This window comes from Pseudomonas sp. G7(2022), assembly GCF_052660475.1.
Genome location: NZ_CP109659.1, coordinates 5777166 through 6003611, shown reverse-complemented (window position 1 = coordinate 6003611; position 226446 = coordinate 5777166). Strand labels below are relative to the sequence as shown.

The following is a 226446-nucleotide window of genomic DNA, read 5'->3' as shown; positions in this document are numbered from 1 at the left end:
GAACCCGTTTCACCCTTGCCTACGCAACTGCGTTGGGCTCAATAACTCAAGCAAACGACAGGAATCAATGCCATGACTATCAAAGCCATCAACGTACGCAACCAGTTCAAAGGCGCGATCAAGGAGATCGTTCTCGGCGACGTGCTGTCGGAAATCGACGTGCAGACCGCCTCCGGCATTGTCACGTCGGTGATCACCACCCGTTCGGTCAAGGAGCTGGAACTGGAGGTCGGCAGCGAAGTGATCGCCTTCGTGAAATCCACCGAGGTGTCCATCGCCAAGTTGTAAGAGCGTGGGACAAAAACAACCCCGAAGGGTGTGAGCCCTTCGGGGTTTTTTGTGTCTGACTGGAAATCGGCGGTGCGGCCTTCGCGAGCAAGCCCGCTCCTACAGGGGATGGTATTCCAAATGTGGGAGCGGGCTTGCTCGCGAAGAGGCCGATCAGGACGCTAGAGAATTCTCTTGGGCAGATAGGGCGGCAGATACAGCCCGAGATAGGCATCGAACACGCGCATGCCTTCCTCGGCCATGCGCGGGGTGATCTGCCCGTGCTGCTGCACCGAGCGGGCGTAGACGCGGTCGCCCAGCTCCATTGCCAGCGCGAAAACGTCCACGTCATCCGGCAGCCTCGGCAGTTCGAAGTGATGATCGAACAGCTTGTGCATCAGGTCGCCCAGTTCAAGGTCGTGCTGGCGGTCGGCCTGGGTGACTTCGGTAAGGCCGTGCTGCGCAAGGATGAGTTGGCGGGCGGCGGCGTCTTCATCGTAGATCTCCAGCATCCGTTGCTCGACCAGGCGGGACAGGTCGCGCCAGTCACGCAGGGCCTCGTGATCGATCGGTGCTTGCAGGCAGGCGCGGAAGGCGGCGTGAACATCCGCCGTCAGGCCTTCAAGCAGCGCCGGGACACTGGCGAAGAAATGGTAGACCGAGGAGGGCGGAATCTGCGCGCGCTCGGCCACGCTGTAGATCGACAGGCTCGCCACGCCCTCGGCGGCCAGCAGCGTGCGCGCGGCGTCGAGTATCGAATCGATCCGCGCCTGACTGCGGGCACGGGGTTTGCGGACGGGGGCGGGACGCGTCATGAAAGTCTCCTGCGGGGCAGCGGGCATTGTACGCAGAGCTTGAATGTCTGCCACAGAGGCCAATAAAAAAACGCCGCGGGCTGAGAAGCCAACGGCGTTTTCCTTTGCTGCAGTCCGCTTAAACGGTGTGCAGGTACCAGTTGTACTCGAGGTCGGAGATGGAGTGTTCGAACTCCTCCAGCTCGCTCTCTTTGCAGGCGACGAAGATATCGATGTATTTCGGATCGATGTACTTGGCCATCACCTCGCTGTCGTCCAGCTCGCGCAGGGCATCGCGCAAGTTGTTCGGCAGGCTCTGCTCGTTCTGCTCGTAGCTGTTGCCTTCGGTGGGGGCCGGTGGCTCGATCTTGTTGGTCAGGCCGTGATGCACGCCCGCCAGCACCGAAGCCATCAGCAGGTACGGGTTGGCATCGGCGCCGGCCACGCGGTGCTCCAGGCGGACCGCGTCGGCGGAGCCGGTCGGTACGCGCAGGGCCACGGTGCGGTTGTCCAGACCCCAGCTCGGCGAGTTCGGCACGTAGAACTGCGCGCCGAAACGACGGTAGGAGTTGACGTTGGGGCAGAGGAAAGCCATCTGCGCGGGCAGGGTCTCGAGCACACCGCCGATCGCGTGACGCAGCGCGGCGTTCTGCTCGGGATCCTCGCTGGCAAAAATGTTTTTGCCTTCTTTGTCGAGAACCGAGATGTGGACGTGCAGACCGTTGCCTGCCTGACCCGGGTACGGCTTGGCCATGAAGGTGGTGTCCATTTCATGGTCGTAAGCGATGTTCTTGATCAGACGCTTGAGCAGGACCGCGTAATCGCACGCCTTGATCGGGTCGGCGACGTGGTGCAGGTTCACTTCGAACTGCGCCGGGGCACTTTCCTTGACGATGGCGTCTGCCGGGATGCCTTGCTCTTTGGCGCCTTCCAGAATGTCCTGGAGACAGTCGACGTATTCGTCGAGGTCGTCGATCAGGTAGACCTGAGTCGAATGCGGGCGTTTGCCGGAGATCGGCGAGCGTGGCGGCTGAGGGCGGCCGTTCACGTTTTCCTGGTCGATCAGGTAGAACTCGAGTTCGAACGCGGCGCAGATGGTCAGGCCAAGCTCGTCAAACTTTGCAACAACTTGACGGAGCACTTCGCGCGGATCGGCGAAGAAAGGGTCGCCTTCGAGTTCGTGCATGGTCATCAACAGTTGCGCGGTCGGGCGCTTCTGCCATGGCTCGTTGCACAGGGTATCGGGGATTGGATAGCAGATACGGTCGGCGTCGCCGATGTCCAGGCCCAGGCCGGTGCTTTCCACCGTCGAACCATTGATATCCAGAGCAAATAGAGAGGCCGGCAGGTTGATGCCTTTCTCGTAAACCTTGTGGAGGCTGGTGCGTTCGATGCGCTTGCCGCGCACCACACCATTCATATCCGCAATCAGAAGGTCAACGTACAGAACCTCAGGATGTTCCTTAAGGAACGCGTTCGCTTCGTTAAGCTGAACGGCACGCGGGGGTACCGACATGATGCAACACCTTTGTTGTTAAAAATATCAATCATTGATCTTTTCTGGTTTCAGTCAACCCGAACGGCCTGCCGAAGTCAAGCGAGGCCTTTTTTGCCCCGAAAAAGCGCCGAGAGGGCATTTACGGGGCACTTTGGGGCATTTTTTTATCCGTGAAAGACGTGCCACCCGCAGGCTTGAGCAGGCCGTGTTGTATTTTTTACGGGGGTGTTGTGTAAAAAAATGAACAAGGCTAAGCTCGGGTCAAACCCATAACAGCAATAATACCGGGGTGCTTCATGTCTCGCCTGCCGTTAATCGGCGTCACCGACTGCTCCGTGCAGTGCGGTCTGCATGCTTATCACATCAGTGGCGACACGTCCGTCCGCAGCGCAGCCGACAGCCAGGCTCGCATTCTGCCAGCGATCTCTTTGTCCATGGCGGATCAGGCGCCGGCGTCCGATATTCTGGACGCAGGGAAGGGCATCCTCTTCAGCGGTTCTGCTTTCAATATAGATCTCTTTCCTGCTCCCGGCCTGCACCGCGCCCGTCGCCGTGCCCGTGATTGCGCACACCCGGGATGTGCACAGGAAATGCAACGCCAGCGTAAAGGGCAGGTAAGCTCCTCCTTCATTGTCGATGCGCGGTGCCAGGCGTAAGCCGGCACTGCGCACAAACAAGCCCCCTTTAACGCGACGCCCCGTGCGTCAAACTTGCCTGACATGCGTCAGGAGACTCAGCCCAGAGGCATTTATGAGCAACAACCTCGACCAGCTCACCGATTGGTTGAAAGACCACAAGATCACAGAAGTCGAATGCATGATCGGCGACTTGACCGGCATCACCCGGGGCAAGATTTCGCCGACCAACAAGTTCATCGCCGAAAAAGGCATGCGCCTGCCAGAGAGCGTTCTGTTGCAGACCGTGACCGGCGACTACGTCGAAGACGACATCTATTACGAACTGCTCGACCCGGCCGACATCGACATGATCTGCCGCCCCGACCAGAACGCCGTGTACCTGGTGCCTTGGGCCGTCGAACCGACTGCCCAGGTGATCCACGACACCTACGACAAGCAAGGGAACCCGATCGAGCTGTCGCCGCGCAACGTGCTCAAGAAAGTCCTGAAACTCTATGCCGACAAGGGCTGGCAGCCGATCGTGGCGCCGGAAATGGAGTTCTACCTGACCAAGCGCAGCGACGACCCCGACTATCCATTGCAGCCACCAGTCGGCCGTTCCGGGCGCCCGGAAATCGGTCGCCAGTCCTTCTCCATCGAAGCGGCGAACGAGTTCGACCCGCTGTTCGAAGACGTCTACGACTGGTGCGAATTGCAGGAGCTGGACCTCGACACGCTGATCCACGAGGACGGCACGGCGCAGATGGAAATCAACTTCCGTCACGGCGACGCCCTGTCCCTGGCCGACCAGATTCTGGTGTTCAAGCGCACCATGCGTGAGGCCGCCCTCAAGCACAACGTCGCCGCGACCTTCATGGCCAAGCCAATGACCGGCGAGCCGGGCAGCGCGATGCACCTGCACCAGAGCATCATCGACATCGAGACCGGCAAGAACGTGTTCTCCAATGACGATGGCACCATGAGCCAGTTGTTCCTGCACCACATCGGTGGCCTGCAGAAACTGATCCCGGAACTGCTGCCGCTGTTCGCGCCGAACGTCAACTCGTTCCGCCGCTTCCTGCCGGACACCTCGGCACCGGTGAACGTGGAGTGGGGCGAAGAGAACCGCACCGTGGGTCTGCGCGTACCGGATGCCGGGCCGCAGAACCGCCGCGTGGAAAACCGCCTGCCGGGCGCCGACGCCAACCCGTACCTGGCGATTGCCGCGAGCCTGCTCTGCGGCTACATCGGCATGGTCGAGGGGATCAACCCGAGCGCGCCGGTGGTGGGCCGTGGCTACGAGCGCCGCAACCTGCGCCTGCCGCTGACCATCGAAGACGCGCTGGAGCGTATGGAAAACAGCGCAACCATCGAGAAATACCTGGGCAAGACCTTCATCACCGGCTACGTCGCGGTCAAGCGAGCCGAGCATGAAAACTTCAAGCGCGTGATCAGTTCCTGGGAGCGTGAGTACCTGCTCTTCGCCGTCTGATACGCCGGGTGCGGTGGCCCGCCGCCGCGCCTTCACCGATAACAAGGAGAATTGGCATGACCAGCAACAATCCGCAAACCCGTGAGTGGCAAGCCCTCAGCAGCGATCACCACCTGGCCCCGTTCAGCGACTTCAAGCAGCTGAAAGAAAAGGGTCCACGGATCATCACCAACGCCAAGGGCGTGTACCTGTGGGACAGCGAGGGCAACAAGATCCTCGATGGCATGGCGGGTCTGTGGTGTGTGGCGATCGGTTATGGGCGCGATGAGCTGGCCGATGCGGCCGCCAAGCAAATGCGCGAACTGCCTTATTACAACCTGTTCTTCCAGACCGCCCACCCGCCGGCGCTGGAACTGGCCAAGGCCATCGCCGACGTGGCGCCGGAAGGCATGAACCACGTGTTCTTCACCGGTTCCGGCTCCGAAGGCAACGACACCATGCTGCGCATGGTTCGCCACTACTGGGCGATCAAGGGCCAGCCGAACAAGAAAGTCATCATCAGCCGCAAGAACGGCTACCACGGTTCCACCGTGGCCGGTGCGAGCCTCGGCGGCATGACTTATATGCACGAACAGGGCGACCTGCCGATTCCGGGCATCGTCCACATCGCCCAGCCGTACTGGTTCGCCGAAGGCGGCGACATGACCCCGGAAGAATTCGGGATCTGGGCGGCCAATCAACTGGAAGAGAAGATTCTGGAAGTCGGCGTGGACAACGTCGGCGCCTTCATTGCCGAGCCGATCCAGGGCGCCGGCGGCGTGATCATTCCGCCAGATACCTACTGGCCGCGCATCAAGGAAATCCTCGCCAAGTACGACATCCTGTTCGTGGCCGATGAAGTGATCTGCGGTTTCGGCCGTACCGGCGAATGGTTCGGCAGCGATTTCTACGACCTCAAGCCGCACATGATGACCATCGCCAAAGGCCTGACGTCCGGTTACATCCCGATGGGTGGCCTGATCGTGCGTGACGAAGTGGTGGCGGTGCTCAACGAGGGCGGCGATTTCAACCACGGTTTCACCTACTCCGGTCACCCGGTGGCGGCGGCGGTGGGTCTGGAAAACATCCGGATTCTGCGCGAAGAGAAAATCATCGAGCGCGTCCACGAAGAAACGGCACCGTATTTGCAGAAACGTCTGCGCGAGCTGAACGATCACCCGTTGGTGGGGGAAGTGCGCGGAGTCGGTCTGCTGGGGGCCATCGAGCTGGTGCAGGACAAGGCCACTCGCAAGCGTTACGAAGGCAAGGGAGTGGGCATGATCTGCCGCCAGTTCTGCTTCGACAACGGACTGATCATGCGCGCCGTGGGCGACACCATGATCATTGCGCCGCCGCTGGTGATCAGCAAGGCGGAGATCGATGAACTGGTGACCAAGGCACGCAAATGCCTGGACCTGACCCTCAGTGCATTGCAGGGCTAAGTGCTAGGCTCTGAGCGATGGAGCTGTTGCGCTGTCGCTCGGAGCAGTTGCAAAGGCTGGTCTTTTCTTGAAAGACCGCCTCGTATCTTGCCAGACTAGCCGCGGTTCCAGTTGTCCGGGTTCGGCCGCTGAACAAAGTGGTTCAAAAAAGAAAAATTTGGAGCATGACGCATGAAGGCATTAGGTAAAAAGCTTGCTGGCAAGACTCTTCTGGCCCTGTCCGTCGCGGGCATGATGGCGGGCGCGGTTCACGCGGACGACAAAGTGCTGCACGTCTACAACTGGTCTGACTACATCGCTCCGGACACCATCGCGAACTTCGAGAAAGAGTCGGGGATCAAGGTGGTCTACGACGTATTCGACTCCAACGAAACCCTGGAAGCCAAGCTGCTGGCGGGCAAGTCCGGCTACGACGTGGTCGTGCCGTCCAACAACTTCCTGGCCAAGCAGATCAAGGCCGGTGTGTACCAGGAACTGGATCGCTCCAAGCTGCCTAACTGGAAGAACCTCAACCAGGACCTGCTCAAGGCCGTATCGGTCAGCGACCCGGACAACAAGCACGCTTTCCCGTACATGTGGGGTTCGATCGGCATCGGCTACAACCCGGAGAAGGTCAAGGCTGCGCTGGGCGTCGACAAGATCGATTCCTGGGACGTACTGCTGAAGCCGGAAAACATCGCCAAGCTCAAGGGCTGCGGCGTGAGCTTCCTCGATTCGCCGACCGAAATGCTCCCGGTCGCGCTGCACTACCTGGGCCTGCCAACCGACTCCCAGAAGAAAGAAGACATCAAGAAAGCCGAGGATCTGTTCCTCAAGATTCGTCCTTCGATCACCTACTTCCACTCGTCCAAGTACATCTCGGACCTGGCCAACGGCAACATCTGCGTAGCGGTCGGCTACTCGGGTGACGTGCAGCAGGCCAAGTCCCGTGCCGCCGAGGCCGGTGACAAGGTGAAAGTCAGCTACGCCATTCCGAAGGAAGGCGCTGGCAGCTTCTTCGACATGGTCGCCATTCCCAAGGATGCCGAAAACGTTGAAGGCGCCTACAAGTTCATGACCTTCCTGCAGAAGCCTGAAGTCATGGCCAGCATCACCAACGCCGTACGTTTCCCGAACGGTAACGCTGCTGCAACAGCGCTGGTAGAGAAAGACATCACCAGTGATCCAGGCATCTACCCGCCAGCCGACGTACAGGCCAAGCTGTATGCCATCGCCGATCTGCCGGCGGCGACCCAGCGTGAAATGACGCGCAGCTGGACCAAGATCAAATCCGGCAAATAAGCCGGTTTGAAGCCGCAACCGCTGGCCGTCGCCTTCACCAGGGCGGCCAGCGGTGCAATTAAATGACAGAAAGTTTTGCTGGAACGGTTTTTCGAAGGTAAGTTGCGCGCCGGTTTTGTTGCCGGGCAACCGTGACTGTCATGCAGCGCGGGGCAACTTGGGCCCAACTCAATCAGAGGACCTCCACTTGCCTATTTTTTCTTCTTTGCGCAATGCCCTGCTGGCCGCTGCCGGCCTGACGTTCGTTGTCGGTGCCCAAGCTGCCGGTACTGTGCATATTTATAACTGGTCGGATTACATCGGCGAGACCACCCTGGCCGATTTCCAGAAAGAAACCGGGATCAAACCGGTCTACGACGTGTTCGATTCCAACGAAACCCTGGAAGGCAAACTGCTTGCCGGGCGTACCGGTTACGATGTGGTCGTGCCGTCGAACCACTTCCTTGGCAAGCAGATCAAGGCGGGCGCGTTCCAGAAGCTCGACAAGGTGCAACTGACGAACTACGCCAATCTCGACCCGGTGCTGCTCAAGCGCCTGGAACAGAACGACCCGGGCAACCAGTACGCCGTTCCGTACCTGTGGGGCACCAACGGCATCGGCTACAACGTCGATAAAGTGAAAGCCGTGCTCGGTGTCGACAAGATCGACTCCTGGAGCGTGCTGTTCGAACCCGAGAACATCAAGAAGCTGCACAGCTGCGGCGTGGCGTTCCTCGATTCGGCCGATGAAATGATGCCGACCGTGCTCAACTACATGGGCCTGAACGCCAACAGCACCAATCCCAAGGATTACGAGAAAGCCACGGCCAAATTGCTGGCGGTGCGTCCGTACGTGACCTACTTCCACTCCTCGAAATACATCGGTGATCTGGCCAACGGCGACATCTGTGTGGCCATCGGGTTCTCCGGCGATATCTTCCAGGCCAAGCACCGTGCCGAAGAAGCCAAGAAAGGCGTCAACATCGCCTACGCCATCCCGAAAGAGGGCGGCGCGCTCTGGTTCGACATGCTGGCGATTCCGAAGGATTCGGCCAACGTCAAAGAGGCCCACGCCTTCATCAACTATTTGCTGAAACCTGAGGTGATTGCCCAGGTCAGTGATTACGTCGGTTACGCCAACCCCAACCCGGGTTCGGACAAGCTGATGGAGCAGTCCATTCGCACCGACGAAGCGGTTTATCCACCGCAGGCCGTCCTCGACAAGACCTATGTGTCCATCGAGTTGCCACCGAATATTCAGCGTTTGATGACCCGTAGCTGGACCAAGGTCAAGTCGGGTAAATAACGCGCAAATCATCCTGGGTTCGTCTTGCGTGGGCGAACTGCACTCTTTTTTCTGGGAGTTTCGTAAATGGCAGTTGCCTCCGGCGCCTATAAGAAAGCCCTCGAGGGCGACCAGACACCGAAACAGGTGCTGGTTAAAATCGACCGGGTCACGAAGAAGTTCGACGAGACGGTTGCCGTGGACGATGTGTCCCTGGAAATCAAGAAGGGCGAGATCTTCGCCCTGCTCGGCGGTTCGGGATCGGGCAAATCCACTCTGCTGCGGATGCTGGCAGGGTTCGAACGGCCCACGGAGGGGCGCATTTTCCTCGACGGCGTCGATATCACCGACATGCCGCCGTACGAGCGACCGATCAACATGATGTTCCAGTCGTATGCCCTGTTCCCGCACATGACCGTGGCGCAGAACATCGCGTTCGGCCTCAAGCAGGACAAGATCCCGGCAGCCGAGATCGACGCCCGTGTGGCCGAGATGCTCAAACTGGTGCAGATGAGCCAGTACGCCAAGCGCAAGCCGCACCAGTTGTCCGGTGGCCAGCGTCAGCGCGTGGCACTCGCCCGTTCCCTGGCCAAGCGTCCGAAGCTGCTGCTGCTCGACGAGCCGATGGGCGCACTGGACAAGAAACTGCGTTCGCAGATGCAGCTGGAGCTGGTGGAAATCATCGAGCGCGTCGGCGTGACCTGCGTGATGGTGACCCACGACCAGGAAGAGGCCATGACCATGGCCGAGCGCATCGCGATCATGCATCTGGGCTGGATCGCCCAGATCGGCAGCCCGATCGACATCTACGAAACCCCGACCAGCCGTCTGGTCTGCGAATTCATCGGCAACGTGAACATCTTCGAAGGCGAAGTGATCGACGACGCCGAAGGCCACGCGACCATCACCTGCAAGGACCTCGACCGGCAGATCTACGTCGGCCACGGCATCAGCACCTCGGTGCAGGACAAGTCCGTGACCTACGCGATCCGTCCGGAAAAACTGCTGGTCACCGCCGAAATGCCGACCTGCGAATACAACTGGTCGAGCGGCAAGGTGCACGACATCGCTTACCTCGGCGGGCACTCGGTGTTCTACGTCGAACTGCCGAGCGGCAAACTGGTGCAGTCCTTCGTGGCCAACGCCGAACGCCGTGGCGCACGTCCGACCTGGGGCGATCAGGTCTACGTGTGGTGGGAAGACGACAGCGGCGTGGTACTTCGCTCATGAACATGCGCAAATTCAAACGCCGGCTCAATCGAATAATTCCCGGTGGCCGTCAGCTGGTCATCGGGGTTCCGTTCATCTGGCTGTTCCTGTTCTTCATGCTGCCGTTCTTCATCGTCCTGAAGATCAGCTTCGCCGAAGCGGACGTGGCCATCCCGCCGTACACCGAGATCTACACCTACGCCGAGCAGAAGCTGCAACTGCTGCTGAACCTGGGCAACTACGCGATGCTCGGCGACGACGAACTGTACATCTCGGCGTACCTCGGTTCGCTGAAAATGGCGTTCTTCAGCACGCTGCTGTGCCTGCTGATCGGCTACCCGATGGCCTACGCCATCGCCAGTGCCCGCAAGGAAGTGCAGACGGTGCTGGTGCTGCTGATCATGATGCCGACCTGGACCGCGATCCTGATCCGCGTCTATGCGTGGATGGGCATCCTCAGCAACAACGGCCTGCTCAACGGTTTCCTGATGAGCATGGGCTTGATCGACGAACCGCTGCAGATCCTCAACACCAACCTGGCGGTGTACATCGGCGTCGTCTATTCGTACCTGCCGTTCATGATCCTGCCGCTGTACGCCAACCTGGTGAAGCACGACACCAGCCTGCTGGAGGCCGCGTCCGACCTGGGTTCGAGCACCTTCAACAGCTTCTGGAAAATCACTGTTCCGCTGTCCAAGAACGGCATCATCGCCGGCTGCATGCTGGTGTTCATCCCGGTGGTGGGCGAGTTCGTGATTCCGGAACTGCTCGGCGGTCCGGAAACCCTGATGATCGGTAAAGTGCTCTGGCAAGAGTTCTTCAACAACCGTGACTGGCCGGTGGCGTCCGCCCTGGCGGTGGTGATGCTGGCGATCCTGATTGTGCCGATCATCCTGTTCAACCGCAGTCAGGCCAAGGAAATGGAGGGTAAAGAATGAAGCGCTTCCGTTTCTCCAGCCTGATGCTGGTGCTCGGCCTGTTGTTCATCTACCTGCCGATGCTGATCCTGGTGATCTACTCGTTCAACGCCTCGAAACTGGTGACGGTGTGGGGCGGCTGGTCGATCAAGTGGTACGTCGGCCTGCTCGACAACACCCAACTGATGGGCTCGGTGGTGCGTTCGCTGGAAATCGCCTGCTACACCGCCGTCGCGGCGGTGGCGCTGGGTACGCTGGCGGCGTTCGTCCTGACCCGCATCACCCGGTTCAAGGGCCGCACGTTGTTCGGCGGCCTGGTCACCGCGCCGCTGGTAATGCCCGAGGTGATTACCGGTCTGTCGCTGTTGCTGCTGTTCGTGGCGATGGCGCAGATGATCGGCTGGCCGCAGGAGCGTGGCATCGTCACCATCTGGATCGCCCACACGACGTTCTGTGCGGCGTATGTGGCGGTGGTGGTGTCGGCGCGTCTGCGTGAGCTGGACCTGTCGATCGAAGAAGCGGCGATGGATCTGGGTGCGCGGCCGTGGAAGGTGTTCTTCCTGATCACCATCCCGATGATCGCGCCGTCGCTGGCGGCGGGCGGCATGATGTCGTTCGCCCTGTCGCTGGACGACCTGGTGCTGGCCAGTTTCGTCTCCGGCCCGGGTTCGACGACCCTGCCGATGGAAGTGTTCTCGGCGGTGCGTCTGGGCGTGAAGCCCGAGATCAATGCCGTGGCCAGCCTGATTCTGCTGGCGGTGTCGCTGGTGACCTTCATGGTCTGGTTCTTCAGCCGCCGTGCCGAAGAAGCGCGCCGCAAGGCAATCCAGCAAGCCATCGAAGAAAGCGCTGCCGATTCGTGGAAGCAACCGGACGTGCGCCGGGCGCCGACGCCGGAAGCGGCTTAAGTCTGCGGATACAAAAAACCTCGCGACCGGTCACGGTCGCGAGGTTTTTTTATGCCGGTCAGGAAACCCAGGGCGACTGGCGAATCACTTCGACGAAGTTCATCGGCTTGAACCCCGGCACCTGATCTCTCAGCACATCGGTTTTCACATTGCCGAACGTGGTCTGCGGACGATGGCGCAAGCCATCGGCGAACGCGCAGATGATGCACTCCTTGAAGCCTTCGCCCCGTGGATGCGCATGCACCACCGCCTCACGCTGCACCGTGGTGAACGCCGCGTAGTCCATGCCCAGCACATCCATCTCGACACCCGCCGTCACCAGCGCCACGGTCGGACGCAGATGCTTCGGTACGCCCGGCGTGGTGTGCAGGGCGATCGACAGCCAGACCTGTTCGATGTCGTCATCGCTCAGCCCGTAAGGTTTGAGAAACGCCGCGGCGGCGTTGGCGCCATCGACTTCGAAACGCTCGTCATCGCTGCGGTGACCCTCGACCAGACCCAGATCGTGGAACATCGCGCCGACGTACAGCAGCTCCGGATCGTAGGCCAGTTGACGGCGCTCGCCGCTCAAGGCGCCGAACAGAAACACACGGCGCGAGTGGTGGTAAAGCAGGTCGGATTCGATGTCGCGAATGTACTCGGTGGTGGCCCGGGCAAGGGCGCTGTCGGGGATCCGGATACCGGCGATGGTCGTGGTCATGTTGAGCTTCCTCGTCGAAAACGCCGTCACGGCGCTGATGGGGGAAAGTCTGTTCCCGGAGGTAAAACCGGACAATCGATCCATGGCTGCGATCCTTGCCATTGCACCGGCAAATCGTGCCAGCTCGCTTCTGCTGCGCGGATTGGCTAGGGTTGGCGCTGATCCGCCATTCCCCCGGAGCCTTCATTGCCATGAACAAAACCATCGCCATCGTGGTGTTCCCCGGCGTGCAGGCGCTGGACGTCAGCGGGCCGATGGACGTGTTCGCCGAGGCCAACCGCTTCCTGGCGCCGGAGGATCATTACCGGCTCGAAGTGATCGGCGTCGAGCGCGGGCCGATGCCGTGTTCCAACGGGCTGACCCTGAGTGCGCATCGGCATTTCAGCGAAGCGTCGCAGGCTTATGACTTGCTGCTGGTGGCGGGCGGGCCGCAGTTGCCGTTTCTGGATTTCGGCGTGACCTTTGATGCCTGGTTGCGCGAAGCCTGTGGACGGGCGCGGCGGTTCGGCTCGATCTGCAACGGTGCGTTCATGCTCGCCCGTGCCGGGTTGCTGGAGGGGCGCACGGTCACCACTCACTGGAATGACGCCGAGGCGCTGGCGCAGCTGTGCCCGTCGAGCCGGGTCGAGGCTGATCGGCTGTACGTCGAGGATGGCCAGCTCTACACCTCGGCGGGGGTGACGGCGGGGATCGATCTGTCGTTGTACCTGCTGGCGCGTGATTACGGGGCCGAGGTGGCGCTGAGCGTGGCCAAGCGGCTGGTGGTGTTCACCCAGCGCTCGGGCGGGCAGTCGCAGTTCAGCCCGTTCCTAACGCCTCATGCAGAGCCGACGTCGGCGGTGGCGATGGTGCAGCTGTATGTGCTGGCCAATCTCACCGGCGACCTGACCATCGCCGACCTGGCGAAGGCGGCGAATATGAGTGCGCGGAATTTCTCCCGGGTGTTTGCTCGCGAAGCGAAAGTCACCCCGGCGGAATTCGTCGAACGGGCGCGAGTGGATGCGGCGCGAGTGATGCTCGAAAGCACCACGGCGCCGCTGAAGACCGTCGCGTATCAATGCGGGTTTCGCGATGCGCAACATATGCGCAGCGTGTTCAACCGCCGGCTGGGGGTGACACCGCAGCAGTTTCGGCTGAATTTTGCGGCGATGGTTTGAGCGGTGATCGGCTTTGGATCGCCACCCCTCACCCCAGCCCTCCCGAAACGTCGGACCGCCCGGAGGGAGAGGGGGCCGATTGGGGGATGTTGGAGAGATACGCCGACCTGAACGATCTGCTGTGAATCCATAATCGACTCCGATCTTTCAGGTCGACGTATGACGCAAGACACCTCGGTCGGCTCCCTCTCCCTCCGGGCGGTCCGACGTTTCGGGAGGGCTGGGGTGAGGGCGGCTTTTAAGGCTCTGTACGTTTGGGCAAGAGTTTCAAGGTACTGCGCGTATTCGCCGTCACCTCTTCCTCACTGAAGTGCGCCTGCACATACATCCCGTCCACATACGCTTCCGCCTGATCGTCATAGTGGCTGTCGAACGGCACGCCGCTCTGGCCGACCGGGTTGATGGTCAGGCTGTGAGCGGGATCTGCGAAGTCCACCAGCCGCCGCGTCGACGGGCCGTAGGTCACCGGCCATGGCGCTGGGCCGATCTTCGCCGAGAGGTTGTTCGGCACTTCATGGGAGCCCGGTGCGGCGAACGGACCGACGTTGAAAATGCGATCCAGCGGTTTCTGCTGGCCCAGCGGATGACCATGGGTCAGGGTGTGGGCCTTGCCCCATTGCCAGCCGGAAGCATCGTCGCCGAGGGTCTGCTTCAGGTGCGCCATGCTCGCCTGCCACGCGGTGCGCACGGTGTCGGCACGGGTCTCTTTGCCTGGGGTGTTGCGGTTGTCCCACCACGGTGAGTCGGCGTTGGCTGCCAGTCGCGGCAACGCTGCATCGAGCACGCGGGTCGACAGCAGGGTCTCGAACATGTCGTTGCCCAGCTCATCGCGCATCGCCGCGTCGGCCAGGTCGTAGAGGAACTGGTTGAACACCGTCGCACTGACCGAGTCCAGCGGATAGTCGCCTTGCCACTGCGCCAGTTGCTCGACCAGTTTCAGCTGCGCCGAGTCGGTCACCACTTCACGCAACACCGACAGCAACGGCGCCAGCACGCGCGGGCCATAACCGGTGGTGGTGCCCAGTTGCAGCTTCTGGTTGGCGTCGTTGTCCCACTTCACGTTCTTGTCGGCGAGCTGGCGGTTGAGTTGCTGGCCACGGTCGGCGAGGTTGTAGTAACCGGGAATCTCCATGCCGGTCGGCGACACGGGCTGGAAGTTGGCCGAGACGATATACCCCCGCGTCGGGTTCTCCTCCTGCGGGTTGGCACTGAATGGGAAGTAGCCGTCCTTGTCCGCCTGATTGCCGCTGCCATCGAGGATGAACTCGGGTTTGACCCCGGCCGGTCGCTTGGGCAGCAGCGCCGAAGCCCACCAGGCGATATCGCCCTTGGCATTGGCGTAGACGATGTTCAATCCCGGTGCCTGCACCTTGGCCGCTGCGGCGCGGGCCTTGGCCAGGGTGTCGGCGCGGTTGAGCTGGTAGAAACCTTCAAGGATCGGGTTCGGCGTTTCGAGGAACGCCCACCACATGGCAATCGGGGTTTTTCCGGCGGCTGTACCGAGGGCATCGTTGACGATCGGCCCGTGGGGCGACCGGCGCAGGGTGAGGGTCACTGGCGCCTGGCCTTTCACGGCGATCTGCTGCTCGGTGCTGACCATGTCGGTCCACTGGCCGTGGTACCAGACCTGATTCGGATTGTCCGGATTGACCTTCTCGGCGATCAGGTCCAGGTCATCGTTCTGGAACATGGTCAGGCTCCAGCCGAAATCCAGGTTGTGCCCCAGAAACGCAAACGGCACCAGCGCCTGATGATGACCGTAAAGCTCAAAACCCGGCGCCGACAACTGCGCTTCGTACCACACCGACGGCACCGAAAAACGGATGTGCGGGTCACCGGCCAACAATGCCTTGCCGCCCTTGCTGCGACTGCCGGCGATCACCCAGGCGTTGCTGCCTTCGAACTGCGGCAGGCCGTTGTCGATCAGCGCTTGTTCACTGAGGCGGGCTAGGGCGTTCAAATCCTTCCAGTCTTCGGCAGCCAGTGGCGGTGTGGTGCTGGCGTGGCCCTTGGCGAGCGCACCCTTGGGTTGCCAGTCGAGATCAAACACATTGAGGTAATCGGCCCCCAGTTGATCGCGCACATAGGTCAGCAGCGGTTCGGTGCGAAACGCGGCGGCAAAGCTGTAGGCCATGTAGCCGGCGACACTGATGCTGTCTTCGGCGGTGAACGGCCGCTTGGGGATGCCCAGCACGTCGAACTCGACCGGGGCGGCGTGCGAGTCCTGATATTGATTGATGCCGTCCAGATAGGCTTGCAGGGCCTTCCACGCCGGTGACTGTTTGTCGAGGCCGGCCACGTAACTGGCGGCGCGTTCACGAATGCGCAGGCTGCGAAACAGTTTGTCGGTGTCGAGCAGTTTCGGTCCGAGCACTTCGGCCAGTTCGCCCCGGGCCAGACGGCGCATGGATTCCATCTGGAACAGTCGGTCCTGGGCGTGCACATAACCGAGTGCGCGATAGAGGTCGGTTTCGTTTTCGGCACGGATGTGCGGCACGCCGCGTTCGTCGTAACGCACGGTCACCGAGCCTTGCAGGTTGCGCAACTCCACCTGGCCCTGACGCGTCGGTTGCTTGCTGTATATGTACCAGCCGCCGGCGGCGAGCAGTGCAACGATGAGCAAGGCAAGAACGGTGAAGACGCGTTTCATGGTGACTCCTTGTGCATTCGGGGTTGCCGCCCGTGCGGGCTGCAAACAATTAGCACACGCCTCGTGTGCTGCGCATCGCCGTCCTTGAAATGTCCGGAATGCCTTACTTCGTCTGCGTCGGCCACGGACAGTAGCAACCGACCGCCAGCGTATGGGTCGCATTGACCGGACGATCATCACTCAACGCTTGCAGGATCGGTTCGATAAAGCTGTTGCTGGAGTTGCACGTCAGGCCTTCGCTGTAGGGGCCGAAGTACGCCAGTCGGCCGCTGCGATCCCAGATCGCCACGGCCGGGCTCGCGGGAATCTGTTCGGAGCCGGGCAGCACCGCGATGGTCTTGAGGTTGCTGAGGGTGGCGGGCAACTGGCCGTGGCTGCCGGCCTTCTGCACCGCAAAGAACTCCACGCCCTTGGGGCCGAACTGTTCGACCATCTCGGTCAGGTGCTGCTGATTGCCGACGTTGCACGGGCAGGCCGGGTCCCAGAAGTGCACCAGACGGATATTGCCGGGGCCGGCGAGGTCGTCGGGCAGACGCAGCGGATCGCCGGAAAACACCGCGGTATGTTCGCTGAAGGCCCGCAGATAGCGGCCCTGAAACCAGTCGTACGCGGCCCACAGCACGCCGGCACACACGATGGCGAGCAGGCTGGCAAACAGTGCGGTGCGGTAGGGCGAACGCATGGCTTTGGATCCTCAAGAGCGCGCTAGCTTGCCATGCTTGCTCCTACAGATGAATATCGCAGGCCGATAAAGTCCGTTTAACGTATTGGAATTGCCCATGTCTGCTGCCTTCGATCCCGATCATCTGCGTGCGAGCCTCAAGCCTCTGGCCGAGTGGCAGCCGTTGTCCGAGGAGGCGAAGGCGTATCAGCGGTTCTACAAGACCGACTTTCCGGAGCGCGATGTCTGGCGCGGCATGGGCCGGTTCGACATCGATGGCTATGAGCTCGTAAGCCATTGCTGGTGGCCGGCGCAAACGGCCAGGGCCACGCTGTTTCTGGTGCACGGGTTTTATGACCACACCGGTCTTTACCGGCATGTGATCGAATGGGCGCTGGATCAGGGTTTTGCGGTGATTGCCTGCGATTTGCCGGGGCATGGCCTGTCGAGCGGGCCGCGTGCGAGCATCCGCGATTTCTCGGAATATCAGGATGCGCTGCAAGGCCTGTTCGCCGAGGCGCGCTCGATTGCGTTGCCGCAGCCGTGGCACTTGTGCGGGCAAAGCACCGGTGGGGCGATCATTGTCGATCACGTGCTCAATCATGGTGAAAACAGCCCGGCCCAGGGGCAGCTGATTCTGTTGGCGCCGTTGGTGCGTCCGCGTGCCTGGGGTTGGTCGCAGTTCAGTTATTACCTGTTGCGCCCCTTCGTCCGGGGCATCGCCCGGCGTTTCAGCGAGAACTCCAACGACCCGGACTTCCTGCCGTTCCTGCAGGCCGATCCGTTGCAGCCGAAACGCTTGCCGACCGCGTGGGTCGGGGCGTTGTCGCGCTGGATCAAACGGGTGGAATACGCGAAGAAGAGCCCGCGTCGGCCGCTGATCGTTCAGGGCCAGGCAGACATGACCGTGGACTGGCAGCACAACCTGCAAGTATTGAAGTGGAAATTCGACCGGCCGCAGATTCTGTTGCTGGCCGAGGCGCGGCATCACCTGGCCAATGAGACGGCGGAAATGCGCGAGGAGTATTTCGAGTTCTTGAGCAAGCGGATCAAGGGCCGCAACCCCTAGTGATCCTGATGGCCCTTTCGCGAGCAAGCCCGCTCCCACATTTAACCGTATTCATCCAGCATCAACTCGGTCGAATGTGGGAGCGGGCTTGCTCGCGAAGGCGGTCTGTCAGGCCGTAAAGATTACTGGCTGAGGTTCGAGGTGCTTTGCCCCACGGCCAGCCCGGCGCGGATCGCTGCCAGCGCGGCCTGATAGTAGGCCTTGCCTTCGGTGGATTCGGCAAAGGTCGCGAACTCTTCCAGCTCTTCATCCGACAGGTCGCGATAGACGTACAGCAGCGTGTTGTTCAGGTCGGCGCCGATCTGATCCATCAGGCGCTGACGTTGACCGTTCAACATGCCCTGGGCCTGACCGCCACCGAGCAGGCCGGGAATCATCGAGCTCAAACTGTCCGCCGCCACGCCGGCAATCGCCAGGCTGACTTCGGCACCGGCTTCACGGGCGGGCAGGGCCTGGGCGAGGTGGCCGATGATCAGCAGGCGACTGTCGCTGGCCGGCATCTTCGGCAGGCCCTTGGCGTTTTTCGCCAATTGATCGCGACGGGTCGCCAACAGTTCGGCGGCGACGATCTTCTTGCCCAGCGGTGACTGAAAGAACGACAGGGCCGGCTGCGGATCGGCGAGGTTCTTGCGCAGTTGCGCTTCGGCGCGCCGGTCCACGGCCTGGGGCGCGAAGCGCTGATTGCTGTTGTTCACCAGCGCCTGAAACACCGCCGGCGGCAGGCTGCTCTGGTAACGCTGCTGCGCGGCACTCAGGGCGTCGTTGAAATGCGCGCGTTGTTCTGGCCAGCCGGCGACCTTGTACAACTGGTCGTGGCCGTCCGCCCAGGCGGGCAAAACGCAGAACATCAACAGTGAAAAAAGCAAACGGCGCATAGGGACTCCTGTCGGCAGCGGACTATTCTCCGTGCGGTGCCAGTACTTGTCGAGAATTCGTATCAAGCCGCCGCGTGGCTCTGTCGGAATTCTTGCCGCAGGCATACTATGCGCGCCATGCAAATATCCTCTGAACACCCGCTGCTGTTACGTATCGTCGACGACCTGGCCGAGCGTGGCTGGTCGCAGCAGAACATATTCCTGCCTGCGGATCTGACCCGCGCGCTGGCCGCCGAGTGCCGTAAACGTGAGGCCGAAGGTGAACTGGCACCGGCGGGCGTCGGACGCGGGCCGTTTTCGGAGGTCCGCGAGGGCATTCGCGGCGACCATATCCAATGGATCGATCCTGGTCAGGCCGAGGCCAGCGACCGTTATCTGAACCTGATGGACAGCCTGCGCGAGGCGCTCAATCGGGGACTGTTCCTGGGTCTGGAAGACTTCGAATGCCATTTCGCCCTGTACCCGCCGGGTGCGTTCTATCGCAAGCATGTCGATCGCTTTCGCGATGATGATCGGCGCATGGTCTCGGCGGTGATCTACCTCAATGACGGCTGGCTGCCGGAAGACGGCGGGCAGTTGCGCATGTATCTGGAGAATGATCGCGTCCATGACGTGCAACCAACGGGCGGTTGTCTGGTGGTGTTTCTCTCCGGCGAAGTCCCTCACGAAGTGTTGCCAGCCAACCGTGAGCGGCTGTCGCTGACAGGCTGGTTCCGCCGCCGTGGCAACGAGCCGTTCTGAGATGCACAGGATTCTGGTCAGTCGCTGCCTGCTGGGCCATCGCGTGCGTTACGACGGTGGGGCCAGCGGGCCGTTCGATCTGCTGGAACAGTGGATCAGCGAAGGCCGGGTAGTGCCGCTTTGCCCGGAAGTCGCCGGTGGTTTGCCGACGCCACGGGCAGCGGCAGAAATTCCGGGCGGGCAGGGCAGCGAAGTGCTGGACGGGCTCGCCTCGGTGATCACCACCGAGGGCGAAGTCGTCAGTGCGCAGTTTCTCGACGGTGCGCGGCAGGCGCTGGCGTTGGTGCAAAAGCACGGGATTCGGGTGGCGGTGCTCAAGGCCAACAGCCCTTCGTGCGGCAATCTGCTGACCTATGACGGGACGTTCAGTGGGGTGAAGGTCAGCGGTGAGGGCGTCACCGCCGCGTTGCTCAAGCGTCATGGCGTGCAGGTCTTCAGCGAACTGGAACTGCCCGAAGCCGCACAGGCCCTCAGCTTGCTCGACTAGTCACGATCACTTCAGTTTTCCGCAGCCGGCACACTCAACCACTTCTTCGACAACGCCTCCAACCGCCCATCCGCCTTGATCCGCTGCAAGGCATTCTCCAGACTCGCGTGAAACGCCGGGTTGCCCTTCTGAAACGGAATCGCCAGATCCACCGGCGGGCCGACCTTCGGCTTTTCTTCCGTCAGCGCCTGCACCAGCACCAGCGGCCGAGGCTGCTCGTCCTTTTTCGCCAGCAATTGTGCATTGACCTGCGTGTAAGGCTGGCTCACGTCGAAACGATCCTTGAGTTCCGGGGTCAGTGCTATGTGGTTGAGCGCGACGTCGTACTTGCCGCTTTCAACGCCCTGGAGCAGATCGGCTTCGTCCGTGACGATGAAGTCGGCGCGTACATCCAGCTCGTTGGCCAGCAGTTGCCCAAGCTCGACCTCGAACCCCGTGAGTGTGTCACCATCCTTGAAATTGAAGGGCGGTGTATTAGCCTCCAGGGCTATGCGCAACTCGCCACGGTCGTTGACGTCATCAATCAGTTCGGCGTGAGCCAGAGGGCTCAGAAGGGGTAGCAGGCAGATCAGGCCAGGCAGTAAACGCATGGTCACTCCTTTGAAATCATTGTCGCGGCCTGTTTTCCAGGCTCGCTTTGCTATGGTTGTCGAGTGCCTTCGACAACGAATGGTCATGAAGTTGTCATGACCGTGCCGATTTTACGGAAAAACTGGAGAAGAAAATGAAAAGCTTTATGTCACGTGCAGCGTTGGCCGGTGTGCTGATGGGTGTTTCGGTACTGGCCAGTGCGGCCACACCGGCACCGAAGGGCGCCGAAGTGTTCATCGTTTCTCCCGAGGACGGAGCCACGGTTCCGCAGACCTTCACGGTCAAGTTCGGTGTAAAGGACATCGCGCTGGCACCGGCCGGTGACGTCACCAAGAATACTGGTCATCACCATCTGCTGATCGATGCCAAGGAAATCGTGCCGGCCGGTTCCGTCGTGCCGACCGACGCCAACCACATGCACTTCGGCAAGGCGCAGACCCAGGCCGAGATCAAACTCGCACCGGGCAAGCACACCTTGCAACTGGAGCTGGGTGACAGCGGCCACATGGCCTTCGATCCGCCGATCGTGTCGAAGAAAATCACCGTCAACGTCAAATGACGTCTTCGCGTGCATGAAAAAGGGAGCCCCGAGGGGCTCCCTTTTTTTGTCGCTCAGCGCCGGATCAGAACAGCACGCGGCTACGGATGGTGCCGTTGACGTGTTGCAGCTTCTCTTGCGCCAGCTCCGAGTACTCGGCGTCGACGTCGATCACCACGTAACCGACCTTCTCGTTGGTCTGCAGGAACTGACCGGAGATGTTGATGCCGTTTTCGGCGAAGACCTTGTTGATCTCGCTCATCACACCCGGGATGTTCTCGTGGATGTGCAGCAGGCGGTGCTTGCCAGGGTGAGCCGGCAGGGCCACTTCCGGGAAGTTCACGGACGATACCGACGTACCGTTGTCGCTGTACTTGACCAGTTTCTCTGCCACTTCCAGACCGATGTTGGCCTGCGCTTCAGCGGTGGAACCGCCGATGTGCGGGGTCAGGATCACGTTGTCCAGGCCACGCAGCGGGCTTTCGAATTCTTCATCGTTGGAGCGCGGCTCGACCGGGAACACGTCGATGGCGGCGCCGATCAGGTGCTTGTCCTTGATCGCAGCGGCCAGGTGATCCAGCTCGACCACGGTGCCGCGTGCAGCGTTGATCAGGATGCCGCCCTTCTTGATGGCGCGGATTTCCTTCTCGCCGATCATCCACTGGGTCGCAGCGGTTTCCGGGACGTGCAGGGTGACGATGTCGGACATGCCCAGCAGCTCGTGCAGGTTGCCGACCTGGGTCGCGTTGCCCAGGGGCAGCTTGGTCACGGTGTCGTAGAAGAACACCTGCATGCCCAGACCTTCGGCCAGGACCGACAGCTGAGTACCGATCGAGCCATAGCCGACGATGCCCAGTTTCTTGCCACGGATCTCGAAGGAGTTGGCTGCGGACTTGATCCAGCCGCCACGGTGGCAGGAAGCGTTTTTCTCAGGGATGCCGCGCAGCAGCAGGATCGCTTCGGCCAGCACCAGCTCGGCCACGGAGCGGGTGTTGGAGTACGGCGCGTTGAACACGGCGATGCCGCGCTCGCGGGCGGCACTCAGGTCGACCTGGTTGGTGCCGATGCAGAAACAGCCGACTGCCACCAGCTTCTTCGCGTGATCGAAGATTTCTTCGGTCAGTTGGGTGCGCGAGCGAATGCCGATGAAGTGAGCGTCAGCGATCTTTTCCTTGAGCTGGTCTTCCGGCAGGGAGCCAGTCAGGTATTCGATGCTGGTGTAGCCCGCCGCCTTGAGGACGTCGACAGCCGATTGGTGGACGCCTTCGAGAAGAAGGAACTTGATCTTGCTCTTATCGAGAGAAGTCTTGCTCATCTGCGTAAACCTGTATCCCGGAGAAAAATGGCAGGAAATGGTCAACAGACATTGACCTGGACGACAAGAAAGCCGTCACCGCAGAACCGGCCTTGGGCACTGGCCTGCGGGGTCGGTATGCTAGCATAGCCGCCCCGCTAAACACTCATTCCTGCGACGTGAAGCGTTCTCAGGATGACCATGAATTGTTCGAGAGTTCCGTCGATGACCAATCCTGTCCTGATTGATGAACTGAAGACCCTGGTCGAGCCTGGCAAGGTCCTGACCGATGCCGACTCCCTGAACGCTTACGGCAAGGACTGGACCAAACACTTCGCCCCGGCGCCCAGCGCCATCGTGTTCCCCAAGACCATCGAACAGGTGCAGGCCGTCGTCCGCTGGGCCAACGAACATAAAGTGGCGCTGGTGCCGTCGGGCGGGCGCACCGGGCTTTCCGCCGCGGCCGTGGCCGCCAATGGCGAAGTGGTGGTGTCGTTCGACTACATGAACCAGATTCTCGACATCAACCTCACCGACCGTACCGCTGTGTGCCAGCCGGGCGTGGTCACCGAGCAACTGCAGAATGCTGCCGAAGAACATGACCTGTACTACCCGGTCGACTTCGCTTCGGCTGGTTCGAGTCAGATTGGCGGCAATATCGGCACCAATGCCGGCGGGATCAAGGTCATTCGCTACGGCATGACCCGCAATTGGGTCGCAGGCATGAAAGTGGTGACGGGCAAGGGCGATGTGCTGGAGCTCAACAAAGACCTGATCAAGAACGCCACCGGTTATGACCTGCGACAGCTGTTCATCGGCGCCGAAGGCACCCTCGGTTTCGTGGTCGAAGCCACCATGCGCCTGGATCGTGCGCCGAAAAACCTGACCGCAATGGTCCTCGGCACCGCCGATTTCGATTCGATCATGCCGGTGCTGCACGCCTTTCAGGGCAAACTCGACCTGACCGCGTTCGAATTCTTCTCCGACAACGCCCTGGCCAAGGTCATGGGCCGTGGCGATGTCCCGGCCCCGTTCGAGACCGATTGCCCGTTCTACGCCTTGCTGGAATTCGAGGCGACCACCGAAGAAGTGGCCAACAGCGCCCTGGAAACCTTCGAGCATTGCGTGGAACAGGGCTGGGTACTGGACGGCGTGATGAGCCAGAGCGAAACCCAGTTGCAGAACCTGTGGAAGTTGCGCGAGTACATCTCCGAAACCATCTCCCACTGGACGCCGTACAAGAACGATATCTCGGTGACCGTCTCGAAAGTTCCGGCATTCCTGCGGGAAATCGACGCGATCGTCGGCGAACACTATCCGGACTTCGAAATCGTCTGGTTCGGTCACATCGGCGACGGCAACCTGCACCTGAACATCCTCAAACCGGACAACCTGAGCAAGGACGAGTTTTTTGCCAAGTGCGCCACCGTCAACAAGTGGGTGTTCGAAACCGTCGAGAAGTACAACGGTTCGATTTCTGCCGAACACGGCGTGGGCATGACCAAGCGCGACTACTTGACCTACAGCCGCTCGCCGGTGGAAATCGAATACATGAAAGCGGTCAAGGCGGTGTTCGACCCGAACGGCATCATGAACCCGGGCAAGATTTTCGCGGTTTGATTGGCAATCCCTGATGAATCAATGAAGGCAGGAGTCGGTAATGAGCTATCAGCACCAGTATGTCGACGGTACGCGGATTCATTTTCCGCTGGGGAAAGTGGTGTGCATCGGCCGTAACTACGCCGAACACGCCAAGGAACTGGACAACCCGGTCCCTACCGAGCCGCTGCTGTTCATCAAGCCGGGCAGTTGCGTGGTGCCGCTGGAAGGCGGTTTCAGCATTCCCACCGAGCGTGGCTCCGTGCATTACGAAGCGGAAATCGCTGTATTGATCGGCAAGCCCCTGTCGACCAAACCGAGTCGTGAAGAAGTGCTGGACGCCATCTCCGGTTTTGCTCCGGCACTGGACCTGACCCTGCGCGACAAGCAGGCCGAACTCAAGTCCAAGGGCCTGCCGTGGGAAATCGCCAAGTCGTTCGACGGCGCGGCGGTCATTGCACCGTTCGTGGTTGGCAGCACATTCCCTGACCTGACCGACATCGGCATCCGCCTGACCATCAATGGCGAAGTGCGCCAGGACGGCAACAGCAGCGCGATGCTCAACCCGATCGTACCGATGATCCAGCACATGGCCGGCTGCTTCTCGCTGCAGGCCGGTGATGTGATCCTGACCGGCACGCCAGTGGGCGTGGGGCCGCTGAACGTCGGCGATGACATTGTGCTGGAACTGCCGGGCGCAAGCCGATTCACCAGCAGCGTGCGCTGACTGCAACACTTGGAAAAAACTGTGGGAGCAGGCTCGCTCCCACAGTTGTTTTGTGTTGCGGCTCTCAAAGGCATAAGGCAATCCCGCCATTTGCCGTTTTTTTCACATTTTGTCCGGATAATTCCGGTCATCCTGGCGTCTGAGCCGGCCTCCTTGTGCTATTACCCATAGCCTGAATTTTCGGAACGCGTCCTCTGATGTCATCTCAAACTCCGCTCACCCCTGCCCGTCGTTCACGTTTCGCCCTGCGCTGGTATTACTGGCTGTTGCTGGTGGTCGCTGCCGCTTACGGTCTGGCGCATGCCATGCATTGGGATGACCGGGGCCTGCTGTGGGTGCGCGAGCGCTTCGAATCGCCGGCCGAACGCACGGCGAGTATCTGGCTGCCCGACTATCGCGTGGTGATTGATGCCAAGCTGCTGCCGGGCATGGAAAAGGACGAGGCCTCGGACGTCTCCTACGACTCGCAGAGCAAGACCCTGTTTTCGGTGATGGGCAAGAACCCGTTCCTGGTTGAGCTGACCTTGCAGGGCGACGTGTTGCGCAAGATGCCGCTGGTGGGCTGGAGCAACCCGGAAGGCGTGACCGTACTGGGCAACGGCCTGCTGGCTATCGTCGATGAGCGCGAGCACATTCTGTCCATCGTCAAGGTCGACGCCGCGACCCGCGAATTGAAGCGCGACGATTTCCCGAAATACGACCTCGGCCCGTCAAAGGACCAGAACAAGGCCTTCGAAGCGATTGCCTGGGACCCGCGCAATCACCAGTTGTTGCTGGGCGAAGAGCGTCCACCGGCGTTGTTCATCTGGAAGAGCGACGGCAGCCAGACCCTATCCGGCGACAAGCAGAAGCTGGCGAACGACGAGCTGGACATCCGCAACCTCTCGGCGCTGGCGGTCGATCCGCGTACCGGCCATACCCTGGTGCTGTCCGCTGATTCACACCTGCTGCTGGAGCTGGACGAGAAGGGCGAACAAGTCAGCTTCATGACCCTGCTCGGCGGGTTCAACGGCCTGAAGAAAACCATTCCCCGCGCCGAAGGCGTGACCATGGACGAGCAGGGCACGCTGTACATGGTCAGTGAGCCGAACCTGTTCTATCGCTTCGAAAAGCAGAAATAACCGGTCTGCCGCCGCAAGGTTGTCGTGCGGGGCAAGTGGCCTTTAAGCTTCGATTCAGACAGGCGTGATATTTCATCCGCCTGTTTTGATCCCGAGCACAACCCGCATGCGTCGACTTGCCCGTCCCAAGCCTCTTCTGATCATCCTTTCGGTGATTGCCCTGATCGTATTGATTGCGATCGGCCAATACCTGCGTCTGTTCGAGCGCGCCTGGTTCAACCTGCAAAGTCACTGGCAGCCCCACAGCATTGAAGCGATCAATCTGGATCAGTATCGAGTGGGCATCGAGGCTCGGGTCATCGAGGGGCTGAACGATGACGTCTCCGCGCTGACCTACGATCCGGTGCGCAAGAGCCTGTTCACCGTCACCAACAAGAATGCCGAGCTGATCGAGCTGTCGCTTGAGGGGCGGATACTGCGCCGTATCGCGCTGATCGGTTTCGGCGATGCGGAGGCGGTCGAGTTCATCAGTGCCGACACTTACGTGATCACCGACGAGCGCCAGCAGCGTCTGATCAAGATTCATCTGGAGCACGACACCACGTTCCTCGATGCGGCGGACGCCGAGCAGATGACGCTCGGCGTGCACATGAGCGGCAACAAGGGTTTCGAAGGTCTGGCTTACGACTCAGTGGGCAAGCGTCTGTTCGTGGCCAAGGAGCGCGATCCGATGCTGATCTACGAGGTGCACGGTTTTCCCCACTTCAACCCGGAAAAGTCTTACGCAGTGCATGTGATCAACAACCCCAAGCGTGACGCCGGAATGTTCGTGCGAGACCTGTCGAGCCTGCAATACGACGAGCGCAGCGGTCATCTGCTGGCACTGTCGGACGAGTCACGGCTGATTCTGGAGCTGGATGTGGACGGGCGCCCGTTGAGCACGATGTCGTTGCGCGGTGGCCGGCAAGGACTGAAGAAAACCGTGCCGCAGGCGGAAGGTATCGCGATGGATGACGACGGAGCGTTGTATCTGGTGAGCGAGCCGAATCTGTTTTATGTCTTCAGAAAGCCTGCGCAGAACTGACATTCTTCTTTGAACCCCTGTGGGAGCGGGTAGGCTCCCACAGGATCTTCAGGCTTACTCGGCCTTCAGGGTTTTCACGCCTTCGCTGGTACCCAGCAACAGCAGATCCGCCGGGCGCGCCGCGAACAAGCCGTTGGTGACCACGCCGACGATCGCGTTGATCTGTGCTTCCAGCTCCACCGGGTTGGTGATCTGCAGGTTGTGCACGTCGAGGATGATGTTGCCGTTGTCGGTCAGCACGCCTTCGCGGTAGACCGGGTCGCCGCCCAGTTTCACCAGTTGGCGGGCCACGTGGCTGCGGGCCATCGGGATCACTTCCACCGGCAGCGGGAACGCGCCGAGCACCGGCACCAGTTTGCTGCCGTCGGCGATGCAGATGAAGGTCTTGGCCACGGCCGCGACGATCTTCTCGCGGGTCAGGGCTGCGCCGCCGCCCTTGATCAGGTTCAGGTGCGCGTCGCTTTCGTCGGCGCCGTCGATGTAGAACTCCAGGTCGCTGACCGTGTTCAGCTCATAAACCGGAATGCCGTGGCCCTTGAGGCGCGCAGCGGTGGCTTCGGAACTGGCGACGGCGCCATCGAACGCGCCCTTGTGCTGGGCCAGGGCGTCAATGAAACAGTTGGCGGTGGAGCCGGTGCCGACCCCGACGATGCTCTTGTCGTCGAGTTTCGGAAGGATGAAGTCGACGGCGGCCTGGGCCACGGCCTGTTTGAGTTGATCCTGGGTCATGCGGGCTCCGGAAGCGGGCAAGGTAAGAACGGAAAGGCCGGCATTATAGCCTCAAGCCGGGCTAAAACCTCTGGATTCGTGTGGTCGTGCGCCCGAAAGCCGGGTTAGACTCGTTGGCCCTGCCCAACCCGCTCAGTGATGCTTTCCGATGCTCGAACAGTACGTCAAGAAGATCCTCACCTCGCGCGTTTATGACGTTGCCGTAGAAACCCCGCTGCAGAACGCTCGCCAGCTCTCCGAGCGGCTGGGCAACGACATCTGGCTCAAGCGCGAAGACTTGCAGCCGGTGTTCTCGTTCAAGATTCGCGGCGCCTACAACAAGCTGACCCAGTTGAGCGACGCAGAACGCGCTCGCGGCGTGGTCACCGCGTCGGCGGGCAACCATGCGCAGGGTCTGGCCCTGGCGGCGAAAGTGCTGGGCGTGAAGGCGACTATCGTGATGCCCAAGACCACCCCGGAGATCAAGGTCGAAGGCGTGCGTTCCCGTGGCGGCAAAGTGGTGCTGCACGGCGATTCTTTCCCGGAAGCCCTGGCCTATTCGCTGAAACTGGTCGATGAAAAAGGCTACGTCTACATCCACCCGTACGACGATCCGCACACCATTGCCGGGCAGGGCACCGTGGCGATGGAAATCCTGCGCCAGCACCCGCAGCCACTGGACGCGATTTTCGTCCCGGTGGGCGGCGGCGGCCTGATCGCCGGTATCGCGGCCTACGTGAAATACCTGCGTCCGGACATCAAGGTCATCGGCGTTGAGCCCGACGACTCCAATTGCCTGCAAGCGGCGATGGCGGCGGGCGAGCGCGTCGTGCTGCCGACCGTGGGCATTTTCGCCGACGGCGTGGCGGTGGCGCAGATCGGCCAGCACACGTTCGATATCTGCAAGGATTACGTCGATGAAGTGATCACCGTCAGCACCGACGAAATCTGCGCGGCGATCAAGGACATCTACGACGATACCCGTTCGATCACCGAGCCTGCCGGTGCACTGGGCGTGGCCGGGATCAAGAAGTATGTCGAGCAGCGCGGCGTCAGCGGCAAGACCTTCGTCGCCATCGACTCCGGGGCCAACGTCAACTTCGATCGTTTGCGCCACGTCGCCGAGCGCGCCGAGTTGGGTGAAGGCCGTGAAGCGATCATCGCCGTGACCATCCCCGAGAAGGCCGGCAGCTTCAAGGCCTTCTGCGAAGCCATCGGCAAGCGCCAGATCACCGAATTCAACTACCGCTACAACAATGGCAGCGAAGCGCACATCTTCGTCGGGGTGCAGACCCACCCGGACAACGACCCGCGCAGTGCACTGCTGGCGAGCCTGACCGAACAGGGTTTCCCGGTGCTCGACCTGACCGACAACGAACTGGCCAAGCTGCACATCCGCCACATGGTCGGCGGGCGCGCGGCGCAGGTGGTCGATGAAGTGGTGCTGCGCTTCGAGTTCCCGGAGCGTCCGGGGGCGCTGTTCAACTTCCTCAACAAGCTCGGCGGGCGCTGGAACATCTCGATGTTCCACTACCGCAACCACGGCGCGGCGGACGGTCGTGTGGTCGCCGGTCTGCAAGTGCCTCACGAGGAGCGTCACCTGGTTCCCGCAGCGCTGGCGCAAATCGGCTACCCGTACTGGGACGAAAGCGACAACCCGGCCTATCAGCTGTTTCTTGGCTGAGCGGCTACGCTGATGGGCAGGCCATAAGGAAATTCGACAATGGAAACATTAACTGCCCTGAAAACGGCGCATATGGTCGCCACCGTGGTTTTGCTGGCGAGTGCGTTGGGGCTGGGCGTCTGGGTTTTCCTGACCCGGCGCAAGGGGGATGCGACGGCGGGCAGCCGCACGTTGCAGCGGCCGCGGGTGTTTGTCTGGCTGCTGATGGGGCTGGCGCTGCTGAGCATGCCGTTTACCGGCTGGTGGATGGTGCATCTGGTGGGCTGGCCGTTGGGGCAGACCTGGATTCTGGCCTCCAGCGTTCTGTACACCGTGGCGGCGCTGGCGTGGTTCTGGCTGCTGGTGCGCTTGAACCGCTTGCGCAAGACGCCGGGTGGCGTCGGTCGGTTCAGCTTTGCCCTGGCGCTGTTCAGTTTTGTCTGCTTTGTCGCGATTGCCGGATTGATGGGCGCCAAACCGGTTTGAGGCCCGGCGCCCGGTCTCGGCATCAATCGCGCAGCGAGATGACCGACCAGCCACGCTTCTCGGCTTCGGCCCGCAGGTTCGGGTCCGGATCAACGGCCACCGGATTCATCACCTGCTCCAGCAGCGGCAGATCATTCATCGAGTCGCTGTAGAAGTAGCTGTCTTCCAGCGAATGCCCGGTTTCTTCCAGCCAGCGGTTCAGGCGCGTCACCTTGCCTTCGCGAAAGCACGGCACGTCGGTGCTGCGGCCGGTGTAGCGGCCATCCTGCATCTCGCACTCGGTGGCGATCAGGGTTTCAACGCCCAGGCGCACGGCAATCGGTGCGGTGACGAAGCGGTTGGTGGCGGTGATGATCACCAGTTTGTCGCCGGCATCGCGGTGCTGTTGCAGCAGCTCAAGCGCCTTCGGCAGAACGATCGGCTCGATGCAGTCGCGCATGTAATCGCTGTGCCATTGCTCGAGCACGGCCATGTCGGTGCGGCCGAGGATTTCCAGGCAGAAGTTCAGGTACGCCGCGTTATCCAGTTTGCCCGCCAGGTAATCCTGGTAGAACTCGTCGTTGCGCGCTTTGTAGGCGATCGGGTCGAGGAAGCCGCGTTCACACAGATAGTCGCCCCAGGCGTGATCGCTGTCGCCGCCCAGAAGGGTGTTGTCCAAATCGAATAAAGCCAGGCGCATTGCAGTTACCCGCTGAAAAGTCAGTAAAAAGGCCACAAGAATACGGTCTTTTCACAAGAGTGCACATAAGCTCGGAACCTTCGTTGCCGCCTTCACAAGCTTTGTGGAACAATGCGGCGACATGCGTTTGCGAGGTTGTTGCCGTGATCGACCCCGATGGTTTCCGTCCTAATGTCGGGATCATTCTGACGAATGACGCCGGCCAGGTGCTATGGGCTCGCCGTATCAATCAAGATGCCTGGCAGTTTCCACAAGGGGGAATCAATCCCGAGGAGACGCCGGAAGACGCCTTGTACCGCGAGCTGAACGAAGAAGTGGGCCTGGAACGCGAAGATGTTGAAATTCTCGCCTGTACCCGGGGCTGGTTGCGCTATCGTTTGCCGCAACGTCTGGTGCGAACCCACAGCCAACCGCTGTGCATCGGCCAGAAGCAGAAGTGGTTTCTCCTGCGCCTGATCTCCAACGAGCAGCGGGTGCGGATGGATTTGACCGGTAAACCGGAGTTCGATGGCTGGCGCTGGGTCAGCTATTGGTATCCGTTGGGCCAGGTGGTGACATTCAAGCGCGAAGTGTATCGCCGCGCTCTCAAAGAGCTTGCCCCGCGCCTTTTAGCGCGCGACTGACGACGGAGTTCGACCCCGAGCCATGCTCAATACGCTGCGCAAGATCGTCCAGGAAGTTAACTCCGCCAAGGATCTCAAGGCGGCGTTGGGGATTATTGTGTTGCGCGTCAAAGAGGCCATGGGCAGCCAGGTCTGCTCGGTCTACTTGCTTGATCCCGAGACCAACCGCTTCGTCCTGATGGCCACCGAGGGCTTGAACAAGCGCTCGATCGGCAAGGTCAGCATGGCACCCAACGAAGGTCTGGTCGGCCTGGTCGGCACGCGTGAAGAACCCCTGAACCTCGAAAACGCCGCGGATCACCCGCGTTACCGCTACTTCGCCGAGACCGGCGAGGAGCGCTACGCCTCGTTCCTCGGAGCCCCGATCATTCACCACCGTCGAGTCGTCGGGGTGTTGGTCATCCAGCAAAAGGAACGCCGCCAGTTCGATGAAGGTGAAGAAGCCTTCCTCGTGACCATGAGCGCGCAGCTCGCCGGCGTGATCGCTCACGCCGAGGCCACCGGGTCGATCCGTGGTCTGGGCCGGCAGGGCAAGGGCATCCAGGAAGCCAAGTTCGTCGGTGTGCCAGGTTCGCCGGGTGCGGCGGTCGGTACCGCGGTGGTCATGCTGCCGCCGGCGGACCTGGACGTGGTGCCGGACAAGACCATCACCGACATCGACGCGGAACTGGCGCTGTTCAAGACCGCCATCGAAGGCGTGCGCGCCGACATGCGTGCGTTGTCGGCCAAGCTGGCGACCCAGCTGCGTCCGGAAGAGCGCGCGCTGTTCGACGTCTACCTGATGATGCTCGACGATGCCTCGTTGGGCAGCGAAATCACCAACGTGATCAAGACCGGCCAATGGGCCCAGGGCGCGTTGCGTCAGGTCGTGACCGATCACGTCAATCGTTTCGATTTGATGGACGACGAGTACCTGCGTGAGCGGGCGTCGGACGTCAAGGACCTGGGCCGTCGCTTGCTCGCCTATCTGCAGGAAGAGCGTCAGCAGAACCTGGTCTACCCGGAAAAGACCATTCTGGTCAGCGAAGAACTGACGCCGGCGATGCTCGGCGAGGTGCCGGAAGGCACGCTGGTCGGTCTGGTGTCGGTGCTCGGTTCGGGTAACTCCCACGTCGCGATCCTGGCCCGGGCCATGGGCATCCCGACGGTGATGGGCCTGGTCGACCTCCCGTACGCCAAGGTTGACGGCATCGACATGATCGTCGATGGCACCAAGGGTGAGGTCTACACCAACCCCAGCGAAGTGCTGCGCAAGCAGTTCACCGAGGTGGTGGAGGAAGAGAAACAACTGGCGCTGGGGCTCGATACCCTGCGTGACCTGCCATGCGTGACCCTCGATGGCCACCGCATGCCGCTGTGGGTCAACACTGGTCTGCTGGCGGACGTGGCGCGGGCGCAGAAGCGTGGCGCCGAAGGCGTTGGCCTGTACCGCACCGAAGTGCCGTTCATGATCAACCAGCGCTTCCCGAGCGAGAAGGAGCAACTGGCGATCTACCGCGAGCAGCTCGCCGCGTTCCACCCGCAACCGGTGACCATGCGCAGCCTGGACATCGGCGGCGACAAGTCGCTGTCGTACTTCCCGATCAAGGAAGACAACCCGTTCCTCGGCTGGCGCGGGATCCGCGTCACCCTCGACCACCCGGAAATCTTCCTGGTGCAGACCCGCGCGATGCTCAAGGCCAGCGAAGGCCTGAACAACCTGCGGATCCTGCTGCCGATGATTTCCGGCATCCACGAGCTCGAAGAGGCGCTGCACCTGATTCACCGGGCCTGGGGCGAAGTGCGCGACGAAGGCACCGACGTGCCGATGCCGCCGGTGGGCGTGATGATCGAAATTCCTGCGGCGGTCTACCAGACCAAGGAACTGGCGCGGATGGTGGACTTCCTGTCAGTCGGCTCCAACGACCTGACCCAGTACCTGCTGGCGGTGGACCGCAACAACCCGCGGGTGGCCGATCTCTACGACTACCTGCACCCGGCAGTCCTGCAAGCCCTGCAGACCGTGGTGCGCGACGCCCATGCCGAAGGCAAGCCGGTGAGCATCTGTGGCGAGATGGCCGGTGACCCGGCGGCTGCGGTGCTGTTGATGGCGATGGGCTTCGACAGCCTGTCGATGAACGCCACCAACCTGCCGAAGGTGAAATGGATGTTGCGCCAGATCAACCTGAGCAAGGCCAAGGATCTGCTGGCGGAACTGATGACCATCGACAATCCGCAAGTTATCCACAGCTCGCTGCAACTGGCCCTGAAGAACCTCGGGTTGGCGAAGATGGTCAGTCCAGCGGCGGCCAAACCTCTCTGAGCACAGGATCGCAGCCTTCGGGCTGCGATCTTCAGAGGTTGATTTCCACTTCCCCCAAGTGCCCGCCATACGGCCCGAAACTGCGCTCGACCATCCGCCGCGTCCCGTCCGCCTGCACGATCAGCGCCGTACTCGCCCGCGTCCCGTAGCTCTGGCTGGCAATAAACACACTCGACAGCAACGACTCGGTCGCCAGCCCCACGCCGGTATCCGGCAGCTCGGCAAACGGTGCCGTCTGCGCATCTCCCAACAACGCCAACAACCGGTCGGGCTGCGGATCATCCAGCACCGCACTCAATGCTGCCTTGGCCTTGAGCAGTTTCGGCCACGGCGTATCCAGCCCCGCGTTTGAAAGCCCGTAGAGGCCCGGTTGCAACATCACCGGTTCCGAAGACCGGGCGTTGAAATGCCACAGCTCGTTGGCATTGCCCAGCAGCAGATTGAACCCGGCATATTCCGGCGAACGGGCGACAACGTCGGATAAGTAGTCGTCAATCGACAGGTTTGCGGTCAGAAACCCCGCCACCAGTTCACCCCGCGAGCGCCTTGCAGGTGGTTGATGAGGATCGCGGATGTTGGTCAGCGCGGCAAAACGGCCGTTGGCGCCGAGGCCGAGCCAGGTGCCGCCGGCCTCCAGGTCCCGGCCTGCATGGACGTTCGGCGACTCGGGCCACTGGGCCAGCGGCAGGCTGGGGCGGGCGTAGAACTCGTCACGGTTGGCCGCGACGATCAGCGGCTGGGCATGCCCCGGCCGCCAGGCGAAAACGATCAGGCACATAAGGTGGTCCTTGTGTGTTTTTTGTCCACTCTACGCAGACATCGTCCGTGCATCCATCGCCAGTGGAGCCGAAGGGTATCCATCCGTTACCATGCCGCTCCGGTTTTGGGGACGTGCCTTGGGAGGCGGTCATGGAATTTCTGCTCTATCTGGCGCTGGGCGCCTGTGCGGGCGTACTGGCCGGGCTGTTCGGGGTGGGCGGCGGGATTATCATCGTCCCGGTGCTGGTGTTCAGTTTCACCTTGCAGGGCTTCGATCCGTCGATCCTGACCCATCTGGCGGTCGGCACGTCCCTGGCGACGATCATCTTCACGTCGGTCAATGCCGTGCGTGAACACCATCGACGCGGTGCGGTGCGCTGGCCGATATTCAAGTGGATGACCGTCGGCATCCTGCTAGGCGCCGGTTTCGGCGCGCTGACCGCCGAAGCGATTTCCGGGCCCAACCTGCAGAAGATCATCGGCGTGTTCGCCCTGGTGATCGCGGCGCAACTGGCGCTGGACGTCAAACCCAAGGCCAGCCGAACGGTGCCCGGCAAGCTTGGTCTGACCATGGCCGGCAGTGTGATCGGCTGGGCCTCGGCGATTTTCGGCATTGGCGGCGGCTCGCTGACCGTGCCGTTCCTGACCTGGCGCAGCGTACCGATGCAGCAGGCCGTGGCGACCTCGTCGGCCTGTGGTCTGCCGATCGCCGTGGCCAGTGCAATAAGTTTCATGATTCTTGGCTGGCATGATCCGTTGCTGCCGGCCCATAGTCTCGGGTTTGTGTATCTGCCGGCGTTGCTGGGCATTGCGCTGACCAGCATGGTATTCGCCCGTCTCGGCGCGCGGCTGGCGCACAAATTGTCGCCGAAGTTGCTGAAACGGCTGTTCGCCGCTTTGCTGTTCTGCGTGGGGCTGAGCTTTTTGTTCTGAGCAGGCCACAATCCTGGCTTAATCCTGAGGTGGCAGCGTCGCCCGGGAATTTTGAAGATTTGAACGCTAACGAGGAGTCGCAATGCTGCCTTACCCGCAGATCGACCCGGTGGCTCTGGCCATCGGTCCGCTGAAAATCCATTGGTACGGCCTGATGTATCTGGTCGGCATCGGCGGTGCGTGGCTGCTGGCGTCGCGCCGGCTTAACCGTTTCGACCCGACCTGGACCAAGGAGAAGCTCTCCGACCTGGTGTTCTGGCTGTCGATGGGGGTGATTGTCGGTGGGCGACTGGGCTATGTACTGTTCTACGATCTGAGCGCCTACATCGCCAACCCGACGCTGATTTTCGAGGTGTGGAAGGGCGGCATGTCGTTCCACGGTGGCTTCATCGGCGTGATGCTGGCGGCGTTGTGGTTCGGCAAGCGTAATGGCAAGTCGTTCTTCCAGCTGATGGACTTCGTGGCGCCGATGGTGCCGATCGGCCTGGGCGCCGGGCGTATCGGCAACTTCATCAACGCCGAGCTGTGGGGCAAGGCCACCGACGTGCCGTGGGCCATGGTGTTCCCGCCGTTCAGCGACCCGGCGCAACTGCCGCGTCATCCGTCGCAGCTGTATCAGTTCGCGCTCGAAGGTGTCGCGCTGTTCCTGATCCTCTGGCTGTTCTCGCGCAAGCCGCGGCCGACCATGGCGGTCTCGGGCATGTTCGCGCTGTTCTATGGCATCTTCCGTTTCATCGTCGAATTCGTCCGCGTGCCGGACGCGCAACTGGGCTACCTGGCCTGGAACTGGCTGACCATGGGTCAGGTACTCTGCGTACCGATGATCATCGGCGGGCTGTTCCTGATCTGGTTGGCCTATCGCCGTGCCCCGTCGGCGCCGGTTGCCCCGACAGCTTAAATATTCGACCCCCGGCGCGGTTGGCCGGGGGCAAGGACACAGGTAACTCATGAAGCAATATCTCGATCTGGTGTCGCACGTCATCAACAACGGCACCAAACAGGCCAACCGTACCGGCGTGAACACCATCAGCTTTCCGGGCGCCATGCTGCGCTTCGATCTGCAGGAAGGTTTTCCGGCGATCACCACCCGCAAGATGGCCTTCAAATCGGCCATCGGCGAGATGTGCGGCTTTCTGCGTGGCGTGAACAACGCCGCCGAATTCCGTGCGCTGGGCTGCAAGGTCTGGGATCAGAACGCCAACGAAAACGCCCAGTGGCTGGCCAACCCGTTCCGCCAGGGCGAAGACGACCTCGGCGAGATCTACGGCGTGCAATGGCGCAAATGGCCGGCGTACAAGCAGATCCCGTTGAGCAACACCGCCGCCATCGAACAAACCCTGAACAACGGCTACAAGCAGATTGCCCAGGGCGAAGAAGACGGCCAGGCCTATGTGGTGCTGTACAAAGCCATCGATCAGGTGCGCCAGTGCGTCGACACGATCATCAAGGATCCGGGCAGCCGGCGCATCCTGTTCCACGGCTGGAACTGCGCTCAGCTCGATGAAATGGCCCTGCCGCCGTGCCATCTGCTGTACCAGTTCCACCCGAATGTCGAGACCAAGGAAATTTCCCTGACCCTCTACATCCGCTCCAACGACCTGGGCCTGGGCACGCCGTTCAACCTCACCGAAGGCGCTGCGCTGCTGAGCCTGATCGGTCGCCTGACCGGCTACACGCCGCGCTGGTTCACCTATTTCATTGGTGATGCCCACGTCTACGAAAACCACCTCGACATGCTCAACGAACAGCTCAAGCGCGAGCCGTTCGCCATGCCGAAGCTGAAGATTTCGGATCGTGTGCCGGAGTTTGCCAAGACCGGTGTTTATCAGCCGGAATGGCTGGAGCTGGTGGAGCCGAGCGACTTCTCGCTGGAAGGCTACGAGCACCATGCGCCGATGACCGCGCCGATGGCGGTCTGACAAGCAACACGCAATACCCCTGTGGGAGCTAGCCTGCTAGCGATGGCGGACTTTCAGTCAACTTCACTGTTGAATCTGACGGCCCTATCGCTAGCAGGCTAGCTCCCACAGTGTTTCATGGTGCGCTCAGTGGCCGTGGCTTCTGCCCACATGGGAATGTTCGACTTCGGTTGCCACAACCCCGCCACTGACTTCCAGCCGCTGCAGGATCCCGCACTGATCCGCCTCCGGCCCTTCGCCACAACGCTGGCGCAGGTCGAGCAGTTGCGTCTGCAACGCCAATAACCCATCGATCCGCGCCTTGACGTGCTGGATGTGCTCGTCAATCAGCGCATTCACGCTTTCGCACTGATCCTGCGGACTGTCGCGCAAGGCGAGCAGGCTGCGGATTTCTTCGAGGGTCATGTCGAGGGTGCGGCAGTTGCGGATAAAGGTCAGGCGTTCGGCGTGGGCCTGGGTGTAGACGCGGTAGTTGCCGTCACTGCGGGCCGGCTCGGGCAGCAGGTTTTCGCGTTCGTAGTAGCGGATGGTTTCCACGGCGCAATCGGTCTGTTTCGCCAGTTCTCCGATTTTCATGACGGCAATCTCCAAAAGGGTGCTTGACCCTATAGTGGCTACAGGGTCTTTACTTGGCAACAGGCACCTTCATGGACGCGACCAATGAGCGATTCCCAGCACACTCACAAATCCCACGCGGGACACGACCACAGCCACAAATTGCAGCCTGTGCATAAACACGACCACGGCGCTGATTCCTGCTGTGCGTCAAAAGCCGCGGCACCGTCGCTGATTCAATTGAGCGAGGCGAAAAGCGCCGACGCCCGGCTGAGCAGTTTCCGCATCGAGGCGATGGACTGCCCGACCGAACAGACGCTGATCCAGAACAAGCTCGGCAAACTGGCCGGGATCCAGCAACTGGAATTCAACCTGATCAACCGCGTGCTCGGCGTGACCCACAATCTGCCGGACACCGCGCCGATCATCGACGCGATCAAATCCCTCGGCATGCAGGCCGAGCCGCTGGAAGCAGGCGTCGAAGCGCCAACGCCTGCGCCGGTGAAAAAACACTGGTGGCCGCTGGCGCTGTCCGGCGTCGGCGCACTCGCTGCCGAAGTGATCCACTTCACCAGCGCCGCCCCGACCTGGGTGGTGGCGATCATCGCGCTGATCTCGATCCTCAGTGGCGGCCTCACCACTTACAAGAAGGGCTGGATCGCCCTGAAGAATCGCAATCTCAACATCAACGCCCTGATGAGCATTGCCGTGACCGGCGCCGTGTTGATCGGCCAATGGCCGGAAGCGGCGATGGTGATGTTCCTGTTCACCGTGGCCGAGCTGATCGAAGCGCGCTCGCTGGATCGCGCACGCAACGCCATCAGCGGCCTGATGCAGATGACACCGGAGCAGGCGACGGTGTTGCAGGCTGACGGCAACTGGGTCGAACTGGACGTCAAAAGTATCGATCTCGGCGCCCGCGTGCGGGTAAAACCTGGCGAGCGTATTGCGCTGGACGGTGAAGTCGTCAGCGGCAGCTCGACCATCGATCAGGCGCCGATCACTGGCGAAAGCCTGCCGGTGGAGAAAACCGTTGGCGACAAGGTGTTCGCCGGCACCATCAACCAGGCCGGTTCGCTGGAATACGCGGTGACGGCAGCGGCCAACCATTCCACCCTGGCGCGAATCATCCACGCCGTGGAGCAGGCGCAAGGTGCGCGTGCGCCGACCCAGCGTTTCGTCGATCAATTCTCGAAAATCTACACCCCGGTGGTCTTCGTCCTGGCCCTGGCCGTGGCGATCATCCCGCCGCTGTTCATGGGCGCCGCATGGTTCGACTGGATCTACCGGGCGCTGGTGTTGCTGGTGGTCGCTTGCCCGTGTGCGCTGGTGATTTCCACGCCGGTGACCATCGTCAGCGGCCTCGCTGCTGCGGCGCGCAAAGGCATTCTGGTCAAGGGCGGCGTGTACCTGGAGGGCGGTTTCAAGCTCGACTATCTGGCCCTCGACAAGACCGGCACCATCACCCACGGCAAACCGGTGCAGACCGATTACCTGTCCCTCGATCCGACCGCCGACGCCACGGCCCCGGCCATTGCCGCGGCGCTGGCCGGGCGCTCCGATCACCCGGTGTCGCTGGCCGTCGCCAATGCGGCTGTGGATAAAGGTTTCGCGGCGCTGGTTGTGGATAACTTCGAAGCGCTGGCCGGCCGTGGCGTAAAAGGCGAGGTCAACGGTCAGGTCTACCATTTGGGCAACCACCGTCTGGTGGAAGAACTGGGCCTGTGCTCGCCGCAATTGGAAGAAACACTGTTCGCGCTGGAGAAGCAGGGCAAGTCCGTGGTGCTGCTGCTCGATCGTTCCGGCCCGCTGGCGCTGTTCGCCGTGGCCGACACGGTCAAGGAAACCAGCCGCGAGGCGATTCGCCAACTGCACGAACTGGGCGTGAAAACCCTGATGCTCACCGGCGACAACGTCCACACCGCGCAGGCGATTGCGGCGCAGGTCGGAATCGATCAAGCCAAGGGCGACTTGCTGCCGACCGACAAATTGCAAGCCATCGAAGACCTGTATGCGCAGGGCCGTCGGGTCGGCATGGTCGGCGACGGTATCAACGACGCGCCGGCACTGGCTCGGGCCGAGATCGGTTTTGCGATGGCGGCGGCTGGAACCGATACGGCGATTGAAACCGCCGATGTCGCCCTGATGGACGACGATCTGCGCAAGATTCCGGCCTTCATCAGCCTGTCCCGCAACACGGCCAGCATCCTGAAACAGAACATTGCGTTGGCATTGGTGATCAAGGCCATCTTTCTTGGGGTAACCTTCGCCGGGCTCGCCACCATGTGGATGGCGGTGTTTGCCGACATGGGCGTGAGCCTGCTGGTGGTGTTCAACGGTTTGCGCCTGTTGCGCAAATAGAGGAAGAGGGACGGTTGTGCTGAGTGCCGAGCTGAAAGCGTTTTACATGGTGGCCCGGCTGGGCAGCATCACGCTGGCGGCGAAAAAACTCGGCCTCAGCCAACCGACCGTGACCACCCAGATCCGCAATCTGGAAAGTCAGTATTCGGTGGAGCTGTTCTACCGTGGCGGCCGGCGTCTGAGTGTCAGCGAGGAAGGCGCGCGGCTGTTGCCGATGGTCAAGGCGTTGTTGCAGCAGGAAGCCGATATCGAGTTTTTCCTGCGCAACAGCGGTCAGGTGCAGGGCACGCTGCGCATCGCCGCCACCGCGCCGTATTACATCCTCGATCTGGTGAAGACCTTCCGCGAGCACCTGCCGCAGGTGGAAGTGTCAGTGGAAATCGGCAACTCGCAACAAGTGCTCGAAGCGCTGGAGGATTACCGGGTGGATGTCGCGGCGTCGTCGCAATTGCTCGACGATGCGCGGCTGATCCGCCGGGTGCTCGGCAGCGATCCGCTGGTGCTGGCGGTGCATCGCAATCATCCGCTGGCGGTGCACGACCATGTCACGCTGAGCGCGCTGGCCGGGCATACCTTGCTGATGCGTGAATCCGGCTCGACCACCCGGCGTCTCACCGAGGAATTGCTGGCCAGTGTCGGTGTCAGTTTCGGCCCGTTGCTGGAAATCGGCAGCCGCGAGTCGATCCGCGAGGCGGTGCTGCGCAACATCGGCATCAGCATCATTGCCCGTCAGGAAGTGCCGCACGATCCGCAGTTGCGGGTGCTGACCCTGGAGAATGCGCCGCAGATTCCCGAATACCTCTATTGCCTCAAGGAGCGCAAGAATGCTCGCTTGCCGGCGGCGTTTCTGGGGTTGGCGCAGGAAATGTCCCCGGCCTGAGATCTTCAGTGCCTGTTCAGGCCTCATCGCTAGCAGGCTAGCTCCCACATTGGATCTTCAGTGAATACAATGTTGTTAGCACCCGGCTCCCCTGTGGGAGCTAGCCTGCTAGCGATGGCGGCAGCCCGGACAACGGATAACCTCAAATCTGCCAATACCACTATCGGTCGTTTTTGCCTCACTGCCATATGACCGACGCATTACAACTCTAGGATTCGTCTCATCTGCTTGATGAGGCCTGTCCATGAACCCTGCAATCGCAACTGCCCTGACCAACCCCGGCGCACCGATGAAAGTGCGTGGCGTGCAGAAGCGCTTCGGCGCCTTCACTGCGCTGGATAACGTCTCCCTTGATGTTGCAGCCGGTGAGCTGGTGTGCCTGCTCGGCCCGTCGGGTTGCGGCAAGACCACTTTGTTGCGTTGCATCGCCGGTCTGGAAAAGCAGGACAGCGGCGAGTTGTACCTCGGCGAGCGCGATGTTTCCCATCTCGCGCCCCAGGCTCGGGATTACGGCATTCTGTTCCAGTCCTACGCGCTGTTCCCCAATCTGACCGTCGAAGCGAACATTGCCTACGGCCTCGCCGGCAGCGGTCGCGATGAAGTGCGCCGTCGCGTCGGTCAGATGCTGGAACTGGTCGGCCTCACCGGCAGTGAGAAAAAGTACCCGGGCCAGTTGTCCGGTGGCCAGCAGCAACGTGTGGCACTGGCCCGAGCCCTGGCCCCCGCGCCGTCGCTGTTGCTGCTCGACGAACCGATGTCGGCCCTCGACGCTCGGGTCCGCGAGCATCTGTGCACCGAGCTGCGCCAACTGCAACGCAACCTCGGCATCACCACCCTGATGGTCACCCACAATCAGGACGAAGCCATGCTGATGGCCGACCGCATCGCTGTGATGAACAACGGCAAGGTCGAGCAATACGCCACTCCGCAGGAAATCTACAACCGCCCGGCTACGCCGTTCGTGGCCGAGTTTGTCGGCCAGGGCAACTGGCTGCCGTTCCAGCGCAGCAGCGACAGCCACGCCAAGGTCGGCGGGATGAACCTGCGCCTGGCCGACGGCAGCGTCCACAGCCCGTCGGGCCGGCTGTTCTGCCGCCCGGAAGCGATCAACGTCAATCCGTTGGTGCATGAGGAAAACCTGTTCCCGGCCAAGGTCCGCGAGATCACCTTCCTCGGCAACCGCTGCCGCATGAGCTTCGAACTCGATCAATTGCCCGGTCACGCCTTGCTCGCCGAACTGGCGCCGGAAGCCATGCCGCGCCTCGGCGCCCAGCAGATCATGGTCGCCTTGCCGCCGCGCAGCCTGCAGGTGTTTGCCTGATGAACAGCAACCTTGCACTGCCGCTACCGCACAAGCAGGCGCGGCAGGTGTCCGGGGCCGAGGTCGGCGACCGGATCTTCGTCCTCGGCGGCAAACTCCTGCTGCTGGTGCTGCTCGGTGTGGCGGTGCTGTTGCCATTGCTGGCGATCTTCTGGCGCGGTTTCAGCAGCGAAGCCGGGCAGGGCGGTGGCTGGCTCGCCGCAAAGGCGCTGGTGACCAGCGACAATTTCCACTGGTTGCTCGGCAACAGCCTGAAAGTTTCCCTCAGCGTCGCAGCGATCGTCGTACCGCTGGCCTACCTGTTTGCCTACGCCTTGCAGCGCACGTTGATTCCGGCCAAAGGCATCTGGCGCGGGATCTCCCTGCTGCCGCTGATGGCACCTTCGATGCTGCCGGGGATTGCGCTGGTCTATCTGTTCGGCAATCAGGGCATGCTGCGGGGGCTGTTGTCGGACAACATCTACGGTTTTTGGGGGATTGTTCTGGGTGAGGTGATCTACACCTTCCCACACGCCTTGATGATTTTGCTGTCAGCCCTGTCGCTGGCGGATGCGCGACTGTTCGACGCCGCGTCGAGTATGGGCGCCAGCCCTGCGAAAGCTTTTCGCAGTATCACCTGGCCGGCGACCCGTCAGGCCGTCTTCGCCGCGTTCTGCCTGGTGTTCACCCTGACCATCACCGATTTCGGTGTGCCGGTGGTGGTCGGTGGCGACTATCAGGTGCTGGCGCTGGAAGCCTACAAAGCGGTGGTCGGTCAACAGCAGTTCGGTCGCGGCGCCTTGATCGGCATGGTTCTGCTGCTGCCGGCGCTATTCAGTTTCGGCGTCGATGCCTGGTTGCGTCGGCGTCACGGCGACGCCATGAGTGGCCGCGCCCAGGTGTTCAAACCGGCGCCGTCGAAGAAGCGCGATGCCTTTTATCTCAGCGTTGTCCTGCTGATCAGCGCCGCGTTGCTGCTGGTATTCGGCATGGCGGTGTTCTCGTCGCTGGTGAAGTTCTGGCCGTACAACCTGTCGCTGTCACTCAACCACTATCAGTTCAACGAAACTGCCGGCGGTGGTTGGCTGGCCTACGGCAACAGTTTGAAGATGGCGCTGGGAACCGCGTTGATCGGAAGCGTACTGATCTTTACCGGCGCCTACCTGATGGAAAAGACCCGCAGCCAGCGCGGGTTGAATCTGACGTTGCGCATGCTCAGTTTCGTACCGATGGCGGTGCCGGGGCTGGTGCTCGGTCTGGGTTACGTCTTTTTCTTCAACCTCACCGGCAACCCGCTGCACGTGCTGTACGGGACCATGACCCTGCTGATCGTCTGCACCATTGCTCACTATCTGACCACCGCGCAGATGACCGCCACCACCGCGCTGCGTCAGCTCGACGCCGAGTTCGAAGCCGCCGCGCTGTCGCTGAAAGCGCCGCTTTACCGGCATTACCTGCGGGTCACCGTGCCGATCTGCCTGCCGGCGCTGCTGGACATCGTGCGCTACCTGTTCGTCTCGGCCATGACCACCGTGTCCGCCGCGATCTTCCTCTACAGCCCCGACACCATCCTCGCGGCGGTGGCGGTGCTGAACATGGATGACGCCGGCAACGTCGGCGGCGCGGCGGCGATGTCGACCCTGATTCTGTTCACCTCGGCGGGCGTGTCCTTGCTGCTGGCGTGGGCTTCGCGCGGCCTGCTGCGCCGTTCCCAGGCCTGGCGGCAAACGGCGCCCGGCCACTGATCCACGACTAATCCCTAAAGCCTCAACTCACCGACAGGAAAACGATCATGTTCAAGCCTATGGCCCTGGCCGCTGCTGTGCTCGCGACTTTCAGCCTGAATGCCTTCGCGGCAAAAACCGAGTTGACGGTGTACACCGCCCTCGAAGCCGAACAGCTTAAGAGCTATAAGGAAGCCTTCGAAAAGGCCAACCCGGACTTCGAGATCAAGTGGGTGCGCGATTCCACCGGGATCATCACCGCCAAACTGCTGGCCGAAAAGGAACGCCCGCAGGCTGACGCAGTGTGGGGCCTGGCGGCGTCGAGCCTGGCGATCCTCGATCAGCAAGGCATGCTGCAAAGCTATGCGCCGAAGGATCTGGGCAAGATCGGCGCGAACTACCGCGACGCCGCCAACCCGCCAGCCTGGGTCGGCATGGACGTCTGGGCCGCGACCATTTGCTTCAACACCGTCGAGGCCGAGAAACAGGGCCTGACCAAACCGGTGAGCTGGCAGGACCTGACCAAGCCTGAGTACAAAGGCAAGATCGTGATGCCGAATCCGGCTTCGTCCGGCACCGGTTTCCTCGACGTCAGCGCCTGGCTGCAAACCTTCGGCGAGAAGCAGGGCTGGGCCTATATGGACGGTCTGCACCAGAACATCGGCCAGTACGTTCACTCCGGTTCCAAGCCTTGCAAACTGGCGGCGGCGGGTGAATTCCCGATCGGGATTTCCTTCGAATACCCGGCTGTTCAGCTCAAGCGCCAGGGCGCGCCGCTGGACATCATCCTGCCGAAGGAAGGCCTGGGCTGGGAGATCGAGGCGACTGCCGTGATCAAAGGCACGCCGCACGAAGAGGCCGCGAAGAAACTGGCCGACTTCTCCGCCAGCGCCCCGGCGATGGACCTGTACAAGCAAAACTTCGCCGTTCTCGCCCAGCCGGGTATCGCCAAGCCGCAGACCGAACTGCCGGCCGACTACGAGCAGCGCCTGATCAAGAACGACTTCGCCTGGGCCTCGAAGAACCGCGACGAGATCCTGACCGAATGGCGCAAGCGCTATGACGGCAAGTCCGAGAAAGTCGCGGCCAAGTAAGATCTTCATCGACTGACAGGGCCTCTTCGCGAGCAAGCCCGCTCCCACATTGGATATCCAGTGAACACAAATTCTGTGCACACCTGATCCACCTGTGGGAGCAGGCTTGCCGGCGATGGCGGTCTCTCATTCAGAGCACCTCTAGATGACACAACACAAAGACTTGTTGATCGTCGGCGCCGGCATCCTGGGCCTGTCCCATGCCTATGCCGCCGCCCGGCGAGGTCTCAAGGTCACGGTTTTCGAACGTACCGCCACGCCACTCGGCGCCTCGGTACGCAACTTCGGCCAGGCCCTGGTCACCGGCCAGCCACCGGGCCCGATGCTCGAACTGGCCAAGGCCAGCCGCGAGATCTGGGGCCAGTGGGCGCAGCTCGCCGGGCTGCAACTCAAGCGCAACGGCTCGTACCTGTTCGCCCGCACCGAGGCGGAAGAACATTTGCTGGAAGCCTTCTGCGCCGGGCGCGCCGTGGAGCATGACTACCGCGTCGAGCTGCTGCGCGGTGCCGAATTGCGCGATCTGTACGGTGGTCAGTTCAGCCATCACCGCGCCGCGTTGCATGGCATGGACGATCAACAGCTGTATTCCCGGGAAGCGATTCCGGCGCTGATCGACTACCTGCGTCGCGAACTCAACGTCGAGTTTCACTTCTCGACGCTGGTGCGCGACGTCGAACCGGGGCGTCTGCACAGCACCGCCGGGATCTTTACCGCCGAGCAGATCATCGTCTGTTCCGGTCACGATTATCAGACCCTGCTGGCCGAGCCGATTGCCGCCCTCGACCCGCAAATCTGCCGCCTGCAAATGCTCCGCGCCCGGCCGCAGATCGACCTGAACCTGCAACACGCCTTGCTCACCGGCCTCAGTTGCGTGCACTACGGCGCCTTCGCCGATCTGCCGGAAGCCGCAGCAGTGCAGGCGCAAATCCTGCGCGAGCAACCGCACTTGCAGGAAAACGGCATTCACCTGCTGATCAGCCCGACGCCGTATGGCGAACTGATCATTGGCGATTCGCACCATTACGGCAGCGATCCGTCGCCGTTCAACGCCGAGCAGGTCGACAACTGGATGCTCGAACTGGCCGAACAGACCCTCGGCTGCAAGGTGCAAGTGGTCGAGCGCTGGCAGGGTGTCTATGGTTCCCAGGGGCCGGGGCCGTTTTCGTTTTTGCGGCCGGCGTCGGGGTTGAATGTGGCGCTGATGCACAGCGGCGTTGGTATGAGCGTCGGCCCGGCCATGGCCGAGCGCAATGTGGCACAGCTTTTTGGAGAGAACTGATGTTGAGTCACGAGCAAGTCATCGCCCGGGTGTTCGGCCTCTATGAGCGTTTCGGCGTCAGCGACTACATCGGCGAACCGGTGTCGCAGATCGAGCACATGTCCCAGGCGGCGCAACTGGCCATCGCCGAAGGCTTCGACGATGAAGTGGTGCTCGCCGCGTTCTTCCATGACATCGGCCATTTGTGTGCCGAAGGCGCAGAGAACATGGGCGGTTACGGCGTGGTCAGCCACGAACGCCTCGGCGCGGACTATTTGCGTGAGGCCGGCTTCGGCGAACGTCTGGCGCGGCTGGTGGAATATCACGTCCAGGCCAAGCGCTATCTGACGCTCAGGGAGGCGGGCTACTACGAGCGCTTGAGCGAAGCCAGCCGCCGCACCCTGGAATATCAGGGCGGGGTGATGACCGAGGCTGAAGCGGATGCGTTCGAGCAGGATCCGTTGTGTGCTGTCAGCCTGCGAATGCGCCAGTGGGATGAGTTGGCCAAAGAAATGGCTGTTCCGGTGATGGATCTTGCGCTGTTGAAGCACAAGGCTTTTACCGTGCTGTCTCGCGAAGCGCGCTGAACCTTCTTACGCCAAACCGGGAAACGGTGCATGGCGCGTGTTGCCCCTTCGGCCCAGACTGGCTCTTTGCCGAAGGAGCGCACGGATGCGTTTTTTGAAAGTGATTGCCCGGGATCGATCGGGCAGCGGCGCAGGGGACAGTGTCCAGCTGCGCTTTCATGACAGTGAACAGGACTGGCGCGAAGCCTCGGCTCGCGAGGTGGCGCAACTACGCAGCTTCACCAGCACCTATCTGAAATGTGCCTGGTTCAACGCGGCCGACGAGGATACGCGACATCTGCGGATCTTCGCTCTGAACCCCGGCAGCGATGGAACGCCGGAATCAGTGAGGCTGCACTTTCACCAGGGCGAAACCATTGCTTACAAGGCCGCCGTCCACGACCTGGATAACGATGGCCGCTTCGAGGTTGTCCTGTGTTCGGACGTCGACAACGACGGGCGCGCCAATCGCACCGATCGCAGTCGGTTGACGGCGCTGGTCAAACAGTTCCTCAAGCTCGGCTGGTTCTAGAGCTCGAGGACCTTGCTCACCAGCTCATCGATCTGTTCCTGACGCTGGGCCTGATTCAGCTTCGGATGCGGGTTGAGCGACGACCATTGCGGATGGGCCCGGGCGATGTTCAGCGCTTCCGGCAACTTGCCCTCACGCCAGGTCTTGTCCTGCGGCGTCGCCACCTGAACGGCGTCCATCGCCGCATGACCACGAACATTCAGCGCTTGTAACAATTGCCGCTGACGCAATGCCAACAGGCGCAGCACGTTGTCGTCGACCGTCAGTTCCCGCTGCCCTTTGATCTTGTCCAGCAGGCGGTTGCCATAGCTGCGGGCGGTTTGCAGGGCGCCGCCGGCAATGGCACCGGCCAGTGCGGCGGCGCCGAGGGTGATGCCGCCGACCAGCAAATCCACGCCCGCACCGGCTGCGGCTCCGGCGGCAATCCCGCCGCCGACCCGCACGCCGAGCTGCTTGAGGGTTTCCGGGTTGAACAGGTCATCGCCCCAGCGTCCGTCGAGCAGCGGCAGATCGCTGGCGGCGGCGTCCTGCGGGCGGAAGGCGTAGAGCTTGAGCAGCGCTTCGACGCAGCGTTGTTCGCGCTGGCGCACGGCTTTGCGCAGTTCGCTGATGGCCTGTTGTTCCTGCTCGGCGTTGCTCGCCACACTGCGTCGGCACGCGGCGCAGTCGATCAGCAATTCGGCAATCAGGCGTGCGGCGCTTTGCTCGCGGGCGAGGCGTTGGGCCTGTTGATCGGCGATCAGGCGTTCAAGTTGTGGGCGGGCATTTTCCAGCAACAGTGCGAGGCTTTCGTACAGCCGCCGCTCCCCGTCTTCGGGCGGGGCGACGCTGTCGAAACGCACCAGCGCGTGCAGGCCGAGGCGCGCCAGGGCTTCACGCCAGTCCGGCTCGCGGTGGTTGGCGCTGCTGACGAAATTCAGCACCGGCAGCAGCGGCTTGCCGCAACTGGCCAGCACTTCCAGTTCATCGCGGTACTTGGCCAGCACCGGTTCGCGGGCGTCGATCACGTACAGGCCGGCATCGGAATCGAGCAGTTGCCGCAGCACCTTGGCTTCCTGTTCGAAACGCTGGCGCGCTTCGCTGCCGTCGAGAAACCGCGCCAACCGTGCCGGGCCGTCGAGGCGTTCGCCGGGGCGTTCCAGACGTTCGAGAAAATCCAGCAGGGCGATGGCGTCTTCCAGACCGGGTGTGTCGTAGAGGTCGAGCAACGCTTCGCCATCCACTGACAACCGCGCACCTTCGACATGTCGGGTGGTGCTCGGTCGATGGGAGACTTCACCGAAGCCGACGTCGCGGGTCAGGGTACGCAACAGCGAAGTCTTGCCGACGTTGGTGTGGCCGACCACCGCCAGTTTCAGCGGTGCTTTCCAGGCATCAGTCATGTCCGTGCTCCAGCCAGTTCAACGGGGCGCAATCGGCGAACGGCAGTTGCAGCTGTTGCAATGCGACGTGCCAGTCACCGAGGCGTTCGGCGTCCAGCGCTTGTCCTGGCGGTGCCTGCAACAGCCAGACCCGGGTCGCGGCGGCATTGCGTGCCAGCTCGGCGATCAGCGCCAGGCTGCCGCGATCCGGCGAACGTCGTGGGTCGCAGGCAATCGCGAGGCGCGCCGGGGGGAAACGGCTGAGTTGTTCGAGCAGTTTGTTGCGCGATTCACGGCTGTCGAGGATGCCGGCGTTGCTGACGTTTTTCGGCAACGCCGGTGGCCATGGGTGTTGATCGTCCAGTTCGATTGCCACCAGAAGCGCGCCATCGCTGGCGTGTTCGCCGACGGTGCTTTCGACGCGGTGCAATTGCGCAGGCTCGGGGTCGGTGATGCCGAGGCGTTCGCTGGTCGGCATCAGGCGTTCGCGCAACTGGGCGTAACCGGGCAGGTTCAGGTCCAGACGCAATGCGGCCTTGCCGCTGTTCCAGCGCCAGAAGCAAAACAGCGCCAACAGCAGGCGCGGCAGCACGCCGTACACCACCAGCACGCCGGCCAGCCAGGTCGCCCAGGCCTGACGGGCGCTTTCGATGTTCAGCGCGGTGTCGCCGCTGGCGCGGATCATGTCCACGGTCGGCACGTTGAAGCCCAGCAGCGCCGGCAAGGCGCCGAGGGCCTGGGTCATGTTGATGAACGTGTCGGCACTGAGAATCGTGGTTTCCCAGACGAAGCCGTAGCGCCGGGTCGCCATCAGCGTCAGCAGCAAAACCAGCGCGCTGACCATCGCCAGCAACCACAAACCGTTGACCAGCGAGCCGAGCGCCCAGCGATTGAGTTTCTGGCGTTGCAGCATCAACAACAGGGCCGGCGCCAGTTGCGCAGCCTTGGCGTCGCGGGCGAGTTTTTCACTGAGCCACAGCCACAAGCGGCCAAGGGTGGCGCCATGTTCGCCAGCGAAGATCAGCCCCAGCGCCCAGCTCAACAGCAGAATCAGATTCAGCCCGAGCAGACTGCCCAGGGCCCAGAACACATTGACCGGCGTCTGGCCCAGTGCGGCGAAGGCCAGGCCGGCGCCGCTCAGAACCGCGAAGATCGCCAGCAACACCAGCGCCAGACGCGCGCCTTGCAGCCAGTGCTTGAGCGCAGAGGTCAGGCCGTCGCGCTCGGCCAGCCACAGGGCGCGGCGTTGAATGCGTCCCGGCAGATCGCCGCCGGCCGCGCGGGCCAGGCGATTGGCTTCCTGATCGTCCAGCGGGCCTGCGTGTTCTTCGCGCAGGCGCACGGTTTCGGTGAGCCAGAGGTTTTGCAGTGAAGTCAGTTCAGTCACGCGGCATCCCGTTGCTTGATTGAGCCGTGAGCATAACCGCTGTGGCGCTTATCGGGGTAAGGGCGGCTCTGGTATCCTCGCCGGCATGACTAAATCACTCCCCCTCAGCCTGATTGCAGCCCTCGGTGAAAACCGTGTGATCGGCGTCGACAACAGCATGCCCTGGCACCTGCCGGGGGACTTCAAATACTTCAAGGCCACGACGCTTGGCAAGCCGATCATCATGGGCCGCAAGACCTGGGATTCGCTGGGTCGTCCGTTGCCGGGTCGCTTGAACATCGTGGTCAGCCGTCAGGCCGGTCTGGTGCTGGAAGGGGCGGAAGTCTATCCGTCGCTGGAAGCGGCCGTGGTTCGCGCCGAAGCGTGGGCGAAAGAGCAGGGCGTCGATGAGTTGATGCTGATTGGCGGGGCGCAGTTGTATGCGCAGGGGATGGAGCAGGCGGATCGCTTGTATCTGACCCGTGTGGCATTGAGCCCGGAAGGGGATGCGTGGTTTCCGGAATTCGATCTGAGCCAGTGGAAGCTGGTGTCGAACGTGCCGAATCCGGCTGAAGGCGACAAACCGGCTTACAACTTCGAAGTCTGGGAAAAAGCCTAAGAGCATCGCTGGCAGGCCAGCTCCCACATTGGAATGCATATCCCTGTGGGAGCGAGCCTGCTCGCGATAGCGGTCTGTCAGACGCTACTCAAGCCTGAGCAAGCTCCGCATGCTCATCCGCTTCCAGCAGTGCCTTGTCGGTCTGCTGCATCGCCTGGCTGGTAATCGCGCCAGCGGTGATCGAACCGCTCACGTTCAGTGCCGTACGACCCATGTCGATCAGCGGCTCGACCGAAATCAGCAACGCCACCAGCGAAACCGGCAAGCCCATGGCTGGCAGCACGATCAGCGCGGCGAAGGTCGCGCCGCCGCCCACGCCCGCCACACCGGCGGAACTCAAGGTCACAATCGCCACCAGCGTCGCAATCCACAGCGGATCCAGCGGGTTGATGCCCACGGTGGGCGCAACCATCACCGCCAGCATCGCCGGGTACAGACCGGCGCAGCCGTTCTGGCCGATGGTCGCGCCGAACGAAGCGGCGAAGCTTGCAACCGATTGTGGAATGCCCAGACGCCGGGTCTGCGCTTCGATGCTCAGCGGAATGCTCGCGGCGCTGGAGCGGCTGGTGAACGCGAAGGTCAGCACCGGCCAGATCTTGCGGAAGAAACGCAGCGGGTTGATCCCGGCCGCCGAGACCAGCAGACCGTGTACCACGAACATCAGGCCCAGACCGAGGTACGACACCACCACGAAGCTGCCGAGCTTGATGATGTCCTGCAGGTTGGAACCGGCCACCACTTTGGTCATCAGTGCCAGCACGCCGTAAGGCGTCAGCTTCATCACCAGACGCACCAGACGCATCACCCAGGCTTGCAGGGTGTCGATGGCGTTGATCACTTTCTGACCTTTCTCGGCGTCATCCTTGAGCAGTTGCAGCGCGGCAACCCCCATGAACGCAGCGAAGATCACCACGCTGATGATCGAGGTCGGCTTGGCCCGCGCCAGGTCGGCGAACGGGTTCTGCGGGATGAACGACAGCAGCAGCTGCGGCACATTCAGGTCGGCGACCTTGCCGGCGTAGTCGGTCTGGATGGTTTGCAGACGGGCCATTTCCTGGGTGCCGGCGACCAGGCCTTCGGCGGTCAGGCCGAACAGGTTGGTCAGGCCGATGCCGATCAGTGCCGCAATCGCCGTGGTGAACAGCAGCGTGCCGATGGTCAGGAAGCTGATCTTGCCCAGCGACGAAGCGTTGTGCAGACGGGCCACGGCGCTGAGGATCGAGGCGAATACCAGCGGAATCACGATCATTTGCAGCAGTTGCACATAACCGTTGCCGACCAGATCAAACCAGCCGATCGAGGCTTTCAGCACCGGGTTGCCCGCGCCGTAAATCGTGTGCAGCGCGACGCCGAATGCCACGCCCAGCACCAGCGCGAGCAGAACTTTTTTCGCCAGGCTCCACGTGGTGTGACGGGTTTGCGCCAGACCGAAGAGCAAGGCAAGGAACACCAGCAAGTTGAGAATCAGGGGCAGATTCATGAGGACTCCAGAAAAGACTGTGCCAACAACCTTCCGGGGCTGTTGCGAACCGGCAAGCCTAACAGCTTGATTTCCAATGATTTAATACCGAAATAAAAGGTCGTCCGTCGTTTTTGGAATAAGCGGGTGTCGTTCTCGGGGATGCAGTTGGCGCAAAAGGGACGTGGACAGTCGCTGACAGACGGTAACTGTCACACTGATTTGTTAGCGTCGATCTCTTTCAATCGGGGAGAAACGCAGAATGAAGTTCGCACCTAAATTGCTGGCTGCCGCACTCTGCTTCGGCCTTGTTGGCCAAGCGTTCGCCACTGACCTCAAGCACTGGCCGGCCGATCAGGCCAAGGCCCTGGACGCGATGATTGCGGCCAACGCCAACAAGGGTAACTACGCGGTGTTCGACATGGACAACACCAGTTACCGCTACGACCTGGAAGAGTCGCTGCTGCCGTTCATGGAAAACAAGGGCCTGATCACCCGTGACAAGCTCGACCCGTCGCTGAAACTGATGCCGTTCAAGGACACGGCCGACCACAAGGAAAGCCTGTTCAGCTACTACTATCGCCTCTGCGAAGTTGACGACATGGTCTGCTACCCATGGGTGGCGCAGGTGTTCTCCGGTTTCACCCTCAAGGAACTCAAAGGCTACGTCGACGAACTGATGGCGTCGGGCAAGCCGGTGCCGGCGACCTATTACGAAGGCGATGTGGTGAAGAACATCGACGTGCAGCCGCCGAAAGTCTTCACCGGTCAGGCTGAGCTGTACAACAAACTGATGGAGAACGGCATTGAGGTCTACGTGATGACCGCCGCCTCCGAAGAACTGGTGCGGATGGTCGCGGCCGATCCGAAGTACGGCTATAACGTCAAACCGCAGAACGTTATCGGTGTGACCACCTTGCTGAAGAACCGCGAGACCGGTGAACTGACCACCGCACGCAAGCAGATCGCCGCCGGCAAGTATGACGAGAAGGCCAACCTCGGCCTGGAACTGACGCCATACCTCTGGACCCCGGCGACCTGGATGGCCGGCAAGCACGCGGCGATCCTGACCTACATCGACGAATGGAAAAAACCGGTGCTGGTGGGTGGCGACACGCCGACCAGCGACGGCTACATGCTGTTCCACGATGTGGACGTGGCCAAGGGTGGGATTCACCTGTGGGTCAACCGCAAGGACAAGTATATGGCCCAGCTCAACGGCATGATGGCCAAGCATGCCGCGGCCCAGGCAAAAGAAGGTTTGCCGGTGACGGCGGACAAGAACTGGGTGATCGTCAAACCTGAAGAAATCCAGTAAACCTGCATAGATCCAATGTGGGAGCGGGCTTGCTCCCACAGTTTTGATCTGCAGTGACATTGGGATTTCGGTCAGGCAAAAAAATGCCCCGCACTTGGCGGGGCATTTTTGTTTCTGCGAGTTGACGCTTACAGCCCGTCGAGCATCGCCTTGTTGCGCACGGCACCCTTGTCGGCGCTGGTCGCCAGCAGGGCGTAGGCCTTGAGGGCGGTGGTCACTTTGCGTGGACGCTGTTCGACCGGTTTCCAGCCTTTCTTGTCCTGCTCGACCCGGCGAGCCGCCAGTTCTTCGTCGCTGATCAGCAGGTTGATCGAGCGGTTCGGAATGTCGATCAGCACCTTGTCGCCGTCCTGTACCAGGCCGATCGCGCCACCCGCCGCAGCCTCTGGCGAAGCGTGGCCGATGGACAGGCCGGAGGTGCCGCCGGAGAAACGGCCATCGGTCAGCAGGGCGCAGGCTTTGCCCAGGCCCTTGGATTTCAGGTACGAGGTCGGGTAGAGCATTTCCTGCATGCCCGGGCCGCCTTTCGGGCCTTCGTAGCGAATGATGACGATGTCGCCTTCCTTCACTTCGTCGGCGAGGATGCCGCGCACGGCGCTGTCCTGGCTTTCGAAAATCTTCGCGTTGCCTTCGAACACGTGGATCGATTCGTCGACGCCGGCGGTTTTCACCACGCAGCCGTCCAGGGCGATGTTGCCGTACAGCACGGCCAGGCCGCCTTCTTTCGAATAGGCGTGTTCGACGCTGCGGATGCAACCGTTTTCACGGTCGTCGTCCAGGGTTTCCCAGCGGGTCGACTGGCTGAACGCGGTCTGGGTCGGGATACCGGCAGGACCTGCCTTGAAGAAGTGATGCACGGCTTCATCGTTGGTCTGGGTGATGTCCCACTTGGCGATGGCTTCTTCCATGCTGCGGCTGTGCACGGTCGGCAGGTCGGTGTGCAGCAGGCCGCCACGGGCCAGCGAACCGAGAATGCTGAAGATGCCGCCGGCGCGGTGCACGTCTTCCATGTGGTACTTCTGGATGTTCGGCGCGACCTTGCACAGTTGCGGCACCTTGCGCGACAGACGATCAATGTCGCGCAGGTCGAAGTCGATCTCGGCTTCCTGGGCGGCGGCCAGCAAGTGCAGGATGGTGTTGGTCGAACCGCCCATGGCGATATCGAGCATCATCGCGTTCTCGAACGCCTTGAAGTTGGCGATGTTGCGCGGCAGGACCGACTCGTCGTTCTCGCCGTAGTAGCGCTTGCACAGTTCGACGATGGTACGGCCGGCCTGCAGGAACAGCTGTTCGCGGTCGCTGTGGGTGGCCAGGGTCGAACCGTTGCCCGGCAACGCGAGGCCCAGGGCTTCGGTCAGGCAGTTCATCGAGTTGGCGGTGAACATGCCGGAGCACGAACCGCAGGTCGGGCAGGCGCTGCGCTCGTACTCGGCAACCTTCTCGTCAGAAGCGCTGGAGTCGGCGGCGATGACCATGGCATCGACGAGGTCGAGACCGTGGCTGGCCAGTTTGGTCTTGCCAGCTTCCATCGGGCCGCCGGAAACGAAGATCACCGGAATGTTCAGGCGCAGGGCGGCCATCAGCATGCCCGGGGTGATCTTGTCGCAGTTGGAGATGCAGACGATGGCGTCGGCGCAGTGGGCGTTGACCATGTACTCGACGGAGTCGGCAATGATCTCGCGGCTCGGCAGCGAATAGAGCATGCCGTCGTGGCCCATGGCGATGCCGTCGTCCACGGCGATGGTGTTGAATTCTTTTGCCACGCCACCGGCGCGTTCGATCTCACGGGCAACCAGCTGGCCCAAGTCCTTCAGGTGGACGTGGCCCGGTACGAACTGGGTGAAGGAGTTGGCAATGGCGATGATCGGCTTCTTGAAGTCGTCATCTTTCATCCCGGTGGCGCGCCACAGTGCGCGGGCGCCGGCCATGTTGCGGCCGTGGGTGGATGTTTTCGAGCGGTAATCTGGCATGGAGCACTCCGGGCGGCTAAATCAGGTATCAAAAGGGAGTGAGCTTCTATTGACGTCTGGAACACTCAGAAATGGCCGTGTGTCCTGAAGTTGCCGATGACGTTGCGGGATCGCCGCTGGTCTCAGCCTGAGCTCATAAACCCGCCGGGGATGAATGGCGATGAATCTCGCGATTCTACACCGCTGGCGTCAGGAGGGAATGGCGCAAAACGTTGTTCCAGTGCTGACGCTGCGTGCGGAATGACGACCGGCAGGGTTAATCACCGTTCGGTTGTGCAATGGCGTCGGCTTGGAGGATTCTGGCGCGACGGCTGATCCGGCTGTTCAATGTGAGTGCCACGCCACTGAGCAAGACAAAAGCGTAACCCAGTGTGGATTGCAGATTGGTCGGGCTCAGGCTGATCAAGGCACTGATGAGGCCGCCGCAGATGAAAATGATGGTGCTGCCGGCCGACGCCGACGTGCCGGCGTTGTCCGGAAACAGGCTCATGGCCCTGGACGTGGCCGCCGGTCGGGCAATGGTGGTGCCGGCGGTGCAGATCAGCATCGGGATCAGCACTGTCGCCGCAGCCAGGGCAAAACTCGACGACAGGTACAGCATGGTCACGCCGGCGAACAGGATCAGGCTCAGGCCGACAACGATCTGCTGACCACTGGTGATGCGCCTGCTCAGCACGCTGGCGAGGATGCCACCGGCGACATACGCCGCACCGTAGATCAGCAGGATCAACGAGAACTCGTAAGCGGACAATTGCAGCCGGTCCATGAAGATCAGCGGCGAGATCACGATGAATGAAAAGTGGCAGGCGAACGCAAATGCCGAAATCAGCCAGTAGCCGACAAAGTCGAAATCCCCCAGAACCTGTCGGTAAGCCGTGAGGAAGTTTGTACGTGTTCCACGGGTGGTCGGTCGTGTGTTCTCCAGAAACAGACAGGCCTTGAGCAGCACGGCGGCTGATAACGCGATGAACACCCAGAAGCTGCCACGCCATCCCAGTGTTGCCTGCAAGAACGTACCGGCAAGAGGGGATATCGAGATGAAAATCCCGCCGGCGGTGACCATCAGGATTCGCAGGCGATCACGTTCCTGACCTTCGAACAGATCCTGGACCAGTGCCTGGGACAGTACGAAGCAACCGCAGCCCAGCGCCTGCACGACCCGGAACATCAGGAACAGCGAATAATCAGTGGTCATGACACAGCCGAGGGCGCCGAGCATTGAAACGCTCATGCCGGCGAGCAGCAAACCCTTGCGCCCGATCACATCCGACAGCGGCCCGATCAGCATCTGGGCGAAGGCGATGCCGACGGCGAACAGGCTGATGGACAGCGCGATGTCAGCCGGGGTGCTGCGAAAGTGTTCGGCCAGCGCCGGGAACGAAGGCAGCAGGACGTCCAGTGGAAATACACCCAGCAGTACCAACGCGAGCAACAGGCTGACGGCCCCGCGACGCTGTCGGGTCGTCATCCCGGATTTTCTGTTATCCATCGATCAGTCCCGCCCTGGCGAAAAGTGTCTGGTTTTGAGATTCAGCAAAAAATCCGGCTTTCTTCAGTGCATTCAATGTGGCGATGCTGCCTGTCCGTGCGCGCAATCGGGTGGCTTGCGCCGTTACCAACCTGTCGACTATCTCCCGCACCGCGCTGTCGTCAATCCCGGCGTCGCGCAGGCTTCGTCGCAGCCACCGGTCATCGGCTTCGAAGAAGATCACGATGATCTCGAGCAGGGTGGCGGCCGCGAAAGTTCGCTGGTGCGAGTCCAGATGCAGCCAGAGGTAGTGGAACACTTCAGTGAAGTAGCGACTGTGGCGCGCCTCGTCGGTGAGGTGATCGCGCAGCATGTCACTGACCCCGGACACCAGGCTGTCCCGGCAGACGTCGAGCAGTTCCCGGGCAATGATGGTTTCCGAGACGAAGCCGAGCAGGAACCATGTCAGCGGTTGTTGCTCTGGAAGGGTTTTGGCGATCAGCCTGTTCATGCGAATGATCCGCCTGGGCGTCACCGGGCGCGCGGTGATGGCGTAGAGCCCGGCGATCTGCTCCGCGACCTGATGAGAGAACAGGGCGTGGTAACCCTCGTCGGTGTAGAGCTGCAGCGCGGCAGTTTTCATGAGCGGCGGAACATCGATCGGCAGTTCGCCGTGAACGATGACTTCCACGGCGCGATTGACGATGCGGTGCTCCAGCAGGGTTGTGTAGTCAAGAAAGTGCACCAGATGATTGGCCGTGAGTCGGTGCAGCATCGAACGGCCCGACGCCTTGATGGCAGGGTGCGCGAGATAGGGCAGAAATGCCGGCGGGAACCAATGACGGGTTTCCAGTTGCTGCGCTATATCAGCCGGCAAGCGGTAATCGTGGGCACTGGTGCGCACCGAAGCGCGAGTGTTCCAGTCGCCCAGTGAAAACTCGAAGGTCGGGGCGTGGGAGAGAAGGCTCATGCTTGCGTCTCGCGCAACAGGTCACGCATTTCCTGGCACATCGCCTGACCGTCGCTTTCCCCGCAACCGACGAAGAACAAGGGTTGTTCCGCACTGTTCTCGAGTTTCAGCAAGCGCTCGACCTGGTCGTCGGAAAACGCACCTGTCAGCCAGGTGTTCATGCCCAGGGCAGTGGCCACCAGTTGAAACGTCTGTGAGAGGTGTCCGGCTTCGACGAATGCCATTCGATAGGCGCGCGAGTGGGGATACTTCCACCAGAGTCTGTCGAAGCGGGCGGTGATGAACAGGCCCATTGGCAGGTTATTGATGAAGTGCTGCCCTCCCAGGAGATTACCCAGTGCCGTGTCGGGTGGCAGATTGATCAGGCTCAAGGCATGTTCCGCCGGGTGATAGGCATATACGCCGGGTGCCAGGCCTTCGGCGTTCTGGATCAGCAAGTAACCTTCGCAGGCGTTGAGCCCGCCCCCGGAAGGGCTGCTGCGCCGCGCGCCAAGCCCTTCGGCGATGCTGTCGTCACAGTCGGCCTCGCGTTCTCGCAGGTAACCGAGAGACAGGTATAGCAAGGTGCCGACATCGTCCAGCGACAGGGGGGCGCCGGTGAAGGACCGGCAGGTCTTGCGCCGGGTGAGCGAACTCGACAGGGTATCGTCATTCAGTGCCAATGGTGCTGGCAGGGCGATGAGTGCATTTGGACCGTTGTCTGCAGAGGCGTCCGCCGGAGGTGAAGTGGCAAGCACTGTCTCGCAGTGTTCGAGGTATTGCCTGGACCATTCCTGAATATTTCGGGGAGTGTGTTCGCAGGGAATATTCCGCGTGCCGATATGGTAGATCCTTGACAGTTCATCCCAGCCCCAGACCGGCGCTGTGACTTTTAAAGAAGTCAATATTCCGGCTTTTAGAAGTTGCGTGTCTATTATGTTGTTGCTGTCATATAAGTCCGGATCGTGGATAAGTTGTGTCAGTCGAGAAGAGTATTCGAGATCAAGTTCGTGCTGAGTATGGTCTTTGTAGTTCCAGACTATCTGGCCGGGCGTTCGTGGCAGTATGAATAAATAAGGATTTATATGCATGTTGGGGCACGCTGCTCTGGATAGGTGCGTTGTCAGAGGCGCTGGGTAGCCGGCATACCCAGCGCCCACCTTACTTAGCGGGCTTTAGGTGCGACCAGAAAAGCCAGGTTTGCGAGGGTACGGGATTCCAGAGTAATTGCTTTCATGATTGAACTCCTTGTTCATTGTTGCTTCGTGGTTAGTTGGTGTCACCTCCGTGGTGACGACTTAATAATAGTTTGTAATGGATTAATCGCAAGCAAATATTAAGTAGGAATTATCCAGTAATTTTGTCGGAGTGATCTTTGGCTGGGAGTGAATGTGTAAGTTAAATTTCGGAAAATAAAGTATTTAAGGAAATATCCTGCACGACGGCAGGACGTTAAATGTAGGAAAGCACAGTGCAAGACAAAAAGAAGGGGAGCCCGCGGGCTCCCCTTTCAACAGCATCAATGCCGTGCGCCTGTCAGCTGTTGGGCAGCAGGCGGCAGGTGATGCTCTTGATGTAGCGGGTTTCAGCAATGGCCGGGTGTACCGGGTGATCCGGGCCCTGACCGCCGCGCTCCAGCAGCTGGATATTGCGGTCCAGGTGGCGGGCGCTGGTCAGCAGGATGTTCTGCAGATCATCTTCCGGCAGGTGCATCGAGCACGAAGCGCTGACCAGGATGCCGTCCTTGTTGAGCAGACGCATGGCTTGCTCATTCAGGCGGCGGTAGGCGCCTTCACCGTTTTTCATGTCCTTTTTGCGCTTGATGAACGCAGGCGGGTCGGCCACGATCACGTCGAAGCGTTCTTCGCTGGCCTTGAGTTCCTTCAGGGCTTCAAAGACGTCGCCTTCGATGCAGGTCATCTTGTCGGCAAAGCCGTTCAGCGCGGCATTGCGCTCGACGCCGTCGAGGGCGAAGCCCGATGCATCGACGCAGAACACTTCGCTGGCGCCGAACGCGGCAGCCTGCACACCCCAGCCTCCGATGTAGCTGTACAGGTCCAGCACGCGTTTGCCTTTGGCGTAAGGCGCCAGGCGTGCGCGGTTCATGCGGTGGTCGTAGAACCAGCCGGTCTTCTGGCCCTGGATCACCGGGGCTTCGAATTTCACGCCGTTCTCTTCCAGAGGCACCCACTCCGGTACCAGGCCGAATACGGTTTCGGTGTAGCGCTCCAGACCTTCGGCGTCACGGGCGGCGGAGTCGTTCTTGAACAGGATGCCGCTCGGCTTGAGCACTTGGGTCAGTGCCGCGATCACGTCATCTTTATGGGCTTCCATGGTGGCGGAAGCGATCTGCACCACGAGGATGTCGCCGAAACGGTCGACCACCAGACCCGGCAGCAGGTCGGAGTCGCCGTAGACCAGGCGATAGAACGGTTTGTCGAACAGGCGCTGACGCAGGGAAAGCGCTACGTTCAGGCGATGCACCAGCAGCGACTTGTCCAGCGCCAGCTTGATGTCGCGCGACAGCAGGCGGGCGCAGATCAGGTTGTTCGGGCTCATGGCCACGATGCCCATCGGCTTGCCGCCGGCGGCTTCAAGGATCGCCTGGTCGCCGGCCTTGAAGCCGTGCAACGGGGTGGCGGCCACGTCGATTTCGTTGCTGTAGACCCACAGGTGGCCGGCGCGCAGGCGACGGTCGGCGTTGGCTTTGAGGCGCAAGCTAGGCAGGGACATGACGTCGCTCCGGAAAAAAGAGCGGGAGTATACCGTGTTGCGATGCATGCAGGTTCGATGCTGGACATGTGGCGCCCCGGCCTGGCGCGCAAACGGACGAAGTCAGAATTCGCTCGATGGTCTTGAATGAAAGTTTCCGCCGATCTGCCCCGCGATGTGTCGTTCGTCGGTTTTTAGGGGTTAGAATCGCCGCCTGTCCCAGAGTGTGTACTTATGTCCCAAGAGCTGACCACCGAACAGATTCAACAGTCCCTGCAAGGCATCAGTGTGCCCGCGCAGCCGCAGATCATGGTGGATCTGCAAATGGAGCAGTACATGCCCGATCCGGATCTGGAGACGATCGCCAAGCTGATCTCCCAGGATCCCGGCCTGTCCGGCTCACTGCTGAAAATCGTCAATTCGCCCTATTACGGCCTGAGCAACAAGATCACCTCGATCAAGCGCGCGGTGAACCTGTTGGGCAGCCGTTCGATCATCAATCTGATCAACGCGATGTCGATCAAGGGCGAGATGAACGATGACACCATCGTCACCCTCAACCGGTTCTGGGACACCGCCCAGGACGTGGCCATGACCTGCCTGACCCTGGCCAAGCGCGTCGGTACCGAGGCGAGCGACGAGGCCTACGCCTTGGGCTTGTTCCATGACTGCGGCGTGCCGTTGATGCTTCAGCGCTTCCCGGACTATATGAAGACGCTCGAAGAGGCTTACGCCAACGCCAGTGCCGAATGCCGGGTGGTGGATACCGAAAACCGCGTCTACAACACCAACCATTCGGTGGTGGGTTACTACACGGCCAAGTCCTGGCGCCTGCCGGAGCATGTCAGCGCGGCCATCGCCAATCACCACAACGCCATGGCGATCTTCAGCGACGAGACTTCGCGCAACAGTCAGATGAAAAACCTGCTGGCGATCCTGAAAATGGCCGAGCATATCTGCGCGTCGTACCGGGTGCTGGGCAATCAGAGCGAAGACTTCGAGTGGCAGGCTGTCGGGCCGCTGGTGCTCGAATACATCGGTCTCTCGGATTACGACTTCGAAACCCTGAAGCAGACGATCCGCGAACTCGGCGCACACTGATCAAACCGCTCCTGATTCGAGACGCTCATGCCTGAATTGCCGGAAGTCGAAACCACCCGCCGCGGCATCGCCCCGCACCTGGAAGGCCAGCGCGTCAGCCGCGTGATCGTACGTGACCGGCGGCTGCGCTGGCCGATTCCCGAGGACCTCGATGTGCGCCTGTCCGGGCAGCGCATCGTGCTGGTCGAGCGGCGCGCCAAGTATCTGCTGATCAACGCCGAAGTCGGCACGCTGATCAGCCATCTGGGCATGTCGGGCAATTTGCGGCTGGTGGAGGTCGGGATGCCGGCGGCCAGGCATGAGCATGTCGACATCGAACTGGAGTCGGGCCTGGCCCTGCGCTACACCGATCCACGGCGTTTCGGGGCGATGCTCTGGAGCACTGACCCGCTTAATCACGAGTTGCTGATTCGCCTGGGGCCGGAGCCGTTGACCGATCTGTTCGATGGCGAGCGGTTGTTTCAGCTGTCACGCGGACGGTCGATGGCGGTCAAGCCGTTCATCATGGACAACGCGGTGGTGGTGGGCGTCGGTAACATTTACGCGACCGAGGCGCTGTTCGCCGCCGGTATTGATCCGCGCCGCGAAGCCAAAGGTATTTCCCGGGCGCGCTATCTGAAGCTGGCGATCGAGATCAAACGCATCCTCGCCGCTGCCATCGAGCGTGGCGGTACCACGTTGCGCGATTTCATCGGTGGTGACGGGCAGCCGGGGTATTTCCAGCAGGAACTGTTTGTTTACGGTCGCGGTGGCGAGCACTGCAAGGTCTGCGGCACAGGCCTGCGGGACGTGAAGCTGGGCCAGCGGGCCAGCGTTTTCTGCCCGCGCTGCCAGACCTGACGAAAAGCTGAAAAAGTCCTACGGTCTATAGTGAGTTGTCTCACTGTTCAGCCCGAAGGATCGTGCCATGAAATCCTCGCTAGCCCTTTTCCTCGCACTGCTGCTGTGTTCCAGCCTGACCGTTCAGGCCACGGAAGGCGGCAGCGGTGATCCGCGTTACGCCATCCAGAATCCACCGGCCTACGCCATGATCGGCGATCTGCTGATTGCCCGCCCCTTGCTGGTGGCGGCCACAGTGATCGGTGCGGGGGTGTTCGTGGTGTCGTTGCCGTTTACCGCGCTGGGTGGCGGCGTTGGCGATGCGGGGGAGGCGCTGGTGGTGGCACCGGCGAAAGCGGCGTTCGTGCGCTGTCTGGGATGTACCGGGGAAGGATTCGAGCAGCGTGAATGACGCGATCGCAGCCTTGCGCTGCGATCGCGGTCAGAGACTCAAGCCTTGCCGGTAATCTTGCGGTACTTCTCCATCAACTGTTCTTCAGTCTCCGGATGGGCTTCGTCCAGCGGAATGCAATCCACCGGGCAGACCTGTTGGCACTGCGGTTCGTCGTAGTGGCCGACGCACTGGGTGCACAGGTTCGGGTCGATCACGTAGATCTCTTCGCCTTGGGAAATGGCGGCGTTCGGGCACTCAGGTTCGCAGACGTCGCAGTTGATGCAATCGTCGGTGATGATCAGGGACATGCTAACTCCAGCCGGGGCGGCGGGCCCGGGCGCAATAAATCAATGCGCGCAATTGTGCCGCATTGGCGCCCGCAGTGCACGCGGGCACCGTTTGAACGGTCGTTACTTCTTGAAGCGCAGGGTCAGGGCATCAGCCACTGCCGGGTGGACGAACTTGCTGATATCGCCGCCCAGGGCTGCAATTTCCCGCACCAGTGTCGAGGAAATGAACGAATAACGCTCGGACGGGGTGAGAAACAGGCTCTCCACATCCGGCGCCAACTGGCGGTTCATGTTGGCCAGCTGGAATTCGTATTCGAAGTCCGACACCGCGCGCAGGCCACGCAGGAACACGTTGGCGTTCTGCTCTTTGGCGAAATGCGCCAGCAGCGTCGAGAAGCCGACCACTTCCACGTTGGGCAGGTGCTTGGTGACTTCGCGGGCCAGCTCGACCCGTTGTTCCAGCGGGAACAGCGGATTTTTCTTGGGGCTGGCGGCAACGGCGATGATTACGTGATCGAACAGGCGCGAGGCGCGTTCGACCAGATCGCCATGGCCCTTGGTAATAGGGTCGAAGGTACCTGGGTACAACACTCGGTTCATCGCGTCGTCCTGGCGGGAATCCGTTGGGGAGTCGGATGGTATCGCAGCCGTCCCGGTCGGCCAAGTCGCCTTTTGGGTAAGAAAGCACTATAGGCGGTACGAATCTTCGGCTTTTTCACGGGTTTCTCAACCGTTCGCCGAGGGATGTCGCCAGTTGTGCTGTCAGACCATACACCGACAGCTGCGGATTGGCGCCGATGCTGGTGGGGAACAGCGAGCCGTCATGAATCGACAGATTGCTCAACTGATGATGGCGGCCAAGGCTGTCGGTAACGGCGGTCTTCGGGTCTTCGCCCATCGCACAACCGCCCATGACGTGGGCGCTGCCCAGGCGAGTGCGGTACAGCTCAAGGCTCAAACCGTCGATCATCGTGCGCGCCTCGGCCAGGCTGTTCACATAACGCGCATCGGCGTGCATCGGCATCACCGCTTTGGCACCACCGGCGAACTGGATCTCGGCCATGACGTGGAAGGCCCGGCGCAAACCGTCCCAGGCGTAGGACGACACCTGATAATCCAGCACTGGCGAACCGTCGCCACGCAATTCGACACTGCCGCCCTGGCTGTCCTGATGAAAGCCGTCACGCAGCAATGCCAGCATGGCGTGGGTGTGCGGAAGATCCGCCATGTGCCGGGCGTTTTCCTGGCCGAAGCCGCCGAGCAGGGTGGCGGCCAGCGCCGGGTGCAGCGGCGGCACTTCGAGTTTGAAGGCCATCGGCCCGGTGGTGCCGTCCTTCCACTGGAAATGGTCGGAGTAGATTGATTGTGGCGCCCCGTAAAACGGGTTGATGACCTCGTCGAAGCGCCCGGCGGACATGTTCACCGGGTGCAGAAAGGTGCGTTTGCCGAGGCGTCGATGCGGATCCGGCGCGTCCGAGCGCAGCAGCAGGGCTGGGCTGTTGATCCCGCCACCGGCCAGCACGTAATGGCGAGCCTTGACCGTGATCTGGCGTCCGGTCGGTTCGACGCAGCGTTCGTCCATCGCCACGCATCGCAGCCCGGTCACCTTGTCGCCGTTGATCAGCAGTTTTTCGGCGCGGGCCAGATAGAGCAGCTCGCCACCCTTTTCCAGGGTCGCCGGAATGGTGGTGACCATCATCGATTGCTTGGCGTTGGTCGGGCAGCCCATGCCGCAATAGCCGAGGTTCCAGCAGCCGCGCACGTTGCGCGGGATCACGTGCCAGCTGTAGCCGAGCTGTTCGCAGCCTTTGCGGATCACGTCGTTGTTGGCGTTGGGCGGCACCCTCCACGGGGCGACACCGAGACGCTGCTCCATTTTTTCGAACCACGGCGCCATGTCGGCGGGGCTGTGGCCTTTGACGTTGTGCTCCTTGGCCCAGTGTTCGAGGGTCGGCTCGGGGGTGCGAAAGCTCGAAGTCCAGTTGATCAGGGTGGTGCCACCGACCGCGCGGCCCTGAAGGATGGTGATTGCGCCGTCCTTGCTCATGCGGCCGATGCCTTCCTGATAGAGGCTGCTGTAGGCCTGGTCTTCCAGCAGTTTGAAGTCGCTGCTGGTCTTGAGCGGGCCTTCTTCGATCAGCAGCACCTTGTAGCCGGCGGCGCTGAGGATTTCCGCCGTGGTGCCGCCGCCAGCGCCGCTGCCGATGATCGCCACGTCGGCTTCCAGGGTCAGGTCATCGTTCAGTTGTGCGCCGTTGTAGGTTTTCCAGCCACGGGCAAGGCCTTCGCGAAACGGGTCGGGTACGGGCATCGATCAGGTTCTCTTATTATTTTTTTGCGTGGGTCGCCAGGCTCAAACGGCGGGCGGGCCGGGGTAACCGCAATGGGCCCAGGATTCGGCGCGGGTGTACCAGGCCATCATCACCATTTGCTGCAGGGAGCTGTGGCCCATGCGCAGCAGGCTCAGCGAGCTGTTTTCCCAGCGTTCGAGGAAGTGGCGGATCGCCTCGGGGCTGGCGTTTTCCCAACTGCCCCAGATTCCGGTCAATGGCCCGCGCGTCACCGCCATGCCCAGTACATCGAACAGTTGCCGGGTGAGCTTGAGCATTTCCGGTGACAGGTGATCGAGGCTGTAGTCCAGGGACTTCAGGGTTCCATCGACAGCGGCGGGCATCTTTTCCACAGCAACGGCGCCATCCAGCATTACTGGAATCAGTGCGCGCAGAAACAGCAGATCACCGCTGCGCAACGTGGCGAATCCGTTGACCGATACGCTCGACGAACAGCCGCTGAGGCTGGCACCAAGGCCGGCGGTGGCGAGGAAAGCCGTGGCGCCCAGACTGAATTTCAGCAGGCCACGGCGCGAGAGGGCGGGTGTTTCGGTCAGGCTTGGGTGCATTGTTGTTATTACCCGGCGGTGACGTTAGCGAATGAACAGTTTCTGGATCAGTTTCTGAATGGTTTTGCCGTACGGCGGGTAGATCAGCTTCGCCGCGTTGAAGCGCTGTTTGACCAGCACGCCCTTGGCCTTGCTGAAGGTCAGAAAACCTTCGTGCCCGTGGTAATGGCCCATCCCCGACGGTCCGATACCGCCGAACGGCATGTCGTCCTGGGCCACATGCAACAAGGTGTCGTTCAGGCAAACTCCTCCGGAATGGGTTTCATGGAGCACGCGGTTCTGTTCGCGTTTGTCGTAGCCGAAGTAGTAAAGAGCCAGAGGACGTGGTCGCTGATTGATGTAAGCAAATGCCTGATCCAGATTCTGGTACGGCACGATCGGCAGCAGCGGGCCGAAGATTTCGTCCTGCATCACTGTCATTTCGTCGCTGACATTCAGCAGCAGGCTGTGAGGCATGCGTCGGCCCTGGCCCTGGTCGAACAACGGAATCAGCAGCGCACCCTTGCTGGTGGCGTCGCTGAGGTAGCCGTTGAGACGCGCCAGTTGGCGTTCATTGATGATGGCGGTGTAGTCCGGGTTGTCGGCGAGTGTCGGATAAAACCCGCGCACGGCCTGGCGATAGGCTTCGACGAAACCGCCGACGCGCTCTTCCGGCACCAGCACGTAGTCCGGGGCCACGCAGGTCTGGCCGGCGTTGAGGGTCTTGCCGAAGGCGATGCGTTCGGCGGCGTCCTTGAGCGGCACGTCGTGGGAAACGATGGCCGGCGACTTGCCGCCCAGCTCCAGAGTCACTGGCGTGAGGTTTTCCGCCGCCGCGCGCATCACGTGCTTGCCGATACTGGTGGCGCCGGTGAACAGCAGGTGATCGAAGCGCAGTTTCGAAAACGCTACACCGACATCGGCCTCGCCGAGCACCACGCACACCAGATCTTCGGGGAAGATCCGCGCCAGCAATTCCTTGAGCAGCAGTCCGGTGGCCGGGGTCGATTCGCTGAGTTTGAGCATCACCCGGTTGCCTGCCGCGAGCGCGCCGGTCAACGGGCCCATGGCCAGGAACAGCGGGTAGTTCCACGGCACGATAACGCCCACTACGCCCAGCGGCTGATACACGACTTTTGCCGATGCCGGCTGGAAGGCGACGCCAACCTTGCGCCGAGAAGGCTTCATCCATTGGCTGATATGCCGGCTGGCGTAATGAATGCCGTGCAGGCTCGGCATCAGCTCGGCGAGCAGGGTTTCATCGGCGCTGCGATGGCTGAAGTCAGAACTGATCGCCTCGACCAGCGCCTGACGTTCGCTGCTCAGCAGATCGCGCAGGGCCTTGAGCCATTGCTGGCGCTGGGCGGCAGGCGGCATCGGGTTGGCGGCGTAGGCGGCGCGCTGGGCTTCGAATAACCGGTTGAGCGCCTCCAACGGCTGTTTCAACGATTGCAGGTAGGCAATATCGGCGGTCATTGTCGGCTCCGGATTTGTTGTCGTGAGGAACTTTCTAGAGTCTATGCTCTAGAAAGTCAAATGACTTCCTGGTGCGTCACGGTTTTATCCAATTCCGGTTAGGTCGTAAGATGCCCCCCAACGCACTCTGAATTAAAGCTCAAGCCATGGCCCCACGGATCAAAACCAGCGAGCGCATCGTGCAGAACAGCCTCGAGCTGTTCAATCAGCAGGGCGAGCGCAGCATCAGCACCAATCACATCGCCGCCCACATGGAGATTTCTCCGGGCAATCTGTACTACCACTTCCCCAACAAGCAGGCGATCATCGCTGTGCTGTTCAGTGAGTACGAAAGCCTGGTCGACAGCTTCCTGCGCCCGCCTCAGGGGCGGCCGGCGACGGTCGAAGACAAGCGTTTCTACCTCAAGGAACTGCTGTCGGCGATGTGGCGCTACCGTTTCCTGCATCGCGATCTCGAGCATCTGCTCGACAGCGATCCGGATCTGGCCGGGCGTTACCGGCGCTTTTCCCAGCGCTGCGTGATTCAGGGCGCGGCCATCTATGAAGGTTTCGTCGCCGCCGGCATCCTGAAAATGGACCGGGTGCAGATCGAATCCCTGACCCTCAACGCGTGGATCATCCTCACCTCTTGGGTGCGCTTCCTGTGCACGACCCGGGAAAACTCCAACCACCTCAGCGAGCAGGCCATTAAGCGCGGCGTGTATCAGGTGCTGGTGCTGGAAGCAGGGTTCGTCACCGAGCAGGCCCGCGATGAGGTCAACGCCTTGTTCGAAGAGTTCTACGTGCCGCTGGCCCAGGCCCTCGAAGAAAGACCGTAAGCCCATTTCCTCACTGGAGTCGTTCGCTATGCCGATTGCGCAACTGATCAGCCCGACCGCACTGGATGCCCGCAAGGCGCGGCCGGGGCTGGTGATTCTCGATTGCCGTTTTGCCCTCGAAGACCCGGATTACGGCCAGCGCAGCTACGCCGAGGGGCACATTGCCGGGGCACACTTCGCCGATCTTGAGCGCGACCTCAGCGGCCCGTTGACCAAGGGTGTGACCGGTCGCCATCCACTGCCGGAGCCGGCGGCGCTGATCGAACGCCTGCAAGCGTTCGGCATCGACAACGACAGCGACGTGGTTCTGTATGACGACGGCCCGGGCGCCTATGCGGCGCGGGCCTGGTGGTTGCTGGCGTGGCTGGGCAAGCGTGACGGCGTGTTCATTCTCGATGGCGGGCTCAAGGCCTGGCATGCGGCGGGGCTGCCGTTGAGTCTTGATCCACCGTCAGCGGCCCGGGGCAACTTCAGCGGCCAGCCGGACATGAGCCTGCTGCTCAGCGCCGAGCAATTGCAGCAGCGCCTGGGCCAGCCGGCCCTGACCCTGCTCGATGCCCGCGCCTTGCCGCGGTTCAAAGGCGAAGTGGAGCCGATCGATCCAATAGCGGGGCACATTCCCGGCGCGCAATGCGCGGCGTTCACCGACAACCTGGGCAGCGACGGGCGTTTCCTGCCGGCCGATCAGCTCAAGCAGCGTTTCGCCGCGAAACTCGGCGAGCGTTCGCCGAACGATCTGGTGGCTTACTGCGGCTCCGGGGTGACGGCGTGTCACAACCTGTTCGCCCTGTGCCTGGCGGGTTACCCATTGGGTTCTTTGTATGCCGGATCGTGGAGCGAGTGGATCAATGAGCCTTCGCGCGGTATCGCTACGGGCGAGTAAACGCGTTCAGCGATCCAGCCGCGCGCTGCGATAGGCCGCCGGCCCCACGCCGTAAACCTGTTTGAACTGCCGGCTCAGATGGCTCTGGTCGGCAAAGCCCAGCCGGGTGGCGACTTCCACCGGCAGGCAGCCGCTCTGCAACAAGCCCCGGGCGCAGGCGATCCGCTGCTGCATCAGCCAGCTGTGGGGCGGCATGCCGGTGGCGCGGCGGAACACCCGGGCGAAGTGGAAGGGCGACAGGTTCACCGCCGCCGCCAGTTCTTCCAGCGAGGGCGGCGCCGCCAGTTGCGCGTGCAGCAACTCCTTGGCCATCGCCACTGCGCGGTGCTCTTTGCCGGGCTTGCCGTTGATCTGCACCGCCGCGTGGCGTTGCAACAGCCGCATCATCATTTCGCGCCATACCGTCTGTTGTTGCAGCGCGGTGGCGGGGCTTTCCAGTAAACGGTGCAACTGGCTGAAGCCGTTGACCAGATCCGGATCGCGGTACAGCGTCGCGCCAAAGGCTGGCATTGGCGTGGTCGGCAGTTCCAGTTCTTCGAGCAACGAGACAATCTTGCCGGTGTCCGGATAGAACGCACGGTACAGCCAGCCGTCCTCGGTGCCTTTGTGGCCGGTGTGCAATTCGTCCGGGTTGATCAGCACCAGCGTGCCACTGCCCGCCAGGTGTTCGGCGCCGCGATAGCGGTAGCGCTGGGCGCCGGCCATGATCATGCCGATCACATAGCCGTCATGGACATGCGGGGCGAAACGATGCTCGATGTAGCGCGCCGAGAGCAGTTCGACGCCGGCCAATGGCGCGGTTTGCCAGAAACGGATCGACTCGCCCTGATCGCTCATGACCTCACCCGCGCCCCGATTCGGCCAGCCATTGGGGAATGCGCCGTTCCAGGTAATAACCCGGTTGGCGGAATGAGCCGTCGACGAAACCGACATGGCCACCCTTGCTCTGCAATTCGAACTGCGTCGAGGTCGACAGCTCGCTGGCCTGCGGCAGGCTGTGGGGAAACACGAACGGATCATCCGCCGCTTGAATGATCAGGGTCGGCGTGCGGATTTCCCCAAGAAAGTAGCGGCTCGACGCACGGCGATAGTAATCCTCGGCATCGACAAAACCGTGCAGCGGCGCGGTCACCCGGCCGTCGAAATCCCAGAAGGTACGCATGTTTTCCAGCGAGCCGAGGGCTGCCAGTGCGGCCAGACCGTCCTCGCGTCCGTCGTGCTGGAACTGGCGCTGCTTGTTCTTGATGTAGGCGACCATTTCGCGCATGAAGTGCGCTTGATAGACCTTCGAAAAGCCCTGGCCGATACGGTCGGCGCATTGATCCAGTCGAAACGGCACCGACACCGCCACTGCGCCGAGCACGCCGCTGGCGCTGCCGGTTTCCCCCAGATGCTTGAGCAACACGTTGCCGCCGAGGGAGTAGCCGACCGCATACAGCGGCGCCAGCGGTCGCTTGGCTTTCAAATGACGGATGGCTTCGGCGAGGTCTTCGCTGGCGCCGGAATGGTAGCTTCGCGGCAACAGATTCGGCTCGCCCGAGCAGCCACGCCAGTTCAGCGCGACACTGGCCCAGCCCTGTGCTGCGAGCGCTGCCTGGATCCCGGCGACGTAAGGCGAGTTGGAAGAACCGGTCAGCCCGTGCAATACCAGCACCAATGGCGCGTCGGCGCTGTGTGGGCCATGCCAGTCGAGGTCGAGGAAGTCACCGTCCTCCAGCCACAGCCGTTCGCGCTGGCGATCAAGGTGTACGGTTTTGCGCCACAGCGGCCCCCACAAGGTTTGCAGGTGCGGATTGCCGAGGCCGAAGGCGGGCGTGAAACGAAATCCGGGTTCGGAAGGAGAAAGAAGTGCGCGCACGGTAAATCTCGACGGTGTCATGCATGAAGTGACAGTCATGCAAAGCGCTGTCACTTCAAGGGAGGTCTAACTTGCCACAAAGCCTGCATCAGCGCGACACGAATGCCCTGACGGCTCGACGGTCGGGACAATGGCCGGTTGCGGGAGCGGCAGTTGCTGGACCGTCGGACCTATGGTCACTACCCGCCACTGATCGTCTGGCAAATGTTTGTCCACTGCCATTCTGATCTGCTCAAGCGTCAGGCGCTGCACCTGTTGCGCGAAGAAATCCAGGTCCAGTGGCAAGTGATGACGGTTGATCTCGGCCAGGCGCCCGAGAATCTGCTCGTTGCTGGCGCTGCCAATGATATTGGTGTTGGCCAGTCCGCGCTTGAAGTGATCGAGTTCCTCCTGCGAGGGGCCTTCACGCTGGAAATTGCTGAGCATCGATTTCACCAGTGCCACCGTTTCATTCGCGAATTGGGGGCTGGTCTGCAGAGCGATTGATGTCAGTCCGCTGCCCGCCCAGTCTTTGGTGCGAATGCTGGCGTCGTACACGAGACCGCGTTTGTGCCGCAGTTCGGTCATCAGACGGGAGTTCGCACCCCTGCCGAAAATCTGCGTCGCGGCATACAGTACGACGAAGTCGTCGTGTTGGCGCGACAGGCTCGGTTGCCCAAGCAATACGTGAGTCTGTTCCTGTGCACGCTCGACATGGCGATGCATTTCCATGCCGAACGATTTGGGCGGTTCGACTGCGGGGAGTGCGACGAGGGGCGCGGGGAGTGCGTTGGTGATTTGCAGGCTGATGGCCTGCGCCTGTTCGACGGAAAGATCTCCCACCAACGTAATTTGTGTTTGGCTTGCCGAGTGGGTTTGGCGGTGGAACGCTTGTACGGCCTGGCGGGTGATCGAGGTCAGGCCGGCATCGGTTCCGTAGAGCGGACGGGCGTATGGCGTGTCCGGGGCCAGCAGCTCCTGAAGGCGTTGCGCAGCAATTTCCGCAGGTTGTTGCTGTTGTGCCAGCTGCAACCCGCGAAGCTCGCTCTTGACCCTGAGCAGAGCTTCTTCGGTAAGAGAAGGCTGCCCCAGCATTTGCGTGAACAATTGCAGGGCCGGGCTGCTTTTGTCTGGATCGCTGAGGCTGCGCAACGTGAAGGTAGCACGCTCCTGATCCAGATCCATGCCGAGCTTCGCACCCAGCCCGTCAAAGACTTCGGCGATCGCTGCATGATCACGCTTGCCGCTCACACCTTCGTTGAACAGGCTGAAGGTCACCGCTGCCAGGCCGGGGGTGTCGCCATCGTGTGCGCTGCCGGAGGCGAAGCTGACGTGAACATCGAACATCGGCAGCTCCGTGGTGCGGATGAATAACGTTTTGATGCCTGTCGTGGTTTTCCAGCCCTGGATGATCAATGGGCGTGGGCTCTGTCGGGTCGTGTCTGTTTCCGACAATGATTGCAATCGGGACTCGGGAAAGGCGACTGGCGCGGTAAGGGCAGCAGCCGGGCTGGCTGACAGCCAACCGATGAATGCGAAACAGGCCAGGGCAGGCCCAAAGATGTGCGCAGATTTATCCATGTTTTTTCTCCATGAGCACATGGGCGGTACTGAGGCGTTCGCGGATCAGATATTTTTCAGCGGTCTGACGGATGTCCTCAGGCGTCACGCTCTTTAACTCGGCAATCTCCTGATCGAGCAATTGCCACGACAGGCCAATGCTCTCGAGTGCGGCCAGATGTTGGGCAGTGCTATCGATCGAATCTCGTGCAAAAAAACTTCGGGCGATCAATTGGGTTCGCGCGCGTTCCAGTTCGTCGATGGGAGGAGGCGTGGTACGCAGCTCCTCAAGCAGATCCCAGACTCTTGATTGCGCCTCGTCAGGACTGGCCGAGTGCGAGTTGTCGAGTCGGGTGCGCAATATCAGGAGGGTGTCGCCACGACTGTAAAGGTCATAGCTGGCGTCGACGTGACTGAGCATATGTTCATGGTGCAGCAGGCGTTTTTGCAGACGTGCGCTCTGGGAGCCTGCCAGCAACATTTCGATCAGGCGCAATGCATGCGCGGTCTGATATGTCTCTGCAGTAGCCAGGCTGGGAACGTTGAATGCCATGATCAGTTCGGGGGCAGGAACCGGTTGGTTGAGTGTGATTCGGCGCTCTCCCGGTTCCGACAGTTCTCGCGGTTTCACGGCTTGGGGAAAAGGGCGACTGGCGAGGCCGCCGAAGTAGCGCTGAGCCAGGGGCTGAACGTAATCGAGCGTGACGTCACCGACGACTACCAGCGTGGCATTGCCGGGGGCATAGCGTGACTCATACCAGTCCCGCAACTGAGTGGTGTTCAAGCCGTGCAGGTCATTCATCCAGCCGATGACGGGCGTTCGGTAGCTGCTGGATGGGTAGGCCAGGGTTTCCAGACGTTCCATGGCGGTGTCCAGAGAACTGTCTTCCACATTCAAGCGGCGCTCTTCTTGAATGACACTGATCTCGGAGGCGAAGTCTTCGGGTTTGAGGTGAGCAGTCGACATCATGTCGGCCATCAATTCGAACGCAACCCCCAGATAAGGCTTGGGCAGCGTCTGATGGTAGGCAGTGACGTCTTTGCTGGTAAAGGCATTTTCCGATGCCCCCAACGACTCCAGGATCGCGGACGCCTCGCCCGGGCAAGTCTTGCTGCTGCCCTTGTAAAGCATGTGTTCCAGTGCATGCGACAGCCCTGTCTGGCCTGGCGCTTCGTCGGCCGATCCGACGTTGAACCACAGTTGGGAGGTGACCAGCGGGGCCCGGTGATCTTCGCGGACGATGACCTTCAAGCCGTTGTCCAGCAGAAACTCGTGGGTAGTCGGTAGTGGGTCGGCCAGCGCCAGCAGCGGGGCAAAGGCCAGACAAGGCAGCATCCTGCTGCACAAAGTGTCCATAAGTGATTCGTCCTCAATAGATTACTGAAATGCGTAATCCACTGTGGAGATTTTGCGCGGGCGGCGTGCGGTAGTTATCTACCGCACGCCGAATACTGCGTTCATCAGACGTCAGGAGAGGGCACGCTGCGTTGCCACAGCGCGTAGTACACCCGCCCGGATTTCTGTTCGCGGTGCAGGCGCCAGTTGCCTGGCAGGCCGAGAGTCGATGGCGCGGTTTCACTTTCAGTGTAGATCCACGAATCATCCGCCAGCCATTGGCGTTCTTCCAGCAGCGTGCACACGGCAGGCAACAGGTTCTGGTTGAAGGGCGGGTCGAGGAACACCAGGTCGAACGCGGTTGCGGTCTGGGTTTCCAGATAGCGCAGGGCGTCGGCGGTCTGTACGTGGCCGTTGGTGCAGCGCAGCGTGCCGAGGTGTTCTTTCAGGCTGGAGACCGCGACATGGCTGGCATCCAGTGCCTGGCCCATGGACGCGCCACGGGACAGCGCTTCCAGAAACAGCGCGCCGCTGCCGGCGAACGGATCGAGCACCTTGGCCCCGGCAACGTATGGCGCGAGCCAGTTGAACAGGGTTTCGCGTACCCGGTCCGGCGTCGGACGCAGGCCCGGCGCATCCGGGAAGCTCAGTTTGCGGCTGCGCCATTCGCCGCCGATGATGCGCAACTGGTTCACACCGTTGTGCAGTTTTTGTACAGGTTTCTTTGGACTGGCCATTAATGCTCCGGAACCCCGAGCGGCTGCTCGGCAGGTTTATCAGATGGGGCCGGTAACGGCTTTTGCGGCACGGTCGGGCCAGCGCTGACGATGACCATTTTGTCCGTGCTCAGGTGTTTGTTCAGGGCGTCGCGGACCTGCTCGACGGTCAGGCTCTGGGACTGACGCATGAAATCGTCCAGATAGCTCAACGGCAGATTGTAGAAGCCCATGGCGCCGAGCTGGCCGACGATATCGGCGTTGCTCGCCGTGGACAGCGGGAAGCTGCCGGCCAGTTCGCGCTTGGCGTCATCGAGTTCTTTCTGGGTCGGGCCGGTCTTCAGGTAGTCGGCGAGCACGTCCTGCACCAGTTTCAGGGTGCCTTCGCTCATTTCCGCGCGGGTCTGCAGATTGATCATGAACGGGCCGCGCGCCTGCATCGGGCTGAACGCCGAATACACGCCGTAGGCCAGGCCGCGTTTCTCGCGGACTTCGCTCATCAAACGGGTGCCGAAGCCACCGCCCCCGAGGATCTGGTTGCCCATCGACAGTGCGGCATAGTCCGGGTCATCACGGTCGATGCCCAGTTGCGCGAGCATCAGGTTGGTCTGCTTCGACGGAAACTCGATGTGGCCGATGCCGGCTTTCGGCTCGGTCGGTTGCTCGACTTTCGCCAGCGCCGGGCCTTTTGGCAGCGCAGCGGACACCTGGTTGGCAATCGCCTCGGCTTCGCTGCGGGACAGATCGCCCACCAGCGCAATCACCACGTTGCCGGCCGCATAGGCCCTGGCGTGGAATTCACGCAGTTGCGCCAGCGTGATCTTCGGTACGCTTTGCGCGTTGCCGTCGCTGGAATGGGCATACGGATGATCGCCGTACAGACGCTTCATCAATTCCAGGCTGGCGAGTTTGCCGGGGTTCTGTTTCTGGTACTCGAAACCGGCGAGCATCTGGTTCTTGATGCGCGCGAAGGAGTCGGCCGGGAAGGTCGGTTTGCCCACCACTTCCGAGAACAGCTTCAGCGCCGGCTCGCGTTTGTCGGCAGCACTGAGGCTGCGCAGCGACGCGATGGCCATGTCTTTATAGGCGCCGTTGCCGAAGTCCGCGCCCAAGCCTTCGAAGCCTTGAGCGATGGCGCCGACGTCCTTGCCCGCCACACCTTCGTTGAGCATGGCGTTGGTCAACAGGGCCAGGCCCGGTGCATTGCCGTCCTGGCTGCTGCCGGCGGAAAAGATCAGGCGCATGTCGAACATCGGCAGTTCGCGAGCCTCGACGAACAGCACCTTGGCGCCTTCGGCGGTGTTCCAGGTCTGTACGTCGAGCTTGCGGCTGGCCGGGGCCTTGCCGTCGAGTTCGGCCAGCGATTGCAGCTTCTGGCTGGACTTGGCGTTATCCAGCGCTTCGCTGGCCTTGCTGTCGTCGCTCGGCGCCAGATAGAGTGCCGCGGAGCCGATGATGGCCACGGCGATCAGGCCGAGCAGCAGGCGTGGGGTTTTGCGCTCACTCATGAGTCGTCTCCAGTGGCAGGACATGGGCGACGCTGAGACGTTCGCGGGTGAAATACAGCTTGGCGGCGTTCTGGATGTCTTGCGGGGTGACGCTTTCCAGATCCGCCAGTTCGGTGTCCATCAGCTTCCACGACAGACCCACGGTCTCCAGTTGGCCGATGGCGGTGGCCTGGCTGGTGATCGAATCGCGCTCGAAGACCAGACCGGCGATGACCTGGGCACGCACACGTTCCAGCTCTTCGGCGGACGGCGCGGTGGTTTTCAGCTGTTCCAGCAGTTTCCACAGGCCGGCTTCAGCCTGGGCCATGGTCTTTTTCTTCTGGGTGTTCGGCGTGGCCGACAGGGTGAACAGGCTGTCACCGCGCGTGTAGGCGTCGTAGCTCGATGAACCGCCGGACACCAACTCTTCGCCGCGCTCCAGTTGGGTCGGGATGCGGCCGCTGTAGCCGCCGTCCAGCAATGCCGAAATCAGGCGCAAGGCGTTGACCGAACGTTTGTCTTCGGCGGTGGCAATGCTCGGGACGTTGAAGCCGAGCATCAGGCTCGGCAGCTGGGTCTGCACGTGCAGGGTGATCTGGCGTTCGCCGGGCTCGGCCAGTTCCAGCGGCTTTTTCGCCGGCGGCACGTCGCGTTTCGGGATCGGCCCGAAGTAGCGCTGGGCGAGGGTCTTCACCTCGTCCGGGGTCACGTCGCCGACCACCACCAGCGTGGCGTTGTTCGGCACGTACCAGGACTGATACCAGTGACGCAGCTCTTCGACCTTCATCCGCTCCAGGTCAGCCATCCAGCCGATGGTCGGCGTGTGATAACCGCTGGCCGGGTAGGCCATGGCCTTGTAGCGCTCGTAGGCCTTGGACATCGGCTTGTCGTCGGTGCGCAGGCGGCGCTCTTCCTTGATGACTTCGATTTCCTTGGCGAACTCGTCGGCCGGCAGGCGCAGGTTGGCCATGCGGTCGGCTTCCAGTTCGAAGGCCACGCCCAGACGGTCGCGGGCCAGCACTTGGTAATAAGCGGTGAAGTCGTCGCTGGTGAAGGCATTCTCTTCGGCGCCGAGGTCGCGCAGGATCAGCGAGGCTTCGCCGGGGCCGACTTTTTCGCTGCCCTTGAACATCATGTGTTCGAGGGCGTGGGACAGACCGGTCTGGCCCGGGGTTTCGTAGCTGGAACCGACCTTGTACCAGACCTGCGACACCACCACCGGTGCGCGATGGTCTTCGCGCACGACGATCTTCAAGCCGTTGTCGAGGGTGAATTCGTGAGTCGGTTGCGGGTCGGCCGCCAGGGCCGAAAGGGGCAGGCAGACTGTGCTGAGCAACAGGCCTGCGGCGCGGCGGGCTAGAGCATTCATTCGTTTTTAAACCTGTTGGGCTGCCCGCTTGGTCTTAGCGTCGGCGGGCGAGAGGGTGCTAGGATACTGATCCGTTTTACTGGGGGCCACGCCTATAAGGCCTTTGATCGGCAGGCAGGTGATGCTATTTGCGGATTTAATCTGGATTTTGTCCGCTAGACTCTGCTTTTTCCCCGACGATGGCCTACCAGTCCTTCGTGTTGATCAATCTTTTGAGGTGCCGCTTGCACCTCGACAAAATGTTGCGCGTGAACAAGCTGGATGAAACACAGTCTGTTCTGCATCGAATATTTATTTGCCGGGGCGCCCCTGTGGCGCGTCGCTACCGTGAGATAGCCGTCCTCCATGTTTGGTTCCAACGACGACAAGAAGACCCCAGCTGCGGCTGGCGAGAAAAAAAGCCTGTTCGGATGGCTGCGCAAAAAACCGCAGGAACCCGTCGTCGAACAGCCGACTGCCATTCCTGAGCCAGCCCCGGCGCCAGCACCTGTCATAGAAGAAGTGCCGGCACCGGTTGTGCTTCCGATTGCCGAGCCGGTGCTGCAACCGGTGGCCGAGGCCGAGCCTGTAGCGCCGACCGCCGCTGAACTGCCCCTGACCCCGGCCGCCCAGCCGTGGCTGACCTTGCCGGTGGCCGAAGAGCCGGTGGCACTGGTTGAAGAGGCTGCGCCGCACATTACGCCGCCGATTCCGGCACCGGTTGCATTCACGCCTGAGCCTGTTCAGCCGCCGGTGGTCGAACCTGCTCCTGTCATTCCCGAGCCTGTGGTCGCTGCCCCGGTTGCGCCGATAGTCGCTGCACCTGCACCTGCACCGATAGTCGCTGCGCCTGTCGCTGTCGTCGAAACCCCGGTCCAGGCCCCGCGCACCGAGGAAACCAAGGCCGGCTTCTTCGCCCGGCTCAAGCAAGGCCTGTCCAAGACCAGTGCCAGCATCGGCGAGGGCATGGCCAGCCTGTTCCTCGGCAAGAAAGCCATCGATGACGATCTGCTCGACGATCTTGAAACCCGTCTGCTGACCGCCGACGTTGGCGTCGAGGCGACGTCGGTCATCATCCAGCGCCTGACCCAGAAGGTCGCCCGCAAGGAACTGGCCGATTCCGACGCCCTGTACAAATCCCTGCAGGCCGAGCTGGCCGCGATGCTCAAACCGGTCGAGCAACCGCTGAAGATCGTTTCGCAGAACAAGCCGTTCGTGATCCTTGTGGTCGGTGTCAACGGCGCCGGCAAGACCACCACCATCGGCAAACTGGCGAAGAAGCTGCAACTGGAGGGCAAGAAGGTCATGCTCGCCGCGGGTGACACGTTCCGTGCTGCGGCTGTCGAGCAGTTACAGGTCTGGGGTGAGCGCAACAAGATCCCGGTGATCGCCCAGCACACTGGCGCGGACTCGGCCTCGGTGATCTTCGACGCCGTGCAGGCCGCCAAGGCCCGTGGCATCGACGTGCTGATCGCCGACACCGCCGGTCGTCTGCACACCAAAGACAACCTGATGGAAGAACTGAAAAAGGTTCGCCGGGTAATCGGCAAGCTCGACGCCGATGCGCCGCACGAAGTGCTGCTGGTGCTCGATGCCGGTACCGGCCAGAACGCCATCAATCAGGCCAAGCAATTCAACCAGACTGTCGAACTGACCGGCCTGGCGCTGACCAAGCTCGACGGCACGGCCAAGGGCGGGGTGATTTTTGCCCTGGCCAAGCAGTTTGGTCTGCCGATCCGCTACATCGGCGTCGGTGAAGGCATCGACGATCTGCGTACCTTTGAAGCCGAACCCTTTGTCCAGGCACTGTTTGCCGAGCGGGAGCGTTCATGATTCGTTTCGAACAGGTCGGTAAGCGCTACCCGAACGGTCACGTCGGCTTGCATGAGCTGAGCTTTCGAGTCCGTCGCGGCGAGTTCCTGTTTGTCACCGGCCACTCCGGTGCCGGTAAATCCACGTTGTTGCGCCTGCTGCTGGCGATGGAACGTCCGACCAGTGGCAAACTGTTGCTGGCCGGGCAAGACCTGAGCACCATCAGCAATGCGCAGATTCCGTTCCTGCGTCGGCAGATCGGTGTGGTGTTCCAGAACCACCAGTTGCTGTTCGATCGCACGGTGTTCAACAACGTCGCGCTGCCGTTGCAGATTCTCGGGCTGTCCAAGGTCGAGATCGCCAAGCGCGTCGATTCGGCGCTGGAGCGCGTGGCGCTGTCGGACAAGGCCGATCTGTATCCCGGCGACCTGTCCACCGGTCAGCAACAGCGCGTCGGCATTGCCCGCGCCATCGTTCACCGTCCGGCCTTGCTGCTGGCGGACGAACCGACCGGTAACCTCGACCCGCGTCTGGCGGCCGAGATCATGGGTGTGTTCGAAGACATCAACCGTCTGGGCACCAGCGTGCTGATCGCCAGTCACGACCTGGCGCTGATTGCGCGCATGCGCCATCGCATGCTGACCCTGCAACGCGGCCGATTGATCGGCGACGGGGAGGCCGGCGTATGAGTGCGACACGCAGTCCGAAGGTTTCCGAGCGCGTGGCTCCGAAGGCCGCCGATCCGCAACCGCCAAAGAAGAAAAAGCACGACGATGACGACGGGCCAGACTTTGCCACGTTGTTCCGTGCCTGGATCGAAAGTCACCGCGCCAGCTGGATCGACAGCCTGCGCCGTCTCGGCAAGCAGCCGATCGGCAGCTTCTTCACCTGCATGGTGATGGCGGTTGCGCTGAGTCTGCCGATGGGCCTGTCACTGTTGCTGAACAATGTCGAGCGTCTGGGCGGTTCATGGCAGCGCGCGGCGCAGATCTCGCTGTACCTGGAGCTTGAGGCCAGCCCGGCCCAGGGCGAAGCATTGCGTGATCAGATCAAAGGCATGCCCGGCGTAGCTGATGCTGAATATGTCGGCCGCGACCAGGCGCTGGAAGAGTTCCAGCAGCAGTCCGGATTGGGCGAAGCCCTGCGCGAGCTGCCGGAAAACCCGCTGCCGGGCGTGGTGCTGGTGACGCCGAAGGAGGTCGACAAGTCGACCCTGGAAGCATTAAGACAAAAACTTTCCGAGTTGCCCAAGGTACAACAGGCGCAACTTGATCTAGTCTGGGTCGAGCGTCTGGCCGCCATCCTCAAGCTCGGCGACCGCTTTGTCTTCGGTCTGACGGTGTTGCTGGTTTCCGCATTACTTTTGGTGATAGGCAATACCATTCGTCTTCATATTGAAAACCGCCGCACAGAGATAGAAGTGATTAAACTCGTCGGCGGCACCGACAGCTATGTGCGTCGCCCCTTCCTTTATATGGGCGCGTTGTATGGCTTCGGTGCAGGGCTGCTGTCCTGGGGTGTGCTGGCGTTCGGCCTGAACTGGCTGAACGACGCGGTGGTTGGGCTGGCCGGCTTGTACGGCAGTGATTTCGCACTGGCCGGAGTGCCAGTTGCCGACGGTCTGTCGCTCTTGCTTGGCGCGGTGCTGTTGGGTTATATCGGTGCATGGATTGCAGTCGCACGTCATCTCAGGGAGCTGGCGCCGAAGTAGAATCTTTTTTGCGCGTGATTGGCCTTGCGGTTTTTTGGGAACTTGTACTTGAGTTCCCGGTCAATTTTTCGCAGTGCCGAAAGGCGCGAGTATGTAAGTCGGAGGTTTTTTCGTATGACCAATTCTTTGCAACCTGCGTATGCATTGGTTCCGGGCGCAAACCTGGAAGCTTATGTACACACCGTCAACAGCATTCCATTGCTGACGCCGGAGCAGGAGCGTGAACTGGCCGAGAGTCTCTACTATGAGCAGGATTTGGGGGCGGCTCGGCAGATGGTGCTCGCCCACCTGCGGTTTGTCGTACACATCGCCCGTAGCTATTCCGGCTACGGTCTGGCTCAGGCTGACCTGATCCAGGAAGGCAACGTCGGTCTGATGAAGGCCGTGAAGCGTTTCAACCCGGAAATGGGCGTGCGTCTGGTGTCCTTCGCGGTGCACTGGATCAAGGCCGAGATCCACGAGTTCATCCTGCGCAACTGGCGGATCGTGAAAGTCGCGACCACCAAGGCCCAGCGCAAGCTGTTCTTCAATCTGCGCAGCCAGAAGAAACGTCTGGCCTGGCTGAACAACGAGGAAGTCCACCGTGTGGCGGAAAGCCTTGGTGTCGAGCCGCGTGAAGTGCGTGAGATGGAAAGTCGCCTGACCGGCCATGACATGGCCTTCGACCCGGCTGCCGAAGCCGACGACGACAGTGCTTTCCAGTCGCCGGCCAATTACCTGGAAGACCACCGGTACGACCCGGCGCGTCAACTGGAAGATGCCGACTGGAGCGACAACTCCAATCACAACCTGCACGAAGCGCTGGAAGTGCTGGACGAACGCAGCCGCGACATCCTCTACCAGCGCTGGCTGGCAGAAGAGAAAGCCACGCTGCACGACCTGGCGCAGAAGTACAACGTATCGGCCGAGCGGATCCGTCAGCTCGAGAAGAGCGCGATGAACAAGCTCAAGTTGTCGATTGCCGCATAACCGGTAGTCCGGCAATAAAAAACGCCCCGATCAGTGATGATCGGGGCGTTTTTGTTTGCCTGTCACAAAGTCATTGGGCCCAAGGCGCCCGGCGGGAATCATTGAGTGTCAGCAGATAGCTGTCGCCCCCCAGCTGGCTCATCTGCTGGCGAATCCAGCCGGCTCGGCGCGACACGTAAGCGGTCGGATGGCTGGCGCTCCAGACCCGGGGATTCGGCAGCACCGCCGCCAGATAACTCGCCTGCTGCCGGGACAGCGACCTGGCACCTACGCCAAAGTGATGCCTTGCCGCTGCTTCGGCACCAAACACGCCGTCATCCCATTCGACACTGTTCAGGTACACCTCGAGAATCCGCTGCTTGGGCCAGAACACTTCGATCAGCGCAGTAAACCACGCCTCTAGACCTTTACGCAGATAGCTGCGACCGGACCACAAAAACAGGTTCTTCGACACTTGTTGGCTCAAGGTGCTGGCACCGCGGATCGAGCCGCCGAGTTCGTTGTGGGCCAGTGCGGCCTTGATTGCACTCAGGTCAAAACCCCAGTGCTCGGGGAATTTCTGGTCTTCGCCGGCAATCACCGCGACCTTCAGGTCATCGGAAATCTCGTCCCATGGCTTCCAGGTGCGTTGCAGATCGATCGGCTCGCCGTCGACCCAGGATTCGATCTTGCGCTCGACCATCAGCGCCGTGAACGGTGGCGGCACGAAGCGAAACACCAACACCAGCAATACGCTGCCGCCCGCGAACCAGAGCAGGGCCTTCGTGAAACGACGGAGAAATAAACGCAGCATAGAGATGGCTTGGCCGAACCGGTTGAGCGGGCCATTATACAGACCCTGCCGATCGAGTCTGACTGGAGTTCTACATGCTGCGTAGCTTTCTGATGCTGGCTGCCTTCTTTGGTTTCACCGGTGTCGGCCTCGGCGCATTCGCCGCCCACGGCCTGAAAAACCGTCTGACCCCGGAGTACCTGGCGATCTTCCACACCGGCGTCACCTATCAACTGGTGCACGCGCTGGCGCTGTTCGGCGTGGCGCTGCTGGCCACCCAGCTTCAGGGGCGGCTGGTCGCCTGGGCCGGCATCTCGTTCACCGTCGGCATCCTGCTGTTCTCCGGCAGCCTGTACCTGCTGACCACCCTCGGCATCGGCAAGCTCGGCATCATCACTCCGTTCGGTGGCCTGGCATTCCTGATCGGCTGGCTGTGCCTCGGGCTCGCCGCCTGGCGCCTGCAGCCAACCGCTTGACGCTTGGTGCTGACCTTTAGGTCATGATCGGGCTAGAATGCCACCCCCTAAAAAGTGATGGCGGCGTTGCGCATGCGCATTCAGTTGAACGGTGAATCCTTTGAACTGCCCGACGGTGAAACCGTTGCGGCCCTGCTGACCCGTCTGGATCTGACCGGACGCCGCGTCGCGGTCGAACTCAATCTGGATATCGTCCCGCGCAGCCAGCATGCCGACACCACTTTGAACGACGGCGACAACGTCGAAGTGGTGCACGCCATCGGCGGCGGCTAGTTGCCAGGCCTGCACGGGCCGAGAATTCTGCAAGACCCTCACCCCAACAGAGGATTCCCCATGAGCATCGTTCGTAGCGACAAGCCTTTCGTTCTGGCCGGTCGTACTTACCAGTCGCGTTTGCTGGTCGGTACCGGCAAGTACCGTGACATGGAAGAAACCCGCCTGGCCATCGAAGCCTCGGGTGCCGAGATCGTCACCTTCGCGGTGCGCCGCACCAACCTGGGCCAGATCGAAGGCGAGCCGAACCTGCTCGAAGTGCTGTCGCCGGATCGCTACACCTTCCTGCCGAACACCGCCGGCTGCTACGACGCGGTCGAGGCCGTGCGCACCTGCCGCCTGGCCCGTGAGCTGCTCGACGGCCACAACCTGGTGAAGCTGGAAGTGCTGGCCGACCAGAAAACCCTGTTCCCCAACGTGATCGAAACCCTCAAGGCCGCCGAAGTGCTGGTCAAGGAAGGCTTCGACGTGATGGTTTACACCAGCGACGACCCGATCATCGCCCGGCAACTGGCGGAAATCGGCTGCATCGCGGTGATGCCGCTGGCCGGTCTGATCGGTTCAGGCCTGGGGATCTGCAACCCGTACAACCTGCAGATCATCCTCGAAGAAGCCAAGATCCCGGTGCTGGTGGATGCCGGTGTCGGCACCGCTTCCGACGCCACCATCTCGATGGAGCTGGGCTGTGACGCGGTGCTGATGAACTCGGCCATCGCCCATGCCCAGCAGCCGATCATGATGGCCGAAGCCATGAAACACGCGATCGTCGCGGGCCGTTTGGCCTACCTCGCCGGCCGCATGCCGAAAAAACTCTATGCCAGCGCCTCTTCGCCGCTGGATGGTCTGATCAAGTAAGAGCTATTGATGACTGAATCGAACGACACGCCAATCCAGACGGAAGAAGGCGACGAGCGCCAACACCGCCGCATCAAGAGTTTCGTGATGCGCGCCGGGCGCATGACCGAAGGCCAGCAGCGCGGCCTGGATCAGGGCGCGCCGAAGTTCGTCCTGCCGCTGGCCGATGCGCCGGTGGATTACGACCAGGTGTTCGGCCGTTGCGCGCCGCGTTCGCTGGAGATCGGTTTCGGCATGGGCCACTCGCTGCTGGAAATGGCCGCCGCTGCGCCGGAACAGGATTTCATCGGTGTCGAGGTTCACCGTCCGGGTGTCGGCGCGCTGCTCAACGGCGTGCTGACTCAGGGCCTGACCAACCTGCGGGTCTACGATTGCGACGCGATCGAAGTGCTCAATCGCTGCATCGCCGACAACAGCCTCGATCGCCTGATGCTGTTCTTCCCGGATCCGTGGCACAAGAGCCGCCACCACAAGCGCCGCATCGTTCAGGCGTCCTTCGCTGAACTGGTGCGCAGCAAGCTGAAGGTTGGCGGCATTCTGCACATGGCCACCGACTGGGAGCCGTACGCCGAATACATGCTGGAAGTGATGAACGTCGCCCCGGGCTATCGCAACGTCGCCGAAGACGGCAAGTGCGTACCACGCCCGGCCGAGCGCCCGATCACCAAGTTCGAACGCCGCGGCGAGCGTCTTGGGCATGGCGTGTGGGATCTGAAGTTCGAGAAACTCGCTTAAGCCTTACGCAGAACCCCATGTGGGAGCGAGCCTGCTCGCGATAACGGTCTGACAGTCAACGATTATGTTGAATGTTAAGTCGCTATCGCGAGCAGGCTCGCTCCCACAGTTATTTTGTGTGTGCTGAAAATCAGCGGCGGTCAGCGACCACGCCAATCAGCACCAGCACCACCAACAACACCGGCGCCAGGCTGTAGTTGTTGAACTGGCTCAGCCCCTTCACCACCCAAGGCGTGGCGTAGATCAGCGCGGCGCCGCTGCCGATCATGCACAGCAGGGCCATCAGCGGCACACGCAGGGCGCCGGCGATGCTGCCCAGGCGTTGTTCAACCCAGCCTTTGAAGTCGGCACCGAACAGCACCAGCAGGCAGCCCACCAGGGCCAGGGCGATTTCCGAAAGGTTGCTGCGGCTCCAGCGGGACACGGTGGCGAGCAGGTCGAGTATCAAATCCATGCGGTTTCCCCGGGAGCTAATCAGCTCAGAAATTTTTGCAGCAAGTCATTGAGAAAGAGTTGTCCGCGCTCGGTGGCCGCCAGACGTGACGGTTCGACCTGCAACAGACCGCTTTGTTCGGCCTCGCGGCGGTGTTCGTCGAGGCTCTCCAGCGGCAGGCCGGTGCGCTCGGGGTACAGGCGTGATTCCACGCCGGCAGTCAGGCGCAGGGCGTTCATCAGGAACTCGAACGGCATCTCGTCGTTGGTCAGGGCTTTCTCGCCGGCCTGGAAGCTTTTGGCCGGGTTGAGGTAGTCCTTTGGCAGGCGCGTCTTCCAGGTGCGCACGATGCGCCCGTCCGGGTGACTGAGCTTGCCGTGGGCGCCGGCGCCGATGCCGATGAAGTCGCCGAAACTCCAGTAGTTGAGATTATGCCGCGCCGGGCGGCCCGGTTGCGCATAGGCGGAAACTTCGTACTGCGCGTAACCGTGCTCGGCCAGCAGCGCCTGTCCGGCCTCTTGAATGTCCCACAACGTATCGTCTTCCGGCAGCACTGGCGGCTGGTTCCAGAACACGGTGTTCGGCTCCAGCGTCAGCTGATACCAGGAAATGTGCGTCGGCTTCAGTTCGATGGCCTGACGCAGGTCGCTCAAGGCATCGTCCAGCGACTGGTCCGGCAAGCCGTGCATCAAGTCGAGGTTGAAGTTATCGAACCCGGCCTGGCGCGCCATGCCGGCGGCGCGTACCGCTTCATCGCCGTTGTGGATGCGGCCGAGGGCCTTGAGTTTTTCCTGCTGGAAGCTCTGGATACCGATCGACAGGCGATTGATCCCCAGTTTGCGGTAGGCGACGAACTTCTCCTGTTCGAAGGTCCCGGGGTTGGCTTCCAGGGTGATTTCGATGTCATCGGCAAACGGGATGCGCTGTTTGACGCCTTCCAGCAAGCGACCAAGGGCTTGTGCGCTGAACAGACTCGGTGTGCCGCCGCCAAAGAAGATCGAACTCAACTCACGGCCATATACCGCGTGCAGATCCTGGTCGAGGTCGGCCAGCATCGCGTCGACGTACTCTTGCTCCGGCAGCACGGGGCTGGCGGTGTGGGAGTTGAAGTCGCAATACGGGCATTTGCGCACACACCACGGAATGTGGATGTACAGCGCCAGGGGCGGCAGCGTCGGCAACGGTGCCCGAGGCGAGGAGGCGGCGCCGCCGATAATCAGCGACGACGCGCAGGAGCTATCGGTCATTTCAAGCCCAGACGCTGGCGCAGCAGATCCATTGCGCGGGCGCGGTGGCTGATCTGGTTTTTGTCGCTCGGGCTCAGCTCGGCGCTGGACACGTTACGCTCCGGCACCCAGAACAGCGGATCGTAACCAAAACCGTGCTCGCCGCTGGCGGCGGTCAGGATGCGTCCGTGCCACAGGCCTTCGCACAGGATCGGCAGCGGATCGTCTGCGTGACGCACCAGCGCCAGCACACAGACGAACTGTGCGCCGCGTTCGGCTTCAGGCACATCCTTCAAGGCGTCGAGCAGCTTGGCGTTGTTCGCCGCATCGCCCTTGCCGTCGGCGTAGCGCGCCGAGTAGATGCCCGGCGCACCGCCGAGGAAATCCACCGCCAGACCTGAATCGTCAGCCAGCGCCGGCAGCCCGGAAATACGCGCCGCGTTGCGGGCCTTGAGGATCGCGTTCTCGACGAACGACAGACCGGTTTCTTCCGGTTCCACGCTGCTGAATTCGCCGATCGAGCGCAGGTGCACCGATTCGCCGAGCATGGCCTGGAGTTCCTTGAGTTTGCCGGCGTTATGGCTGGCCAGTACGAGTTGCTTGAGATTGATCATTGGCCAGGGAAAAGCTCTTGGTTGAAATTGATGGTGTTGATCTTGTCACCGGTCTGCACCTTGATTTCGAAAGTGCGGGTTTCCTGCTGTTCCACCGGGTACTGGGCGATGTAATAGATCGCGCCCTGTTCGGTGACCTGACGGAAATTCAGGGTCACGCTCTGGCTGGTCAGATCTTTCACCGTACCGGTGACGTTGGCGATCAACGGCTTGCCGTCCTTGATCACCGAGACATTGATCACGCCCTGGTTCTTGCTGCGGATCAGCTCGGCAGCCTTGGCGATGTCCGGTTGCAGGTAGGTCGAGTTGAAGGTGTTGTAGTGCACCGTCACGTCGCCGAAGGTTTCCTGGCGCTCGCTCTTGATGGCATCGGCGGCCACGGCCGACAGGCTCAGGCAGGCGGCCAATAACGCGGTAATCAGGCGTCCCATGTTCGTTCTCCTCGCAATGTCGTGGTTCAGACCGCGATTCTGTGATCCTGCAGCCCCGGGCTGCTGACGCGGTAGATACCGATCTCACCTAACAGATTAGGCCATAGCTTACTGGCCCACCCGTGGCGGTGCTGTTGATCCACGGCAAGCCGATCAATGACCTTCGCCTCACGTTCGCGACAAAGTTCTTCAAAGTCTTCGAAGGTGCAGAAGTGAATGTTCGGCGTGTTGTACCAGGTGTACGGCAGGAATTCGGATACCGGCATCCGGCCCTTGCTCGCCAGATACCAGCGGCAGCGCCAGTGACCGAAGTTGGGGAAGGTGATGATGCACTGGCGGCCGACCCGCAGCATTTCGTCGAGGATCTTGTCCGGGTAATGCACGGCTTGCAGGGCCTGGGTCATCACCACCACGTCGAAGCTGTTGCTGGCGAAGTTGCCCAGGCCCTTGTCCAGGTCCTGCTCGATGACGTTGATGCCCTTGGCCACGCACTCGGCGATGTTGTCCGGGTCGTTTTCCAGGCCATAACCGGTGACCTGCTTGTGGTCGCGCAGCCAGGTCAGCAACTCGCCGTCGCCGCAACCGAGGTCGAGTACACGGCTGCCGGCGGGGATCCATTCCTGGATGATTTCCAGATCAGCTCTCATGGCTTTCTCACAACGTAATGCGATTCATGTAATTGCCGAACGCCTGCAAATAACGCGGGATCGGAATCAGGAAGGCGTCGTGGCCCTGCGGCGCGTCGATTTCCAGGTAGCTGACGTCCTTGCGCGCGGCCATCAGCGCGTCCACCAGCTCCCGCGAGCGGGCCGGGGAGAAGCGCCAATCGGTGGTGAACGACATCACGCAGAATTTGGCTTTCGCACCTTCGAAGGTTTTCGCCAGGTTATCGTCGAAGTTGGCCGCCGGATCGAAGTAATCCAGCGCCTTGGTCATCAACAGATAGGTGTTGGCGTCGAAGCGCCCGGAGAACTCTTCGCCCTGATAACGCAGGTAGCTTTCGACCTGGAACTCGACGCTGTGGAAGTCGTAGTTGAGCTTTTCGCTCTTCAGGCCGCGGCCGAATTTTTCGCCCATGGAGTCGTCGGACAGGTAGGTGATGTGCCCCACCATCCGCGCCAGCATCAGCCCGCGTTTGGGGATCACGCCGTGTTCCTGGAATGAGCCGCCGTGGAATTCCGGGTCGGTGAGGATCGCCTGGCGCGCCACTTCGTTGAAGGCGATGTTCTGCGCCGACAGCTTGGGGGCCGAGGCGATGGCCAGACAGTGGCGTACGCGGTCCGGATACGTGATGGTCCATTGCAGCGCCTGCATGCCGCCGAGGCTGCCGCCGATCACTGCCGCCCACTGGCCGATGCCGAGCCGGTCGGCCAGGCGTGCCTGGCTGTGCACCCAGTCTTCCACGGTCAGCACCGGGAAGTCGGCGCCGAACGGCTTGCCGGTTTCCGGATTGAGGCTGCTCGGGCCGGTAGAACCGTTGCAGCCGCCGAGGTTGTTCAGGCTGACCACGAAGAACTTGTTGGTGTCGATCGGTTTGCCGGGGCCGATGCAGCTGTCCCACCAGCCGGGCTTGCGGTCGTCGACGCTGTGGTAGCCGGCGGCGTGGTGGTGGCCGGACAAGGCGTGGCAGATCAACACGGCGTTGCTCGCCTGCGCGTTGAGCGTGCCGTAGGTTTCGTAGATCAGGTCATAAGCGGCCAGCGAACGGCCGCAGGCCAGGGCCAGCGGTTCGCTGAAGTGCGCCGTTTGTGGCGTCACCAGACCAACAGAATCGGGGGGAAAGGCAGCTGGCATCGACCCTGCTCTCGTTGAAATGAGGCGTAAGTCTAAAGACCGGTGGGGTTAGCGGCAAGCAACGATCAGGGGCGGCAGAGCCCCGGCAAATCCGGCAGCTTCTTCGGCGAGCAGATCTTCACGCGCTTCTGCCGGTTCAACTCACCGCTGAGCAAACTGACCTGGCTCTTGGAAACCCCGAAAGCCTTGGCCAGAAACCCCATCAGGTACGCATTGGCCTTGCCCTCTACCGGCGGCGCGGTCAGGCGGATCTTCAGGCGGTCGCCGTGCAGCCCGGCGAAGTCATCGCTGCGGGCTGCCGGTTGCAGGTGACACTCGAGGATCAGGTCGTCACCGTCCCAGCGAAACCAGCTCACATCAACAGGCGCAGGATTTCCGGCATCATCGTCATCGCCGCGAGGTTGTTGATCACCAGCATGTCGATCAGCTTCAGCGCGAGGAAGGCGAAGATCGGCGACAGGTCCAGGCCGCCCATGCTCGGCAGGAAGCGGCGGAACGGCGCCAGGGCCGGTTCACAGATCTGGTTGACCAGCTCGGCGCCCGGGTTGTGGCTGCCCGGAGCGACCCACGACAGGATCACGCTGATGATCAAGGCGAAGAAGAAGATCTTCAGGAACAGCGCGGTCACGCCGATGATCGACCAGATGAACAGTTGCAGCGGGTTGCCGGTGGTGCCGTAGGTCAGCAGCAGGGTCAGCGCCATCAGAGCCAGTTGCACAAGGATCGCCAGCACCAGCGACGACATGTCCAGGCCTAACAGGCTCGGGATGATCCGGCGCAGTGGCTTGAGCAGCGGCTGGGTAGCCTTGACCACGAACTGGCACAGCGGGTTGTAGAAGTTCGCCCGCACCAGTTGCAGGACGAAGCGCAGCAGCACGATCAGCAGGTACAGGCTGCCGAGGGTTTGCAGCACGTAGACCGCTGCGGTGTTCAATCCAATCATGTAAGGCTCCTTATTTGCCCAATTGTTCGGCCATTTCGGCCGAGCGGTGCGCGGCGGCGCCGAGTGCTTTTTCCACCAGGGCTTCGAAGCCACCGGCCTGGAACGATTTGATTGCAGCTTCCGTGGTGCCGGCCGGCGAGGTCACGCGGCGGCGCAGTTCGGCGGCGTCGACGTCGCTGGACACGGCCATGTGCGCCGCGCCCAGCGCGGTTTGCAGGGTCAGTTGTTCGGCGGTTTCCTTCGGCAGGCCGAGTTTGACGCCAGCGGCGGTCATGGCTTCGATCAGCAGGAAAAAATACGCGGGGCCGGAACCGGAGACGGCGGTGACCGCGTCCAGTTGCTGCTCTTCGTTCAGCCACAGGGCGATGCCCACGGCGGACAGCAGCTCTTCGGCCTGCTGGCGCTGTTCGGCGCTGACTTCGCCGGTGGCGTACAGACCGCTCACGCCCTGACGCAGCAGCGCCGGGGTGTTGGGCATGCAGCGCACGATTGGCTGTTCACCGAGCCACGCAGTCATGCTGGCGCAAGTAATGCCGGCGGCGATGGACACCACCAGTTGATTCGGCTTCAGGCTCGGGCGGATCGCTTCGCACACGGCTTTCATGGCCTGTGGCTTGACCGCCAGTACCACCACGTCAGCGCCGTCGATGGCCTGAGCATTGTCGGCGAAGGTCTCGATGCCGTGTTCGGCGCTGACCCGGTTGCGGGTCTCTTCACCCGGATCACTGGCGCGGATGTGTGCGGCTTCCAGACCCTTGGCCCGCAGGCCGCCGATCAGGCTGGCGGCCATGTTGCCGGCTCCGATAAAGGCGATACGTGTGTTGCTCATGTCAGGTCCTTATCTGGAAATCATCAAGATGGGGAATAGTCGCGGGCGCCAAACAGGGCCGTACCGATACGGACCCAGGTCGCGCCTTGGGCAATGGCCGACTCGAGGTCGTGGCTCATGCCCATGGAAAGCGTGTCGAGCGGCAGGTCGAGGTCGGCCTGCAACTTCTGAACGGCGGCGAATGCAGCGTCTTGTTCGGCGCGATCTTCGGTTGGCTCGGGGATTGCCATCAAGCCGCGCAGCTTCAGGCGCGGCAGCGCGCTGATGGCCTGGGCCAGGGCCGGCAGGTCGGCCGGGGTGCAGCCGGACTTGCTGGCTTCACCACTGACGTTGACCTGAATGCAGATGTTCAGCGGCGGCAGCTCCGCCGGGCGTTGTTCGGACAGGCGTTGGGCGATTTTCAGACGATCCACGGAGTGCACCCAGGCGAAATGCTCGGCAATCGAGCGGGTCTTGTTCGACTGAATGGGGCCGATGAAGTGCCAGATCAAGGGCAGGTCGGCCAGTTCGAGCTGTTTGGCCAGGGCTTCCTGCAGGTAGTTCTCGCCAAAGTCGCGCAGGCCGGCGGCATAAGCTTCGCGCAGGGCTTCGGACGGTTTGGTCTTGCTCACGGCCAGTAGCTGGACGCTGTTTTCATCGCGTCCGGCGGCAGCGGTGGCGGCATGAATACGCGAACTAACCTGGAGAATGTTGTCTGCTATCGTGGACATCAAGAGGCGCCAGCGGTCTGAAGGTTCGCGGCATTCTACTGGAATTGAGGGACGCTATGGATATCACTGAACTGCTGGCCTTCAGCGCCAAACAGGGCGCTTCCGACCTGCACCTGTCGGCCGGTCTGCCACCGATGATCCGCGTGGATGGCGATGTGCGACGGATCAATCTGCCGGCGCTGGATCACAAGCAGGTGCACGAGCTGATCTACGACATCATGAACGACACCCAGCGAGTGGAGTTCGAGAAACATCTGGAAACCGACTTTTCCTTCGAAGTGCCCGGTGTGGCGCGGTTTCGGGTCAATGCCTTCAACCAGAACCGTGGCGCCGGCGCTGTGTTCCGTACCATCCCGTCGAAAGTGCTGAGCATGGAAGACCTCGCCATGGGCGACGTCTTTCGCAAAATCACCGATGCTCCGCGGGGGCTCGTGCTGGTCACCGGACCAACCGGCTCCGGCAAATCCACGACGCTTGCGGCGATGATCGATTACCTCAATACCCACCGTCATCACCACATCCTGACCATCGAAGACCCCATCGAATTCGTCCACGAATCGCGTAAATGCCTGATCAATCAGCGTGAAGTCCACCGCGATACCCGCAGTTTCGCCACGGCATTGCGTTCAGCGCTGCGCGAAGACCCTGACGTGATCCTGGTCGGCGAGATGCGTGATCTGGAAACCATCCGCCTGGCGCTGACGGCGGCCGAGACCGGGCACTTGGTGTTCGGCACGCTGCACACCACGTCGGCGGCCAAGACTATCGACCGGGTGGTGGATGTGTTTCCGGGGGATGAGAAGTCCATGGTGCGCTCGATGTTGTCCGAGTCATTGCTGGCCGTGGTGTCGCAGACATTGATCAAGAAGATCGGCGGCGGCCGGGTGGCGGCACACGAGATCATGCTGGGGACGTCGGCGATCCGTAACTTGATCCGCGAGGACAAGGTGGCGCAGATGTATTCGGCGATCCAGACCGGCGGGTCGCTGGGGATGCAGACGCTCGACATGTGCCTGAAGGATCTGGTGACCAAGGGCCTGATCAGTCGTGAACATGCGCGGGAGAAGGCGCGGACACCGGATAATTTCTAGGGACGAAAAAAAACGCAGCCCGAAGGCTGCGTTTTTTATGATCTGTACAGATCAGCGCTGAACCACGCGCATCTGCTTGCCACCTGGTTCTTTCGGCAGCACGCGCTTGGCAACCACGTAATGCTGTTCCCAATACGGTTTGTTCAGCGTATCGATACTCACCGCTTTGCCACGGCGTGGTGCGTGGATGAAGCGGTCGTTGCCCAGGTAGATGGCAACGTGATTGACCCGACGGCTTTTGATATTGAAGAAAATCAGGTCGCCAGGCTTGAGGTCCTTGCGCTCGACTTTCTCGCCGTGACCACTGGCCATGGCATTCGAGGTACGCGGCAGGTCGAACGTGGCGTCGTTGAACGCGTATTTGACCAGACCGCTGCAGTCGAAGCCTTTGCTCGGGCTGCTGCCGCCCCAACGGTAAGGTGTACCGAGGACGTTCACCGCACGACTGAGGACGTTACTGCTTTCCTTGTTCGCCATCGGTGGAACCAGCTTGCCGTGACTCTTGCTGGCGAGCGTGGTGTGTTTCGTTTGCTTGCCTTTGTTCGTAGGAGCAGAGGCATGGGATTTGGGAGTGAAACCGTTAACGTTGGGAAGACGTTGCTCACGATTGGTGGCGTGGGCGGCCAGTGGCATTAATAGGCAAATAGTTAGCCATGTCTTGAAAAATGGACGCATTAGGCAGGGCTCTTATGTGTTAGCGCGCAACTTTATAACAGCTTTTTTGTCCCTTCCGAGGCCGTTGGTCGATTCAATCAGGTGCCAACGGAACCAAACAAGCGGCAAAAAAACGCAATTGTCGGACAGAAGTCCGGTGCTATAAGGCTTTGACGGACCACAAGGTAGCATTTGCCGTACGTCGGCTACCTGTAAAAAAGTCACAAAGAATTAAAGAATATTTATCTATCGCGTGTATCGAGGTCTTAATGAACGGCTATCAGCTGCCCCGTGTGAAGGAAAAAGACACCCATAGCAAGGTGATTGGTTACCTGTTGTGGATATTCGGTTTCACAGGTTCTCACCGCTTCTATTACGGCAAGCCGGTGACCGGCACGATCTGGTTTTTCACCTTCGGGTTGCTGGGGATCGGCTGGCTGATCGACGTGTTCCTGATCCCGGCGATGGACCGGGAAGCGGACCTGCGCTTTGCGGCGGGACCGATCGAATACAACGTGGCGTGGATTCTGCTGACATTCCTCGGGGTGTTTGGTGTGCACCGGATGTATCAGGGCAAGTGGATCAGCGGCCTGCTGTACCTGCTGACGGGCGGGCTGTTCTTTATTGGCGTGCTGTATGACTTCTGGACGCTGAACGATCAGGTATCGGTGCGTAACGCCGAGGGCAGAGGCGCTTTCCAATAAAGCTTCGCGAGCAAGCTCGCCCCCACAGGGTTCGCGGTGACCCTTGTGGGAGCGAGCTCGCTCGCGATTGGGGCAACTCAGTATCAAGCCTGGTGGCTGATCCGGCCATCCACCAATGTGTAACGCACCACACCCGGCAGGCTATGGCCGAGGAACGGGCAGTTCTCGCCCTTCGACAGCCAGCTTTCGCCGGCTACTGTCGAAGCCTTCGGATCGAACAGCACGATATCCGCTGCACCACCCACCGCCAGTTTGCCCGCCGGCAGGCGCAGGGCCTCGGCCGGGCCGGCGCTCAGGCGCGCCAGCAGGGTCGGCAGATCAAGCAGACCATCTTCGACCAGCGTCATTGCCAGCGGCAGTAGCAGTTCGACGCTGCTGATGCCTGGCTCGGTCGCGCCGAACGGTGCCAGTTTCGCATCGCGCTCATGGGGCTGGTGATGGCTGGAAATCGCCGAAATCACCCCGGACTTCACCGCGTCACGCAGACCATCGCGGTCGGCGCGGGTGCGCAGCGGCGGTTGCACGTGGTACAGGCTGCTGAAGTCGATCAGCGCTTCGTCCGTGAGGATCAGCTGATACAGGGCAACATCTGCCGTGACTTTCAAACCACGGGCCTGAGCCTGAGCGATCAGGGCCACGCCGCGAGCGCTGGTGAGCTGGCTGAAGTGCGCGCGCACGCCGGTTTGCTCCACCAGCAGCAGATCCCGGGCCAAAGCCACGGTTTCAGCGGTTTCCGGGATGCCCGGCAGGCCGAGGAAGCTGGCGGTGGCCCCTTCGTGGGCCAGGCCGCCGTCGGCGAGGTCGTGATCCTGCGAGTTGAAAATCACCGTCAGGTCGAAGGTCGCTGCGTAATCCAGCGCCCGGCACAGGGTGCGGGTGTTGCGGAAGCTTTCCAGACCGTTGCCGAAGGCCACGCATCCGGCGTCGCGCAGGGCAACGAGTTCTGCCAGCTGTTCGCCATCCAGACCTTTGCTCAGGGCGCCGATCGGGAACACCTTGGTGTTGCCGGCTTCGCGGGCGCGGTCGAGGATCAGTTCGGCCACGGCGGAAGTGTCGAGCACCGGTTTGGTCTTCGGCGGGCAGCACAGGCTGGTCACGCCACCGGCCGCCGCAGCGCGGGTTTCGCTGGCGATGGTGCCTTTGCGGCTGTAGCCCGGCTCGCGCAGGGCGACGTTCAGGTCTACGAGGCCTGGAGCGGCGACAAGGCCTTGGGCATCAATGGTTTCGACGGCGGTGAAACCGGCCGGTGCGGCGCCGAGGGCGACGATCTTGCAGGCTTCAACGTGAATATCGGTGATTTGATCCAGGCCGCTGCTTGGATCGATGACGCGGGCGCCGAGAATGCTGAGCTTCACTGGGCGTTCTCCTGCTCGAATTGACGCTGCGCTGTTTGTCCGCTCATGGCCATCGACAGCACGGCCATACGGATCGCGATGCCGTAGGTGACTTGATTGAGGATCACCGAGTGCGGGCCGTCGGCCACCGCCGACTCGATCTCCACGCCGCGGTTGATCGGCCCCGGGTGCATGACGATGCAATCGGGCTTGGCGCCGGCCAGGCGCGCGGTGGTCAGACCGAACAGGCGGTAGAACTCGCCTTCGCTCGGCAGCAGGCCGCCGGTCATGCGCTCGCGCTGCAGGCGCAGCATGATTACCACGTCGACGTCTTTCAGACCTTCGGTCATGTCGGTGTAGACCTTCACGCCGTACTGCTCAATGCCGATCGGCAGCAGGGTTTTGGGCGCGATCACGCGGATGTCCTGGCAACCGAGGGTCTTCAGGGCCAGCATGTTCGAACGCGCCACCCGCGAGTGCAGGATGTCGCCGACGATGGCCACCGAGAGGTTCTCGAAACCGCCCTTGTGACGGCGGATGGTCAGCATGTCGAGCATGCCCTGGGTCGGGTGCGCGTGTCGGCCGTCGCCGCCGTTGATGATCGCCACCTGCGGGCAGACATGTTCGGCGATGAAGTGCGCAGCGCCCGAGTCACCGTGGCGCACGACGAACATGTCGGCGGCCATGGCTTCCAGGTTGCGCAGGGTGTCGAGCAGGGTTTCGCCCTTGCTGGCCGACGAGGTCGACACGTTCAGGGTGATCACGTCCGCCGACAGGCGCTGGGCCGCCAGTTCGAAGGTGGTGCGGGTGCGGGTGGAGTTTTCGAAGAACACGTTGCACACGGTTTTGCCGCGCAGCAACGGGACCTTCTTCACGGCCCGGGCGCCGACTTCGAGGAACGAGTCGGCGGTGTCGAGGATTTCCGTCAGCAACTCGCGGCGCAGGCCGTCGAGGGAGAGGAAGTGGCGCAGCTGGCCCTGATCATTGAGCTGCAGCGGGCGCTTGGTATCTAGAGGCGTCATCGCGAATGGGACTCTCAATAGGGCGGATTAAAGGGCAAGGTCTTGCAGTTCGAGGGCCAGCTCCGGCCCGGACAGCTTGACCCGCTCATGGGCGGCCAGCGACAGCGTCGCGCCGACCACGTTCGGGCGGATCGGCAGTTCGCCGGCGTCCAGGTCCAGCAGGCAGACCAGCGTCACGCTGGCCGGGCGGCCGTAGTCGAACAGTTCGTTCATGGCGGCGCGGATGGTCCGGCCGCTCATCAATACGTCGTCGATCAGCACCAGATCCTGGCCTTCGATTTCGAAGGGCAGGGCGGACGGACGCACTTGCGGGTGCAGGCCGTTCTGGCTGAAGTCGTCGCGGTAGAAGGAAACATCCAGCGTGCCCAATGGCGCGTCGCTGCCCAGTTCTTTGAGCAGGGCCTGGGCGACCCAGACGCCGCCGGTGCGGATGCCGATGTAACGCGGTTCGCTGATATTGCGCTGGGCAAGGTGCGCCTTGAGGCGGGTCGCCATCTGGCTGATCAGATCGGCGGGATTGGGCAGGCTCATGGTTGCTCCTTCTCGGGGTCGAGCCGGTTCTCGCGAACCGGGGCTCGGGTTGTAACCAAAAGAAAAGCGCCGTAGCGCTTGTCAGGATTCAAACAGTGCGGTGTTTTCGTCGAGCCAGCCCTGCAACAGCAGGGCGGCGGCGATGGCGTCCACCGGGTTGTCGCGGTAACTGCCTTTCTGTCCCCCGCGCACCAGTCGTTCGCCCTTGGCTTCGAAGGTCGTCAGGCGTTCGTCGTGGGTATAGAAAGGCAGGTTGAAGCGGCCATTGAGGCGGCGGGCGAATTTCTCGGCGCGGGCGCACATTTCGCTGGGCGTACCGTCCATGTTCAGCGGCAGGCCGACCACCACGGCGTCGGGTTTCCATTCCTTTATCAGGGCTTCGACCTGATTCCAGTCCGGTACACCGTTTTGCGCCTTCAAGGTGCACAGTTCGCGAGCCTGGCCGGTAATCACCTGGCCGACCGCCACGCCGATCTGTTTGGTGCCGTAGTCGAAGCCGAGGATCAGGCGCAGGGCCATCAGGCGTGTCCTGCCTGGCTGGTCAGCAGGCTGAGGTTGATCCCCAGGTGCTTGGCCGCCGCTTCCAGGCGCAGTTCACTGCTGGTGTTGAACAGGATGTCGGCGTCGTACGGGCAGGTCAGCCAGGCGTTGTCGGCCATTTCAGCCTCCAGTTGCCCGGCTTCCCAACCGGCGTAACCGAGAGTGATGACGCTCTTGGCCGGGCCCACGCCGTCGGCGATGGCGAACAGCACGTCCTGCGAGGTGGACAGGGCCAGATCGCCCTCCAGCTCGACGGTGGCCTGGAAGGTCTGGCCCGCCGGGTGCAGGACAAAACCGCGATCGGTCTGCACCGGGCCGCCGATGAAGATCGGCACATGCTGGCACAGTGCTGGCGGATCGATGTCGGGGCGCAGTTGTTCGAGGATGTCGGCCAGATTCAGCTCTTGCGGTCGGTTGACCACCAGCCCCATGGCGCCATTGGCCGTGTGCTCGACGATGTAGGTCAAGGTATGGGCAAAGTTCGGGTCGGCCATGTGTGGCATGGCGATCAGGAAGTGATGCTTGAGGTAGCTGGGGCTGACGTTTTTCATGTGCGCTAGTGTGGCGTTCGGGGGGCGAACTGACAAGCTGGAGCGGGCAAAAGATCGACTCAGTTACTGGACAACCGGTCGCCCCGGGCGAATTTCCAGGTGCGGATGATTTCCAGCCGGTCGATGTCCGACAGGTCCCCGGTAAACGGTGCAAACGGGGCTGCCAGCCGCACGATGCGCTGCGCCGCCTGATCCAGCAGCGGCTGGCCGGATGATTCCAGCACCAGCACTTCATACAGCGAGCCGTCGCGGTTGATCGACACCATCAGACGCAAATTGCCGTAAATCTGCTGGCGCCGGGCCTCTTCCGGGTAATTGAGGTTGCCGATGCGCTCGACCTTCCTGCGCCACTCGTCCTTGTACCAGGCCCCCTTGTCGCGCATGGTCGAGGCGGCGCTCAGGCGGTGGATGCGCGGGCGCTTGGCGTACAACTGTTGTTCGTTGGCCAGTTCGGCTTCGAGGCTGGCGATGTCGCTGGAGAGCTGCGAACTGTCGAAAGTCGGGGCGTCGACCGTTGGTTTGGTCTCGGTCTTCGCTTCTTCTTTCTTGGTCGGCGCCTTTTTCGGTTTCGGCGCGACGGTGGTCACCGCCGCCTTGGGCGCGGCTTCCTGCACCTGCGGCTTGGCGGCCGGTGGCGGAGTGACCTTCTTGACCTGGTTGTCCTGGAACGGCGCGACCTCGGTGGTCTTGGGAATCGCCTTCTTGTCGAGGGTGCCGCTGCCTTCCTGGTTTTCCTGGGCGAGGAAATCGGCCTTCGCCGGTTTCTTTTCGCTCTTGAAGGTGGCGAGGGTGATTTCCAGGGTTTTGCTGATCTGCTTGGGCTCGACCATGGTGAAACCCACGCCGAGCAGCAACGCCAAATGGATCAGCGCCGCGAGAAACAGGGTAAATCCGAGGCGATCGACCGGGCGCACGCCTTTATGGGCGAGTTCAGCGGGCAGATCGGACGGAAGTGTCATGACAAGAAAACCAACATCGCGTTTTTCACAGGCCGCGCATGATAACGCAATGTTGGTTTCACGCCTTGGGCTTCAAGCATCAAGCGACAGGCTGCATGTGACACACATCAAGCTTGCAGCTTTTTCTCGATCGCATCCATCAGCATCCCGCCGATGTCGGTGCCAAAGGCATTGTCGATCTCGCGGATGCAGGTCGGGCTGGTGACGTTGATTTCGGTCAGGTGCTCGCCGATCACGTCCAGGCCGACGAACAGCAGGCCTTTCTCGCGCAAGGTCGGGCCGACCTGGGCGGCGATCCAGCGATCCTTGTCGGTCAACGGACGGGCTTCGCCACGGCCGCCGGCCGCGAGGTTGCCACGGGTTTCGCCCTGGGCCGGAATCCGCGCCAGGCAGTAATCCACCGGCTCGCCGTCGATCATCAGGATGCGCTTGTCGCCATCGACGATGGCCGGCAGGTAACCCTGGATCATGATCTGCTGCTTGCCGTGCAAGGTCAGGGTTTCCAGAATCACCGACAGGTTCGGATGACCGGCGGTGTGACGGAAAATCGACGAGCCGCCCATGCCGTCCAGCGGCTTGAGGATCACGTCACCGTGATGGTCGGCGAATTCGCGCAACACGTCCGGGCGACGGCTGACGATGGTCGGCGGCGTGCACTGCGGGAACAGCGTGGCGAACAATTTCTCGTTGCAGTCGCGCAGGCTCTGCGGCTTGTTGACCACCAGTACGCCAGCCGTTTCGGCCTGTTCGAGCAGGTAGGTGGAGTAGACGAATTCCATGTCGAACGGCGGATCCTTGCGCATCAGGATCACGTTCAGGTCGCTGAGCAGGGAATCCTGTTCGGCGCCCAGTTCGAACCATTTTTCCGGGTTGGCGAAGACTTTCAGCGGCTTCATCCGCGCCCGCGCCTGACCTTCGGCCTGATAAAGGTCTTTCTGTTCCATGTAGAACAGTTCCCAGCCGCGCTTCTGCGCCGCCAGCAGCATGGCCAGCGAGCTATCCTTTTTATAGGAAATGCTGGCGATAGGGTCCATGACAATCCCGACGCGAACGCTCATTGGGTTTTCCTCGAAAATTGGCTACCGGATCGGTATGAAAAAAGTGCCGCCAGAGTGGCGCCGGGCGGGTTTTCGGTCAAGGAAAAACCCGTCGATAGATTGCGTCAGGAGACTGTGCTAAAAAGGCTCCCAGCCGTGTTGGCCCTTGAACATCAAGGGTTTCCAGCCATCAGTCATCGCAAAACGGACAAATTGATTCGCAAAGGCGACGGTAGAGCCCCCTTATGGAACAGCAGTCCAGCGCCTTGAAGGTCATGGTGATCGATGACTCGAAAACGATTCGTCGCACCGCCGAGACCCTGTTGAAAAATGCAGGGTGCGAAGTCATCACCGCAATCGACGGTTTCGACGCCCTGGCGAAGATCGCCGACCACCACCCCGGGATCATTTTTGTCGACATCATGATGCCGCGTCTGGATGGTTATCAGACCTGCGCTTTAATCAAGAACAACAGTGCTTTCAAGGCAACGCCGGTGATCATGCTGTCGTCCCGCGACGGGCTGTTCGACAAGGCCAAGGGGCGGATTGTCGGTTCCGATCAATTTTTGACCAAGCCTTTCAGCAAGGAAGAACTGCTCGACGCGATTGCGGCCCACGTTCCGGGCTTTGCCGCTGATTTGCCGCAGTAAGACACGCACCGTGACGCTCGGCCAGCGGGCCCGGTGTCGACAAGAAAAATGGGGAAAACCATGGCACGTATTCTGATCGTCGATGATTCGCCGACCGAAATGTACAAACTCACCGGCATGCTGGAAAAGCACGGCCACGAAGTGTTGAAAGCTGAAAACGGCGCCGACGGCGTGGCCCTGGCCCGTCAGGAAAAGCCCGATGCCGTGCTGATGGACATTGTCATGCCCGGCCTCAACGGTTTTCAGGCCACCCGTCAGCTGACCAAGGACGCTGAAACCAGCCACATCCCGGTCATCATCATCACCACCAAGGATCAGGAAACCGACAAGGTCTGGGGCACTCGCCAGGGCGCCAGGGATTACCTGACCAAACCGGTCGACGAAGACACGCTGATCAAGACCCTGAACAACGTGCTGGCCGGTTGATCGCGCCGTCATGAGCGAGTCGCTGACCGCGTTCGAACTGTTGTGGCAGATCGACCAACGCTGTCGCCTGCTGGCGGCGGACCTGCCGTCGCAACCGGCGCGCCAGGATCGCTGGAGCGGCATTGGCTTTCGCCTCGGCGAGCACTGGTACGTCGCGCCGATGGGCGAGGTCAGCGAAGTGCTGCCCGAGCCGCGGTTCACCCAATTGCCGGGGGTTAAACCCTGGGTCAAGGGCGTGGCCAATCTGCGCGGGCGGTTGTTGCCGATCATGGATCTGTGCGGATTTTTCGGCCATGAACTGTCACCCATGCGCAAGCAGCGGCGGGTATTGGTAGTGGAGCATCAGGACGTTTTTGCCGGTGTGCTGGTCGATGAGGTCTTCGGTCTGCAGCACTTCGAGCAGGACAGCTTCGAACCCGTGTCGATCCGTAAACGGCAAGGCTCCAAGGGCGAGTTCGTCAAAGGGTATTTCCGGCGCGAGCAGAACTGGCGAGTGTTCAGCCTGTTTGCACTGGCGCAGTCACCGAGTTTCATGCACGTCGCGGTTTAACAGGCGAGGACCGATGATCAAAGCAAAAATCAGCAAGCCCGCAGAAGGCTCGCGCAGCCGCTCGCAGATCATCGTGCTGTTCATCGCGCTGATCGTGTTCATCATGCTGCTGTTCGCCAACTTCGCTTACCTCAACACCCAGGCCAATTACGACAAGCAGTACATCGGCCACGCCGGCGAGTTGCGGGTGCTGTCACAGCGGATCGCCAAGAACGCCACCGAGGCGGCGGCCGGAAAGGCTGCCGCGTTCAAGCTGCTCAGCGATGCGCGCAACGATTTCGCCCAGCGCTGGGGCTACCTGAAGAAAGGCGACCCTGCCACCGGCCTGCCGCCGGCGCCGTCCACCGTGCGCCCGGAAATGCGCGCCGTGCAGCTGGACTGGGAACGCCTGCTGAAAAACACTGACGCGATTCTCTCCAGCGAACAGACCGTACTGTCCCTGCATCAGGTTGCCGCGACCCTGGCCGAAACCGTGCCGCAGTTGCAGATTGAATACGAAAAAGTCGTCGAGATCCTCCTGCAACGCGGTGCGCCGGCGGCGCAGGTCGCCATGGCCCAGCGGCAGTCGCTGCTGGCCGAGCGGATCCTCGGCGCGGTCAACACCGTGCTTTCCGGCGACGAAAACTCGCAACAGGCGGCTGATGCCTTCGGTCGTGATGCCGCGCGTTTCGGTCAGGTGCTCAACGGCATGCTGCAAGGCAACCCGACGCTGAAAGTCAGCCAGGTCGAAGACCGCGACGCCCGTGCGCGTTTGAGCGAGATTTCCGAGCTGTTCCAGTTCGTCTCGGGTTCGGTGGATGAAATCCTCGAAACCTCGCCGGAATTGTTCAAGGTCCGCGAATCCGCCACCAACATCTTCAGCCTGTCGCAGACCCTGCTTGACGAGGCCTCGCACCTGGCCAGCGGTTTCGAGAACCTCGCCGGGGGGCGCAGCACCGACACCATCGGCGGCTACGTGCTGGGCCTGCTGGCGCTGGCATCGATCATCCTGATCGGCATGGTCATGGTCCGGGAAACCAACCGTCAGTTGCGCGAGACCGCCGAGAAGAATGAACGCAATCAGAACGCGATCATGCGCCTGCTCGACGAAATCGAAGACCTCGCCGACGGCGACCTGACCGTGACTGCGTCGGTGACCGAAGACTTCACCGGGACCATCGCCGACTCGATCAACTATTCCGTCGACCAGTTGCGCGACCTGGTGGCGACCATCAACCTCACCGCCGGCCAGGTCGCCGCAGCGGTACAGGAAACCCAGGCCACCGCCATGCACCTGGCCCAGGCTTCGGAGCATCAGGCCCAGCAGATTTCCGAGGCCTCGACTGCGATCAACGACATGGCCCAGTCCATCGATCAGGTGTCGGCCAACGCCGCCGAATCCTCGGCGGTGGCCGAGCGCTCGGTGGAGATCGCCAACAAGGGCAACGAGGTGGTGCACAACACCATCCATGGCATGGACAACATTCGTGAACAGATCCAGGACACCGCCAAACGCATCAAACGCCTGGGCGAGTCGTCCCAGGAGATCGGCGACATCGTCAGCCTGATCGACGATATTGCCGACCAGACCAACATCCTCGCCCTCAACGCGGCCATTCAGGCCTCGATGGCCGGTGACGCCGGGCGCGGTTTCGCGGTGGTTGCCGACGAAGTACAGCGGCTCGCAGAACGTTCGTCCGCCGCGACCCGGCAGATCGAGACGCTGGTGCGGGCGATCCAGACCGACACCAACGAAGCCGTGATTTCCATGGAGCAGACCACCACCGAAGTGGTGCGCGGCGCGCGGCTGGCGCAGGATGCCGGAGTGGCCCTGGAAGAAATCGAAGGCGTGTCCAAGACCCTCGCAGCGCTGATCCAGAGCATTTCCAACGCGGCGCAGCAGCAGACGTCTTCGGCCGGGCAGATTTCCCTGACGATGAACGTGATCCAGCAGATCACCTCGCAGACCTCGTCCGGCTCCACGGCTACCGCTGAAAGCATCGGCAACCTGGCGAAAATGGCCAGCCAGTTGCGGCGTTCGGTGTCCGGGTTCACCTTGCCGGCGGCGCCAGCGCCCGCCACGGACAAGGCGTGAGGCCTGCGGGCGAGTTCATGTCGAGCGGAGTGGTTATGAGTGACCGGCACGACTATGTGGCCCTCGAATGGGTCAAGGGTGAAATTGCCGAAACGCTGAGGCAGGCGCATCAGGCCATCGAAGCCGTGCTCGACGATCCGCAGTCGGTGCCCGGCCTCGATGAGTGCCTGACATGCATCCATCAGGTGCACGGAAGTCTGCAGATGGTCGAGTTCTACGGCGCGGCACTGCTCGCCGAAGAAATGGAGCATCTGGTCGAAGCCTTGCTGAACGACCGCGTCAGTCACCGCGACGAAGCCTTGCACCTGCTGTTGCAGGCCTTTGGTCAATTGCCGACTTACCTTGATCGCGTACAAGGCGCCCGCCGTGATTTGCCGCTGGTGGTGCTGCCGCTGATCAACGATCTGCGCAGCGCCCGGGGCGAAAGCCTGTTGTCGGAGACCAGCCTGTTCAGCCCGCAATTGCCCGAACTGCCGCCCTTGAGCCCGCAAGCGCTGGCCCTGCTGGAACCGGCGGATCTGCCCAATGTGCTGCGCAAGTTGCGGCAAATGTTGCAGATGGCGCTGGTGGGCTTGCTCCGCGAACAGGACGACCAGACGCACCTCGGTTACCTGAGCAAAGTCTTCACCCGCCTCGAAGCCCTGAGCGGCGATGCACCCTTGAGTCCGTTGTGGCAAGTCGCCTCGGCGCTGGTCGAGGGCATGCGTGAAGGCCGGATCGCCAACAGCCCGGCCCTGCGCAGCCTGTTCAAGGACGCCGACAAGGAGCTCAAACGCCTGCTCGAACAAGGCATGGCCGGCCTCAACCAGCCACCGCCCCCCGAGCTGTTCAAAAGCCTGCTGTTCTACATTGCCAAAGCCGAACATCCCACCGGGCAGATGCTGACCATGAAAGATCGCTACTCCCTGGACGACGCGTTGCCCGACAGCGCGATGGTCGACGAAGAACGCGCGCGCCTGGCCGGCCCCGACCGCGATGCCATGCGCTCGGTGCTCGCGGCGCTGTGCGAAGAGCTGGTGCGGGTCAAGGAACGCCTCGATCTGTTCGTGCGCAGCGACCGCCAGCACACCTCGGATCTGGACAGCCTGCTGGCGCCGCTGCGGCAGATCGCCGACACCCTGGCGGTGCTTGGTTTCGGCCAGCCGCGCAAGGTCATCATCGATCAACTGGCGGTGGTGCTCAGCCTCGTTCAGGGCCAGCGCGAACCGAATGACGCCACGCTGATGGACGTCGCCGGCGCCTTGCTTTACGTCGAAGCGACCCTGGCCGGGATGGTCGGCACGGTGGAACCGGAGAGCCCGGAAGATTCGCGGCTGCCAACCACCGACCTGACGCAGATCCATCAAATCGTGATCAAGGAAGCACGCATCTGCCTGCAACAGGCCAAGGACATGATCGTCGACTACATCGACGCCGACTGGGATCGCCAGCAACTGCAACCATTGCCGGCGCTGCTGACCCAGGTGCGAGGTGCGCTGGCAATGATTCCGCTGACGCGTGCGGCGAGCCTGCTGGAAGCCTGCAACGGTTTTATCCGCGAGCATCTGCTGCTCGACCCGCATGAGCCGGGCTGGCAGCAACTGGACAACCTCGCGGATGTCATCACCAGTATCGAGTATTACCTCGAACGTCTGACCGATGACCCACAGGCACCGAGCGAGCAACTGCTGGATGTCGCGCAGAAAAGCCTGGCCAGCCTCGGCTACTTTCCTGACGAACCGCCCAGCGAACAGCATGTGCCGCTGCTCGACGACGTTCTCAGCCCCGGCGAAGCGCTGGTGATGCAGGACCTGCAAGCGCTGGATGACCCGCAAATCGCCCAGTCGCTGGCCGATGTGCTGGCCAGCCCGGTGTCGGCGGTCAACCCGCCCGCGCTGACCACACCCGGCAGTCTGCTGCCGCCACCGGCCGATGAAGAACCGGTGGACGATGAGTTGCGTGAAGTGTTCCTCGAAGAGACCGAGGAAGTGCTTGATGTACTGCGCGACTACCTGCCGCGCTGGACCGCTGATCCGCAGGACAGCGCAGCCCTGAGTGAACTGCGCCGGGCCTTTCACACTTTGAAAGGCAGCGGGCGAATGGTCCGTGCACTGGTTCTCGGCGAACTGGCCTGGGCCGTGGAAAACCTGCTCAACCGCGTGCTGGAGCACAGCATTGAACCAGGGCCGGCGGTGCAGCAATTGCTGGCCGATACGTTGCTGTTGCTGCCGGACCTGATTGCCGAATTCGCCATCAACCACCAGCGCCAGCGTCAGGATGTCGATCAACTGGCGGCTCGCGCTCACGCATTGGCCAAGGGTGATACACCGCTACCGGCCGAAGACGTGGAAGACGTCGCGGCGCTCGATCCGCTGTTGCTGGAAATTTTCCGCAACGAAGCCGAAACCCACCTCGCCAGCCTCAATCGTTTCCTCGATCAGGCCGCCGAGCATGTGCCGTTGCAGGCCAGCGACGAGTTGCAGCGAGCGTTGCACACCCTCAAGGGCAGTGCGTCGATGGCCGGCGTATTACCGATTGCCGAACTGGCGGCGCCGCTGGACAAACTGGCCCGGGAGTTCAAGGCCCATCAACTGGCGCTGGACCTGGACGAAGTGGAACTGCTGCTGGAGGCCGAAGGCCTGTTCCGCGTCGGTCTGCGCCAGCTCAAGCACGATCCGCTGGCGCCGATTGTCGGTGCGCAGTCGCTGATCAAACGCACCGAAACCCTGTTGAGTGAGCGGCTGGAATCCATCCTCAACACGCCGAGCAGCAGCTTGCGGGTCAAGCGTGATCCACAGTTGATCAACAACTTCCTGGCCCAGGGCATGGACATCCTGCTCGACGCCGAAAACCTCCTGCAGCGCTGGCAGCAGCACCCCGGAGAACGCCAGGAACTCAGCGCGTTGCTGGATGAACTGACGACCCTCGGCGAGGGCGCGCACCTGGCAGACCTGCTGCCGGTGGATGTGTTGTGCGAAGCCTTGCTCGATTTGTATGGCGCGGTGGAAGAAAGCAGCCTGGCGGTCAGCGAACGGTTTTTCCATGAGGCACAGCAAGCCCACGAAGCGTTGATCAACATGCTCGACGAACTGGCCGCCGGCCAGGAAATCACCCCGCAACCGCAGCGCATCCGTGCACTGCACGAACTGCTCGACGAAGGCCTCGACCCATCGGCCATGGGCCTGATTCGCAGCGATGGCAGTCGTACCCTGAGCATTTCAGAGCTGGGCAGCGCCACCGCCGAACTGCAAAAAAGCACCACCGGGATCGCCCCGGATGAGGAGATCGTCGAGATCTTCCTCGAAGAGGCGGTGGACATTCTCGACAGCGCCGGACAAGCCTTGCAGCGCTGGTTGAACGACCCGGAAAACGCTGCGCCGCTGTCGTCGCTGCAACGGGATCTGCACACCCTCAAGGGGGGGGCACGAATGGCCGAGGTCGAGGCCGTTGGCGACCTGGCCCAGGAGCTGGAGAGCCTTTACGAAGGCCTGGTGGATCGCCGCTACAACCACAGCGACGCCTTGGGTCGACTGTTGCTGCAATGCCATGACCGCCTGGCGTTGTTCCTCGACGAGCTGCATGACCCTCAGCCACTGAAACCGGCGCAGGACCTGATCGACGCGATCCGCCAGTTCCGTCAGGGCCAGGCCGGCAGCCCCGCAACACCGCCCGCCGCCGCCAGCCATGACGGCGCCGGACACGATCCGGAGCTGCTGGAGATCTTCCTCGAAGAAGGTTTCGACATCATCGAAAACTCCGGTGCCGCGTTGCTGCGCTGGCAGGCCGAACCCGGCAACCGCCAGGAAGTGGAAACCCTGCTGCGCGACCTGCACACCCTCAAGGGCGGCGCGCGGATGGTGGAGATCGGCCCGATCGGCGACCTCGCCCATGAGTTGGAATACCTTTACGAAAGCCTGTCCTCCGGCACCCTGCAGGGCAGCGCCGAACTGTTTGCCCTGTTGCAGCGCGGCCATGACCGGTTGGCGCAGATGCTCGATGCGGTGCGCGCCGGCCAGCCGTGCCCGCCAGCGGATCGGCTGATCAGTGCGATCCAGAATTTCAGCCATCCGGTGACGGTGGAAGCCCCTGCGCCGATGCTGCCGGCACCGGTGAAGGCCGAGCCCGCCGCGCCCGCTGCCGAGGCCGGCGCGGACATGGTCAAGGTCTCCGCCGAACTGCTCGATGACCTGGTCAACCTCGCGGGCGAAACGTCGATTTTCCGTGGCCGTATCGAGCAGCAGGTCAGCGATGCACAGACCGCCCTGAACGAGATGGAAACCACCATCGAGCGTATGCGCGATCAGTTGCGCCGGCTCGATACCGAAACCCAGGGGCGGATTCTCAGCCGTCAGCAAGTGGATGCCGAACGCCTCGGTTACGAAGATTTCGACCCGCTGGAAATGGACCGTCACTCGCAGTTGCAGCAACTGTCACGGGCGCTGTTCGAGTCCGCTTCCGACTTGCTGGACCTGAAGGAAACCCTCGACCGACGCACCCACGACGCCGAGAACCTGTTGCAGCAGCAGGGCCGAATCAACACCGAGTTGCAGGAAGGCCTGATGCGCACGCGCATGGTGCCGTTCGAGCGCATGTTGCCGCGTCTGAAGCGCATCGTCCGCCAGGTCGCCGAAGAGCTGGGCAAGGACGTGGCGTTCACCGTCGGCAACGCCGAAGGCGAGATGGATCGCAATGTCCTCGAACGCATGGCCGCGCCGCTGGAGCACATGCTGCGCAATGCCGTCGACCATGGCCTGGAACCGGCCGACGTGCGACTGGCAGCGGGCAAGCCCGCCCAGGGGCAGATCAGCCTCGACCTGTCCCGCGAGGGCAGCGACATCGTTTTCGACATCCGCGATGACGGCGCTGGCGTGCCGCTGGATGCCGTGCGACGCAAGGCGATCAAGCGCGGCCTGCTGGCGCCGAACGCGGAAATCAGCGACCGCGAAGTGTTGCAGTTCATCCTTCAGCCGGGCTTCTCCACCGCCGAGAAAATCACCCAGATTTCCGGGCGTGGCGTGGGCATGGACGTGGTTCACGAAGAAGTGCGGCAACTGGGCGGTACCATGAGCATCGACTCGGTGCCGGGGCAGGGCGTGCATTTCCGGATTCGCCTGCCGTTCACCGTATCGGTCAACCGTGCGCTGATGGTGCAGTGCGGTGAGGATCAATACGCGATTCCGCTGAACACCATCGACGGCATCGTCCGCGTGCTGCCGAACGAACTGGACGGGCATTTCCGTCACGATCCGCCGCGCTACGAGTACGGTGGCCAGCGATATGAACTGTGTTATCTGGGCGAGCTGCTGAAAACCGCGCCGCGCCCGAAACTCATTGGCCAGAGCCTGCCGCTGCCGGTGCTGCTGGTGCAGTGCAACGAGCGGCACATTGCGGTGCAGGTCGATGCCATGGCCGGCACCCGGGAGATCGTGGTCAAAAGCCTCGGCCCGCAGTTCGCATCGGTGCAGGGCGTGTCCGGGGCGACGATCCTCGGCGATGGCCGGGTGGTGCTGATCCTCGATCTGCTGGCGCCGATCCGCGCCATGCAGGCGCGATTGCCGCAGCGTCCGGTCAGTCACGAGATCGACAGTGAACCGCAAAAGCCGCTGCTGGTGATGGTGGTCGACGATTCGGTCACCGTGCGCAAGGTCACCAGCCGTCTGCTCGAACGCCACGGCATGAACGTGCTGACCGCCAAGGACGGGGTCGATGCGATGCTGCTGCTGGAAGAACACATGCCGGACCTGATGCTGCTCGACATCGAAATGCCGCGCATGGACGGCTTTGAAGTGGCGACCCAGGTGCGCCACGACGAGCGCCTGCGACACTTGCCGATCATCATGATCACCTCGCGTACCGGGCAGAAACACCGCGACCGGGCGATGGCCATCGGCGTCAACGACTACCTCGGCAAGCCGTACCAGGAATCGGTGCTGCTCGAAAGCATTGCCCTGTGGAGCAAAAAACATGCATGAGCGGCGCCACAATCAACGCAGCAGTCAGCTCACCGGGCTGTTGTTGCCGCTGGCCGATCGCAACCTGATCCTGCCCAACGTCGCCGTCGCCGAGCTGATCGACTACCAGTCCAGCGCCTTCGACCTCGATACCCCGCCGTGGTATCTGGGCCGGGTGACCTGGCGCGAGCGGCAGATCCCGCTGCTGAGTTTCGAGTCGGCGTGCGGCAACAAGATCGTCATCGGCGAACGGGCACGGATCGTCATCCTCAACGCTCTGGGCGGATTGCCCGCGCTGCGCTTCATCGCCTTGCTGGTGCAGGGGATTCCGCGCTCGTACAAGCTCGACAGCCAGTTGAGCTATGTCGACGTGCCTCTGTGTGCGCTGGAGCAGGCGGCGGTGCAGGTCGGGGAACAGGTGGCGAAGGTGCCGGATTTGTTGGCACTGGAGACGTTGTTGGTGGATGCGGGGCTGGTTTGAGTTCGCTTGAATTTTGGGTTGCCCGGTTTCCCCCTCACCCCAGCCCTCTCCCGGAGGGAGAGGGGGCCGACCGAGGTGTCTGGCGCTATCCATCGACCTGAAATAACCAGTCGATTATGGATTCACTGCAACACGTTCAGGTCGGTGAATCTATCGAACATCCCCCAATCGGTCCCCTCTCCCTCCGGGAGAGGGCTAGGGTGAGGGGCAGCTCTTGATCATTACGCTGACCGTAATGATTCAACATCGCGCTTGATTGATGCCCCCACCCGACACTCCTAAGGTAGCTCCACGACAGCGAACCCCGTGGAGTGAGCATGACAACAACAATTTCCCCCGACTCGCGCTGGACGCGGCGGCGCGACGAGAAGCAGCGGCGTCTCGACAAGGTGCGCGGGTTGGCCGACGGTGCGGTGTTGCCCACCGACAAAATCGTCGCGGCACTGGAAGCGCTGATTCTGCCCGGCGACCGTGTGGTGCTGGAGGGCAACAACCAGAAGCAGGCGGATTTCCTTTCCCGTGCGCTGGCCAAGGCCGATCCTGAAAAGCTCCACGACCTGCACATGATCATGCCCAGCGTCGGTCGCTCCGAGCATCTGGACCTGTTCGAACGCGGCATCGCCCGCAAGCTGGATTTCTCCTTCGCCGGCACCCAGAGCCTGCGCATCAGCCAGTTGCTCGAAGACGGCTTGCTCGAAGTCGGCGCGATCCACACCTACATCGAACTCTATGCCCGGCTGGTGGTGGACTTGATCCCCAACGTCGTGCTTTCGGCCGGGTTCATGGCCGACCGTGCCGGCAACATCTACACCGGCCCGAGCACCGAAGACACCCCGGCACTGATCGAACCGGCCGCCTTCAGCGACGGCATCGTCATCGTCCAGGTCAATCAACTGGTGGACGACGTCAGCGAACTGCCCCGGGTGGATATTCCCGCATCGTGGGTCGATTTCGTGGTGGTGGCGGACAAGCCGTTCTACATCGAGCCGCTGTTCACTCGTGACCCTCGGCACATCAAGCCTGTGCACGTGCTGATGGCGATGATGGCGATCCGTGGGATCTACGAAAAACACAACGTGCAGTCGCTGAACCACGGCATCGGTTTCAACACCGCGGCCATTGAACTGATCCTGCCGACCTACGGCGAATCACTCGGCCTCAAAGGCAAGATCTGCCGCAACTGGACGCTCAATCCGCACCCGACCCTGATCCCGGCGATTGAAAGCGGTTGGGTCGAAAGCGTGCATTGCTTCGGCACTGAACTGGGCATGGAAAACTACATCGCCGCCAGGCCCGATGTGTTCTTCACCGGGCGCGACGGCTCGCTGCGTTCCAACCGGATGTTCTGCCAACTGGCCGGGCAATACGCGGTGGACCTGTTCATCGGCGCAACCCTGCAAGTCGATGGCGATGGCCATTCCTCAACCGTCACCCGTGGCCGCCTCGCCGGTTTCGGCGGCGCACCAAACATGGGCCACGACCCGCGAGGACGCCGTCACGGCACCCCGGCCTGGCTCGATATGCGCCATGACGATTCGCAGCAACCGATGCTCGAACGCGGCAAGAAACTCGTGGTGCAGATGGTCGAGACGTTCCAGGAGGGCGGCAAACCGACCTTCGTCGAGACTCTCGACGCGGTGGAGGTGGCGAAGAAGAGCGGCATGCCGCTGGCGCCGATCATGATCTACGGCGACGACGTCACCCACCTGCTCACCGAAGAAGGCATTGCCTACCTGTACAAGGCGCGCTCGCTGGAAGAGCGTCAGGCGATGATCGCTGCGGTCGCTGGCGTCACCGCCATCGGCCTGCGCCACAACCCGAAAGACACCGAACGCATGCGCCGCGAAGGCCTGATCGCCTTGCCCGAAGACCTCGGCATCCGTCGCACCGACGCCACTCGCGAACTGCTCGCGGCGAAGAGCGTGGCCGATCTGGTCGAGTGGTCCGGCGGCCTCTACAACCCGCCCGCCAAGTTCAGGAGCTGGTAATGCACGCACTCAACCTGCAACCGAAAACCATCACCCTCGCGGAACGGCTGGCGGATCTGGCCGTGGACGCGCTGATCGACGAAGCCGACCTGTCGCCGAAACCTGCGCTGGTCGACCGTCGCGGCAATGGTGCGCACACCGATCTGCACCTGGGATTGATGCACGCCTCGGCGCTGGCGTTGTGGCCGGCGTTCAAGGAAATGGCCGAGGCCGCGCTCGAGTTCGGCGAGATCGGCTTGCCGTTGCGCGAAGCCATTGGCCGCATCGGACGGGAAGGCGAGCAAGCGATGCTCGCCACCACCCACGGTGTGAACACCCATCGCGGGGCGATCTGGGCGTTGGGCCTGCTGGTCACGGCTGCTGCGCTGGATACCAAGTCCACCAGCGCTGGCGCCGTCACGCTGTGCGCTGCGCGTCTGGCATTGCTCGACGATCGGTATGCGCCGCGCCCGCTGAGCCATGGCGCTCAAGTCGCCCAGCGCTACGGCGCTCGCGGTGCCCGGGAAGAAGCGCAGCTCGGCTTCCCGTCCGTGGTGCAGCGTGGCCTGCCGCAGCTTAAACGCAGCCGCGCCGCCGGCCATGGCGAACAGAACGCCCGGCTCGATGGCTTGCTGGCGATAATGACCGACCTCGCCGACACCTGCGTGCTGTATCGCGCCGGTGAACAGGGTTTGCACGCCATGCAACACGGCGCCCAGGCAGTGCTCGACGCCGGGGGCAGCGCCAGCCTCACCGGTCGCCGCCGCCTGCACGAACTGGATCAACAACTCATCGCATTGAATGCCTCGCCCGGTGGCGCCGCCGACTTGCTCGCCGCCACGCTGCTGCTCGACCGGGTCGAGCGCGACGGCATCCTTCAGGGAGCGTTTTGATGGAAACCTTATCCTTTGAATTCCCCGCCGGGCAGCCGCCACGTGGTCGGGCGCTGGTCGGTTGTGTCGGCTCGGGCGATCTGGAAGTGCTGATCGAACCGGGCCTGGCCGGCAAGCTGACGATCAACGTCCAGACTTCGGTCAACGGCGCCGAGCAGCGCTGGCAGCATCTGTTTGCGCGGATGTTCGACGGCACCACGCCACCGGCGATGGCCATCGATATCCACGACTTCGGCGCGACCCCAGGCGTGGTGCGCCTGCGCCTGGAGCAAGGCTTCGAGGAGATCGGCCATGACTGACACCTCGGCACTTCTGCACAAACACAGCTTCGTCGAACTCGGCGCACGGCAGCGGGCGAAAGCCTTGCTCGACACCGGCACCTTGCGCGAATTGCTCGACCCGTTTCAACGCGTCATGTCGCCGTGGCTCGAACGTCAGGGCGTGGTGCCCCAGGCCGATGACGGTGTGGTGATCGCCAAGGGCAGCCTCGACGGTTTGCCGGTGGTGATCGCGGCCATCGAAGGCGCGTTTCAGGGCGGCAGCCTCGGTGAAGTCGGTGGCGCAAAAATCGCCGGCGCGCTGGAACTGGCCGCCGAAGACAACCGCAAAGGCATCCCGACCCGCGCCATCCTGCTGCTGGAAACCGGTGGCGTGCGCTTGCAGGAAGCCAACCTCGGGCTGGCGGCGATTGCCGACATTCACGCGGCGATTGTCGATCTGCAGCAATACCAACCGGTGGTCGGCGTGGTGGCCGGCAGCGTCGGTTGTTTTGGCGGGATGTCGATTGCCGCCGCCCTGTGCAGCTACTTGCTGGTGACCCAGGAAGCACGCCTCGGCCTGAACGGCCCGCAGGTGATCGAGCAGGAAGCCGGGATCGAGGAATACGACTCCCGCGACCGGCCTTTCATCTGGAGCCTGACCGGCGGTGAGCAACGTTTCGTCAGTGGTCTGGTGGATCGTTATGTCGCCGATGACGTGGCGCAGATTCGCCAGCAGGTCAGTGAATTGCTGCAACAGGGTCTGCCGTCACAACCGCGCAGCCAGCGGGCCGAGTGGTTCCTGCAGCGCCTGGCGAGCCTGGACACTGACAAGCAAATCGAGCCTTCGGTGGTTCGCGATCTGTATCAAGGAGAGCGCTCATGAGTGGTTATTCCGTGCGCGGTTTGAACTGGTTCAACGCCTTGAGCGCTGGTGCGGATGCCGTTGAAGGTTTGCCGCCATCGCTGAAGGTCGCTGACGGCCCACTTGGGCGCTTTATTGCGGTGGTCGCCGATCCGCAAAACCGTTTCCCACGCGCTCGCAACGGCGAAGTCGGTTTGCTCGAAGGCTGGGGGCTGGCCAAGGCGGTGGATGACGCGATCACCGCCGACCGCGACAAGACGCAAAAACGTGCCTTGATCGCCATCGTCGATGTGCCGAGCCAGGCTTACGGTCGCCGCGAAGAAGCCCTCGGCATTCACCAGGCCCTGGCCGGTGCGGCGGATGCTTATGCCCGCGCGCGTCTGGCCGGGCATCCGGTGATTGCGTTGCTGGTGGGCAAGGCCATGTCCGGGGCGTTTCTGGCCCACGGTTATCAGGCCAACCGCTTGATCGCCCTGCGTGATCCGGGGGTGATGGTGCACGCGATGGGCAAGGCGTCGGCAGCGCGGGTGACCTTGCGCAGCGTCGAAGAACTGGAAGCCCTGGCGTCCAGCGTGCCGCCGATGGCCTATGACATCGACAGCTATGCCAGCCTCGGATTGCTCTGGGAAACCCTGTCGGTGCAGCAGATCGAACAGCCGACGGCGGAGGATCTGGCGCGAGTCGGCGAATGCCTGAAGCAAGCCATCGGTGATGTTGGCACGACGGATTTGAGCAATCGTCTCGGCGCGAAAAATCGCGAAGCCTCCAGTCGTGTACGTGAACTGCTGAGGGCGCAGTGGTGAACACGCCTCTGGCCCACGACCTGCTGTGGGGCATGACGCCGGCACAGTTGCCAGCGGATGCGCCGCCGTGGGCGATTGATTCGCTGGCTGCCGGGCAACCGGTGGTGGTGCGGCGGGCGTTGAGTGAAGACGGATTCGTGGCGGTGGGCGTGCGCGGAGTGTTGCGCGAGCAGCGGTTGGCGGCGTTCATGGCGATCGACTCGATTGCCTGTCGGGTCAGTCCTGAAGCGCTTTGTGATGTTGAGAGCGAGCGCGATCTGCCGGTCATGCAGGCGCTGCGGCAGCTGCGGCCGGTGCTCGATGATTGCGGTTGGATCTGGGGCGTCAGTGGCAGTGTCGGGTTTGAACTGGCGAGTGGTTTTGCAGCCATGCACCAGGCCAGTGATCTCGATCTGATCCTGCGTACACCGCAACTCATCACCCGCAATCAGGCACGCAAACTGGTCGCGGTTTTCGATCAGGCGATCTGCCGGGTCGACCTGCAATTGCAGACACCGTTCGGCGCGGTGGCCCTGCGCGAGTGGGCCGGGAACGCTTCGCGGGTGCTGCTGAAAAACGCCCATGAAGCCTGTCTGGTCAGCGACCCATGGAACCCGCAGGAGCAGGCAGCGTGAGCAGTCTGCTGGTGTTTCCCGGCCAGGGCGCGCAGCAGCCCGGCATGCTCCAGCGTTTGCCTCGGGAAACGCTGATCGAGGCCCGCGATAGCCTCGGTGAAGATGTCTTGCGGCTGGATTCCAGCGAAGCCTTGCGCAGCACTCGGGCGGTTCAGCTCTGTCTGCTGATCGCCGGGGTCGCAGCCTCGCGGCAATTGTTACAGGACGGACTCACAGCGGATTACGTCGCCGGCCTGTCCATCGGTGCGTATCCGGCAGCGGTGGTCGCCGGAGCGTTGAGCTTCAGCGATGCGTTGCATCTGGTCAGCCTGCGCGGCGAGTTGATGCAGCAGGCTTATCCACAGGGCTTCGGCATGACCGCGATCATCGGCCTGCAATTATCTACAGTCGAAGATTTGCTGGCTCAGGTGCACGGTGCAGATTCGCCGGTTTATCTGGCCAATATCAACGCCGATAACCAGGTGGTGATTGCCGGCAGCGACAAGGCGATGCAAGCGGTCGCCGAGCTGGCGCGCAGTCGTGGCGCCGGTCTGGCAAAGCGTCTGGCGGTCAGCGTGCCGTCGCACTGCCCGTTGCTGGATGAACCCGCGCAAACCCTCGCCGAGGCGTTCGCCAAAGTGGCACTGAAAACACCGAAAATCGCTTACCTGAGCGGCAGCCGCGCAAGGCCTGTGACCCAGGTTGAAGCGCTGCGCGACGATCTCGCCTTCAACATGTGCCGCGTGGTGGACTGGCGCGGCACCGTGCAAAGCGCTTACGAGCGCGGCGTACGTCTACAGATCGAACTGCCGCCCGGTGCGGTGCTGACCGGGCTGGCGCGCCGGGTGTTCGAACAGGGGACCGTCACTGCCTTCGACAGTGCCCGGCTCGACACCTTGCAGGCGCTGTTGCGTGAAGAGGAGGGCCGACGACCCTAAATCACCGACTCAGGCTTCGAACAACAAAAACAATTCGACGATGCACTTTGAGGACTACAACAATGATTATTTACGGTGTGGCGCTGCTGGCGATCTGTACGCTGGCAGGGGTGATCATGGGTGACCTGCTCGGCGTACTGCTGGGGGTCAAATCCAACGTCGGCGGGGTCGGCATCGCCATGATCCTGTTGATCTGCGCGCGGTTGTGGATGCAGAAACGCGGCGGCATGACCAAGGATTGCGAGATGGGCGTCGGCTTCTGGGGCGCCATGTACATTCCGGTGGTAGTGGCGATGGCCGCGCAGCAGAACGTCGTCACCGCCCTGCACGGCGGCCCGGTGGCGGTGTTGGCGGCGATTGGTTCGGTGGTGGTCTGTGGCTGCACGATTGCCCTGATCAGCCGCACCCACAAGGGCGAGCCCTTGCCCGACGAGCCGGCGGAAATTTCCCCGGTCGGCACACCGGTAGGAGGTCGCTGACATGTGGGATCTCATTGAAAAAGGTCTGGAACACAACGGTCTGATCACCGCCTTCGCCTTCGTCGGCGTGATCATGTGGGTCTCGGTGATCCTCTCCAAACGCCTGACGTTCGGGCGGATTCACGGCTCGGCGATTGCCATTGTCATCGGTCTGGTGCTGGCCTGGGTCGGCGGGACGATGACGGGCGGGCAGAAGGGCCTGGCGGACCTGACGCTGTTCTCCGGCATCGGCCTGATGGGCGGCGCGATGCTGCGGGATTTCGCCATCGTTGCCACGGCGTTTGAAGTGCAGGCGACCGAGGCGAAGAAGGCCGGGATGATCGGGGTGATTGCGCTGCTGCTGGGCACGATTCTGCCGTTCATTGTCGGCGCGTGCATGGCTTACGCGTTCGGTTATCGCGATGCGGTGAGCATGACCACCATCGGCGCGGGGGCGGTGACTTACATCGTCGGGCCGGTGACCGGTGCGGCGATTGGCGCGACTTCGGATGTGATGGCGCTGTCGATTGCCACCGGGTTGATCAAGGCGATTCTGGTGATGGTCGGCACCCCGGTGGCGGCGCGCTGGATGGGGCTGGATAACCCGCGCTCGGCGATGGTGTTTGGCGGGCTGGCCGGGACGGTGAGTGGTGTGACGGCGGGGCTGGCGGCGACGGATCGGCGGTTGGTGCCTTATGGGGCGTTGACCGCGACCTTCCACACTGGGCTTGGCTGCCTGCTTGGGCCTTCGCTGCTGTTCTTCATTGTTCGCGGGATTGTGGGCTGAACGTCAAAAGCCCCTCATCGGAACGCCGCCCGCCTAACCCTCTCCCAGAGGGAGAGGGGACTGACCGAGTTGTTTATGCGCTATACATCGACCTGAAATTCCTGAGTCGAACTCAGATTTTGAAAGATCCCCCGATCTGCTCCCTTTCCCCTCGCCCCCTTGGGGGAGAGGGCTGGGGTGAGGGGGAAGGTTCTCAAGTTCAACACGAGAATCTGATCCTTAAAGATGGCTCCCAGCCGCATCCCGATTCGCATACATCCGACACTCCGCCAGCAACGCCAGCAAATTCGGATCCCGCTCCTTGGCCTTCAAAAACACCACACCAATGTGCTGCTGCAACCGGTACTTTTCCTGTAACGGAATCAGCTTCACCCGGTTCTCGTACACCGCCGCAATCCTTCCCGGCAGCAACGCATAACCGACTCCGGAGCTGACCATGCTCAGCAGGGTGAAGATGTCGTTGACTTGCATCGCCACCTTCGGCTCGAACCCTGCCTGTCTGAACACCCGGATGCCGTCCTGATGGGTGGCGAAGCCTTGGGTGAGGGTGATGAAGGTTTCGTCGCGCACCTCCGCCAGATCCACTTCGCTGCGTTGGGCGAAGCGCGAATCGGCCGGGGTGGCGAGGAAGATGTCGTCGGAAAACAGCGGGATCTGCTCGCAGTCCGGGTCGTTGACGGTGTCGTCCAGTGACACCAGGATCGCGTCGACTTCCATGTTTTTCAGCTTGTAGAGCAGGTCGATGTTCGAGCCGAGGATCAGGTCGATGTTGAGTTCGCTGCGGCGGATCTTCAGGCCCATGATCAGCTGCGGCACGGTCTTCACCGTGAGCGAATACAGCGAGCCGAGCTTGAAGCGCTCGGCGGAGAATCCGGCGGCTTCGCGGGTCAGGCGCACGCTTTCGACCACGTCCTGAATCAGCTTCTGCGCTCGCTCTTCGAGCACATAAGCGCTTTCCAGCGGTGTCAGGTTGCGGCCTTCGTGCTTGAACAGCGGGCAGCGCAGGGCGCTTTCCAGCGAATGGATCGCACGGTGCACGCTGACGTTGCTGGTCTGCAACTCGGCGGCGGCGCGGGCGAGGTTGCCGGTGCGCATGAAGGCGAGGAACACCTCGAGTTTCTTCAGGGTCAATTCTTCGTCGATCAGCATGGCGCGGACTCTTCTTGGTATCGCTCGATTGTGCCCAAATATCAGGACAGGTGCAGGCCCGCGTTGAACGGAAACATTGCGCTTTTACGCTCAAGGCCCGAGCCTTGCGCGCTGCGGTAATGAAATCGAGGTGTGTGACACATGTATCACGGAGAAAAACTGAACGCCTGGACGCATCTGGTCGGGGCGGTAGCGGCGTTTGTCGGGGGCGTGTGGATGCTGGTGATTGCCAGCCTCGACGGCAGCCCGTGGAAGATCGTCAGCGTGGCGATTTACGCCTTCACTTTGCTGGTGCTCTACAGCGCATCCACCGTGTACCACAGCGTGCGCGGTCGCAAGAAAGCGATCATGAAGAAGGTCGATCACTTTTCGATCTACCTGCTGATCGCCGGCAGTTACACGCCGTTCTGCCTGGTGACCCTGCGTGGGCCGTGGGGCTGGACGCTGTTCGGGATTGTCTGGGGCCTGGCGCTGATAGGCATCCTGCAAGAAATCAAGCCGCGCTCGGAGGCGCGGATCCTGTCGATCGTGATCTACGCGGTGATGGGCTGGATCGTGCTGGTGGCGGTCAAGCCGCTGATCGTCGCGCTGGGGACGGCGGGGTTTGCCTGGCTGGCGTCGGGCGGCGTGTTGTACACCGTGGGGATCATCTTTTTTGCCCTTGATCACCGGTTGCGGCATGCCCACGGGATCTGGCATCTGTTTGTGATCGCCGGGAGCCTGCTGCACTTTGTGGCGATTCTGTTTTACGTCCTTTAAATGCCCATCAGGCGGCCGAGTTGTTCGCCGGCGCGCTGACTGAAAATCTCCAGCAAATCATTCAGCGTATGGGGTGATGGTTCGGTGGCGCGGGTCACGGCGTACAGCGTGATCGGCAAGGGCGGCGCCAACGGGCGGATTACGGTGCTGGTCGGCGAAGCCCCCAGCGCGGTGAACGGATCGATCACCGCCACCCCGGCGCCGGACTCCACCATCGCACGCGCCAGCGAATACGTCTGTACCGCAATCCGCACCCGGGGTGGCGGCTCGACCGCCTCCAGATAACTGTCGAGCCGCGCGGCCAGCGGATCGGCGCTGGACAGCCCGATCAGCGGCGCCCCGGCCAGTGCCATCAGCGGCAACGGCTGGCCGGCATCTTCCTCCGGCCAATAACCCTTCGGCGCTAGCGCCACCAGAACCCCCGAGGCCAGCGCTTCGGCCTTTAGCCCCGGATGGTCCGGCAACTGCAACGTCAGGGCCACATCCACTTCGCGCATCAGCAGGTTCTGCATCAGCTCGCGGCTGTGGGCGCTCGACAGTTCGCAGGCGATGTCCGGGAATTGCGCCGTCCATTGCCGGATCGCCGGCGGCAGTAACGACAGCGCCAGCGCCGGAGTCGCGCCGATCCGCAGGCTGTGGCCGGGCTCGCGGCGCAGGCTCTGGGCCAGACGCCGCACGCCTTGCAGGCTTTCCGTGACCTTGTCGACTTCGCGCTCCAGCTCCAGCGCTTCGGGGGTTGCCTGCAACTTGCCGCGCACCCGCAAAAACAGAGGGAAACCCAGCTGCTGCTCGGCGTGCTGCAACACCTTGGTCACCGCCGGTTGCGAGACGTGCAGCAACTGCGCAGCGGCGCTGATCGAGCCGGTCTGGCGAATGGCCTGGAAAATCTCGATATGACGAAGGCGCATGACGATCCCATAACCTTTGTTTATAGGTTTGGCATCTTTATTCATTGTTCGGCGCCTGTCACCTCACCCTAACCTCGGCCTCGTCTTCAAGAACGATTAAGGACGGACATGGCTCAGCGTGTGTGCATCATCGGCGGCGGCGTGATCGGGTTGGCAACGGCCTGGGCGCTGGTGCGCGACGGCTTCGAGGTGACGGTGGTCGAGGCGCGGCAGTCGCCGGGCAGCGAAACCAGTTTCGCCAACGGCGGCCAGTTGTCCTATCGCTACGTTGCGCCGCTGGCCGACGCCGGCGTGCCGTTGCAGGCAATCGGCTGGATGCTGCGCGGCGACTCACCGCTGAAACTTCGCCCGCGCCTGGACCCGGCGCAGTGGCGCTGGATGGCCTCGTTTCTCGCTGCGTGCCGCACTTCGGTCAACCGTGAAAACGCCGCGCATTTGTTGCGTCTGGCGCTGTTCAGCCAGCGCACGCTGAAACGCTGGCGCGAGGACGACGGACTCGCCGGCTTCAACTGGCGGCGCAACGGCAAACTGGTGAGCTTCCGCCATGCCGCCAGCTTCGACCATGCGCGCAAGGGGCTCGCCGATCCGCAGCAACAGCAGGTGTTGTCCGCCGCCGAATGTGCGCAACTGGAACCGGCACTGACCGATGCGCCGTTTGTGGGCGCGATCTACACGCCGGATGAAGAAGTCGGCGACTGTCACGGTTTCTGCCAACAGCTGGCGGCGCGATTGAAGGCGTCGGGCCGCTGCGCGTTTCGTTTCGGTCAGGCAGTGACCGCTATCCGCCACAGTCACGGCGCCGTCACGGCCATTGAACTTGGCGAAGAAACCCTGCCGGTCGAACAACTGGTAATCGCCGCCGGCCATCGCAGCCCGTTGCTGGCGCTGCCCGGCCTGAATCTGCCGCTGTATCCCCTGAAGGGCTACAGCCTGACCGTGCCGATCGGCAGCGAGCATCGAGCGCCGGACGTGAGTATCACCGACTACGACCGCAAGATCGTCTACGCCCGTATCGGCGAACAACTGCGCGTGGCGGCGATGGTCGACATCGTCGGTTTTGACCCGGCGGTGGACCCCCAGCGGCTGGCGCTGATCAAGCGTCAGGCCCGCGACACCTTTCCCGACGCCGGCGACTACGACGCGGCCGTGGAGTGGGCCGGCATGCGCCCGGCCACCCCCACCGGCGTTCCGCTGCTGGGCGCCACGGCGTATCGCAATCTGTGGCTCAACCTCGGCCACGGCGCGCTCGGTTTCACCCTGGCCTGCGGCAGCGGGCAGTTGCTCAGTGAACTGATCGGCCAGCAGCGCACATCCATTGATCTGCACGGGTTCAATCCCCGTGCGGCGTGACGGTTTCTGCTAAAACACCCCACCCACAACGGAGAATAACAATGCAAAAAATCACGTTGCTCGGCTGCACTCTGGCGCTGGTTTTCGGTGCTCAGGCCCAGGCCAGTGAAGTGCCGCTGACCGGTACGCTCGGCAAGATCGCCAGCGCCAACAGCATCACCCTGGGGTATCGCGATGCGTCGGTGCCTTTCTCGTATGTGGGCGATCACACCGGGCAGCCGATGGGCTATTCAGTGGAGCTGGCGGACAAGATCGTCGAGCGCATCAGGCAGCAACTGGCGTTGCCGGAGCTGAAGGTGAAGTACAACCTGGTGACCTCGCAGACGCGGATTCCGCTGGTGCAGAACGGCACGGTCGACCTCGAATGCGGCTCCACCGGGGTGACGGCCGAGCGGCAGAAGCAGGTCGCGTTCTCCTACGGTTTCATCTACGTCAAAGGTCAGCTGCTGACCGCCAAAGACAGCGGCATCAACCGCTTCGACGATCTGCGCGGCAAGAACGTGGTGACGACCGCCGGCACCACCAACGAGCGTTATCTGAAGAGCTACAACCTCGACCACAAACTGAACATGTTCGTGATCAGCGCCAAGGATCACGGCGAGGCGTTCCAGATGCTGCAATCAGGCCGTGCGGCAGCGTTCTATATGGACGATGCACTGCTTTACGGCGAGCGGGCCAAAGCGCGCGATCCGCACAACTGGGTCGTGGTGGGGGAGGAGCAATCCCGGGAAATCTACAGCTGCATGGTGCGCAAGGATGATCCGCAGTTCCTCGCGCTGGTCAACGGTGTGCTGGCTGACCTGTACAGCTCAGGGGAGATCAACGGGATCTACCGCAAGTGGTTCGAACAGCCGATCCCGCCGAAGGGCCTGAACCTTGAGTTCCCGATGACCAGCGAACTCAAGGCAATCATCGCCAGACCGATCAGTGATCCGGTGCAGTAACGGGTTAGAAATCACCCCATAGTTGCTGAGCCACTGCCAGCGCCACAACCGGCGCCGTCTCGGTGCGCAGCACGCGCGGGCCGAGGCGGGCGGCGTGGTAGCCGTTGCCCTTGGCCTGCTCGACTTCGGCGTCGGACAAGCCGCCTTCCGGTCCGATCAGGAACGCCAGGGTCGATGGTTTGACGTGGCTGACCAGCGGTTCGGCCACCGGGTGCAGCACCAGTTTCAGTTCGGCTTCGGTCTGCTTCAGCCAGTCGGCCAGCAGCACCGGTGGATGAATCACCGGCACTCGCGAGCGACCGCATTGCTCGCAAGCGCTGATCGCCACCTGGCGCCAGTGCAGCAGGCGTTTGTCGGCGCGTTCGTCCTTGAGCCGGACTTCGCAGCGTTCGCTGAAGATCGGGGTGATTTCAGTCACGCCCAGTTCGGTGGCTTTCTGGATCGCCCAGTCCATCCGCTCGCCCCGGGACAGGCCCTGGCCGAGGTGGATGCGCAGCGGTGATTCGACTTGACCTGCGAACTGCTCGTCGATCTGCACCACCACGCGTTTCTTGCCGACTTCCACCAGGGAACCGCGAAACTCATGGCCGGAGCCGTCGAACAACTGCACCGCATCGCCCTCGGCCATGCGCAGCACGCGGCTGATGTAATGCGCCTGGGCTTCCGGCAATTCGTGTTCGCCGGTGCTCAGCGGGGCGTCGATAAAGAAGCGGGACAGTCTCATTCGGAGTCTCTGGAAAGATGTGAATCAGTTAAAACGGTGTCGACTTCATTCGCGAGCAAGCCCGCTTCCACAGGGAAATGCATTCCAAATGTGGGAGCGGGCTTGCTCGCGAAAGCGGAAGTCCAGGCACCACAGATCTTGAATAATCTGGATCAGCCCGGATCGCGAAAACCCGGATGAAAATCCTTCGGCACTGCCACGCTGACGCTGTCTCGGGTGGCGATGTCGATGCCTTCGCTGGCGACTTCGGCGAGGAAGTCGATCTGCTCCGGGGTGATCACGTAGGGCGGCAGGAAATACACCACGCTGCCCAGTGGACGCAGCAACGCGCCACGCTCCAGGGCATGCTGGAACACTTTCAGGCCGCGACGTTCCTGCCACGGATAAGCCTCTTTCGTGGCCTTGTCCTTGACCATCTCGATCGCCAGCACCATGCCGGTCTGACGGACTTCCGAAACATTCGGATGATCCACCAGATGCGCCGTCGCCGACGCCATGCGTTGAGCCAGCGCCCGGTTGTTTTCGATCACGTTGTCCTGCTCGAAAATATCTAGGGTCGCCAGGGCCGCTGCACAGGCCAATGGGTTGCCGGTGTAGCTGTGCGAGTGCAGGAAGGCGCGCAGGGTCGGGTAATCGTCGTAGAACGCGCTGTACACCTCGTCGGTGGTCAGGCACGCGGCCAACGGCAGATAGCCGCCGGTCAGGGCTTTCGACAGGCACAGGAAGTCCGGACGGATGCCGGCCTGTTCGCAGGCGAACATCGTCCCGGTGCGGCCGAAACCGACGGCGATTTCGTCGTGGATCAGGTGCACGCCGTAACGGTCGCAGGCTTCGCGCAACAGCTTGAGGTACACCGGGTGATACATGCGCATGCCACCCGCGCCCTGAATCAGCGGCTCGACGATCACCGCGGCGACGCTGTCATGATTTTCCGCCAGCGTCTGCTCCATGGCCGCGAACATATTGCGCGAATGCTCTTCCCAGCTCATGCCCTGCGGGCGAAGGTAGCAATCCGGGCTCGGCACCTTGATGGTGTCCATCAGCAGCGCTTTGTAGGTTTCGGTGAACAACGGCACATCACCGACCGCCATCGCCGCCATGGTTTCGCCGTGGTAGCTGTTGGTCAGGGTGACGAAGCGCTTCTTGTTCGGCTGGCCGCGGTTGAGCCAGTAGTGAAAGCTCATTTTCAGCGCGACTTCGATGCAGGACGAACCGTTATCGGCGTAGAACACCCGGTTCAAGCCTTCCGGCGTCATCTTCACCAGCCGCTCGGACAGTTCGATCACCGGCTGATGGCTGAAACCGGCCAGAATCACGTGTTCCAGCTGATCGACCTGATCCTTGATGCGCTGGTTGATGCGCGGGTTGGCGTGGCCGAACACGTTGACCCACCAGGAGCTGACCGCATCCAGATAACGCTTGCCTTCGAAGTCTTCCAGCCAGACGCCTTCACCGCGCTTGATCGGGATCAGCGGCAGCTGTTCGTGGTCTTTCATCTGGGTGCAGGGATGCCACAGCACCGCGAGATCGCGTTGCATCCACTGGTTGTTCAGGCCCATGTTCAGTCTCCTCGAGGCGGCTCGCGTCAGGCGCGGGCAAACAATCGCGCAAGCCTATGCAATGCGTCGCGCCGGAACAACCCATTGTGTCGATTGAGCTACTTTGTATGGGCCGATAGACGTCGCTGGCGGCGTTTTGATGGCTGACGTATTCTTCGCGGTTCTTTGGGTCGACTGACCCGCAAAACTGCTTTTTCCTACGTGTTTTTCCGGAGTTCGCTGAATGTCTGTCGGTTGGCTGCGCGCCTGTGCGCTTGTGGTGTTGGGGCTTTTCAGCGTTACGGCGCTGGCCAAGGAAAAAACCGCGATCGTGATCGGCGGCGGCCTGTCGGGCCTGACCGCGGCTTACGAACTGCAGAACAAGGGCTGGCAGGTCACGTTGCTGGAAGCCAAGCCGAGCCTGGGCGGTCGCTCGGGCATGGCCACCAGCGAGTGGATCGGCAACGACAAGGCGCAGCCGGTGCTGAACAAGTACGTCTCGACTTTCAAGCTGAGCACCACGCCGGCCCCTGAATTCGTGCGTACCCCGGGTTACCTGATCGATGGCGAGTATTTCTCTGCCGCCGATCTGGCCACCAAGCAACCGGCTACCGCGCAGGCGTTGAAAACCTTCGAGAAAACCCGTGACGATCTGGCGCGCTCGATCGACGATCCGCAGAACCCGGCGGCGACCAACACGTTGCACGCACTGGACCAGATCAACGTGTCGAGCTGGCTCGACAAGCAGAACCTGCCTGCCACTGCGCGTCAGCTGATCAACCAGGATATCCGCACCCATTACGACGAACCTTCGCGTCTGTCGCTGCTGTACTACGCACAGCAAAGCCGTGTTTATCGCGGCGTGTCCGACCGTGACATGCGCGCTTCGCGTCTGGTGGGTGGCAGCCCGGTGCTGGCCCAGGCCTTCGTCAAGCAACTGAAAACCATCAAGACCAGTTCGCCGGTGTCCGCGATTGTCCAGGACAAGGACGGCGTGACCGTCAAGGTCGGCAGCGTGGGCTATCAGGCAGACTACGTCGTACTGGCGGTGCCATTGCGTGCCCTCGACAAGATTCAGCTGACCCCGGCCCTGGATGCACAGCACCTGGCCGCGATCAAAGGCACCAACTACGGCTGGCGTGACCAGATCATGCTGAAGTTCAAGACGCCAGTGTGGGAAAGCAAGGCGCGGATGTCCGGCGAGATCTACAGCAACACCGGTCTGGGCATGCTGTGGATCGAGCCGGCCCTGAAGGGCGGCGCGAACGTGGTGATCAACCTGTCCGGCGACAATGCCCGGGTGATGCAGGCGTTCGGCGACAAGCAGATGGTCGATCAGGTGCTGATTCGTCTGCACGCGTTTTATCCACAGGCCCGTGGTGCGTTCACCGGTTATGAAATCCGTCGCTACAGCACCGATCCATCGACTGGTGGTTCGTACCTGGCCTTCGGTCCTGGCCAGATCAGCAAGTACTGGCGCCTGTGGGAGCGTCCGCTGCTGCGCGTAGCGTTTGCTGGCGAGCACACCGACACCCTGTATCCGGGCACCCTGGAAGGCGCGCTGCGCACCGGTCAGCGCGCGGCCAGTCAGGTTGAAGACCTGGCGGCGGGCAAATCCTTCGAACCGATCAAGGTCGGCCCGGCGGCGGCCACTGCAGCAGCGGCGGCAGGCGCAGCGGGTGCGGCCACGGCGGCGAAGAAAGGTAACTTCTTCACCAACCTGTTCGGTGGTTCGGATGACGAGAAGAAACCAGCGCCTGTGAAAGCCCCCGAACCGGTACCTGCTCCAGCCGCTCCAGCGCCTGCACCGACTCCGGCACCTGCGCCAGCCCCGGTTGAAGCGCCGAAGCCAGCGACTCCGGTGAAAACCGAGCCAGCCAAGAAAGCGCCTGCCAAGCCAGCAGCGAAGAAACCTGCGGCCAAGACCGAGGCGAAAAAAGCCCCGGCCAAACCTGCAACGAAAAAGACTGAACCGGCGAAGAAGCCAGCGGCCAAACCGGCGGCGACTCCGGCGACAAGCACCGATACCAAAGCGCAGTAAGGCTTTGCGGTGAATGAAAAAAGCGCGGCTTTCATGCCGCGCTTTTTTATTGCCTGTGAAACAGCAAGCATCCTGTGTTTGCTCGTTCGCCAGCTAATCTCCCGTCACACTTTTCACCTTTAATCTTTCCTTAACTCCCCTGTCCAAGACTCTTGATCGTATTTCTCGATATTTCAAAGCGAAATTTTCCGCTTTAATTCGATAGATAACTCGCTAGTCTTGGTTCGCAGTTCTCACAGGATTTGGGCAATGCAGCTACGTAATTCTTCTTCGCGCTACGGTTGGGTCAGTATCTTCATGCACTGGGGTGTGGCGTTGGCGGTCTTCGGACTGTTCGCGCTCGGTCTGTGGATGGTGGGGCTGGATTACTACAGCACCTGGCGTAAAGAGGCGCCGGATCTGCACAAGAGCATCGGGCTGGTGCTGCTGGCTGTGATGGTGTTGCGGGTGCTGTGGCGTTTTGTCAGCCCACCGCCGCCAACGCTGCAGAGCTACAGCCGCATGACCCGCATCGGCGCAAAGTTTGGCCACGGGTTTCTGTACCTCGCGCTGTTCGCCGTGATGATTGCCGGTTACCTGATTTCCACCGCAGACGGTGTCGGGATTCCGGTGTTTGGCCTGTTTGAAGTTCCTGCACTGGTTTCCGGACTACCGGATCAGGCAGATACCGCCGGGGTGATTCATTTGTACCTGGCGTGGGCGCTGGTAATTTTTTCCGGCCTCCATGCGTTGGCAGCATTGAAGCACCACTTTATCGATCGTGATGCGACCCTCACTCGAATGCTCGGTCGCAAAGCCTGAAGCTCAACCTCGACTCAAAGGAAAAGAAAGCATGTTGAAAAAGACTCTGGCCGCTCTGGCAATCGGTTCTGCCGTGCTGTCCGCCAACGTAATGGCTGCTGACTACACCGTCGACAAGGAAGGCCAGCACGCCTTCGTCGATTTCAAGATCAGCCACCTGGGCTACAGCTACATCACCGGTACCTTCAAGGACATCAGCGGCAAGTTCAGCTTCGATGCTGCCAAGCCTGAAGACAGCAAGATCGAGTTCGACGTGAAGACCGCCAGCGTGTTCACCAACCACGCCGAGCGTGACAAGCACATCTCCAGCAAAGACTTCCTGGACGTGGGCAAATACGCTGACGCCAAGTTCGTCTCCACCAGCGTCAAGTCCACCGGCAAGAACGCCGATGGCAAAGACACTGCCGACGTGACCGGTGACCTGACCCTGCACGGCGTGACCAAGCCGATCGTGGTCAAGGCCACTTTCCTGGGTGAAGGCAAGGATCCATGGGGCGGCTACCGTGCCGGCTTCGAAGGCACTACCAGCATCAAGCGTTCTGATTTCGGCAAGATGATGGACCTGGGTCCACAGTCTGACAAAGTCGACCTGTACATCTCGTTCGAAGGTGTCAAAGCGAAGTAATTTTCGCCAGCCCTACAAAAACGCCCCCGGTCTTGCGACCGGGGGCGTTTTTTATTGCCTTGTTGAAACTCAGCGATTGCGGGTCAGCAAGGCCGGTTTCTCACCGCGTGGGCGGCTTGGCAGTTGATCCAGCTGCTCAGGCGTCGGGAAGCGGTCGGCTTTCGATTCCTTGTGCATGATCTTCGGGCCACTGCTGCGAGGGTTCTGCACGGCAGGCTCGGCACGTTGCTGATCGTCACGGGCCGGGCGGCGGTTGCGCGAGTTTTCGTCGCGACGACCCTGACCGTCACGCGGGGCTCCGTTGCGCGGGCCGGTGCGCTTGCCCGGCGGGGTGCCGGTACTCGAACCGTTGCTGTTGCGCGGGCCGTTCTGACGACCTTGCGACTGACCGCCGCGTGGAGCGCCGGACCCTGTGCCTTGCGCCGGAGCGCCAGGGCGACGGCCACGACCACCGGCAGGTGCCTGCTTCGGCACGTAGTCAACGCGGTTACCGAAGTTATCGATATCGTCGTCGAGGAACTCGTCCGGAGCACGGTCAGCAGCGGCGCGTGGCGGCTGGCTAGGCTGGCGCTGTTCGCGGGCGGGGGTGCCTTCGCGTGGTTTCTGCTGACGGGCTGGACGCTCGCCACGTTCACCGGCCGGTTTTTCCTTGCCCTTGTCCTTCCCTTTGTCCTTGCGACCGCCACCACCGCCACCACCATTCGGGCCGTCGCCACGCGGGCCACGACCGTTACGCGGGTTGCGCATGTCCGGACGCTCGCGTACTTCAGGCTTCTCGGCCTCGATGGTGCTGGCATCGAAGCCCATCAGGTCGCCGTCGGCGATTTTCTGCTTGGTCATGCGTTCGATGCTTTTCAGCAGTTTTTCTTCGTCCGGCGCCACCAGCGAGATCGCCTCACCCGAGCGACCGGCACGGCCGGTACGGCCGATACGGTGCACGTAGTCTTCATCGACGTTCGGCAGTTCGAAGTTGACCACGTGTGGCAACTGGTCGATGTCCAGGCCGCGAGCCGCGATGTCGGTCGCTACCAGAATGCGCACTTCACCGGCCTTGAAGTCGGCCAGGGCTTTGGTGCGGGCGTTCTGGCTCTTGTTGCCGTGGATCGCCACAGCCGGCAGGCCGTGTTTGTCCAGGTACTCGGCCAGACGGTTGGCGCCGTGCTTGGTGCGGGTGAACACCAGCACCTGTTCCCACGCGCCGGCGGTGATCAGGTGAGCCAGCAGCGCACGCTTGTGGCTGGCCGGCAGACGGAAGACGCGTTGTTCGATGCGCTCGACCGTGGTGTTCGGCGGCGTCACTTCGATGCGTTCCGGGTTGTGCAGCAGCTTGCCGGCGAGGTCGGTGATGTCTTTGGAGAAGGTCGCCGAGAACAGCAGGTTCTGGCGCTTGGCCGGCAGACGCGCGAGGACTTTCTTCACGTCATGGACGAAGCCCATGTCGAGCATGCGGTCGGCTTCGTCCAGCACGAGGATTTCAACGTGGGACAGATCGACGCTGCCCTGGCCGCACAGGTCGAGCAGACGACCCGGGCAGGCAACCAGAACGTCCACCCCACGGGACATGGCCTGAACCTGCGGGTTCATGCCGACGCCGCCGAAGATGCAGGCGCTGACGAATTTCAGGTCACGGGCGTAGATCTTGAAGCTGTCGTGTACCTGGGCCGCGAGTTCGCGGGTCGGGGTCAGGACCAGTACGCGCGGCTGGCGCGGGCCGTGGCGCTGGGATTTGTCCGGGTGACCGTTGGGGAACAGCCGCTCCAGGATCGGAAGGGCGAAACCGCCGGTTTTACCGGTACCTGTCTGTGCCGCAACCATCAGGTCGCGACCTTGCAACACGGCGGGAATGGCCCGCTGTTGCACCGGAGTAGGCTCGGTATAGCCCGCGTCTTCGATAGCGCGGACCAAAGCCTCGGAGAGACCGAGGGAAGCAAAGGACATGAGTAATCCTGTTTTAGTTAGGGCTTGGCCCAATGGGAGTCTTGCCTGGCGCGAATGGCGTTTAAGAGGACGCAATCCCGTCCGGTCCTGCTGCGGTACCGAAGGCACGTCCGGAGCGCTCGCGCGGGCTGAAAAGCTGCGCTGTAGCGGGTCGGGAGGCCTGTAACGGTTCCGGGCGTCCGGGCGTGAGCCTGGCGGGAACGCCGGAGTATAACAGAGCAATCACTGCGCGCCGCTTTCCTGCTGCTCAACGGTTTTGCCGCTGGTAGTAGCGCTGCTCAAGGGTTTGCCCGAAACCGGCGCCGCGCCATAGCGCGCGCTCAGTTCGGCATAGGCCGGTTCGCGCTTGAAACGCTTGAGTTCGGCGCCGAAGCGCTGCACCAGCAAATCCATCCCGGCATTGCGCCGCACGGCCAGAAACTGACTCTGGCGACTGATGACCGTGGGGTTCTCGGTGATCTGGTTGCGGATGTTCAATTCGTCGAGCAAGTGCTGCCCCACACGGCGGTCGGTGATCAACAGATCGATGCGCCCGCGCACCAGTTTGCCGAAGTTGGCTTCATGGGTCGGTGCCGGTTCCCGGTTGAACAGGGGCGATTCGCTGAAGTCCGGACTGTACAGATAACCCGGCGAGGTGCCGACGGTCAGACCCTTGAGGTCCTCCAGGGTGCGGAACGGATGCGGCCGCTCGTTGGCGTAGAACATCACGAACTCCACGTCCGACAGGGGTTCGCTGGGATAGAGCAGAGTGGCATCGCGTTCGTCGCTGTGAAAGATGTCCAGCGCACCGTCCGCCTGACCGGTTTCGAGCATTGACAGGCAGCGTTTCCAGGGCAGGAACTGCCACTCGACGTCGATGCCCAGACGCTTGAACACAATGGCAGTGGTTTCGAAGTCCAGGCCGAGCTTCTTGCCGTCGGCTTCGTACACGTACGGCGCCCAGGGTTCGGTGACGATACGCAGCTTCTCACCTCGAGCCGCAAAGCTCAGGCAAGCAAAAACCAGCACGGCGAATAACTGCGTGATCAAAGGCATGACTTGAGATTACGACGAGAAACGCCAAAGAGCCAGAAACCGGCTGCAGAAGCTCTGTTTCGGGCCTTGGAAGCAAAAGATCGCAGTGACGACAATTGCGCATGAGCTGTCGAAACTTGCGATCTTCTGTTGTTGCATGAAGCGTTCAGCTTGAGACGTACAGCGGTATCAGCGCGGCAGCTTCAGGTTGTTCCAGATCGCCAGGCTCGGTTCGGCCTGGTTCATGGAATAGAAGTGCAGGCCAGGCGCACCGCCTTGCAGCAGGCGTTCGCACATTTCGGTGACGACCTGTTCGCCAAAGCGCTGAATGCTTTGGCTGTCATCGCCGTAGGCTTCCAGCTGCTTGCGGATCCAGCGCGGGATTTCCGCACCGCAGGCATCGGAGAAACGCGCGAGTTTGCTGTAGTTGGTGATCGGCATGATCCCCGGAACAACCGGAATGTCCACGCCCAGCGCCTGCAAACGGTCGACGAAGTAGAAGTAGCTGTCGGCGTTGAAGAAGTACTGGGTGATCGCGCTGTCGGCGCCTGCACGGGCCTTGCGCACGAAGTTGGCGAGATCGTCTTCGTAGTTGCGCGCTTGCGGATGCATCTCCGGGTAGGCGGCGACTTCGATGTGGAAATGATTGCCGGTCTCTTCACGAATGAATTCAACCAGCTCATTGGCGTGACGCAGCTCACCGCTGGTCATGCCCATGCCGGACGGCAGGTCGCCACGCAGGGCAACGATGCGCTTGATGCCGGCAGCCTTGTACTCGTTCAGCAGGCCGCGCAGGTCGTCCTTGCTGTCGCCGACGCACGACAGGTGCGGGGCAGCGGGTACTTTGACTTCGCTCTCCAGCTGCAGCACGGTGTTCAGCGTGCGGTCACGGGTCGAACCGCCCGCGCCGTAGGTGCAGGAAAAGAAGTCAGGGTTGTAGGTGGCCAGCTGACGGGCAGTGGCGAGCAGTTTTTCATGCCCAGCATCGGTCTTGGTCGGGAAGAACTCGAAGCTGTAGCGACGTTCTTGGGACATGGGAAATACCCTTGGAAACACGAAGCCTGTGAGGCTTGCACCGCCGATGTGGGAGCGGGCTTGCTCGCGCAAGCAGTGGGTCAGGCAACATCAATGTTGAATGACATTCCGCTTTCGCGAGCAAGCCCGCTCCCACAGGGAGAGCAGGCCGCCGCGTCAATCAGTAGCGGTAAGCGTGCGGCTTGAACGGGCCTTCGACGGTCACGCCGATGTAGTCAGCCTGTTGCTTGGTCAGTTGAGTGACCACGCCGCCGAAGCCGCGAACCATTTCCAGGGCCACTTCTTCGTCGAGTTTCTTTGGCAGTACTTCAACGGTCAGGCGCTCGGCTTTCTGGGCTGGCGACAGGTCGGCGTACTTCTGGCCGAACAGGAAGATCTGGGCCAGAACCTGGTTGGCGAACGAACCGTCCATGATGCGGCTTGGGTGACCGGTAGCGTTGCCCAGGTTCACCAGACGGCCTTCGGCCAGCAGGATCAGGTAGTCGTCGTTCTGTGGGTCGAACGAGCCAGCACCGGTACGGTGGATCTTGTGTACCTGTGGCTTCACTTCTTCCCATGCCCAGTTCTTGCGCATGAAAGCGGTGTCGATTTCGTTGTCGAAGTGACCGATGTTGCAGACAACGGCGCGCTTCTTCAGGGCTTTGAGCATGTTGGCGTCGCAAACGTTGACGTTACCGGTGGTGGTTACGATCAGGTCGATCTTGCCCAGCAGCGCTTTGTCGATGCTCGCTTCGGTGCCGTCGTTGATACCGTCGATGAACGGCGAAACCAGTTCGAAACCGTCCATGCAGGCTTGCATGGCGCAGATCGGGTCAACTTCGGAGACCTTAACGATCATGCCTTCCTGACGCAGGGACTGGGCCGAACCCTTGCCCACGTCACCGTAGCCGATGACCAGCGCTTGCTTGCCGGACAGCAGGTGGTCGGTGCCGCGCTTGATGGCGTCGTTCAGGCTGTGACGGCAGCCGTACTTGTTGTCGTTCTTGGACTTGGTCACCGAGTCGTTGACGTTGATGGCCGGGATTTTCAGCTCGCCCTTGGCCAGCATGTCCAGCAGGCGGTGAACGCCGGTGGTGGTTTCTTCAGTCACGCCGTGAACGCGGTCCAGAACCTGCGGGTATTTCTTGTGCAGCAGCTCGGTCAGGTCGCCGCCGTCGTCGAGGATCATGTTGGCGTCCCATGGCTGGCCATCCTTCAGGATGGTCTGCTCCAGGCACCACTCGTACTCTTCTTCAGTCTCGCCTTTCCAGGCGAAAACCGGAATGCCGGCAGCAGCGATGGAAGCGGCGGCCTGGTCCTGAGTCGAGAAGATGTTGCAGGACGACCAGCGCACTTCGGCACCCAGGGCAACCAGGGTTTCGATCAGCACGGCGGTCTGAATGGTCATGTGGATGCAGCCGAGGATTTTTGCACCTTTCAAAGGCTGCTCGGAAGCGTACTTGCGGCGCAGACCCATCAGGGCCGGCATTTCCGATTCGGCGATGATGGTTTCGCGACGGCCCCAGGCAGCCAGGGACATGTCGGCGACTTTGTAATCGTTAAAATCGGCAGGCGTGATAACAGCGCTCATGAAGAGTCTCCATTCGTAATGTATGCGAATGGGCGCCGTTGTGCGTTTAGTGTCCGGCCTGAGCCAGTCAACGCCCCATCCGAGCCTGACAGGTTGAACCTGCTGCAGCGCCCCTCGGACAGGTGGCGGGAAAACGGTACCAAGTGAAGGTTACCGTTTTGAAACGGGGGCGATTATAGCCGTCTGGACTGATCTTCCAAAGGGTTTCTGTCGGCCAGATGAAGATCGCCAATCGCGACCATAGTAGAAGCCTCATGGAGCATGACCGCTCAGTCTGCCAAGATGGCGCCATCATTCGGCAAGACGCTCAGGAGTGAAGATGAATTTCCACACCCGCAAGTGGGTAAAACCCGAAGACCTCAACCCCAACGGCACCCTGTTCGGTGGCAGCCTGTTGCGCTGGATCGACGAAGAGGCCGCGATCTACGCCATCGTTCAGCTGGGCAACCAGCGCGTGGTGACCAAGTACATTTCCGAGATCAACTTCGTCAGCGCCTCGCGCCAGGGCGACATTATCGAGTTGGGTATCACCGCTACCGAGTTCGGCCGCACCTCGATCACCCTGACGTGCGAAGTGCGCAACAAGATCACCCGCAAGAGCATCCTGACGGTCGAGAAGATGGTCTTCGTCAACCTCGGCGAAGACGGCCTGCCGGCCCCGCACGGGCGGACCGAGATCAAGTACGTCAAAGACCAGTTCAAGGAAGACGAACTCGTCACCAAGTGATATCGGCGGTGCGTCCTTCGCGAGCAGGCTCGCTCCCACATTGGAATGCGTTTTAACTGTGGGAGCGAGCCTGCTCGCGATAGCGATTTTTCATTCACCGAATGATTTACTTGCCTACTGAACAGCCTTGAGCCGTCGGGGTCGTAGCTAAAAGCCCCTCTACGGTTCCCACGCCATGACCACGCCAACCGACGGCAAGACCCCCGACCTCTCGGCCAAAGAGCAGCACGAAGTCGAGAAAAGCCAGCCGCCCCGGGCGGCGGTTCTGCATGAAATCATCCGCACCCAGGGCGACCAGGAGCTGGAGCGCAGTATTGCCGCGCTCTGGTGGTCGGCGCTTGCAGCCGGGCTGACCATGGGCCTGTCGCTGATGGGCATGGGCCTGCTCAATTCGCGATTGCCCGAGGGCGACGAGTTCAAGGTGATCGCCAGTTTCGGCTACTGCGCAGGCTTTCTTGCGGTGATTCTCGCCCGCCAGCAACTGTTCACCGAAAACACCCTGACCGCCGTGCTGCCGGTGATGACTAAACCGACCCTGGCCAATTTCGGCCGCCTGATCCGGCTCTGGACGGTCGTGCTGTTCGGCAACCTTTGCGGCACGATTCTGGTGGCCTACGTGATGCTGGAACTGCCGATCTTTGACAGCAAGACCGACATCGCCTTCCTCGAGATCGGCCGCAAGGTCATGGAGAACCATGCGAGCCAGATGTTCGCAAAAGGCATCGTTTCCGGCTGGATGATCGCCACCATGGTCTGGATGATTCCGTCCATGGAGAGCGCGAAGATGTGGATCATCATTCTCATCACTTATCTCATGGCGCTCGGCGATTTCACCCACATCGTGGTGGGTTCGGCTGAAGTGTCGTATCTGGTGTTTGCCGGCGAGTTGCCGTGGAGTGATTTCTGGATGGTGTTTGCCGGCCCGACGTTGGCGGGGAATATCATCGGCGGCAGTTTCATCTTCGCCCTGATCAGTCACGCGCAGATTCGCAGCGAAAGCGGAAAACCGAAAGCGTCTGCGGACCAGGCTGAAAAGCCCGATCCGCAGCGGATCAAGCAATGATCAGTGGTGCGCAGGTACGGCAGTGGTTACCGGTTCATCACGGGTGGCGTGCTTGACCAGTTTGCCGATGGTCAGGCCCTGCAACAGGATCGACGACAGCACCACGATGTAGGTGATGCTCAGCAGCAGGTCGCGCTCCGGACCCAGCGGCAGGGCCAGGGCCAATGCCACCGAGACCCCGCCGCGCAAACCGCCCCAGGTCAGGATCCGGATGGTGCCACGCGGCACCGTGCGCCAGCGGCGCAACAGAACAATCGCCGGGGCCACGGTGAGCAGGCGCGATAGCAGAATCGCCAGCGCCAACAGGCTCGCCGCCGCCACGTGCAGCCAATTGAACGGCAGCAGCAACAGTTCCATGCCGATCAACGCGAACAGCAGGGCGTTGAGCATGTCGTCGAGCAATTCCCAGAAACCGTCCAGGTATTTGCGCGTCATGTCGTTCATCGCCAGGTTACGCCCCAGGTTACCGATGATCAGACCGGCGACCACCATCGCAATCGGCGCCGAAACGTGCAGCTCGGTGGCCATCGCCGAGCCGCCGATGACCAGCGCCAGGGTCAGCATGACTTCGATCTGGTGCTGCTCGATGCTCTTGATCATCAGGTACACCAGATAACCGATCAACCCGCCGAACAGCACGCCGCCGATGGCTTCATGGGCAAACAGCATGGCGGTGGCGCCGACGGTCGGGGTCTCACCCAGTTGCACGATACCCAGCAACACGGTGAACACCACCACGGCAGTGCCGTCGTTGAACAGCGACTCGCCGACAATAGTGGTTTTCAACGGCTTCGAGGCGTTGGCGGTACGCAGCACGCCGAGCACCGCAATCGGGTCGGTCGGGGAAATCAGTGCGCCGAACAACAGGCAGTAGAGGAAGCTCACGTGCCAGCCGAACAGGGCGAAGATGTAGTAGGCGAGGCTGCCGATCACGGCGGTGGCGATCAGCACGCCGAAGGTCGCCAGCAGGCCGATGGGCCAGCGATAGCTGCGCAAGTCATTCAGGTTGACGTGCAGGGCGCCGGCGAACAGCAGGAACGACAACATCCAGTTCATCAGCAGATCGCCGAAGTCGATCTGGCCGATCAGCTGCTGAACGCGTTCTTCGAGACCGGGATAACCGAGCAGGCTCAGGCCTTGCAACAACAGGGAAAACATCAGCGCGGTGACCATCACGCCGATGGTGGGCGGCAAGCCGATGAAGCGGAAATTCACGAAGGTGAGGAGGGTGGTGAGGCAAATGAAAGCGGCGACAAGTTCAAGCATCCGGGGTCCTTTGGATGGGGGGTGAAAAGACAGCGCACCTGTTCATGGGTGCAAGGGTTGGATGGGTAGACACCGGGTGGGGGCACAATTGTGTGTCCCGGGCAGGATTTTTATGGCATTTGTCTGTGCGCAACCGGGTGTGGCGAGGTCGCTTGACGTATAAGCAGCGCCTGACACATCGCGAATCAAAGACCTGATCAAATGGCTCGGGTTCAAAAACAAAAATGAAGGAGTGATACGTGCTGGCGACAGCTCTGGTGTTGGTGGCGGCACTGTTGCACGCCGCGTGGAATACCTTGATCAAGTTCAGCGCTGAGCGGTTGCTGGTGGTGGCCTGCATGGACACCGTGGCGCTGCTGTTCGTGGCGCTGGCGTTTCCTTTCATCAGCCTGCCGCCGCCGGAAATCTGGCCGTGGATTCTGGCGTCGGCCGCGTTCGAACTGCTTTATCGCTATCTGTTGATTCAGGCCTATCGGGTCGGCGACCTGGGATTGGTCTATCCGTTGATGCGCGGACTGTCACCGCTGGTGGTGCTGGCGCTGACCCTGATCTTCGCCGGCGAAGTGCTGACCACGCAGCAGATCTTTGGAATCATGCTGATCCCGCTGGGCATGGCCTGCCTGCTCTGGCAGGGCGGCGGCGGGAAACATTTGCCATGGTCGATGCTGCCGGTGGTGGCGCTGATCGGGTTGTGCATCGGCTGCTACACCTACATCGATGGCCAGGCTTTGCGGCGCTGGTCGCATCCACTGGATTACCTGGTCTGGGTCACGCTGCTCAGTGCCTGGCCGTTCCCGATGCTGGCATGGGTCGCCAGGCGGCCGGCGTTCCTGCTGTTCTGGCGTGAACAGTGGAAACTGGGACTGGCGGTCGGGTTCTGCGTGTTGTTCAGCTACGCTCTGGTGCTGTGGGCGATGCAACTGGGGTCAATTGCCGAAGCGGCGGCATTGCGTGAAATCAGCGTGATTCTGGTGGTGCTGTTCGGCATGCGCTACCTGAAAGAACCTTTCGGCCGGCCACGGCTCTTAGCCTGTGGGTTGGTGCTGATCGGCATGCTGGTGATGAAGTTCTGACCCGCCAACACTCTAAAAACTGAAGAAGGACGGCGTTATGACGGTGGCTTTGTGGTGCGTTTTCATTGCGATCTTTCTGCCCTATGTGTGCACGGGCGTGGCCAAGGCTGTCGGTGGTTATCGGCTGAGCGACAATCACGATCCCCGGGATTTTCTCGAAAGCCTGAATGGCGTGGCGCGGCGGGCCCATGCGGCGCAACTGAACAGTTTTGAAGTAACGCCAGCCTTTGCGGCGGCGGTGATCGTTGCGCATCTGGTGGGCACGGCAGAGTTGGTAACAGTGAATGTGCTGGCGGTGTTGTTCATCACCAGTCGCCTGCTGTACATCATCTGCTATCTGGCGGACTGGGCGATTCTGCGGTCGCTGGTGTGGTTTGTCGGAATGGGGCTGATCGCCAGTTTCTTCTTCGTTTCGGTCTGAAACTGAAAAGATCGCAGGCTGACGAGGCCTGCGATCTTTTGCGTTTCGCTTACTGCTTGTCGGCCACCTGCGGCACTTGCGGCAATGCCGCGCCTTTTGGCCAGAGCATCCAGATCTGCCCTTGCTGCTTCATGTCACCGGCCAGTTGTCCGGCGGCATCACCGGTACCCCAGAACAGATCCGCACGAACCTCGCCGGCAATGGCGCCGCCGGTGTCCTGCGCAGCGACGGGGCGTACCAGTGGCGTGCCGTCAGGGCGGGTGGTCGACAGCCATAACAGGCTGCCCAGCGGGATCACCTTGCGATCGACCGCCGCGCTGTAACCGGCGGTCAGCGGCACATTCAACGAGCCGCGCGGGCCTTCGTTACTGTCCGGATTTCGGGTGAAGAACACGTAGCTCGGGTTACTGCCCAGCAACTCCGGAATGCGCGACGGGTTGGCCTTGGCCCAGTTGCTGATCGCGCCCATGGTCACATCTTCTTTCTTCAACTCGCCCTGCTCCACCAGCCAGCGGCCGATCGGCCGGTACGGATGACCGTTCTGGTCGGCGTAGGCGATGCGCAGTTGCCGGCCGTCCTCGGTCTGAATCCTCCCTGAACCCTGGATCTGCAGGAATTGCAGGTTCATCGGATCGGTCAGCCACGCCACCACTGGCGCCTTGACCCCTTTGCTCTCGATGGTCGCGGCGTCGTCGTAAGGTTTGAGTACACGACCTTCGAGGCGTCCGCGCAGGCGCTTGCCTTTCAACTCCGGGTAAATGCTGTCCAGGGAGACGATGATCATGTCTTCAGGCACGCCATACACCGGCACATTGGCGGTTGCGGTTTGCGTCAGGCTGCCGGGGTAGACCGGTTCGTAGTAACCGGTGATCAGGCCATTGGGATTGTCGTGCTCGGCGCGCAGACCGAAGACGTCGAGGTGTTGCTTGAGGAAGCTGCGGATGTCGCCGGCGCTTTGCGGCACGTTGGCCGCCGCTGCGCAGGTAGCGCCCCAGATCGGGTCAGCCTTGAGCCGGGTGCAGGCACTGCGCCACGAACCGAAACCGGCCACCAGATCGTTGTCGGAAACCGCAGGCAGGGCTTCCCAGGTGGCGCTGGAGTAAGTGGCCAGTGCGTGGGTTTTCGGCTTGGCACTGTCGCCCCCGGTGCAGCCGGCGAGGATGGCCAGCAGCGGCAGGGTTGCGATGAGTGGGTGACGCCAGGCCTTGGAACGGCTGTTCATGGAGAATTTCCTGTGTCGGTTGCAGGCGTGCTCCATGCGCGCCTGCAACCCGTATTATTAATAGGGCTATTGGTGTTTGGCGGTGACGCGAGGATACTGGCCGCCGAATTCCGTGACCTGAAGCCACCATGACTCTTAAAAGACTTTCCGTTGTATTGCTGGCCTGTCTGACCTTGTCCGCCTGCGGTGGTGTCGACCCCAATTCTCCGCTGGGCCAGCGCAAGGCGATCTTCAAGCAGATGCTCAAGACCGGCGAAGACCTGGGCGGCATGCTGCGCGGGCGCATTGCCTTCGACGGACCGAAATTCACGGAAGGCGCGATCAAGCTCGATGCACTGTCCCATGAACCGTGGAAGCATTTCCCTTCGGTGCGCGAAGAAGATCACACCAGTGCCAAGGACGATGTCTGGAAGAGGCAGGCACGTTTCCAGGAAATGGCCCGCACCCTTGAGACCGCCACCGGTGAACTGGTGATCGCCAGCAAGGTCCAGCCGTACAAGGCCAGCAACCTGGGGCCGGCGGTGCAGAAGGTCGAAGATGCCTGCAGTGCCTGCCATAAAGAGTTTCGCGACCACTGATGTTCAAGGGATCACAGTCTTTGGCTGTGATCCCTGGCTTTCTTACTTGTCCAGTTCGTCCAGCGCGTCCTGCAATTCCTTGCGCGACTCGGCGAGCTTGTTCTTGCGCTTGTCGATTTTCTCCGGGTCGCCTTTCTTCATGGCCTTGTCGAGATCGGCCTGACGCTTGCTCACTTCGTGCTTGGCGTCGAGCACCTTGTTTTCACGTTCCTTTTTCAGGCCGGCGTCGGTGCAGTGTTCGGTGACTTCGCGCAGGGCGGTTTCGAGACCGGCCTGCTGGTCGGCGTTGCCGCGGGATTTGGCCTGTTCGATCTGATTGATGATGCCTTGCTTCTTGGCAGCACAACCGGTCAGGCCCGGGGCGTCTTCGCCTGCCATCGCGGGTGCGGCCATTACGCCGCAAAGTGTCAGCATGGCGAGCGGTGCGAGAAATTTCATAAAAGCTCCATGTGCGAAGGCAATCGGGTCGGGAAGGCACTGCGCTGTTGGAGCGCTTCGGCGACCGTTGGGTTCCCGGCTTGCCGGGATGCATGTTCAGAAGCCGTCGATTCCGGCGGCGCGTAAGGTTTCACTCAGGGCCAGCACCTGCGGGTCGCGGAAAAAAGCGCTCAATTGCGCTGCGCGACCCGGGCCGATTCCGGGTTCTGCCTGCCATTGTTCGGTATTCCGTTGTGCCAGCGCTTGCCATGAATCAGCCAAAGAGGCCTGGCCGGTCGGCGGCAACCCCAGGGCTTTGAGCCATTGGGTGAACGGCCGCTGGCGAGCGCTGTGAAAACTGTGGTGCAGGCGGGCGCTGCTGCGCTCGCCGAGGCCGGCAATCTTAGCAAGCTCTGGCTCCTCGAGGGTCAACCAATCCAGCAGGCTGTTCAGTCGGCCTGTATCCAGAAGTTTCTCCCACGTGCCGCGTCCGACATGGGGCAGTGCCAGCCCCTGTTTGCCACCAAGCCAGGTCAGACGCGCTAGGAACTGGCTCTCGCATCCGGGCGTCGGTTGCCAGCAGCTCAGGGGGTGAAAGTCGCTGGCGAGAGGAACGTTCAACTCGACGCGCTCCGTGCTGCGCAGCACAACGCTGTCCAGTCGCGGAATTGTCAGCCCGGCCAGACTGATCGCGACTTGGTCGCCGGGGCGAATATCCAGTTCCTGCCAGCGTTTGAGTGAGCTGACGCTGACTCGTTTGATCTGGCGGTCATCGAGCCTGACCGGCGCCAGCTCCAGCACGGGGGTGATGCGCCCGGTTCGGCCGATCTTGAAATTGACCTTGCGCACATCGGCCAGTGCCTGGGCGAACGGATACTTCCAGGCCACGGCCCAGTAAGGCGAGCGCGCCTGCCAGCGTTCGGCAGGGGGACGCTGACTCTGACGCAATACGACACCGTCGCTGGCGAAAGGCAGTGGCGAGCGATACCAGTGATCGCGCCACTGCTGCGCATCGGCAAGACCGCTGACGGGGTGGCTGTAAGATTCCGTGGTTACGAAACCCAATGCGGCCAATCCCGCGATGCGATCTCTCAGGCTGCTCGGCCCCAACGGCCAGTCCCAGACAAAAAGCCCGATGCCCGCTGCCTGTTCGGCACTCAAGTCCTTGCGTCCCATCAGGCCGGCGACTGTCGCGCGGGCGTTGGCGCTACCGATGCGGGCCTGGATATGGTCGTTCAGTCGCCAATACAGTTCGCCCTGCACCGACAGATCCAGAGGTTGTGTCAGTTGCTGGGGAATGGCGCTGATTTTCTGTGCCGATGCGGTCCAGTCCTGCCCGCGAATGCCGTCGCCGCGACTGATCGCCTGCTGCAACCGCCCGGAGCGATAGATCAGCGTGACGGCCACGCCGTCGACCTTGGGTTGTACCCAGACCTCTTTGCGGTCGCGCAACCAGGCTTCGATGTCCGCTGCATCGTGAAGTTTGTCGAGACCGGTATGGGCGATCGGATGCGCGACCGGCCCCGATGCAGTCCGTAACGGCTTGGACGGTGATGGAAGCTTGAAGCACTCGCGCCATTCGCCGAGCCGGATACGGGACTGGTCATAAAGTTCGTCGGCAATGATCGACCGGCCTTTGCGGTGATAGGCGTCGTCCCACTGGTCGATCTGTTGTTGCAGGGCGGTGATCTGGGTTCGGGCCCGGTCGGCAGCCCAGTCCGGGCAATCGCCGGCGAAGGTGCCGAGGTGGATGGAAAACAGCAGGAAAAGGAAAAACAGGCGCAGTGTGGCAAGCATCGTGAGCGTCCTTGCTCAGGGAGATACCTGAAGGCTAGACGGGATTTTCCAGCGGACCGTTCGGCTGTTTTTCCGGGTGTTTCGCGGCCATGAAAAAGCCCCGCACGGTGAACCGTGCGGGGCTTCCTGTACTGCCAGGGAAGTTTTACAGACCGGCAGCGGAGCGCAGGGCGTCGGCGCGGTCGGTTTTTTCCCAGGTGAAGGTGGAGAAGGTGTCTTCGCCAACAGTCTTGGTCTGCGGAGCACGGCCGAAGTGGCCGTAGGCTGCGGTTTCCTGGTACATCGGGTGCAGCAGGTCGAGCATGGTGGTGATCGCGTATGGACGCAGGTCGAACACTTCGCGGACCAGTTTGATGATCTTGTCATCGCTGATCTTGCCGGTGCCGAAGGTGTTCAGCGAGATCGAGGTAGGCTGGGCAACACCGATCGCGTAGGAAACCTGGATCTCGCAACGCTCGGCCAGGCCGGCAGCCACGATGTTCTTGGCAACGTAACGGCCAGCGTAGGCAGCCGAACGGTCAACCTTCGATGGATCCTTGCCGGAGAACGCGCCACCGCCGTGACGGGCCATGCCGCCGTAGCTGTCGACGATGATCTTGCGACCGGTCAGACCGCAGTCGCCCACCGGGCCGCCAATGATGAACTGGCCGGTCGGGTTGATGTGGAACTGGGTGTCCTTGCTCAGCAGTTCGGCAGGCAGCACGTGCTTGACGATCAGCTCCATCACGCCTTCGCGCAGGTCTTTGTACGACACTTCAGGGTTGTGCTGGGTCGACAGAACCACGGCGTCGATACCCACAACCTTGCCGCCTTCGTAACGGCAGGTCACTTGCGACTTGGCATCCGGACGCAGCCAAGGCAGCAGACCCGATTTACGGGCTTCGGCCTGACGCTGCACCAGTTGGTGCGAGAAGGTGATCGGTGCCGGCATCAGCACGTCGGTTTCGTTGCTGGCGTAGCCGAACATCAGGCCCTGGTCGCCGGCGCCCTGATCTTCAGGCTTGGCGCGGTCGACACCCTGGTTGATGTCAGGGGACTGCTTGCCGATGATGTTCATCACGCCGCAGGTGGCACCGTCGAAGCCGACTTCGGAGCTGGTGTAGCCGATGTCGCAGATCACGTCACGAACGATCTGCTCCAGGTCGACCCAGGCGCTGGTGGTCACTTCACCGGCAACGATGGCCACGCCAGTCTTGACCAGGGTTTCCACCGCAACGCGTGCGTGCTTGTCCTGGGCGATGATGGCGTCCAGCACTGCATCGGAAATCTGGTCGGCGATTTTGTCCGGATGTCCTTCAGACACGGACTCGGAGGTGAAGAGGGAGTATTCGCTCATCTCGATGTTTTCCTGAATTTACCGATGGTGAGTGTCGCCAGCCGGCCGCTGAAAGTGGCGGACCTGGATCTGGAAACCATTACGTAAGCCTACATAGAGGCTTTCCCCGGGAACGAGTCCCGCAGCGGTGGCCCAACGGGCCAGATCGTCCTGTTCAAACCCCAACCACAGATCACCGCAGGCCTCCCTGGCCCAACTCTGGTTGTGGCTACATAACTCTGTCACGAGCAGGCTACCGCCCGGTTGCAGCAGGCTGGCCATGTGCTTGAGCGCTTCGGCCGGCGCGGCGAAATGGTGCAACACCATGTTCAATACCACGCAATCGGCCTGAAGGCTTGTGCCATTCAATGCATCGGCCAATTGCAGGCTGACGTTAGCCAGCCGTTCACGAACGCATACCTGACGCGCCAGTTCGAGCATCGCCGCACTGTTGTCCAGAGCGGTTACGGTGCCGAAGCGGCGTGCCAGTTCCGGGAGGAATGCTCCATCGCCGGGGCCGACTTCGATGGCCGAGGCTGCCCCATCGAAATTCAGTTTGTCGAGCAAGGCCAGCACGCTGTCACGGTACTGCGGCAGGCCGGCAATCAAGTCTTGCTGGGCACGGAATTTTTCCGCGACCCGGGCGAAAAAGTCCTGGCTGGCAGCGGCCCGCTGTCCGTGGACCTGGCCAATGCGTGCCTGCACATCGTCCGGCAGGTCCAGATTGTCGACTTCTTCTAATAAAGCGCTGTGCAACTTGCCGCCCAGAAGTTCGGTATGGGGCAGGGCGCGGCGATAGAAAATCGCGTTGCCTTCGCGGCGGGTCGCCACCAGATCCGCCTGTGCCAGCACCTTGAGGTGGTGGCTCATGCCGGACTGACCGATACCGAAAATCTGCGCCAGTTCCAATACGCCGAACGAATCGTTGGCCAGGGCACGCAATACATTCAGCCGCAGCGGATCGCCGCCGGCCTTGCACAGGGCCGCCAGCTCGTCGCAATCGTCATGGCGAATGGAAGGCACACGTAAATTCATAGGGCCGCAGTCTAGTGACGGCCGAAAAACACCGCAAGAGCAATATCAAAAAGTTTTGATATTGCTCGATAGATGGCACTTCTCGACAGCCCGCCAACTCTACAAACGAACAGCGGAAAGGTTTCACCAACCGAATCCGATGTTATCCATGGGAAAAACGCCTCCGGATGACTATCTGTCATTGCCCCGAGGCGCTCGGGTGAGGGAAAATGCCCTCCTTTTTTCCGTTTCAATCTATTCACACCCAGGAGATCAGCGATGCCTAGCCGTCGTGAGCGTGCCAACGCCATTCGTGCCCTCAGCATGGATGCCGTGCAAAAAGCCAACAGCGGCCATCCCGGTGCCCCCATGGGTATGGCAGATATCGCCGAAGTGCTTTGGCGCGACTACCTCAAGCACAACCCGAGCAATCCATCGTTCGCCGACCGTGACCGCTTCGTGCTGTCCAACGGTCACGGTTCGATGTTGATCTACTCGCTGCTGCACCTGACCGGTTACGACCTGTCGATCGACGACCTGAAACAATTCCGTCAACTGCACAGCCGCACTCCAGGCCACCCGGAATTCGGTTACACCCCGGGCGTCGAGACCACCACCGGCCCGCTGGGTCAGGGTCTGGCCAACGCCGTGGGCTTCGCCCTGGCTGAAAAGGTACTGGGTGCGCAGTTCAACCGTCCCGGCCACAACATCGTCGACCACCACACCTACGTGTTCCTGGGTGATGGCTGCATGATGGAAGGCATTTCCCACGAAGTCGCTTCCCTGGCCGGTACCCTGGGCCTGGGCAAGCTGATCGCCTTCTACGATGACAACGGCATCTCCATCGACGGCGAAGTCGAAGGCTGGTTCACCGACGACACGCCGAAGCGTTTCGAGTCCTACAACTGGCAAGTGATCCGCAATGTCGACGGTCACGATCCGGAAGAGATCAAGACCGCCATCGAGACCGCGCGCAAGAGCCCGCTGCCGACCCTGATCTGCTGCAAGACCACCATCGGTTTCGGTTCGCCGAACAAGCAAGGCAAGGAAGATTGCCACGGCGCCCCGCTGGGTGATGCGGAAATCGCCCTGACCCGTCAGGCGCTGAACTGGAACCACGGCCCGTTTGAAATCCCGGCCGACATCTATGCCGAATGGGATGCCAAGGAAAAAGGCCGCGCTGTAGAAGCCGAGTGGGACCAGCGTTTCGCTGCCTACTCCGCCGCTTTCCCGACCGAAGCCAACGAGCTGATCCGTCGCCTGAGCGGCGAGCTGCCGGCCGACTTCTCCGAGAAGGCTGACGCCTACATCGCCGAAGTTGCGGCCAAAGGCGAAACCATCGCCAGCCGTAAAGCCAGCCAGAACGCCCTGAATGCGTTCGGCCCGCTGCTGCCGGAAGTGCTGGGCGGTTCGGCTGACCTGGCCGGTTCCAACCTGACCCTGTGGAAAGGCTGCAAAGGCGTCAGCGCCGAAGACGCCAGCGGCAACTACATGTACTACGGCGTGCGCGAATTCGGCATGACCGCGATCATGAACGGTGTTGCCCTGCACGGCGGTCTGGTGCCTTACGGCGCGACCTTCCTGATGTTCATGGAATACGCCCGCAACGCAGTGCGCATGTCCGCGCTGATGAAGCAGCGTGTGATCCACGTCTACACCCACGACTCCATCGGTCTGGGCGAAGACGGCCCGACGCACCAGCCGATCGAACAACTGACCAGCCTGCGCAGCACGCCGAACCTCGACACCTGGCGTCCAGCCGATGCCGTTGAATCGGCCGTGGCCTGGAAAAACGCTCTGGAGCGCAAGGACGGCCCGTCGGCGCTGATCTTCTCGCGTCAGAACCTGCAGCACCAGACCCGCGATGCCGGCCAGATCGCCGACATCCGCCGTGGTGGCTATGTGCTGAAGGACTGCGCAGGCGAGCCTGAGCTGATCCTGATCGCCACCGGTTCGGAAGTCGGTCTGGCCGTTCAGGCCTACGACAAGCTGACCGAGCAGGGCCGCAAGGTGCGCGTGGTTTCCATGCCATGCACCAGCGCGTTCGACGCTCAGGACGCCAGCTACAAACAATCGGTCCTGCCGTTGCAGGTTGGCGCGCGTATCGCGATCGAAGCGGCCCACGCCGACTTCTGGTTCAAGTACGTGGGTCTGGAAGGTCGCGTGATCGGCATGACCACCTACGGCGAATCGGCTCCGGCTTCGGCACTGTTCGAAGAGTTCGGCTTCACCCTGGAAAACATCCTGGGTCAGGCTGAAGAGCTGCTGGAAGACTGATCCAGAAATTGTGTTGATCGGGCTGCCGCCAATCGCGAGCAGGCTCGCTCCCACAGGGAATTTGTTGTGTGACACAAACAGTGTTCACAGCAAAGACCCAATGTGGGAGCGAGCCTGCTCGCGATAGCGGTGGTTCGAACAACAATGCAATAACGGATACACCACGGTAATCGAGAACCCCATGCCTCAACCGCGTCCCTACAAAGTTGCACTCAACGGCTACGGCCGGATTGGTCGTTGTGTCTTGCGTGCATTGTTCGAGCGAGGCTCGGCGGCAGGGTTTGAAATTGTCGCGATCAACGACCTGGCCGACATGGCCAGCATCGAATACCTGACACGCTTCGACTCCACTCACGGCCGGTTCCCCGGCGAAGTGAAGGTCGACGGCGATTGTCTGCATATCAATGGCAACTGCGTGAAGGTCCTGCGCAGTGCCACTCCCGAAGGCATCGATTGGGCGTCGCTGGGCGTCGATCTGGTGCTCGAATGCTCCGGCGCCTGGCACACCCGCGCAGACGGCCAGCGTTTCCTCGACGCCGGCGCGCCACGAGTGCTGTTTTCGCAGCCGATGGCCAGCGAGGCGGATGTCGACGCCACCATCGTCTACGGCGTCAATCAGGATTGTCTGACCGGCGACGAACTGCTGGTGTCCAACGCTTCCTGCACCACCAACTGCGGCGTGCCGCTGTTGCGTCTGCTGGACAAGGCGATCGGCCTGGAATTCGTGTCGATCACCACGATCCACTCGGCGATGAACGATCAGCCGGTGATCGACGCCTATCACCACGAAGACCTGCGCCGCACCCGTTCGGCGTTCCAGTCGGTGATCCCGGTATCCACTGGTCTGGCGCGTGGTATCGAGCGCCTGCTGCCGGAACTTGCCGGGCGAATTCAGGCCAAAGCCGTACGCGTGCCGACGGTCAACGTGTCCTGCCTCGACATCACGATGCAGACCGCCAGCGACACCGACGCCGGCGAGGTCAACCGGATCCTGCGCGACGCCGCCACCAGCGGCCCGCTCAAAGGTCTGCTGGCCTACACCGAGCTTCCCCATGCTAGCTGTGATTTTAATCATGACCCACATTCGGCCATCGTCGATGCCAGTCAGACCCGCGTTTCCGGCCCTCGGCTGGTGAACATCCTGGCCTGGTTCGACAACGAATGGGGTTTTGCCAACCGAATGCTGGATGTTGCAGAACACTATCTGCAGACAGCGACTTCAAAAAAACCGTAGGAAGTGCGACCCATGACCGTGTTGAAGATGTCCGACCTCGATCTGCAAGGTAAGCGCGTATTGATCCGCGAAGACCTCAACGTCCCAGTCAAGGACGGTGTTGTCACCAGCGATGCGCGTATCCTGGCTTCGCTGCCGACCATCAAGCTGGCCCTGGAAAAAGGCGCGGCCGTGATGGTCTGCTCGCACCTGGGTCGTCCGACCGAAGGCGAGTTCTCTGCCGAGAACAGCCTCAAGCCAGTCGCCGACTACCTGAGCAAGGCCCTGGGCCGCGAAGTGCCGCTGGTGGCCGACTACCTGGGCGGCGTTGACGTCAAGGCCGGCGACATCGTGCTGTTCGAAAACGTGCGCTTCAACAAGGGCGAGAAAAAGAACGCCGACGAACTGGCCCAGCAATACGCCGCCCTGTGCGACGTGTTCGTGATGGACGCTTTCGGCACTGCTCACCGTGCTGAAGGTTCGACCCACGGCGTTGCGAAGTTCGCCAAAGTCGCCGCTGCCGGCCCGCTGCTGGCTGCTGAGCTCGAAGCACTGGGCAAAGCCCTGGGCGCACCGGCCAAGCCGATGGCGGCCATCGTTGCCGGTTCCAAGGTCTCGACCAAACTCGACGTCCTGAACAGCCTGAGCCAGATCTGCGATCAACTGATCGTCGGCGGCGGCATCGCCAACACCTTCCTCGCGGCGGCCGGTCACCCGGTCGGCAAGTCCCTCTACGAGCCGGATCTGCTGGACACCGCGCGCGCCATCGCCGCCAAGGTCAGCGTGCCGCTGCCGGTGGACGTGGTAGTTGCCAAGGAATTCGCTGAAAGCGCCGAAGCGACCGTGAAGCTGATCGCTGACGTTGCTGCCGACGACATGATCCTCGACATCGGCCCGCAAACCGCGGCCAACTTCGCTGAACTGCTGAAGTCGTCGAAAACCATCCTGTGGAACGGTCCGGTCGGCGTGTTCGAATTCGACCAGTTTGGCAACGGCACCAAAGTGCTGGCCGAAGCCATCGCCGAAAGCGCGGCGTTCTCGATTGCCGGCGGTGGCGACACCCTGGCGGCCATCGATAAATATGGCGTGGCTGAAAAGATCTCCTACATTTCCACCGGCGGTGGCGCGTTCCTCGAGTTCGTCGAAGGCAAGGTGCTGCCGGCCGTTGAAGTCCTGGAAAGCCGGGCCAAGGCCTGAGGCCGCCCGTTTGGCCAGGCAAAGGAGTGTTCAGATGGTCAAGTCGTTAGCGCTGTTGTTGCTGACCGGTACGCTGGCGGCCTGCGGGAGTAACCCGAAGGCCGAGGCGACACCGGCACCGGGCGAGGCACAGAAAGGCTGCTACCAGGCCGACTGGCAGGCCGAAACCAACCCGGTGCTGAACAAGCGCTCGGGGCCGGAAGGCCTGGACAAGTACGAGACGCAAACCCCGGCCAAGGAACATGGTTGTCCTTGACCGGTCTGACTCTTTACTCAAGTCCGGCGGCGTGCGCTGCCGGTCGAGGAACACGGATGAAAGGCCTGATCGCCGTTGCGGCACTGGGATTGTTGGGTGGTTGCGCGCAGTGGAACCCGTTCCAGTCGTCCGCCCCTGTGGATAACTGGACCACCTGGACCTGCGACAGCCAGGCCAAGGTGCGGTGGCGCTTTACCGACGCCGGCCAGAAGGAAGTCGATGTGCGACTGGGCGGTGGCGATCAGGTCTATCACCTGAAAGAAGAGCCGGGTGCCTCGGGCGCGTTGTACAGCGACGACATGCTGGCGTTTCACATCAAAGGTAATGAAGGCCTGGTCTACTGGGTCGCTACCAATGATCTGATCGGCCGGGGCTGCAAAGCCGAATAAAACAGAATCTGCTTTATCGAATCACCAGGCCGGGCCTCAACCCCCGATCTGCAATCACTTGAATAGCCGCCGCCGCTCCGGCAGGCTGGCACGATTAACGACCCAAACCGGGAGAGACACACACAATGGCACTTATCAGCATGCGCCAGATGCTGGACCACGCAGCCGAGTTCGGCTACGGCGTTCCAGCCTTCAACGTCAACAACCTTGAGCAGATGCGCGCCATCATGGAAGCCGCTGACAAGACTGACTCCCCGGTGATCGTTCAGGCTTCGGCCGGTGCCCGCAAATACGCCGGCGCCCCGTTCCTGCGTCACCTGATCCTGGCGGCGATCGAAGAGTTCCCGCACATCCCGGTGTGCATGCACCAGGACCACGGCACCAGCCCTGACGTCTGCCAGCGCTCGATCCAACTGGGCTTCAGCTCGGTGATGATGGACGGCTCCCTCGGCGAAGACGGCAAGACCCCGACCGACTACGAATACAACGTCCGCGTGACCCAACAAACCGTCGCCATGGCTCACGCCTGCGGCGTTTCGGTAGAAGGCGAGCTGGGCTGCCTGGGTTCGCTGGAAACCGGCATGGCCGGTGAAGAAGACGGCATCGGCGCCGAAGGCGTTCTGGACCACAGCCAGATGCTGACCGACCCGGAAGAAGCCGCTGACTTCGTCAAGAAGACTCAGGTCGACGCCCTGGCCATCGCCATCGGCACCAGCCACGGCGCCTACAAGTTCACCAAGCCGCCTACCGGCGACGTGCTGGCCATCGACCGCATCAAGGAAATCCACAAACGCATCCCGAACACCCACCTGGTGATGCACGGTTCCTCGTCGGTACCACAAGAGTGGCTGGCGATCATCAACCAGTACGGCGGCGACATCAAAGAAACCTACGGCGTACCGGTTGAAGAAATCGTCGAAGGCATCAAGCACGGCGTGCGCAAAGTCAATATCGACACCGACCTGCGCCTGGCATCCACCGGCGCCATGCGTCGCCTGATGGCCACCAATCCGAGCGAATTCGACCCACGTAAATTCTTCGGCGAAACCGTCAAGGCCATGCGCGATGTATGTATCGCTCGTTATGAAGCTTTCGGTACCGCCGGCAACGCTTCGAAGATCAAGCCGATCTCGCTGGAAAGCATGTATCAGCGTTATCTGAAGGGTGAGTTGAACGCCAAGGTCAATTGAGACTGGGTATTTAGCTGACTGAATAAAAAATCCGCCGAGAGGCGGATTTTTTATGAGCGACGATATCCTCGGGTCATGAGGCTATCCAAAAGTCAGAGTAAACGGCGCTGCTGCTCGCTCAATGGCACTGACCACATGAGGCGCCTGTTCCCGATATTGTGGATAGCGCGCAAGTACCGCTTCAACCGAGGCAAGCAATCGCTGAATGCGCGCCCTCGGCTGCTCGATCTCACAGGTGTGGGCAAACTCCAGCAATCCCTGTCGCGAGGCAAACATCGACTTGTTGCCCGCCAGATCCAGAGCCAGCACATCCTCCGGAATATAAGCCGTGGTGTTGACGATGTCATAAGCCGGCGCCAGGCGCGCGTCGCGCTGAGTGGGTTCGGAGTAAAGCAATCCAAAGTTTTTCAAATGAGCGTCGCCATTCCCGACAATGCAGCTCAAGGCAACGCTATCGAAAAGTTGATCAAGTGATGCGCGTACATGCTCGGCCGGGCAGTACACACGGATGGCCTTGGCAATTGCCGCATAGCTTTTGCTGTACTTCTGGCTGGCCGACAACCCCATCAACACCGCCATGTCTTCAAAACCGATCGGGTTGAGCTGATCGTCGCGGTCAAAGCGGCGCATGACGAACAGCTTGGCATTATCGGAAATGTAAAACGGCGGAACGGGAATACCCGCTTCTTTCGCCATGGACATACAAAGGAATTCGTTGACTGCCAGACCGGGAAACTCGTCTCGGCCACTTTTGATAATCAAGTCCGAGGTTTTCGAGGTCACGCGGGGTAACGCGGCTTCCTGTTGTTCCGGAACCAGCAATTTTGGCTGAGCACCCGAAATGCCTGCTCGCAGAATGTAGCGATCCATCAGGCCGGCGAAAATATCTTCCGTGCCGTCCCACGTCAGAATCTCCTCAAGTTTTTCTCCTGGAAATTGTTGTTCTTCCAGCAAGGCATCAACCGTTTCAGAGCGCACTTGAACCCTGCCAATGGGAGAGGTGCTACCGGAGAGCGCCAGCAACAGCATCGGGTCGACATTCACGGTCTTGGCCAGGCGATTACGCAGTTGCTCCAGCACGTAGCCTTCCGGCAGGTTCATCTGAAAAACAGGGTGGAGCTCGCGTCGGCGAAACTCGTCATGCCGCACAGGCATCGACAGGCTGATAGCCACATCTGGCAATGCATCGTCGTGATAACGGAACGTGAAGTCCTCGCCATCGCTGAAAAGCCTGCCACTATGCCCCTCAGGCGTACTGACTTTGAGAGAGGTCATCTTCATTCGAATAAGTCCCCAAGCTCTTCAAGGGTTGGCATGGCGGCTGGGACGACAGCGAGTTCGCAATCCAGTGCACCGAGGACACGCGCATAGGCGATCATGCCGACAGAAAGGGTGCCTTTTTCTACGGCGATGACCTTGTATCGTGTCAGCCCTGCGAGGTCGGCAAGCTGAGCTTGGGTCAGGCCTCGGCGGATACGTTTTTCGCGCAATTGGTCGCCAAGGCGAGTGATCAACAAAATATAATCCATGTGCTGTTACCGGAACATAAATATATAAATGTTACGTTAGCACAACATTCTGATGATGGTGGTGTTTCGTAGGCCTACCGCAGACGTGTGGCAATGATCGCATCAAGGTAATTCACATTCCCGAACACCCACTTGGTGATGCACGGTTCCTCGTCGGTTCCACAAGAGTGGCTGGCGATCATCAACCAGTACGGCGGCGACATCAAAGAAACCTACGGCGTACCGGTTGAAGAAATCGTCGAAGGCATCAAGCATGGCGTGCGCAAGGTCAACATCGACACCGACCTGCGTCTGGCATCCACCTGCGCAATGTGTCGCCTGATGGCCACCAACCCGAGCGAGTTCTACCCGCGTAAATTCTTCGGCGAAACCGTGAAGGCGATGCGCGATGTATGTATCGCTCGCTACGAAGCTTTCGGTACTGCCGGCAACGCTTCGAAGATCAAGCCGATCTCGCTGGAAAGCATGTATCAGCGTTATCTGAAGGGTGAGTTGAACGCCAAGGTCAATTGAGACTGGGTGTTGAGCTGATTTGAAAGAAACCCGCCGTGAGGCGGTTTTTTTTTGCCTGAATTTTTATGGCGAACTCATATTTCTGCTGGGTGAAATGTCACCTATAACGGACAAAATGAAGATTCGCTTGGCGATAAGCCCGATATGGGTGACATTTTCATCGTCTGCGCAGCTGCCACTTTTTTCAAAAATGGGGACGGATTTATATGTTTTGATAGATATCAAATCCTTGGCGGACTGGTTGGACACGATGGGTAAGTTGCAACGAAGATATCCTCCTGTTAATCAATAAATAAATCCGCCCCCTTTTTGCTCTCTTTGATTGTCCATGGCCGTATACAGTCATCCGATAAATAGGTATCCCGTTTTTTAGTCCGAATAGATATAAAAACTGTGATTTCTTACAGGTGTGCGTCGTGCAAGTTCTCGATAAATTGAAGGGGTTCCTGAGAACCAAAATAAAGTTAAGTAGGGGGCTGAAAAGTGATCATTACTCAAATTTCACCGAATACACCATTGTCGCCTCCTGGCGTATTAATGATGGTCGCTTTTGACTTTAATGCTTACCCCTTGCCAAGGATGAGAAGTGTTGCGCCTAAAATAACTCAGAATGCGGGGTCTGTTGGTCAGCAGTACTTTCAAATTCAATATCTGTTGCCAGACTGCACGAGGGTTGGTGATGTGCTGGAGTTCTATTTGGTGGATGTCAACATTCCTTTTCCTGTCCTTGTATTGACGTATACACTCGATGATTACTCTATTTTCTGGGCTTTACGAAAGCAGCAAGGAGTATTCATTAGAGGTGAAATAAGTGTGAACGTATTGACCGCGCGCGGTATCACACCGGGGACGTACGATCTAGAGGCCGTTCAATATGGTGGAGCAATTCCAACGCCACCTTCTCCGTCTCCACAGATTACAACGCTTCCAACTCGAAATACTGCCGTGAGTTTCCTCAATACTTATGTGATCACCTGAGTGAGCGAGAGCGGTAGAAGTGGAACCCCAGGATTATGGATTCTTGGGTTTGCGGGAGATCCGTCGGAGAAATGCAAAAAAGGTGACTGCAAAAAAGGTCAAAAAAGGTGACAGATTTATTTTTTTATTTCTGCGGTAAATAAATCTGTCCCCTTAAACTAATCATCCAGCCATCTGCCTCCGCCAGAACATCTACCACAGGCGCAATCAAATGGGTGATACCTACGACCACCCATACTACCTGCTGGAGTGGGTAGAGGAAAGCGAGGTGGGGGAGTATAGTGATCCGATTCGGTGGCTATTCCATTAGTGATAATCTCTTCGGCGATTACTGTACCGACTTCTGCACCCAGGCCAATTAATCCAATAGCTAAAGGTATGAGTGCTGGTATAACTCTAGGTTGGTGGAAAGGTTCATTCGAAAATTGAGGAACCCAAACGGACTCAATTTCGCTCATGCGTACAACCTCAACCTCGTTGTCCTGAGTTTCCATGATGAGGCTTTCTGTCGGCTTGTCGACTCCTGCTATCGCACCATGGAGCATTCGGCCGTCCTTGGTTCTAATGGCTGTAGGATCACCAGTCTCCAGAAGCAATGAAACGAAAAGTGGTTTGATTTTCATTTTTAAGTCCTGACTTTTTTATTGGTTGCACGAGAAGTGAGGAAAGTCGAAAAAATAAGAATAGGTGACAGATTTATTTCCCAAGTGGTTACGGCTGCATGATAAATAAATCTGTCTTCTTTCATTTGTCTGACTTAATTTTGTTTCTATGAAAAGTTATTTGTCGGGTTTGCCTGTTTTTTTTTTTTTTTTTTTTGAGGTGGGTCCAGCTCTATATTACGGTTATTTCGCAGTTATGGTTTAATGATGCTACTACAACTTTTCCGGCGATATTGGTTTGTGCGTAGCTGAATCTATATATGCCGCTTGGCATTCCATTATTTTTTATGTTTTCTATAGGGAAGGATGTTATGAGTCTGCCTTTGTTATCTTTTATTTCTCTGTTTTCGAAATTTTCATCAACGACGTCGCAGCAGAAGATGAAAGATTTGGAGCTGTTCTTGAAGTAGGTTCGAATGGTATCTCCCCTTCTTGTGTTTATATGGAGAGGTATAGTAGTTCTTAAAAAAGCAATGCCGTTTTCTGTACCCGTTTCAAGGTATGGGGCAGGGGCGACTGTAGCATTGGTAACGACGGTGGTCGGTAGCGGTAAATTGATGACCGGGCCACTTGCAGGTATAGAGCCCTGTGGTGTTACTGATGTGATTGTGGTTGGCATTGTATGGCTCTCCAATAGGTTGTGAGCCAATGATTTAGAATTGTGGAGTTAATAGCAACTGTCATATTTGACAGTTTTTTATGGTTTTTCGCTAGTTGGTTGATTTCAATTGGTTCTTAAGAGATTAAAATTTTCAATTTCAACATTCGCTAGTTTCTCTTTGTGATTTCCTATTCGACTTCTTTGCCGCCTCTACAAAGAAACCCGGCGTTGACGGGTTTCTTCGTCGTAGCTCTGCTTGAGTCAGTCGCCGATTACATTTTTGGCTCCACGTTATCCAGCGCCTGATTCACCGCCAGTTCCCCGAGCATCACCACCTGCGCGATACCCAGCGCGGTTTTGCGGTGGGATGCCGGCAGTATTGCGGCGAAGTTGTTGAGCATTTCGCTGGCGCAGCCGAGGGTTTCGCTGGCGTTGACCAGCAGGGATTCAGTGCTGTAGGCGGGGTTGGCGAAGTACATGCGGTCGGGTTCATTGGCTGTGGCCATGATGCGGGCGCCAGGGCAGAGGTAGTGGTCGAGGGCGCGTTCGGCGGCTTCGTTGAGTTTTTTGGGGTCGAGGGAATCGTAGGGGGAGGCCGGGTCTGTGACCGGCGGATGAGGGGTCGATTGAATCATGTTTCGTCTCCGGGAAATGAAGCCGGCACCGGATCGCTACTAAACGATGGGGTGGCAGCTGAACGCAGGTTAGTAGACCGGGGAGACGCGAACCGGCGCGCCCGAAAGCGCCCTGCGTACAGCTACCATCGAGCGCAGATATCGAGATATCTCACTTTCTGGAGTGCAAATACGCCTCGCGAACCCTCGGGCTACTAAACCCGATCACTGCGAATCAGTGACCCGAATCAAGTTACCGACGGCCCTCCAGGCGCACAAGCCGGCGGATTCTGGCGTACCGGTAGGCAGCGACGCAAGACGTTGTAGGCTTCGGGAAGTTACGCGGGGCTGGTTTAAACATGACCGTTTAATGCAGGTGCTGCTACTGGCGCCATCGCTGGAAAGTCGAATCGACGCACCGCAGCTCCCACAGGTTACTTGTCGTGGTCAATGTCCAGTTTTGAGAACGTCACCTGCCCACCCTCGCTGGTGTACCCGGTGTTGTCCTGCACATACACGCCCGCCTTGAAATACAACGGTTTGTTGCGCCACGTCGCGCTGATCTGCGAGTCCCACTGATACCCCGCCGCACTGATACCCAGCGCACCACCGGGGCTCAGGTGAATCAGGTAATTGAACTCGCGATCGAGTTTGATTCCGGTCGCCAGGGTAATCACCCGGCTTTCGTCATCATCCGGATGCATCCGCACCTTGATCACCAGGTTGCCGGAGTCCAGTTTGCTCTTGTACTGATACTCAAGCTTCACCAGCGGTTTCTGACTTTCATACGCATGAATCTGCCCGATGACGATCTTGCCCGAGCTGGGCACCTTGTTGACCGAAAGGGTCGCGCGCAGCAGGTTGTCGGCGTCCGGGTAATACCAGTTGCGCAGCGTTCCGTTGCTGTAGGTCTCGCGCAGTTCGGTGCGCGGGTAGATGGCGTTTTCGGTTTTCGAGCCGGTCACCGGGGACCAGAAGAACAGGGTGCCGGTGTCGGAATGGAAGTACTGATCCTTGAAGCCGTTCACCAGTTTGGAGGTTTCGACGGTGTAGGGCGGGCTGCCAACGGGAACGCTGAGGTTCCAGGTTGCGAGGTCGATCATGTCGGTTCTTCCACTCTATTTCTCTTGCACGCGCGTGCCAGAAGCTCTAGCCCGCGCCTCTTGGGGGCGGCCTTTATAAGCGTAGAGGGATTTTTTGTTAACGGCCGTCTGGCGGATGATTGGCGTCAACATCCTGTCGAAATGCCATGTTTCCCGGTTTTCGGGGGCTGCAGCGATGACCGTTAGTCGGCTACTCACCGGTTTGGTTAAATGATGGCCTGATGACAGCTACTGCTTTTTCGGATCCAGGACTAGAGTGAAGGCTCAGTAACTGTACGGTTTTCACGAGAACCGGCCGCGTCCCGATTGGATGTCCCGACAAGAGAAGCAGCATGGAATGCGCGCAACCCACGCCAGGTGAAGGCAGCTCAGTCCTTTTGATCGTTGATGATTACCCTGAAAATCTGATCAGCATGCGCGCGTTGCTGCAGCGCCAGGACTGGCAGGTCATGACCGCGGCTTCCGGCTTCGAAGCCCTCAGCCTGTTGCTCGAACACGACGTCGATCTGGTGCTGCTGGATGTACAGATGCCGGGCATGGACGGTTTCGAAGTCGCACGCCTGATGCGTGGCAGCCAGCGCACGCGGCTGACGCCGATCATATTCCTCACCGCCAACGAACAGTCCCAGGACGCCGTGATCAAGGGCTATGCCAGCGGTGCGGTGGATTACCTGTTCAAACCCTTCGACCCACAGATTCTAAAGCCCAAGGTCCAGGCGTTGCTGGAGCACCAGCGCAACCGCCGGGCGTTGCAGCGCCTGAGCCAGGATCTGGAATCGGCGCGGGCCTTCAATGCGTCGGTGCTGGATAACGCCGCCGAAGGCATTCTGGTGCTGGCCGAGGATGGTTTGATCCGTTTCGCCAACCCGGCGATTTCCCGGTTGCTCAATGCGCCGGTGAAGGAGCTGGAAGGGCAGGAGTTTCTCGATTTCCTGCAGAAACCGCACATTCCGCTGTGGGCCGATTCCGAGTTCTACGCCAGTTACAAACGCGGTGAGACGCTGCGTTTACACGACGCCTTGCTGCGCACCGCGCCGGGCCAGCAAGTGCCTGTGGCCCTGTCCTGCGCGCCGCTGCCGAGTGAACAGCACGCGATGGTGGTGACGGTGCTGGACATGTCGGTGGTGCGTCACCTGCATCAACAGCTCGAATTCCAGGCCGTCACCGATCCGCTGACCGGGTTGCTCAACCGCCGGGGTTTCTACCAGACCGTGGAAAACCTGCTGCTGCGCGGCGAACGCACGGACAGCAGTTGGGTGCTGATGTACCTCGATCTCGACGGCTTCAAAAGGGTTAACGATTCCCTCGGCCATGATGCCGGGGACCGAGTGTTGCGCTGGGTCTCCGAACAATTGAAAGCCTGCCTGCGGCCGTTCGATATTCTGGCGCGGATGGGCGGCGATGAGTTCACCGCGCTGCTGGATCTGGAGTTTCCCGAGCAGGCGGCGAAGATTGCCGAGAAACTCATCGAGCGGGTGTCGATCTGTCAGCAGATTGAAGGGCTGGATATCGCTCTGGGTGCGAGCATTGGCATCGCCACGTATCCGGACTGCGGCAACAACCTCGACGGCTTGATGCGTGCTTCGGACATCGCCATGTACGAAGCCAAGCGCGCCGGGCGTCAGCAATATCGCTTCTACGATCACGAAATGAACGGCCGCGCCCGCTCGCGGCTGATGCTGGAAGAGAGTGTGCGAACCGCTATCGAGAACCGTGATTTCAATCTGGTCTATCAACCGCAGGTGGCGGTGGGTGACGGCAGAATTCGCGGTTTCGAGGCGTTGCTGCGCTGGCAGCATCCGAGTGTCGGCGATGTGCCGCCGGGGCTGTTCCTGCCGTTGCTGGAAGAGGCGACGCTGATCAGCCGGCTCGGCAGCTGGATCTATCATCGCAGTGCCGGACAACGTAAGGCCTGGGAGGCTGAATTCTCCAAGGATCTGGTCATCGGCGTCAGCCTGAGCAACACCCAGTTCGGCCTGCCGAATCTGGTGACCGAATTGCGTCAGGTGCTGGAACGCCATGGATTGCAGCCACGCCAGATGGAAGTGGAAGTGACCGAAGAGGCGCTGACGGTCAATCCTGACGAGACCCGCAAGCAGCTGAAGTTGCTGCGCAATCTCGGGGTGCGGGTGGCGCTGGACGATTTCGGCTCCGGCTCCTGTTCGGTTTCGCATTTGCGGGATCTGGAGCTGGATACGCTCAAGCTCGATCGCCACTTGATCGCCCGATTGCCCCACTCGACCCGGGACGCTTCGCTGGTACGCAACGTCATTGCGCTGAGCAAGGAGTACGGGTTGCTGGTGATTGCCGAAGGCGTTGAAACCATCGAGCAATACCAATGGCTGCAAGCTCATGGTTGCGAGTACGTGCAAGGATTCCTGGTGGCGCGGCCGTTGGTCGCCGAGGACGCCACGCGCTTTGCCGAGCCCTTCGACTGGAGCGCGCTGGCCGGTTGAATTCGCTACACTGGCGGCCTTTTCATGACCCGTGCCGCCCATGACTGCGTTGAAATACCTCCAGGCCTATCCCGCGCAATTGCAGGATCAGGTGCGCCAATTGATTGCCGAGGATCGCCTCGGTGATTACCTGAGCCAACGCTATCCGGGCCGCCACGATGTGCAGAGCGACAAAGCCTTGTACGGCTACGCGCTGGACCTGAAACAGGAATACCTGCGCAACGCCCCTGCCATCGACAAGGTCCTGTTCGACAACCGCCTCGACCTGACCCACCGCGCCCTCGGCCTGCACACCACGGTCTCGCGGGTGCAGGGCGGCAAGCTCAAGGCCAAGAAAGAGATTCGTATCGCCTCGCTGTTCAAGGAGGCCGCGCCTGAGTTTTTGAAGATGATCGTCGTGCACGAACTGGCGCACTTCAAGGAGTCGGATCACAACAAGGCGTTCTATAAATTATGTGAGCACATGCTGCCGGGCTATCACCAGATCGAGTTCGATCTGCGGGTGTACCTGACGTGGCGGGACATGCAATAAAAAATCAAAAAAACGGAGTGCATGCATGGACGTGAGCAAGACCAAGAGCAGTTTCTACCGGCGCTTGTACGTGGCGTACCTGATCGACAGCGGCCTGGCCAGCAGCGTGCCGGCGCTGACCGAGGTCACCGGCATGCCCCGGCGCACGGCGCAGGACACCATTGCGGCGCTGGCGGATCTGGATATCGTCTGCGAGTTCGAACAGGAAGAAGGCGCGCGCAATCATGCGGGGCGCTATCGGATTCGCGAGTGGGGGGCGATTGACCGGGGGTGGATCGAGCGGAATTTGCGGCAGATAAAAGCGGTGCTTGAGTATCCCTAAGTCTTGCAGTGCTTTGGCTGGCGCCATCGCGAGCAGGCTCGCTCCCACAAAAGACACGATTCCTTCAGTCGGAATGCAATCAAATGTGGGAGCGAGCCTGCTCGCGATGGGGACTTCAGGAACGCCGCATCCCGATGTGCGGAATGTCATCCTCCAGATACTCCTCACCCGCCACGACAAACCCGTACCGACCGTAATACCCCTGCAAATGCGCCTGGGCCGACAGATAGATCGGCACTTCAGGCCAACGCTTCTCGGCCTGTTTCAGCGCCTGTTCCATCATTTGATGGCCCAACCCCTTGCCACGCCCGGCCGGCGCTGTCAGTACGCGGCCGATCACCACGTCGCCACCCTGGGATTCCGGGTCCAGCAGGCGCAGGTACGCCACCAACTGATCACCTTCCCAACCCATCAAATGGCAGGTGTCGCCGTCCAGATCCTGACCGTCCGGATCCAGATACGCGCAGCGCTGTTCGACCACGAACACCTCCGAGCGCAATTTCAAAATGGCGTACAGCTGCTCCAGTCCCAGATCGCTGTGATGTTTGCAGACCCACTCGATTGTCATCTTTCGATTCCTTGAACTACGTCGCCCGATACTAAGCGCAGCGTCGAAATATGTCTGTATGGCTGAGAAATCTGTGACAAAGGCCAAAATGCCATCATTCCCTTCTGGCGGCATCGACATCTTTGTGTAATCTGCTGGGAAGCGCTGTGCAATGGCTTCAATGAGCTAATGTTAGGGCCTGGGATTCGCCGGTAAGGGGCCTTGGGGTTTTGACTGAAAACACGCCGGGCAGCCCGCCCGCTAAGGATTTTCAAGCATGCCGCGATTGCATCGAGCGTTCGCTTTGATCGGATTGCTGTTGCTGGCTCAAAGTGCTGCAGCGGAGAAACTGCGTCTGGTGTTCGACGTCTGGCCGCCCTTTACCGATGACACGCTGGTCAACGGTGGTCTGGCCACAGACATCGTCAGCACGGCCCTGGCCCGGGCCGGCTATGCCAGCGATTACGAACAGGTGCCGTGGGCGCGGGCGCTGCTCGGGGTTGGCGAGGGGCGTTACGACGTGCTGGTCAACGCCTGGTACAACGACGAGCGCAGGAAGCTGGGACAGTTTTCTGACGAGTACCTGCTCAACCGCGTGCGTTTCCTCAAACGCAAAGACACGCCCATCGAATACAACAACCTGCAGGAACTGCACACCTATCCGATTGCGGTGGTGCGCGGTTATGCCTATTCGGCGTCGTTCGATGCCGACACCGCGTTGCAGAAAGTCCCTGTGCATAACTTCGCCATGGCCGTGCGCATGCTGGCGGCGGATCGGGTCAAGCTGACCCTGGAAGATGAATACGTCGCCCGTTATTACCTGGCCCGTGAATCACCGAAAGTGCGCAACGCGGTGGAGTTTCTGCCCAAGCCGCTGAGCGAAAACAGCCTGCACATTCTGGTCAGCCTGAAGAACCCGGAGCACGAGCAGATCGTGGCCGGGTTCGACAAGGCGATTGCGGCGATGAAGGCTGATGGCAGCTATGACAAGCTGCTCAGGCAGCATGGGATGTAAGGGGCTGATCCAGAATTTGCGGTGTGATTGATTGCCTCATCGCCAGCAGGCTGGCTCCCACAGTGGGAATGCATTCCAGAGCCAAGAGTGGGAGCCAGCCTGCTGGCGATGGCGCCTTGGCAGTCGCCGCCTGACTCAATCCTCACTGGTGTCTTTGATCAGGTGCGCCGCCAGCGTACGCAACGGGCCGAGCTGACGGCAGATCAGCGCCAGCTGTGTCTGCACCAGTCGCTGGCCTTCATCGATTTCGTCCGGCATCTGCTCCAGCTCGTTGGCCAGCGCTTCTTCCTCATCGCTCTGGATCGCAATCGGTTGTTTGCTCGCCAGACCCTGGGCGATCTCGTCAATGCTGCTGGCCAGTTTCACCCCGGCCCCATCGATCAGGTGCTCACGCACGTCGGCCGGCAACTGGGTTTCCCGGTGCGCGCCAAGGCCCGACAGATAACTGAGCAGCGTGTGCGACAGCACCAGGAAGCGGAAGCCGACGTCGGCTTCCTTTCGGAAATGCCCCGGCTCCATCAGCATGTTCGCCAGCGTGGTCGACAGTGCCGCGTCGGCGTTGTGCGCGTTGCGTCGGGCGAGGCGATAGGCGAGGTCGTCGCTCTTGCCGGCAGCGTATTGCTGCATGATCTGGCGCAGGTAGATGCTGTTGCAGGTCAGGGTGTTGGCCAGCACTTTGTTCAGGCGCCGACCCTGCCAGTCCGGCAGGAACAGGATCACCGTCAGGCCTGCGATCAGGCTGCCGAGCAGGGTATCGAACAGGCGCGGCACGAACAGCCCGTAGCCGTCGCCGACCTGGTTGAAGCAGAACAGCACCATGATTGTGATCGCGGCGGTCGCTACGGTGTAGCGGGTGGTGCGGTTGGTAAAGAACACCACGCCGGCGGCGATGGCGAAGCACGACTGCACCAGCGGGCTCGGGAACAGATCGAACAACGCCCAGGCGATGGTCAGGCCGATGGCGGTGCCGAGAATCCGCTGGCCGAGTTTGCGCCGGGTGGCGCCGTAGTTCGGCTGGCAGACGAACAGCGTGGTGAGGATGATCCAGTAACCCTGCGACGGGTGAATCAGATGCACCATGCCGTAACCGATGCTCAGCGCCAGCGGCAGGCGCAGGGCATGGCGAAACAGCAATGACGTTGGCGTCAGCTGGGTGCGCAGACGAGTCAGGACATCCTTGAAGTTGCGTGGCGAGCGGTCGAGCAGGCTGCTGTCGGTGGCATCGGCCAATGCGTCGGGGTTGCTGGCATCGCTGAGCAAACGGTCGAGGGTGCCGAGGTTGGCCGCCAGCGCCCGCAGCGAACGCAGCAACCCGCGCCAGGCCGGGTTGCTCTGGATGCGCAGGTGTTCGAGGGAGGCGTGCAGGTCGCTCAGGGCCTCGGCGAAACTCGCGTCGTAGATGAACGGCTGGCGCATCTGGATCGATTCGGCCAGCGCCCGGCAGGCCTTGCCTTGCTGGCGCAGCAGGCGTTGGCAGCGGAACAGCACGTCGCTGTGGAAAAAAGCATCGGCCAGGGCGTTGTAAGGGTAGTGCGAAGAACTGGCGCGTTCGTGGATGTCTTGCGCCAGGAAGTACAGCTTCAGGTAGCGGCTGACTTTCGAGCCGGGGCGCCCGTTGCCGACCCGATGGAGAATGATTTCCTTGGCGCTGTTCAGTGCCGCCACGACGCGGCCGTTTTGTTGGGCCAGTTCCAGTCGACGCGCTTCGACGTCCAGCTGACGGATCGGCTCGAACAGCGAGGCTTTGAGCTTCAGGTAATAACCCAGCTCACGGAACAGCCGCGCCAGGCTCTGCTGCACCGGTTGATTGGAAAACATCGCCTGCCACAACACTGACAGCAAGCCGTACCACGCGGCGCCGGCCACCAGCAGCATCGGTTCGTGCCAGAAATCCGTGACCGCGCCACCGCGCTGGTCCACGCCGATCATGGTGTAGACGGAGAGAATCAGGGTCGCCGAAGCAATCGCGCCATAACGCTCGCCAAGCGCGCCGAGCATGGTCAGCCCGAAACTGGCCAGTGCCAGGGCGATGACGAAAACGATGGGGTAGGGGAACAGCAATTCCACCGACAGCGCTGCAACGCTGAAACACACCAGCGTCACCGCCAGTGCGTTGAGGCGGCCCTGCCAACTGTCGTCGGTCTCGGCCAGGGCGCTGGCGATGATCCCGAGGAACAGCGGGATCAGCAGCCCCATTTCATCCTGATACCAACACAGCGCCATGCTGCCGGTCAGGGCGATGAACACCCGCACGCTGTAGCTGAATTTATCCAGCGCCCACAGGCGCCGCAAAGACTGACGAAACGAGGTCGAGGACATGAAGTGCGAAGGCCTTCCGAGGCGATGCCGCTAAATTGAGCCAGTAATGACGCCGACGCAATGGCGCCGATCACATCTGGCAGCAAAAAGTGTTCCCTACAGCTTCACCGATAACAAATGTGGGAGCAGGCTCGGTCCCACAGTTTGATATTCGTCAGACGTATTGCGCGGCTGCGTAACCCGAGGCCCAGGCCCACTGGAAGTTGAAACCGCCCAGATGCCCGGTGACGTCGAGCACTTCGCCGACGAAGTAGAGGCCCGGGCTTTTCAGCGACTCCATGGTCTTGGACGACACTTCGCGGGTGTCGACGCCACCAAGGGTGACTTCGGCGGTGCGGTAGCCTTCGGTGCCGGCCGGCACGACTTTCCAGCTGCCGAGCTTCTCGGCGATGTCTGCCAGTTCGGCGTGGGTGTACTGCTTCATCGGTTTGGAGACGAACCAGTTGTCCGCCAGCAGGTTGGCCATCTTCTTGGTGAAGATTTCGCCGAGCAGGGTTTTCAGTTCGCTGTTCGGACGCTCGGCAGTTTGCTGTTGCAGCCAGCTCGCGGCGTCGTGATCGGGCAGCAGGTTGATCTCGACCGTGTCGCCCGGCTCCCAGAACGAGGAAATCTGCAGAATCGCCGGGCCGCTGAGACCGCGGTGAGTGAACAGGATGTTCTCGCGAAAGCTCTGATCGTTGCAGCTCACCAGACAGTCCACCGATGTACCCGACAGTTCGGTGCATAAATCCTTGAGCTGATCGGTGATGGTGAACGGCACCAGGCCGGCGCGGGTCGGCAGCAGGTCGTGGCCGAATTGCTTGGCGACCTGGTAACCGAAACCGGTCGCGCCCAGCGTCGGGATCGACAGACCGCCGGTGGCGATCACCAGCGACTGGCACTGGATCTGGCCGAGGGTGGTGTCGAGCAGGTAACCGCCCTCGACCTTTTCGATGGTCTGGATCGAAGTGTCCAGGTGCAGGTTGACGCCGACCTGATCGCACTCGTCCAGCAGCATGCCGAGGATGTCGCTGGATTTGTTATCGCAGAACAACTGGCCGAGTTTTTTCTCGTGATACGGCACGCCGTGTTTGGCGACCATGCCGATGAAATCCCACTGGGTGTAGCGGGCCAGTGCGGATTTGCAGAAGTGCGGATTCTGCGAGAGGAAATTGCTCGGCTCGGTGTACAGGTTGGTGAAGTTGCAGCGCCCACCGCCGGACATCAGGATTTTCTTGCCGGCCTTGTTCGCGTGGTCGAGCAGCATCACCTGACGCCCGCGCCCGGCGGCGGTCAGTGCACACATCAACCCTGCGGCGCCAGCGCCAATGATCACGACTTCGGTAGAGCGCAAAACGGTGTCCTCACACAAAATTCAAATTCACCGGAAACCAATGTGGGAGCGAGCCTGCTCGCGATAGCGGTGTGTCAGTCACAAAGATATCAACTGACAGATTGCAATCGCGAGCAGGCTCGCTCCCACAGGGGCGTGCGTTGTTCTTACAAGACGCGAACGCGCAGCGAACGGCCCTTGATCTTGCCGTTGTTCAAACGCTGCAGCGCCTGCATGACCACGGTGCGTTCAACGGCCACATAGGACTGGAAGTCGAAGATCGCGATCTTGCCGACCTGGGCGCCCGGAATGCCGGCTTCGCCTGTCAGTGCGCCGAGAATGTCGCCCGGACGCACCTTGTCCTTGCGCCCGCCAGCGATGCACAGCGTGCTCATCGGCGGTTGCAGCGGGGCACCGCCCTGGGACTTGAGGTTGTCCACCTGATCCCAGTTCAGCGGGGTTTTCTGCAGTTGTTCGATGGCCTGGGCGCGGTGCGCTTCGGACGGCGCCACCAGGCTGACCGCGATGCCTTTCTCGCCGGCACGACCGGTACGGCCGACGCGGTGAATGTGGATTTCCGAGTCGCGGGCCAGTTCGACGTTGATCACCATGTCCAGCGAGTCGATGTCCAGGCCGCGTGCGGCAACGTCAGTGGCAACCAGTACCGAAGTGCTGCGGTTGGCAAACATCGCCAGTACCTGGTCGCGGTCACGCTGTTCCAGATCGCCGTGCAGGCCGACGGCGGAAATGCCCTTGGAGGTCAGGTGATCGACGGTTTCCTGCACTTGCTGCTTGGTGAAGCAGAAGGCCACGGTGGAGGCCGGGCGGAAGTGGTGCAGGACCTTGGTCACCGCACTCATGCGCTCTTCCGGGGAAATTTCGTAGAAGCGCTGTTCGATCTGGGTGTCGTCGTGGAACGCTTCGGCTTTCACCGTTTGCGGATCGCGCATGAACTTCGACGCCAGTTGCTTGATGCCCACCGGGTAGGTCGCCGAGAACAGCAGGGTCTGACGACGGGCCGGGGTCTGCTCGATGATGTCTTCGATGGCGTCGTAGAAACCCATGTCGAGCATGCGGTCGGCTTCGTCGAGGATCAGCGTGTTCAGGCCGTCGAGGACCAGCGAACCCTTGCGCAGGTGCTGCTGGATACGCCCCGGGGTGCCGACGATGATGTGCGCGCCGTGCTCCAGCGAGGCGATCTGCGGGCCGAACGACACGCCACCGCACAGGGTCAGGACCTTGATGTTGTCTTCGGCGCGGGCCAGGCGACGGATTTCCTTGGCGACCTGGTCGGCCAGCTCGCGGGTCGGGCAGATGACCAGCGCCTGGCAACCGAAGTAGCGCGGATTGATCGGGTTCAGCAGGCCGATGCCGAACGCGGCAGTCTTGCCGCTGCCGGTCTTGGCCTGGGCGATCAGGTCCATCCCCTTGAGGATCACCGGCAAGCTCTGCGCCTGGATCGGCGTCATCTGGGCATAACCGAGGGAGTCGAGGTTAGCCAGCATGGCGGCGGACAGCGGCAAAGTATTAAAAGCGGTGGCGATGGTGGTCACGGGACTGGCCTGCAAAACAAAATGTCGCGCAGTGTAGCAGCCCCGTGCCACTTTCCTCGAAAGTTCTGGACGAACAGCGATTAATGTTCGATGTGTTCGTCCGGATGTTCATCGCGACGTTTGACGCGCCGGCCGTCCTCTTTCGAGAGTTGCGAGAAGATCGTCGCGGCCAGCATGGCCATGACACCCACCGTCACGAATGTCAGCTGGAATGCGCCCAGCACGGTTTCCACGCCATCATTACCGATTTCCGCCGTGAAGCCGCCGAGCAAGGCACCGGCGCAGGCCACCCCGAGACTCAGCGACAGCTGTGCGACCACCGACAGCAGACTGTTGCCGCTGCTGGCGCTGGCATCGTCGAGATCGATCAGGGTCACGGTGTTCATCGCGGTGAATTGCAGCGAGTTGATCGCGCCGAGAATCGCCAGCAGGCACAACAACAGCCAGTACGGTGTCTGCTCGCTGACTAGGCCCATGCTCGCCAGCATGATCCCCAACGCCAGCGTGTTGCCGGTGAGTACGATGCGGTAACCGAGGCGTTCGATCAGCGGTCGCGCCATCCACTTGGCAAACATCGCGGCCGCCGCCAGCGGCAGCATGCTCATCCCGGCCTGCGACGGTGAATAGCCCAGCGCCACCTGCAGCAGCAGCGGCACCAGAAACGGCAACGCGCCGCTGCCCAGGCGGGCGAACAGGTTGCCGATGATTCCGACCGCAAACGTCCGTGTCTTGAACAGCGAAGGTGCGAACAGCGGATTCTCGATACGTCCGGCACGCAACCAGTACGCCGCCAGACACGCCATGCCACCGAACAGCAGCAACATCACGCGCAAGTGCGGCAGGTGCAATTCGCCAAGCCCTTCCATGGCGATGGTGATCAGAATCATCGCCGCGCCGAACAGCAGGAAACCGAGGCTATCGAAGCGTGTGCGCTCGCTTCCGCGCAGGTCGGGAATGAACTTCCACACCGCATAGCAGCCGATGACGCCGACCGGCAGGTTGATCAGAAAAATCCAGTGCCATGTCAGGTACTGCACCATCCAGCCGCCCATGGTCGGGCCGATCAGCGGGCCGAGCAGGCCGGGAATGGTGATGAAGCCCATGATTCGTACGAGTTCGGAACGCGGGTAGGCGCGCAGCACCACCAGGCGTCCGACCGGCAGCATCAGCGCACCACCGAGGCCCTGGATGACCCGGGCGCCGACCAGCATGGTCAGGCTGCTCGACAGGGCGCAGAGCAGCGAGCCGATGCTGAACAGCAGGATCGCGCCGAAGAAGATCTTCTTGGTGCCGAAGCGGTCGGCGATCCAGCCCGAGGCCGGAATCAGCAACGCCACGGTGAGCATGTAGGCGATGACCACACCCTGCATTCGCAGCGGGTCTTCGGCCAGATCCCGAGCCATGGCTGGCAGGGCGGTGTTGAGGATGGTCCCGTCGAGGGACTGCATGAAGAAAGCGATGGCGACGACCCATGGCAACCAGCGGGCGGTGATGGCGTCGAGAGGCGGGCGGTTGGGCATGGAACCTCTTGTGGTGTGGGGCAGTGAGTGATCGTTCCCGCGCAAGGCGCGGGAACGATTTGTATCAGAGGGTCAGGGTCAAACGGCTTACCAGCGCCCCCGGCAACAGCGCCGAGGAGGTATTGCGCTGACTGTAGGTGCTCGCCGACAGCAACAACTCACGCTCGGCGGTCAACGCTTCCAGCTGCGAACCCAGCAGACTGTAGGCGCTGTCGTCGAAACGCATGGTGCTGACCGGCGCCTGAATCTCGCCATTCTCGACCCAGAACGTGGCAAACCGGGTCATGCCGGTCAGTCGCGCCGCCGGTTGATCGGAGAAGTTCAGGTACCACAGGTTGCTGATGTACAAGCCGGTGCCCAATTGTTTGAGGATTTCGGCCTGCGGCAGATCACCAGCGCCCATGTTCAGTGCGCTCGGCGATTCGCCGCCACCGGCACCGTTGGCCGCCAAACCGTATTCGGCAGCACTGCGCGAACCCACCAGTTGCTCGCCGGCCTTGCCTTCGATGATCAACCGCAGGTCACTGCGCGGGTAACCTTCACCAGAGAACGCCGGGCTCAGCGAGCCGCTGATTTTTTCGTCGAGGGACACCAGCGGACTGAACGCCTGATCGCCGGCATACAGTTTCTGCAACGGGCTGCTCTTGCTGGCAATTGACTGGGCGGAGAATCCGCCCCAGCACAACATGCCCATGATTTCTTCCAGCGCTGCCGGCGCCAGATAGGCTCGGTATTGGCCCGGCGGCAAGGTGCGCAACGGTCGACCGAGTAATTCGAGCTGCTCGCGGGCCTGCTGGAAACGTCTGGCGAAACCTTCGCTGCTCCACTCGTGTCCGGCGTAGCTGGCTTTTACCGCTTCGCCGTTCTCGTGGAACAGGCTGAAGTCGAAATTGAAACTGTTGGCCTGATGCCAGCCGAACGCCCCTGAAGAACTGGCGAAGCCACGACTGATCGGACCTGCGGCATAGAAACCGACCAGATCCAGACCTTCGGCAGCCTGAGCGATTTCAGCGACAACCTGCTCGGTGTCCGGCAGCGGATGTTCCTGCACGTTCTGGCTCTGCCAGCCGTTGTGGTTGAGCAGCAGATACGGATCCTGCGGCAGCAGCGGCAGGGTTTCGCGCAGTTGTTGCAGACCTTCGGCGAGACGTTGCAGGTCGGTCGATTGCTCGCCGGACAGGGTGATGTGCAGGTCGGCATGTCGCCCGTCGTCAATCAGTTTCAGGCCGATACCGGCTTGTTGCACTTGCCCGGCCTGACGCACCTTGGCGTGGTTGAAGCGTACGAAGGCCGACGATTCGGCGTCGTAACTCAGGGTGAACTGTTCCGGCTCGCGCACGGCATCGCACAGCCAGTTGACCAGAACCTTGAAGGCCTCGACCTGGCTCTTGGAAATACTCATCAGGCGTCTCCCCCAAACACATCAACATTGCTGAACACGCAGGCCGGTGAAGCGTGGCCGACGCGGATCACCTGGTTCGGTTCGCCCTTGCCGCAGTTCGGCGTGCCCAGCACCCTGGTGGTACCGGCGTTGCCGACCGCGCGCAGGCTCTTCCAGAAGTGCGCGGAAATGCCCCGGTAGTTGGGGTTTTTGACCACGCCCTTGAGTTCGCCGTTTTCAATCAGTTGGCCCCACTCGCAGCCGAACTGGAATTTATTCCGCGCGTCGTCGATCGACCACGAACGGTTGGTGCTCATCAGGATGCCGTTTTCGATGCCGCCGATCAGTTGCTCCAGCGACTGGTCTCCCGGCTCGATGTTGAGGTTGGCCATGCGGTCGATCGGTGGTCGGTTCCAGCCGCAGGCGCGGCTGTTCGCGACGCCGTCCAGGCCCGCGCGGAACTGCGACAGCGCACCGCCCAACGGACGGACCAGCAGACCTTCGCGAATCAGGAATTGCTTGCTCGCCGCTGTGCCGTCGTCATCGTGGCCGTAACTCGCCAGTTCTTCGGGAATGTCCGGATCGAAGGTCACGTTGAGCAGTTTCGAGCCGTATTGCAGGCTTCCGAAATCCGAGGCTTTGACGAAACTGGTGCCGGCGTAATTGCGCTCGTCACCGAGGATACGGTCGAGCTCCAGCGGGTGGCCGATGGATTCGTGGATCTGCAGCATCATCTGGTCGGGCATCAGCAGCAGATCGCGCGGACCTTGCGGCGTATTGGGCGCGAGCAGCAATTGCAGCGCCTGATCGGCGATTTGCGGGCCGGCGCCGATCAGGCCGCAGCGGCTGATCACGTCGGCGCCGCCTTGCTGGCCGAAGTTCTCGCGGCCGAGGCTGCGGGTCTGGCTGTCGCTGCCGTCGTAGGCGGTGACGTCCAGGCTCGGGTAGACGAAGCGCTGGGCCTGGCGCAATTGGGCCCCGGCGCTGCTCAGGTAGATCTGTTCGACGTGGGTAATGCCGATGCTCACTTCCCAATTCACCAGGCGCTCATCCCTTGGCACCGAGGCGGATTCCGCGCCGAGCAGCTCGAAGCATTCGCTCAGGGACGGGAAAGGTTGTTCGAGATTGGGTGAAAAGTAGTCGGCGCGGTCGCTGGAGACCGGCTGCCGGCTCAGGTCGAGCAGGGCGTGGGGCTTGATCCGTCGGGCCTGCTGTTCGGCGCGCTCGAGGGCGGCTTGCAGGCCTTGTTGCGACAGGTCATTGGTCGCGGCGTAGGCTTCGACGCCATTGACGCGGACGGTGAGCATCGCGCCTTCGTCGCGGCTCAGGCTCGGCGGTTCGGCGACATTCTTGCGCACCGACAGGTACTGGCCGGACTCGCGTACATACCGCAAGGAAAAAAACTCGGCGCCCGTGCGCAAGGCAGCGAAGCGCTGCTTGAGCTGGGGGTGGAAATCGAACATCAGGGAACCTCCTTGTTATGGGAGTAGCGGCGCAGCGGATTCGGCGGGAGGGGATGAAGCGATCAGACGAGGACTAGAGTAGGCCTGCGCGGGGGGGAGTATCAAGGGTGGCGCCCGGGAGGGGAAAATATTCTGTGAGTGGCAGTCATCCCGTCAGGCAAAAGGGGCGTGCTTGAGCAAGTGTGTCCAAGGGCCCCTGGCCGGTTCTGCGGTAAAACTTCAGTTATTCAAATAGGCGAATGCAAGTACGTAAATCAGCAGGCTGGCAAAGAAACCCGGCAGAATTTTTCGGGTTCTGGCCACTACGGCAAATGTTCCGACCAAGAGCAGCAGTTTCAGTGCGTCCAGAATCTGAAACTGTTGCACCAGGCTCGGACCGTCGAGCCTGGCAAATGCCGTGTCATAAATGATCACTCCCAACATCGCCTGGGCGCTGTAGCTGACGAAGCGGTAAAAAGAACCGTCGGTGCGCGCCAGCGCCGTGGTGTTTTTGAAAGCAAACGGTAATGCACGAAATGCAAAAGCCGTGATTGCGGCAAAGCCGATCAGTATCCAGAGAGTCATTGCGAAGCCGTTCCTTGGCGAATACGGATATTTTCAATCATTACGAGCATGCCGCCGATCACAAAGGGCGTAATCAGCAAGCTGTAGTCCTTGAAGAGCAACACCAGCAAAGGGGCACCGATGAAGCCCAGCCAGTAGCTGGAGACCTCCATGTAGTGCGGCCAGTGCTTGCCGGCCAGCGCAGTGAACTGAAGTGGCAAGAGCATCGTCATGGCGGCTGCAACGGTCGGTGACGCAAAATCTGCGCCGGCGATAAAGCCGACGTACGTGCAGATGATCGACAAGGCGAAGATGGGGGCGCCTACGCCAACAAAATACGCGAACGGGAAACTCGTCTTGTGCTTGAAGCGCGTTATGCAGGCCGTGAAGATCGAGGGTGTCAGCAGTATCAATGACGCGAGAGTCTTAGGCGTCGACGTCTGCTTGAGGTACGGTGCCAACGTCGCTGAAAGCAAAACGAATCGGGCGTTGAGTGCCAGAATGATCGGGAGCAGTAACCATCCGTCGTTGTAGTTTTGTATGAGTAGAAACTGTAACGGTGTCGAAAAAATCAACAGGGTCGTTGCCATTGTCTGACTCAATGTCAGCGCTTGAGCAGCGCCCACCATTCCGATTGATAAATACAGAAAAATGAACGCGATGCCGAAGGTGATAGCGTCGCGCCCTCCCGCCTTGAGTGTCTGCGCGAAGGTCGAGTCGGATGACGACTGGCAGCCCTTCATCAAGCCGCTCCTCGGACTGCGTGCTTTTCGTCCAGCGAGTAATACTGCTTGCGAGGCCCTTTGCTGCGAAACAACAAGCGTGGCGTAGTGGTCAGCGTCGAAGTTGCGGCTTGCGAGCGAACCTCATCGGCGCTGATATTCAGAGTGGGGCGAGCATGCAATATCTTGTTATTGGCAACGATCAGGAATGTGCCGGTCTGCGCTGTTGAGACATTGCACTTGGCAGTGGGTAGCCCTGCGCGGATCTTGTCCAACACCTCTTGACCGCCGTTGAACGCACGCATTCGCTCGCCGCTGTGAATGTCGATACGGAAATCAAGTGAAAACCGGTAGCCATACAGTTCACTGTATTCAACGACATTTCGAACGCGCTCTTTCGAGCCGCTGACGTTTTTACCTGAAATGAAAATCGCCTGCATGCCAAGTAAGGTTTGAATTTCTTCATCATCAAGTGATAACAGCAAGTCGGCTGGAAAGTAATAGGCGGTCGGCGTGCGAGTCGTGTCCCGACACACCGTGAGTGCAAGATAGTCTACGTCCAGGCTTTCATACAAATCATCTGAATGCGGGGTGATGTCACCGTAACCATTACCCCATTCCCGATACTTTTCAGCGGAGGGTTTCATGTACAACGCTTTATGGTCTTCGTATTCGTACTTGATATCAGTCAAGTGGAACAGGTCGGCCAGCGCCTCATGGACGGTGAGGGCCAATGCAGGGCAGTCGATGCTGAAAATATTTCTGATACACACCGCGGCAATGCCTTTGTGGGTGCCGACCTGGTCAAAGTAGAGGGTGTCTTCTGGGTGGAGATAATTAATGAATAAATTTGTAAGTTGTATTTTTAGGGTGTGCAGGTTTTGATTCTTGTTCTTTTGCCACCACGACTCGATAACGCCGCTTAAATAGCCGAAGTCCAACGTGATGGTTTTTTCTTTAGATAATGCATGCCGAAAGAAGCTGGCGGACATGTTCTCATTTGCGTAGTTGAATGGCATTGTTCTTCCTTGGTTCGTACTTTGGAGGCGCGCATTCTAGTGTGTTTGATCGAGAGGTAAAGTTGGTAAGTATTGCGAGTTTTGTTCGGTCGAAGTTGCACTTTTAAATAGTAGGGAGGGTTAAATAAAAAAACCGCCAGCCTCTGAAAGAGGTGGCGGTTTTTTGTGGCGGCGCCAGTTGGTTGTCAGTGAGCGGCAGGCGTTACATCACGCAGCGCCTTGCCTTTCACCGGCGCATCGCCAGCGACATAGTACGGCGCGTTGCTGCGCGGCAGTGGCTGGCGGCCACGGATCTTGTCGGCGATTTTCTCGGCCATCATGATCGTCGGGGCGTTGAGGTTGCCGGTGGTGATGATCGGCATGATCGAGGCATCGACCACGCGCAGACCCTGCATGCCATGCACGCGGCCCTGACCGTCCACGACCGCCATCTCGTCGGTGCCCATCTTGCACGAGCAGGACGGGTGGAACGCGGTTTCGGCGTGCTCGCGGATGAACTTGTCCAGCTGCTCATCGGTTTGCACTTCGATGCCCGGGCTGATTTCACGGCCACGGAAGGCGTCCAGTGCAGGCTGTTGCATGATCTCACGGGTCAGGCGGATGCCGTCGCGGAACTCCTGCCAGTCCTGCTCGGTGGCCATGTAGTTGAACAGAATGCTCGGGTGCTGGCGCGGATCCTTGGATTTGACCTGGATGCGACCGCGGCTCGGCGAGCGCATGGAACCCATGTGCGCCTGGAAGCCGTGCTCTTTCACACCGTTGCTGCCGTTGTAGTTAATCGCCACGGGCAGGAAGTGATACTGGATGTTCGGCCACTCGAATTCCGGACGGGTACGGATGAAACCGCCGGCTTCGAACTGGTTGCTGGCGCCGATACCGGTGCCATTGAACAGCCACTCGGCACCGATGGCCGGCTGGTTGTACCAGAGCAGCGACGGGTAGAGCGAGACCGGTTGGGTGCAGGCATATTGCAGGTACAGCTCAAGGTGATCCTGCAGGTTTTCGCCAACGCCCGGCAGATCGTGAACGACCGGGATGTCGAGGCTTTCCAGCAGTTTCGCCGGGCCGACGCCGGAGCGTTGCAGCAGTTGCGGCGAAGCGATCGCGCCGGAGCAGACGATGACTTCTTTGCGGGCGCGGGCTTCAACGCGCTCTTCGGCAGCGCCGACCAGATAACGTACGCCAATGGCACGTTTGCCTTCGAACAGAACCTTGTCGGTCAGGGCGTGAGTGACGATGGTCAGGGTCGAACGCTTCTTGGCCACGTCCAGGTAACCACGGGCGGTGGAAGCACGACGACCTTTCGGCGTCACGGTGCGGTCCATCGGGCCGAAGCCTTCCTGCTGGTAGCCGTTCAAGTCTTCGGTGCGCGGGTAACCGGCCTGTACGCCGGCTTCAACCATGGCGTGGAACAGCGGGTTGTTGCCTGCCTTCGGCGTGGTCACGCTGACCGGGCCGTCGCCACCGTGGTAGTCGTTCGGGCCGATGTCGCGCGTTTCCGCTTTACGGAAATACGGCAGGCAGTCGAGGTAAGTCCAGTCTTCCAGGCCTGGTAGTTTTGCCCAGCCGTCGTAGTCCATCGCGTTGCCGCGGATGTAGCACATGCCGTTGATCAGCGAGGAGCCGCCGAGGCCCTTGCCGCGACCGCACTCCATGCGGCGGCCGTCCATGTGTGGCTCCGGATCGGTTTCGTACGCCCAGTTGTAGCGACGACCTTGCAGCGGGAAGGCCAGTGCGGCCGGCATCTGCGTGCGGAAGTCAAAACGGTAGTCCGGGCCGCCCGCTTCGAGCAGCAGGACGGTGACGCCTTCGTCTTCAGTCAGACGGGTCGCCAGGGTGTTACCGGCAGAACCGGCACCCACAATGATGTAATCGAATTCCTGGGACATTGAATGCACCCTCTTTAGATGTGGTCAGATCGGGCCTCGGCGAGTGCTATGCACTCGAATCGCTGGCAAGCCAGCTCCCACAGGGATTGGGAGTTGCCACGGATTTGAAGGACGACCCCAAACCTGTGGGAGCGGGCTTGCCCGCGAAGAGGCCCTCGCAGGCAATACGAGACTCGGGTCTTAGAACACCGAGACGTAATCGCCCAGCTCGACCTGTACCGATTTGATGCGAGTGAAGTTGTTCAGCGAGCTGATGCCGTTCTCACGACCGACACCCGACTGCTTGTAACCGCCAACCGGCATTTTTGCGTCGGACTCGCCCCAGGCGTTGATCCAGCAGATACCGGCTTCCAGTTGGTGAATCACGCGGTGAGCGCGGTTCAGGTCGCGGGTGACGATACCGGCGGCCAGGCCGAAGTCGGTGTCGTTGGCGCGACGGATCACTTCTTCTTCGGTTTCGTAGGTCAGGATCGCCATCACCGGGCCGAAGATTTCTTCACGGACGATGGTCATGTCGTCGGTGCAGTCGGTGAACACGGTTGGTGCCACGAACGCGCCTTTGGCGAATTCGCCGTCGGTCATGCGCTCGCCGCCGCACAGAACGCGGGCACCTTCTTCTTTACCCTTGGCGATGTAGCCCAACACGTTTTCCATGTGCGCGAAGCTGACCAGCGGGCCGAAGTTGGTGTTTTCGTCTTCCGGGTTGCCAACGCGGATGCGGGCAACGCGCTCGACGATCTTGGCTTCGAAAGCGGCTTTCAGGTGGCTTGGCACGAACACGCGAGTGCCGTTGGTGCAGACCTGACCGGAGCTGTAGAAGTTGGCCATCATGGCGGTGTCGGCGGCGCGATCCAGGTCGGCGTCGTCGCAGATGATCAGCGGGGACTTGCCGCCCAGTTCCATGGTCACGTCTTTGAGCGACGAAGCCGAAGCGCTGGCCATGACCTTCTTGCCGGTGTCGGTGCCGCCGGTGAAGGAGATTTTCTCGATGCGCGGGTGCTCGGTCAGCCAGGTGCCGACTTCACGGCCGCTGCCGGTCAGGACGTTGAACACGCCGTTTGGAACGCCGGCTTCGGTGTAGATCTCGGCCAGTTTCAGGGTGGTCAGCGAGGTGACTTCGCTTGGCTTGAAGATCATCGCGTTACCGGCCGCCAGGGCTGGAGCGGATTTCCACAGGGCGATCTGGATCGGGTAGTTCCATGCACCGATACCGGCGACAACGCCCAGCGGCTCGCGACGGGTGTAGACGAAGGAAGTGTCACGCAGCGGGATCTGCTCGCCTTCGATGGCGGGTACCAGGCCTGCGTAGTATTCCAGCACGTCGGCGCCGGTGACGATGTCGACGTATTTGGTTTCGGAGAAGGCTTTACCGGTGTCCAGGGTTTCCAGTGCAGCCAGTTCATCGTTGCGCTCGCGCAGGATGTCGACGGCGCGACGCAGGATGCGCGAACGCTCCATGGCGGTCATCGCGGCCCAGATCTTCTGGCCCTTTTCGGCGCTGACTACAGCACGCTCGACGTCTTCCTTGGTCGCACGTTGCACTTGTGCGAGGACTTCACCGTTAGCCGGGTTGATGGCTTCGAAGGTGGCATCGCTGCCGGCGTCGGAGTACGCGCCATCGATGTAGAGTTTTTGCAGTTCGAAACGGGCCATAGTGTCCTCGCAAGTGCATAAGTGGTTGGCGTTGACCACCGCGATCAGGCTGCGGTGGCGTTCAGGGGCCGAGCGTTTTCTCTGTGCTCTAGCTCACCTGCTTGGCCAATTGGAAATCCATGTATTCGTAAGCGATCTGTTGCGCCTGCGCGGTGTCGAAAGCGTCTCCCGACAGCGCGCCGCGCAACCACAAGCCGTCGATCAGGGCTGCCAGTCCACGGGCGGCGGTGCGCGCATCTTCGAGCGGCAACACACGGCGGAACTCGCAGCACAGGTTGGAATACAGACGGTGATCGTTGATCCGCTGCAACCTGTGCAAAGACGGCTGGTGCATGCTGGTGGCCCAGAAGGCCAGCCAGGTTTTCATTGCCGGGCCATTGACCTGGCTGGCGTCGAAGTTGCCTTCGATGATCACCTGCAGATGCGCCCGGGGGCTGCTGTCTGCCAGCGCCTGACGGCGCGCGGTGACGTTCTCGCTGAGGACGCTCATCAGATACCGCATCGTGGCGGCAATCAGGCCGTTCTTGTCCTGAAAATAGTGACTGATGATGCCATTCGAGACACCGGCCAGACGGGCGATCAGCGCAATGCTGGCGTCCCCCATTCCGACCTGATCGACAGCCTGCAAAGTGGCTTCGATCAGTTGTTGGCGGCGGATGGGTTGCATACCGACCTTGGGCATCTTGCACATCTCCTTAGGCCTTCCGACGGACGACAAACGCCTATCGGATTGAGGGCCAGTCTATTTTGTTTTGATTGAACGTTCAATCAACAAAGAATAAGATCTGCGACAAATCGTCGCTGCCTACAGCTTTTTCCTACGAGTAAGTGGCGATAAACCGACATCCGAAAATGCTCGAAACCTGCGCGGGGCAAGGCGCGGTTCGACGTTCGATGGACGTGTTGAATGGGCAAGACGCTCAAGGCCAGGTTTCGGATGAACGTCCATGCCTCGGCCACGACGGCGATTCGCGGTGCCATCTCTGCAGGTTCGGGCTTTTTTCGGGGTGTCTTTATATCACCCGCCGGTCGGCTGCCAACTAACCGATTGGTCGGGTTCCGTGTTGCCTTGTGTTCTTCTCTCGCACTGCCTGGAGCATTTGTGCCATGAGTTCTGCCTCGCTTATAAAGACCCCGCCCGAGAAGGTGACGGTCAACGGTTGGGTGTTCTACACCTCTACCGCGCTGATTCTGTTGTTGACCGCCATTCTGATCATCGCCCCGCAAGAGGCCGGCAGAATGCTGGGAGTGGCTCAGGCCTGGTTGTCCCGCAGCTTCGGCTGGTACTACATGGTGGTGATCGCCGCTTACCTGGTATTTGTGGTGGGCCTGGCGTTTTCCTCCTACGGCAAACTCAAACTGGGCAGCAAGGACGACACCCCTGATTTCAGTTACGGCGCCTGGGCGGGGATGCTGTTCTCGTCGGGTATCGGTATTTCGCTGCTGTACTTCGGCGCCTCCGAGCCGCTGGATCACTACTTCAATCCGCCGGAAGGCGCGTCCGCTACCAACATGGCGGCACGTCAGGCTGTTCAGCTGACCTTCCTGCACTGGGGCCTGCATGGCTGGGCGATCTACGCACTGGTCGGTCTGGCCGTGGCCTATTTTGCTTACCGTCATAACCAGCCGCTGGCTCTGCGTTCGGCGCTGTACCCGCTGGTGGGCGAGCGTTGGGTCAAGGGCGCTGCCGGTCATGCGGTGGACGGTTTCGGCATGTTCGTGACCCTGCTGGGTCTGGTGACCAACCTGGGGATTGGCTCGCTGCAAGTGTCCTCGGGCCTGGAAAACCTGTTCGGCATGGAGCACAGCAACACCAACCTGCTGATCGTGATCATCGTGATGAGCACCGTGGCGACCATCGCTGCCGTGTCCGGTGTGGAAAACGGCATCCGTCGTCTGTCCAACCTCAACATCATTCTGTTCAGCGGCCTGCTGATTTTCGTGCTGCTGTTCGGCCCGACCCTGCACCTGCTCAACGGCTTCGTGCAGAACATCGGCGACTACCTCAACGGCGTGGTCATGAAGACCTTCGACCTGTACGTCTATGAAGGCGACAGTGCCAAGTCCGACCGCTGGCTGGGTCTGTGGACTCTGTTCTACTGGGCCTGGTGGATTTCCTGGGCCCCATTCGTAGGCATGTTCATCGCGCGGATTTCCCGTGGTCGTACCGTGCGTGAGCTGGTGGCCGGCGTGCTGCTGATTCCGCTGGGCTTCACCCTGGCGTGGCTGTCGATCTTCGGTAACTCGGCACTGGATCTGGTGATGAACCACGGTGCGGTGGAACTCGGCAAGACGGCGCTGGAACAGCCGTCGATGGCGATCTATCAGTTGCTGGAACACTACCCGGCGTCGAAAGTCGTCATCGGTGTTTCGATTTTCGTAGGTTTCGTGCTGTTCCTGACCCCGGCCGACTCCGGCGCGGTGATGATGGCCAACCTTTCCTGCAAGGGGGGCACCGTTGACGAAGACGCGCCGCACTGGCTGCGTATCTTCTGGTCGGTCGTAATCACTCTGGTGACCATCGGCCTGCTGTTCGCCGGTAACTTCGAAGCCATGCAGACCATGGTGGTGCTGGCCGGTCTGCCGTTCTCGGTGGTGCTGGTGTGCTTCATGTTCGGCCTGCACAAGGCAATGCGCCAGGACATGCAGATCGAACAGGAGCAAGCGCAACTGGCTGAACGCGGTCGTCGTGGTTTCAGCGAGCGCCTGACTCAACTGGATCTGCAACCGAGTCAGTCGGTGGTGCAACGTTTCATGGACAAACACGTCACCCCGGCGCTGGACGATGCGGCTGCCCAGCTGCGTATTCAGGGTCTGGAAGTGCAGACGCTGCTGGGTAAATCCAAGCGTTGCATGGGCGTGCGCGTCGAGATGGAAGAGGGCAACCCTTTCGTCTACGAAGTGAGCCTGGACGGCTATCTGGCGACCCCGACCGAGTCGGCCCAGTCCGATGAAGCGCGCCAGCGTTACTACCGCGCCGAGGTGTATCTGCACAACGGCAGCCAGGATTACGACCTGATGGGCTTCACACAGGATCAGATCACACGCGATGTGCTCGATCAGTTTGAAAGCCATCGGCAGCTCCTTGGCCGGGTGTATAGCTAAGATCAAAAGCCCCCTCACCCCAACCCTCTCCCCTAGGGAGAGGGGGAAAGGGAGCAGATAGGGGGCTTTTCCAAACCTGAGTTCGACTCGATTTCTCAGGTCGATGTAGCTTTAAAGTGCAACTCCGTAGGTTCCCTCTCCCTCTGGGAGAGGCCTAGGGTGAGGGGCTCTTTTCCCTGACCCAATAAAAAAGGGATCGCTCACCGCGATCCCTTTTTTTCATCCCGTCTTACCCCAGGTTCTTCCCGAGCAGCGCGTGATACAGCTCGCTGTCGCCGAGAATCCCCACCACATGGTTGTTGTCGTGCAGCACGAGTTTGTTGCCGGTCTGGTAACGGATCTGCAACGCGTCACGCATGCCGATGTTCGAGTCCACCAGCGTCGGACGACGATCGAGGCCTTCCACCGCTTGCCCCGGCACCCAGTTCTGCAGGTCAAGTACCGAACCGTTCTTGCGTGCACCCTTGATGGTGTTGCCCTCTGCCAGGTCCAGCCACGAATCGCCACCCGGGTCCAGGCACACCGAACCGTTGATGCGTTTGCAGTTGTCCAGGGTGCGCATCAGGCTGCGACCGCACAGCACGTTCAGCGGATTGGTGTGGGCAACGAAGGTGCGCACGTAGTCGTCCGCAGGATTGAGCACGATCTCTTCCGGCACGCTGTACTGGATGATCCGGCCGTCTTTCATGATCGCGATGCGGCTACCCAGTTTGAGCGCCTCGTCGAGGTCGTGGCTCACGAACACGATGGTCTTGCTCAGCTTGCGTTGCAGTTCCAGCAGTTCATCCTGCAGACCCTGACGGATCAGCGGATCAAGGGCCGAGAAGGGTTCGTCCATCAGCAGAATGTCGGCGTCCATCGCCAGTGCGCGGGCCAGGCCCACACGCTGCTGCATGCCGCCGGACAGCTCGTTGGGTTTCTTGTTGCGCCACTGGGTCAGGCCTACCAGCTCAAGCTTGTCGTCCACCAGTTTGCGGCGTTCTTTTTCGGGACGACCCTGCATTTCCAGACCGAAGCTGATGTTCTCGCGAACGGTCAGCCAAGGCATCAGGGCGAACTTCTGGAACACCATGGCGATGCGCTTGGTGCGCATCATTTTCAGTTCGGCCGGGCTGCAGGAAGCGATGTCGATCTGCTTGCCTTCGTGCTCGACGAACAGCTTGCCGCGGCTCACGGTGTTGAGGCCGTTGATGCAGCGCAGCAGGCTGGATTTGCCGGAGCCGGACAAACCCATCAGTACACAGATTTCACCTTTCTCGATGTCCAGGCTGGCTTTTTCAACGCCGACAATCTGTCCGGTCTTTTTCAGGATCTCGTTGCGGGTCATGCCCTGATCCAGCAGCTTGAGTGCCTCGCGTGGATCCTTGGCGAAGATAACGTCTACGTTATCGAAGCGGATTATGCTCATGCGTCACCCCCTACTTTGGCGTCGGGTTGTTTGCAGATACGGTCGAGCATGATCGCCAGCAGTACGATCGCCAGGCCCGCTTCGAAGCCCAGAGCGATATCAGCAGTGTTCAGTGCGTTGACCACCGGTTTGCCGAGTCCGTCGGCGCCCACCAGTGCCGCGATCACCACCATCGACAGCGACAGCATGATGCACTGGGTGATGCCGGCTGCGATGCTCGGCATGGCGTGGGGCAGTTCGATCCGTGAAAGCAGTTGGCGACGCGAGCAGCCGAAGGCCTTGCCGGCGTCCATCAGTTCTTCCGGGACATCGCGGATGCCCAGGTAGGTCAGGCGGATCGGCGCAGCGATGGCGAACACCACCGTGGAGATCAGGCCCGGAACCACGCCCAGCCCGAAGAGGGTCAGGGTAGGAATGAGGTAAACGAAGGTCGGTACGGTCTGCATCAGATCGAGCACCGGCCTCATCAAAGTGTAGAACATCGGTTTGTGCGCGGCGACGATGCCCAGCGGCACGCCGATGACCACGCAGACCAGGGTCGCGAACATGACCTGGGCGAGGGTTTCCATGGTTTCCTGCCAGTACCCCAGGTTGAGGATCAGCAGAAAGGAGGCGATCACGAAGGCGGTGAGGCCCCATTTGCGTTGAATGAAGTGCGCGAGCAGAGCGATGAGGCCGATCAACACCAGCGGGTTGAACCAGGTCAGCGCAAACGTCACGCCGTGGATCATCGTTTCCAGGGTCACGGCGATTGCGTCGAAGGTGCTGGCGCCGTGTTGCGTCAACCATTCAACGAAGCCCGCGATGTACTGGCCTAAAGGGATTTTCTGATCAATCAGCATGGTAGTGAACGTCCGCATGCAAGGAAATAACAGCCCGGGCGGGACTGACCCGCCCGGCATAAGCGATTACTGCGCGAGCTTGGCTTTCACGGCCTCCAGGCCAGGTTTACCGTCAATGGTGGTCACGCCAGCGAGCCAGGTATCGAGCACCTGTGGATTCTTTTTCAGCCAGGCCTTGGCGGCCGCGTCAGGCTTCATCTTGTCGTCGAGGATGTTGCCCATCAGGGTGCTTTCCATGTCGACGGTGAACTCCAGATTTTTCAGCAACTGACCGACGTTGCTGCATTCCTCGACGTAGCCCTTGCGGGTGTTGGTCGCGACAGTAGCGGCGCCGAAATCCGGGCCGAAGAAGTCGTCGCCGCCGGTCAGGTATTGAATCTTGAAGCGCTTGTTCATCGGGTGCGGTGCCCAGCCGAGGAAGACCACGGCGGTGTCGCGCTTCTGCGCGCGGTCGACCTGCGAGAGCATGCCCGCCTCGGAGGATTCGACGACCTTGAAGCCGGCGTCTTTCAGGCCGAAGGCGTTCTTGTCGATCATGCTCTGGATCAGGCGGTTGCCGTCGTTGCCTGGCTCGATGCCGTAGATCTTGCCGTCGAGCTCTTTCTTGAATTTGGCGATGTCGGCGAAGTCGTGCAGGCCCTTGTCGTACAGCGCCTGCGGCACGGCGAGGGTGTATTTGGCGCCCTTGAGGTTGGTGCGCACGACTTCCACGGTGCCGGCGTCGCGGTAGGCCTTGATGTCGTTTTCCATGGTCGGCATCCAGTTGCCGAGGAACACGTCCATGTTCTTGCCGTCGGCCAGCGACTTGTAGGTCACGGGCACGGAGATCATGGTGGTCTTGGTCTTGTAGCCGAGGGCGTCGAGCACCACGCTGGTGGTCGCGGTTGTTGCGGTGATGTCGGTCCAGCCGACATCGGAGAAGTTAACGGTACTGCACTGCGCCGGTTCTGCGGCTTGAGCCAGTAACGGCAGACTCAGCATGGCGGCCAACAACAACGATGGGGAACCTTTCATGGATGGACTCCTTGGTGTTTTTTTTGGCAGTGTTCCGACTGGACCACCGCACTTATAGGTTGCGGTTGGATGGCGTTCTGGAGACAGCTCTGTCACGGCGCCTTGCAATCGAGTCGATACGATCATGTACCAGTGAAAATCTGACGCCTACAGGGTGCGTCGTATCCAGTACAGGGATGGTCGCATCCAGTGTCGGTGACGTCGTTTACAGCTTTTTTCAGCCCCGTTTGGCCATCTGAACCGCATAAAAACGGCGAAAACACGGGCGAAAACCGGCACGGCGTTCGTGGGCATGAGTGCGTCGGTGTCAGACGCCGGACGACCCGGGAAAAGCCTGATGATGCGGGCATTCCGGCGGATCGCAGCTAGAGCGTAGCAGCTCCGCCAGCGGGCGCTTCACGCCCCGGACCGGCACTCTCAGGAGCTCTGCATCAATGGCTATCAGCGTTTTCGACCTGTTCAAAATCGGCATTGGTCCCTCCAGTTCTCACACCGTCGGGCCGATGCGCGCCGCGGCGCTGTTCGTCGAGTCGTTGCGCGACAAATTCCTGCTGGAGCAAGTGCGCCGGGTCGAAGTGCAACTGTTCGGTTCGCTGTCGGCCACCGGTGTCGGTCACGGCAGCGACAACGCGGTGATCATGGGCCTGATGGGCGAGTGGCCGGACGCGATCGACCCGTCGCAGATCGGCCCGCGGATCCAGGCCCTGCGTGAAACCCACACCCTTTTGCTCGATGGTCGTTTGTCGGTGCCTTTTATATGGGCCCGCGACATGCGCCTGATCGACGAGAACCTGCCATTCCATCCCAACGCCATGACCCTGGTCGCCGAAGGCGATCACGGCGAGATTCATCGCGACACCTACTATTCGGTCGGCGGCGGTTTTGTCGTCGATGAGGCGCAGGCGTCCAGCGGTGTGGTGGATCTGGATCGCACCGAATTGCCTTATGACTTTTCCAGCGCGGTCGAACTGCTGGAGTTGTGCAAGCAGAACAACCTGCGCGTCGCCGAGCTGATGATGGCCAACGAGAAAGTCTGGCGCAGCGAAGAGGAAATCCGCGCCGGGCTGATGAAGCTCTGGCGGGCGATGCAGGATTGCGTCGAGCAGGGTCTGAGGCACGAAGGCATTCTGCCCGGCGGACTCAACGTGCGCCGGCGTGCGGCGAAACTGCACCGCAGTCTGCAGGAACTGAACAAGCCCAATGTGATCGGCTCGACCCTCAGCGCCATGGAGTGGGTCAACCTGTTTGCCCTGGCGGTAAATGAAGAAAACGCTGCCGGCGGGCGCATGGTCACGGCGCCGACCAACGGCGCGGCCGGGATCATTCCGGCGGTGCTGCACTACTTCATGAAATTCAGCGAAGCGGTGACCGACGCCAACGTGGTCGACTATTTCCTTGGTGCGGCGGCCGTGGGGATTCTGTGCAAGAAGAACGCCTCGATCTCCGGCGCCGAAGTCGGTTGCCAGGGGGAGGTCGGTTCGGCCTGCGCAATGGCAGCAGCGGGGCTGGCGGAAATCCTCGGCGCGAGCCCGGAGCAATTGTGCAACGCAGCGGAAATCGGTCTGGAGCACAACCTCGGTCTGACCTGCGATCCGGTCGGTGGCCTGGTCCAGGTACCGTGTATCGAGCGCAACGCGATTGCGGCGGTGAAGGCGATCAACGCGGCGCAGATGGCCTTGCGCGGCGATGGCCAGCACTTTATCTCGCTGGATCGGGTGATTCGTACCATGCGAGATACCGGTGCCGACATGCATGACAAATATAAAGAGACTTCGCGCGGCGGGTTGGCGGTCAGCGCGGTTGAGTGCTGATTTCCCGATAGCACCAGACCAGTCAAAACTGCGCACCAAGTGAGCATCGACAATAAAACGCGCCACCTTTTGGCGCGTCGCAATCAGATAAGAGTCTTTCCCACGTACAGCGCCTGATTCACAGGTGCTACCGTCCGTCACCTGTGCCAGCGGTGACACTGTAGGACAATCCGCCGCAGCCCTGTTCCCACAAGTGCTACCGATCTGCTCACGCACGCCGGGGCAGGGCTTTCACCGCCGCTGATGGCACTTCGAATCAGCTCTCATCGGAGCGCTTGTGTAGACGCGTCGCGACGTCGTTTTCAGGAGTTATTGAACGGCCATTCAATTTTAGGCATGGCAATTGCTCTGTCATAACAAAGCCCGTCTCACGCAAGAGAACGATGGCAATAACAAGAGCCTCCGCCTGAGGCCATCACCCGCTTTGTGTGAGGAGATACCGCGATGACGTCGTTCAACTCCGGGGCTCAACCCCAGAACCGTGCGCCTCAATCCATCGGCTTTCTGCTGCTGGACAATTTCACGCTGATTTCCCTGGCTTCCGCAGTCGAACCGCTGCGCATGGCCAACCAGTTGTCCGGTCGCGAGCTGTATCGCTGGACGACCCTCACCGTCGACGGTGGTCAGGTCTGGGCCAGTGACGGTCTGCAGATCACTCCCGACGCCTCCATGCACAAAGCCCCGGCCCTCGACACCATCATCGTGTGCGGCGGGATCGGTATTCAACGCACCGTTACCCGTGAACATGTCTCGTGGCTGCAAAGCCAGGCGCGCCAGTCCCGTCGCCTCGGTGCCGTGTGCACCGGCAGTTGGGCCCTGGCCTGCGCCGGCCTGCTCGATGGCTTCGATTGCAGCGTGCACTGGGAATGTCTGGCGGCAATGCAGGAAGCTTTCCCTCGCGTGGCGATGAGCACCCGTCTGTTCACCCTCGACCGCAACCGTTTCACCAGCTCCGGGGGCACCGCGCCGCTGGACATGATGCTGCACCTGATCAGCCGCGATCACGGCCGTGAACTGTCCGCCGCGATCTCCGAGATGTTTGTCTACGAACGCATCCGCAACGAGCAGGATCACCAGCGTGTGCCGCTCAAGCACATGCTCGGCACCAACCAGCCGAAGCTGCAGGAAATCGTCGCGCTGATGGAAGCCAACCTGGAAGAGCCGATCGACCTCGACGAACTGGCGGTGTACGTCGCCGTGTCCCGTCGCCAGCTCGAGCGCCTGTTCCAGAAATACCTGCATTGCTCGCCGTCGCGCTACTACCTCAAGCTGCGCCTGATCCGTGCCCGGCAACTGCTCAAACAGACGCCGATGTCGATCATCGAAGTGGCGTCGGTCTGCGGCTTCGTGTCGACGCCGCACTTCTCCAAGTGCTACCGCGAATATTTCGGCATTCCACCGCGTGACGAGCGCGTCGGTTCCAACACCACCCAGCAGGTGGCGATGCTGCCGCTGCCGCAGGCCATCGTGATGTCGCCGCTGTCCGGGCCGATGTCGGCGCTGAGCCAGGCGCGCAACGAGTCGACCTTCGCCAGCGTGCGTCTCTAAAACGAAAGATCGCAGCCTGCGACAGCGCCTTCAGGAAAGGCACTGTCGCAGGCTGCGATCTTTTTTTCGGTCAGATGTCAGGCGCGGGTTTGCTGATACTGCGCCAGGGCCGGCAGCAACTGCTTGTCGATGGCTTCGCGCACGGTCGGCTGAATGCTCGCGCTGCTGGTGTACATCTGCTTGACCATGGTGCGCAGCGTGTTGGCCCGCACATCGTCCAGACCCCGCACCGCGCACTCGCAGGCCTGCAGGGCAGTTGAGCCCGACGGCACTTCGAATCCCAACGACTTGAGCTGGCCCAACAGGTCTTCCTGATCGATCAAATCGGCATACATCATGACGCGAATCCTTCTTCGGCAACGGAGGTCGTGACTCGATTCTGGTAGGCCTGCACAGGCACGGCAAGGGCGATTTGTCGCAGTGGCCGCGACGGCTATGAACAGGTCGTTTTCGGCTAACTCGTGTTACCGGGGAGTGGGCACACTGGCCTCAGCTCGCTTCACGAAGGTTTGGTCACCCTCGGCACAGCAGCTCCTCAACAGTACCCTCGCCCCGATCCTGTCACGGCTTGTATCGGGGTTTTTTTTGCCTGTGTGTCAGGTAAATCGAGGTGCATTCATCGCCAGCAGGCTGGCTCCCACATTGAAATGCGCTCTTTGTGGGAGCCAGCCTGCTGGCGATGAACGATGACGCGGTTTAGCGTTGCAACACCAGAATCCGCGACAGCAACTCATCCCGATCGATGTAGCAGCCTTGAAAGTGCCGGGCCCCGGTGGACGGGTCGAACGCATTGCGCGCATGCAGGGTGCGGCGGTTGTCGAAGCACCACAACTCGCCCGGATTGAGCCGCTGCATCAGCCGGAAACGTGGTTCGCGGGTCATGGCGATGAAGCGCCGGTAAGCGCGATACAGCAGGGGCATTTGCGCCACTGACGTGTCGAACGCGCCGCGCAGAAAATTGGCCATGCGGATTTCCGCAACCCGGCCCAAGGCATCCAGAGCGATGATCGGCGCGAGGCAGCGATAGTCGCTGTGGCGGTCCTTGTTGCGAAACTCCACCGGGATCTCGCACAGCGCCTGAAACGACGCGGGATCCTCCTGGCGCAACGCTTCGGCAATCGCAAAACCGTCGACGAAAATGCTCTCGCCACCCTCCGCGTCGTTCACCAGGCAATGTAGAAATTGCAGCCCCGGTTGCAGCTCGCGGGTCGGCAGATCCGTGTGCAATGGCAGGTTGAAAGCGGTGTAGGCATTACTGTCGGCATCGGCCTTGGATTGCACGTTGAACAGCACGCCGAAGTTGCTCTCGCGGATGAACGAAATGCGCTGGGCGATCAGCTTCAGCGAGCCGGGTTCGGTGGGTACGCCGCGCACTTGAGTCAGGCCGATGTCGCGCACTGCCAGCAACCATTGCAGCAGTGCGGCGTTGTCGTTCATCAGGGCTGCATAGTCGAACACCGGCAACTGCAAATCGCTGCGCCACAGGAAGGGTTTCGGCCTGGCGGCGAAGCGTTCGGCGCGGGATTCGTCGTCGTAGGCGTGGGCCCGCAGCCAGCCTGCATCGAAGCGGCTGAGGTGGCCGTCCTGCCAGTCGATACGCAGGCAGCCATCGGTGTCGATATGCGCGGCGGAGGGCGACAGATCCTGCGCCGCATCGACGATCTCGAACACTTGCTCGCGGGTGACGCTGTAGACGCAGTGCGGACACGGACAGTTGTCGCGTAGCCACACGTGGTGGAACGGGCTGACACGCCCGTCGGCCCATTCAATCAAGACGCGATCCGCCAGGCTCTGCACGCCGTTCAGCGCGCTGATCAACGGATAGGTACGGAAATCGGCAACAGCAGCGGCGGTTTGCATGGCGGCTCCTTGCGATGGATGGATTTACCGGGCTGGGGGCAGGGCGATGACCCGGCCGATGTAAGCCGGGGTGGGCAGGTCGGCCTGCTCGGCGACGATGGCTTGCAGACGGCCCAGGGTGTCCGGGGTGAACGGTGCGGAACGTGGCCCGGCGAGGTCGACGTGCAGCAGCATCTGTTCGTTCCCGGCCAGTTCCTTGTCGCCGCCGGCCAGGTGCAGGCTGTGATAGAGGTGCAGGCGTTTCTGGTCGTGACCGATGATCTGCGTGCGCACTTCGACTTCGGCGTCGAGCTTCACTTCGTGCAGGTAGTTGAGGTGCAGTTCGAGGGTGAACAACGAGTGACCGCTGGCTTCGCGGTTGTTGCTGTCCATGCCGAGGCGATCCATCAGGGCGTCGGTGGCGTAGCTGAAAATCAGCAGATAGAAGGCGTCGCGCAGGTGGCCGTTGTAATCGACCCAGTCGGGGATGATGCGGGTTTGGTAGGTGGTGAGGGTGGGCATGTTTATCTCCAGGCACGATCGTTCCCACGCTCTGCGTGGGAACGATCAATATGCGATCACTCGCTGAAACTCATCCCGTGCTTTTCTTTGGTGGTCTTCACCGCCTCAAGCACCGCCAGCAAGCAATCATCACGATAGCGCTCCAGCGCCGAAATACTGTGTCGGCCCAGTTGATCGCTGGTGCCATCCACCACATCGTCGATCAACTTGTCGGTCAGTTCCGGTGCCGGCAGGTACGTCCACGGCAACTGCAACGCCGGGCCGAACTGCGACATGAAGTGACGCATGCCGGCATCGCCACCGGCCAGGGTGTAAGTCAAGAACGTGCCCATGAACGACCAGCGCAGACCGGCACCAAAGCGGATCGCATCATCGATCTCTCCGGTGGTCGCCACACCGTCGTTGACCAGGTGCAGCGCCTCGCGCCACAGCGCTTCGAGCAGGCGGTCGGCGATGAAGCCCGGCACTTCCTTGCGCACATGCAGCGGGCGCATGCCGAGGGATTCGTAGACTTTCATCGCCGCTTGAACCGCTTCCGGCGCGGTGTTCTTGCCGCCCACCACTTCCACCAGCGGCAGCAGGTAAACCGGGTTGAACGGGTGACCGACCACGCAACGTTCCGGATGGGTCGAGCTCTCGTAGAACTCGCTTGGCAACAGGCCTGAAGTGCTGGAACCGATCAGGGCATTGGGCTTGGCCGCTGCGCTGATCTTGCTGTGCAGCTCCAGTTTCAGTTCGAGGCGTTCCGGGGCGCTTTCCTGGATGAAGTCCGCATCGCGCACGCACTCTTCAATGGTCGCGACAAACCGCAAGCGATCTTGCGAAGCACCCGGCGCCAGACCGTTTTTCTCCAGCGCGCCCCAGGCATTGGCCACGCGTTTGCGCAGCGCCGCTTCGGCACCCGGCGCCGGGTCCCAGGCCACCACGTCGAGGCCATGGGCGAGGGCGCGGGCGACCCAGCCGCTGCCGATGACGCCGCTGCCCAGTGCTGCGAAGGTTTTGATTTCGGTGATAAAACTCATGGTGATTTCCTAGGAAAATTCGGTGATTCCCTGTGGGAGCGGGCTTGCTCGCGAATGCGGCGGCACTGCTGATGAAGATGCTTCGGATGTACCAGCCTCTTCGCGAGCAGGCTCGCTCCCACAGGGGTAAATAGGTGATTGTTTAGCCGCGCTGGGTCAGGCCCATCTTCTTGCGGCCTTCAGCCGGGGTCAGCACGCGGGCGCCGAGGCGGCTGAGGATTTCGCTGGCGCGTTCGACCAGTTGGCCATTGGTCGCCAGCACGCCTTTGTCCAGCCACAGGTTGTCTTCCAGACCGACCCGCACGTTGCCGCCGAGCAGCACCGCTTGCGCGGCCATCGGCATCTGCATCCGTCCGATGCCGAACCCGGCCCACACCGCATCGGCGGGCAGGTTGTCGACCATGGCTTTCATGGTGGTGGTGTCCGCCGGGGCGCCCCACGGGATGCCCAGGCACAGCTGGAACAGCGGATTGTCGAGCAGGCCTTCCTTGATCATCTGTTTGGCGAACCACAGGTGACCGGTGTCGAAAATCTCCAGCTCCGCCTTCACGCCCAGCTCGGTGATGCGCTTGGCACCAGCCCGCAGTTGGGCCGGGGTGGAGACGTAAATGGTGTCGCCGTCGCCGAAGTTCAGGGTGCCGCAATCCAGCGTGCAGATTTCCGGCAGCAGTTCTTCTACGTGGGCCAGACGGGTCAGCGGGCCGACCAGATCGGTGTTCGGACCGAACTCCATCGGGTTCTCGCCCGGGCCGATTTCCAGGTCGCCACCCATGCCGGCGGTGAGGTTGACGATGATGTCGACGTCGGCTTCGCGGATACGCTCCATGACTTCGCGGTACAGCGCCACGTCGCGGCTGAACTTGCCGGTCTGCGGGTCACGGACGTGGCAGTGCACGACCGTGGCGCCGGCCTTGGCCGCTTCCACGGCGGCTGCGGCGATTTGCTTTGGAGTGACCGGCACGTGAGGGCTCTTGGCGGTCGTGTCGCCAGCACCGGTGAGTGCGCAGGTGATGATGACGTCGTGGTTCATGGTGCGTTTTCCTTCAGGCGTGATGGGTCTGTTCGCAGCCCGTGGCGGGCTGCGAAGGGGGCGTTCGTTGCGGTTTATTTGCTGGTGAGCTGGAGGTTTTCAGCCGCCGGTTTGCCATCGAAAGTGGTAACGCCTTCGAGCCAGCGCTGTTTGTCCTGCGGGTGATCTTTGAGCCATTGTTTGGCCGATTCGAAAGCGTCCTTGTGATCGAGCAGCGGCTGCATCATCCGGCTCTCGTCTTCGGCGGTGAATGTCAGGTTGCTCAGCAGGCGACTGACGTTCGGGCATTGTTCGGCGTATTTCGGCGCGGTGACGGTCCATACGGTGGCCATGCCTTCGTTCGGGCCGAGGGCGTCGTCGCTGCCGGTCAGATAGGTCATCTGCACGTTGACGTTCATCGGGTGCGGCGCCCAGCCGAAGAACACCACGGCTTCCTTGCGGCGCACGGCGCGATCGACGGCGGCGAGCATGCCGGCCTCGCTGGATTCCACGAGCTGGAACTTGCCGAGGCCGAACTGGTTCTTGGCGATCATCGCCTTGATCTGAGTGTTGGCCCCCGAGCCTGGCTCGATGCCGTAGATCTTGCCGCCCAGTTCTTTCTCGAACTTGGCGATGTCGGCGAAGGTTTTCAGACCCTTGTCCGCCAGATAGGTCGGCACGGCGAGGGTGGCGCGGGCGTCCTTGAGGCTCGGTGCCTGGAGGACTTTGACCTGATTGGCGTCGACGAACGGGGTGATGGTCTGGGTCATCAGCGGGTTCCAGTAGCCGAGGAACAGGTCCAGACGCTGGTCGCGGATGCCGGCGAAGACGATTTGCTGGGAGGCGCTGGTCTGTTTGGTGCTGTAGCCGAGGCCGTCGAGCAGAACCTGGGCCATGGCGCTGGTGGCGATCACGTCGGTCCAGTTCACCACGCCCATGCGCACGTTCTGACACGATGCGGAATCGGCCGCCATGACACTGGCGCTTAAAAACGCGGTACCACTGAGTGCGAGAACACAGCTGCTGATCAGTCGTTTCATGTCGGGTTCCTCGGCAGGTCGTTATTGTGGGTTCCGGCATCTGTCGTGCCGGTGATGCCAAATTACGCAGCTATGCCCCCGCAAAAACGCACTGCGGCGACCAGCTCTTGCACTGCAGCGACCTGTGCTCTTGAATGCCGCCGACAACTGGCGTATCAACGTTGCACGCTACCCGCTAACCGAGTGCGCGCCATGTCCCAGGATTTCTACTTTCTGTTGATGCCGGGTTTTTCCGCCATCGGTTTCATCTCTGCGATCGAACCGCTGCGGGTGGCCAACCGCTTTCGCGGCGAGCTGTACCGCTGGCACGTCTTGAGCGCCGATGGTGGAGCGGTGCTGGCGAGTAATGGAATGTCGGTCAACGCCGATGCGGCGCTGGAACCGCTGAAGAAAGGGGCGACGCTGCTGGTGATCGCCGGGTTCGAACCGCTGAAGTTCGCTACCCCGGCGCTGGAGCACTGGCTGCGACGGCTGGACAACGAAGGCGTGACCCTCGGCGCTATCGACACCGGCAGTTTCGTCCTCGCCGAAGCCGGTCTGCTCGATGGTCATCGCCTGACTCTGCACTGGGAGGCCATCGACGCCTTCAAGGAATCTTATCCACAGCTCAGCGTCACCCAGGAGCTGTTCGAGATCGACCGTCGGCGCATCACGTCTGCCGGCGGCACTGCTTCCATCGACTTGATGCTCGACCTGATCGCCCAGGCCCACGGCCCGCAACTGGCGATCCAGGTCAGCGAGCAGTTCGTATTGGGGCGAATTCGTCCGCGCAAAGACCACCAGCGGATGGAAGTCGCCACGCGCTACGGCATCAGCAACAAGAAGCTGGTGCATGTGATTGGCGAGATGGAGCAACACAGCGAACCACCGCTGACCACGCTGGAACTGGCGGAATCGATCAAGGTGACGCGGCGGCAACTGGAGCGTTTGTTCCGGCTGCATCTGAATGACACGCCGAGCAATTTCTATCTGCGCTTAAGGCTGGAAAAGGCCCGGCAGCTGTTGCGCCAGACCGACATGAGCGTGCTCGAAGTGAGCATCGCCTGCGGGTTTGAATCACCGTCGTATTTCACCCGCAGCTACCGGGCGAAGTTTGCCCGGTGTCCGCGGGAGGACCGGCGACGGGAGACCGTTTGACGGACGATTATAGTTAATTATACTTTCAGGTATAAATTACAGTCGTTTGAATAATTGAGTGTAAAACCATGTCCAGAAACAATGGCTTCGTTTTTCGCCGCCCCGCTCTGGCCCGCAGCGTTGCCGATGGTCTGGTGGGTGCAGGTCTGCAGGATTTCACCTCCGGCCTTTTTCTGGCAGCGCCGCGTCGCACGGGCAAAAGTACCTTTTTGCGCGAGGACCTGATTCCGGAATGCCAGGCCCGTGGCTGGCTGACGGTTTATGTCGACCTGTGGGCCGACAAGGAAAAAGACCCTGCTGACTTGATCGCCAGTGCCATTGCAGGCGCGTTGGTCCCCTTTGAAAAGGGCATCCGCAAACTGGCGAAGAATATCGGCATCGAAAAACTCAGCTTTCTGCGCACCTTGTCCTGGGATTTCACCAAGCCGCAACTGCCGGCCGGCGCGACCCTGACACAAGCGCTGGAACTGCTCCACAGTGCCGCGGAAAAATCCGTAGTGCTGGTAATCGATGAGGCCCAGCACGCACTCACCACCGCCGCAGGCATCAACGCGATGTTTGCCCTGAAGGCAGCGCGGGATCAGCTCAACCAGGGACGTGAAGGTGAGGGCAGCGGTTTGCACCTGGTGTTCACCGGTTCCAATCGCGACAAACTCGCGCACCTGGTGCTGGGCAAGAGCCAACCGTTCTTCGGCTCCAGCATCACGCCCTTTCCATTGCTGGGGAAAGAGTTCACCCAGGCGTACACCTTGCACCTCAACGCCCATCTGGCCGAGACCAATCAGTTCAGCGCTGCCGATATCGATGAGGCCTTCGAGTTGGTGGGGCGGCGCCCGGAAATGTTGCGCACCATCATTGGTGAAGTGGCACTGGAACTGGGCGAGGCCAGCAATCTGGGGCAGCTGCTGCACAGCCGAGCCGAATTGTTGCGCGCAGGCGTGTGGACCGAGTTCGAGAGCGCCTGGAACGCTCTGACCATCCCTCAGCGCGCCGTGCTGGAGGTGATGGTGGAGCGCTCACAGAACAACGAGCCTTTTGCTCCGTTCACTGACAGCACGCTCATGGCAGTCGGCAAGGCACTGGAGAACATGGGCAGCGACGTGGTGCCGGGCACCCAGACCATTCAGGCCTGCATCGATGCCCTGCGCGACAAGGAGCTGGTGTGGAAGTCGAGCCGTGGAGGCTACGCACTGGAGGACAAGTCCTTCGGTGACTGGCTGAGCGCGCGCAAGGCGCGCTAGTTATTTCTTCACCAATGCCGAGCACGCAGCCTTGTAGGCTTCATGCTGATACTTGTTCAGCGTGCCCGGCAGTTCGAAGTTGTGCTTCTTGGCCTGGGCGTTGATCGTCTGCGGCGACAGCAGCGTCACCTCGCAACCGTCCAGCAGCTGAAACACACCCTCGATCTTGAACGTGGTCGGCCCACCGGCAAACTCGCCCTTCTTGCTGCGCTTCTTGATCGCGATGCGATCAATCGAGTTCTCGCGCACGAACGACGCCACCTGAGCCGCGAACAGCTTCACGTTGGCCGCCTCGTCGTCATCCTCCAAAGCGATTTTTTTGGTGCTCAGCGCCACATGGCTCAGCACCGAACCGTCGAGGGACGCCACGGCGATGATCGCTTCACTGCCTTTGATTTCGATACCGCAGATGTTCATGTGAATCCCTTGATTGGCTGAAGAGGTGCAGCTTACAGCTCAAGCTGGTTGGCGGTGATGCCAAATGCCGCTGCAATCTTCTCGCGAGTGGCCTTGCGCGGCTTTGCAACGGTTTCCTGTTGGGCAAAAGCCGGCTGCGAAATACCCATGCGTTTCGCCACTTCTTCCTGGGTCAGGTTGAGATGTTCGCGCCAGGCCCTGATCGGAGTTGCCCCGTCGACAATGCGACTGACCACCTCATGGGGAATCAGGTCAGGCTCCATTTTCTGCGCCACATATTGCGCATACGGAATGACTACGAAAGCGGGTTTACCCTCGGAATCATTGATGATTTGGATGTCAGTAAGTGCGTTCATCGCGTTTTTTTACCTCTTGAATACTGACCACTTTGATCGCGCCATCCCAGTCGAACATGACTCGGTAATTACCGACACGCAGCCGATAAGCGTAGTCATGACCAACCAGTGCTTTCACATTGCCCACATCAGGCATGTCAGCAAGCACCGTGATGGCATCTCTGACCTGACACTGATGAGCGGAATGCAATTTCAGGAGTTGCTTAACGGCCTTTCGAGTCCAGTGGATGCTGTTCATGGCAGAATATAAGTCTTTTATAAGATTTGCGAATCTTTGCTTATATTTTTCAGGTGGCCAATAAACAACATTTGACGGCATGTTGCGCGCAAAGCCTCTAGAACAGCGGCTTCGGACAGGTGATGTGGGGCAGATCTGAACGTTTTGTGGGAAAAGGTTCTTTTGCATCAGAAAGCTGAAAAATACTTCCAGCTTTCTTCAGTCAATAATCGATTACTCCTGCCCAATCGACTCCAAAAACTCCGACCGCTCGTCACTCATCCGCGCCACGCAATCGTTCTGCGCAATCTTGAATGCCTTGCTGCCGTCCGTCGCCGGGAAGGCTTCGACGGCGCAGTCGGCGTCGCGGGTTTTCAGCCATTGTTGCTGGGCGGCCTTGATTTTGGCGGTGATGTCGGCCAGTTGCGCCGGGTTCTTGCCGTAGGTCGTCTGCATGCGCTCGTTCAGGCTGGCGTAGTTGTCCTTGAGCAGGTCCTCGGCGGTGGTGCGGCTGTAGGCCGAGCATTCCAGCGTCTGGATGTCGTTTTCCACCGCGTCGCACGGGTTGTTGTCGGACTCTTCGGCGGCGTGTACGCCGGTCGCAATCAGTGCCAGGGCCAGGAAGATCGATTTCATGGTTGTCGCCGCTCTAATCCAGTGGTGTATCCAAGATGCGCAAGATTCTGGCTCAAGCTCGCGGGCTTGAACAGGTGGCTGGTCGGACCGGTTGGCGACCCTTTGTCGCGGATTGACGCTTTCGGCAATTCCCCTGTCGTTTTTGCACCCGGCTGGTCGCGCACCGAGGCATATGCTGGCCCCAAAGCGCCGGCAGACGATTCGGCGCATGAATCGCCAATAAGGGGACGCCTGATGAGCCCAGCCGAATTACACGCCGACAGCATCGTTATCGACGGTCTGATCATTGCCAAATGGAACCGCGAGCTGTTCGAAGACATGCGCAAGGGCGGTCTGACGGCGGCCAACTGCACTGTGTCGGTGTGGGAGGGCTTTCAGGCCACGGTCAACAACATCGCCGCCAGCCAGAAACTGATCCGCGAGAACAGTGACCTGGTGATCCCCGTACGCACCACTGCCGACATCCGCAAGGCCAAGGAGCAGGGCAAGACCGGCATCCTCTTCGGCTTCCAGAACGCCCACGCGTTTGAAGACCAGATCGGTTACGTCGAAGTGTTCAAGCAGCTCGGCGTCGGCATCGTGCAGATGTGCTACAACACCCAGAACCTGGTGGGCACCGGTTGCTACGAACGTGACGGCGGTCTGTCGGGCTTCGGTCGCGAGATCGTCGCCGAGATGAACCGTGTCGGCGTCATGTGCGACCTGTCCCACGTCGGCTCCAAGACTTCCGAAGAAGTCATCCTCGAATCGAAAAAACCGGTCTGCTATTCCCACTGCCTGCCATCGGGGCTGAAAGAACACCCGCGCAACAAGTCCGACGAAGAGCTGAAGTTCATCGCTGACCATGGCGGTTTCGTCGGCGTGACCATGTTCGCGCCGTTCCTGGCCAAGGGCATCGATTCGACCATCGACGACTACGCCGAAGCCATCGAATACACCATGAACATCGTCGGCGAAGACGCCATCGGCATCGGCACCGACTTCACCCAGGGTCACGGTCAGGACTTCTTCGAATACCTGACCCACGACAAGGGCTACGCCCGCCGTCTGACCAACTTCGGCAAGATCATCAACCCGCTGGGCATCCGCACCGTCGGCGAGTTCCCGAACCTGACCGAAACCCTGCTCAAGCGCGGCCACTCCGAGCGCGTCGTGCGCAAGATCATGGGTGAAAACTGGGTGAACGTCCTCAAGGACGTCTGGGGCGAGTAAGCCGCTTCTCTGAATACTTTCCCCCGGCCGTCCGCGCCGGGGGCAACACCAAAATTTTTCTGGAGTTAAGTTTCCATGGCCAAGATCGCCCCGCAATTGCCAATCGAAGTCGACAGCGAGACCGGTGTCTGGACCTCCGACGCCCTGCCGATGCTGTACGTGCCGCGGCATTTCTTCGTCAACAACCACATGGGCATCGAGGAAGTGCTGGGCGCCGACGCCTATGCCGAAATCCTCTACAAGGCCGGCTACAAGTCCGCCTGGCACTGGTGTGAAAAAGAAGCCGAGTGCCATGGCCTGGAAGGCGTAGCGGTGTTCGAACACTACATGAAGCGTCTGTCGCAGCGCGGCTGGGGCCTGTTCAAGATCCAGGACATCGACCTCGACAAAGGCACTGCCAGCGTCAAGCTCGAACACTCCGCATTCGTCTACGTCTACGGCAAGGTCGGGCGCAAGGTCGACTACATGTTCACCGGCTGGTTTGCCGGGGCCATGGATCAGATCCTCGCCGCTCGCGGCAGCAAGATCCGCACCGTGGCCGAGCAGGTCTACGGTGGCTCCGAAGAAGGCCACGACGACGGCCTGTTCACCGTCAAGCCGTTGTAAGTCGAGGAACCCGCCATGGCTTTCGAAGCAATGTTCCAGCCAATTCAAATTGGCAAACTGACCATCCGCAACCGCGTGCTCAGCACCGCGCACGCCGAGGTCTACGCGACCGACGGCGGCATGACCACCGAACGGTACGTCAAATATTACGAAGAGAAAGCCAAGGGCGGCATCGGCCTGGCGATCTGTGGCGGTTCGTCCGTGGTGGCGATCGACAGCCCGCAGCAATGGTGGAGTTCGGTGAACCTGTCCACCGACCGGATCATCCCGCACTTCCAGAATCTCGCCGACGCCATGCACAAGCATGGCGCCAAGATCATGATCCAGATTACCCACATGGGCCGCCGCTCCCGTTGGGACGGTTTCCACTGGCCGACCCTGATGTCGCCGTCGGGCATCCGCGAACCGGTGCACCGCGCTACCTGCAAAACCATCGAGCCGGAAGAAATCTGGCGGGTGATCGGCAACTACGCGCAAGCCGCGCGCCGCGCCAAGGCCGGTGGTCTGGACGGCGTCGAACTGTCGGCGGTGCATCAGCACATGATCGACCAGTTCTGGAGCCCGCGGGTCAACAAGCGGACCGACGAATGGGGCGGCACCTTTGAAGGCCGGATGAAGTTCGGTCTGGAAGTCCTGAAAGCCGTACGCGCCGAAGTCGGTGACGACTTCTGCGTCGGCATGCGCATCTGCGGTGACGAGTTCCACCCGGACGGTCTGTCCCACGAAGACATGAAGCAGATCGCCAAGTATTACGACGACACCGGCATGCTCGATTTCATCGGCGTCGTCGGCTCGGGTTGCGATACCCACAACACCCTGGCCAACGTGATTCCGAACATGAGTTACCCGCCGGAGCCGTTCCTGCACCTGGCGGCCGGGATCAAGGAAGTGGTCAAGGTTCCGGTGCTGCACGCGCAGAACATCAAGGACCCGAATCAGGCCACGCGGATTCTGGAGGGCGGTTACGTCGACATGGTCGGCATGACCCGCGCCCACATCGCTGACCCGCACCTGATCGCCAAGATCAAGATGGGCCAGATCGACCAGATCAAACAGTGCGTCGGCGCCAACTACTGCATCGACCGTCAGTACCAGGGGCTGGACGTGCTGTGCATCCAGAACGCCGCGACTTCCCGCGAATACATGGGCGTGCCGCACATCATCGAAAAATCCACCGGGCCGAGACGCAAGGTGGTGATCGTCGGTGCGGGCCCGGCGGGGATGGAAGCGGCCCGCGTGGCGGCTGAACGTGGCCACGACGTGACCCTGTTCGAGAAGAAAGAATTCATCGGCGGGCAGATCACTACGGCTTCGAAAGCGCCGCAGCGTGACCAGATCGCCGGTATCACCCGCTGGTTCCAGCTGGAGCTGGCACGCCTGAAAGTCGATCTGCGTCTGGGCACTGCTGCCGATGCCGACACCATCATGGACCTGCGTCCGGACATCGTGGTGCTGGCGGTCGGCGGGCATCCATATCTGGAGCAGAACGAACACTGGGGCGCCGCCGAAGGGCTGGTGGTCAGCAGCTGGGACGTGCTCGACGGCAAGGTCGCGCCGGGCAAGAACGTGCTGGTCTACGACACCATCTGCGAGTTCACCGGGATGTCGGTGGCGGACTTCCTCGCCGACAAGGGCAGCCAGGTCGAGATCGTCACCGACGACATCAAGCCGGGCGTGGCCATCGGCGGTACGTCGTTCCCGACCTACTACCGCAGCATGTACCCGAAAGAAGTGATCATGACCGGCGACATGATGCTGGAGAAGGTCTACCGCGAAGGCGACAAGCTGGTCGCCGTGCTGGAGAACGAATACACCGGCGCCAAAGAGGAGCGGGTGGTGGATCAGGTGGTCGTCGAGAACGGCGTGCGCCCGGATGAAGAAATCTACTACGCCCTCAAGGACGGCTCGCGCAACAAGGGCCAGATCGATGTCGAGGCGCTGTTCGCGATCCAGCCGCAACCTTCGTTGAGCAGTAACGGCGACGGTTACTTGCTGTTCCGCATCGGTGACTGCGTGGCGCAGCGTAATACCCACGCTGCGATCTATGACGCCCTGCGGTTGTGCAAAGACTTCTAAAGGTTTGCACATGACCCTGTGGGAGCGAGCTTGCCCGCGAATGCATGCTGTCAGTCACCGCTGCATCGACTGACCCGGCGCTTTCGCGAGCAAGCTCGCTCCCACAGGAACACGCCGAACGTGTTTCTCCAGGCTGTACTGGTGGGAGCTTCACCATGTTGAACACCCTTCTTCCAATCCTGTTGTTCGCAGCCCTGGCCCTTGCGGTGCTGGGGGCGTTGCGGCGGGTGGCCATGTGGCGTCGGGGCCGGGCCTCGAAGGTCGATCTGATCGGCGGCCTGTTCGCCATGCCCAAGCGTTACATGGTCGATCTGCACCACGTGGTGGCGCGGGACAAATACATCGCCAACACCCACATCGCCACGGCGGGCGGTGCGGTGGCGTCGATCGTGCTGGCGATTCTGGTGCACGGTTTCGGCCTGCATAACCGCATTCTTGGCTACGCATTGCTGCTGATGACGGCGGTGATGTTCGTCGGGGCGATCTTCGTTTATCGGCGTCGGCTCAATCCGCCGTCGCGGCTGTCGAAAGGCCCGTGGATGCGCCTGCCGAAAAGCCTGCTGGCGTTCTCGGCCTCGTTCTTCCTGGTGACCTTGCCGGTGGCCGGGATCCTGCCGGAGAACTTCGGCGGCTGGGTGCTGGCAGCGATTCTCGGGATCGGCGTGTTGTGGGGCGTGTCCGAGCTGTTCTTCGGCATGACCTGGGGCGGCCCGATGAAACACGCCTTCGCCGGTGCCCTGCACCTGGCCTGGCACCGTCGCGCCGAGCGCTTTGGCGGCGGTCGTTCTACCGGTTTGAAACCGCTGGACCTGAATGATCCGACTGCACCGCTGGGGGTGGAAAAGCCCAAGGATTTCACCTGGAACCAGTTGCTCGGTTTCGACGCCTGCGTGCAGTGCGGCAAGTGCGAAGCGGCGTGCCCGGCGTTCGCCGCCGGCCAGCCGTTGAACCCGAAAAAACTGATTCAGGATATGGTCGTCGGCCTCGCCGGCGGCACCGATGCCAAGTTCGCCGGCAGCCCGTATCCGGGCAAACCGGTGGGCGAACACAGCGGTAATCCGCATCAACCGATCGTCAACGGTCTGGTCGACGCCGAAACCCTGTGGTCGTGCACCACCTGCCGCGCCTGTGTCGAGGAGTGCCCGATGATGATCGAGCACGTCGATGCCATCGTCGACATGCGCCGGCACCTGACCCTGGAAAAAGGCGCGACCCCGAACAAGGGCGCCGAAGTCCTGGAGAACCTGATTGCCACCGACAACCCTGGCGGTTTCGCCCCGGGCGGTCGGATGAACTGGGCGGCGGACCTGAACCTCAACTTGCTCAGCGAGAAGAAATCCACCGACGTGCTGTTCTGGGTCGGCGATGGCGCCTTCGACATGCGCAACCAGCGTACCTTGCGTGCGTTCGTCAAAGTGCTGAAGGCGGCCAAGGTCGACTTCGCGGTGCTCGGGCTGGAGGAACGCGACAGCGGCGACGTGGCCCGACGTCTGGGTGACGAAGCGACCTTCCAGTTGCTCGCCAAGCGCAACATCCAGACCCTGGCCAAGTACAGCTTCAACCGCATCGTTACCTGCGATCCGCACAGCTTCCATGTGCTGAAAAACGAGTACGGCGCGTTCGATGGCAACTACCTCGTGCAGCACCACAGCACCTACCTGGCGGAAATCATTCAGGCCGGCGCGCTGAATCTCGGTCAGCACAAAGGCAACAGCGTGACCTATCACGATCCGTGCTACCTCGGCCGCTACAACGGCGAGTACGAGGCGCCGCGCGAAGTGCTGCGCGCCCTCGGCATCGAGATCAAGGAAATGCAACGTTCCGGCTTCCGTTCGCGCTGCTGCGGCGGCGGTGGCGGGGCGCCGATCACCGATATTCCGGGCAAACAGCGGATCCCCGACATGCGCATGGAAGACATCCGCGAGACCGGCGCCGAGTTGGTAGCGGTAGGTTGTCCACAGTGCACGGCGATGCTCGAAGGCGTGGTCGAACCGCGTCCGCTGATCAAGGACATCGCCGAGCTGGTGGCCGACGCGCTGCTCGAAGACGCCGCGCCGAACAAGCCTGCCACCCCGGCCAAACGTGAACCTGCGGAGGCCCACTGATGAGCGACATTATCCGCCGCGATCCCCGCGCCGAATGGATTGCGCGCAACCGCCTGCACCCGCTGCACGCGGCCATGCAGCCGGCGCAACACAGCTGGATGGGCCCCAACGGGATCATCCGCAAGAACCTGCACGGCATCGGTTTCATCGGGCCGAACGGCATCAAGCGCATCGACCGCAGTGGCGCCCAGCAGGGCGGGGCGGTCAAACGTTCGGCAGCGGTTGAAGTGCAATTGCCGCTGCATCAGGTGCCGGCCCCGGCGTTCTACATCAGCGTGGTGCCGGACATGGTCGGCGGCCGCTTGAGCAGCCACGACCGCGACCTGCTTGGTCTGGCTCATCAACTGGCCGGCAGCGATGGTGCGGTGCTGGTGGTGGTGTTCGGCGAGCACAAGGAAAACGCTTTCGCCACGGCGGGTGTTGACCGCTTGCTGGTGCTTGAAGGCGAACAGTTCAGCGGTTATGCACCGGAACAACGCATCCAGGGCCTGCGGGCTGTGGATAACCAGTTCAACCCGCGTCACTGGCTGCTGCCGGACAGCCGCAGCGGGGGCGGCGAACTCGGTCGGCGCTTTGCCGCTGCACTGGGCGAGCGCCCGGCGACACGGGTGTGGCAGGTCAAGGATCAGGAGTGCATCGGCCGCGCCGGTGCTGGGCTGCAGGATCTTGCCCGCCCAGTGGCGCGGTTGATTCTGGCGTCCGCCGAATGTGCCGAACCAGTCAGCGAAACCCGTCACGAAGCGTTGCCGGTGGAGTTATCCACACCTGTGGCGCGCAGCCTGTCGCGGATCGAGGATCTGGGCGCCGTAGCGGTGGATCCGTCGGCGATTCCGATGGCCGAGGCCGAGTTCATCTTCTCCGGCGGCAACGGGGTCAAGGACTGGGCGCTTTTCCACCAGACCGCCGCCGCACTCGGCGCCACCGAAGGCGCTTCACGGGTGGCCGTGGACGATGGCTTCATGGCCCGCGACCGTCAGGTCGGCGCGTCCGGCACCTGGGTCACCGCGCGGGTTTACGTGGCCGTGGGGATTTCCGGGGCGATCCAGCACCTGCAAGGCATCGGTGCCTGCGACAAGGTGGTGGCGATCAACCTCGATCCGGGTTGCGACATGATCAAGCGTGCCGACCTGTCGGTAATCGGCGAGAGCGCGGAAATTCTTCAGGCCTTGATCGCGGCGGTAGAGGCTTACCGCAACGAAGCCAAGCGCGATGCGGCTTAAGGAACGGTTATGAGCACAAAGATCATCAGTCTGGTTTCAATCGGCGCCCACCCGACCTCTGGCCGCCCGCGCCGCGCCGACCAGGACGCCCGCGCGGTGGAACTCGGCCTGCAACTGGCGGGGGACAACCTGCAAGTGCTGCACGCCGGCGATATCGCGGAACCGGCGCTGCGCGCCTATCTGGGCATGGGGCTTGCGCAGATGCATGTGCTGGAACAACCGGCTGGCGCCGACGCGCTGCCGGCATTGACCGAGTATCTGCGAGATGCCGGTGCCCAGATGGTGTTGACCGGCAGCCAGGCGGAAACCGGCGAAGGTTCGGGGATGCTGCCGTTCCTGCTGGCCGAAGGGCTGGGCTGGCCGCTGGTGGTGGGGCTGGCGCAGGTCGAATCGATCAATGACGGCTCGGCGCTGGTGCTGCAAGCGTTGCCCCGTGGGCAGCGCCGCCGGCTGAAGGTGCGCCTGCCGTTTCTGGCGACTGTGGATAACGCCGCGCCCAAGCCTCGGCAGAGTGCTTACGGCCCGGCGCGGCGTGGCGTCCTTCAGGCGAAAGACGTGGAAGTGGTGGACGACGAATTGCTTGCGGTGGCGACGCTGCAACCGGCCAAGCCACGGCCGAAACGGTTGAAGGTGATCAAGGCCAAGAGCGGGGCTGACCGGATGAAGGCGGCGACGGCCAAGGCCAGTGGGGGTGGGGGGCAGGTGCTCAAGGGCGTGACGGCGCAGGCTGGTGCGGAAGCGATTTTGAAGTTGCTGATTGAAGAGGGGGTTGTCCGCTAGAAGCCCCCTCACCCTAGCCCTCTCCCAGAGGGAGAGGGGACTGACCGAGGTGTATAGGCCATTTACATCGACCTGCGACCAGAGCGGTGACCTTGGTTCGCCAAGCATCGATCCACCCGCTCGCCTTGATTTGAGAAAACCTGAGGTCGCGATGAGCGTCCATGTCGACGTACCTCTGGAGATCACCACCGTAGGCTCCCTCTCCCTCCGGGAGAGGGCTGGGGTGAGGGCAGCGGTCATAAGTCATCCACTCACTGGAAATTACACACAATCCCTGTTAACCACTCTGTGGATAACATGTTCGCCCCTCTCCGAACCCCATACCAATCAAGCCCTGCAGCCCCCAGATCAAAAAACAACCAGCCTAACTCGCGGTTTTTACGAGCTTTTTCCCCAGAACAACTTGCAGACTTGCCCCCAATCTCTGTTGGCGCTTCTGTGGATAAGATGTTCGCTATCCGCTAAGAGCCATATAAACCGTGGCTTACAAGGATTTGATCAAAAAACGTTCAATTCACCCTTCTTACCCACCAAATTCTACACAAGCCCAGATTTATCAACGCCTCCAGCGCTTTTCCAAAGCACCCGCCAAGTTACCCCCGAACTCTGTTGGCGCTTCTGTGGATAAGGTGTTCGCCATCCTCTGCAAGCCACGTAATCCGTGATCTGCAAGGTTTTGATCAAAAAACACTCAATCGCTCAGGCAAACACTGCTTCTGAATAAGTCACGGTTTTTCTTCACAAAACCTCGATTATTTTTCTACTTCATCCACAGTTGTCCCCATTAGCTGTGGGTGGCTATGTGGATAACTTGTTCGCCAAACCCTGCCACCCCCGGCGGGCTTAGTCCAAAAGGCAATTGATCAGATTTCATACAGTTCTAAGAGGCTGCCTTGACTTCGATCCGGTGCCTGTCTTCACTGCAATGGCACAAGGACAGCCGTCACTTATCCACATCTGGTTCAGGGAGAACGCGTGATGGATACCCAGCCACACCGCCTGGTCCTCAATCCCTGCACGCCCCGCGCTCTGCCGGCACCTTCGCCGCGAAAGCGCACGTTGCGTCGTGCTGCCAATCAGCATGCCCGTCTGTAGCGCCTGATCCTGCCCCAAACCGTTGTACTGCCGTCGGGATTTCCCGGAGGCCAGGTGCCCGTTCGCCCATTGATTGCAGGCAACCGCAGAGTTGCCCCATCTGCCTGAGAGAGGACTCCCCTCATGACACGGATCGCAACGCCCATCAGCGAAATCAAGGAACACTACGACGTGATCGTCATCGGCTCCGGGTACGGCGGCGGCATCGCCGCGTCGCGCCTGTCCCGGGCCGGTAAAAAGGTCTGTCTGCTGGAACGCGGTCGGGAAATCCAGCCCGGCGAATACCCCAACACCATGATCGCCGCGACCGAGGAATTGCAGGTACACGATCCGGACGGCCACATCGGCTCGCGCACCGGGCTGTTCGATCTGCACGTCAACGCGCAGCAGAACGTCGTGGTCGGTTGCGGCCTCGGCGGCACGTCGCTGATCAATGCCAATGTTTCCCTGGAGCCGACCGTTGATGTGTTCCAGGATCCGCGCTGGCCACTGGCGGTGCGCGAGGACCACGACGGTTTGCTCAAGGCGGGTTACGCCAAGGCCCGGGAGATGCTCAAACCCAATCCCTACCCGAGCACCGCGCCGAACCTGCCGAAACTCGATGCCAACAAAAAATCCGCGGACTTCCTCAAGCAAGGCGCGCACTTCTACAAGCCGCCGATCAACGTGACCTTCGACAAACTGCCCAACAACCTCAACCACGTCGGCGTCGAGCAACTGCCGTGCAACCACTGCGGCGACTGCGTTTCGGGCTGTAACAACAAGGCCAAGAACACCACGCTGATGAACTACCTGCCGGACGCCACTAACCACGGCGCGGAGATTTTCTGCCAGGCCCAGGTGCGGCATCTGGAGCGCGACGGCAACGGCTGGATCGTGCACTTCCAGTACCTGGACAGCGGCCGCGAGAAATTCGACGCACCGACCTTGTTCGTGAAGGCCGATATCGTCGTGGTGTCTGCCGGCACCCTCGGCTCCACTGAAATTCTGCTGCGTTCGCGGGACAAAGGCCTGGCGATGTCCGGCCAGCTCGGCGAGAACATGAGCGGCAACGGCGACATCCTCGGCTTCGGCCATAACTGCGAGCAGACCATCAACGGCATCGGTTTCGGCGCGCATTCGGCCAAGGAACTGCAACCGGTCGGCCCGTGCATCACCTCGATCATCGACATGCGCACCGAGGGTGACCGCAGCAGTCGCATGGTCATCGAGGAAGGTTCGATCCCCGGCGCGCTCGGCCGGCCGATGGTGCCGGCGATGGCCGGGTTCGCCGAGATGATCGGCAAGCCCACCGACGACAGCTTCAGCGGCAAAGTGAAGTACAAGGAGCGCGAAGCCGAAAGCTTCCTGCGCGGCCCGTACCACGGCGCGCTGCACAACATGCAGACCTACCTGATCATGAGCCACGACAGCGGCCAGGGGCGCATGGTCCTCGACAGCAAGGACCAACTGCGCATCGACTGGCCGGGCGTCGGCGAGCAGGAAAACTTCAAGATCGGCAACCAACGGCTGTACCAGAGCACCAAGGCCCTGGGCGGGATCTGGGTCGAGAATCCGATCTGGACCAAGCTGCTCAAGCACAGCATCGTCTCGGTGCATCCGCTGGGCGGTTGCGTGATGGGCGAAGACGCCGCGCAAGGCGTGGTCAACCACAAGGGCCAGGTGTTCGGTGGTGCGACCGGCACCGATGTCTACGCCAACCTCTACGTGACCGACGGCGCGGTGATCCCGACGTCACTGGCGGTCAATCCGCTGCTGACCATCTCCGCCGTGAGCGAGCGCAACATGGGCCTGCTGGCGGCCGACCGGGGCTGGACGATCGACTACACGCTGCCGTCGGCGCCGCGCAAACAGACCGCGCCGCCAACCCTCGGCGTGCAGTTCACCGAAACCATGAAAGGCTACTTCTCCCGCGCCTTCACCGCCGCGCAAAGCACCGACCTGAAGGTTTACGAGGCGGCCGCCCAACGCGGCGAGGCGGACAACTCGCCGATCGACTTCACCCTGACCATCACCGCCAACGACCTCAACCGGATGATCAAGGAGCCGGAACACGCCGCGACCATCGTCGGCACGGTGATTGCCCCGGCGCTGTCGCCGGAACCGCTGACCGCGAGCAACGGTGTGTTCAACCTGTTCGAGCAATTCGAGCAACAGGTCGACACGCGCCACATGAAGTACGACATGAAGCTGACCGCCGAGGACGGCAACGACTACTTCTTCAGCGCCTTCAAGACCGTGCCGGAAGACAACGGCGTGCTGAATATCTGGCACGACACCAGCACCCTCTACGTGACCCTGTATCGCGGGCCGGACAAGACGGGCGAGGTGATCGGCTCCGGGGTGATGCACATCAAACCGACCGACTTCGCCAAGCAGATGACCACCATGAAAGTCCTCAATGCGCGCAACGAACGTGAGCGCATCGAAGGGCTGGCGCGGTTCGGCAAGTTCTTCGCCGGGATTCTCTGGGAGAGTTATGGCGGGGTGTTCGCCGGCGACAAATACTTCAACCCCGACGCGCCGCCACGGCTGAAACGGCCGCTGGATGCGCCGACGCCGGCCGTGCATTTCTTCTCTACTGAAGACGGCGTGCAGTTGCGCCTGACCCGCTATCAGGCCGGCAGCAAAGGGCCGGTGATGCTGGTGCATGGTTTGGGTGTGGGCTCCAATATCTTCTCGACCGATACGATCCAGACCAACCTGCTCGAGTTTCTGTGCAAGCACGACTATGACGTGTGGCTGCTGGATTTTCGGGTGAGCATCCTGCTGCCGGCGAGCAAGAAGGAATGGAACGGCGACCAGATCGCCCAGTACGACTTCAAGGCCGCCATTGCGCAGATCCAGCAGGAAACCCAGGCCAAAGACGTGCAGTGCGTGGTGCATTGCTACGGCGCGACCACGTTCTTCATGTCGTTGCTCGCCGGTTTGCAGGGCGTGCGTTCGGTGGTCTGCTCGCAGATTGCCGCCGACACGGTGGTCGCAACGGCAACGGGGTTGAAGGCCGGTCTGCACCTGCCGGGGATGCTCGATGCGATCGGCATCAAGTCGATGACCGCCTACGCCGACAGCAAGGAGAACTGGTTCAACCGACTCTACGACAAGGCGCTCAACGGCTACGCGCGGATCGAAGCCCAGGGCTATTGCACCAATCCGGTGTGCCACCGCATCACCTTCATGTACGCCTCGCTGTATCGCCACGACACCCTCAACGAGACCCTGCACGACAACCTGCACGAGCTGTTCGGCGAGTCGAACATCGAGACCTTCGAGCACCTGGCGCTGATCGTGCGCAAAGGGCATCTGGTGGATTTCAAAGGGCACGACGTGTACATGCCGCACTTTGATCGGCTGACCATGCCGATCTGCTTCATCAGCGGCGCCGACAACCAGTGTTATCTGCCGGAAAGCACGCTCAAGACTTACCAGCGGGTTTGCGAGAAGCATGGGCCGGAACGCTACAGCCGGCATGTGGTGCCGGGTTACGGCCACATCGATTGCATGTTCGGCAAGAACGCGGTGGTCGATGTGTATCCGATCATCCTTGAGCACCTGGAGAAAACAGCCCTCGGTTGATCTCAGACCGAGTCGTCCGCTTCGCGGGCAAGCCCGCTCCCACAGGGTTTTGTGCCAGACACAAAATCAGCAGACACCCCAGTCCAATGTGGGAGCGGGCTTGCTCGCGAAGGCGGTAGGTCAGGCAATACATCTCTCGGGTCTGCACAAGGAAATGGATGACATGGACAGCTACATCCGCTGGTTTCAACGATTCATCTGGCTCGGCATTGCGATGAACATGGTGTTCGCGATCCCGGCGCTGTTCGCGCCGGGGTTGCTGACATCGGTGGTCGGCCTGCCGCCGCAACTCTCCGACCCGTGGCTGGAAAACGCCGGGATGCTGCTGGTGGGCATCAGCGTGTTCTACATGCCGTCGGGTTTCAACGCGCCGCGTTACGTGGTGCATTCCTGGCTGTGTGTGCTGACGCGATTGATCGCGGTGGCGTTCTGGATCTACCTGATCAACACCAGCAGCCAGGGCTCGGTGTTCGTGCCGATGCTGATGGGCGACCTGAGCTTTTTCCTGATCCTCGGCATCCTGCTGTACCTCGGCACCACCCCTGAAAACCGACCGCTGGCGCTGCTGTGTGACGGCTGGCGCGAATGGCGGGCGGCGTGGGCGCGGCAGTGGCAGAGTCACGCGTTCAAGGTCGGCACGCTGGTCGTGCTGGCGTTGCTGGTGTTCATCGGTTACCAGACCTGGTATCAGATGCTGCGCGTGGTGCCGGAGCAGGATTACGCCTCCGACGAGGACCATTACAAATACGCCGCGATTGGCCTGGGCATCGAAGCGCGGATTCCGTATTACCTGTTCTCCGTGCTGCCGCAGATGTGTCCGGAAAAACTGCCGAAACCCGGTGGCTGGGAAGTGTTCGGTTTCCTGTTCGAGAACGGCAAGGACCTGCCGATCGGCATGGCCAGACGGCAGATCGGCTACCCGACCGTCGAGCCGAACTGCGCGCTGTGCCACACCGGTTCCTACCGGGCGAATGCCAGCGATGTCGCGGTGAATGTGCCGAGCGCACCGGCCAACACCTTGCAACTGCAAGCCTTTCAGTGGTTCGCCTACGATTGCGCCAGCGATCCGAAATTCACCACCGACGCGGTGATGGCGGCGATCAACAGCAAGTTCCAGCTCGGCTTTTTCGAGAAGCTTTACAACCGCTACCTGATCATCCCGATGGCCAAGACCGCGCTGCTCAAACAGAAGCAGGCCTACGCCTGGCAGAAGCTGCGGCCGCAACAGGGCCCGGGGCGCACCGACACGTTCAACCCGACGAAAATGGTGGTGTTCGGCTTCCCGGATGACTCGACCATCGGCACCGTCGACCTGCCGCAGGTGTGGAACCAGAAACCCCGGGAATCGATGTACCTGCACTGGGACGGCAATAACAACAAGATCCACGAGCGCAACTACGCCGCCGCGATGGCCGTGGGCGCGACGCCGCAATCGGTTCTGCCACCGAGCTTCAACCGCGTGACCAACTGGCTGCTCGGGCACAAGGCGCCGGCGTGGCCGTGGGCACTGGATCAGGCCAAGGTCGCCCAGGGCAAACCGATCTGGGAAACCAATTGCGCCGGTTGCCACGACTTCGGTCGCGTCGACACCGGGCAGGTCACCACCCACATCGACCAGCTCGGCACCGATCCCCACCGGCTGAACTCGTTCACCACCGGGCTGGTGGCGGCGTTCCACACCTTCAAGAAACCGCCGTTCGATTTCGGCGCCTACCGCAAGACCCAGAGCTACAGCAACACGCCCACCGACGGCATTTGGCTGCGCGCGCCGTACCTGCACAACGGCTCGGTGCCGACCCTGTGGGACTTGCTGCAGCCGCCGGAAAAACGTCCACAGGTATTCATCACCGGCTCCGATGTCTACGACCCGGTCAACGTCGGCTTCGTGACCAGTGGCGCACAGGCCAAAGCCTCGGCGGATTTCACCTACGACACGCGTCTTGAGGGCAACCACAACAGTGGTCACCTGTACGGCACGACGCTGTCGGACGACGACAAGCGTGCGCTGATCGAATTCATGAAAACCCTGTGAACCCCTACGGATAGAGGATTACGCCATGTCAGCGGTCGGTCATCTGAAACACGAATACGACAAGGTCAAGGTGCGCCTGCACGGGTTGTTCACGCGCATCGAAATGGCCTGGATGAAACTTATCAGCGAACTCGAACCCAAGGAATTCGAGGCCATCATCAAATTGCTCCAGCGTGGTCACGATCAGGCGCAGTACGTACTCAAGCACGGCGAGTTGCCGACCGACGAGCCGGCCGTGCCGTGGGAGTTGGCCCACGGTTTGTCGATCCTGCGCATCGGCAACGCGACGCCGCTGCCGCAATCGCCCGATCAACTGCAGACCAAAGTGCTCAAGGACGGCACGCTGCTGGGCTGTCGCAAATGGGAGCTGCTGGATCTGCTGTGGAGCGAGGCGTTGCTCAAGTGGATCGAGAACCTGCGCCATCACGCGACCTTCGGCACCGATCCGGCGCTGGTGACCATGGAGCGCGAAGTGACCCTGGCGATTGCCGGCGACTGGGGCACCGGGCCGTTCAACAGCCATGCGCCGGCGGTGTCGGTGGCCAAGCAGATGCAACTGGCCAACGCTGACTTCACCATTCACCTGGGGGATGTTTATTACGCCGGTACTCACTCCCAGGAGGACACCGACATGGCGGGCTGGCCGATGGGCACCCACGGCTCGTTCACCCTCAACTCCAACCATGAGATGTACAGCGGCGCCCACGGTTACTTCAAGGAACTGGCCGCGCGTTTTCCGGGGCAGCAGGGCACCAGCTACTTTGCCCTGATCAACGACGACTGGCTGATTGTCGGGCTGGACACCGCGTACGCCTCGGACGTCATGAACCTGTACATGGACGGCACCCTGAACGAACCGCAAATCGCCTGGATGAAGAGCTTGCCCAAACGCAAGAAACTGATGGTGCTCAGTCATCATCAGGGCTTCGACATCACCGGGCACAACAAGACCGCGCTGTATCAGCCGGTGTGCGATGCACTGGGGCGCGAGCCGGATTATTGGTACTGGGGGCATCTGCACAACGGCATCGTCTATGCGCCGCAGGGTGGACTGCATGCGCGCTGTGCCGGGCACGGGGCGATTCCTTACGGCACCACCAGCGAACTGAACGGGCATTCGCGGGTGCTGTTTTCGGAGACCAAGGATGCGAACGATCCGGACTATCCGCTGCGGGTGATGAATGGCTACGCGAAGATCAGGTTGGTGGGGGAGGAGATTTTCGAGGAGTTTATCGGGGAGGATGGATCGGTGAGGTGGTCATCCCAGTGATGTGATGAGAGTGATGACGCCATCGCTAGCAGGCTAGCTCCCACACTGGATCTCCGGTGCACAGAAATCCCCTGTGGGAGCCAGCCTGCTGGCGATGCTTTTGCTTTTAGCCTTGGACAGGCACGCCTTTGAGGTACGGCGCAGGCTCGGCGCCGAGGTTGCTCAGCATCCGCTCGCTGTACCAGTCCACGAAGTTGACCACGCCGAACTCATAGGTCTTGGAGTACGGACCCGGCTGGTAGGCGGTGGAGTTGATCCCGCGCTGGTTTTCCTCGGCTAGGCGACGGTCCTGGTCGTTGGTCGCGTCCCACACTTTGCGCATGCGCTCGACGTCGTAATCCACGCCTTCCACAGCATCCTTGTGGACGATCCACTTGGTGGTGACCATGGTTTCCTGGGCGCTGATCGGCCACACGGTGAACACGATGATGTGGTCGCCCATGCAGTGGTTCCATGAGTGCGGCAGGTGCAGGATGCGCATCGAGCCCAGGTCCGGGTTCTTGATCCGGCCCATCAGTTTGGCGCAGCCCTGTTTGCCGTCCATGGTCATCGACACGGTGCCCTTGAGCAGCGGCATGCGCACGATGCGGTTGCGCAGGCCGAAACTGGCGTGGGCGTAAGGGATCTTCTCGGCTTCCCAGGCAGCGGCGGAGGCGGCGACGTGATCCTTGAACGCCTGATCGGCACGCGGGTCGGTGACGTCGTCCCATTCCAGCAGGGTTTTCAACAGTTCCGGGTGAGAACCGCTGCAGTGGTAGCACTCGCGGTTGTTTTCCAGCACCAGTTTCCAGTTGGCCTTTTCCATCAAGGTGGTTTGCACCGCCACCTTGGTGTTTTCCATGTCGTAGGGTTCCATGTAGTGGTTCAGGGTCGACAGGAAGTCATCGATGGCCGGCGGGTTCTCCGCCAGGCTGATGAAGATGTAGCCGCCGGCAGTCTTCACGTTCACCGGTTTCAGACCGTACTGCTTCATGTCGAAGTCGGCGCCCATCTCGGTGCCGGCGAACAGCAGACGGCCGTCCAGCTCATACGTCCACTGGTGGTAGTGGCAGACCAGTTTGGCGACCTTGCCCTTGTCGCTGGTGCACAGGCGCGAGCCACGGTGACGGCAGACGTTGTGGAACGCGTGCACCACGCCTTCGGCACCGCGAATGACGATGATCGGGTTCTTGCCGATCTGCAGGGTCATGTAGTTGCCCTTGGCCGGGATCTCGCAGGTCATGCCGGCGATCAACCACTCTTTCTGGAAGATCTCCTGCATGTCGATATCGAACAGGCGCTCGTCACTGTAGAACGGTTGCGGCAGCGAATAGGTGCGCTCGCGTTCCTGCAACATTTGTGCGGTGGCCTTGCGTGCGGGTTCCAGCAGGTCGCCGAGGCTGATTTTTGCGGTGTCCATCGATGAATTCCTCAAGGCCATCTGCGTGGCCGCGAAAGTGGCTGATCAGGGTTGCAGCGCAAGGTGTAAAGAATCTGTTTGTGTTGGGGCGAGTGTGGGGCCGGCGCAGGCGAGAACCTTATCCATGGGCGACATGGTGCAATCTGTTCCCGACGCGCAACCCCCGGTGGTTGGGGGCTGGTTGCGATAAGTATGTCAATGTCGCGGATAGGTAAACGGGGCGTGCGCGCTATACGCAGAATCGCCACATGAAGGCCGACAGTCGGCCGTGGAGAACAGCATGTCGAACAGCTTCCTGAATCCGGTCACCACCCAGACCTGGGCCAATGGCCGACACATCGTCCGTTGCGTCAAAGTCATCCAGGAAACCTGGGACGTGCGCACCTTCTGCTTCATGGCCGACCAGCCGATCCTGTTCTTCTTCAAGCCCGGGCAGTTCGTCACCCTGGAGCTGGAGATCGAAGGCCAGCCGATCATGCGTTCGTACACCATCTCCAGCTCGCCGTCGGTGCCGTACAGCTTTTCGGTGACCATCAAGCGCGTGCCGGGGGGCAAAGTCTCCAACTGGTTGCACGACACCCTGCATGAAGGCCAGGAGCTGGCGGTGCACGGGCCGGTCGGGCTGTTCAACGCCATCGATTTCCCGAGCCCGAAAGTGCTCTACCTGAGCGGTGGTGTCGGCATCACCCCAGTGATGTCCATGGCGCGCTGGTTCTACGACACCAACGGCAACGTCGACATGACGTTCATCCACAGCGCCCGCTCGCCGAAAGACATCATTTACCACCGCGAGCTGGAACACATGGCGTCGCGAATCGACAACTTCAGCCTGCACCTGATCTGCGAGAAGCACGGGCTGGGCGAGCCGTGGGCCGGCTATCGCGGCTACCTCAACCACAAGATGCTGGAACTGATGGTGCCGGACTTCCTCGAGCGCGAAGTGTTCTGCTGCGGCCCGACGCCCTACATGAACGCGGTCAAGCGCCTGCTGGAAAACGCAGGCTACGACATGAAGCGCTATCACGAGGAGTCCTTCGGCGCCACGCCACCGGAAGCCCGCGCCGATGCAGTTGAACAGGCCGAGCAGGCGGCGGAAGCACCGGAAGTCCCGGCGGCGGATCTGCACCTGGTGGAATTCACCTCTTCGGACAAGAGCATCCGCGTGGCCCCGGGCGAGACCGTGCATGCGGCGGCGGCCAAGGTCGGCCTGATGATTCCGAAAGCCTGCGGCATGGGGATCTGCGGGACGTGCAAGGTACTCAAGCTGGGCGGCGAAGTGGAGATGGATCACAACGGCGGGATCACCGAGGACGACGAGGCGGAGGGGTACATTCTTTCCTGCTGCAGTGTGCCGAAGGGGGATGTGCGGATCGAATATTGATCGGCGGTGGGGCGGCCCCTTGCGCCAGGCTCACCCCTCACCCCAGCCCTCTCCCCAGGGAGAGGGAGCTGACCGAGGTGTTTTGCGCTATACATCGACCTGATTAAGCGTGGCGATTATGGATTCGGCAAAGCACATTCAGGCCGGCGTAATTTAGGAGCATCCCCCGTTCAGTTCCCTCTCCCTTTGGGGAGAGGGCTAGGGTGAGGGGAGGGGCTCACAGACACACTGATCAATCCACAAACAAATCCGTCATCAGCTTCGCATCGCTCCCCGGCTCAAAGCGGTAATGATCAAACCCGGTCACGCCGCTTTCGCGCAAAATCTCCTCATCAATCAACAACCGCCCGGTAATCCGCCGTCCGCTGCTGCTCAAAATCACATGCGCCGCATCCGCCATGATCGCCGGCGTACGCGCATGCTTGAACGACTCGCGATTGCCCAGCTGAAACTCGATCGCCGCCGTGGCGATCATGGTCTGCGGCCATAGCGAATTGACGCTGATCCCGTAGTGGGCGAATTCCTCGCTCATCCCGACCGTCAGCATGCTCATGCCGTACTTGGTCACGGTGTAGGGGCTGTATTGCGCGAACCATTTGCTGGCCAGGTTCAGCGGCGGTGAAAGGTTGAGAATGTGTCCGGAGGACTTCTTCAAATAGGGCAGGGCCGCCTGGCTGCACAGCAATACCGCGCGGGTGTTGATCTGATGCATCAGGTCGAAACGCTTGAGTTCGATGTGCTGCACACCGGTCAGTTTGATCGCCCCGGCGTTGTTCACCAGCGCATCAATCCCACCGAAATGTTCATTGGCCTGGGCCAGCGCCTGACGCACCGCGTCTTCATCACGCACATCCAGTTGCAGCGCCAGGGCCTTGCCGCCGGCCGCTTCGACTTCAGCGGCGACGCTGTGGATGGTGCCGGGCAACTTGGCGTGGGGTTCGGCGCTCTTGGCCGCGATCACGATATTGGCCCCGTCCCGCGCCGCCCGCAGCGCAATTTCGCGCCCGATGCCACGACTGGCGCCAGTGATGAACAGGGTTTTGCCTTGCAGTGACATGCGTACGCTCCTGATAGGTGTGATCCGAGCGGATCGAAAGGGCTCGCCAGTCAATGTAGACCAAGTCTTTGGCGCGAATGATCGCCGTTAACGCCCAGCAGGGATTGCTGGATTGATTCGAGCTGAATTTATGGAGGGGTACTTGCTTGCTATGACGGAAGAGCCGTTCTACTGAAAGTTAAACTATAAAGTTAGTTGGAATAGATGGCATGACTGCTGCGTGCTGCGAATTTTCATGCCATCGTTAATTGCATTGATATTTTGAAATGCAGAGTTGTAAATTATTATTGAGGTTCTACGGTAATAGTGAATCTGGGTTGCTCGCCATCTTCTACGATAAGTGTTTTATAAGCTACTGAACGGGGTTTGCCATCAAATCTGAGTATGTCGCCGGTGTTTAAATAGGCAATGGCGTCGGTAACGGATAGCTCGAATAAAATTTCGCCGTTTTTTTCGAGAATTGTTACTTTATCGTTCATCTCTGTTTTCCTTCTTCGTAAATTAAGAACTGCTTCTTTGTTGCTGCCTTTAAATCTAGCAAGTTTAATTTGCGAAAGGACCTGTCATTTCTGTCAGCTTGTGCTTTTGTTCTAATTGTGAATTTGAGTTTTTTAACGGAGATGGGGGGTATTAAATCATTGAAATACTTCACGATCTGTTTGGATCATGAAGTATTTCCAGAGGGGCTGCTTATGTTCGATAGGTGTGAAAAACATCAGCGTTATAAAAATAAATCACATCAACTCATCACCTGCCGAATGTCCGCCGCCAGTTCGCGTACGCGTTCTTCTTCGGTGTCCCACGAGCACATGAAGCGGGCGCCGCCCTTGCCGATGAAGGTGTAGAAGCGCCAGCCGCGCGCGGTCAGGGCGGCGATGGCCGGTTCCGAGAGTTGCAGGAACACGCCGTTGGCCTGGACCGGGAACATCAGTTCCACGCCCGGAATGTCGCTGACCAGTTCGGCCAACAGTTGCGCACAGTGGTTGGCGTGGCGGGCGTATTTGAGCCAGGCGTCGTTTTCCAGGATGCCGACCCACGGCGCCGACAGGAAGCGCATCTTCGAAGCCAGTTGCCCGGCCTGTTTGCAACGGTAATCGAAGTCTTCGGCCAGTTTGTGGTTGAAGAACAGGATGGCTTCACCCACCGCCATGCCGTTTTTCGTGCCGCCGAAGCACAGCACGTCGACGCCGGCCTTCCAGGTCAGGTCCGCGGGCGAGCAGCCGAGGAACGCGCAGGCGTTGGAGAAGCGCGCCCCGTCCATGTGCAGGTTCAGGCCCAGTTCCTTGCAGGTGTCGCTGATGGCGCGGACTTCTTCGGGGGTGTAGACGCTGCCGACTTCGGTGGCCTGGGTCAGGGTCACGACGCGCGGTTTCGGGTAGTGAATGTCCTGGCGCTTGAGCGCGACTTCGCGGATCGAGGCCGGAGTGATCTTGCCGTTTTCGGTGCCGGCGATCAGCAGTTTCGAGCCGTTGGAGAAGAACTCCGGTGCGCCGCATTCGTCGGTTTCGACGTGGGCGGTTTCCGAGCAGATCACGCTGTGGTAACTCTGGCACAGCGACGACAGCGCGAGGGAGTTGGCGGCGGTGCCGTTGAAGGCGAAGAACACTTCGCAGTCGGTCTCGAACAGCTTGCGGAAATAATCGGAGGCGCGTGCTGTCCACTCATCGTCGCCATAGGCGCGCTGGTGGCCGTGGTTGGCCTGTTCCATGGCAGCCCAGGCTTCGGGGCAGATACCGGAGTAGTTGTCGCTGGCGAATTGTTGGCTCTTGTCGGTCATGGCCGGCTTCCGTGATCGAGGCGCTTGTGGCGCTTCGTGGGGTCAATGATGGTGCGCACTGTACCGAAGATCATCCGGGGAGCACACGGGATGTCGCTGTCAGAACTTTACAAGGATGCGAGCCGATTATGCACCTGAGCCGGCGCGACGGCGCACTCGATCTGCTCAAGTGGCTGGCGCTGCTGAGCATGCTGCTCGATCACCTGCGATATGTCGGAATCAGCGCCGACTGGCTGTATGTGCCGGGACGGCTGGCGTTCCCCTGGTTCTGTCTGGCGATGGCGGCGAACCTGGCGCGGGACGGCGCGCGCAAGACTGAATGGCGCTATCTGGGCTGGTTGCTGCTGTTCAGTCTGTTCAGCGAGATTCCCTACCGTTTGTACATTCCCGATCCCGACACTTTGAATGTGATGCCCACTTTGGCGCTGGGCTTGCTGGTGGCGCGGGGTTGGCAGGATCGAACGGCGATTTCGCAACTGTTGGGCGTCAGCGCCTTGCTGGTGGCCGCGTTGTTCGCGCAGGTACTGATGTTCGGTCTGTTCGGCGTCCTGCTGCCGCTGGCGATGTTGCTGGTGTTTCGCAAACCCTGGTATTTCAGCCTTTTGCCGGGGCTGGTGTGTCTGGCGGCGAATCAGTGGCAGGTACTCTACGAATCCGCGCAGTTCGGCAACCGTGTGGCTGTCCTCGGTATTGCGACATGCCTGATTGCGCCACTGCTCGGAATGTTCCTGTTGCGACATGCCACTTTCCTCCGTGCGCCAGCCCTGCGTCGCTGGGCGTATGCGCTCTATCCCGCGCATTTCCTCGTTCTTCTGGCCTTGCGCCAGGCCCTTGTTTGATCTCACCGCGCCCGCCATGTCGTAAACGCACCTTTGCGTGGCGTCCGTAGGCATTTGACCTCCCTGCGCCGGCCATACCATCGGCATCAAAGGGCACTGCCGTCATTACCAGTGCCTTACCGAGACGAATGGCGCACAGATGCCGCTGGGAGAGACGCGATGTTCAGCAAGCAAGACCGGATCCAGGGTTACGACGATGCACTGCTGGCGGCGATGAATGCCGAGGAGCAACGTCAGGAAGATCACATCGAGCTGATCGCGTCGGAGAACTACACCAGCAAACGCGTCATGGAAGCGCAAGGCAGCGGCCTGACCAACAAGTACGCCGAAGGTTATCCGGGCAAGCGCTACTACGGTGGCTGCGAGCACGTTGACAAGGTTGAGGCCCTGGCCATCGAGCGCGCCAAGCAACTGTTCGGTGCCGATTACGCCAACGTCCAGCCGCACTCCGGCTCCTCGGCCAACAGCGCCGTGTATCTGGCGCTGCTGCAGGCGGGCGACACCATTCTGGGCATGAGCCTGGCCCACGGCGGTCACTTGACCCACGGCGCCAAGGTCTCGTCCTCGGGCAAGCTGTACAACGCCGTGCAGTACGGCATCGACACCAAGACCGGCCTGATCGATTACGACGAAGTCGAGCGTCTGGCCGTCGAGTGCAAACCGAAAATGATCGTCGCCGGTTTCTCGGCCTACTCGAAAACCCTCGACTTCCCGCGCTTCCGTCAGATCGCCGACAAGGTCGGTGCGCTGTTGTTCGTCGACATGGCCCACGTCGCCGGTCTGGTGGCTGCCGGTCTGTACCCGAACCCGCTGCCGTACGCCGACGTGGTCACCACCACCACCCACAAGACCCTGCGCGGTCCCCGTGGCGGCCTGATCCTGGCCAAGGCCAACGAAGAGATCGAGAAAAAGCTCAACGCCGCAGTATTCCCCGGCGCCCAGGGCGGCCCGCTGATGCACGTCATCGCCGGTAAAGCCGTGTGTTTCAAGGAAGCGCTGGAGCCTGGCTTCAAGGCCTATCAGCAACAAGTGATCGACAACGCCCAGGCGATGGCGAGCGTATTTATCAAACGTGGCTACGATGTAGTGTCCGGCGGCACCGACAACCACCTGTTCCTGGTCAGCCTGATCCGTCAGGGCCTCACCGGTAAGGACGCGGATGCTGCCCTCGGTCGCGCGCACATCACCGTCAACAAGAACGCCGTACCGAACGACCCGCAGTCGCCGTTCGTCACTTCCGGCCTGCGCATCGGCACCCCGGCGGTGACCACCCGCGGCTTCAAGGTGACCCAGTGCGTGACGCTGGCCGGCTGGATCTGCGACATCCTCGACAACCTCGGCGATGCCGATGTCGAGGCCAACGTCGCCCAGCAGGTTTCGGCCCTGTGCGCTGACTTCCCGGTTTATCGCTGAGCGTTCTGGAGTACATGACTATGCAACGCTATTCGGGCTTCGGCCTCTTCAAGCACTCCCTCAGCCACCACGAAAACTGGCAGCGCATGTGGCGCACGCCGACCCCGAAAAAGGTCTACGACGTGGTCATCGTCGGCGGCGGCGGGCACGGTCTGGCGACGGCCTACTATCTGGCCAAAGAACATGGCATCACCAACGTGGCCGTGGTCGAGAAGGGCTGGCTGGGCGGCGGTAACACCGCGCGCAACACCACCATCGTTCGCTCCAACTACCTGTGGGACGAGTCGGCGCACCTGTACGAACACGCGATGAAACTGTGGGAAGGCCTGTCTCAGGACCTGAACTACAACGTGATGTTCTCCCAGCGCGGCGTCTACAACCTGTGCCACACCCTGCAGGACATCCGTGATTCCGAGCGTCGGGTCAGCGCCAACCGCCTCAACGGCGTCGACGGCGAACTGCTCAACGCCAAGCAAGTGGCGGACGAGATCCCGTACCTCGATTGCTCGAAAAACACCCGCTACCCGGTGATGGGCGCGACCGTTCAGCGTCGCGGCGGCGTGGCCCGTCACGATGCCGTGGCGTGGGGCTTTGCCCGTGCCGCCGACGCTCTGGGCGTGGACTTGATCCAGCAGACCGAAGTGATCGGTTTCCGCAAGGAAAACGGCGTGTGCATCGGTGTTGAAACCAACAAGGGCTTCATCGGCGCCAAACGCGTCGGTGTGGTGACCGCCGGTAACTCCGGGCACATGGCCAAGCTTGCCGGTTTCCGTCTGCCGATCGAATCCCACCCGCTGCAAGCGCTGGTGTCCGAGCCGATCAAACCGATTATCGACAGCGTGATCATGTCCAACGCCGTGCACGGTTACATCAGCCAGTCCGACAAGGGCGACCTGGTGATCGGCGCCGGCATCGACGGCTACAACGGCTACGGCCAGCGCGGCTCGTACCCGGTGATCGAGCACACCATCCAGGCCATCGTCGAGATGTTCCCGGTGCTGTCGCGGGTGCGCATGAACCGTCAGTGGGGCGGCATCGTCGACACCACGCCGGACGCCTGCCCGATCATTTCGAAAACCCCGGTCCCGAACATGTTCTTCAACTGCGGTTGGGGCACCGGTGGCTTCAAGGCGACACCTGGCTCGGGCAACGTGTTTGCCGCGAGTCTGGCCAAGGGTGAAATGCACCCGCTGGCCGCACCTTTCTCCATCGACCGTTTCCACAACGGTGCGTTGATCGACGAACACGGCGCTGCGGCTGTCGCCCACTAACAGGAGAAATCCCCATGTTGCATATCTTCTGTCCTCACTGCGGCGAACTGCGCTCCGAAGAGGAATTCCACGCATCCGGCCAGGCGCACATTCCGCGTCCGCTGGATCCGAACAGCTGCACCGACGAGGAGTGGGGCGACTACATGTTCTTCCGCGACAACCCTCGCGGTCTGCACCACGAGTTGTGGGATCACGTCGCCGGTTGCCGCCAGTACTTCAACGTCACCCGCGACACCGTGACCTACGAGATTCTCGAAACCTACAAGATCGGCACCAAGCCGCAATTCACCGACAAGGCTGACCCTGCGAAAACAGCCACGACGGCGCTGGGAGAGAAGGTATGAGCCAGACCAATCGCCTGTCCAACGGTGGACGGATCGACCGCAATAAAGTGCTGAGCTTCACCTTCAACGGTCAGAGCTACAAAGGCTTCGAGGGTGACTCGCTGGCGTCGGCGCTGATCGCCAACGGCGTCGACATCATCGGCCGCAGCTTCAAGTATTCGCGCCCTCGCGGCATCTTCGCCGCCGGCGCCGAAGAGCCGAACGCGGTGCTGCAGATCGGTGCGACCGAAGCTACCCAGATCCCGAACGTGCGCGCCACGCAACAGGCGCTGTATCAAGGCCTGGTCGCCACCAGCACCAACGGCTGGCCGAGCGTCAACAACGACATGATGGGGATTCTCGGCAAGGTCGGCGGCAAGCTGATGCCGCCGGGCTTCTACTACAAAACCTTCATGTACCCGCAATCGTTCTGGATGACCTACGAGAAGTACATTCGCAAGGCTGCCGGGCTGGGGCGTTCGCCGACCGAGGTCGATCCGGACACCTACGACTACATGAACCAGCATTGCGACGTGCTGATCGTCGGCGCCGGCCCGGCCGGTCTGGCCGCTGCCCTGGCGGCTGCGCGCAGCGGTGCCCGGGTGATCATCGCCGATGAACAGGAAGAGTTCGGTGGCAGCCTGCTCGATTCCCGCGAAAGCCTCGATGGCAAGCCTGCGATGGAGTGGGTCGCCAGTGTCGTCGCCGAATTGAAGAACACCCCGGACGTGTTGCTGTTGCCACGCGCCACGGTCAACGGTTACCACGACCACAACTTCCTGACCATTCACGAACGCCTCACCGATCACCTCGGCGACCGTGCTCCGATCGGCCAGGTGCGTCAGCGCATCCACCGCGTCCGCGCCAAGCGTGTGGTGCTGGCGACCGGTGCTCACGAGCGTCCGCTGGTCTACGGCAACAACGACGTGCCGGGCAACATGCTCGCCGGTGCCGTCTCGACTTACGTGCGCCGTTACGGCGTGGCACCGGGCAAGAAGCTGGTGCTGTCGACCAACAACGATCACGCCTACCGCGTGGCGCTGGACTGGTTGGACGCCAGCCTGCAAGTGGTGGCCATCGCCGACGCTCGCAGCAATCCGCGCGGGGCACTGGTGGAAGAAGCCCGCGCCAAAGGCATTCGTATCCTCACCGGCAGCGCCGTGATCGAGGCCCGTGGCAGCAAGCGTGTGACCGCTGCCCGTGTGGCCGCCATCGATGTGAAAGGCCATGCCGTGACCAGTCCCGGCGAGTGGCTGGAATGCGATGTGATCGCCAGCTCCGGCGGCTACAGCCCGGTGGTGCACCTGGCGTCGCACCTGGGCGGCAAGCCGATCTGGCGCGAAGACATCCTCGGTTTCGTACCGGGCGAAGCACCGCAGAAACGCGTGTGCGTCGGTGGCATCAACGGCGTCTACGGTCTCGGCGATTCCCTGGCCGACGGTTTTGAAGGCGGCGTGCGCGCCGCGGCCGAAGCCGGTTTCCAGACCGTTGAAGGCGTGCTGCCGAAGGCCCTGAGCCGCCACGAAGAGCCGACGCTGGCGCTGTTCCAGGTTCCGCACGAGAAGGGCACTTCCCGGGCGCCGAAACAATTCGTCGACCTGCAGAACGACGTCACCGCGGCCGCCATCGAACTGGCGACCCGCGAAGGTTTCGAGTCGGTCGAGCACGTCAAACGCTACACCGCTCTGGGCTTCGGCACCGATCAGGGCAAGCTCGGCAACGTCAACGGCCTGGCGATTGCCGCCCGTTCGCTGAACGTGACCATCCCGCAGATGGGCACCACGATGTTCCGTCCGAACTACACGCCGGTCACTTTCGGCGCGGTAGCCGGTCGCCACTGCGGGCACATCTTCGAACCTGTGCGTTACACCGCACTGCATCAATGGCACCTGAAAAACGGTGCCGAGTTCGAAGACGTCGGGCAGTGGAAACGTCCGTGGTACTTCCCGAAAAACGGCGAAGACATGCACGCCGCCGTCAAACGCGAATGCAAGGCTGTGCGTGACAGCGTCGGCCTGCTGGACGCTTCGACCCTGGGCAAGATCGACATCCAGGGCCCGGATGCCCGCGAGTTCCTCAACCGCGTGTACACCAACGCCTGGACCAAGCTCGACGTGGGCAAGGCCCGTTACGGCCTGATGTGCAAGGAAGACGGCATGGTCTTCGACGACGGTGTGACGGCGTGTCTGGCCGACAACCATTTCGTCATGACCACCACCACCGGCGGCGCGGCTCGCGTCCTGCAGTGGCTGGAGCTGTACCACCAGACCGAATGGCCAGAGATGAAGGTCTACTTCACCTCCGTCACCGACCACTGGGCGACCATGACCCTGTCCGGCCCGAACAGCCGCAAGCTGCTCAGCGCCGTGACTGACATCGATCTGGCCAACGAAGCGTTCCCGTTCATGACCTGGAAAGAAGGTCTGGTCGGCGGTGTGCCGGCGCGGGTGTTCCGCATCTCGTTCACCGGTGAGCTGTCGTACGAAGTCAACGTCCAGGCCGACTACGCGATGGGTGTTTTGGAGAAGATTGTCGAGGCGGGGAAGGCGTTCAACCTGACGCCATATGGCACCGAAACCATGCACGTGCTGCGGGCCGAGAAGGGCTTCATCATCGTCGGCCAGGACACCGACGGCTCGATGACCCCGGACGACCTGAACATGGGCTGGTGCGTCGGTCGCACCAAACCGTTCTCGTGGATCGGCCAGCGCGGCATGAACCGTGAAGACTGCGTGCGTGATCAGCGCAAGCAACTGGTGGGCCTGAAGCCGATCGATCCGACCAAATGGCTGCCGGAAGGTGCGCAGCTGGTGTTCAACACCAAGCAGTCGATCCCGATGACCATGGTCGGCCACGTGACCTCCAGCTACGCGCACAACTCCCTTGGCTATTCGTTTGCCATGGGCGTGGTGAAGGGGGGGCTCAAGCGCATGGGCGAGCGGGTGTTCGCGCCGCTGGCGGATGGCAGCGTGATCGAGGCGGAAATCGTTTCTTCGGTGTTCTTCGATCCGAAAGGCGATCGCCAGAACATCTAATTGATCGCTCCCGTGCCTGGCGCGGGAGCGACACCGAATTCAGGAAGGGTGCTTTATGACCGCAGCCAACGTTTACCAACAACGCCCGACCACCGGGGCCAAGGCCGAGTCGTCTCTGCATCATGCCGACCTCGCCAGCCTGGTCGGCAAGGGCCGCAAGAACGCCGGCGTGATCGTGCGTGAAAAGAAACTTCTCGGCCATCTGACCATTCGTGGCGACGGCCACGATGCCGCGTTCGCTGCCGGCGTGCACAAGGCCCTGGGCATCGAGTTGCCGGGTGCCCTGAGCGTGATCGTCAAAGGTGAAACCAGTCTGCAATGGATGGGCCCGGACGAGTGGCTGCTGATCGTGCCGAGCGGCGAAGAGTTCGCCGCCGAGCAGAAACTGCGCGAAGCGCTGGGCGATCTGCACATCGCAATCGTCAACGTCAGCGGCGGCCAGCAGTTGCTCGAACTGAGCGGCCCGAACGTGCGTCAGGTGCTGATGAAATCCACCAGCTACGACGTGCACCCGAACAACTTCCCGGTCGGCAAGGCTGTCGGCACGGTGTTCGCCAAGTCGCAGCTGATGATCCGCCACACCGCCGAAGACACCTGGGAACTGCTGATCCGTCGCAGCTTCTCGGATTACTGGTGGTTGTGGTTGCAGGATGCTTCGGCTGAGTACGGGC

General features: G+C 61.2%; 210 protein-coding genes, 1 pseudogene and 1 riboswitch (2 of these 212 running past the window's edge). Of the genes and pseudogenes, 110 read left to right on the top strand and 101 right to left on the bottom strand.

Going from position 1 to position 226446, the window contains the following annotated elements; translation table 11 throughout:
• Nucleotides 1-45, top strand: partial view of an aliphatic sulfonates ABC transporter ATP-binding protein gene (ssuB, locus tag NE357_RS27570; protein ID WP_169432370.1) — the 3' end only. The gene continues 762 nt to the left of window position 1, outside the view; the window shows 45 of its 807 coding nt (coding positions 763-807); its start codon lies beyond the left edge, outside the window; the stop codon is at nt 43-45.
• Between the two features lie 27 nt (nt 46-72).
• Nucleotides 73-288 carry a TOBE domain-containing protein gene (locus tag NE357_RS27565; protein ID WP_007953520.1) on the top strand — a complete coding sequence of 72 codons (216 nt, stop codon included), beginning with the start codon at nt 73-75 and terminating at the stop codon, nt 286-288.
• Between the two features lie 161 nt (nt 289-449).
• Here the strand turns inward: NE357_RS27565 and NE357_RS27560 are convergent, their stop codons facing one another.
• Both NE357_RS27560 and NE357_RS27555 read right to left on the bottom strand, forming a co-directional pair.
• On the bottom strand, nt 450-1082 hold the full coding sequence (locus NE357_RS27560) for a TetR/AcrR family transcriptional regulator (protein WP_169432369.1): 633 nt from the start codon (nt 1080-1082) through the stop codon (nt 450-452).
• A gap of 118 nt (nt 1083-1200) precedes the next feature.
• A complete protein-coding gene (locus NE357_RS27555) occupies nt 1201-2577 on the bottom strand; it encodes a glutamine synthetase family protein (protein ID WP_011336449.1) in 1377 nt (458 codons plus the stop codon).
• A 278-nt stretch (nt 2578-2855) separates the two neighbouring features.
• On the opposite strand from NE357_RS27555, the gene NE357_RS27550 reads away from it, so the two are divergent.
• The 8 genes from NE357_RS27550 to NE357_RS27515 all read left to right on the top strand — a co-directional run bounded on the left by NE357_RS27550 (nt 2856) and on the right by NE357_RS27515 (nt 11668).
• Nucleotides 2856-3215 carry a glutamine amidotransferase gene (locus tag NE357_RS27550; protein ID WP_169432368.1) on the top strand — a complete coding sequence of 120 codons (360 nt, stop codon included), beginning with the start codon at nt 2856-2858 and terminating at the stop codon, nt 3213-3215.
• Between the two features lie 94 nt (nt 3216-3309).
• A complete protein-coding gene (locus NE357_RS27545; RefSeq protein ID WP_169432367.1) occupies nt 3310-4668 on the top strand; it encodes a glutamine synthetase family protein in 1359 nt (452 codons plus the stop codon).
• Nucleotides 4669-4724: 56 nt separating this feature from the next.
• Nucleotides 4725-6089 carry an aspartate aminotransferase family protein gene (locus NE357_RS27540; RefSeq protein ID WP_169432366.1) on the top strand — a complete coding sequence of 455 codons (1365 nt, stop codon included), beginning with the start codon at nt 4725-4727 and terminating at the stop codon, nt 6087-6089.
• A 171-nt stretch (nt 6090-6260) separates the two neighbouring features.
• A complete protein-coding gene (locus NE357_RS27535; RefSeq protein ID WP_169432365.1) occupies nt 6261-7370 on the top strand; it encodes a polyamine ABC transporter substrate-binding protein in 1110 nt (369 codons plus the stop codon).
• 187 nt (nt 7371-7557) lie between these two features.
• The gene (locus NE357_RS27530; protein WP_169432364.1) at nt 7558-8655 is read left to right on the top strand and encodes a polyamine ABC transporter substrate-binding protein; all 1098 of its coding nucleotides are present in this window, start codon (nt 7558-7560) and stop codon (nt 8653-8655) included.
• 66 nt (nt 8656-8721) lie between these two features.
• On the top strand, nt 8722-9864 hold the full coding sequence (locus tag NE357_RS27525) for an ABC transporter ATP-binding protein (protein WP_169432363.1): 1143 nt from the start codon (nt 8722-8724) through the stop codon (nt 9862-9864).
• A 35-nt stretch (nt 9865-9899) separates the two neighbouring features.
• Nucleotides 9900-10781 (top strand): ABC transporter permease subunit, encoded by an 882-nt coding sequence (locus tag NE357_RS27520; protein WP_170931574.1) that lies wholly within the window; start codon nt 9900-9902, stop codon nt 10779-10781.
• Complete coding sequence (locus NE357_RS27515; RefSeq protein WP_169432362.1) at nt 10778-11668, top strand: ABC transporter permease subunit; 891 nt, start codon at nt 10778-10780, stop codon at nt 11666-11668. Before NE357_RS27520 ends, NE357_RS27515 begins: the two co-directional genes overlap by 4 nt.
• Nucleotides 11669-11726: 58 nt before the next feature.
• Here the strand turns inward: NE357_RS27515 and NE357_RS27510 are convergent, their stop codons facing one another.
• Nucleotides 11727-12368 (bottom strand): HD domain-containing protein, encoded by a 642-nt coding sequence (locus tag NE357_RS27510; protein WP_169432361.1) that lies wholly within the window; start codon nt 12366-12368, stop codon nt 11727-11729.
• 191 nt (nt 12369-12559) lie between these two features.
• Here NE357_RS27510 and NE357_RS27505 point away from each other — a divergent pair, with 191 nt between their 5' ends.
• Entirely contained in the window at nt 12560-13525 is a 966-nt protein-coding gene (locus NE357_RS27505; protein ID WP_169432360.1) for a GlxA family transcriptional regulator, read from the top strand.
• 238 nt (nt 13526-13763) lie between these two features.
• Here NE357_RS27505 and NE357_RS27500 read toward each other — a convergent pair whose 3' ends face one another.
• On the bottom strand, nt 13764-16175 hold the full coding sequence (locus NE357_RS27500) for a penicillin acylase family protein (protein WP_169432359.1): 2412 nt from the start codon (nt 16173-16175) through the stop codon (nt 13764-13766).
• Between the two features lie 103 nt (nt 16176-16278).
• On the bottom strand, nt 16279-16857 hold the full coding sequence (locus tag NE357_RS27495; protein ID WP_169432358.1) for a DUF6436 domain-containing protein: 579 nt from the start codon (nt 16855-16857) through the stop codon (nt 16279-16281).
• Nucleotides 16858-16954: 97 nt separating this feature from the next.
• Between NE357_RS27495 and NE357_RS27490 the strand changes: the two genes are divergently transcribed.
• Complete coding sequence (locus tag NE357_RS27490) at nt 16955-17905, top strand: alpha/beta hydrolase (protein ID WP_169432357.1); 951 nt, start codon at nt 16955-16957, stop codon at nt 17903-17905.
• Between the two features lie 122 nt (nt 17906-18027).
• Here the strand turns inward: NE357_RS27490 and NE357_RS27485 are convergent, their stop codons facing one another.
• Entirely contained in the window at nt 18028-18780 is a 753-nt protein-coding gene (locus NE357_RS27485; protein ID WP_169432356.1) for a DUF2059 domain-containing protein, read from the bottom strand.
• 108 nt (nt 18781-18888) lie between these two features.
• Between NE357_RS27485 and NE357_RS27480 the strand changes: the two genes are divergently transcribed.
• Complete coding sequence (locus tag NE357_RS27480; protein ID WP_169432355.1) at nt 18889-19521, top strand: 2OG-Fe(II) oxygenase; 633 nt, start codon at nt 18889-18891, stop codon at nt 19519-19521.
• 1 nt (nt 19522) lies between these two features.
• Entirely contained in the window at nt 19523-20008 is a 486-nt protein-coding gene (locus NE357_RS27475) for a DUF523 domain-containing protein (RefSeq protein ID WP_169432354.1), read from the top strand.
• An 11-nt stretch (nt 20009-20019) separates the two neighbouring features.
• On the opposite strand, the gene NE357_RS27470 is transcribed toward NE357_RS27475, so the two are convergent.
• The gene (locus NE357_RS27470) at nt 20020-20598 is read right to left on the bottom strand and encodes a transporter substrate-binding domain-containing protein (protein WP_169432353.1); all 579 of its coding nucleotides are present in this window, start codon (nt 20596-20598) and stop codon (nt 20020-20022) included.
• A gap of 134 nt (nt 20599-20732) precedes the next feature.
• Here NE357_RS27470 and NE357_RS27465 point away from each other — a divergent pair, with 134 nt between their 5' ends.
• The gene (locus NE357_RS27465) at nt 20733-21158 is read left to right on the top strand and encodes a DUF4399 domain-containing protein (protein ID WP_169432352.1); all 426 of its coding nucleotides are present in this window, start codon (nt 20733-20735) and stop codon (nt 21156-21158) included.
• Between the two features lie 64 nt (nt 21159-21222).
• Here the strand turns inward: NE357_RS27465 and serA are convergent, their stop codons facing one another.
• Nucleotides 21223-22452, bottom strand: a complete 1230-nt coding sequence (gene serA / locus NE357_RS27460; protein WP_169432351.1) for a phosphoglycerate dehydrogenase — start codon at nt 22450-22452, stop codon at nt 21223-21225.
• A 204-nt stretch (nt 22453-22656) separates the two neighbouring features.
• Here serA and NE357_RS27455 point away from each other — a divergent pair, with 204 nt between their 5' ends.
• From NE357_RS27455 to NE357_RS27440, 4 genes are all read left to right on the top strand, one after another.
• Nucleotides 22657-24051 carry an FAD-binding oxidoreductase gene (locus tag NE357_RS27455; protein WP_169432350.1) on the top strand — a complete coding sequence of 465 codons (1395 nt, stop codon included), beginning with the start codon at nt 22657-22659 and terminating at the stop codon, nt 24049-24051.
• Nucleotides 24052-24091: 40 nt separating this feature from the next.
• Complete coding sequence (locus tag NE357_RS27450) at nt 24092-24757, top strand: fumarylacetoacetate hydrolase family protein (RefSeq protein ID WP_169432349.1); 666 nt, start codon at nt 24092-24094, stop codon at nt 24755-24757.
• A 197-nt stretch (nt 24758-24954) separates the two neighbouring features.
• A complete protein-coding gene (locus tag NE357_RS27445; RefSeq protein ID WP_169432348.1) occupies nt 24955-25878 on the top strand; it encodes an SdiA-regulated domain-containing protein in 924 nt (307 codons plus the stop codon).
• A 106-nt stretch (nt 25879-25984) separates the two neighbouring features.
• Nucleotides 25985-26902, top strand: a complete 918-nt coding sequence (locus tag NE357_RS27440; RefSeq protein ID WP_169432347.1) for an SdiA-regulated domain-containing protein — start codon at nt 25985-25987, stop codon at nt 26900-26902.
• A 54-nt stretch (nt 26903-26956) separates the two neighbouring features.
• Here NE357_RS27440 and rpiA read toward each other — a convergent pair whose 3' ends face one another.
• A complete protein-coding gene (gene rpiA, locus NE357_RS27435; RefSeq protein WP_169432346.1) occupies nt 26957-27631 on the bottom strand; it encodes a ribose-5-phosphate isomerase RpiA in 675 nt (224 codons plus the stop codon).
• 148 nt (nt 27632-27779) lie between these two features.
• Between rpiA and ilvA the strand changes: the two genes are divergently transcribed.
• Both ilvA and NE357_RS27425 read left to right on the top strand, forming a co-directional pair.
• On the top strand, nt 27780-29294 hold the full coding sequence (ilvA, locus tag NE357_RS27430; RefSeq protein WP_169432345.1) for a threonine ammonia-lyase, biosynthetic: 1515 nt from the start codon (nt 27780-27782) through the stop codon (nt 29292-29294).
• A 39-nt stretch (nt 29295-29333) separates the two neighbouring features.
• Nucleotides 29334-29759, top strand: a complete 426-nt coding sequence (locus tag NE357_RS27425; protein ID WP_169432344.1) for a DUF2269 domain-containing protein — start codon at nt 29334-29336, stop codon at nt 29757-29759.
• Nucleotides 29760-29781: 22 nt separating this feature from the next.
• On the opposite strand, the gene NE357_RS27420 is transcribed toward NE357_RS27425, so the two are convergent.
• Entirely contained in the window at nt 29782-30438 is a 657-nt protein-coding gene (locus NE357_RS27420) for a histidinol-phosphatase (protein ID WP_169432343.1), read from the bottom strand.
• A gap of 143 nt (nt 30439-30581) precedes the next feature.
• Between NE357_RS27420 and NE357_RS27415 the strand changes: the two genes are divergently transcribed.
• Nucleotides 30582-31061 carry an RNA pyrophosphohydrolase gene (locus NE357_RS27415; RefSeq protein WP_003229203.1) on the top strand — a complete coding sequence of 160 codons (480 nt, stop codon included), beginning with the start codon at nt 30582-30584 and terminating at the stop codon, nt 31059-31061.
• A 22-nt stretch (nt 31062-31083) separates the two neighbouring features.
• Nucleotides 31084-33363: a phosphoenolpyruvate--protein phosphotransferase gene (gene ptsP, locus NE357_RS27410; RefSeq protein WP_169432342.1), complete on the top strand. Its 2280-nt coding sequence runs from the start codon at nt 31084-31086 to the stop codon at nt 33361-33363.
• 31 nt (nt 33364-33394) lie between these two features.
• Here the strand turns inward: ptsP and NE357_RS27405 are convergent, their stop codons facing one another.
• Nucleotides 33395-34141, bottom strand: a complete 747-nt coding sequence (locus NE357_RS27405; RefSeq protein ID WP_169432341.1) for an NRDE family protein — start codon at nt 34139-34141, stop codon at nt 33395-33397.
• 131 nt (nt 34142-34272) lie between these two features.
• Here NE357_RS27405 and NE357_RS27400 point away from each other — a divergent pair, with 131 nt between their 5' ends.
• The 3 genes from NE357_RS27400 (at nt 34273) to NE357_RS27390 (ending at nt 36974) form a co-directional block, all read left to right on the top strand.
• Nucleotides 34273-35055 carry a sulfite exporter TauE/SafE family protein gene (locus tag NE357_RS27400; protein WP_096817504.1) on the top strand — a complete coding sequence of 261 codons (783 nt, stop codon included), beginning with the start codon at nt 34273-34275 and terminating at the stop codon, nt 35053-35055.
• 82 nt (nt 35056-35137) lie between these two features.
• Nucleotides 35138-35953 (top strand): prolipoprotein diacylglyceryl transferase, encoded by an 816-nt coding sequence (gene lgt / locus NE357_RS27395; RefSeq protein ID WP_169432340.1) that lies wholly within the window; start codon nt 35138-35140, stop codon nt 35951-35953.
• 49 nt (nt 35954-36002) lie between these two features.
• Nucleotides 36003-36974 (top strand): thymidylate synthase, encoded by a 972-nt coding sequence (locus tag NE357_RS27390; protein WP_169432339.1) that lies wholly within the window; start codon nt 36003-36005, stop codon nt 36972-36974.
• 126 nt (nt 36975-37100) lie between these two features.
• Here the strand turns inward: NE357_RS27390 and cadR are convergent, their stop codons facing one another.
• A complete protein-coding gene (cadR, locus tag NE357_RS27385) occupies nt 37101-37550 on the bottom strand; it encodes a Cd(II)/Pb(II)-responsive transcriptional regulator (RefSeq protein ID WP_064600182.1) in 450 nt (149 codons plus the stop codon).
• Nucleotides 37551-37634: 84 nt separating this feature from the next.
• Here cadR and NE357_RS27380 point away from each other — a divergent pair, with 84 nt between their 5' ends.
• From NE357_RS27380 to NE357_RS27345, 8 genes are all read left to right on the top strand, one after another.
• Nucleotides 37635-39890, top strand: coding sequence for a heavy metal translocating P-type ATPase (locus NE357_RS27380; protein ID WP_169432338.1), 2256 nt, complete (start codon nt 37635-37637; stop codon nt 39888-39890).
• 16 nt (nt 39891-39906) lie between these two features.
• Nucleotides 39907-40770, top strand: a complete 864-nt coding sequence (locus tag NE357_RS27375; RefSeq protein ID WP_169432337.1) for a LysR family transcriptional regulator — start codon at nt 39907-39909, stop codon at nt 40768-40770.
• A 244-nt stretch (nt 40771-41014) separates the two neighbouring features.
• Entirely contained in the window at nt 41015-42091 is a 1077-nt protein-coding gene (locus tag NE357_RS27370) for a putative 2-aminoethylphosphonate ABC transporter ATP-binding protein (RefSeq protein ID WP_007953451.1), read from the top strand.
• Nucleotides 42091-43815: a putative 2-aminoethylphosphonate ABC transporter permease subunit gene (locus NE357_RS27365; protein WP_169432336.1), complete on the top strand. Its 1725-nt coding sequence runs from the start codon at nt 42091-42093 to the stop codon at nt 43813-43815. Before NE357_RS27370 ends, NE357_RS27365 begins: the two co-directional genes overlap by 1 nt.
• A 47-nt stretch (nt 43816-43862) precedes the next feature.
• The gene (locus NE357_RS27360; protein WP_169432335.1) at nt 43863-44888 is read left to right on the top strand and encodes a putative 2-aminoethylphosphonate ABC transporter substrate-binding protein; all 1026 of its coding nucleotides are present in this window, start codon (nt 43863-43865) and stop codon (nt 44886-44888) included.
• A gap of 145 nt (nt 44889-45033) precedes the next feature.
• Nucleotides 45034-46167: a TIGR03364 family FAD-dependent oxidoreductase gene (locus NE357_RS27355; RefSeq protein WP_169432334.1), complete on the top strand. Its 1134-nt coding sequence runs from the start codon at nt 45034-45036 to the stop codon at nt 46165-46167.
• Nucleotides 46167-46733, top strand: a complete 567-nt coding sequence (locus tag NE357_RS27350; RefSeq protein WP_169432333.1) for a phosphonate degradation HD-domain oxygenase — start codon at nt 46167-46169, stop codon at nt 46731-46733. The genes NE357_RS27355 and NE357_RS27350 overlap by 1 nt, the downstream gene beginning before the upstream one ends.
• 85 nt (nt 46734-46818) lie before the next feature.
• Nucleotides 46819-47244 (top strand): hypothetical protein, encoded by a 426-nt coding sequence (locus tag NE357_RS27345; protein ID WP_169432332.1) that lies wholly within the window; start codon nt 46819-46821, stop codon nt 47242-47244.
• On the opposite strand, the gene NE357_RS27340 is transcribed toward NE357_RS27345, so the two are convergent.
• Nucleotides 47241-48626, bottom strand: a complete 1386-nt coding sequence (locus NE357_RS27340) for a GTPase/DUF3482 domain-containing protein (RefSeq protein ID WP_169432331.1) — start codon at nt 48624-48626, stop codon at nt 47241-47243. The genes NE357_RS27345 and NE357_RS27340 overlap by 4 nt on opposite strands.
• Nucleotides 48619-49992 carry a DUF2868 domain-containing protein gene (locus tag NE357_RS27335; RefSeq protein ID WP_169432330.1) on the bottom strand — a complete coding sequence of 458 codons (1374 nt, stop codon included), beginning with the start codon at nt 49990-49992 and terminating at the stop codon, nt 48619-48621. Before NE357_RS27335 ends, NE357_RS27340 begins: the two co-directional genes overlap by 8 nt.
• An 85-nt stretch (nt 49993-50077) precedes the next feature.
• On the opposite strand from NE357_RS27335, the gene NE357_RS27330 reads away from it, so the two are divergent.
• Entirely contained in the window at nt 50078-50590 is a 513-nt protein-coding gene (locus NE357_RS27330; RefSeq protein ID WP_169432329.1) for a dihydrofolate reductase, read from the top strand.
• A gap of 88 nt (nt 50591-50678) precedes the next feature.
• Here the strand turns inward: NE357_RS27330 and NE357_RS27325 are convergent, their stop codons facing one another.
• Complete coding sequence (locus NE357_RS27325; RefSeq protein ID WP_169432328.1) at nt 50679-52070, bottom strand: L-cystine transporter; 1392 nt, start codon at nt 52068-52070, stop codon at nt 50679-50681.
• A gap of 241 nt (nt 52071-52311) precedes the next feature.
• Here NE357_RS27325 and NE357_RS27320 point away from each other — a divergent pair, with 241 nt between their 5' ends.
• Complete coding sequence (locus tag NE357_RS27320; RefSeq protein ID WP_169432327.1) at nt 52312-53367, top strand: haloacid dehalogenase-like hydrolase; 1056 nt, start codon at nt 52312-52314, stop codon at nt 53365-53367.
• A gap of 128 nt (nt 53368-53495) precedes the next feature.
• Here the strand turns inward: NE357_RS27320 and ilvD are convergent, their stop codons facing one another.
• The 5 genes from ilvD to NE357_RS27295 all read right to left on the bottom strand — a co-directional run bounded on the left by ilvD (nt 53496) and on the right by NE357_RS27295 (nt 60487).
• Entirely contained in the window at nt 53496-55337 is a 1842-nt protein-coding gene (gene ilvD / locus NE357_RS27315; RefSeq protein ID WP_169432326.1) for a dihydroxy-acid dehydratase, read from the bottom strand.
• A gap of 256 nt (nt 55338-55593) precedes the next feature.
• Nucleotides 55594-56826 (bottom strand): MFS transporter, encoded by a 1233-nt coding sequence (locus NE357_RS27310; RefSeq protein WP_169432325.1) that lies wholly within the window; start codon nt 56824-56826, stop codon nt 55594-55596.
• Nucleotides 56819-57775, bottom strand: coding sequence for a diiron oxygenase (locus tag NE357_RS27305; RefSeq protein WP_169432324.1), 957 nt, complete (start codon nt 57773-57775; stop codon nt 56819-56821). Before NE357_RS27305 ends, NE357_RS27310 begins: the two co-directional genes overlap by 8 nt.
• Nucleotides 57772-58845, bottom strand: coding sequence for a SagB family peptide dehydrogenase (locus NE357_RS27300; RefSeq protein ID WP_169432323.1), 1074 nt, complete (start codon nt 58843-58845; stop codon nt 57772-57774). The genes NE357_RS27305 and NE357_RS27300 overlap by 4 nt, the downstream gene beginning before the upstream one ends.
• A 445-nt stretch (nt 58846-59290) precedes the next feature.
• A complete protein-coding gene (locus tag NE357_RS27295) occupies nt 59291-60487 on the bottom strand; it encodes a class I SAM-dependent rRNA methyltransferase (RefSeq protein WP_169432322.1) in 1197 nt (398 codons plus the stop codon).
• Nucleotides 60488-60754: 267 nt separating this feature from the next.
• Here NE357_RS27295 and NE357_RS27290 point away from each other — a divergent pair, with 267 nt between their 5' ends.
• The 3 genes from NE357_RS27290 to NE357_RS27280 all read left to right on the top strand — a co-directional run bounded on the left by NE357_RS27290 (nt 60755) and on the right by NE357_RS27280 (nt 62798).
• Nucleotides 60755-61567: an HDOD domain-containing protein gene (locus NE357_RS27290; RefSeq protein WP_169432715.1), complete on the top strand. Its 813-nt coding sequence runs from the start codon at nt 60755-60757 to the stop codon at nt 61565-61567.
• 27 nt (nt 61568-61594) lie between these two features.
• Nucleotides 61595-62407 (top strand): bifunctional DNA-formamidopyrimidine glycosylase/DNA-(apurinic or apyrimidinic site) lyase, encoded by an 813-nt coding sequence (gene mutM / locus NE357_RS27285; RefSeq protein ID WP_169432321.1) that lies wholly within the window; start codon nt 61595-61597, stop codon nt 62405-62407.
• A 67-nt stretch (nt 62408-62474) separates the two neighbouring features.
• On the top strand, nt 62475-62798 hold the full coding sequence (locus NE357_RS27280; RefSeq protein WP_169432320.1) for a multidrug transporter: 324 nt from the start codon (nt 62475-62477) through the stop codon (nt 62796-62798).
• Nucleotides 62799-62836: 38 nt separating this feature from the next.
• Here the strand turns inward: NE357_RS27280 and NE357_RS27275 are convergent, their stop codons facing one another.
• The 5 genes from NE357_RS27275 to NE357_RS27255 all read right to left on the bottom strand — a co-directional run bounded on the left by NE357_RS27275 (nt 62837) and on the right by NE357_RS27255 (nt 67424).
• Entirely contained in the window at nt 62837-63088 is a 252-nt protein-coding gene (locus tag NE357_RS27275; RefSeq protein ID WP_003195146.1) for a YfhL family 4Fe-4S dicluster ferredoxin, read from the bottom strand.
• A 102-nt stretch (nt 63089-63190) separates the two neighbouring features.
• Entirely contained in the window at nt 63191-63670 is a 480-nt protein-coding gene (coaD, locus tag NE357_RS27270; protein WP_003229157.1) for a pantetheine-phosphate adenylyltransferase, read from the bottom strand.
• A gap of 115 nt (nt 63671-63785) precedes the next feature.
• A complete protein-coding gene (locus NE357_RS27265) occupies nt 63786-65381 on the bottom strand; it encodes a GMC family oxidoreductase (RefSeq protein WP_169432319.1) in 1596 nt (531 codons plus the stop codon).
• A gap of 42 nt (nt 65382-65423) precedes the next feature.
• Nucleotides 65424-65969 carry a twin-arginine translocation pathway signal protein gene (locus NE357_RS27260; RefSeq protein WP_169432318.1) on the bottom strand — a complete coding sequence of 182 codons (546 nt, stop codon included), beginning with the start codon at nt 65967-65969 and terminating at the stop codon, nt 65424-65426.
• 24 nt (nt 65970-65993) lie between these two features.
• Complete coding sequence (locus NE357_RS27255) at nt 65994-67424, bottom strand: coniferyl aldehyde dehydrogenase (RefSeq protein ID WP_169432317.1); 1431 nt, start codon at nt 67422-67424, stop codon at nt 65994-65996.
• A gap of 146 nt (nt 67425-67570) precedes the next feature.
• Between NE357_RS27255 and NE357_RS27250 the strand changes: the two genes are divergently transcribed.
• Both NE357_RS27250 and NE357_RS27245 read left to right on the top strand, forming a co-directional pair.
• Nucleotides 67571-68242 carry a TetR/AcrR family transcriptional regulator gene (locus tag NE357_RS27250; protein WP_169432316.1) on the top strand — a complete coding sequence of 224 codons (672 nt, stop codon included), beginning with the start codon at nt 67571-67573 and terminating at the stop codon, nt 68240-68242.
• Between the two features lie 28 nt (nt 68243-68270).
• Nucleotides 68271-69125: a sulfurtransferase gene (locus tag NE357_RS27245; protein WP_169432315.1), complete on the top strand. Its 855-nt coding sequence runs from the start codon at nt 68271-68273 to the stop codon at nt 69123-69125.
• 6 nt (nt 69126-69131) lie between these two features.
• Here NE357_RS27245 and NE357_RS27240 read toward each other — a convergent pair whose 3' ends face one another.
• The 7 genes from NE357_RS27240 to NE357_RS27210 form a co-directional block, all read right to left on the bottom strand.
• Entirely contained in the window at nt 69132-69962 is an 831-nt protein-coding gene (locus tag NE357_RS27240; protein ID WP_169432314.1) for an AraC family transcriptional regulator, read from the bottom strand.
• Between the two features lie 4 nt (nt 69963-69966).
• A complete protein-coding gene (locus NE357_RS27235) occupies nt 69967-70983 on the bottom strand; it encodes a hydrolase (protein ID WP_249314349.1) in 1017 nt (338 codons plus the stop codon).
• Nucleotides 70984-71049: 66 nt separating this feature from the next.
• A complete protein-coding gene (locus tag NE357_RS27230) occupies nt 71050-72543 on the bottom strand; it encodes a M16 family metallopeptidase (protein ID WP_169432313.1) in 1494 nt (497 codons plus the stop codon).
• Nucleotides 72536-73879 (bottom strand): M16 family metallopeptidase, encoded by a 1344-nt coding sequence (locus NE357_RS27225; protein ID WP_169432312.1) that lies wholly within the window; start codon nt 73877-73879, stop codon nt 72536-72538. Before NE357_RS27225 ends, NE357_RS27230 begins: the two co-directional genes overlap by 8 nt.
• 104 nt (nt 73880-73983) lie before the next feature.
• Nucleotides 73984-74595 carry a 16S rRNA (guanine(966)-N(2))-methyltransferase RsmD gene (gene rsmD, locus NE357_RS27220; RefSeq protein WP_169432311.1) on the bottom strand — a complete coding sequence of 204 codons (612 nt, stop codon included), beginning with the start codon at nt 74593-74595 and terminating at the stop codon, nt 73984-73986.
• Nucleotides 74595-76082, bottom strand: coding sequence for a M16 family metallopeptidase (locus NE357_RS27215; protein WP_169432310.1), 1488 nt, complete (start codon nt 76080-76082; stop codon nt 74595-74597). Before NE357_RS27215 ends, rsmD begins: the two co-directional genes overlap by 1 nt.
• Nucleotides 76075-77430 (bottom strand): M16 family metallopeptidase, encoded by a 1356-nt coding sequence (locus NE357_RS27210; protein ID WP_169432309.1) that lies wholly within the window; start codon nt 77428-77430, stop codon nt 76075-76077. Before NE357_RS27210 ends, NE357_RS27215 begins: the two co-directional genes overlap by 8 nt.
• A 345-nt stretch (nt 77431-77775) precedes the next feature.
• Here NE357_RS27210 and ftsY point away from each other — a divergent pair, with 345 nt between their 5' ends.
• The 4 genes from ftsY to rpoH all read left to right on the top strand — a co-directional run bounded on the left by ftsY (nt 77776) and on the right by rpoH (nt 81901).
• Entirely contained in the window at nt 77776-79242 is a 1467-nt protein-coding gene (gene ftsY, locus NE357_RS27205; RefSeq protein ID WP_169432308.1) for a signal recognition particle-docking protein FtsY, read from the top strand.
• Entirely contained in the window at nt 79239-79910 is a 672-nt protein-coding gene (gene ftsE / locus NE357_RS27200) for a cell division ATP-binding protein FtsE (protein WP_064380087.1), read from the top strand. Before ftsY ends, ftsE begins: the two co-directional genes overlap by 4 nt.
• The gene (ftsX, locus tag NE357_RS27195) at nt 79907-80932 is read left to right on the top strand and encodes a permease-like cell division protein FtsX (RefSeq protein ID WP_169432307.1); all 1026 of its coding nucleotides are present in this window, start codon (nt 79907-79909) and stop codon (nt 80930-80932) included. Before ftsE ends, ftsX begins: the two co-directional genes overlap by 4 nt.
• Before the next feature lie 114 nt (nt 80933-81046).
• Nucleotides 81047-81901, top strand: a complete 855-nt coding sequence (rpoH, locus tag NE357_RS27190; protein WP_003229146.1) for an RNA polymerase sigma factor RpoH — start codon at nt 81047-81049, stop codon at nt 81899-81901.
• A 70-nt stretch (nt 81902-81971) separates the two neighbouring features.
• Here rpoH and mtgA read toward each other — a convergent pair whose 3' ends face one another.
• Nucleotides 81972-82694: a monofunctional biosynthetic peptidoglycan transglycosylase gene (gene mtgA / locus NE357_RS27185; protein WP_085611980.1), complete on the bottom strand. Its 723-nt coding sequence runs from the start codon at nt 82692-82694 to the stop codon at nt 81972-81974.
• Between the two features lie 74 nt (nt 82695-82768).
• On the opposite strand from mtgA, the gene NE357_RS27180 reads away from it, so the two are divergent.
• The 4 genes from NE357_RS27180 to trmB all read left to right on the top strand — a co-directional run bounded on the left by NE357_RS27180 (nt 82769) and on the right by trmB (nt 85012).
• The gene (locus tag NE357_RS27180) at nt 82769-83149 is read left to right on the top strand and encodes a DUF423 domain-containing protein (protein ID WP_169432306.1); all 381 of its coding nucleotides are present in this window, start codon (nt 82769-82771) and stop codon (nt 83147-83149) included.
• A 72-nt stretch (nt 83150-83221) separates the two neighbouring features.
• Nucleotides 83222-83422: a sulfur carrier protein ThiS gene (gene thiS, locus NE357_RS27175; protein WP_007953386.1), complete on the top strand. Its 201-nt coding sequence runs from the start codon at nt 83222-83224 to the stop codon at nt 83420-83422.
• 60 nt (nt 83423-83482) lie between these two features.
• Complete coding sequence (locus tag NE357_RS27170; protein WP_007953385.1) at nt 83483-84277, top strand: thiazole synthase; 795 nt, start codon at nt 83483-83485, stop codon at nt 84275-84277.
• A gap of 9 nt (nt 84278-84286) precedes the next feature.
• A complete protein-coding gene (gene trmB, locus NE357_RS27165) occupies nt 84287-85012 on the top strand; it encodes a tRNA (guanosine(46)-N7)-methyltransferase TrmB (protein ID WP_169432305.1) in 726 nt (241 codons plus the stop codon).
• A gap of 130 nt (nt 85013-85142) precedes the next feature.
• Here trmB and NE357_RS27160 read toward each other — a convergent pair whose 3' ends face one another.
• From NE357_RS27160 to NE357_RS27115, 10 genes are all read right to left on the bottom strand, one after another.
• Complete coding sequence (locus NE357_RS27160) at nt 85143-85466, bottom strand: DUF3392 domain-containing protein (protein ID WP_011336381.1); 324 nt, start codon at nt 85464-85466, stop codon at nt 85143-85145.
• Between the two features lie 20 nt (nt 85467-85486).
• Nucleotides 85487-86692, bottom strand: coding sequence for a radical SAM family heme chaperone HemW (hemW, locus tag NE357_RS27155; protein WP_249314347.1), 1206 nt, complete (start codon nt 86690-86692; stop codon nt 85487-85489).
• Nucleotides 86689-87285 (bottom strand): RdgB/HAM1 family non-canonical purine NTP pyrophosphatase, encoded by a 597-nt coding sequence (rdgB, locus tag NE357_RS27150; RefSeq protein WP_169432304.1) that lies wholly within the window; start codon nt 87283-87285, stop codon nt 86689-86691. Before rdgB ends, hemW begins: the two co-directional genes overlap by 4 nt.
• Nucleotides 87282-87716 (bottom strand): DUF4426 domain-containing protein, encoded by a 435-nt coding sequence (locus tag NE357_RS27145; protein ID WP_169432303.1) that lies wholly within the window; start codon nt 87714-87716, stop codon nt 87282-87284. Before NE357_RS27145 ends, rdgB begins: the two co-directional genes overlap by 4 nt.
• A 26-nt stretch (nt 87717-87742) precedes the next feature.
• Nucleotides 87743-88363 (bottom strand): methionine biosynthesis protein MetW, encoded by a 621-nt coding sequence (metW, locus tag NE357_RS27140; protein WP_096817600.1) that lies wholly within the window; start codon nt 88361-88363, stop codon nt 87743-87745.
• A 7-nt stretch (nt 88364-88370) separates the two neighbouring features.
• On the bottom strand, nt 88371-89510 hold the full coding sequence (gene metX / locus NE357_RS27135; RefSeq protein WP_169432302.1) for a homoserine O-succinyltransferase MetX: 1140 nt from the start codon (nt 89508-89510) through the stop codon (nt 88371-88373).
• A 65-nt stretch (nt 89511-89575) separates the two neighbouring features.
• On the bottom strand, nt 89576-89866 hold the full coding sequence (locus NE357_RS27130) for a DUF167 domain-containing protein (protein WP_169432301.1): 291 nt from the start codon (nt 89864-89866) through the stop codon (nt 89576-89578).
• Nucleotides 89863-90453: a YggT family protein gene (locus tag NE357_RS27125; protein ID WP_169432300.1), complete on the bottom strand. Its 591-nt coding sequence runs from the start codon at nt 90451-90453 to the stop codon at nt 89863-89865. Before NE357_RS27125 ends, NE357_RS27130 begins: the two co-directional genes overlap by 4 nt.
• Nucleotides 90454-90463: 10 nt before the next feature.
• Nucleotides 90464-91282 (bottom strand): pyrroline-5-carboxylate reductase, encoded by an 819-nt coding sequence (gene proC / locus NE357_RS27120; RefSeq protein ID WP_085731569.1) that lies wholly within the window; start codon nt 91280-91282, stop codon nt 90464-90466.
• A 23-nt stretch (nt 91283-91305) separates the two neighbouring features.
• Complete coding sequence (locus NE357_RS27115) at nt 91306-91992, bottom strand: YggS family pyridoxal phosphate-dependent enzyme (RefSeq protein WP_169432299.1); 687 nt, start codon at nt 91990-91992, stop codon at nt 91306-91308.
• A gap of 56 nt (nt 91993-92048) precedes the next feature.
• On the opposite strand from NE357_RS27115, the gene NE357_RS27110 reads away from it, so the two are divergent.
• Complete coding sequence (locus tag NE357_RS27110) at nt 92049-93083, top strand: type IV pilus twitching motility protein PilT (RefSeq protein WP_114886090.1); 1035 nt, start codon at nt 92049-92051, stop codon at nt 93081-93083.
• A gap of 51 nt (nt 93084-93134) precedes the next feature.
• On the opposite strand, the gene NE357_RS27105 is transcribed toward NE357_RS27110, so the two are convergent.
• Nucleotides 93135-93758 carry a C40 family peptidase gene (locus tag NE357_RS27105; protein WP_169432298.1) on the bottom strand — a complete coding sequence of 208 codons (624 nt, stop codon included), beginning with the start codon at nt 93756-93758 and terminating at the stop codon, nt 93135-93137.
• Nucleotides 93759-94006: 248 nt separating this feature from the next.
• Between NE357_RS27105 and NE357_RS27100 the strand changes: the two genes are divergently transcribed.
• Nucleotides 94007-94441, top strand: a complete 435-nt coding sequence (locus NE357_RS27100; protein WP_169432297.1) for an NINE protein — start codon at nt 94007-94009, stop codon at nt 94439-94441.
• Nucleotides 94442-94524: 83 nt separating this feature from the next.
• Here NE357_RS27100 and NE357_RS27095 read toward each other — a convergent pair whose 3' ends face one another.
• From NE357_RS27095 to gshB, 7 genes are all read right to left on the bottom strand, one after another.
• A complete protein-coding gene (locus NE357_RS27095) occupies nt 94525-95796 on the bottom strand; it encodes a dihydroorotase (RefSeq protein WP_169432296.1) in 1272 nt (423 codons plus the stop codon).
• A complete protein-coding gene (locus tag NE357_RS27090; protein WP_108591854.1) occupies nt 95793-96797 on the bottom strand; it encodes an aspartate carbamoyltransferase catalytic subunit in 1005 nt (334 codons plus the stop codon). Before NE357_RS27090 ends, NE357_RS27095 begins: the two co-directional genes overlap by 4 nt.
• A gap of 27 nt (nt 96798-96824) precedes the next feature.
• Nucleotides 96825-97328: a bifunctional pyr operon transcriptional regulator/uracil phosphoribosyltransferase PyrR gene (pyrR, locus tag NE357_RS27085; RefSeq protein WP_169432295.1), complete on the bottom strand. Its 504-nt coding sequence runs from the start codon at nt 97326-97328 to the stop codon at nt 96825-96827.
• Nucleotides 97329-97409: 81 nt separating this feature from the next.
• Nucleotides 97410-97847: a Holliday junction resolvase RuvX gene (gene ruvX / locus NE357_RS27080; RefSeq protein WP_007953334.1), complete on the bottom strand. Its 438-nt coding sequence runs from the start codon at nt 97845-97847 to the stop codon at nt 97410-97412.
• Nucleotides 97847-98419, bottom strand: a complete 573-nt coding sequence (locus tag NE357_RS27075; protein ID WP_169432294.1) for a YqgE/AlgH family protein — start codon at nt 98417-98419, stop codon at nt 97847-97849. Before NE357_RS27075 ends, ruvX begins: the two co-directional genes overlap by 1 nt.
• A 59-nt stretch (nt 98420-98478) precedes the next feature.
• Nucleotides 98479-99378: an energy transducer TonB gene (locus NE357_RS27070; RefSeq protein ID WP_169432293.1), complete on the bottom strand. Its 900-nt coding sequence runs from the start codon at nt 99376-99378 to the stop codon at nt 98479-98481.
• A 107-nt stretch (nt 99379-99485) separates the two neighbouring features.
• Nucleotides 99486-100436 carry a glutathione synthase gene (gene gshB / locus NE357_RS27065; RefSeq protein ID WP_169432292.1) on the bottom strand — a complete coding sequence of 317 codons (951 nt, stop codon included), beginning with the start codon at nt 100434-100436 and terminating at the stop codon, nt 99486-99488.
• Nucleotides 100437-100660: 224 nt separating this feature from the next.
• On the opposite strand from gshB, the gene pilG reads away from it, so the two are divergent.
• The 15 genes from pilG to madM all read left to right on the top strand — a co-directional run bounded on the left by pilG (nt 100661) and on the right by madM (nt 118087).
• Complete coding sequence (gene pilG, locus NE357_RS27060; RefSeq protein ID WP_065258976.1) at nt 100661-101065, top strand: twitching motility response regulator PilG; 405 nt, start codon at nt 100661-100663, stop codon at nt 101063-101065.
• A gap of 60 nt (nt 101066-101125) precedes the next feature.
• The gene (gene pilH / locus NE357_RS27055; RefSeq protein ID WP_011336365.1) at nt 101126-101491 is read left to right on the top strand and encodes a twitching motility response regulator PilH; all 366 of its coding nucleotides are present in this window, start codon (nt 101126-101128) and stop codon (nt 101489-101491) included.
• A gap of 10 nt (nt 101492-101501) precedes the next feature.
• Entirely contained in the window at nt 101502-102041 is a 540-nt protein-coding gene (locus NE357_RS27050; protein ID WP_085731577.1) for a chemotaxis protein CheW, read from the top strand.
• Between the two features lie 13 nt (nt 102042-102054).
• Complete coding sequence (locus NE357_RS27045) at nt 102055-104115, top strand: methyl-accepting chemotaxis protein (RefSeq protein ID WP_169432291.1); 2061 nt, start codon at nt 102055-102057, stop codon at nt 104113-104115.
• 35 nt (nt 104116-104150) lie between these two features.
• Complete coding sequence (locus NE357_RS27040) at nt 104151-110066, top strand: Hpt domain-containing protein (protein ID WP_169432290.1); 5916 nt, start codon at nt 104151-104153, stop codon at nt 110064-110066.
• Nucleotides 110059-110526 (top strand): chemotaxis protein CheW, encoded by a 468-nt coding sequence (locus tag NE357_RS27035; protein ID WP_169432289.1) that lies wholly within the window; start codon nt 110059-110061, stop codon nt 110524-110526. Before NE357_RS27040 ends, NE357_RS27035 begins: the two co-directional genes overlap by 8 nt.
• Nucleotides 110527-110843: 317 nt before the next feature.
• Nucleotides 110844-112514 carry a malonate decarboxylase subunit alpha gene (gene mdcA / locus NE357_RS27030; protein ID WP_127800384.1) on the top strand — a complete coding sequence of 557 codons (1671 nt, stop codon included), beginning with the start codon at nt 110844-110846 and terminating at the stop codon, nt 112512-112514.
• The gene (locus tag NE357_RS27025) at nt 112514-113386 is read left to right on the top strand and encodes a triphosphoribosyl-dephospho-CoA synthase (protein ID WP_169432288.1); all 873 of its coding nucleotides are present in this window, start codon (nt 112514-112516) and stop codon (nt 113384-113386) included. Before mdcA ends, NE357_RS27025 begins: the two co-directional genes overlap by 1 nt.
• Nucleotides 113386-113685, top strand: a complete 300-nt coding sequence (locus NE357_RS27020; RefSeq protein WP_039767948.1) for a malonate decarboxylase subunit delta — start codon at nt 113386-113388, stop codon at nt 113683-113685. Before NE357_RS27025 ends, NE357_RS27020 begins: the two co-directional genes overlap by 1 nt.
• A complete protein-coding gene (locus NE357_RS27015) occupies nt 113678-114529 on the top strand; it encodes a biotin-independent malonate decarboxylase subunit beta (RefSeq protein WP_169432287.1) in 852 nt (283 codons plus the stop codon). The genes NE357_RS27020 and NE357_RS27015 overlap by 8 nt, the downstream gene beginning before the upstream one ends.
• Nucleotides 114526-115311, top strand: a complete 786-nt coding sequence (mdcE, locus tag NE357_RS27010; protein WP_169432286.1) for a biotin-independent malonate decarboxylase subunit gamma — start codon at nt 114526-114528, stop codon at nt 115309-115311. The genes NE357_RS27015 and mdcE overlap by 4 nt, the downstream gene beginning before the upstream one ends.
• Entirely contained in the window at nt 115305-115925 is a 621-nt protein-coding gene (locus NE357_RS27005) for a malonate decarboxylase holo-ACP synthase (RefSeq protein ID WP_169432285.1), read from the top strand. The genes mdcE and NE357_RS27005 overlap by 7 nt, the downstream gene beginning before the upstream one ends.
• Nucleotides 115922-116842: a malonate decarboxylase subunit epsilon gene (gene mdcH, locus NE357_RS27000; protein WP_169432284.1), complete on the top strand. Its 921-nt coding sequence runs from the start codon at nt 115922-115924 to the stop codon at nt 116840-116842. The genes NE357_RS27005 and mdcH overlap by 4 nt, the downstream gene beginning before the upstream one ends.
• Before the next feature lie 62 nt (nt 116843-116904).
• Nucleotides 116905-117321 carry a malonate transporter subunit MadL gene (madL, locus tag NE357_RS26995; RefSeq protein WP_007953315.1) on the top strand — a complete coding sequence of 139 codons (417 nt, stop codon included), beginning with the start codon at nt 116905-116907 and terminating at the stop codon, nt 117319-117321.
• Between the two features lies 1 nt (nt 117322).
• Nucleotides 117323-118087 (top strand): malonate transporter subunit MadM, encoded by a 765-nt coding sequence (gene madM, locus NE357_RS26990; protein WP_007953314.1) that lies wholly within the window; start codon nt 117323-117325, stop codon nt 118085-118087.
• A gap of 219 nt (nt 118088-118306) precedes the next feature.
• Here the strand turns inward: madM and NE357_RS26985 are convergent, their stop codons facing one another.
• A complete protein-coding gene (locus NE357_RS26985; protein WP_169432283.1) occupies nt 118307-119236 on the bottom strand; it encodes a LysR family transcriptional regulator in 930 nt (309 codons plus the stop codon).
• Nucleotides 119237-119377: 141 nt separating this feature from the next.
• On the opposite strand from NE357_RS26985, the gene trhA reads away from it, so the two are divergent.
• Nucleotides 119378-119995 (top strand): PAQR family membrane homeostasis protein TrhA, encoded by a 618-nt coding sequence (gene trhA, locus NE357_RS26980; RefSeq protein WP_169432282.1) that lies wholly within the window; start codon nt 119378-119380, stop codon nt 119993-119995.
• Here trhA and NE357_RS26975 read toward each other — a convergent pair.
• The gene (locus NE357_RS26975; protein ID WP_169432281.1) at nt 119992-120903 is read right to left on the bottom strand and encodes a LysR family transcriptional regulator; all 912 of its coding nucleotides are present in this window, start codon (nt 120901-120903) and stop codon (nt 119992-119994) included. The two genes, trhA and NE357_RS26975, sit on opposite strands and share 4 nt — an antisense overlap.
• 108 nt (nt 120904-121011) lie before the next feature.
• Here NE357_RS26975 and NE357_RS26970 point away from each other — a divergent pair, with 108 nt between their 5' ends.
• On the top strand, nt 121012-122253 hold the full coding sequence (locus tag NE357_RS26970) for a D-amino acid dehydrogenase (RefSeq protein WP_169432280.1): 1242 nt from the start codon (nt 121012-121014) through the stop codon (nt 122251-122253).
• Between the two features lie 41 nt (nt 122254-122294).
• Nucleotides 122295-123197 carry a transporter substrate-binding domain-containing protein gene (locus NE357_RS26965; RefSeq protein ID WP_169432279.1) on the top strand — a complete coding sequence of 301 codons (903 nt, stop codon included), beginning with the start codon at nt 122295-122297 and terminating at the stop codon, nt 123195-123197.
• A 4-nt stretch (nt 123198-123201) separates the two neighbouring features.
• On the opposite strand, the gene NE357_RS26960 is transcribed toward NE357_RS26965, so the two are convergent.
• Both NE357_RS26960 and NE357_RS26955 read right to left on the bottom strand, forming a co-directional pair.
• On the bottom strand, nt 123202-123921 hold the full coding sequence (locus tag NE357_RS26960) for a 16S rRNA (uracil(1498)-N(3))-methyltransferase (protein ID WP_169432278.1): 720 nt from the start codon (nt 123919-123921) through the stop codon (nt 123202-123204).
• Nucleotides 123922-124073: 152 nt separating this feature from the next.
• Nucleotides 124074-125480, bottom strand: a complete 1407-nt coding sequence (locus NE357_RS26955; RefSeq protein ID WP_007953301.1) for an adenosylmethionine--8-amino-7-oxononanoate transaminase — start codon at nt 125478-125480, stop codon at nt 124074-124076.
• Between the two features lie 223 nt (nt 125481-125703).
• Here NE357_RS26955 and NE357_RS26950 point away from each other — a divergent pair, with 223 nt between their 5' ends.
• From NE357_RS26950 to NE357_RS26940, 3 genes are all read left to right on the top strand, one after another.
• Nucleotides 125704-127500: a flavin monoamine oxidase family protein gene (locus NE357_RS26950; protein WP_169432277.1), complete on the top strand. Its 1797-nt coding sequence runs from the start codon at nt 125704-125706 to the stop codon at nt 127498-127500.
• Between the two features lie 249 nt (nt 127501-127749).
• Nucleotides 127750-128301 carry a cytochrome b gene (locus NE357_RS26945; protein ID WP_169432276.1) on the top strand — a complete coding sequence of 184 codons (552 nt, stop codon included), beginning with the start codon at nt 127750-127752 and terminating at the stop codon, nt 128299-128301.
• A gap of 31 nt (nt 128302-128332) precedes the next feature.
• Complete coding sequence (locus tag NE357_RS26940; RefSeq protein ID WP_169432275.1) at nt 128333-128926, top strand: YceI family protein; 594 nt, start codon at nt 128333-128335, stop codon at nt 128924-128926.
• A gap of 69 nt (nt 128927-128995) precedes the next feature.
• Here NE357_RS26940 and NE357_RS26935 read toward each other — a convergent pair whose 3' ends face one another.
• The 4 genes from NE357_RS26935 to ahcY all read right to left on the bottom strand — a co-directional run bounded on the left by NE357_RS26935 (nt 128996) and on the right by ahcY (nt 134483).
• Entirely contained in the window at nt 128996-130864 is a 1869-nt protein-coding gene (locus tag NE357_RS26935; RefSeq protein WP_169432274.1) for a DEAD/DEAH box helicase, read from the bottom strand.
• A gap of 222 nt (nt 130865-131086) precedes the next feature.
• The gene (locus NE357_RS26930) at nt 131087-131899 is read right to left on the bottom strand and encodes a substrate-binding periplasmic protein (RefSeq protein ID WP_169432273.1); all 813 of its coding nucleotides are present in this window, start codon (nt 131897-131899) and stop codon (nt 131087-131089) included.
• Nucleotides 131900-132067: 168 nt separating this feature from the next.
• The gene (gene metF / locus NE357_RS26925; RefSeq protein ID WP_085731601.1) at nt 132068-132913 is read right to left on the bottom strand and encodes a methylenetetrahydrofolate reductase [NAD(P)H]; all 846 of its coding nucleotides are present in this window, start codon (nt 132911-132913) and stop codon (nt 132068-132070) included.
• 160 nt (nt 132914-133073) lie between these two features.
• A complete protein-coding gene (gene ahcY, locus NE357_RS26920; protein WP_039767963.1) occupies nt 133074-134483 on the bottom strand; it encodes an adenosylhomocysteinase in 1410 nt (469 codons plus the stop codon).
• 23 nt (nt 134484-134506) lie between these two features.
• Nucleotides 134507-134605, bottom strand: a riboswitch (S-adenosyl-L-homocysteine riboswitch).
• Between the two features lie 197 nt (nt 134606-134802).
• Here ahcY and NE357_RS26915 point away from each other — a divergent pair.
• Together NE357_RS26915 and NE357_RS26910 are read left to right on the top strand one after the other, a co-directional pair.
• Nucleotides 134803-135210, top strand: a complete 408-nt coding sequence (locus NE357_RS26915) for an acyl-CoA thioesterase (protein WP_003229043.1) — start codon at nt 134803-134805, stop codon at nt 135208-135210.
• 175 nt (nt 135211-135385) lie between these two features.
• The gene (locus NE357_RS26910) at nt 135386-136273 is read left to right on the top strand and encodes a formate/nitrite transporter family protein (RefSeq protein ID WP_169432272.1); all 888 of its coding nucleotides are present in this window, start codon (nt 135386-135388) and stop codon (nt 136271-136273) included.
• Here the strand turns inward: NE357_RS26910 and NE357_RS26905 are convergent, their stop codons facing one another.
• Nucleotides 136274-137539: a cation:proton antiporter gene (locus NE357_RS26905; protein WP_169432271.1), complete on the bottom strand. Its 1266-nt coding sequence runs from the start codon at nt 137537-137539 to the stop codon at nt 136274-136276.
• Between the two features lie 239 nt (nt 137540-137778).
• On the opposite strand from NE357_RS26905, the gene NE357_RS26900 reads away from it, so the two are divergent.
• Both NE357_RS26900 and NE357_RS26895 read left to right on the top strand, forming a co-directional pair.
• A complete protein-coding gene (locus tag NE357_RS26900; RefSeq protein ID WP_169432270.1) occupies nt 137779-138612 on the top strand; it encodes an EamA family transporter in 834 nt (277 codons plus the stop codon).
• 37 nt (nt 138613-138649) lie between these two features.
• Complete coding sequence (locus tag NE357_RS26895) at nt 138650-139033, top strand: MAPEG family protein (protein WP_065261838.1); 384 nt, start codon at nt 138650-138652, stop codon at nt 139031-139033.
• Between the two features lie 49 nt (nt 139034-139082).
• Here the strand turns inward: NE357_RS26895 and mltA are convergent, their stop codons facing one another.
• Complete coding sequence (gene mltA / locus NE357_RS26890) at nt 139083-140255, bottom strand: murein transglycosylase A (RefSeq protein ID WP_169432269.1); 1173 nt, start codon at nt 140253-140255, stop codon at nt 139083-139085.
• A 128-nt stretch (nt 140256-140383) separates the two neighbouring features.
• On the opposite strand from mltA, the gene NE357_RS26885 reads away from it, so the two are divergent.
• Nucleotides 140384-140833, top strand: a complete 450-nt coding sequence (locus tag NE357_RS26885; protein WP_169432268.1) for a c-type cytochrome — start codon at nt 140384-140386, stop codon at nt 140831-140833.
• Nucleotides 140834-140875: 42 nt separating this feature from the next.
• On the opposite strand, the gene NE357_RS26880 is transcribed toward NE357_RS26885, so the two are convergent.
• From NE357_RS26880 to NE357_RS26865, 4 genes are all read right to left on the bottom strand, one after another.
• A complete protein-coding gene (locus NE357_RS26880) occupies nt 140876-141271 on the bottom strand; it encodes a DUF1090 domain-containing protein (RefSeq protein WP_085731609.1) in 396 nt (131 codons plus the stop codon).
• A 96-nt stretch (nt 141272-141367) separates the two neighbouring features.
• Nucleotides 141368-143047 carry an NAD-dependent DNA ligase LigB gene (gene ligB, locus NE357_RS26875; RefSeq protein WP_169432267.1) on the bottom strand — a complete coding sequence of 560 codons (1680 nt, stop codon included), beginning with the start codon at nt 143045-143047 and terminating at the stop codon, nt 141368-141370.
• Between the two features lie 145 nt (nt 143048-143192).
• Nucleotides 143193-144383 (bottom strand): methionine adenosyltransferase, encoded by a 1191-nt coding sequence (metK, locus tag NE357_RS26870; RefSeq protein WP_027610621.1) that lies wholly within the window; start codon nt 144381-144383, stop codon nt 143193-143195.
• A gap of 18 nt (nt 144384-144401) precedes the next feature.
• A complete protein-coding gene (locus NE357_RS26865; RefSeq protein ID WP_169432266.1) occupies nt 144402-145397 on the bottom strand; it encodes an ArsR/SmtB family transcription factor in 996 nt (331 codons plus the stop codon).
• Nucleotides 145398-145655: 258 nt separating this feature from the next.
• Between NE357_RS26865 and tkt the strand changes: the two genes are divergently transcribed.
• From tkt to fba, 6 genes are all read left to right on the top strand, one after another.
• Nucleotides 145656-147653: a transketolase gene (gene tkt, locus NE357_RS26860; RefSeq protein WP_169432265.1), complete on the top strand. Its 1998-nt coding sequence runs from the start codon at nt 145656-145658 to the stop codon at nt 147651-147653.
• Nucleotides 147654-147834: 181 nt separating this feature from the next.
• The gene (gene epd, locus NE357_RS26855) at nt 147835-148887 is read left to right on the top strand and encodes an erythrose-4-phosphate dehydrogenase (RefSeq protein ID WP_169432264.1); all 1053 of its coding nucleotides are present in this window, start codon (nt 147835-147837) and stop codon (nt 148885-148887) included.
• A 12-nt stretch (nt 148888-148899) separates the two neighbouring features.
• A complete protein-coding gene (locus NE357_RS26850) occupies nt 148900-150063 on the top strand; it encodes a phosphoglycerate kinase (RefSeq protein WP_169432263.1) in 1164 nt (387 codons plus the stop codon).
• 34 nt (nt 150064-150097) lie between these two features.
• Nucleotides 150098-150319 carry a hypothetical protein gene (locus NE357_RS26845; RefSeq protein ID WP_169432262.1) on the top strand — a complete coding sequence of 74 codons (222 nt, stop codon included), beginning with the start codon at nt 150098-150100 and terminating at the stop codon, nt 150317-150319.
• Nucleotides 150320-150375: 56 nt separating this feature from the next.
• Nucleotides 150376-150708, top strand: a complete 333-nt coding sequence (locus NE357_RS26840; protein WP_169432261.1) for an MliC family protein — start codon at nt 150376-150378, stop codon at nt 150706-150708.
• Nucleotides 150709-150833: 125 nt separating this feature from the next.
• Complete coding sequence (gene fba / locus NE357_RS26835; RefSeq protein WP_007959708.1) at nt 150834-151898, top strand: class II fructose-bisphosphate aldolase; 1065 nt, start codon at nt 150834-150836, stop codon at nt 151896-151898.
• A gap of 81 nt (nt 151899-151979) precedes the next feature.
• Here the strand turns inward: fba and NE357_RS26830 are convergent, their stop codons facing one another.
• On the bottom strand, nt 151980-153179 hold the full coding sequence (locus tag NE357_RS26830; RefSeq protein ID WP_169432260.1) for a type II toxin-antitoxin system HipA family toxin: 1200 nt from the start codon (nt 153177-153179) through the stop codon (nt 151980-151982).
• Nucleotides 153176-153427: a helix-turn-helix domain-containing protein gene (locus tag NE357_RS26825; protein ID WP_169432259.1), complete on the bottom strand. Its 252-nt coding sequence runs from the start codon at nt 153425-153427 to the stop codon at nt 153176-153178. The genes NE357_RS26830 and NE357_RS26825 overlap by 4 nt, the downstream gene beginning before the upstream one ends.
• A gap of 120 nt (nt 153428-153547) precedes the next feature.
• On the opposite strand from NE357_RS26825, the pseudogene NE357_RS26820 reads away from it, so the two are divergent.
• Together NE357_RS26820 and NE357_RS26815 are read left to right on the top strand one after the other, a co-directional pair.
• A pseudogene (locus NE357_RS26820) lies at nt 153548-153940 on the top strand (class II fructose-bisphosphate aldolase); the annotation flags it as partial.
• Between the two features lie 483 nt (nt 153941-154423).
• The gene (locus tag NE357_RS26815) at nt 154424-154918 is read left to right on the top strand and encodes a hypothetical protein (RefSeq protein ID WP_169432258.1); all 495 of its coding nucleotides are present in this window, start codon (nt 154424-154426) and stop codon (nt 154916-154918) included.
• A 158-nt stretch (nt 154919-155076) separates the two neighbouring features.
• On the opposite strand, the gene NE357_RS26810 is transcribed toward NE357_RS26815, so the two are convergent.
• From NE357_RS26810 to NE357_RS26795, 4 genes are all read right to left on the bottom strand, one after another.
• Nucleotides 155077-155541, bottom strand: coding sequence for a hypothetical protein (locus tag NE357_RS26810; RefSeq protein WP_169432257.1), 465 nt, complete (start codon nt 155539-155541; stop codon nt 155077-155079).
• Between the two features lie 211 nt (nt 155542-155752).
• On the bottom strand, nt 155753-156199 hold the full coding sequence (locus tag NE357_RS26805; protein WP_169432256.1) for a hypothetical protein: 447 nt from the start codon (nt 156197-156199) through the stop codon (nt 155753-155755).
• A 254-nt stretch (nt 156200-156453) separates the two neighbouring features.
• Nucleotides 156454-156816: a DUF6124 family protein gene (locus NE357_RS26800; RefSeq protein ID WP_169432255.1), complete on the bottom strand. Its 363-nt coding sequence runs from the start codon at nt 156814-156816 to the stop codon at nt 156454-156456.
• A 413-nt stretch (nt 156817-157229) separates the two neighbouring features.
• The gene (locus tag NE357_RS26795; RefSeq protein ID WP_169432254.1) at nt 157230-157898 is read right to left on the bottom strand and encodes a polysaccharide lyase family 7 protein; all 669 of its coding nucleotides are present in this window, start codon (nt 157896-157898) and stop codon (nt 157230-157232) included.
• Between the two features lie 332 nt (nt 157899-158230).
• Between NE357_RS26795 and NE357_RS26790 the strand changes: the two genes are divergently transcribed.
• The 3 genes from NE357_RS26790 to NE357_RS26780 are packed head-to-tail and all read left to right on the top strand — an operon-like array spanning nt 158231 to nt 161208.
• On the top strand, nt 158231-160354 hold the full coding sequence (locus NE357_RS26790; protein WP_169432253.1) for a putative bifunctional diguanylate cyclase/phosphodiesterase: 2124 nt from the start codon (nt 158231-158233) through the stop codon (nt 160352-160354).
• Nucleotides 160355-160394: 40 nt separating this feature from the next.
• Entirely contained in the window at nt 160395-160886 is a 492-nt protein-coding gene (locus tag NE357_RS26785; protein WP_114886018.1) for a M48 metallopeptidase family protein, read from the top strand.
• A gap of 25 nt (nt 160887-160911) precedes the next feature.
• Complete coding sequence (locus NE357_RS26780; protein ID WP_007894945.1) at nt 160912-161208, top strand: winged helix-turn-helix domain-containing protein; 297 nt, start codon at nt 160912-160914, stop codon at nt 161206-161208.
• Between the two features lie 115 nt (nt 161209-161323).
• Here NE357_RS26780 and NE357_RS26775 read toward each other — a convergent pair whose 3' ends face one another.
• The gene (locus NE357_RS26775; RefSeq protein ID WP_169432252.1) at nt 161324-161776 is read right to left on the bottom strand and encodes a GNAT family N-acetyltransferase; all 453 of its coding nucleotides are present in this window, start codon (nt 161774-161776) and stop codon (nt 161324-161326) included.
• 256 nt (nt 161777-162032) lie between these two features.
• Between NE357_RS26775 and NE357_RS26770 the strand changes: the two genes are divergently transcribed.
• Entirely contained in the window at nt 162033-162770 is a 738-nt protein-coding gene (locus tag NE357_RS26770) for a substrate-binding periplasmic protein (RefSeq protein WP_169432251.1), read from the top strand.
• A gap of 135 nt (nt 162771-162905) precedes the next feature.
• Here the strand turns inward: NE357_RS26770 and yccS are convergent, their stop codons facing one another.
• The 12 genes from yccS to betI form a co-directional block, all read right to left on the bottom strand.
• The gene (yccS, locus tag NE357_RS26765) at nt 162906-165089 is read right to left on the bottom strand and encodes a YccS family putative transporter (RefSeq protein ID WP_169432250.1); all 2184 of its coding nucleotides are present in this window, start codon (nt 165087-165089) and stop codon (nt 162906-162908) included.
• Between the two features lie 154 nt (nt 165090-165243).
• On the bottom strand, nt 165244-166422 hold the full coding sequence (locus tag NE357_RS26760) for a BaiN/RdsA family NAD(P)/FAD-dependent oxidoreductase (protein ID WP_169432249.1): 1179 nt from the start codon (nt 166420-166422) through the stop codon (nt 165244-165246).
• 146 nt (nt 166423-166568) lie between these two features.
• Nucleotides 166569-167954 (bottom strand): ATP-dependent RNA helicase DbpA, encoded by a 1386-nt coding sequence (gene dbpA / locus NE357_RS26755; protein ID WP_085688634.1) that lies wholly within the window; start codon nt 167952-167954, stop codon nt 166569-166571.
• Nucleotides 167955-168034: 80 nt separating this feature from the next.
• Nucleotides 168035-169474, bottom strand: coding sequence for a multidrug transporter subunit MdtD (mdtD, locus tag NE357_RS26750; protein WP_169432248.1), 1440 nt, complete (start codon nt 169472-169474; stop codon nt 168035-168037).
• A 64-nt stretch (nt 169475-169538) separates the two neighbouring features.
• Entirely contained in the window at nt 169539-170876 is a 1338-nt protein-coding gene (locus tag NE357_RS26745; RefSeq protein WP_169432247.1) for a TldD/PmbA family protein, read from the bottom strand.
• Nucleotides 170876-172318 carry a TldD/PmbA family protein gene (locus tag NE357_RS26740; RefSeq protein WP_169432246.1) on the bottom strand — a complete coding sequence of 481 codons (1443 nt, stop codon included), beginning with the start codon at nt 172316-172318 and terminating at the stop codon, nt 170876-170878. Before NE357_RS26740 ends, NE357_RS26745 begins: the two co-directional genes overlap by 1 nt.
• A gap of 219 nt (nt 172319-172537) precedes the next feature.
• Nucleotides 172538-172882, bottom strand: a complete 345-nt coding sequence (locus NE357_RS26735; protein WP_169432245.1) for an AzlD domain-containing protein — start codon at nt 172880-172882, stop codon at nt 172538-172540.
• Nucleotides 172879-173604 (bottom strand): AzlC family ABC transporter permease, encoded by a 726-nt coding sequence (locus NE357_RS26730; protein WP_169432244.1) that lies wholly within the window; start codon nt 173602-173604, stop codon nt 172879-172881. The genes NE357_RS26735 and NE357_RS26730 overlap by 4 nt, the downstream gene beginning before the upstream one ends.
• A complete protein-coding gene (locus NE357_RS26725) occupies nt 173604-174602 on the bottom strand; it encodes a hypothetical protein (protein WP_108184043.1) in 999 nt (332 codons plus the stop codon). The genes NE357_RS26730 and NE357_RS26725 overlap by 1 nt, the downstream gene beginning before the upstream one ends.
• Before the next feature lie 185 nt (nt 174603-174787).
• A complete protein-coding gene (gene betA / locus NE357_RS26720) occupies nt 174788-176491 on the bottom strand; it encodes a choline dehydrogenase (protein WP_169432243.1) in 1704 nt (567 codons plus the stop codon).
• Between the two features lie 180 nt (nt 176492-176671).
• Nucleotides 176672-178144, bottom strand: coding sequence for a betaine-aldehyde dehydrogenase (gene betB / locus NE357_RS26715; protein ID WP_085688619.1), 1473 nt, complete (start codon nt 178142-178144; stop codon nt 176672-176674).
• A gap of 88 nt (nt 178145-178232) precedes the next feature.
• Nucleotides 178233-178826: a transcriptional regulator BetI gene (gene betI / locus NE357_RS26710; protein WP_011336305.1), complete on the bottom strand. Its 594-nt coding sequence runs from the start codon at nt 178824-178826 to the stop codon at nt 178233-178235.
• A gap of 482 nt (nt 178827-179308) precedes the next feature.
• On the opposite strand from betI, the gene NE357_RS26705 reads away from it, so the two are divergent.
• Nucleotides 179309-181249 carry a BCCT family transporter gene (locus tag NE357_RS26705; RefSeq protein WP_249314456.1) on the top strand — a complete coding sequence of 647 codons (1941 nt, stop codon included), beginning with the start codon at nt 179309-179311 and terminating at the stop codon, nt 181247-181249.
• A gap of 229 nt (nt 181250-181478) precedes the next feature.
• Here the strand turns inward: NE357_RS26705 and choV are convergent, their stop codons facing one another.
• The 3 genes from choV to NE357_RS26690 all read right to left on the bottom strand — a co-directional run bounded on the left by choV (nt 181479) and on the right by NE357_RS26690 (nt 184513).
• Nucleotides 181479-182657 carry a choline ABC transporter ATP-binding protein gene (choV, locus tag NE357_RS26700; protein ID WP_085709138.1) on the bottom strand — a complete coding sequence of 393 codons (1179 nt, stop codon included), beginning with the start codon at nt 182655-182657 and terminating at the stop codon, nt 181479-181481.
• Nucleotides 182654-183499: a choline ABC transporter permease subunit gene (gene choW, locus NE357_RS26695; protein ID WP_085709139.1), complete on the bottom strand. Its 846-nt coding sequence runs from the start codon at nt 183497-183499 to the stop codon at nt 182654-182656. The genes choV and choW overlap by 4 nt, the downstream gene beginning before the upstream one ends.
• Before the next feature lie 66 nt (nt 183500-183565).
• On the bottom strand, nt 183566-184513 hold the full coding sequence (locus NE357_RS26690) for a choline ABC transporter substrate-binding protein (RefSeq protein WP_169432241.1): 948 nt from the start codon (nt 184511-184513) through the stop codon (nt 183566-183568).
• 434 nt (nt 184514-184947) lie between these two features.
• On the opposite strand from NE357_RS26690, the gene NE357_RS26685 reads away from it, so the two are divergent.
• Both NE357_RS26685 and NE357_RS26680 read left to right on the top strand, forming a co-directional pair.
• Nucleotides 184948-186324 carry an L-serine ammonia-lyase gene (locus NE357_RS26685; RefSeq protein WP_169432240.1) on the top strand — a complete coding sequence of 459 codons (1377 nt, stop codon included), beginning with the start codon at nt 184948-184950 and terminating at the stop codon, nt 186322-186324.
• Nucleotides 186325-186768: 444 nt separating this feature from the next.
• Nucleotides 186769-187872, top strand: a complete 1104-nt coding sequence (locus tag NE357_RS26680; protein ID WP_065260190.1) for a choline metabolism transcriptional regulator GbdR — start codon at nt 186769-186771, stop codon at nt 187870-187872.
• Between the two features lie 77 nt (nt 187873-187949).
• Here the strand turns inward: NE357_RS26680 and NE357_RS26675 are convergent, their stop codons facing one another.
• The 6 genes from NE357_RS26675 to choX all read right to left on the bottom strand — a co-directional run bounded on the left by NE357_RS26675 (nt 187950) and on the right by choX (nt 193304).
• Entirely contained in the window at nt 187950-188210 is a 261-nt protein-coding gene (locus NE357_RS26675) for a hypothetical protein (RefSeq protein ID WP_169432239.1), read from the bottom strand.
• Nucleotides 188211-188568: 358 nt separating this feature from the next.
• Nucleotides 188569-189732 carry a gamma-butyrobetaine dioxygenase gene (locus NE357_RS26670; RefSeq protein ID WP_169432238.1) on the bottom strand — a complete coding sequence of 388 codons (1164 nt, stop codon included), beginning with the start codon at nt 189730-189732 and terminating at the stop codon, nt 188569-188571.
• Nucleotides 189733-189756: 24 nt separating this feature from the next.
• Entirely contained in the window at nt 189757-190233 is a 477-nt protein-coding gene (locus tag NE357_RS26665) for a thioesterase family protein (RefSeq protein ID WP_169432237.1), read from the bottom strand.
• A 56-nt stretch (nt 190234-190289) separates the two neighbouring features.
• The gene (locus NE357_RS26660) at nt 190290-191255 is read right to left on the bottom strand and encodes an L-carnitine dehydrogenase (RefSeq protein ID WP_007959763.1); all 966 of its coding nucleotides are present in this window, start codon (nt 191253-191255) and stop codon (nt 190290-190292) included.
• Nucleotides 191256-191397: 142 nt separating this feature from the next.
• Nucleotides 191398-192285 carry a BKACE family enzyme gene (locus NE357_RS26655; RefSeq protein WP_011336296.1) on the bottom strand — a complete coding sequence of 296 codons (888 nt, stop codon included), beginning with the start codon at nt 192283-192285 and terminating at the stop codon, nt 191398-191400.
• Between the two features lie 74 nt (nt 192286-192359).
• Nucleotides 192360-193304, bottom strand: coding sequence for a choline ABC transporter substrate-binding protein (gene choX / locus NE357_RS26650; RefSeq protein WP_169432236.1), 945 nt, complete (start codon nt 193302-193304; stop codon nt 192360-192362).
• Nucleotides 193305-193496: 192 nt separating this feature from the next.
• Between choX and NE357_RS26645 the strand changes: the two genes are divergently transcribed.
• Together NE357_RS26645 and NE357_RS26640 are read left to right on the top strand one after the other, a co-directional pair.
• Nucleotides 193497-194441, top strand: a complete 945-nt coding sequence (locus NE357_RS26645; protein ID WP_169432235.1) for a GlxA family transcriptional regulator — start codon at nt 193497-193499, stop codon at nt 194439-194441.
• Nucleotides 194442-194509: 68 nt separating this feature from the next.
• Nucleotides 194510-195682 (top strand): hypothetical protein, encoded by a 1173-nt coding sequence (locus tag NE357_RS26640; RefSeq protein WP_169432234.1) that lies wholly within the window; start codon nt 194510-194512, stop codon nt 195680-195682.
• Here NE357_RS26640 and NE357_RS26635 read toward each other — a convergent pair whose 3' ends face one another.
• From NE357_RS26635 to NE357_RS26620, 4 genes are all read right to left on the bottom strand, one after another.
• Nucleotides 195683-196099: a DUF3010 family protein gene (locus NE357_RS26635; protein WP_169432233.1), complete on the bottom strand. Its 417-nt coding sequence runs from the start codon at nt 196097-196099 to the stop codon at nt 195683-195685.
• 32 nt (nt 196100-196131) lie between these two features.
• Nucleotides 196132-196455 (bottom strand): helix-turn-helix domain-containing protein, encoded by a 324-nt coding sequence (locus NE357_RS26630; protein ID WP_169432232.1) that lies wholly within the window; start codon nt 196453-196455, stop codon nt 196132-196134.
• Nucleotides 196439-196693 (bottom strand): type II toxin-antitoxin system RelE family toxin, encoded by a 255-nt coding sequence (locus tag NE357_RS26625; protein ID WP_169432231.1) that lies wholly within the window; start codon nt 196691-196693, stop codon nt 196439-196441. The genes NE357_RS26630 and NE357_RS26625 overlap by 17 nt, the downstream gene beginning before the upstream one ends.
• 213 nt (nt 196694-196906) lie before the next feature.
• A complete protein-coding gene (locus NE357_RS26620; protein WP_169432230.1) occupies nt 196907-197308 on the bottom strand; it encodes a lysozyme inhibitor LprI family protein in 402 nt (133 codons plus the stop codon).
• A 234-nt stretch (nt 197309-197542) separates the two neighbouring features.
• Between NE357_RS26620 and NE357_RS26615 the strand changes: the two genes are divergently transcribed.
• From NE357_RS26615 to NE357_RS26575, 9 genes are all read left to right on the top strand, one after another.
• Nucleotides 197543-198520, top strand: coding sequence for a dipeptidase (locus tag NE357_RS26615; RefSeq protein ID WP_007959776.1), 978 nt, complete (start codon nt 197543-197545; stop codon nt 198518-198520).
• A 75-nt stretch (nt 198521-198595) separates the two neighbouring features.
• Nucleotides 198596-199126 (top strand): DUF5943 domain-containing protein, encoded by a 531-nt coding sequence (locus NE357_RS26610; RefSeq protein WP_007926354.1) that lies wholly within the window; start codon nt 198596-198598, stop codon nt 199124-199126.
• A 15-nt stretch (nt 199127-199141) separates the two neighbouring features.
• Nucleotides 199142-201202 carry a dimethylglycine demethylation protein DgcA gene (dgcA, locus tag NE357_RS26605; RefSeq protein ID WP_169432229.1) on the top strand — a complete coding sequence of 687 codons (2061 nt, stop codon included), beginning with the start codon at nt 199142-199144 and terminating at the stop codon, nt 201200-201202.
• A gap of 155 nt (nt 201203-201357) precedes the next feature.
• Nucleotides 201358-203307 carry a dimethylglycine demethylation protein DgcB gene (gene dgcB / locus NE357_RS26600; RefSeq protein WP_169432228.1) on the top strand — a complete coding sequence of 650 codons (1950 nt, stop codon included), beginning with the start codon at nt 201358-201360 and terminating at the stop codon, nt 203305-203307.
• On the top strand, nt 203307-204527 hold the full coding sequence (gene etfA, locus NE357_RS26595) for an electron transfer flavoprotein subunit alpha (protein ID WP_169432227.1): 1221 nt from the start codon (nt 203307-203309) through the stop codon (nt 204525-204527). The genes dgcB and etfA overlap by 1 nt, the downstream gene beginning before the upstream one ends.
• A gap of 9 nt (nt 204528-204536) precedes the next feature.
• Entirely contained in the window at nt 204537-205307 is a 771-nt protein-coding gene (gene etfB, locus NE357_RS26590; RefSeq protein ID WP_169432226.1) for an electron transfer flavoprotein subunit beta, read from the top strand.
• Nucleotides 205308-206525: 1218 nt separating this feature from the next.
• Complete coding sequence (locus tag NE357_RS26585; protein WP_169432225.1) at nt 206526-209978, top strand: GMC oxidoreductase; 3453 nt, start codon at nt 206526-206528, stop codon at nt 209976-209978.
• Between the two features lie 163 nt (nt 209979-210141).
• Complete coding sequence (locus tag NE357_RS26580; RefSeq protein WP_169432224.1) at nt 210142-212010, top strand: c-type cytochrome; 1869 nt, start codon at nt 210142-210144, stop codon at nt 212008-212010.
• A 25-nt stretch (nt 212011-212035) separates the two neighbouring features.
• Complete coding sequence (locus tag NE357_RS26575) at nt 212036-213280, top strand: metallophosphoesterase family protein (RefSeq protein WP_169432223.1); 1245 nt, start codon at nt 212036-212038, stop codon at nt 213278-213280.
• A 106-nt stretch (nt 213281-213386) separates the two neighbouring features.
• Here the strand turns inward: NE357_RS26575 and gbcA are convergent, their stop codons facing one another.
• Nucleotides 213387-214679, bottom strand: a complete 1293-nt coding sequence (gbcA, locus tag NE357_RS26570; RefSeq protein WP_169432222.1) for a glycine-betaine demethylase subunit GbcA — start codon at nt 214677-214679, stop codon at nt 213387-213389.
• Between the two features lie 280 nt (nt 214680-214959).
• On the opposite strand from gbcA, the gene gbcB reads away from it, so the two are divergent.
• On the top strand, nt 214960-216060 hold the full coding sequence (gene gbcB / locus NE357_RS26565) for a glycine-betaine demethylase subunit GbcB (protein ID WP_169432221.1): 1101 nt from the start codon (nt 214960-214962) through the stop codon (nt 216058-216060).
• Between the two features lie 232 nt (nt 216061-216292).
• Here the strand turns inward: gbcB and NE357_RS26560 are convergent, their stop codons facing one another.
• The 3 genes from NE357_RS26560 to NE357_RS26550 all read right to left on the bottom strand — a co-directional run bounded on the left by NE357_RS26560 (nt 216293) and on the right by NE357_RS26550 (nt 218894).
• On the bottom strand, nt 216293-217117 hold the full coding sequence (locus tag NE357_RS26560; RefSeq protein WP_169432220.1) for an SDR family oxidoreductase: 825 nt from the start codon (nt 217115-217117) through the stop codon (nt 216293-216295).
• A gap of 284 nt (nt 217118-217401) precedes the next feature.
• Nucleotides 217402-217596 carry a hypothetical protein gene (locus tag NE357_RS26555; RefSeq protein ID WP_169432219.1) on the bottom strand — a complete coding sequence of 65 codons (195 nt, stop codon included), beginning with the start codon at nt 217594-217596 and terminating at the stop codon, nt 217402-217404.
• A 260-nt stretch (nt 217597-217856) separates the two neighbouring features.
• Nucleotides 217857-218894, bottom strand: coding sequence for a threonine aldolase family protein (locus NE357_RS26550; RefSeq protein ID WP_169432218.1), 1038 nt, complete (start codon nt 218892-218894; stop codon nt 217857-217859).
• Nucleotides 218895-219022: 128 nt separating this feature from the next.
• Here NE357_RS26550 and NE357_RS26545 point away from each other — a divergent pair, with 128 nt between their 5' ends.
• The 6 genes from NE357_RS26545 to NE357_RS26520 form a co-directional block, all read left to right on the top strand.
• Nucleotides 219023-219733, top strand: a complete 711-nt coding sequence (locus tag NE357_RS26545; protein WP_169432217.1) for a TraX family protein — start codon at nt 219023-219025, stop codon at nt 219731-219733.
• Nucleotides 219734-219892: 159 nt separating this feature from the next.
• Nucleotides 219893-221146 carry a serine hydroxymethyltransferase gene (glyA, locus tag NE357_RS26540; protein WP_169432216.1) on the top strand — a complete coding sequence of 418 codons (1254 nt, stop codon included), beginning with the start codon at nt 219893-219895 and terminating at the stop codon, nt 221144-221146.
• 20 nt (nt 221147-221166) lie between these two features.
• Nucleotides 221167-222417, top strand: coding sequence for a sarcosine oxidase subunit beta (locus NE357_RS26535; protein WP_003206307.1), 1251 nt, complete (start codon nt 221167-221169; stop codon nt 222415-222417).
• Nucleotides 222418-222431: 14 nt separating this feature from the next.
• Entirely contained in the window at nt 222432-222761 is a 330-nt protein-coding gene (locus NE357_RS26530; RefSeq protein WP_169432215.1) for a sarcosine oxidase subunit delta, read from the top strand.
• Nucleotides 222758-225775, top strand: a complete 3018-nt coding sequence (locus NE357_RS26525) for a sarcosine oxidase subunit alpha (RefSeq protein WP_169432214.1) — start codon at nt 222758-222760, stop codon at nt 225773-225775. Before NE357_RS26530 ends, NE357_RS26525 begins: the two co-directional genes overlap by 4 nt.
• 55 nt (nt 225776-225830) lie before the next feature.
• On the top strand, nt 225831-226446 hold the 5' portion of the coding sequence (locus NE357_RS26520) for a sarcosine oxidase subunit gamma (protein ID WP_169432213.1). 17 nt of this gene lie beyond the right edge of the window; only the first 616 of its 633 coding nucleotides appear in the window; the start codon lies at nt 225831-225833; its stop codon lies beyond the right edge, outside the window.

What these genes read in the sequence shown, in the direction of transcription:
- NE357_RS27565 (WP_007953520.1), top strand. Translation starts at nt 73, where the DNA reads ATGACTATCAAAGCCATCAACGTACGCAACCAGTTCAAAGGCGCGATC.
- NE357_RS27560 (WP_169432369.1), bottom strand. Translation starts at nt 1,082, where the DNA reads ATGACGCGTCCCGCCCCCGTCCGCAAACCCCGTGCCCGCAGTCAGGCG.
- NE357_RS27555 (WP_011336449.1), bottom strand. Translation starts at nt 2,577, where the DNA reads ATGTCGGTACCCCCGCGTGCCGTTCAGCTTAACGAAGCGAACGCGTTC.
- NE357_RS27550 (WP_169432368.1), top strand. Translation starts at nt 2,856, where the DNA reads ATGTCTCGCCTGCCGTTAATCGGCGTCACCGACTGCTCCGTGCAGTGC.
- NE357_RS27545 (WP_169432367.1), top strand. Translation starts at nt 3,310, where the DNA reads ATGAGCAACAACCTCGACCAGCTCACCGATTGGTTGAAAGACCACAAG.
- NE357_RS27540 (WP_169432366.1), top strand. Translation starts at nt 4,725, where the DNA reads ATGACCAGCAACAATCCGCAAACCCGTGAGTGGCAAGCCCTCAGCAGC.
- NE357_RS27535 (WP_169432365.1), top strand. Translation starts at nt 6,261, where the DNA reads ATGAAGGCATTAGGTAAAAAGCTTGCTGGCAAGACTCTTCTGGCCCTG.
- NE357_RS27525 (WP_169432363.1), top strand. Translation starts at nt 8,722, where the DNA reads ATGGCAGTTGCCTCCGGCGCCTATAAGAAAGCCCTCGAGGGCGACCAG.
- NE357_RS27515 (WP_169432362.1), top strand. Translation starts at nt 10,778, where the DNA reads ATGAAGCGCTTCCGTTTCTCCAGCCTGATGCTGGTGCTCGGCCTGTTG.
- NE357_RS27510 (WP_169432361.1), bottom strand. Translation starts at nt 12,368, where the DNA reads ATGACCACGACCATCGCCGGTATCCGGATCCCCGACAGCGCCCTTGCC.
- NE357_RS27505 (WP_169432360.1), top strand. Translation starts at nt 12,560, where the DNA reads ATGAACAAAACCATCGCCATCGTGGTGTTCCCCGGCGTGCAGGCGCTG.
- NE357_RS27500 (WP_169432359.1), bottom strand. Translation starts at nt 16,175, where the DNA reads ATGAAACGCGTCTTCACCGTTCTTGCCTTGCTCATCGTTGCACTGCTC.
- NE357_RS27495 (WP_169432358.1), bottom strand. Translation starts at nt 16,857, where the DNA reads ATGCGTTCGCCCTACCGCACCGCACTGTTTGCCAGCCTGCTCGCCATC.
- NE357_RS27490 (WP_169432357.1), top strand. Translation starts at nt 16,955, where the DNA reads ATGTCTGCTGCCTTCGATCCCGATCATCTGCGTGCGAGCCTCAAGCCT.
- NE357_RS27485 (WP_169432356.1), bottom strand. Translation starts at nt 18,780, where the DNA reads ATGCGCCGTTTGCTTTTTTCACTGTTGATGTTCTGCGTTTTGCCCGCC.
- NE357_RS27480 (WP_169432355.1), top strand. Translation starts at nt 18,889, where the DNA reads ATGCGCGCCATGCAAATATCCTCTGAACACCCGCTGCTGTTACGTATC.
- NE357_RS27475 (WP_169432354.1), top strand. Translation starts at nt 19,523, where the DNA reads ATGCACAGGATTCTGGTCAGTCGCTGCCTGCTGGGCCATCGCGTGCGT.
- NE357_RS27470 (WP_169432353.1), bottom strand. Translation starts at nt 20,598, where the DNA reads ATGCGTTTACTGCCTGGCCTGATCTGCCTGCTACCCCTTCTGAGCCCT.
- NE357_RS27465 (WP_169432352.1), top strand. Translation starts at nt 20,733, where the DNA reads ATGAAAAGCTTTATGTCACGTGCAGCGTTGGCCGGTGTGCTGATGGGT.
- serA (WP_169432351.1), bottom strand. Translation starts at nt 22,452, where the DNA reads ATGAGCAAGACTTCTCTCGATAAGAGCAAGATCAAGTTCCTTCTTCTC.
- NE357_RS27455 (WP_169432350.1), top strand. Translation starts at nt 22,657, where the DNA reads ATGACCAATCCTGTCCTGATTGATGAACTGAAGACCCTGGTCGAGCCT.
- NE357_RS27450 (WP_169432349.1), top strand. Translation starts at nt 24,092, where the DNA reads ATGAGCTATCAGCACCAGTATGTCGACGGTACGCGGATTCATTTTCCG.
- NE357_RS27445 (WP_169432348.1), top strand. Translation starts at nt 24,955, where the DNA reads ATGTCATCTCAAACTCCGCTCACCCCTGCCCGTCGTTCACGTTTCGCC.
- NE357_RS27440 (WP_169432347.1), top strand. Translation starts at nt 25,985, where the DNA reads ATGCGTCGACTTGCCCGTCCCAAGCCTCTTCTGATCATCCTTTCGGTG.
- rpiA (WP_169432346.1), bottom strand. Translation starts at nt 27,631, where the DNA reads ATGACCCAGGATCAACTCAAACAGGCCGTGGCCCAGGCCGCCGTCGAC.
- ilvA (WP_169432345.1), top strand. Translation starts at nt 27,780, where the DNA reads ATGCTCGAACAGTACGTCAAGAAGATCCTCACCTCGCGCGTTTATGAC.
- NE357_RS27425 (WP_169432344.1), top strand. Translation starts at nt 29,334, where the DNA reads ATGGAAACATTAACTGCCCTGAAAACGGCGCATATGGTCGCCACCGTG.
- NE357_RS27420 (WP_169432343.1), bottom strand. Translation starts at nt 30,438, where the DNA reads ATGCGCCTGGCTTTATTCGATTTGGACAACACCCTTCTGGGCGGCGAC.
- ptsP (WP_169432342.1), top strand. Translation starts at nt 31,084, where the DNA reads ATGCTCAATACGCTGCGCAAGATCGTCCAGGAAGTTAACTCCGCCAAG.
- NE357_RS27405 (WP_169432341.1), bottom strand. Translation starts at nt 34,141, where the DNA reads ATGTGCCTGATCGTTTTCGCCTGGCGGCCGGGGCATGCCCAGCCGCTG.
- NE357_RS27400 (WP_096817504.1), top strand. Translation starts at nt 34,273, where the DNA reads ATGGAATTTCTGCTCTATCTGGCGCTGGGCGCCTGTGCGGGCGTACTG.
- lgt (WP_169432340.1), top strand. Translation starts at nt 35,138, where the DNA reads ATGCTGCCTTACCCGCAGATCGACCCGGTGGCTCTGGCCATCGGTCCG.
- NE357_RS27390 (WP_169432339.1), top strand. Translation starts at nt 36,003, where the DNA reads ATGAAGCAATATCTCGATCTGGTGTCGCACGTCATCAACAACGGCACC.
- cadR (WP_064600182.1), bottom strand. Translation starts at nt 37,550, where the DNA reads ATGAAAATCGGAGAACTGGCGAAACAGACCGATTGCGCCGTGGAAACC.
- NE357_RS27380 (WP_169432338.1), top strand. Translation starts at nt 37,635, where the DNA reads ATGAGCGATTCCCAGCACACTCACAAATCCCACGCGGGACACGACCAC.
- NE357_RS27370 (WP_007953451.1), top strand. Translation starts at nt 41,015, where the DNA reads ATGAACCCTGCAATCGCAACTGCCCTGACCAACCCCGGCGCACCGATG.
- NE357_RS27365 (WP_169432336.1), top strand. Translation starts at nt 42,091, where the DNA reads ATGAACAGCAACCTTGCACTGCCGCTACCGCACAAGCAGGCGCGGCAG.
- NE357_RS27360 (WP_169432335.1), top strand. Translation starts at nt 43,863, where the DNA reads ATGTTCAAGCCTATGGCCCTGGCCGCTGCTGTGCTCGCGACTTTCAGC.
- NE357_RS27355 (WP_169432334.1), top strand. Translation starts at nt 45,034, where the DNA reads ATGACACAACACAAAGACTTGTTGATCGTCGGCGCCGGCATCCTGGGC.
- NE357_RS27350 (WP_169432333.1), top strand. Translation starts at nt 46,167, where the DNA reads ATGTTGAGTCACGAGCAAGTCATCGCCCGGGTGTTCGGCCTCTATGAG.
- NE357_RS27345 (WP_169432332.1), top strand. Translation starts at nt 46,819, where the DNA reads ATGCGTTTTTTGAAAGTGATTGCCCGGGATCGATCGGGCAGCGGCGCA.
- NE357_RS27340 (WP_169432331.1), bottom strand. Translation starts at nt 48,626, where the DNA reads ATGACTGATGCCTGGAAAGCACCGCTGAAACTGGCGGTGGTCGGCCAC.
- NE357_RS27330 (WP_169432329.1), top strand. Translation starts at nt 50,078, where the DNA reads ATGACTAAATCACTCCCCCTCAGCCTGATTGCAGCCCTCGGTGAAAAC.
- NE357_RS27325 (WP_169432328.1), bottom strand. Translation starts at nt 52,070, where the DNA reads ATGAATCTGCCCCTGATTCTCAACTTGCTGGTGTTCCTTGCCTTGCTC.
- NE357_RS27320 (WP_169432327.1), top strand. Translation starts at nt 52,312, where the DNA reads ATGAAGTTCGCACCTAAATTGCTGGCTGCCGCACTCTGCTTCGGCCTT.
- ilvD (WP_169432326.1), bottom strand. Translation starts at nt 55,337, where the DNA reads ATGCCAGATTACCGCTCGAAAACATCCACCCACGGCCGCAACATGGCC.
- NE357_RS27310 (WP_169432325.1), bottom strand. Translation starts at nt 56,826, where the DNA reads ATGGATAACAGAAAATCCGGGATGACGACCCGACAGCGTCGCGGGGCC.
- NE357_RS27305 (WP_169432324.1), bottom strand. Translation starts at nt 57,775, where the DNA reads ATGAGCCTTCTCTCCCACGCCCCGACCTTCGAGTTTTCACTGGGCGAC.
- NE357_RS27300 (WP_169432323.1), bottom strand. Translation starts at nt 58,845, where the DNA reads ATGCATATAAATCCTTATTTATTCATACTGCCACGAACGCCCGGCCAG.
- NE357_RS27295 (WP_169432322.1), bottom strand. Translation starts at nt 60,487, where the DNA reads ATGTCCCTGCCTAGCTTGCGCCTCAAAGCCAACGCCGACCGTCGCCTG.
- mutM (WP_169432321.1), top strand. Translation starts at nt 61,595, where the DNA reads ATGCCTGAATTGCCGGAAGTCGAAACCACCCGCCGCGGCATCGCCCCG.
- NE357_RS27280 (WP_169432320.1), top strand. Translation starts at nt 62,475, where the DNA reads ATGAAATCCTCGCTAGCCCTTTTCCTCGCACTGCTGCTGTGTTCCAGC.
- NE357_RS27275 (WP_003195146.1), bottom strand. Translation starts at nt 63,088, where the DNA reads ATGTCCCTGATCATCACCGACGATTGCATCAACTGCGACGTCTGCGAA.
- coaD (WP_003229157.1), bottom strand. Translation starts at nt 63,670, where the DNA reads ATGAACCGAGTGTTGTACCCAGGTACCTTCGACCCTATTACCAAGGGC.
- NE357_RS27265 (WP_169432319.1), bottom strand. Translation starts at nt 65,381, where the DNA reads ATGCCCGTACCCGACCCGTTTCGCGAAGGCCTTGCCCGTGGCTGGAAA.
- NE357_RS27260 (WP_169432318.1), bottom strand. Translation starts at nt 65,969, where the DNA reads ATGCACCCAAGCCTGACCGAAACACCCGCCCTCTCGCGCCGTGGCCTG.
- NE357_RS27255 (WP_169432317.1), bottom strand. Translation starts at nt 67,424, where the DNA reads ATGACCGCCGATATTGCCTACCTGCAATCGTTGAAACAGCCGTTGGAG.
- NE357_RS27250 (WP_169432316.1), top strand. Translation starts at nt 67,571, where the DNA reads ATGGCCCCACGGATCAAAACCAGCGAGCGCATCGTGCAGAACAGCCTC.
- NE357_RS27245 (WP_169432315.1), top strand. Translation starts at nt 68,271, where the DNA reads ATGCCGATTGCGCAACTGATCAGCCCGACCGCACTGGATGCCCGCAAG.
- NE357_RS27240 (WP_169432314.1), bottom strand. Translation starts at nt 69,962, where the DNA reads ATGAGCGATCAGGGCGAGTCGATCCGTTTCTGGCAAACCGCGCCATTG.
- NE357_RS27230 (WP_169432313.1), bottom strand. Translation starts at nt 72,543, where the DNA reads ATGGATAAATCTGCGCACATCTTTGGGCCTGCCCTGGCCTGTTTCGCA.
- NE357_RS27225 (WP_169432312.1), bottom strand. Translation starts at nt 73,879, where the DNA reads ATGGACACTTTGTGCAGCAGGATGCTGCCTTGTCTGGCCTTTGCCCCG.
- rsmD (WP_169432311.1), bottom strand. Translation starts at nt 74,595, where the DNA reads ATGGCCAGTCCAAAGAAACCTGTACAAAAACTGCACAACGGTGTGAAC.
- NE357_RS27215 (WP_169432310.1), bottom strand. Translation starts at nt 76,082, where the DNA reads ATGAGTGAGCGCAAAACCCCACGCCTGCTGCTCGGCCTGATCGCCGTG.
- NE357_RS27210 (WP_169432309.1), bottom strand. Translation starts at nt 77,430, where the DNA reads ATGAATGCTCTAGCCCGCCGCGCCGCAGGCCTGTTGCTCAGCACAGTC.
- ftsY (WP_169432308.1), top strand. Translation starts at nt 77,776, where the DNA reads ATGTTTGGTTCCAACGACGACAAGAAGACCCCAGCTGCGGCTGGCGAG.
- ftsE (WP_064380087.1), top strand. Translation starts at nt 79,239, where the DNA reads ATGATTCGTTTCGAACAGGTCGGTAAGCGCTACCCGAACGGTCACGTC.
- ftsX (WP_169432307.1), top strand. Translation starts at nt 79,907, where the DNA reads ATGAGTGCGACACGCAGTCCGAAGGTTTCCGAGCGCGTGGCTCCGAAG.
- rpoH (WP_003229146.1), top strand. Translation starts at nt 81,047, where the DNA reads ATGACCAATTCTTTGCAACCTGCGTATGCATTGGTTCCGGGCGCAAAC.
- mtgA (WP_085611980.1), bottom strand. Translation starts at nt 82,694, where the DNA reads ATGCTGCGTTTATTTCTCCGTCGTTTCACGAAGGCCCTGCTCTGGTTC.
- NE357_RS27180 (WP_169432306.1), top strand. Translation starts at nt 82,769, where the DNA reads ATGCTGCGTAGCTTTCTGATGCTGGCTGCCTTCTTTGGTTTCACCGGT.
- thiS (WP_007953386.1), top strand. Translation starts at nt 83,222, where the DNA reads ATGCGCATTCAGTTGAACGGTGAATCCTTTGAACTGCCCGACGGTGAA.
- NE357_RS27170 (WP_007953385.1), top strand. Translation starts at nt 83,483, where the DNA reads ATGAGCATCGTTCGTAGCGACAAGCCTTTCGTTCTGGCCGGTCGTACT.
- trmB (WP_169432305.1), top strand. Translation starts at nt 84,287, where the DNA reads ATGACTGAATCGAACGACACGCCAATCCAGACGGAAGAAGGCGACGAG.
- NE357_RS27160 (WP_011336381.1), bottom strand. Translation starts at nt 85,466, where the DNA reads ATGGATTTGATACTCGACCTGCTCGCCACCGTGTCCCGCTGGAGCCGC.
- hemW (WP_249314347.1), bottom strand. Translation starts at nt 86,692, where the DNA reads ATGACCGATAGCTCCTGCGCGTCGTCGCTGATTATCGGCGGCGCCGCC.
- rdgB (WP_169432304.1), bottom strand. Translation starts at nt 87,285, where the DNA reads ATGATCAATCTCAAGCAACTCGTACTGGCCAGCCATAACGCCGGCAAA.
- NE357_RS27145 (WP_169432303.1), bottom strand. Translation starts at nt 87,716, where the DNA reads ATGGGACGCCTGATTACCGCGTTATTGGCCGCCTGCCTGAGCCTGTCG.
- metW (WP_096817600.1), bottom strand. Translation starts at nt 88,363, where the DNA reads ATGAGAGCTGATCTGGAAATCATCCAGGAATGGATCCCCGCCGGCAGC.
- metX (WP_169432302.1), bottom strand. Translation starts at nt 89,510, where the DNA reads ATGCCAGCTGCCTTTCCCCCCGATTCTGTTGGTCTGGTGACGCCACAA.
- NE357_RS27125 (WP_169432300.1), bottom strand. Translation starts at nt 90,453, where the DNA reads ATGATTGGATTGAACACCGCAGCGGTCTACGTGCTGCAAACCCTCGGC.
- proC (WP_085731569.1), bottom strand. Translation starts at nt 91,282, where the DNA reads ATGAGCAACACACGTATCGCCTTTATCGGAGCCGGCAACATGGCCGCC.
- NE357_RS27115 (WP_169432299.1), bottom strand. Translation starts at nt 91,992, where the DNA reads ATGTCCACGATAGCAGACAACATTCTCCAGGTTAGTTCGCGTATTCAT.
- NE357_RS27110 (WP_114886090.1), top strand. Translation starts at nt 92,049, where the DNA reads ATGGATATCACTGAACTGCTGGCCTTCAGCGCCAAACAGGGCGCTTCC.
- NE357_RS27105 (WP_169432298.1), bottom strand. Translation starts at nt 93,758, where the DNA reads ATGCGTCCATTTTTCAAGACATGGCTAACTATTTGCCTATTAATGCCA.
- NE357_RS27100 (WP_169432297.1), top strand. Translation starts at nt 94,007, where the DNA reads ATGAACGGCTATCAGCTGCCCCGTGTGAAGGAAAAAGACACCCATAGC.
- NE357_RS27090 (WP_108591854.1), bottom strand. Translation starts at nt 96,797, where the DNA reads ATGACGCCTCTAGATACCAAGCGCCCGCTGCAGCTCAATGATCAGGGC.
- pyrR (WP_169432295.1), bottom strand. Translation starts at nt 97,328, where the DNA reads ATGAGCCTGCCCAATCCCGCCGATCTGATCAGCCAGATGGCGACCCGC.
- ruvX (WP_007953334.1), bottom strand. Translation starts at nt 97,847, where the DNA reads ATGGCCCTGCGCCTGATCCTCGGCTTCGACTACGGCACCAAACAGATC.
- NE357_RS27075 (WP_169432294.1), bottom strand. Translation starts at nt 98,419, where the DNA reads ATGAAAAACGTCAGCCCCAGCTACCTCAAGCATCACTTCCTGATCGCC.
- NE357_RS27070 (WP_169432293.1), bottom strand. Translation starts at nt 99,378, where the DNA reads ATGACACTTCCGTCCGATCTGCCCGCTGAACTCGCCCATAAAGGCGTG.
- gshB (WP_169432292.1), bottom strand. Translation starts at nt 100,436, where the DNA reads ATGAGCGTTCGCGTCGGGATTGTCATGGACCCTATCGCCAGCATTTCC.
- pilG (WP_065258976.1), top strand. Translation starts at nt 100,661, where the DNA reads ATGGAACAGCAGTCCAGCGCCTTGAAGGTCATGGTGATCGATGACTCG.
- pilH (WP_011336365.1), top strand. Translation starts at nt 101,126, where the DNA reads ATGGCACGTATTCTGATCGTCGATGATTCGCCGACCGAAATGTACAAA.
- NE357_RS27050 (WP_085731577.1), top strand. Translation starts at nt 101,502, where the DNA reads ATGAGCGAGTCGCTGACCGCGTTCGAACTGTTGTGGCAGATCGACCAA.
- NE357_RS27045 (WP_169432291.1), top strand. Translation starts at nt 102,055, where the DNA reads ATGATCAAAGCAAAAATCAGCAAGCCCGCAGAAGGCTCGCGCAGCCGC.
- NE357_RS27040 (WP_169432290.1), top strand. Translation starts at nt 104,151, where the DNA reads ATGAGTGACCGGCACGACTATGTGGCCCTCGAATGGGTCAAGGGTGAA.
- NE357_RS27035 (WP_169432289.1), top strand. Translation starts at nt 110,059, where the DNA reads ATGCATGAGCGGCGCCACAATCAACGCAGCAGTCAGCTCACCGGGCTG.
- mdcA (WP_127800384.1), top strand. Translation starts at nt 110,844, where the DNA reads ATGACAACAACAATTTCCCCCGACTCGCGCTGGACGCGGCGGCGCGAC.
- NE357_RS27025 (WP_169432288.1), top strand. Translation starts at nt 112,514, where the DNA reads ATGCACGCACTCAACCTGCAACCGAAAACCATCACCCTCGCGGAACGG.
- NE357_RS27020 (WP_039767948.1), top strand. Translation starts at nt 113,386, where the DNA reads ATGGAAACCTTATCCTTTGAATTCCCCGCCGGGCAGCCGCCACGTGGT.
- NE357_RS27015 (WP_169432287.1), top strand. Translation starts at nt 113,678, where the DNA reads ATGACTGACACCTCGGCACTTCTGCACAAACACAGCTTCGTCGAACTC.
- mdcE (WP_169432286.1), top strand. Translation starts at nt 114,526, where the DNA reads ATGAGTGGTTATTCCGTGCGCGGTTTGAACTGGTTCAACGCCTTGAGC.
- madL (WP_007953315.1), top strand. Translation starts at nt 116,905, where the DNA reads ATGATTATTTACGGTGTGGCGCTGCTGGCGATCTGTACGCTGGCAGGG.
- madM (WP_007953314.1), top strand. Translation starts at nt 117,323, where the DNA reads ATGTGGGATCTCATTGAAAAAGGTCTGGAACACAACGGTCTGATCACC.
- NE357_RS26985 (WP_169432283.1), bottom strand. Translation starts at nt 119,236, where the DNA reads ATGCTGATCGACGAAGAATTGACCCTGAAGAAACTCGAGGTGTTCCTC.
- trhA (WP_169432282.1), top strand. Translation starts at nt 119,378, where the DNA reads ATGTATCACGGAGAAAAACTGAACGCCTGGACGCATCTGGTCGGGGCG.
- NE357_RS26975 (WP_169432281.1), bottom strand. Translation starts at nt 120,903, where the DNA reads ATGCGCCTTCGTCATATCGAGATTTTCCAGGCCATTCGCCAGACCGGC.
- NE357_RS26970 (WP_169432280.1), top strand. Translation starts at nt 121,012, where the DNA reads ATGGCTCAGCGTGTGTGCATCATCGGCGGCGGCGTGATCGGGTTGGCA.
- NE357_RS26965 (WP_169432279.1), top strand. Translation starts at nt 122,295, where the DNA reads ATGCAAAAAATCACGTTGCTCGGCTGCACTCTGGCGCTGGTTTTCGGT.
- NE357_RS26960 (WP_169432278.1), bottom strand. Translation starts at nt 123,921, where the DNA reads ATGAGACTGTCCCGCTTCTTTATCGACGCCCCGCTGAGCACCGGCGAA.
- NE357_RS26955 (WP_007953301.1), bottom strand. Translation starts at nt 125,480, where the DNA reads ATGGGCCTGAACAACCAGTGGATGCAACGCGATCTCGCGGTGCTGTGG.
- NE357_RS26950 (WP_169432277.1), top strand. Translation starts at nt 125,704, where the DNA reads ATGTCTGTCGGTTGGCTGCGCGCCTGTGCGCTTGTGGTGTTGGGGCTT.
- NE357_RS26945 (WP_169432276.1), top strand. Translation starts at nt 127,750, where the DNA reads ATGCAGCTACGTAATTCTTCTTCGCGCTACGGTTGGGTCAGTATCTTC.
- NE357_RS26940 (WP_169432275.1), top strand. Translation starts at nt 128,333, where the DNA reads ATGTTGAAAAAGACTCTGGCCGCTCTGGCAATCGGTTCTGCCGTGCTG.
- NE357_RS26935 (WP_169432274.1), bottom strand. Translation starts at nt 130,864, where the DNA reads ATGTCCTTTGCTTCCCTCGGTCTCTCCGAGGCTTTGGTCCGCGCTATC.
- NE357_RS26930 (WP_169432273.1), bottom strand. Translation starts at nt 131,899, where the DNA reads ATGCCTTTGATCACGCAGTTATTCGCCGTGCTGGTTTTTGCTTGCCTG.
- metF (WP_085731601.1), bottom strand. Translation starts at nt 132,913, where the DNA reads ATGTCCCAAGAACGTCGCTACAGCTTCGAGTTCTTCCCGACCAAGACC.
- ahcY (WP_039767963.1), bottom strand. Translation starts at nt 134,483, where the DNA reads ATGAGCGCTGTTATCACGCCTGCCGATTTTAACGATTACAAAGTCGCC.
- NE357_RS26915 (WP_003229043.1), top strand. Translation starts at nt 134,803, where the DNA reads ATGAATTTCCACACCCGCAAGTGGGTAAAACCCGAAGACCTCAACCCC.
- NE357_RS26910 (WP_169432272.1), top strand. Translation starts at nt 135,386, where the DNA reads ATGACCACGCCAACCGACGGCAAGACCCCCGACCTCTCGGCCAAAGAG.
- NE357_RS26905 (WP_169432271.1), bottom strand. Translation starts at nt 137,539, where the DNA reads ATGCTTGAACTTGTCGCCGCTTTCATTTGCCTCACCACCCTCCTCACC.
- NE357_RS26895 (WP_065261838.1), top strand. Translation starts at nt 138,650, where the DNA reads ATGACGGTGGCTTTGTGGTGCGTTTTCATTGCGATCTTTCTGCCCTAT.
- mltA (WP_169432269.1), bottom strand. Translation starts at nt 140,255, where the DNA reads ATGAACAGCCGTTCCAAGGCCTGGCGTCACCCACTCATCGCAACCCTG.
- NE357_RS26885 (WP_169432268.1), top strand. Translation starts at nt 140,384, where the DNA reads ATGACTCTTAAAAGACTTTCCGTTGTATTGCTGGCCTGTCTGACCTTG.
- NE357_RS26880 (WP_085731609.1), bottom strand. Translation starts at nt 141,271, where the DNA reads ATGAAATTTCTCGCACCGCTCGCCATGCTGACACTTTGCGGCGTAATG.
- ligB (WP_169432267.1), bottom strand. Translation starts at nt 143,047, where the DNA reads ATGCTTGCCACACTGCGCCTGTTTTTCCTTTTCCTGCTGTTTTCCATC.
- metK (WP_027610621.1), bottom strand. Translation starts at nt 144,383, where the DNA reads ATGAGCGAATACTCCCTCTTCACCTCCGAGTCCGTGTCTGAAGGACAT.
- NE357_RS26865 (WP_169432266.1), bottom strand. Translation starts at nt 145,397, where the DNA reads ATGAATTTACGTGTGCCTTCCATTCGCCATGACGATTGCGACGAGCTG.
- tkt (WP_169432265.1), top strand. Translation starts at nt 145,656, where the DNA reads ATGCCTAGCCGTCGTGAGCGTGCCAACGCCATTCGTGCCCTCAGCATG.
- epd (WP_169432264.1), top strand. Translation starts at nt 147,835, where the DNA reads ATGCCTCAACCGCGTCCCTACAAAGTTGCACTCAACGGCTACGGCCGG.
- NE357_RS26850 (WP_169432263.1), top strand. Translation starts at nt 148,900, where the DNA reads ATGACCGTGTTGAAGATGTCCGACCTCGATCTGCAAGGTAAGCGCGTA.
- NE357_RS26845 (WP_169432262.1), top strand. Translation starts at nt 150,098, where the DNA reads ATGGTCAAGTCGTTAGCGCTGTTGTTGCTGACCGGTACGCTGGCGGCC.
- NE357_RS26840 (WP_169432261.1), top strand. Translation starts at nt 150,376, where the DNA reads ATGAAAGGCCTGATCGCCGTTGCGGCACTGGGATTGTTGGGTGGTTGC.
- fba (WP_007959708.1), top strand. Translation starts at nt 150,834, where the DNA reads ATGGCACTTATCAGCATGCGCCAGATGCTGGACCACGCAGCCGAGTTC.
- NE357_RS26830 (WP_169432260.1), bottom strand. Translation starts at nt 153,179, where the DNA reads ATGAAGATGACCTCTCTCAAAGTCAGTACGCCTGAGGGGCATAGTGGC.
- NE357_RS26825 (WP_169432259.1), bottom strand. Translation starts at nt 153,427, where the DNA reads ATGGATTATATTTTGTTGATCACTCGCCTTGGCGACCAATTGCGCGAA.
- NE357_RS26810 (WP_169432257.1), bottom strand. Translation starts at nt 155,541, where the DNA reads ATGAAAATCAAACCACTTTTCGTTTCATTGCTTCTGGAGACTGGTGAT.
- NE357_RS26805 (WP_169432256.1), bottom strand. Translation starts at nt 156,199, where the DNA reads ATGCCAACCACAATCACATCAGTAACACCACAGGGCTCTATACCTGCA.
- NE357_RS26800 (WP_169432255.1), bottom strand. Translation starts at nt 156,816, where the DNA reads ATGATTCAATCGACCCCTCATCCGCCGGTCACAGACCCGGCCTCCCCC.
- NE357_RS26795 (WP_169432254.1), bottom strand. Translation starts at nt 157,898, where the DNA reads ATGATCGACCTCGCAACCTGGAACCTCAGCGTTCCCGTTGGCAGCCCG.
- NE357_RS26790 (WP_169432253.1), top strand. Translation starts at nt 158,231, where the DNA reads ATGGAATGCGCGCAACCCACGCCAGGTGAAGGCAGCTCAGTCCTTTTG.
- NE357_RS26785 (WP_114886018.1), top strand. Translation starts at nt 160,395, where the DNA reads ATGACTGCGTTGAAATACCTCCAGGCCTATCCCGCGCAATTGCAGGAT.
- NE357_RS26780 (WP_007894945.1), top strand. Translation starts at nt 160,912, where the DNA reads ATGGACGTGAGCAAGACCAAGAGCAGTTTCTACCGGCGCTTGTACGTG.
- NE357_RS26775 (WP_169432252.1), bottom strand. Translation starts at nt 161,776, where the DNA reads ATGACAATCGAGTGGGTCTGCAAACATCACAGCGATCTGGGACTGGAG.
- NE357_RS26770 (WP_169432251.1), top strand. Translation starts at nt 162,033, where the DNA reads ATGCCGCGATTGCATCGAGCGTTCGCTTTGATCGGATTGCTGTTGCTG.
- yccS (WP_169432250.1), bottom strand. Translation starts at nt 165,089, where the DNA reads ATGTCCTCGACCTCGTTTCGTCAGTCTTTGCGGCGCCTGTGGGCGCTG.
- mdtD (WP_169432248.1), bottom strand. Translation starts at nt 169,474, where the DNA reads ATGCCCAACCGCCCGCCTCTCGACGCCATCACCGCCCGCTGGTTGCCA.
- NE357_RS26745 (WP_169432247.1), bottom strand. Translation starts at nt 170,876, where the DNA reads ATGAGTATTTCCAAGAGCCAGGTCGAGGCCTTCAAGGTTCTGGTCAAC.
- NE357_RS26740 (WP_169432246.1), bottom strand. Translation starts at nt 172,318, where the DNA reads ATGTTCGATTTCCACCCCCAGCTCAAGCAGCGCTTCGCTGCCTTGCGC.
- NE357_RS26735 (WP_169432245.1), bottom strand. Translation starts at nt 172,882, where the DNA reads ATGACTCTCTGGATACTGATCGGCTTTGCCGCAATCACGGCTTTTGCA.
- NE357_RS26730 (WP_169432244.1), bottom strand. Translation starts at nt 173,604, where the DNA reads ATGAAGGGCTGCCAGTCGTCATCCGACTCGACCTTCGCGCAGACACTC.
- NE357_RS26725 (WP_108184043.1), bottom strand. Translation starts at nt 174,602, where the DNA reads ATGCCATTCAACTACGCAAATGAGAACATGTCCGCCAGCTTCTTTCGG.
- betA (WP_169432243.1), bottom strand. Translation starts at nt 176,491, where the DNA reads ATGTCCCAGGAATTCGATTACATCATTGTGGGTGCCGGTTCTGCCGGT.
- betB (WP_085688619.1), bottom strand. Translation starts at nt 178,144, where the DNA reads ATGGCCCGTTTCGAACTGCAAAAACTCTACATCGATGGCGCGTACTCC.
- betI (WP_011336305.1), bottom strand. Translation starts at nt 178,826, where the DNA reads ATGCCCAAGGTCGGTATGCAACCCATCCGCCGCCAACAACTGATCGAA.
- choV (WP_085709138.1), bottom strand. Translation starts at nt 182,657, where the DNA reads ATGAGCATAATCCGCTTCGATAACGTAGACGTTATCTTCGCCAAGGAT.
- choW (WP_085709139.1), bottom strand. Translation starts at nt 183,499, where the DNA reads ATGCTGATTGATCAGAAAATCCCTTTAGGCCAGTACATCGCGGGCTTC.
- NE357_RS26690 (WP_169432241.1), bottom strand. Translation starts at nt 184,513, where the DNA reads ATGAAAGGTTCCCCATCGTTGTTGTTGGCCGCCATGCTGAGTCTGCCG.
- NE357_RS26685 (WP_169432240.1), top strand. Translation starts at nt 184,948, where the DNA reads ATGGCTATCAGCGTTTTCGACCTGTTCAAAATCGGCATTGGTCCCTCC.
- NE357_RS26680 (WP_065260190.1), top strand. Translation starts at nt 186,769, where the DNA reads ATGACGTCGTTCAACTCCGGGGCTCAACCCCAGAACCGTGCGCCTCAA.
- NE357_RS26675 (WP_169432239.1), bottom strand. Translation starts at nt 188,210, where the DNA reads ATGATGTATGCCGATTTGATCGATCAGGAAGACCTGTTGGGCCAGCTC.
- NE357_RS26670 (WP_169432238.1), bottom strand. Translation starts at nt 189,732, where the DNA reads ATGCAAACCGCCGCTGCTGTTGCCGATTTCCGTACCTATCCGTTGATC.
- NE357_RS26665 (WP_169432237.1), bottom strand. Translation starts at nt 190,233, where the DNA reads ATGCCCACCCTCACCACCTACCAAACCCGCATCATCCCCGACTGGGTC.
- NE357_RS26660 (WP_007959763.1), bottom strand. Translation starts at nt 191,255, where the DNA reads ATGAGTTTTATCACCGAAATCAAAACCTTCGCAGCACTGGGCAGCGGC.
- NE357_RS26655 (WP_011336296.1), bottom strand. Translation starts at nt 192,285, where the DNA reads ATGAACCACGACGTCATCATCACCTGCGCACTCACCGGTGCTGGCGAC.
- choX (WP_169432236.1), bottom strand. Translation starts at nt 193,304, where the DNA reads ATGAAACGACTGATCAGCAGCTGTGTTCTCGCACTCAGTGGTACCGCG.
- NE357_RS26645 (WP_169432235.1), top strand. Translation starts at nt 193,497, where the DNA reads ATGTCCCAGGATTTCTACTTTCTGTTGATGCCGGGTTTTTCCGCCATC.
- NE357_RS26640 (WP_169432234.1), top strand. Translation starts at nt 194,510, where the DNA reads ATGTCCAGAAACAATGGCTTCGTTTTTCGCCGCCCCGCTCTGGCCCGC.
- NE357_RS26635 (WP_169432233.1), bottom strand. Translation starts at nt 196,099, where the DNA reads ATGAACATCTGCGGTATCGAAATCAAAGGCAGTGAAGCGATCATCGCC.
- NE357_RS26630 (WP_169432232.1), bottom strand. Translation starts at nt 196,455, where the DNA reads ATGAACGCACTTACTGACATCCAAATCATCAATGATTCCGAGGGTAAA.
- NE357_RS26625 (WP_169432231.1), bottom strand. Translation starts at nt 196,693, where the DNA reads ATGAACAGCATCCACTGGACTCGAAAGGCCGTTAAGCAACTCCTGAAA.
- NE357_RS26620 (WP_169432230.1), bottom strand. Translation starts at nt 197,308, where the DNA reads ATGAAATCGATCTTCCTGGCCCTGGCACTGATTGCGACCGGCGTACAC.
- NE357_RS26615 (WP_007959776.1), top strand. Translation starts at nt 197,543, where the DNA reads ATGAGCCCAGCCGAATTACACGCCGACAGCATCGTTATCGACGGTCTG.
- NE357_RS26610 (WP_007926354.1), top strand. Translation starts at nt 198,596, where the DNA reads ATGGCCAAGATCGCCCCGCAATTGCCAATCGAAGTCGACAGCGAGACC.
- dgcA (WP_169432229.1), top strand. Translation starts at nt 199,142, where the DNA reads ATGGCTTTCGAAGCAATGTTCCAGCCAATTCAAATTGGCAAACTGACC.
- dgcB (WP_169432228.1), top strand. Translation starts at nt 201,358, where the DNA reads ATGTTGAACACCCTTCTTCCAATCCTGTTGTTCGCAGCCCTGGCCCTT.
- etfA (WP_169432227.1), top strand. Translation starts at nt 203,307, where the DNA reads ATGAGCGACATTATCCGCCGCGATCCCCGCGCCGAATGGATTGCGCGC.
- etfB (WP_169432226.1), top strand. Translation starts at nt 204,537, where the DNA reads ATGAGCACAAAGATCATCAGTCTGGTTTCAATCGGCGCCCACCCGACC.
- NE357_RS26585 (WP_169432225.1), top strand. Translation starts at nt 206,526, where the DNA reads ATGACACGGATCGCAACGCCCATCAGCGAAATCAAGGAACACTACGAC.
- NE357_RS26580 (WP_169432224.1), top strand. Translation starts at nt 210,142, where the DNA reads ATGGACAGCTACATCCGCTGGTTTCAACGATTCATCTGGCTCGGCATT.
- NE357_RS26575 (WP_169432223.1), top strand. Translation starts at nt 212,036, where the DNA reads ATGTCAGCGGTCGGTCATCTGAAACACGAATACGACAAGGTCAAGGTG.
- gbcA (WP_169432222.1), bottom strand. Translation starts at nt 214,679, where the DNA reads ATGGACACCGCAAAAATCAGCCTCGGCGACCTGCTGGAACCCGCACGC.
- gbcB (WP_169432221.1), top strand. Translation starts at nt 214,960, where the DNA reads ATGTCGAACAGCTTCCTGAATCCGGTCACCACCCAGACCTGGGCCAAT.
- NE357_RS26560 (WP_169432220.1), bottom strand. Translation starts at nt 217,117, where the DNA reads ATGTCACTGCAAGGCAAAACCCTGTTCATCACTGGCGCCAGTCGTGGC.
- NE357_RS26555 (WP_169432219.1), bottom strand. Translation starts at nt 217,596, where the DNA reads ATGAACGATAAAGTAACAATTCTCGAAAAAAACGGCGAAATTTTATTC.
- NE357_RS26550 (WP_169432218.1), bottom strand. Translation starts at nt 218,894, where the DNA reads ATGACCGACAAGAGCCAACAATTCGCCAGCGACAACTACTCCGGTATC.
- NE357_RS26545 (WP_169432217.1), top strand. Translation starts at nt 219,023, where the DNA reads ATGCACCTGAGCCGGCGCGACGGCGCACTCGATCTGCTCAAGTGGCTG.
- glyA (WP_169432216.1), top strand. Translation starts at nt 219,893, where the DNA reads ATGTTCAGCAAGCAAGACCGGATCCAGGGTTACGACGATGCACTGCTG.
- NE357_RS26535 (WP_003206307.1), top strand. Translation starts at nt 221,167, where the DNA reads ATGCAACGCTATTCGGGCTTCGGCCTCTTCAAGCACTCCCTCAGCCAC.
- NE357_RS26530 (WP_169432215.1), top strand. Translation starts at nt 222,432, where the DNA reads ATGTTGCATATCTTCTGTCCTCACTGCGGCGAACTGCGCTCCGAAGAG.
- NE357_RS26525 (WP_169432214.1), top strand. Translation starts at nt 222,758, where the DNA reads ATGAGCCAGACCAATCGCCTGTCCAACGGTGGACGGATCGACCGCAAT.